The sequence below is a fragment of the Micromonospora sp. NPDC048935 genome, from assembly GCF_043197875.1.
GTDB lineage: Bacteria > Actinomycetota > Actinomycetes > Mycobacteriales > Micromonosporaceae > Micromonospora.
Genome location: NZ_JBICTZ010000002.1, coordinates 258,926 through 485,810, shown reverse-complemented (window position 1 = coordinate 485,810; position 226,885 = coordinate 258,926). Strand labels below are relative to the sequence as shown.

General features: G+C 70.6%; 211 protein-coding genes, 1 tRNA gene, 4 pseudogenes and 1 riboswitch. Of the genes and pseudogenes, 104 read left to right on the top strand and 112 right to left on the bottom strand.

Going from position 1 to position 226,885, the window contains the following annotated elements:
- Positions 1-87 precede the first annotated feature (87 nt).
- Positions 88-396 carry a WXG100 family type VII secretion target gene (locus tag ACGFIW_RS08560; RefSeq protein WP_088986628.1) on the top strand — a complete coding sequence of 103 codons (309 nt, stop codon included), beginning with the start codon at positions 88-90 and terminating at the stop codon, positions 394-396.
- Between the two features lie 25 nt (positions 397-421).
- Positions 422-700, top strand: coding sequence for a WXG100 family type VII secretion target (locus ACGFIW_RS08555; protein ID WP_357072537.1), 279 nt, complete (start codon positions 422-424; stop codon positions 698-700).
- Between the two features lie 94 nt (positions 701-794).
- Here the strand turns inward: ACGFIW_RS08555 and mycP are convergent, their stop codons facing one another.
- Both mycP and ACGFIW_RS08545 read right to left on the bottom strand, forming a co-directional pair.
- Positions 795-2,036, bottom strand: a complete 1,242-nt coding sequence (mycP, locus tag ACGFIW_RS08550; RefSeq protein WP_393312043.1) for a type VII secretion-associated serine protease mycosin — start codon at positions 2,034-2,036, stop codon at positions 795-797.
- A 50-nt stretch (positions 2,037-2,086) separates the two neighbouring features.
- Positions 2,087-2,422 (bottom strand): helix-turn-helix transcriptional regulator, encoded by a 336-nt coding sequence (locus ACGFIW_RS08545; protein WP_393312042.1) that lies wholly within the window; start codon positions 2,420-2,422, stop codon positions 2,087-2,089.
- A gap of 228 nt (positions 2,423-2,650) precedes the next feature.
- On the opposite strand from ACGFIW_RS08545, the gene ACGFIW_RS08540 reads away from it, so the two are divergent.
- Complete coding sequence (locus tag ACGFIW_RS08540; RefSeq protein ID WP_393312040.1) at positions 2,651-3,373, top strand: carbonic anhydrase; 723 nt, start codon at positions 2,651-2,653, stop codon at positions 3,371-3,373.
- Positions 3,374-3,427: 54 nt separating this feature from the next.
- On the opposite strand, the gene ACGFIW_RS08535 is transcribed toward ACGFIW_RS08540, so the two are convergent.
- The 3 genes from ACGFIW_RS08535 to ACGFIW_RS08525 all read right to left on the bottom strand — a co-directional run bounded on the left by ACGFIW_RS08535 (position 3,428) and on the right by ACGFIW_RS08525 (position 6,713).
- Entirely contained in the window at positions 3,428-4,447 is a 1,020-nt protein-coding gene (locus ACGFIW_RS08535) for a coiled-coil domain-containing protein (RefSeq protein ID WP_393312038.1), read from the bottom strand.
- 4 nt (positions 4,448-4,451) lie between these two features.
- Positions 4,452-4,582, bottom strand: a riboswitch (cyclic di-AMP (ydaO/yuaA leader).
- A 166-nt stretch (positions 4,583-4,748) separates the two neighbouring features.
- Positions 4,749-6,119 carry a YibE/F family protein gene (locus tag ACGFIW_RS08530; protein WP_393312036.1) on the bottom strand — a complete coding sequence of 457 codons (1,371 nt, stop codon included), beginning with the start codon at positions 6,117-6,119 and terminating at the stop codon, positions 4,749-4,751.
- A 297-nt stretch (positions 6,120-6,416) separates the two neighbouring features.
- Positions 6,417-6,713 (bottom strand): metal-sensitive transcriptional regulator, encoded by a 297-nt coding sequence (locus ACGFIW_RS08525; RefSeq protein WP_030329541.1) that lies wholly within the window; start codon positions 6,711-6,713, stop codon positions 6,417-6,419.
- A gap of 96 nt (positions 6,714-6,809) precedes the next feature.
- Between ACGFIW_RS08525 and ACGFIW_RS08520 the strand changes: the two genes are divergently transcribed.
- From ACGFIW_RS08520 to ACGFIW_RS08490, 7 genes are all read left to right on the top strand, one after another.
- Positions 6,810-7,019 carry a heavy-metal-associated domain-containing protein gene (locus tag ACGFIW_RS08520; protein ID WP_393312034.1) on the top strand — a complete coding sequence of 70 codons (210 nt, stop codon included), beginning with the start codon at positions 6,810-6,812 and terminating at the stop codon, positions 7,017-7,019.
- A 14-nt stretch (positions 7,020-7,033) separates the two neighbouring features.
- Positions 7,034-7,975, top strand: a complete 942-nt coding sequence (locus ACGFIW_RS08515) for a hypothetical protein (RefSeq protein WP_393312764.1) — start codon at positions 7,034-7,036, stop codon at positions 7,973-7,975.
- 13 nt (positions 7,976-7,988) lie between these two features.
- Positions 7,989-10,241, top strand: a complete 2,253-nt coding sequence (locus ACGFIW_RS08510; protein ID WP_393312032.1) for a heavy metal translocating P-type ATPase — start codon at positions 7,989-7,991, stop codon at positions 10,239-10,241.
- Between the two features lie 74 nt (positions 10,242-10,315).
- Complete coding sequence (locus ACGFIW_RS08505) at positions 10,316-10,489, top strand: CsbD family protein (protein WP_036410891.1); 174 nt, start codon at positions 10,316-10,318, stop codon at positions 10,487-10,489.
- 169 nt (positions 10,490-10,658) lie between these two features.
- Positions 10,659-11,006 (top strand): ArsR family transcriptional regulator, encoded by a 348-nt coding sequence (locus tag ACGFIW_RS08500; protein WP_357554351.1) that lies wholly within the window; start codon positions 10,659-10,661, stop codon positions 11,004-11,006.
- Positions 11,003-11,272: a hypothetical protein gene (locus ACGFIW_RS08495; RefSeq protein WP_393312030.1), complete on the top strand. Its 270-nt coding sequence runs from the start codon at positions 11,003-11,005 to the stop codon at positions 11,270-11,272. Before ACGFIW_RS08500 ends, ACGFIW_RS08495 begins: the two co-directional genes overlap by 4 nt.
- A gap of 120 nt (positions 11,273-11,392) precedes the next feature.
- Entirely contained in the window at positions 11,393-12,844 is a 1,452-nt protein-coding gene (locus ACGFIW_RS08490; protein ID WP_393312028.1) for an alpha/beta hydrolase, read from the top strand.
- Positions 12,845-12,866: 22 nt separating this feature from the next.
- On the opposite strand, the gene ACGFIW_RS08485 is transcribed toward ACGFIW_RS08490, so the two are convergent.
- From ACGFIW_RS08485 to ACGFIW_RS08475, 3 genes are all read right to left on the bottom strand, one after another.
- A complete protein-coding gene (locus tag ACGFIW_RS08485) occupies positions 12,867-14,144 on the bottom strand; it encodes an RNA polymerase sigma factor (RefSeq protein WP_393312026.1) in 1,278 nt (425 codons plus the stop codon).
- Positions 14,141-14,497, bottom strand: a complete 357-nt coding sequence (locus ACGFIW_RS08480; protein WP_393312762.1) for a YciI family protein — start codon at positions 14,495-14,497, stop codon at positions 14,141-14,143. The genes ACGFIW_RS08485 and ACGFIW_RS08480 overlap by 4 nt, the downstream gene beginning before the upstream one ends.
- A 147-nt stretch (positions 14,498-14,644) precedes the next feature.
- The gene (locus ACGFIW_RS08475; protein ID WP_393312024.1) at positions 14,645-15,907 is read right to left on the bottom strand and encodes a DUF2786 domain-containing protein; all 1,263 of its coding nucleotides are present in this window, start codon (positions 15,905-15,907) and stop codon (positions 14,645-14,647) included.
- A 452-nt stretch (positions 15,908-16,359) separates the two neighbouring features.
- Between ACGFIW_RS08475 and ACGFIW_RS08470 the strand changes: the two genes are divergently transcribed.
- Both ACGFIW_RS08470 and ACGFIW_RS08465 read left to right on the top strand, forming a co-directional pair.
- On the top strand, positions 16,360-16,842 hold the full coding sequence (locus ACGFIW_RS08470) for a DUF2243 domain-containing protein (RefSeq protein ID WP_393312022.1): 483 nt from the start codon (positions 16,360-16,362) through the stop codon (positions 16,840-16,842).
- Positions 16,839-17,681 carry a cytochrome c oxidase assembly protein gene (locus ACGFIW_RS08465; RefSeq protein WP_393312020.1) on the top strand — a complete coding sequence of 281 codons (843 nt, stop codon included), beginning with the start codon at positions 16,839-16,841 and terminating at the stop codon, positions 17,679-17,681. Before ACGFIW_RS08470 ends, ACGFIW_RS08465 begins: the two co-directional genes overlap by 4 nt.
- Here the strand turns inward: ACGFIW_RS08465 and ACGFIW_RS08460 are convergent, their stop codons facing one another.
- The 6 genes from ACGFIW_RS08460 to ACGFIW_RS08435 all read right to left on the bottom strand — a co-directional run bounded on the left by ACGFIW_RS08460 (position 17,682) and on the right by ACGFIW_RS08435 (position 25,106).
- On the bottom strand, positions 17,682-17,969 hold the full coding sequence (locus tag ACGFIW_RS08460) for a hypothetical protein (RefSeq protein WP_393312018.1): 288 nt from the start codon (positions 17,967-17,969) through the stop codon (positions 17,682-17,684).
- A 91-nt stretch (positions 17,970-18,060) separates the two neighbouring features.
- Positions 18,061-19,158, bottom strand: coding sequence for a CaiB/BaiF CoA transferase family protein (locus tag ACGFIW_RS08455; protein ID WP_393312760.1), 1,098 nt, complete (start codon positions 19,156-19,158; stop codon positions 18,061-18,063).
- A 95-nt stretch (positions 19,159-19,253) separates the two neighbouring features.
- Positions 19,254-21,419: a 3-hydroxyacyl-CoA dehydrogenase NAD-binding domain-containing protein gene (locus ACGFIW_RS08450; RefSeq protein WP_393312016.1), complete on the bottom strand. Its 2,166-nt coding sequence runs from the start codon at positions 21,417-21,419 to the stop codon at positions 19,254-19,256.
- Positions 21,420-21,433: 14 nt separating this feature from the next.
- Positions 21,434-22,648 carry an acetyl-CoA C-acetyltransferase gene (locus ACGFIW_RS08445; RefSeq protein WP_393312014.1) on the bottom strand — a complete coding sequence of 405 codons (1,215 nt, stop codon included), beginning with the start codon at positions 22,646-22,648 and terminating at the stop codon, positions 21,434-21,436.
- Positions 22,638-23,804 (bottom strand): acyl-CoA dehydrogenase family protein, encoded by a 1,167-nt coding sequence (locus tag ACGFIW_RS08440; RefSeq protein ID WP_393312012.1) that lies wholly within the window; start codon positions 23,802-23,804, stop codon positions 22,638-22,640. Before ACGFIW_RS08440 ends, ACGFIW_RS08445 begins: the two co-directional genes overlap by 11 nt.
- Before the next feature lie 141 nt (positions 23,805-23,945).
- Positions 23,946-25,106 carry a peptidoglycan recognition family protein gene (locus tag ACGFIW_RS08435; RefSeq protein WP_393312010.1) on the bottom strand — a complete coding sequence of 387 codons (1,161 nt, stop codon included), beginning with the start codon at positions 25,104-25,106 and terminating at the stop codon, positions 23,946-23,948.
- 160 nt (positions 25,107-25,266) lie between these two features.
- On the opposite strand from ACGFIW_RS08435, the gene ACGFIW_RS08430 reads away from it, so the two are divergent.
- Complete coding sequence (locus ACGFIW_RS08430) at positions 25,267-25,914, top strand: TetR/AcrR family transcriptional regulator (protein ID WP_393312008.1); 648 nt, start codon at positions 25,267-25,269, stop codon at positions 25,912-25,914.
- A 10-nt stretch (positions 25,915-25,924) separates the two neighbouring features.
- Here the strand turns inward: ACGFIW_RS08430 and ACGFIW_RS08425 are convergent, their stop codons facing one another.
- Positions 25,925-26,812: a zf-HC2 domain-containing protein gene (locus tag ACGFIW_RS08425; RefSeq protein ID WP_393312006.1), complete on the bottom strand. Its 888-nt coding sequence runs from the start codon at positions 26,810-26,812 to the stop codon at positions 25,925-25,927.
- A gap of 72 nt (positions 26,813-26,884) precedes the next feature.
- On the opposite strand from ACGFIW_RS08425, the gene ACGFIW_RS08420 reads away from it, so the two are divergent.
- The 8 genes from ACGFIW_RS08420 (at position 26,885) to ACGFIW_RS08385 (ending at position 38,740) form a co-directional block, all read left to right on the top strand.
- The gene (locus ACGFIW_RS08420; RefSeq protein WP_393312004.1) at positions 26,885-27,925 is read left to right on the top strand and encodes a TRM11 family SAM-dependent methyltransferase; all 1,041 of its coding nucleotides are present in this window, start codon (positions 26,885-26,887) and stop codon (positions 27,923-27,925) included.
- A 561-nt stretch (positions 27,926-28,486) separates the two neighbouring features.
- Positions 28,487-28,576, top strand: a complete 90-nt coding sequence (gene kdpF / locus ACGFIW_RS08415; RefSeq protein ID WP_036390805.1) for a K(+)-transporting ATPase subunit F — start codon at positions 28,487-28,489, stop codon at positions 28,574-28,576.
- Positions 28,576-30,231 (top strand): potassium-transporting ATPase subunit KdpA, encoded by a 1,656-nt coding sequence (kdpA, locus tag ACGFIW_RS08410; protein ID WP_393312002.1) that lies wholly within the window; start codon positions 28,576-28,578, stop codon positions 30,229-30,231. The genes kdpF and kdpA overlap by 1 nt, the downstream gene beginning before the upstream one ends.
- Positions 30,232-30,251: 20 nt before the next feature.
- Positions 30,252-32,447, top strand: a complete 2,196-nt coding sequence (gene kdpB / locus ACGFIW_RS08405; RefSeq protein ID WP_393312000.1) for a potassium-transporting ATPase subunit KdpB — start codon at positions 30,252-30,254, stop codon at positions 32,445-32,447.
- Positions 32,447-33,328 (top strand): potassium-transporting ATPase subunit C, encoded by an 882-nt coding sequence (locus ACGFIW_RS08400; protein WP_393311998.1) that lies wholly within the window; start codon positions 32,447-32,449, stop codon positions 33,326-33,328. The genes kdpB and ACGFIW_RS08400 overlap by 1 nt, the downstream gene beginning before the upstream one ends.
- Before the next feature lie 73 nt (positions 33,329-33,401).
- Positions 33,402-35,954 carry a DUF4118 domain-containing protein gene (locus ACGFIW_RS08395; RefSeq protein ID WP_393311996.1) on the top strand — a complete coding sequence of 851 codons (2,553 nt, stop codon included), beginning with the start codon at positions 33,402-33,404 and terminating at the stop codon, positions 35,952-35,954.
- Positions 35,951-36,631, top strand: coding sequence for a response regulator (locus ACGFIW_RS08390; protein ID WP_393311994.1), 681 nt, complete (start codon positions 35,951-35,953; stop codon positions 36,629-36,631). The genes ACGFIW_RS08395 and ACGFIW_RS08390 overlap by 4 nt, the downstream gene beginning before the upstream one ends.
- Before the next feature lie 99 nt (positions 36,632-36,730).
- Positions 36,731-38,740: an FAD-dependent oxidoreductase gene (locus ACGFIW_RS08385; protein ID WP_393311992.1), complete on the top strand. Its 2,010-nt coding sequence runs from the start codon at positions 36,731-36,733 to the stop codon at positions 38,738-38,740.
- A gap of 23 nt (positions 38,741-38,763) precedes the next feature.
- Here the strand turns inward: ACGFIW_RS08385 and ACGFIW_RS08380 are convergent, their stop codons facing one another.
- Positions 38,764-39,726, bottom strand: a complete 963-nt coding sequence (locus ACGFIW_RS08380) for an SDR family oxidoreductase (protein ID WP_393311990.1) — start codon at positions 39,724-39,726, stop codon at positions 38,764-38,766.
- Positions 39,727-39,860: 134 nt separating this feature from the next.
- On the opposite strand from ACGFIW_RS08380, the gene ACGFIW_RS08375 reads away from it, so the two are divergent.
- Positions 39,861-40,616 (top strand): dienelactone hydrolase family protein, encoded by a 756-nt coding sequence (locus ACGFIW_RS08375; RefSeq protein ID WP_393311988.1) that lies wholly within the window; start codon positions 39,861-39,863, stop codon positions 40,614-40,616.
- 19 nt (positions 40,617-40,635) lie between these two features.
- Here ACGFIW_RS08375 and ACGFIW_RS08370 read toward each other — a convergent pair whose 3' ends face one another.
- From ACGFIW_RS08370 to ACGFIW_RS08335, 8 genes are all read right to left on the bottom strand, one after another.
- Positions 40,636-41,739, bottom strand: coding sequence for an L-dopachrome tautomerase-related protein (locus tag ACGFIW_RS08370; RefSeq protein ID WP_393311986.1), 1,104 nt, complete (start codon positions 41,737-41,739; stop codon positions 40,636-40,638).
- 121 nt (positions 41,740-41,860) lie between these two features.
- Positions 41,861-42,745 (bottom strand): SMP-30/gluconolactonase/LRE family protein, encoded by an 885-nt coding sequence (locus ACGFIW_RS08365; RefSeq protein ID WP_393311984.1) that lies wholly within the window; start codon positions 42,743-42,745, stop codon positions 41,861-41,863.
- Positions 42,746-42,831: 86 nt separating this feature from the next.
- A complete protein-coding gene (locus tag ACGFIW_RS08360) occupies positions 42,832-43,773 on the bottom strand; it encodes a sugar kinase (RefSeq protein WP_393311982.1) in 942 nt (313 codons plus the stop codon).
- Positions 43,770-44,390: a bifunctional 4-hydroxy-2-oxoglutarate aldolase/2-dehydro-3-deoxy-phosphogluconate aldolase gene (locus ACGFIW_RS08355; RefSeq protein ID WP_393311980.1), complete on the bottom strand. Its 621-nt coding sequence runs from the start codon at positions 44,388-44,390 to the stop codon at positions 43,770-43,772. Before ACGFIW_RS08355 ends, ACGFIW_RS08360 begins: the two co-directional genes overlap by 4 nt.
- A gap of 11 nt (positions 44,391-44,401) precedes the next feature.
- On the bottom strand, positions 44,402-45,241 hold the full coding sequence (locus ACGFIW_RS08350; protein ID WP_393311978.1) for a hypothetical protein: 840 nt from the start codon (positions 45,239-45,241) through the stop codon (positions 44,402-44,404).
- A complete protein-coding gene (dgoD, locus tag ACGFIW_RS08345; RefSeq protein WP_393311976.1) occupies positions 45,235-46,380 on the bottom strand; it encodes a galactonate dehydratase in 1,146 nt (381 codons plus the stop codon). Before dgoD ends, ACGFIW_RS08350 begins: the two co-directional genes overlap by 7 nt.
- Positions 46,377-47,087, bottom strand: coding sequence for a FadR/GntR family transcriptional regulator (locus ACGFIW_RS08340; RefSeq protein ID WP_393311974.1), 711 nt, complete (start codon positions 47,085-47,087; stop codon positions 46,377-46,379). The genes dgoD and ACGFIW_RS08340 overlap by 4 nt, the downstream gene beginning before the upstream one ends.
- Positions 47,088-47,121: 34 nt before the next feature.
- Positions 47,122-47,868 (bottom strand): SDR family NAD(P)-dependent oxidoreductase, encoded by a 747-nt coding sequence (locus ACGFIW_RS08335; protein WP_393311972.1) that lies wholly within the window; start codon positions 47,866-47,868, stop codon positions 47,122-47,124.
- Positions 47,869-48,027: 159 nt separating this feature from the next.
- Here ACGFIW_RS08335 and ACGFIW_RS08330 point away from each other — a divergent pair, with 159 nt between their 5' ends.
- Genes ACGFIW_RS08330 through ACGFIW_RS08315 form a run of 4 tightly spaced genes read left to right on the top strand, consistent with a single transcriptional unit; the run spans position 48,028 to position 53,138 of the window.
- Positions 48,028-49,323 (top strand): ABC transporter substrate-binding protein, encoded by a 1,296-nt coding sequence (locus ACGFIW_RS08330; protein ID WP_393311970.1) that lies wholly within the window; start codon positions 48,028-48,030, stop codon positions 49,321-49,323.
- A 1-nt stretch (position 49,324) separates the two neighbouring features.
- A complete protein-coding gene (locus tag ACGFIW_RS08325; RefSeq protein ID WP_393311968.1) occupies positions 49,325-50,242 on the top strand; it encodes a carbohydrate ABC transporter permease in 918 nt (305 codons plus the stop codon).
- Complete coding sequence (locus ACGFIW_RS08320) at positions 50,242-51,063, top strand: carbohydrate ABC transporter permease (protein WP_393311966.1); 822 nt, start codon at positions 50,242-50,244, stop codon at positions 51,061-51,063. The genes ACGFIW_RS08325 and ACGFIW_RS08320 overlap by 1 nt, the downstream gene beginning before the upstream one ends.
- Complete coding sequence (locus ACGFIW_RS08315) at positions 51,060-53,138, top strand: alpha-galactosidase (protein WP_393311964.1); 2,079 nt, start codon at positions 51,060-51,062, stop codon at positions 53,136-53,138. Before ACGFIW_RS08320 ends, ACGFIW_RS08315 begins: the two co-directional genes overlap by 4 nt.
- 158 nt (positions 53,139-53,296) lie before the next feature.
- Here ACGFIW_RS08315 and ACGFIW_RS08310 read toward each other — a convergent pair whose 3' ends face one another.
- Both ACGFIW_RS08310 and ACGFIW_RS08305 read right to left on the bottom strand, forming a co-directional pair.
- Positions 53,297-55,636, bottom strand: coding sequence for an ATP-binding protein (locus ACGFIW_RS08310; protein WP_393311962.1), 2,340 nt, complete (start codon positions 55,634-55,636; stop codon positions 53,297-53,299).
- A 185-nt stretch (positions 55,637-55,821) separates the two neighbouring features.
- Entirely contained in the window at positions 55,822-58,836 is a 3,015-nt protein-coding gene (locus ACGFIW_RS08305; RefSeq protein ID WP_393311960.1) for a S8 family serine peptidase, read from the bottom strand.
- Positions 58,837-59,257: 421 nt separating this feature from the next.
- Between ACGFIW_RS08305 and ACGFIW_RS08300 the strand changes: the two genes are divergently transcribed.
- Positions 59,258-60,235, top strand: coding sequence for a phosphotransferase family protein (locus ACGFIW_RS08300; protein WP_393312758.1), 978 nt, complete (start codon positions 59,258-59,260; stop codon positions 60,233-60,235).
- A 271-nt stretch (positions 60,236-60,506) separates the two neighbouring features.
- On the opposite strand, the gene ACGFIW_RS08295 is transcribed toward ACGFIW_RS08300, so the two are convergent.
- Together ACGFIW_RS08295 and ACGFIW_RS08290 are read right to left on the bottom strand one after the other, a co-directional pair.
- Positions 60,507-61,757 (bottom strand): DUF222 domain-containing protein, encoded by a 1,251-nt coding sequence (locus tag ACGFIW_RS08295; RefSeq protein ID WP_393311958.1) that lies wholly within the window; start codon positions 61,755-61,757, stop codon positions 60,507-60,509.
- 291 nt (positions 61,758-62,048) lie between these two features.
- Positions 62,049-62,528: a winged helix-turn-helix transcriptional regulator gene (locus ACGFIW_RS08290; protein WP_393311956.1), complete on the bottom strand. Its 480-nt coding sequence runs from the start codon at positions 62,526-62,528 to the stop codon at positions 62,049-62,051.
- Positions 62,529-62,671: 143 nt separating this feature from the next.
- On the opposite strand from ACGFIW_RS08290, the gene ACGFIW_RS08285 reads away from it, so the two are divergent.
- Positions 62,672-64,234 (top strand): MFS transporter, encoded by a 1,563-nt coding sequence (locus ACGFIW_RS08285; protein WP_393311954.1) that lies wholly within the window; start codon positions 62,672-62,674, stop codon positions 64,232-64,234.
- Here the strand turns inward: ACGFIW_RS08285 and ACGFIW_RS08280 are convergent.
- Positions 64,231-65,097 carry an oxidoreductase gene (locus tag ACGFIW_RS08280; RefSeq protein WP_393311952.1) on the bottom strand — a complete coding sequence of 289 codons (867 nt, stop codon included), beginning with the start codon at positions 65,095-65,097 and terminating at the stop codon, positions 64,231-64,233. The two genes, ACGFIW_RS08285 and ACGFIW_RS08280, sit on opposite strands and share 4 nt — an antisense overlap.
- A gap of 132 nt (positions 65,098-65,229) precedes the next feature.
- Here ACGFIW_RS08280 and ACGFIW_RS08275 point away from each other — a divergent pair, with 132 nt between their 5' ends.
- From ACGFIW_RS08275 to ACGFIW_RS08260, 4 genes are all read left to right on the top strand, one after another.
- Positions 65,230-66,111, top strand: coding sequence for a helix-turn-helix transcriptional regulator (locus ACGFIW_RS08275; RefSeq protein ID WP_393311950.1), 882 nt, complete (start codon positions 65,230-65,232; stop codon positions 66,109-66,111).
- Positions 66,112-66,222: 111 nt separating this feature from the next.
- The gene (locus tag ACGFIW_RS08270; protein WP_393311948.1) at positions 66,223-66,765 is read left to right on the top strand and encodes a TetR/AcrR family transcriptional regulator; all 543 of its coding nucleotides are present in this window, start codon (positions 66,223-66,225) and stop codon (positions 66,763-66,765) included.
- An 89-nt stretch (positions 66,766-66,854) separates the two neighbouring features.
- Positions 66,855-67,886, top strand: coding sequence for a medium chain dehydrogenase/reductase family protein (locus tag ACGFIW_RS08265; RefSeq protein WP_393311946.1), 1,032 nt, complete (start codon positions 66,855-66,857; stop codon positions 67,884-67,886).
- 313 nt (positions 67,887-68,199) lie between these two features.
- Complete coding sequence (locus ACGFIW_RS08260) at positions 68,200-68,373, top strand: hypothetical protein (RefSeq protein ID WP_393311944.1); 174 nt, start codon at positions 68,200-68,202, stop codon at positions 68,371-68,373.
- Between the two features lie 178 nt (positions 68,374-68,551).
- Here the strand turns inward: ACGFIW_RS08260 and ACGFIW_RS08255 are convergent, their stop codons facing one another.
- Positions 68,552-69,595 (bottom strand): ice-binding family protein, encoded by a 1,044-nt coding sequence (locus ACGFIW_RS08255; protein WP_393311942.1) that lies wholly within the window; start codon positions 69,593-69,595, stop codon positions 68,552-68,554.
- A gap of 270 nt (positions 69,596-69,865) precedes the next feature.
- On the opposite strand from ACGFIW_RS08255, the gene ACGFIW_RS08250 reads away from it, so the two are divergent.
- Both ACGFIW_RS08250 and ACGFIW_RS08245 read left to right on the top strand, forming a co-directional pair.
- The gene (locus tag ACGFIW_RS08250; RefSeq protein ID WP_393311940.1) at positions 69,866-71,077 is read left to right on the top strand and encodes a PP2C family protein-serine/threonine phosphatase; all 1,212 of its coding nucleotides are present in this window, start codon (positions 69,866-69,868) and stop codon (positions 71,075-71,077) included.
- 69 nt (positions 71,078-71,146) lie between these two features.
- Complete coding sequence (locus ACGFIW_RS08245; protein ID WP_393311938.1) at positions 71,147-72,214, top strand: DUF2855 family protein; 1,068 nt, start codon at positions 71,147-71,149, stop codon at positions 72,212-72,214.
- Between the two features lie 30 nt (positions 72,215-72,244).
- Here the strand turns inward: ACGFIW_RS08245 and ACGFIW_RS08240 are convergent, their stop codons facing one another.
- Together ACGFIW_RS08240 and ACGFIW_RS08235 are read right to left on the bottom strand one after the other, a co-directional pair.
- Complete coding sequence (locus tag ACGFIW_RS08240; RefSeq protein ID WP_393311936.1) at positions 72,245-73,057, bottom strand: RNA polymerase sigma factor SigF; 813 nt, start codon at positions 73,055-73,057, stop codon at positions 72,245-72,247.
- 220 nt (positions 73,058-73,277) lie between these two features.
- The gene (locus ACGFIW_RS08235) at positions 73,278-73,463 is read right to left on the bottom strand and encodes a hypothetical protein (RefSeq protein ID WP_393311934.1); all 186 of its coding nucleotides are present in this window, start codon (positions 73,461-73,463) and stop codon (positions 73,278-73,280) included.
- Between the two features lie 330 nt (positions 73,464-73,793).
- Here ACGFIW_RS08235 and ACGFIW_RS08230 point away from each other — a divergent pair, with 330 nt between their 5' ends.
- The 7 genes from ACGFIW_RS08230 to ACGFIW_RS08200 all read left to right on the top strand — a co-directional run bounded on the left by ACGFIW_RS08230 (position 73,794) and on the right by ACGFIW_RS08200 (position 82,578).
- Entirely contained in the window at positions 73,794-75,683 is a 1,890-nt protein-coding gene (locus ACGFIW_RS08230) for a sigma-70 family RNA polymerase sigma factor (protein ID WP_393311932.1), read from the top strand.
- 14 nt (positions 75,684-75,697) lie between these two features.
- A complete protein-coding gene (locus tag ACGFIW_RS08225; protein WP_393311930.1) occupies positions 75,698-76,354 on the top strand; it encodes a DUF305 domain-containing protein in 657 nt (218 codons plus the stop codon).
- Between the two features lie 153 nt (positions 76,355-76,507).
- Positions 76,508-77,677 (top strand): acetyl-CoA carboxylase biotin carboxylase subunit family protein, encoded by a 1,170-nt coding sequence (locus ACGFIW_RS08220; protein WP_393311928.1) that lies wholly within the window; start codon positions 76,508-76,510, stop codon positions 77,675-77,677.
- Complete coding sequence (locus ACGFIW_RS08215; protein WP_393311926.1) at positions 77,674-79,299, top strand: IucA/IucC family protein; 1,626 nt, start codon at positions 77,674-77,676, stop codon at positions 79,297-79,299. The genes ACGFIW_RS08220 and ACGFIW_RS08215 overlap by 4 nt, the downstream gene beginning before the upstream one ends.
- On the top strand, positions 79,296-80,894 hold the full coding sequence (locus ACGFIW_RS08210; RefSeq protein ID WP_393311924.1) for an IucA/IucC family protein: 1,599 nt from the start codon (positions 79,296-79,298) through the stop codon (positions 80,892-80,894). The genes ACGFIW_RS08215 and ACGFIW_RS08210 overlap by 4 nt, the downstream gene beginning before the upstream one ends.
- Positions 80,891-82,048: an alanine racemase gene (locus tag ACGFIW_RS08205; RefSeq protein ID WP_393311922.1), complete on the top strand. Its 1,158-nt coding sequence runs from the start codon at positions 80,891-80,893 to the stop codon at positions 82,046-82,048. Before ACGFIW_RS08210 ends, ACGFIW_RS08205 begins: the two co-directional genes overlap by 4 nt.
- Before the next feature lie 182 nt (positions 82,049-82,230).
- Complete coding sequence (locus ACGFIW_RS08200; RefSeq protein WP_393311920.1) at positions 82,231-82,578, top strand: STAS domain-containing protein; 348 nt, start codon at positions 82,231-82,233, stop codon at positions 82,576-82,578.
- A 9-nt stretch (positions 82,579-82,587) separates the two neighbouring features.
- Here ACGFIW_RS08200 and ACGFIW_RS08195 read toward each other — a convergent pair whose 3' ends face one another.
- The 5 genes from ACGFIW_RS08195 to ACGFIW_RS08175 form a co-directional block, all read right to left on the bottom strand.
- Positions 82,588-83,832 carry a PP2C family protein-serine/threonine phosphatase gene (locus ACGFIW_RS08195; protein WP_393311918.1) on the bottom strand — a complete coding sequence of 415 codons (1,245 nt, stop codon included), beginning with the start codon at positions 83,830-83,832 and terminating at the stop codon, positions 82,588-82,590.
- A 157-nt stretch (positions 83,833-83,989) separates the two neighbouring features.
- On the bottom strand, positions 83,990-86,446 hold the full coding sequence (locus tag ACGFIW_RS08190; protein ID WP_393311916.1) for a ricin-type beta-trefoil lectin domain protein: 2,457 nt from the start codon (positions 86,444-86,446) through the stop codon (positions 83,990-83,992).
- Between the two features lie 177 nt (positions 86,447-86,623).
- Entirely contained in the window at positions 86,624-88,006 is a 1,383-nt protein-coding gene (locus ACGFIW_RS08185) for a lectin (protein WP_393311914.1), read from the bottom strand.
- Positions 88,007-88,413: 407 nt separating this feature from the next.
- Positions 88,414-88,971 carry a hypothetical protein gene (locus ACGFIW_RS08180; protein ID WP_393311912.1) on the bottom strand — a complete coding sequence of 186 codons (558 nt, stop codon included), beginning with the start codon at positions 88,969-88,971 and terminating at the stop codon, positions 88,414-88,416.
- Between the two features lie 205 nt (positions 88,972-89,176).
- On the bottom strand, positions 89,177-90,763 hold the full coding sequence (locus ACGFIW_RS08175; RefSeq protein ID WP_393311911.1) for a hypothetical protein: 1,587 nt from the start codon (positions 90,761-90,763) through the stop codon (positions 89,177-89,179).
- Positions 90,764-91,166: 403 nt separating this feature from the next.
- Between ACGFIW_RS08175 and ACGFIW_RS08170 the strand changes: the two genes are divergently transcribed.
- On the top strand, positions 91,167-92,525 hold the full coding sequence (locus ACGFIW_RS08170) for a glycoside hydrolase family 6 protein (RefSeq protein ID WP_393311909.1): 1,359 nt from the start codon (positions 91,167-91,169) through the stop codon (positions 92,523-92,525).
- Between the two features lie 208 nt (positions 92,526-92,733).
- On the opposite strand, the gene ACGFIW_RS08165 is transcribed toward ACGFIW_RS08170, so the two are convergent.
- Complete coding sequence (locus ACGFIW_RS08165; protein WP_393311907.1) at positions 92,734-93,252, bottom strand: LuxR C-terminal-related transcriptional regulator; 519 nt, start codon at positions 93,250-93,252, stop codon at positions 92,734-92,736.
- A gap of 17 nt (positions 93,253-93,269) precedes the next feature.
- Between ACGFIW_RS08165 and ACGFIW_RS08160 the strand changes: the two genes are divergently transcribed.
- The 3 genes from ACGFIW_RS08160 (at position 93,270) to ACGFIW_RS08150 (ending at position 96,710) form a co-directional block, all read left to right on the top strand.
- The gene (locus ACGFIW_RS08160) at positions 93,270-94,496 is read left to right on the top strand and encodes an MFS transporter (protein ID WP_393311905.1); all 1,227 of its coding nucleotides are present in this window, start codon (positions 93,270-93,272) and stop codon (positions 94,494-94,496) included.
- A gap of 134 nt (positions 94,497-94,630) precedes the next feature.
- Positions 94,631-95,035 carry a hypothetical protein gene (locus tag ACGFIW_RS08155; protein ID WP_393311903.1) on the top strand — a complete coding sequence of 135 codons (405 nt, stop codon included), beginning with the start codon at positions 94,631-94,633 and terminating at the stop codon, positions 95,033-95,035.
- Positions 95,036-95,045: 10 nt separating this feature from the next.
- A complete protein-coding gene (locus ACGFIW_RS08150; protein WP_393311901.1) occupies positions 95,046-96,710 on the top strand; it encodes a carboxylesterase/lipase family protein in 1,665 nt (554 codons plus the stop codon).
- Between the two features lie 84 nt (positions 96,711-96,794).
- Here ACGFIW_RS08150 and ACGFIW_RS08145 read toward each other — a convergent pair whose 3' ends face one another.
- The 14 genes from ACGFIW_RS08145 to ACGFIW_RS08080 all read right to left on the bottom strand — a co-directional run bounded on the left by ACGFIW_RS08145 (position 96,795) and on the right by ACGFIW_RS08080 (position 110,782).
- Positions 96,795-98,231, bottom strand: coding sequence for a hypothetical protein (locus ACGFIW_RS08145; RefSeq protein WP_393311899.1), 1,437 nt, complete (start codon positions 98,229-98,231; stop codon positions 96,795-96,797).
- Between the two features lie 232 nt (positions 98,232-98,463).
- Positions 98,464-99,735 carry a DUF4407 domain-containing protein gene (locus tag ACGFIW_RS08140; protein WP_393311897.1) on the bottom strand — a complete coding sequence of 424 codons (1,272 nt, stop codon included), beginning with the start codon at positions 99,733-99,735 and terminating at the stop codon, positions 98,464-98,466.
- Complete coding sequence (locus ACGFIW_RS08135) at positions 99,732-101,132, bottom strand: hypothetical protein (protein WP_393311895.1); 1,401 nt, start codon at positions 101,130-101,132, stop codon at positions 99,732-99,734. The genes ACGFIW_RS08140 and ACGFIW_RS08135 overlap by 4 nt, the downstream gene beginning before the upstream one ends.
- A gap of 33 nt (positions 101,133-101,165) precedes the next feature.
- A complete protein-coding gene (locus ACGFIW_RS08130; RefSeq protein ID WP_393311893.1) occupies positions 101,166-101,747 on the bottom strand; it encodes a hypothetical protein in 582 nt (193 codons plus the stop codon).
- On the bottom strand, positions 101,744-102,445 hold the full coding sequence (locus ACGFIW_RS08125) for a protein DA1 (protein ID WP_393311891.1): 702 nt from the start codon (positions 102,443-102,445) through the stop codon (positions 101,744-101,746). Before ACGFIW_RS08125 ends, ACGFIW_RS08130 begins: the two co-directional genes overlap by 4 nt.
- A complete protein-coding gene (locus ACGFIW_RS08120; RefSeq protein WP_393311889.1) occupies positions 102,423-103,427 on the bottom strand; it encodes a hypothetical protein in 1,005 nt (334 codons plus the stop codon). The genes ACGFIW_RS08125 and ACGFIW_RS08120 overlap by 23 nt, the downstream gene beginning before the upstream one ends.
- Entirely contained in the window at positions 103,424-104,479 is a 1,056-nt protein-coding gene (locus ACGFIW_RS08115; protein WP_393311887.1) for a protein phosphatase 2C domain-containing protein, read from the bottom strand. Before ACGFIW_RS08115 ends, ACGFIW_RS08120 begins: the two co-directional genes overlap by 4 nt.
- Before the next feature lie 233 nt (positions 104,480-104,712).
- The gene (locus ACGFIW_RS08110; RefSeq protein WP_393311885.1) at positions 104,713-105,420 is read right to left on the bottom strand and encodes a VWA domain-containing protein; all 708 of its coding nucleotides are present in this window, start codon (positions 105,418-105,420) and stop codon (positions 104,713-104,715) included.
- Positions 105,421-105,445: 25 nt separating this feature from the next.
- Entirely contained in the window at positions 105,446-106,615 is a 1,170-nt protein-coding gene (locus tag ACGFIW_RS08105; RefSeq protein ID WP_393311883.1) for a hypothetical protein, read from the bottom strand.
- A complete protein-coding gene (locus ACGFIW_RS08100; RefSeq protein WP_393311881.1) occupies positions 106,612-106,920 on the bottom strand; it encodes a hypothetical protein in 309 nt (102 codons plus the stop codon). Before ACGFIW_RS08100 ends, ACGFIW_RS08105 begins: the two co-directional genes overlap by 4 nt.
- 25 nt (positions 106,921-106,945) lie before the next feature.
- Positions 106,946-108,451: a hypothetical protein gene (locus ACGFIW_RS08095; RefSeq protein WP_393311879.1), complete on the bottom strand. Its 1,506-nt coding sequence runs from the start codon at positions 108,449-108,451 to the stop codon at positions 106,946-106,948.
- Entirely contained in the window at positions 108,441-109,199 is a 759-nt protein-coding gene (locus tag ACGFIW_RS08090; protein WP_393311877.1) for a hypothetical protein, read from the bottom strand. The genes ACGFIW_RS08095 and ACGFIW_RS08090 overlap by 11 nt, the downstream gene beginning before the upstream one ends.
- Before the next feature lie 96 nt (positions 109,200-109,295).
- Entirely contained in the window at positions 109,296-110,033 is a 738-nt protein-coding gene (locus tag ACGFIW_RS08085) for a Crp/Fnr family transcriptional regulator (RefSeq protein WP_393311875.1), read from the bottom strand.
- A 53-nt stretch (positions 110,034-110,086) separates the two neighbouring features.
- Entirely contained in the window at positions 110,087-110,782 is a 696-nt protein-coding gene (locus tag ACGFIW_RS08080; protein WP_393311873.1) for a Crp/Fnr family transcriptional regulator, read from the bottom strand.
- 202 nt (positions 110,783-110,984) lie between these two features.
- Here ACGFIW_RS08080 and ACGFIW_RS08075 point away from each other — a divergent pair, with 202 nt between their 5' ends.
- Complete coding sequence (locus tag ACGFIW_RS08075) at positions 110,985-111,551, top strand: Pycsar system effector family protein (RefSeq protein ID WP_393311871.1); 567 nt, start codon at positions 110,985-110,987, stop codon at positions 111,549-111,551.
- Positions 111,552-111,993: 442 nt separating this feature from the next.
- Here the strand turns inward: ACGFIW_RS08075 and ACGFIW_RS08070 are convergent, their stop codons facing one another.
- The gene (locus ACGFIW_RS08070) at positions 111,994-112,467 is read right to left on the bottom strand and encodes a hypothetical protein (RefSeq protein WP_393311869.1); all 474 of its coding nucleotides are present in this window, start codon (positions 112,465-112,467) and stop codon (positions 111,994-111,996) included.
- A gap of 192 nt (positions 112,468-112,659) precedes the next feature.
- Positions 112,660-113,640, bottom strand: a complete 981-nt coding sequence (locus tag ACGFIW_RS08065; protein ID WP_393311867.1) for a helix-turn-helix domain-containing protein — start codon at positions 113,638-113,640, stop codon at positions 112,660-112,662.
- Between the two features lie 369 nt (positions 113,641-114,009).
- Here ACGFIW_RS08065 and ACGFIW_RS08060 point away from each other — a divergent pair, with 369 nt between their 5' ends.
- Positions 114,010-114,741, top strand: a complete 732-nt coding sequence (locus tag ACGFIW_RS08060) for a serine/threonine protein kinase (protein WP_393311865.1) — start codon at positions 114,010-114,012, stop codon at positions 114,739-114,741.
- Between the two features lie 414 nt (positions 114,742-115,155).
- Here ACGFIW_RS08060 and ACGFIW_RS08055 read toward each other — a convergent pair whose 3' ends face one another.
- The 3 genes from ACGFIW_RS08055 to ACGFIW_RS08045 form a co-directional block, all read right to left on the bottom strand.
- Positions 115,156-115,839: a nucleotidyl transferase AbiEii/AbiGii toxin family protein gene (locus ACGFIW_RS08055; RefSeq protein WP_393311863.1), complete on the bottom strand. Its 684-nt coding sequence runs from the start codon at positions 115,837-115,839 to the stop codon at positions 115,156-115,158.
- Between the two features lie 2 nt (positions 115,840-115,841).
- Positions 115,842-116,408 carry a hypothetical protein gene (locus ACGFIW_RS08050; protein WP_393311861.1) on the bottom strand — a complete coding sequence of 189 codons (567 nt, stop codon included), beginning with the start codon at positions 116,406-116,408 and terminating at the stop codon, positions 115,842-115,844.
- Between the two features lie 221 nt (positions 116,409-116,629).
- Entirely contained in the window at positions 116,630-118,978 is a 2,349-nt protein-coding gene (locus tag ACGFIW_RS08045; protein WP_393311859.1) for a DEAD/DEAH box helicase family protein, read from the bottom strand.
- Positions 118,979-119,040: 62 nt separating this feature from the next.
- Here ACGFIW_RS08045 and ACGFIW_RS08040 point away from each other — a divergent pair, with 62 nt between their 5' ends.
- The 3 genes from ACGFIW_RS08040 to ACGFIW_RS08030 all read left to right on the top strand — a co-directional run bounded on the left by ACGFIW_RS08040 (position 119,041) and on the right by ACGFIW_RS08030 (position 122,075).
- On the top strand, positions 119,041-119,352 hold the full coding sequence (locus ACGFIW_RS08040; RefSeq protein WP_393311857.1) for a hypothetical protein: 312 nt from the start codon (positions 119,041-119,043) through the stop codon (positions 119,350-119,352).
- 6 nt (positions 119,353-119,358) lie between these two features.
- Entirely contained in the window at positions 119,359-120,507 is a 1,149-nt protein-coding gene (locus ACGFIW_RS08035) for a hypothetical protein (protein WP_393311855.1), read from the top strand.
- 362 nt (positions 120,508-120,869) lie between these two features.
- A complete protein-coding gene (locus ACGFIW_RS08030; RefSeq protein ID WP_393311853.1) occupies positions 120,870-122,075 on the top strand; it encodes an IS110 family transposase in 1,206 nt (401 codons plus the stop codon).
- Positions 122,076-122,288: 213 nt separating this feature from the next.
- Here ACGFIW_RS08030 and ACGFIW_RS08025 read toward each other — a convergent pair whose 3' ends face one another.
- Entirely contained in the window at positions 122,289-124,274 is a 1,986-nt protein-coding gene (locus tag ACGFIW_RS08025) for an ATP-dependent endonuclease (protein ID WP_393311851.1), read from the bottom strand.
- A 47-nt stretch (positions 124,275-124,321) separates the two neighbouring features.
- Positions 124,322-124,696, bottom strand: a complete 375-nt coding sequence (locus tag ACGFIW_RS08020) for an AAA family ATPase (protein WP_393311849.1) — start codon at positions 124,694-124,696, stop codon at positions 124,322-124,324.
- 795 nt (positions 124,697-125,491) lie between these two features.
- Between ACGFIW_RS08020 and ACGFIW_RS08015 the strand changes: the two genes are divergently transcribed.
- The 3 genes from ACGFIW_RS08015 to ACGFIW_RS08005 all read left to right on the top strand — a co-directional run bounded on the left by ACGFIW_RS08015 (position 125,492) and on the right by ACGFIW_RS08005 (position 127,718).
- Positions 125,492-125,680, top strand: a complete 189-nt coding sequence (locus tag ACGFIW_RS08015) for a hypothetical protein (RefSeq protein WP_393311847.1) — start codon at positions 125,492-125,494, stop codon at positions 125,678-125,680.
- A 545-nt stretch (positions 125,681-126,225) separates the two neighbouring features.
- On the top strand, positions 126,226-127,122 hold the full coding sequence (locus ACGFIW_RS08010) for an IS5 family transposase (protein ID WP_393311845.1): 897 nt from the start codon (positions 126,226-126,228) through the stop codon (positions 127,120-127,122).
- Between the two features lie 200 nt (positions 127,123-127,322).
- Positions 127,323-127,718: a hypothetical protein gene (locus ACGFIW_RS08005; protein ID WP_393311843.1), complete on the top strand. Its 396-nt coding sequence runs from the start codon at positions 127,323-127,325 to the stop codon at positions 127,716-127,718.
- Positions 127,719-127,856: 138 nt separating this feature from the next.
- Here ACGFIW_RS08005 and ACGFIW_RS08000 read toward each other — a convergent pair whose 3' ends face one another.
- Entirely contained in the window at positions 127,857-129,092 is a 1,236-nt protein-coding gene (locus ACGFIW_RS08000; protein WP_393311841.1) for an IS256 family transposase, read from the bottom strand.
- A 48-nt stretch (positions 129,093-129,140) separates the two neighbouring features.
- Positions 129,141-130,435, bottom strand: a pseudogene (locus tag ACGFIW_RS07995) (IS701 family transposase).
- Between the two features lie 318 nt (positions 130,436-130,753).
- Between ACGFIW_RS07995 and ACGFIW_RS07990 the strand changes: the two are divergent.
- The 5 genes from ACGFIW_RS07990 to ACGFIW_RS07970 all read left to right on the top strand — a co-directional run bounded on the left by ACGFIW_RS07990 (position 130,754) and on the right by ACGFIW_RS07970 (position 135,769).
- Positions 130,754-131,206, top strand: a complete 453-nt coding sequence (locus ACGFIW_RS07990) for a hypothetical protein (RefSeq protein WP_393311839.1) — start codon at positions 130,754-130,756, stop codon at positions 131,204-131,206.
- A gap of 39 nt (positions 131,207-131,245) precedes the next feature.
- Positions 131,246-131,644, top strand: a complete 399-nt coding sequence (locus ACGFIW_RS07985; protein WP_393311837.1) for a hypothetical protein — start codon at positions 131,246-131,248, stop codon at positions 131,642-131,644.
- A 39-nt stretch (positions 131,645-131,683) separates the two neighbouring features.
- Positions 131,684-132,715 carry a hypothetical protein gene (locus tag ACGFIW_RS07980; RefSeq protein WP_393311835.1) on the top strand — a complete coding sequence of 344 codons (1,032 nt, stop codon included), beginning with the start codon at positions 131,684-131,686 and terminating at the stop codon, positions 132,713-132,715.
- Positions 132,716-133,077: 362 nt separating this feature from the next.
- Positions 133,078-134,817 carry a hypothetical protein gene (locus ACGFIW_RS07975; protein ID WP_393311833.1) on the top strand — a complete coding sequence of 580 codons (1,740 nt, stop codon included), beginning with the start codon at positions 133,078-133,080 and terminating at the stop codon, positions 134,815-134,817.
- A 10-nt stretch (positions 134,818-134,827) separates the two neighbouring features.
- Complete coding sequence (locus tag ACGFIW_RS07970) at positions 134,828-135,769, top strand: HNH endonuclease (RefSeq protein ID WP_393311831.1); 942 nt, start codon at positions 134,828-134,830, stop codon at positions 135,767-135,769.
- On the opposite strand, the gene ACGFIW_RS07965 is transcribed toward ACGFIW_RS07970, so the two are convergent.
- From ACGFIW_RS07965 to dndB, 5 genes are read right to left on the bottom strand one after another with little or no spacing between them, the layout of a single operon-like run.
- A complete protein-coding gene (locus tag ACGFIW_RS07965) occupies positions 135,756-137,288 on the bottom strand; it encodes a DNA phosphorothioation-associated putative methyltransferase (protein WP_393311829.1) in 1,533 nt (510 codons plus the stop codon). The two genes, ACGFIW_RS07970 and ACGFIW_RS07965, sit on opposite strands and share 14 nt — an antisense overlap.
- On the bottom strand, positions 137,285-137,680 hold the full coding sequence (gene dndE, locus ACGFIW_RS07960) for a DNA sulfur modification protein DndE (RefSeq protein WP_393311827.1): 396 nt from the start codon (positions 137,678-137,680) through the stop codon (positions 137,285-137,287). Before dndE ends, ACGFIW_RS07965 begins: the two co-directional genes overlap by 4 nt.
- Before the next feature lie 7 nt (positions 137,681-137,687).
- Positions 137,688-139,664 carry a DNA sulfur modification protein DndD gene (dndD, locus tag ACGFIW_RS07955; protein WP_393311825.1) on the bottom strand — a complete coding sequence of 659 codons (1,977 nt, stop codon included), beginning with the start codon at positions 139,662-139,664 and terminating at the stop codon, positions 137,688-137,690.
- Positions 139,661-141,205 (bottom strand): DNA phosphorothioation system sulfurtransferase DndC, encoded by a 1,545-nt coding sequence (gene dndC, locus ACGFIW_RS07950; protein ID WP_393311823.1) that lies wholly within the window; start codon positions 141,203-141,205, stop codon positions 139,661-139,663. Before dndC ends, dndD begins: the two co-directional genes overlap by 4 nt.
- Positions 141,202-142,341 carry a DNA sulfur modification protein DndB gene (dndB, locus tag ACGFIW_RS07945; protein WP_393311821.1) on the bottom strand — a complete coding sequence of 380 codons (1,140 nt, stop codon included), beginning with the start codon at positions 142,339-142,341 and terminating at the stop codon, positions 141,202-141,204. The genes dndC and dndB overlap by 4 nt, the downstream gene beginning before the upstream one ends.
- Before the next feature lie 98 nt (positions 142,342-142,439).
- Between dndB and dndA the strand changes: the two genes are divergently transcribed.
- Positions 142,440-143,651 carry a cysteine desulfurase DndA gene (dndA, locus tag ACGFIW_RS07940; RefSeq protein WP_393311819.1) on the top strand — a complete coding sequence of 404 codons (1,212 nt, stop codon included), beginning with the start codon at positions 142,440-142,442 and terminating at the stop codon, positions 143,649-143,651.
- Between the two features lie 339 nt (positions 143,652-143,990).
- Here the strand turns inward: dndA and ACGFIW_RS07935 are convergent, their stop codons facing one another.
- The 9 genes and pseudogenes from ACGFIW_RS07935 to ACGFIW_RS07895 form a co-directional block, all read right to left on the bottom strand.
- The gene (locus tag ACGFIW_RS07935; protein WP_393311817.1) at positions 143,991-144,458 is read right to left on the bottom strand and encodes a DNA phosphorothioation-associated protein 4; all 468 of its coding nucleotides are present in this window, start codon (positions 144,456-144,458) and stop codon (positions 143,991-143,993) included.
- A 1-nt stretch (position 144,459) separates the two neighbouring features.
- A complete protein-coding gene (locus tag ACGFIW_RS07930) occupies positions 144,460-146,523 on the bottom strand; it encodes an AAA family ATPase (RefSeq protein ID WP_393311815.1) in 2,064 nt (687 codons plus the stop codon).
- 194 nt (positions 146,524-146,717) lie between these two features.
- Positions 146,718-148,781, bottom strand: coding sequence for a DEAD/DEAH box helicase family protein (locus tag ACGFIW_RS07925; protein WP_393311813.1), 2,064 nt, complete (start codon positions 148,779-148,781; stop codon positions 146,718-146,720).
- Positions 148,782-149,156: 375 nt separating this feature from the next.
- On the bottom strand, positions 149,157-149,366 hold the full coding sequence (locus ACGFIW_RS07920) for a hypothetical protein (protein WP_393311811.1): 210 nt from the start codon (positions 149,364-149,366) through the stop codon (positions 149,157-149,159).
- Positions 149,367-149,741: 375 nt separating this feature from the next.
- Complete coding sequence (locus ACGFIW_RS07915) at positions 149,742-150,749, bottom strand: GlsB/YeaQ/YmgE family stress response membrane protein (RefSeq protein WP_393311809.1); 1,008 nt, start codon at positions 150,747-150,749, stop codon at positions 149,742-149,744.
- A gap of 41 nt (positions 150,750-150,790) precedes the next feature.
- A complete protein-coding gene (locus ACGFIW_RS07910) occupies positions 150,791-151,213 on the bottom strand; it encodes a PadR family transcriptional regulator (RefSeq protein WP_366605436.1) in 423 nt (140 codons plus the stop codon).
- A gap of 1,052 nt (positions 151,214-152,265) precedes the next feature.
- Positions 152,266-153,201 (bottom strand): replication-relaxation family protein, encoded by a 936-nt coding sequence (locus ACGFIW_RS07905; protein ID WP_393311807.1) that lies wholly within the window; start codon positions 153,199-153,201, stop codon positions 152,266-152,268.
- Between the two features lie 623 nt (positions 153,202-153,824).
- On the bottom strand, positions 153,825-154,166 hold the full coding sequence (locus ACGFIW_RS07900; protein WP_393311805.1) for a hypothetical protein: 342 nt from the start codon (positions 154,164-154,166) through the stop codon (positions 153,825-153,827).
- A gap of 280 nt (positions 154,167-154,446) precedes the next feature.
- A pseudogene (locus ACGFIW_RS07895) lies at positions 154,447-154,680 on the bottom strand (replication-relaxation family protein); the annotation flags it as partial.
- Positions 154,681-155,506: 826 nt separating this feature from the next.
- On the opposite strand from ACGFIW_RS07895, the gene ACGFIW_RS07890 reads away from it, so the two are divergent.
- The 5 genes from ACGFIW_RS07890 to ACGFIW_RS07870 all read left to right on the top strand — a co-directional run bounded on the left by ACGFIW_RS07890 (position 155,507) and on the right by ACGFIW_RS07870 (position 158,423).
- On the top strand, positions 155,507-155,893 hold the full coding sequence (locus tag ACGFIW_RS07890; RefSeq protein WP_393312756.1) for a hypothetical protein: 387 nt from the start codon (positions 155,507-155,509) through the stop codon (positions 155,891-155,893).
- Between the two features lie 15 nt (positions 155,894-155,908).
- A complete protein-coding gene (locus ACGFIW_RS07885) occupies positions 155,909-156,361 on the top strand; it encodes a SitI3 family protein (protein WP_393311803.1) in 453 nt (150 codons plus the stop codon).
- Positions 156,362-156,893: 532 nt separating this feature from the next.
- Positions 156,894-157,343 carry a SitI3 family protein gene (locus ACGFIW_RS07880; RefSeq protein WP_393311801.1) on the top strand — a complete coding sequence of 150 codons (450 nt, stop codon included), beginning with the start codon at positions 156,894-156,896 and terminating at the stop codon, positions 157,341-157,343.
- Positions 157,344-157,376: 33 nt separating this feature from the next.
- Positions 157,377-158,108, top strand: a complete 732-nt coding sequence (locus tag ACGFIW_RS07875) for a serine/threonine protein kinase (protein ID WP_393311799.1) — start codon at positions 157,377-157,379, stop codon at positions 158,106-158,108.
- A 239-nt stretch (positions 158,109-158,347) separates the two neighbouring features.
- Positions 158,348-158,423 (top strand) — tRNA-Arg (locus ACGFIW_RS07870).
- Between the two features lie 153 nt (positions 158,424-158,576).
- Here ACGFIW_RS07870 and ACGFIW_RS07865 read toward each other — a convergent pair.
- From ACGFIW_RS07865 to ACGFIW_RS07855, 3 genes and pseudogenes are all read right to left on the bottom strand, one after another.
- A pseudogene (locus ACGFIW_RS07865) lies at positions 158,577-159,307 on the bottom strand (tyrosine-type recombinase/integrase); the annotation flags it as partial.
- Between the two features lie 415 nt (positions 159,308-159,722).
- A complete protein-coding gene (locus ACGFIW_RS07860) occupies positions 159,723-159,983 on the bottom strand; it encodes a hypothetical protein (protein WP_393311797.1) in 261 nt (86 codons plus the stop codon).
- 41 nt (positions 159,984-160,024) lie between these two features.
- Positions 160,025-160,276 (bottom strand): hypothetical protein, encoded by a 252-nt coding sequence (locus ACGFIW_RS07855; RefSeq protein WP_393311795.1) that lies wholly within the window; start codon positions 160,274-160,276, stop codon positions 160,025-160,027.
- A 139-nt stretch (positions 160,277-160,415) separates the two neighbouring features.
- Here ACGFIW_RS07855 and ACGFIW_RS07850 point away from each other — a divergent pair, with 139 nt between their 5' ends.
- Both ACGFIW_RS07850 and ACGFIW_RS07845 read left to right on the top strand, forming a co-directional pair.
- Positions 160,416-162,044, top strand: a complete 1,629-nt coding sequence (locus ACGFIW_RS07850; protein ID WP_393311793.1) for a DHA2 family efflux MFS transporter permease subunit — start codon at positions 160,416-160,418, stop codon at positions 162,042-162,044.
- Complete coding sequence (locus ACGFIW_RS07845; RefSeq protein WP_393311791.1) at positions 162,028-162,630, top strand: TetR family transcriptional regulator; 603 nt, start codon at positions 162,028-162,030, stop codon at positions 162,628-162,630. The genes ACGFIW_RS07850 and ACGFIW_RS07845 overlap by 17 nt, the downstream gene beginning before the upstream one ends.
- Before the next feature lie 112 nt (positions 162,631-162,742).
- On the opposite strand, the gene ACGFIW_RS07840 is transcribed toward ACGFIW_RS07845, so the two are convergent.
- Positions 162,743-163,627, bottom strand: coding sequence for an NAD(P)-dependent oxidoreductase (locus ACGFIW_RS07840; RefSeq protein ID WP_393311789.1), 885 nt, complete (start codon positions 163,625-163,627; stop codon positions 162,743-162,745).
- A 35-nt stretch (positions 163,628-163,662) separates the two neighbouring features.
- On the opposite strand from ACGFIW_RS07840, the gene ACGFIW_RS07835 reads away from it, so the two are divergent.
- Positions 163,663-164,034 carry a winged helix-turn-helix transcriptional regulator gene (locus ACGFIW_RS07835; protein ID WP_393311787.1) on the top strand — a complete coding sequence of 124 codons (372 nt, stop codon included), beginning with the start codon at positions 163,663-163,665 and terminating at the stop codon, positions 164,032-164,034.
- Between the two features lie 366 nt (positions 164,035-164,400).
- On the opposite strand, the gene ACGFIW_RS07830 is transcribed toward ACGFIW_RS07835, so the two are convergent.
- From ACGFIW_RS07830 to ACGFIW_RS07820, 3 genes are all read right to left on the bottom strand, one after another.
- A complete protein-coding gene (locus ACGFIW_RS07830) occupies positions 164,401-165,168 on the bottom strand; it encodes a hypothetical protein (RefSeq protein WP_393311785.1) in 768 nt (255 codons plus the stop codon).
- A 79-nt stretch (positions 165,169-165,247) separates the two neighbouring features.
- Positions 165,248-165,847: a ClpP family protease gene (locus tag ACGFIW_RS07825; RefSeq protein WP_393311783.1), complete on the bottom strand. Its 600-nt coding sequence runs from the start codon at positions 165,845-165,847 to the stop codon at positions 165,248-165,250.
- Between the two features lie 134 nt (positions 165,848-165,981).
- Positions 165,982-166,467: a helix-turn-helix domain-containing protein gene (locus tag ACGFIW_RS07820; protein WP_393311781.1), complete on the bottom strand. Its 486-nt coding sequence runs from the start codon at positions 166,465-166,467 to the stop codon at positions 165,982-165,984.
- Between the two features lie 383 nt (positions 166,468-166,850).
- On the opposite strand from ACGFIW_RS07820, the gene ACGFIW_RS07815 reads away from it, so the two are divergent.
- Entirely contained in the window at positions 166,851-167,864 is a 1,014-nt protein-coding gene (locus ACGFIW_RS07815; RefSeq protein ID WP_393311779.1) for a potassium channel family protein, read from the top strand.
- A gap of 78 nt (positions 167,865-167,942) precedes the next feature.
- Here ACGFIW_RS07815 and ACGFIW_RS07810 read toward each other — a convergent pair whose 3' ends face one another.
- The gene (locus ACGFIW_RS07810) at positions 167,943-168,422 is read right to left on the bottom strand and encodes a MarR family winged helix-turn-helix transcriptional regulator (RefSeq protein WP_393311777.1); all 480 of its coding nucleotides are present in this window, start codon (positions 168,420-168,422) and stop codon (positions 167,943-167,945) included.
- Positions 168,423-168,504: 82 nt separating this feature from the next.
- Here ACGFIW_RS07810 and ACGFIW_RS07805 point away from each other — a divergent pair, with 82 nt between their 5' ends.
- Positions 168,505-169,149, top strand: coding sequence for an FMN-dependent NADH-azoreductase (locus ACGFIW_RS07805; protein WP_393311775.1), 645 nt, complete (start codon positions 168,505-168,507; stop codon positions 169,147-169,149).
- A 70-nt stretch (positions 169,150-169,219) separates the two neighbouring features.
- Here the strand turns inward: ACGFIW_RS07805 and ACGFIW_RS07800 are convergent, their stop codons facing one another.
- The 3 genes from ACGFIW_RS07800 to ACGFIW_RS07790 form a co-directional block, all read right to left on the bottom strand.
- Complete coding sequence (locus ACGFIW_RS07800) at positions 169,220-170,287, bottom strand: 2-oxoacid:ferredoxin oxidoreductase subunit beta (RefSeq protein WP_393311773.1); 1,068 nt, start codon at positions 170,285-170,287, stop codon at positions 169,220-169,222.
- A complete protein-coding gene (locus ACGFIW_RS07795; protein WP_393311771.1) occupies positions 170,280-172,127 on the bottom strand; it encodes a 2-oxoacid:acceptor oxidoreductase subunit alpha in 1,848 nt (615 codons plus the stop codon). Before ACGFIW_RS07795 ends, ACGFIW_RS07800 begins: the two co-directional genes overlap by 8 nt.
- 362 nt (positions 172,128-172,489) lie before the next feature.
- The gene (locus ACGFIW_RS07790; protein WP_393311769.1) at positions 172,490-173,923 is read right to left on the bottom strand and encodes a hypothetical protein; all 1,434 of its coding nucleotides are present in this window, start codon (positions 173,921-173,923) and stop codon (positions 172,490-172,492) included.
- A 128-nt stretch (positions 173,924-174,051) separates the two neighbouring features.
- Between ACGFIW_RS07790 and ndhC the strand changes: the two genes are divergently transcribed.
- A complete protein-coding gene (ndhC, locus tag ACGFIW_RS07785) occupies positions 174,052-174,429 on the top strand; it encodes an NADH-quinone oxidoreductase subunit A (RefSeq protein WP_088986508.1) in 378 nt (125 codons plus the stop codon).
- A gap of 65 nt (positions 174,430-174,494) precedes the next feature.
- Here ndhC and folP read toward each other — a convergent pair whose 3' ends face one another.
- Entirely contained in the window at positions 174,495-175,364 is an 870-nt protein-coding gene (gene folP, locus ACGFIW_RS07780; RefSeq protein ID WP_393311767.1) for a dihydropteroate synthase, read from the bottom strand.
- A gap of 156 nt (positions 175,365-175,520) precedes the next feature.
- On the opposite strand from folP, the gene ACGFIW_RS07775 reads away from it, so the two are divergent.
- From ACGFIW_RS07775 to ACGFIW_RS07760, 4 genes are all read left to right on the top strand, one after another.
- The gene (locus tag ACGFIW_RS07775; protein WP_393311765.1) at positions 175,521-176,198 is read left to right on the top strand and encodes a DivIVA domain-containing protein; all 678 of its coding nucleotides are present in this window, start codon (positions 175,521-175,523) and stop codon (positions 176,196-176,198) included.
- Positions 176,195-176,692: an SRPBCC family protein gene (locus ACGFIW_RS07770; protein ID WP_393311763.1), complete on the top strand. Its 498-nt coding sequence runs from the start codon at positions 176,195-176,197 to the stop codon at positions 176,690-176,692. Before ACGFIW_RS07775 ends, ACGFIW_RS07770 begins: the two co-directional genes overlap by 4 nt.
- A 69-nt stretch (positions 176,693-176,761) precedes the next feature.
- Positions 176,762-177,331, top strand: a complete 570-nt coding sequence (locus ACGFIW_RS07765; protein WP_393311761.1) for a DNA-3-methyladenine glycosylase I — start codon at positions 176,762-176,764, stop codon at positions 177,329-177,331.
- 25 nt (positions 177,332-177,356) lie between these two features.
- The gene (locus ACGFIW_RS07760) at positions 177,357-177,980 is read left to right on the top strand and encodes a hypothetical protein (RefSeq protein WP_393311759.1); all 624 of its coding nucleotides are present in this window, start codon (positions 177,357-177,359) and stop codon (positions 177,978-177,980) included.
- On the opposite strand, the gene ACGFIW_RS07755 is transcribed toward ACGFIW_RS07760, so the two are convergent.
- From ACGFIW_RS07755 to ACGFIW_RS07740, 4 genes are read right to left on the bottom strand one after another with little or no spacing between them, the layout of a single operon-like run.
- The gene (locus tag ACGFIW_RS07755; protein ID WP_393311757.1) at positions 177,977-179,218 is read right to left on the bottom strand and encodes a DUF1501 domain-containing protein; all 1,242 of its coding nucleotides are present in this window, start codon (positions 179,216-179,218) and stop codon (positions 177,977-177,979) included. The two genes, ACGFIW_RS07760 and ACGFIW_RS07755, sit on opposite strands and share 4 nt — an antisense overlap.
- Before the next feature lie 14 nt (positions 179,219-179,232).
- The gene (locus ACGFIW_RS07750; RefSeq protein ID WP_393311755.1) at positions 179,233-180,531 is read right to left on the bottom strand and encodes a DUF1800 family protein; all 1,299 of its coding nucleotides are present in this window, start codon (positions 180,529-180,531) and stop codon (positions 179,233-179,235) included.
- Between the two features lie 59 nt (positions 180,532-180,590).
- Positions 180,591-181,382: an enoyl-CoA hydratase-related protein gene (locus ACGFIW_RS07745; RefSeq protein ID WP_393311753.1), complete on the bottom strand. Its 792-nt coding sequence runs from the start codon at positions 181,380-181,382 to the stop codon at positions 180,591-180,593.
- A gap of 4 nt (positions 181,383-181,386) precedes the next feature.
- Entirely contained in the window at positions 181,387-182,205 is an 819-nt protein-coding gene (locus ACGFIW_RS07740; RefSeq protein ID WP_393311751.1) for a PaaX family transcriptional regulator C-terminal domain-containing protein, read from the bottom strand.
- A gap of 190 nt (positions 182,206-182,395) precedes the next feature.
- On the opposite strand from ACGFIW_RS07740, the gene ACGFIW_RS07735 reads away from it, so the two are divergent.
- Together ACGFIW_RS07735 and ACGFIW_RS07730 are read left to right on the top strand one after the other, a co-directional pair.
- A complete protein-coding gene (locus tag ACGFIW_RS07735) occupies positions 182,396-182,563 on the top strand; it encodes a DUF3117 domain-containing protein (protein ID WP_007455245.1) in 168 nt (55 codons plus the stop codon).
- A 147-nt stretch (positions 182,564-182,710) separates the two neighbouring features.
- Entirely contained in the window at positions 182,711-184,183 is a 1,473-nt protein-coding gene (locus ACGFIW_RS07730) for a leucyl aminopeptidase family protein (RefSeq protein ID WP_393311749.1), read from the top strand.
- A 113-nt stretch (positions 184,184-184,296) separates the two neighbouring features.
- Here ACGFIW_RS07730 and ACGFIW_RS07725 read toward each other — a convergent pair whose 3' ends face one another.
- Positions 184,297-184,866, bottom strand: a complete 570-nt coding sequence (locus ACGFIW_RS07725; RefSeq protein ID WP_393312754.1) for an O-methyltransferase — start codon at positions 184,864-184,866, stop codon at positions 184,297-184,299.
- A gap of 619 nt (positions 184,867-185,485) precedes the next feature.
- On the opposite strand from ACGFIW_RS07725, the gene ACGFIW_RS07720 reads away from it, so the two are divergent.
- Positions 185,486-186,763 (top strand): S1C family serine protease, encoded by a 1,278-nt coding sequence (locus ACGFIW_RS07720; RefSeq protein WP_393311747.1) that lies wholly within the window; start codon positions 185,486-185,488, stop codon positions 186,761-186,763.
- A gap of 76 nt (positions 186,764-186,839) precedes the next feature.
- A complete protein-coding gene (locus ACGFIW_RS07715) occupies positions 186,840-187,265 on the top strand; it encodes a preprotein translocase subunit TatB (protein ID WP_393311745.1) in 426 nt (141 codons plus the stop codon).
- 213 nt (positions 187,266-187,478) lie between these two features.
- Here ACGFIW_RS07715 and ACGFIW_RS07710 read toward each other — a convergent pair whose 3' ends face one another.
- From ACGFIW_RS07710 to ACGFIW_RS07700, 3 genes are all read right to left on the bottom strand, one after another.
- Complete coding sequence (locus ACGFIW_RS07710) at positions 187,479-188,627, bottom strand: Mrp/NBP35 family ATP-binding protein (protein WP_393311743.1); 1,149 nt, start codon at positions 188,625-188,627, stop codon at positions 187,479-187,481.
- Between the two features lie 76 nt (positions 188,628-188,703).
- A complete protein-coding gene (locus tag ACGFIW_RS07705) occupies positions 188,704-189,354 on the bottom strand; it encodes a DUF1003 domain-containing protein (RefSeq protein WP_393311742.1) in 651 nt (216 codons plus the stop codon).
- On the bottom strand, positions 189,347-190,633 hold the full coding sequence (locus ACGFIW_RS07700; RefSeq protein ID WP_393311740.1) for a magnesium transporter MgtE N-terminal domain-containing protein: 1,287 nt from the start codon (positions 190,631-190,633) through the stop codon (positions 189,347-189,349). The genes ACGFIW_RS07705 and ACGFIW_RS07700 overlap by 8 nt, the downstream gene beginning before the upstream one ends.
- A gap of 33 nt (positions 190,634-190,666) precedes the next feature.
- Here ACGFIW_RS07700 and ACGFIW_RS07695 point away from each other — a divergent pair, with 33 nt between their 5' ends.
- On the top strand, positions 190,667-191,536 hold the full coding sequence (locus ACGFIW_RS07695) for a PhzF family phenazine biosynthesis protein (RefSeq protein WP_393311738.1): 870 nt from the start codon (positions 190,667-190,669) through the stop codon (positions 191,534-191,536).
- Between the two features lie 12 nt (positions 191,537-191,548).
- Positions 191,549-192,079, top strand: coding sequence for a hypothetical protein (locus tag ACGFIW_RS07690; RefSeq protein WP_393311736.1), 531 nt, complete (start codon positions 191,549-191,551; stop codon positions 192,077-192,079).
- 131 nt (positions 192,080-192,210) lie between these two features.
- Here ACGFIW_RS07690 and ACGFIW_RS07685 read toward each other — a convergent pair whose 3' ends face one another.
- Positions 192,211-192,930: an HAD family hydrolase gene (locus tag ACGFIW_RS07685; RefSeq protein ID WP_393312752.1), complete on the bottom strand. Its 720-nt coding sequence runs from the start codon at positions 192,928-192,930 to the stop codon at positions 192,211-192,213.
- Positions 192,931-193,034: 104 nt separating this feature from the next.
- On the opposite strand from ACGFIW_RS07685, the gene ACGFIW_RS07680 reads away from it, so the two are divergent.
- Complete coding sequence (locus ACGFIW_RS07680; protein WP_393311734.1) at positions 193,035-193,991, top strand: DMT family transporter; 957 nt, start codon at positions 193,035-193,037, stop codon at positions 193,989-193,991.
- A gap of 24 nt (positions 193,992-194,015) precedes the next feature.
- Here ACGFIW_RS07680 and ACGFIW_RS07675 read toward each other — a convergent pair whose 3' ends face one another.
- A complete protein-coding gene (locus ACGFIW_RS07675) occupies positions 194,016-194,291 on the bottom strand; it encodes a hypothetical protein (protein ID WP_393311732.1) in 276 nt (91 codons plus the stop codon).
- A 10-nt stretch (positions 194,292-194,301) separates the two neighbouring features.
- Positions 194,302-195,126: an SDR family NAD(P)-dependent oxidoreductase gene (locus ACGFIW_RS07670; protein WP_393312750.1), complete on the bottom strand. Its 825-nt coding sequence runs from the start codon at positions 195,124-195,126 to the stop codon at positions 194,302-194,304.
- A 126-nt stretch (positions 195,127-195,252) separates the two neighbouring features.
- Between ACGFIW_RS07670 and ACGFIW_RS07665 the strand changes: the two genes are divergently transcribed.
- On the top strand, positions 195,253-196,209 hold the full coding sequence (locus tag ACGFIW_RS07665; RefSeq protein WP_393311730.1) for an HpcH/HpaI aldolase/citrate lyase family protein: 957 nt from the start codon (positions 195,253-195,255) through the stop codon (positions 196,207-196,209).
- Positions 196,210-196,285: 76 nt separating this feature from the next.
- On the opposite strand, the gene ACGFIW_RS07660 is transcribed toward ACGFIW_RS07665, so the two are convergent.
- Complete coding sequence (locus ACGFIW_RS07660; RefSeq protein WP_393311728.1) at positions 196,286-196,798, bottom strand: DUF4190 domain-containing protein; 513 nt, start codon at positions 196,796-196,798, stop codon at positions 196,286-196,288.
- Positions 196,799-196,917: 119 nt separating this feature from the next.
- Between ACGFIW_RS07660 and ACGFIW_RS07655 the strand changes: the two genes are divergently transcribed.
- Positions 196,918-197,823: an SDR family NAD(P)-dependent oxidoreductase gene (locus ACGFIW_RS07655; protein ID WP_393311726.1), complete on the top strand. Its 906-nt coding sequence runs from the start codon at positions 196,918-196,920 to the stop codon at positions 197,821-197,823.
- A 13-nt stretch (positions 197,824-197,836) separates the two neighbouring features.
- On the opposite strand, the gene ACGFIW_RS07650 is transcribed toward ACGFIW_RS07655, so the two are convergent.
- A complete protein-coding gene (locus ACGFIW_RS07650) occupies positions 197,837-198,376 on the bottom strand; it encodes a DUF4190 domain-containing protein (RefSeq protein ID WP_393311724.1) in 540 nt (179 codons plus the stop codon).
- A gap of 176 nt (positions 198,377-198,552) precedes the next feature.
- Between ACGFIW_RS07650 and ACGFIW_RS07645 the strand changes: the two genes are divergently transcribed.
- Positions 198,553-199,749 (top strand): acyl-CoA dehydrogenase family protein, encoded by a 1,197-nt coding sequence (locus ACGFIW_RS07645; protein ID WP_393311722.1) that lies wholly within the window; start codon positions 198,553-198,555, stop codon positions 199,747-199,749.
- 96 nt (positions 199,750-199,845) lie between these two features.
- Here ACGFIW_RS07645 and ACGFIW_RS07640 read toward each other — a convergent pair whose 3' ends face one another.
- From ACGFIW_RS07640 to ACGFIW_RS07625, 4 genes are all read right to left on the bottom strand, one after another.
- Positions 199,846-200,253: a CoA-binding protein gene (locus tag ACGFIW_RS07640; RefSeq protein WP_393311720.1), complete on the bottom strand. Its 408-nt coding sequence runs from the start codon at positions 200,251-200,253 to the stop codon at positions 199,846-199,848.
- Between the two features lie 182 nt (positions 200,254-200,435).
- A complete protein-coding gene (locus ACGFIW_RS07635; RefSeq protein ID WP_393311718.1) occupies positions 200,436-201,398 on the bottom strand; it encodes a hypothetical protein in 963 nt (320 codons plus the stop codon).
- Complete coding sequence (locus ACGFIW_RS07630) at positions 201,395-201,985, bottom strand: RNA polymerase sigma factor (protein WP_393239738.1); 591 nt, start codon at positions 201,983-201,985, stop codon at positions 201,395-201,397. The genes ACGFIW_RS07635 and ACGFIW_RS07630 overlap by 4 nt, the downstream gene beginning before the upstream one ends.
- A gap of 214 nt (positions 201,986-202,199) precedes the next feature.
- Positions 202,200-204,266, bottom strand: coding sequence for an intein-containing Rv2578c family radical SAM protein (locus tag ACGFIW_RS07625; RefSeq protein ID WP_393311716.1), 2,067 nt, complete (start codon positions 204,264-204,266; stop codon positions 202,200-202,202).
- Positions 204,267-204,359: 93 nt separating this feature from the next.
- Between ACGFIW_RS07625 and ACGFIW_RS07620 the strand changes: the two genes are divergently transcribed.
- Positions 204,360-204,779, top strand: coding sequence for a thiol-disulfide oxidoreductase DCC family protein (locus ACGFIW_RS07620; RefSeq protein WP_393312748.1), 420 nt, complete (start codon positions 204,360-204,362; stop codon positions 204,777-204,779).
- On the opposite strand, the gene ACGFIW_RS07615 is transcribed toward ACGFIW_RS07620, so the two are convergent.
- The 3 genes from ACGFIW_RS07615 to trxA form a co-directional block, all read right to left on the bottom strand.
- Complete coding sequence (locus ACGFIW_RS07615) at positions 204,743-205,807, bottom strand: MFS transporter permease (RefSeq protein ID WP_393311715.1); 1,065 nt, start codon at positions 205,805-205,807, stop codon at positions 204,743-204,745. The genes ACGFIW_RS07620 and ACGFIW_RS07615 overlap by 37 nt on opposite strands.
- A complete protein-coding gene (locus tag ACGFIW_RS07610; protein WP_393311713.1) occupies positions 205,804-206,244 on the bottom strand; it encodes a hypothetical protein in 441 nt (146 codons plus the stop codon). Before ACGFIW_RS07610 ends, ACGFIW_RS07615 begins: the two co-directional genes overlap by 4 nt.
- 144 nt (positions 206,245-206,388) lie before the next feature.
- Positions 206,389-206,751: a thioredoxin gene (gene trxA / locus ACGFIW_RS07605; protein ID WP_124771302.1), complete on the bottom strand. Its 363-nt coding sequence runs from the start codon at positions 206,749-206,751 to the stop codon at positions 206,389-206,391.
- Between the two features lie 547 nt (positions 206,752-207,298).
- Between trxA and ACGFIW_RS07600 the strand changes: the two genes are divergently transcribed.
- The 11 genes from ACGFIW_RS07600 to ACGFIW_RS07550 all read left to right on the top strand — a co-directional run bounded on the left by ACGFIW_RS07600 (position 207,299) and on the right by ACGFIW_RS07550 (position 215,702).
- Positions 207,299-207,814 carry a MaoC family dehydratase gene (locus ACGFIW_RS07600; RefSeq protein ID WP_393311710.1) on the top strand — a complete coding sequence of 172 codons (516 nt, stop codon included), beginning with the start codon at positions 207,299-207,301 and terminating at the stop codon, positions 207,812-207,814.
- A gap of 84 nt (positions 207,815-207,898) precedes the next feature.
- Positions 207,899-208,435 (top strand): hypothetical protein, encoded by a 537-nt coding sequence (locus ACGFIW_RS07595; protein ID WP_393311708.1) that lies wholly within the window; start codon positions 207,899-207,901, stop codon positions 208,433-208,435.
- Between the two features lie 52 nt (positions 208,436-208,487).
- Positions 208,488-209,111, top strand: coding sequence for a TrmH family RNA methyltransferase (locus tag ACGFIW_RS07590; protein WP_393311706.1), 624 nt, complete (start codon positions 208,488-208,490; stop codon positions 209,109-209,111).
- An 11-nt stretch (positions 209,112-209,122) separates the two neighbouring features.
- A complete protein-coding gene (locus ACGFIW_RS07585; RefSeq protein WP_393311704.1) occupies positions 209,123-209,869 on the top strand; it encodes a DUF6758 family protein in 747 nt (248 codons plus the stop codon).
- A gap of 116 nt (positions 209,870-209,985) precedes the next feature.
- Positions 209,986-210,144 carry a hypothetical protein gene (locus ACGFIW_RS07580; protein ID WP_170285364.1) on the top strand — a complete coding sequence of 53 codons (159 nt, stop codon included), beginning with the start codon at positions 209,986-209,988 and terminating at the stop codon, positions 210,142-210,144.
- Between the two features lie 6 nt (positions 210,145-210,150).
- Positions 210,151-211,026, top strand: a complete 876-nt coding sequence (locus ACGFIW_RS07575; protein WP_357075775.1) for a PH domain-containing protein — start codon at positions 210,151-210,153, stop codon at positions 211,024-211,026.
- Positions 211,027-211,129: 103 nt separating this feature from the next.
- The gene (locus ACGFIW_RS07570) at positions 211,130-211,888 is read left to right on the top strand and encodes a SigE family RNA polymerase sigma factor (RefSeq protein WP_393311702.1); all 759 of its coding nucleotides are present in this window, start codon (positions 211,130-211,132) and stop codon (positions 211,886-211,888) included.
- On the top strand, positions 211,885-213,147 hold the full coding sequence (locus tag ACGFIW_RS07565) for a hypothetical protein (RefSeq protein WP_393311700.1): 1,263 nt from the start codon (positions 211,885-211,887) through the stop codon (positions 213,145-213,147). The genes ACGFIW_RS07570 and ACGFIW_RS07565 overlap by 4 nt, the downstream gene beginning before the upstream one ends.
- Before the next feature lie 61 nt (positions 213,148-213,208).
- Positions 213,209-214,081: a PHP domain-containing protein gene (locus ACGFIW_RS07560; RefSeq protein WP_393311698.1), complete on the top strand. Its 873-nt coding sequence runs from the start codon at positions 213,209-213,211 to the stop codon at positions 214,079-214,081.
- A 41-nt stretch (positions 214,082-214,122) separates the two neighbouring features.
- The gene (locus ACGFIW_RS07555; protein ID WP_393239704.1) at positions 214,123-214,737 is read left to right on the top strand and encodes a MarC family protein; all 615 of its coding nucleotides are present in this window, start codon (positions 214,123-214,125) and stop codon (positions 214,735-214,737) included.
- A gap of 44 nt (positions 214,738-214,781) precedes the next feature.
- Entirely contained in the window at positions 214,782-215,702 is a 921-nt protein-coding gene (locus ACGFIW_RS07550; protein ID WP_393311696.1) for a RecB family exonuclease, read from the top strand.
- Between the two features lie 21 nt (positions 215,703-215,723).
- Here ACGFIW_RS07550 and ACGFIW_RS07545 read toward each other — a convergent pair whose 3' ends face one another.
- Together ACGFIW_RS07545 and ACGFIW_RS07540 are read right to left on the bottom strand one after the other, a co-directional pair.
- Positions 215,724-216,587, bottom strand: a complete 864-nt coding sequence (locus tag ACGFIW_RS07545) for an oxygenase MpaB family protein (RefSeq protein WP_393311694.1) — start codon at positions 216,585-216,587, stop codon at positions 215,724-215,726.
- A 73-nt stretch (positions 216,588-216,660) separates the two neighbouring features.
- Positions 216,661-217,086, bottom strand: coding sequence for a Fur family transcriptional regulator (locus tag ACGFIW_RS07540; RefSeq protein WP_357075754.1), 426 nt, complete (start codon positions 217,084-217,086; stop codon positions 216,661-216,663).
- 202 nt (positions 217,087-217,288) lie between these two features.
- Between ACGFIW_RS07540 and ACGFIW_RS07535 the strand changes: the two genes are divergently transcribed.
- Complete coding sequence (locus ACGFIW_RS07535) at positions 217,289-217,771, top strand: DUF2231 domain-containing protein (RefSeq protein WP_393311692.1); 483 nt, start codon at positions 217,289-217,291, stop codon at positions 217,769-217,771.
- A 19-nt stretch (positions 217,772-217,790) separates the two neighbouring features.
- Here the strand turns inward: ACGFIW_RS07535 and ACGFIW_RS07530 are convergent, their stop codons facing one another.
- On the bottom strand, positions 217,791-218,123 hold the full coding sequence (locus tag ACGFIW_RS07530; RefSeq protein ID WP_393311690.1) for a hypothetical protein: 333 nt from the start codon (positions 218,121-218,123) through the stop codon (positions 217,791-217,793).
- A gap of 93 nt (positions 218,124-218,216) precedes the next feature.
- Here ACGFIW_RS07530 and ACGFIW_RS07525 point away from each other — a divergent pair, with 93 nt between their 5' ends.
- Both ACGFIW_RS07525 and ACGFIW_RS07520 read left to right on the top strand, forming a co-directional pair.
- Positions 218,217-218,399 (top strand): hypothetical protein, encoded by a 183-nt coding sequence (locus tag ACGFIW_RS07525; protein ID WP_393311688.1) that lies wholly within the window; start codon positions 218,217-218,219, stop codon positions 218,397-218,399.
- 566 nt (positions 218,400-218,965) lie between these two features.
- Positions 218,966-219,205, top strand: a complete 240-nt coding sequence (locus ACGFIW_RS07520; RefSeq protein ID WP_393312809.1) for a hypothetical protein — start codon at positions 218,966-218,968, stop codon at positions 219,203-219,205.
- 62 nt (positions 219,206-219,267) lie between these two features.
- On the opposite strand, the pseudogene ACGFIW_RS07515 reads toward ACGFIW_RS07520, so the two are convergent.
- A pseudogene (locus ACGFIW_RS07515) lies at positions 219,268-219,426 on the bottom strand (FmdB family zinc ribbon protein); the annotation flags it as partial.
- The gene (locus tag ACGFIW_RS07510; protein WP_393311686.1) at positions 219,423-220,100 is read right to left on the bottom strand and encodes a 5-formyltetrahydrofolate cyclo-ligase; all 678 of its coding nucleotides are present in this window, start codon (positions 220,098-220,100) and stop codon (positions 219,423-219,425) included. The pseudogene ACGFIW_RS07515 and the gene ACGFIW_RS07510, both read right to left, overlap by 4 nt.
- 85 nt (positions 220,101-220,185) lie before the next feature.
- Between ACGFIW_RS07510 and ACGFIW_RS07505 the strand changes: the two genes are divergently transcribed.
- The 5 genes from ACGFIW_RS07505 to ACGFIW_RS07485 all read left to right on the top strand — a co-directional run bounded on the left by ACGFIW_RS07505 (position 220,186) and on the right by ACGFIW_RS07485 (position 226,487).
- Complete coding sequence (locus ACGFIW_RS07505; protein WP_393311684.1) at positions 220,186-222,486, top strand: diguanylate cyclase; 2,301 nt, start codon at positions 220,186-220,188, stop codon at positions 222,484-222,486.
- Positions 222,487-222,495: 9 nt separating this feature from the next.
- The gene (locus tag ACGFIW_RS07500; RefSeq protein WP_393311682.1) at positions 222,496-223,458 is read left to right on the top strand and encodes a UTP--glucose-1-phosphate uridylyltransferase; all 963 of its coding nucleotides are present in this window, start codon (positions 222,496-222,498) and stop codon (positions 223,456-223,458) included.
- Positions 223,455-224,768, top strand: coding sequence for a gephyrin-like molybdotransferase Glp (gene glp, locus ACGFIW_RS07495; RefSeq protein ID WP_357075735.1), 1,314 nt, complete (start codon positions 223,455-223,457; stop codon positions 224,766-224,768). Before ACGFIW_RS07500 ends, glp begins: the two co-directional genes overlap by 4 nt.
- A 106-nt stretch (positions 224,769-224,874) precedes the next feature.
- Entirely contained in the window at positions 224,875-225,525 is a 651-nt protein-coding gene (locus ACGFIW_RS07490; protein ID WP_393311680.1) for a GNAT family N-acetyltransferase, read from the top strand.
- Positions 225,526-225,704: 179 nt separating this feature from the next.
- Positions 225,705-226,487, top strand: coding sequence for a hypothetical protein (locus ACGFIW_RS07485; RefSeq protein ID WP_393311678.1), 783 nt, complete (start codon positions 225,705-225,707; stop codon positions 226,485-226,487).
- Positions 226,488-226,885 lie beyond the last annotated feature (398 nt).

The following is a 226,885-nucleotide window of genomic DNA, read 5'->3' as shown; positions in this document are numbered from 1 at the left end:
AGTGTCCGTCGGTGGGGTGTTGCTGCCTTGCCGCGGGGGAGGGGTGCGGCAAAGCCGCCACCACAACATGACGGAAGGGTGTGAAGCATGGCGTTCGAGGTCGAAGCTGCGACTCTGCATACCGCCGCGAGTGACGTGCGGTCCACGCGCAGCGAGGTCGACGGCGAGCTGAAGAAGCTGTGGAACGTGGTCGACGACCTGGCCATGGCGTGGAAGGGTCAGGCGTCCACGGGCTTCCAGTCGCTGATGACGCGCTGGAACGAGGACACCGTCAAACTGCTGACGGCGATGGACAACATCGCTGACCTGCTCGACAAGTCGGGTACGACGCATCAGGTCAACGACGAAGAGCAGCAGCAGATGCTGGACAAGTTCCACTCTGCTCTCAACCCGTGATCCGCAGGCAGCAGAGGGGGAAATCGTGACGATCAAGGTTGACTACGCGGTCCTCGAGAGCAGCAATCAGCAGATGCAGGCCATCTCGAAGACGCTCGAGGAAAAGCTCGACACGCTTCGGGCGATGCTGACCAAGCTCCACTGGGACGGCGAGGACCGGGTTGCCTACGAGCAGCACCAGGCGAAGTGGGATGCGGCGGTTGGGGACATCAACCGGATCCTGAACGAGATCGGCGGTGCCGTCGGCATCGCGCGGGAAAACTACCTCACCACGGAGATGAGCAACTCCAAGGTGTGGAGCTGACGCATTCACCGGTGCGGCTCCGGTCCGGTTCATCCGGGCCGGAGCCGCATTGTCTCTGTGGTGCCCGTGTCGCGCCGACGTGCGGCCGGCCCGGTCAGCTGGCCGCCGGTGCGTCGGGGCGTCGGCCCGGGCGCCAGTCGCGTTTGCGGCCCCGGGCCACGATCGGTCGTGCGATCAGCAGCAGCACGGTGAGCAGCCCGCCGACGGCCGCCGCCCAGATCGCGGCGGTGCGCTGCCAGCCCAGGGGGTCGTCGTGCGCGACGGGTGCCGGGAGCGCGCCGGCGGGCGGGTTCTCCCGGGTGCCCAGCAGGCTCGACACCGCCCGGTACGGGTTGACCACGCCGTAACCGATGTCGGCGTTGTGGCCCCCCGGTGGGTTGTCCGCCGTGCGTTCCAGCCGTTCGGCGACCTGCTGCGGGGTGAGACCGGGGTAGGCGGCCCGGACCAGTGCGGCCACCCCCGAGACGTACGCGGCGGCGAAGCTGGTGCCGCCGGTCGGCTCGGCGCGGTAGCCGGAGCCCTGGGGTGCCGGCCCGACGATGTTCAACCCCGGTGCGGCGATGTCGACGTAGTCGCCGCTGATCGAACTGCCGACGTGACCGCCCTGCTCGTCCACGCCGCCGACGGCGATGACCCCGGGGTACGCGGCCGGGTATCCCGGCCGGTCCTGCTGATTTTCCACCCGGTTGCCGGCGGCGGCGACGAGCACCACCTGCTTGGCCAGCGCACGCTCGACGGCCGCCGTCAGCTCGGGGCCGGGAATTGTCGTGAGGGACAGGTTGATCACGTCGGCGCCCTGCTCGACAGCCCAGTCGATCGCCGCGGCGATCTGCACCGGAAGCTGGGCGTCCCGGGTGTCCTTGAGGTCCGGAAGGACCCGGATCGGCAGGATGCGGGCCGCCGGGGCGATCCCGCTGAACGGGGCGCCGGTGCCCTCGCGGCCGGCGATGATGCCGGCGATCATGGTGCCGTGCCCGACCAGGTCGCACTGGCCCTGGTTGGCTGCCAGGTCGTTGAAGTCGCGACCCTCGAGCACCTGGCCCGCGAGAAGCGGGTGGACGGCGGAGACCCCGGAATCGATGACTGCCACCGTCACGCCGGCACCCCGGGACAGCGGCCACGCCGCGGACGGCTCCAGTCGGCGCAGCGCCCACGGCATCGCCGTCAGGCCCTCCTCGCTGACCGGACCGCAGGCGGGCAGTGCCGCCCGTGCCGGTGCGGGTGCCACGAGTGCGGTGCCGAGCAGGGCAGCCAGGGCGGTGCTGAGGACACCGCGGGCGGCACGGCCGCTGCGGCGGAACGGGTCGGTCGCGTTCGACGGCGGGCATTCGCGCACTCGCAGAGATTACCGCTGTGCCCCGTCGGGCAGCGGCCCGGCAACGCGGGTCAGGCCGGCGGGCCGGCCTCCGTGGCGGGCGTCTCGGCGAACAGCGCGAGCAGGTCGCCGACCTGGCGGTCGGCCTCGGCGGGGTGCCGGAACCGGCCGGACGGGTTGAGGGTGTATTCGTTGCGCCGTCCCACCCGGGTGCGGTGCAGGTATCCGCCCGCCTCCAGGTCGGCGACGATCGCCTGCGCGGCCCGTTCGGTCACGCCGACCTCGGCCGCGACGTCGCGTAGCCGGGCGGTGGGGTCGCGGCCGATGGCCAGCAGAACGTGCCCGTGGTTGGTGAGGAACGTCCAGTTCCGCCCGCCGCCGGTGTCGCCCGTCGCAGTGCTCGCCATGGTGTGACCGCCTCTGTTGGATGTCCGCCCCGCCCCGGGAGTCTCGTCCGCCCTGCCACCGGTGCGTCGCCCAGGGGTTGGCCCGGAGTCAACGTATGAAATGTAAATCACGCATACCTTGACGCATCTTACGGTGCGTGTGACGGTGGAGCCCCGAGCCAGCGCCCGCCGCCGGCCCGGCTGACAAGCCGGTTGACCAGGCCAGACACGTGAATATGAGGTGCGGGTATGAGTCGTCCCGGAACACCCGGTGGGCAGCCGGGTCCGCAGCGGACCACCGACCGGGCGTCCGCGATCAGCGATCCGGCCCAGGCGTACGCCGAGCTGACCGCCGGAAACCGGCGCTTCGTCAGTGGCGCCCCGCGCCACCCCAACCAGGATGCCGGGCGCCGGGCCGCCGTGGCCGACGGGCAGCACCCGTTCGCGGTGATCGTCGGCTGCTCCGACTCCCGCCTGGCCGCCGAGATCATCTTTGACCGGGGGCTCGGTGACCTGTTCGTGGTCCGCACGGCCGGCCACACCGCCGGTCCGGAGGTGCTGGGCAGCGTGGAGTACGCGGTGACAGTCCTCGGCACCCCGCTGGTGGTGGTGCTCGGCCACGACTCGTGCGGGGCGGTGCAGGCGGCGCGGGAGTCCGCCGCGACCGGCACGCAGCCTCCCGGGCACCTGGGCGCGGTGGTCGACGCCGTGCTGCCCAGTCTGTCCCGGGCCCGTGCCGAGGGTGTGGAGGACATCAACGGCATCGTCGACATCCACATCGCGCAGACCGTCGAGACGCTGATCGGTCAGTCTCCCGTGCTGGCCGACGAGGTGGCGCGGGGGCGGTGCGCGGTGGTGGGTGTGTCGTACCGGCTCGCCGCCGGCGTCGTACGCCCGGTGGCGGCGGTGCCGGCCAGCTTCGCGACGCTCGACGTGCCGACGGGGTCGGCCGACCCGGCCGCGGCCGCCTGACACGCCGAGGGCCGCCCCGCACGAGGCGGAGCGGCCCTCGGGCCATCCGGTGGGTCAGAGCAGCGACATGTGAACGTGGTCGGTGTGGTTCGACGGCCCGCTGTACGACTTCCAGCCGCTCGCCGGGAACCAGATCTGCCGGTTCCAGATCACGTAGTAGATGCCGAGCCGGTCGGCGTTGCGGATGAGGAACGCGGCGACGTTGTTGCCGTACGTCCGGGTGTCCTCGTTGTGCCAGGGTGCGAAGCCGCTCTTCTGGAGCGACCAGTCGCAGGCGCGGCCCTTCGGGTGCTCCCACGGCCCGCCGGGGCGGTAGCAGCCGACGAACCGGTTGAAGCCGGCCCGCTTGACCTCCTTGTACGCGTGCAGCGTCCGCGGTGTGATGCAGCCGGACGTGGTCGGGTCGTCCTCGCTGCACGACTGGGCCTTCCAGTCGCCGTCGGCGGTGCGGCCTGGCCCGATCTTGGCGACCGGCGAGGTGGCGTCCACCAGGCCGCCGGTGAAGCCCTTGCCGCCGACCAGGGAGAGCGCCTTGTCGGCCTCGTTCTTCCGCTTGGCCATCACGGCGGTCTGCTTCTGCTGCTCGCGAACCTCGGTGTCGAGGGCCAGCTTGGCCTCCTCGGCACGGGCCTTCGCCGCGTTGACCTCGGCGAGCTTGTTCTCGTTCACCATGTTGATCTCGTCGAGCATCGCGGCGCGCTGGACGAAGGTGTCGGGAGCGTCGCTTTCGAGCAGCATCGCGAGCGCGCCGATCCGACCGGTCCGGTACGACTGGGCGGCGATCTGCCCGACCTGTGGTGCCAACGCGTCCAGGTCGGCCTTGGCCCGGTCCACCGCCAGCGCCAGCTCAAGCTGCCGCTTCTTGGACTTGTCCAGTTTGGACTTGGCGGCGGAGTAGTCCCGGTTGGCCTGCTCGATGACGTCGTTGAGCAGCTTCGGCTCGCCGTCCTCCTCGTGCCCGGACGGTGTCGGGGTCGTCGGGGCGGCGTGGGCCGGCTGGGGCCCGGCGAGCACGGTCAGTGCGGCGATCACGGCCACCACGGGTGTCAACCAGCGGCGTAGGGGTGCCGTCACAATGTTCCCTTCCGTCGACCGCCGACCGGGTTAGCTGACGGGTTCGGGGCGGAAGTGGCCCCTACCGCTGACGCGGATTCACCCCACGTACCTGGGTCCCCGGCTCGCCGGTTGGCGATTGGGCGGTGGCACCGCAGGCGCCGCTTCGCGCCTTCATCGGTAACCGGCAGCGAGGTTACCCGAGAGTCGACTGGGTGAGCTACGCCTGGATGCCGACCAAAAGTGTCATTTCGCCATAGCGTTGGGTGACCAGTGACGCGGTTCTCAGGGTGGAGGCCCGATCTGGTCACGCTGAGGAGTGTCACCATGCCGTTTCCGTGCTCCTGTTCGACTCCGGCCACCCGTCGATGGCCGTGGATGGGGGTGGGGTCCGCGTCTGGTCCGGCTCGTCGGGTCGAGAGGTTCGCGGTGAACTGAGGGCGGCCAGTGCCTCCGCCCGGTCCGGCTCCGGTGGACGCCGGGCGGCGTCGGCGGGCGGCGTGGCATCGGCCCGCCCGGCGGCGGTCACGATCGCGGCCAGCCCGGTGGTCAGTGGCACGGCGGCGATCAGACCGAGTGTGGCGACCGCGCTGCGGACGATTTCCTGCGCGAGGAACTCGCTGGTGAGGATCTGCCCGATCGGCCGTGCGTCGGCGGTGAGCAGGAGCAGCAGGGGCAGCGACGCGCCCGCGTACGCCAGCACGATGGTGTTGACAGTGGAGGCGATGTGCGCACGGCCCACCCGGGTCGCGGCACGGTAGAGCTGCAACCGGGTCAGCCCGGGGTTGGCGTGCGCCAGCTCGGTGACGGTGGCCGCCTGGGTGACCGTCACGTCGTCGAGCACCCCGAGCGATCCGATGATGATCCCGGCGAGCAGCAGGCCGTGCAGGTCCACGTCGGCCTGGAACATCGACAGTGTCGTCGCGTCCTCGCTGCCGAAGCCGGTCAGGTGGGTCGCGGCCGTGGCGATGGTGGCCAGCACCCCGGTCAGCACCAGGCTGCCCAGTGTGCCGAGCACCGCCACCGAGGTCTGTGCGCTGATGCCGTGCGTCAGATAGAGCACCACGAACATGATCAGGGCCGCGCCGACCACCGCCACCAGGAGGGGTGACCCGCCGGCGCCGATGGCCGGCAGCACGAAGGTGAGCAGGATGGCGAAGCTGGCCGCCAACCCGGCAAGTGCGGCCAGGCCCCGCCATCGGCCGAACGCGACGATCGCCGCGGCGAAGATCACCGCCAGCCACAGCAGCGGGGTGCCGCGCTGGTGCTCGGCGATGTTCCAGTTGCTGGTGCCCGGATCGGCGGGATCGGTCAGCTCGACGAGGATGACCTCGTCGCCGACCCCGACCCGTGGTGCGCCGGGTCCGTCGGGGATCGGTGTCCGTACCTGTTGGCCGGCGGCCGGCCCGTCGTCCACCCGGACGTCGACGGTGCCGCACGGCCCGGCACCGACCCGGGGTGTGCCCTCGGGGCTCGACGGCTGCGGCGGGCACGGCTCGGTCACCACCCGGGTCACCGTGCCGGCATAGCGCGGCACGTCCGTTCCGCCGTCGGTCTGCGGTGTCCCGCCACGCGGCCAGAGCAGCGCCGCGGCGAGCACGGTGGCGACGAAGAGGGGCACCACCGTCACGACGAGGAGCCGCCGCACCCGGGGCGGGGCGGGCGGAGCGGAACGGGTGTGGTCGGAACCCAAGGCGAGACTCCCAACGATCCGGTGCGGGGTACGTGTCAGTGCGCCGGACGGTTCATCCGCACCGCGGAATCGTGGCGGGAGACGCCCAGGATCGCTGACCGGCGACCATCTGATCACGGATGGTCAGTGCCCGGCCCGGGCGGTCAGCGGCGACGCCACGGCGCGGCGTCGCCGGTGCCCGTTCGTGCAGCGGCATGCGGGGGGTCATCGTGGGGAATGCTAACCAGCCCGGCCCGGGGGCGCAGGTCGTGGCGGGGTGTCGTCGGCCGAACCGCCGTGTGTCGGGGTGCGGGGCAGTCAGCCGCGCTTCATCAGCCGGCCGACGGCCGCCATCATCTCGGTGGCCATCTCGTCGGCCCGCCCTTCGGCGGCCCCCTCGTGCATGCAGTGCCGGGCGTGTCCGTCGAGCAGCCCCAGCGCCACCTTGTCGAGGGCGGCCTGGATCGCGGAGATCTGGGTGAGCACGTCGATGCAGTAGCGGTCGTCATCGACCATCTTCTCGATGCCGCGGACCTGGCCCTCGACTCGGCGGAGCCGCGCGAGCAGCTGGTCCTTGCTGGCGGTGTACCCGCGGATCGGGGTGGGTGCGGTCATGCCGACCAGAATAGCCTACCCCCCGGGGGTATGGTACGGTCGCTGCCGGATGTGATACCCCCACCGGGTACCGGTAACGGCAAAGGAGACGATCCGATGGTCAACACGACGTTCCAGGTGCAGGGCATGACCTGTGGGCACTGCGTCAGCGCGGTGAGCGCCGAGGTTGGCGCCATCGCGGGCGTGCGTGACGTCCAGGTCGACCTCGCCACCGGCCAGGTCAGCGTGAGCAGCGAGCAGCCGCTGGACGTGCAGGTCGTCCGGGCCGCCGTCGACGAGGCCGGCTACGACCTCGTCGACGCGTGAGCGCGGGGGCCGGCATGCGTACCGTGCCGAGGCTTGCCGGGTTCGTTGTCGGCCTCGCGGCGGTCTTCGGCGCCACGTACGGGGTCGGCCGGGTGGTCGACCGCAGCCCGGTCGTCGAGGGCCGGCATGACGGAGACGCCGCGCACGCGACGGAAGAACGTGGCGAGCCGGCCGACCGGATTCCCGGTGGGCTGCTCGTCTCCGACCGCGGCTACACCCTTGACCCGGTCGACGCCCCGGGCGGCCAGTTCGCCTTCCGGATCACCGGCCCGGACGGCCAGCCGGTGACCCGGTACGACGTGGCGCACGACAAGAGGATGCACCTGATCGTGGCCCGCCGGGACCTGTCCGGTTTCCGCCACGTGCACCCCGACCTGGCCGCGGACGGCACCTGGCGGGTCGGCACACCGCTGACCGGGCCGGGGCAGTGGCGGGCGTTCGCCGACTTCACCCCGACCGGGGGTGAGCCGCTGACGCTCGGCGTGGACGTGACGGTCCCCGGTGCGCTGACCGAACGACCGCTGCCCGCCCCGGCGACCAGCACGACCGTCGACGGCTACACGGTCACCCTGACCGGCGCGCCGCAGCCCGGCCGCACCGCCCCGCTCACGTTCACCGTCAGTCGGGACGGGCGGCCGGTCACCGACCTGGAGCCCTACCTGGGCGCGTACGGGCACCTGGTGGCACTGCGCCGGGGTGACCTCGCGTACCTGCACATGCACCCGGACGGGACCCCCGGCGACGGGCGGACCCAACCCGGCCCGGCCGTCACCTTCCTCGCCGACGTGCCCTCGACCGGCAGCTACCGGCTCTACCTCGACTTCCGGCACGGCGGGGCGGTGCACACCGCCGAGTTCACGGTCGTGACCGGCACCCCGCCGCCCGGGAGCGACCCGAGCGGACCCGCGCCGAGCGGCGGTGCCGACCACGGCACCCCCGGGCACGGGCACAACTGACGGGACCACGACGATGACCACCACCAGCAGACCGCTGCCCGAGGCGCCCAACCGGATCGAGTTGGCGATCGGCGGGATGACCTGCGCCGCCTGCGCCGCCCGGATCGAGAAGAAACTCAACCGGATGGACGGGGTGAGTGCCGCCGTCAACTACGCCACCGAGAAGGCCACCGTCCGCTACGCCGACGGCGTCACGCCGGACGACCTGATCGAGACCGTGCGGAAGACCGGCTACACGGCGGCGCTGCCGGCCCCGCCGACGGTCGAGGAGCCGGCGGATCCGCTGCGCGGCCCGCGTACCCGGCTCTGGGTCTCGGTGGCCCTCAGCGTGCCGGTGGTCTTGCTGGCCATGGTCCCGGCCTGGCAGTTCGATTACTGGCAGTGGCTGTCGTTGACCCTGGCCGCCCCGGTGGTGGTCTGGGGTGGGCTGCCGTTCCACCGGGCCGCCTGGACCAACCTGCGGCACGGCGCGGCGACGATGGACACGCTTGTCTCGCTCGGCACGCTTGCCGCGTTCGGCTGGTCGCTCTGGGCGCTGTTCCTCGGTGACGCAGGCATGCCCGGGATGACGCACCCGTTCCGCTTCGCCATCACCCGCACCGACGGCGCCGGCAACATCTACCTGGAGGCGGCCGCCGGGGTGACGGTGTTCATCCTGGCCGGTCGCTACTTCGAGGCCCGCTCCAAGCGGACCGCCGGTGCGGCGCTGCGTGCCCTGCTCGCGCTCGGTGCCAAAGAGGTGGCGGTGCTGCGCGACGGGGTGGAGACCCTGATCCCGGTGGATCGGCTCGTCGTCGGCGACCGGTTCGTGGTTCGACCCGGTGAGAAGATCGCCACCGACGGGGTGGTCGAGGAGGGCACCTCCGCCGTCGACGCCAGCATGCTCACCGGTGAGTCGGTGCCGGTCGAGGTCGGCCCCGGGGATGGCGTGGTCGGCGCCACCATCAACGCGGGCGGACGGTTGATCGTCGGCGCCACCCGGGTCGGCGCGGACACCCAGCTCGCCCGCATGGCCGACCTGGTCGAGCAGGCGCAGAGCGGCAAGGCGGCCGTGCAGCGCCTGGCGGACCGGATCTCCGGCGTCTTCGTGCCGATCGTCATCACCCTGGCCGTCGGCACGCTCGGTTGGTGGCTCGGCACCGGGGCCGGCCCGACCGCCGCGTTCACCGCCGCCGTCGCCGTGCTGATCATCGCCTGCCCCTGCGCGCTCGGCCTGGCCACCCCGACCGCGCTGCTTGTCGGCACCGGTCGAGGTGCCCAACTGGGTGTGCTGATCAGGGGGCCGGAGGTGCTGGAGTCCACCCGCCGGGTGGACACCGTGGTGCTGGACAAGACCGGCACCGTGACGACCGGCCGGATGACCCTGGTGGACGTGCTGCCGGCGAGCGGCACTGATCGGGCCGAGCTGCTCCGGCTCGCCGGGGCGGTGGAGGCCGCCTCCGAGCACCCGATCGCCCGAGCGGTTGCGGCGGGCGCCGCCGAGGCGGGGGCGCTGCCCCCGGTGACGGGCTTCGGCAACCTCGAAGGGCTGGGCGTGACCGGCACTGTCGACGGGCGGGCCGTGCTCGTCGGTCGGGTCCGGCTGCTGCGCGAGCGCGAGATCGAGGTCCCGCCGGAGGTCGAGGCGGCCGTCGGTGTCGCGGAGGCCGCCGGCCGTACGGCGATCGTCGCGGGCTGGGACGGCCGAGCCCGGGGTGTGCTCGCGGTCGCCGACGTGGTCCGGCCGACCAGTCGGGCGGCGGTGGCCCGGCTGCGGGCGCTGGGACTCACCCCGATCCTGTTGACCGGGGACAACACCACGGTGGCCCGCGCGATCGCCGCCGAGGTGGGCATCGACGAGGTGATCGCCGAGGTGCTGCCGGCCGGCAAGGTCGACGTGGTCAAGCGGCTCCAGGCGCGGGGGCGCTCGGTGGCGATGGTCGGTGACGGGGTCAACGACGCGCCGGCGCTGGCCCAGGCCGACCTGGGGTTGGCCATGGGCACCGGCACCGATGTGGCGATCGAGGCGTCCGACCTCACCCTCGTCCGGGGCGACCTGGACGCCGCGGTGGACGCCATCCGCCTGTCCCGACGCACGCTCGGCATCATCCGGGGCAACCTGTTCTGGGCGTTCGGTTACAACGTGGCGGCCCTGCCGCTGGCCGCCGCCGGGCTGCTCAACCCGATGATCGCCGGAGCCACGATGGCGTTGTCCTCGGTCTTCGTGGTGGCCAACAGTCTGCGGCTGCGCCGGTTCCGTCCGGCGGCGGTCGATCGCGGACTGTGACGGCGGTGATGGTTGGACCGGCGTCGGTGGGGGTACTGGTCCTGTTGTAGCGACGCTTGCAATGGAGGTTGGCAATGGGATTCGACGATAAGATCAACAACGCCACCGAGGACGCGACCGGCAAGCTGAAGGAAGGCGCTGGTCGCGCCACCGATAACGAGCAGCTCGAGGCCGAGGGTCGCGCTGACCAGTCCACGGCCAAGCTCAAGCAGGCCGGCGAGAAGATCAAGGACGCCTTCAAGAGCTGACGTACGACGTAACCCGCACGCCGGGTCGGTGATCATTCACCGGCCCGGCGTGTCTGTGTGTCCGGCCTCGGTCCGTGACCGACCCTGAGAACCCCCTGATTCCGTCCTCCGGTCGTACCGTCAGGCGGGCATACCTGCTAACTTCTATTTGCATGTGCGAGGGCCGGTTGTGAGCAGTGCCCCATCACCGATCGGCGACGACCTGGTCCGGGTGCTGGCCTCGCTGGCCAACCCGCACCGGCTGCGAATCGTCGCCGCGCTGGCCCGCGAGCGTGCCTACGTCAGCGGGCTGGCCCGGCAACTGGGCATCAGCCGAGCGCTGTTGCAGGTCCACCTACGGAAGCTGGCGGCGGCCGGGCTGGTCACCGCGAGCCTGGAGTTGTCGGAGGACGGGAAGGCCATGAACTACTACGAGGTGCAGCCGTTCGTGCTCACCCTCACCCCCGAGATCATCGCGGCGGCGGTCGAGACGCTGACCGTGCCCGACTCGGCCGAGCAACCAGGAGCGGACCGATGAGCGGGCACGACTGGACCGAGGTGGTCGGCGCGATCGGCATCTTCGCCTTCCTGGTCAGCGTGGTCACGGTGACCATCGTGCAGGTCGCCAAGACCCGACGGGCCCGGTACGAGGCGGCCCGCGCCGACGACTACCGCCAGCTCGCCGAGACGGCCGCGCAGGCGCAGGCGGAGAACGCCCGACTGCTGGCGGCGATGGACGGCCGGCTCGCCGGGATGGAGACCCGGATGACAGGTGTCGAACGCGTCCTGGTCGAGGTCGACTGACCGCCGACGAAGGCCCCGGACCGTCGAGCGGCTACTCGACGGCCCGGGTGGAAGCAGCATCACCTCGCCCGATGGGCGAGTTTCACCGGCAACGCTCCTTCGAGGAGAGGACAGCACCTCATGCGGCAAGTCCGCAAATCCGCGGTCGGCTGGGCGGTCGCCCTGGCCCTCACGGCCGCCGGACTGACCCCGGCGAGCCCCGCCGCCGCCCAGCCCACGATCGACTGGCATCCCTGCGCCGCCGACGACTCCGCCGAGTGCGGCAGCCTGTCACTGCCGGTCGACTGGGCCCGACCCCGGGGGGAGCGCTTCGACCTGGCGCTGGCCCGTCGGGTCGCCAAGCCGGCCACCCGCGAGGGCACGCTGGTCTTCGGGCCCGGCGGCCCAGGTGACAGCGGGGTCGACCGGGTGGTCGACGGCAGCTCCCGGTTCAGCGCCGACCTGCGCCGCCGGTTCGACATCGTCAGCTTCGACCCGCGCGGCACCGGCGGCAGCCACCCGGTGGTGTGCTCCCGGGCCCTGCTCGCCCAGCAGCCGCAACTGATCGCCGACCAGGCCCAGTTCGACGCCACGCTGGCCGGCAACGCGCTGCTGCGGGCCGACTGCCGGGCCCGCACCGGGTCGCTCTACGACCACGTGGACACGATCAGCGCCGCCCGCGACCTGGATGCGATCCGTGCCGCGCTCGGCGAGCGGCAGTTGACCTTCCACGGCAGCTCCTACGGCACCCTGCTCGGTGAGCAGTACGCCGAACTGTTCCCGCACCGGGTCCGGGCCATGGTGCTGGAGGCCGCGGTGGACCACAGCGTCGGCACCCGCGCGTTCCTGGACACCCAGGCCGTCACCTCCCAGGACGCGTTCGACGAGTTCGTCGCCTGGTGTGACAGGTCCACCGCCTGCGCCCTGCACGGGCGGGACCTCCCGGCCGTCTGGGAGGGGCTGCGCGCCCGAGCCGAGGCCGGCACGCTCACCGACCCGAAACGGCCCGGCGTCGTACTGACCCCGTTCGAGTTGAGCCGGCTCACCCACCGGGAGTTCTACGACACCTGGCGCTGGCCGGGGCTCGCCGAGTGGCTGGAAGGGATGGAGGCCGGCACCACCACCGTGCGAGGCACCGGACCGTCGGCCGGCGACGCCGTGGCGGCGTACCCCTTCGCGGTCTTCTGCCAGGACTGGAGCCTGCCGGTCCGCGACTACCGGGAGTACGACGGACACCTGCGCCGGATGGCCCGGCTCGCGCCCGACCTGCGGTATCCGACGGCGGTGTTCGCCCTCGCGACCTGCCTGGGCACCCCGACGCCGGTCGCCAACCCGCAGCACCGCCTGCGGGTACGCACCGACGTGCCGCTGCTGATCGCCGGCACTCTGCACGACCCGGCCAGCGGGTACAACTGGGCCACCAACGTGGCGCGGCAGTTGGGCCGGCACGGCGTGCTGCTCACCTACCAGGGGTGGGGGCACGGCAGCTACACCACCAGTCCGTGCGTCGAGCGGGCCGTCGACGCCTACCTGCTCGACCAGGTGGTGCCGGCCCGGGGCACCACCTGCCCGGCCGTCGACCCCGACGTGTGACCGCCGCCGCCGGCCGCCGGGGTCAGACCCGCCCGGCGGTCGGCGGCTGTGGCATTCCCGCCAGTCGGGTGGCCTTCAGCTCCAGGTACCGCTGCTCGGGCCGGCTCGTGGTGCCCCGGGCCGCCGCCAGGTACGCGTCCCGCGCCGCGCCGGGCTCCCCGGCCAGCTCCAGCAGGTGCGCCCGGACGGCGGCGAGCCGGTGGTGCCCGGCGGTGCGGTCGTCGGCGTCCAGGGACGTGAGCAGGGCCAGCCCGGCCCGGGGCCCGTCCACCATGGCAACCGCCACCGCCTGGTTCAGGGTGACGAGCGGGTTCGGCGCGATCCGGGCCAGCAGCCGGTAGAGGGCGACGATCTGCCGCCAGTCCGTCTCCGCCGCCGTCGGCGCCTCGGCGTGCACCGCGGCAATCGCGGCCTGGAGTTGGTACGGGCCGGGCGGCGACCAGGTCAACGCGTCGGTGATCAACGCGATCCCCTCCGCGCTGGCGGCGGCGTCCCACCGGGTGCGGTCCTGCTCGGCGAGCGGCACCAGCTCCCCGTCCGGGCCGAGCCGAGCCGCCCGGTGCGCGTCGGTGAGCAGCATCAACGCCAGCAACCCGGTCACCTCGCCATCGTCGGGCAGCAGCCCGTGCAGGACGCGCGTCAACCGGATCGCCTCGCCGGTCAGCTCGGCCCGGTGCAGGTCCGGGCCACTCGACGCGGTGTAGCCCTCGTTGAAGATCAGGTAGAGCACGCGGAGCACCGTGCGCAACCGCTCCTCCCGCTCGGCCGGCCCGGGCATGGTGAACCGGGCCCCCGCGGCCTCGATCCGCTGCTTCGCCCGGCGGATCCGTTGACTCATCGTCGCCTCCGGCAGCAGGTGCGCCCGGGCGATCTGGGCGGTGCTGAGACCGCCGACCGCACGCAGGGTGAGCGCCACCTGCGCCGAGCCGGTCAGCGCCGGGTGGCAGCAGAGGAACAGCAGGGTGAGGGTGTCGTCGGCGTCCGCCGCCGCGGGCTCCGCGTCGGCCGGCGGCGCCACCGCGGCGTACGCCGGCTCACGCAGCGCCACCGCCAGCTCCCGGTCCCGGCGGGCGCTCTCGCTGCGCCACTCGTCGGTGAGCCGGCGGGTGGCCACGGTGAGCAGCCACGCGCGCGGACTGTCCGGTACGCCCTGCGTGGGCCACTGTGTCGCGGCGGCGAGCAGCGCCTCCTGGACCGCGTCCTCGCACCTGTCGAACTGGCCGTGCCGGCGGACCAGCAGGCCGAGGACCCTCGGCGCGGCCGTGCGCAGCAGATCCTCGACCGTCCGGTCGGCTGTCACATCTCCGCTCCGGCCTCGTCCATGATCGGGCGAACCTCCATGGCACCGCCGAAGCGCACGTCCGGCCAGCGGGCGGCGATCTCGGCGGCCCGCTGCGGGCTGTCGCAGTCGACCGCCAGGTAGCCGGCGAACTGCTCCTTGCTCTCCATGAACGGCCCGTCGAGCACCTCGGTCCGGCCGTCGACGGCCCGGACCGTCAACGTCTGCGACGGGTTGGCCAGCGCCTGGCCGCCGATCAACTCGCCGGTCTCGGTCAACTCCCTCATGATCTCGTCGACCTCACCGAACAGGGCGGTACGGTCCTGCTCGGAAAGCTCCTCGGTGAAGCCGGGCCGGTTCCAGATCAGCAGCATGTACTTCACGGCGACGCTCCTCAGGCTCGTGTCACATCCCGGTCGGGGCGCGACTCACCGGAGGGTCGGAGCCGACAACCCGATCCCTACGGCGTACCGAAGGAAATCGCAGATATCTTGCCCGGTGGCGGTCCCACGCCGGGTGGCTCAGCGCCGATCCGGTCGGCCGGGCACCTGGCGGGGCCCGCGCCCGCCGCCGACGTCCAACGACGCCCGGTCGGCGGCCGAGGTGCCCGACGACCAGCCCTCGGCGTCGCGCACGCTGAGTCGGTGCCGGGTGACGCCCGGGAAGAGCGTGTCCAGCCGCTCCCGGACCGCCTCGCCACGGGCGGCGAGCACCGGCAACAGCCGCTCCGCCCCGGCCGTCTCGGCCGCTGCCCGGTCCGCCGCGTCGGTGGCCGCCTCGGTGGTCGCGCGCAACCGCTCGCCGATCCGCAGCGCGAACGCGTTGAGGAACGACTCGTCCCAGACCTTCGTGCGCCGCCCCGACCCCGGCCGCCGCTCGGCCCGCCCCCGCAACATGGCGGCGGTGGCCTGCACCAGCAGCGAGGTGTAGAGCAACTCCACCGCCACCAGATCGGCCGGCCAGCCCAGCACTGTGGCGAAGCCGAGATCGTCGGACCAGACCGCCTCGCACCTGTTCGCCGCCGCAACCTCCTGCACCAGCAGTGCCTTCGCGCCCGCGTACGGGGTGTCGGTGCTCAGGCGTACCCCGCCGGGCACATCGCCGCGCTCCGACCCGGCGGCCAGCAGCGCCTCGTCGATGCTGTGCCGGGCGATCAGCTCCTGCGCCTTGCCGGTCAGCGCCTCCGCCTCGGCCGGGAAGGTCGTCGACTCGGCCTTGGCCAGGAGCGCCCGAACCCGGTCCAGCATCGGCGACCCGCTGCGCGCCGTACCGGCCGATCGGGCGGTCACCGCCCCGCTCGACCCGGGCGGCGGGCGCAGCACCGCGATCGGCGGCAGGCTCTCCACGAGCGCGAGGACGTCCACTGCCGCGCGGAGCGCGTCGACCCGATCCAGCGCCTCCCGCGCGGACCAGCCGGACAGCACCTTCTCGTCGTCCGCCCGTGCCTCGGCGGCCAACGCCCGCAACTGCTCGTCGAACCAGGCCGGGACCGGATCCGACTGCGTGCGCCGCTGCACGGCCATCGCGTCGCGGACCAGCCGCGCCGCGCGGCCGTCGAGCCGCCGCGCGGTGATCCGGTCCACGTCGACCGGCTGCCAGCCTCGCGGCCAGAGCCGCGCCAGGCCACGGACCAGACGACGCACCAGCGCCGCGTCCACCGCCGTGGTGCCGTCCGCCGCGCCGGTGCCGACCATCAGCCGGTCCAGCTGCCGTTCGGCCTGCCGTACGTCGGTGCCGCGTACCGCCGCGAGTGCGTTGGCGACGAGTTCGTCCGCGTCCGGCACGGGCACCTCCTTCTCGGGCTTCTCGGGTTCCGCTGCCGGCGAGGCCGCCCGACCCACCCCAGCTCCATGATCATGCCGTGCGAGGCCCCGGAGACACGAAACGGGGATGTTGCCGCCCGCCGCGCCGGCCGCGCTGGCCGGGTCTGCCGGGTCTGCCGGGCCTGCCGCGCCCGCCGGGTCTGCCGGGCCTGCCGCGCCCGCCGGGTCTGCCGGGCCTGCCGCGCCCGCCGGGCCTGCCGCGCCTGCCGGGCTGCCCTCCGCGTCTGGCCGGCGTGTCCGCGCTTGATCAACACGGGGTTCTTGAAAGCGGGGTATCCCGCTGGGTTGGACACCCCGGTTTTGCCGATCTCGTGTTGACCTTGGCGCTCGTGGGTCGCCGCGCCGACTCTGGCGGTCGCGATTCGTGGTATTTGAGGTATTTTGGGCCTCGACTGGCGGATGCGAGGTGTGTGGTGGTCGGTTCGAGCCTGCCGAGTGGGCGCACCGCCGACGTGCCGGACGTACGTGCCTCGGCGCTCGCCGGCGTCCTGCTCGGCATCGCGATCATGGCGGCGGTGGACGAGATCGTGTTCCACCAGTTGCTGGCCTGGCACCACTTCTACGACCGGTCGACCCCCACGGTGGCACTGCTCTCGGACGGGCTGCTGCACGCCGCCGAGGTGATCGCCCTGGTCGGTGGGTTCTTCTGGTTCGCCGACCTGCGCAGGCGGCACGCCCTGTCGGCCCGGCTCGCCCGGGGTGGCTTCCTGCTCGGCGCTGGAGGGTTCCAGCTTTTCGACGGGCTGATCGACCACAAGGTCCTGCGGCTGCACCAGATCCGTTACGGGGTGCACCTCGTGCCGTACGACGTGGTGTGGAACGTGGCCGGCGCGGCGCTGTTGCTGACCGGCGCCCTGCTGGTCCGGCGCGCCCGGTCGCGCGGCGGCCGCCGATGACTGTGCTCCTGCCTGGTCCGCCCGCCTGGTCCGTTCCGCCGGTCGCGCACGGCGGGCACGCGGCGGGTGGGTCGGCCTGGCTTCCGCTGTTCCCGGTCGCGTTGCTGGCCGGCGGCTACCTGCTGGCCGCCGTACGGGACCCCCGGGGTTGGGACCACCGGCGTACCGCCGCCTGGCTGGTCGGGTGCGGAGTGCTGGCGGTCGCCGTCGGGCCGTTGGCCCAGCTCCCGGACGACCCGCGCGGGCACATGGCGCAGCATCTGCTTCTCGGCATGCTGGCCCCGCTCGGGCTGGTGCTCGGCGCCCCGGTCACCCTGCTGCTGCGGGTCGCGCCGGCACCGGTACGCCGGACGGTGGGCCGGTTGCTGCGCGCCCGCTCACTGCACCTGATCACGCACCCGGTCACCGCAGCGCTGCTCAGCACGGGTGGGCTGGCGTTGGTGCTGCTCACCCCGCTGTACGCGGCGGCCGAGCGGCAGCCCGGGCTGCACCACGCCGTACACCTGCACTACCTGGCCGCCGGCTACCTCTTCACCTGGTCCCTGGCCGGGCCGGATCCGGCGCCGCGCCGGCCGGGGCTGGCGGTACGGGTCGGCGCGTTACTCGGTGCGGCGGCCGGCCACGCCGTGCTGGCCAAGCACCTGTACGCGCGGGCCGGCATCCTTCCGCCCGGCCTCGACAACCCGGATCCGGAGACGTTGCGCTCCGCCGCCCAGCTCATGTACTACGGCGGCGACCTGGTCGAGCTCCTGCTCGCGACAGCCCTCTTCGCCACCTGGTACAACGACCGCCCGCGCCGCCTCCGTGCGTCGACCAGGAGGCTTGCGCGAAGCTCCTGATCAACGGGGCCGGGGGTCGGAGGTGCGCGACTGGAGGGCGGTGGAGAGGCGCTGGAGGAACGTGCGGATGCTCTCCTCGCCGTGCCGAGTTCCCATCTCGTCGTTCAGCGGGACCTCCGAGCGCAGCGCCCGGTCCAACGCGTCAAGCGTCGCGGTCCGGTCGCCCGGGTAGCGCCCCTCGACCACGCCACGGGCGACCCAGGCCACCACCGAGTCGTCGAGCACCTGCTCGAACTGGATTCCGTAGAGGATTCCGTTGATGTGGCCCTTCCACAGGTCCGTGGCCATGCTCGTCGACTCCCTGGAGGAAAATTGGCTGCCGTCCGGGTCGGGATCGGCCTGCCGAGCGTGCCACCACTTTCCGGGACGTGCAGACCCGTCAGGTCCGTCGCGGCCAGGTGTCGAGAATCTCCGCCGCCGGTAGGACGTCCCGTTCCGGGTCCGGCGCGGGGACCGGTCGGGCGGTGGGCGTCCGGTGGAAGCGGGGGGCCGGGGCCGGTTGGATCTCGCCGCCGACCTCGACGAAGGTGCCCCGTGCGGCGTTGTGCGGGTGTTGGTGCGCCTCAGCGGGGGCGAGCACCGGCGCGACGCAGGCGTCCAGGTCGGTGAAGACCGCCGTCCACTCGTCCCGGGTCCGCTCTGCGAACCGTTCGGTGAAGCGCCGGCGCAGCTCGTCCCAGCCGCTCGGGTCGTACTGGGCGGGCAGGTCCGGGTCGTCGGCGAGGTCGAGGCCGCTGAGGAGTACGGCATAGAAGGCAGGTTCCATCGCGCCGACGGCCATGAATCCACCGTCGGCGGTGGTGTACGTGTCGTAGAACGGCGCTCCGCCGTCGAACAGGTTGCGCCCGCGCGGCGCGGACCACAGGCCACTGCCGAGCAGCCCGTGCAGGAACGACGTGAGCAACGCCGACCCGTCCACCATGGCCGCGTCGACCACCTGGCCGACGCCGGAGCGTTCCCGCTCCAGCAGCGCGGCCAACACGCCGACCGCGAGCAGCATGCCCCCTCCGGCGAAGTCGGCGAGGAGGTTCATCGGGGCGTACGGGCGCTCGCCGACCCGACCCAGTGGCTCCAACGCCCCCGCCACCGCGATGTAGTCGATGTCGTGGCCGGCGCGGGCCGCCAGCGGACCGTCCTGACCCCAGCCGGTCATCCGCGCGTACACCAGCCGGGGGTTGCGAGCCTGGCAGACCTCCGGGCCGAAGCCGAGCCGTTCGGCGACCCCCGGCCGGTACGCCTCGACGAGCACGTCCGCCCGCTCGACGAGGCGGAGCAGGTCGGCCACGCCGGCCGGAGACTTCAAATCCAGTGCGGTCACCCGCCGGCCGCGCTGCAACGGTCCACCGGTCGGCGCGGCCAGCCGCCCCGCACCCGGGGCTCCCGGCCGGTCCACCCGCACCACGTCCGCGCCGAGGTCGGCGAGCACCATGCAGCCGAACGGCGCCGGCGCGAGGCTGGCCAACTCCACCACCCGCATCCCGGCCAACGGCCCACCGCGCCCCGGCCCACCGTGGGCTGAGCCGCCGCTGTCGGGCGAGTCGGTGGGCGGCTCGGACCCAGCTGCGGGCCCCGTCACGCGGTGCCGGCCGGTGCTGTGGAACGGGCGGTCGAGGCGGCGAGCCGGTCGACCAGGTCGGCCGGGGGCGTGAACCGGTCACCGTACCGTTCGGCCAGCTCGGCGGCGCGGGCCGCGAAGCCGGCGGGACCGCCCGCGTACTGCCGGACGTAACGGATGACCCCGCCGGTCCAGGCGGGGAAGCCGATGCCGAAGATCGAGCCGATGTTGGCGTCGGTCTCGGTGCGCAGCACCCCCTCGTCGAGGCACCGCAGCGCGTCCAGCGCCTCGGCGAAGAGCATCCGCTCCTGGAGGTCGGTGAACGGCACCGCCCGGCCGGCATCGGTGACCAGGTCGGCGAGGCCGGGCCACAACCGGCCCCGGGCGCCGCCGTCGTAGGCGTAGAAGCCCCGACCGGCGGTACGCCCCGACCTGTCGTACGCGTCGACAAGCTCGTCCATGAGCCGGTGCGCGGGCAGCGGCAGGTACTCCTCGCTGGCCGCCTCGAACTGGCGGCGGATCCGCTGAATCAGGGTGAGACTGACCTCGTCGGCCAGAGCGAGGGGCCCGGTCGGGTAGCCGGCCTGCAACGCGGCCTGCTCCACCGACGCGGCGGGGACACCCTCGGCGACCATGCCGACCGCCTCGTCCAGGAACCGACCGATCACCCGGCTGGTGAAGAAGCCCCGACCGTCGTTGACCACGATCGGGGTCTTGCCGATCCGCCGGCCCAGGTCGAAGGCCCGCGCCAGGGCGGTGTCGCTGGTCCGCGCGCCGACCACGATCTCCAGCAGCGGCATCCGGTCCACCGGGGAGAAGAAGTGCATGCCGATGAAGTCGGACGGCCGGTCCACACCCTCGGCCAGCCCGGTGATCGGCAGGGTGGAGGTGTTGGAGGCGAGCAACGCGTCCGGCGCCACCACCGGCAGCACCTCGGCGAAGACCGCCTTCTTCAGCGTCGGGTCCTCGAAGACCGCCTCGATCACGACGTCGCAGCCGGCCAACGCGTCGACCTGGTCGGTGGTGGTGATGCGGTCCAGCACGGCTCGGGCGTCCGTCTCCGTCGCGCGGCCCTTGCGTACCGTGCGGGCCAGCAACCGCTCGGCGTGCTCCCGCGCCCGGCCGGCGGCCTCCGGCGTGACGTCCTTGACCACCACGTCCAACCCGGCGCTGGCGCAGGCGTACGCGATGCCCGCACCCATCATGCCGGCGCCGAGCACCGCCACCCGGCGCACCGGCGGGGCGTCCACGTCGGCCGGTCGGGCCGCGCCGCCGTTGACGGCCTTCAGGTCGAAGAAGAAGGCACCGATCATGTTCTTGGCGACCTGCCCGGTGAGCAGACTGATCAGGTGCCGGGTCTCCACGGTGAACGCGGTCTCCAGGTCGACCTGCGCGCCCTCCACGGCGGTCGCCAGGATCGCCTCGGGTGCGGGCAGCCGGGCACCCTTGAGCTGCTTGCGTAGCGTGGCCGGGAAGGCCGGCAGTTGGGCGGCCAACGAGCGGCTGGCCGGGGTGCCACCGGGCATCCGGTAGCCGGACCGGTCCCACGGCTGGCTGGCCTGCGGGTTGGCGGTGATCCAGGTGCGGGCGTGGTCCAGCAGCTCCGCCTCGGTGGCGACCACCTCGTCGACCAGCCCCGCGGCCAGTGCGTCGGCGGGGCGCATCCGTCGACCGGTGAGCAGCACCGTGGTCAGCGCCGTGGCGAGGCCGAGCATCCGTACCGTCCGGGTGACACCGCCGGCACCGGGCAGCAGACCCAGGGTCACCTCGGGCAGGCCGAGCCGGCTGTCCGGTACGTCCAGCGCGATCCGGTGGTGGCAGGCGAGGGCGATCTCCAGGCCGCCGCCGAGCGCGGAGCCGTTGACCGCCGCGACGACCGGTCTGCCCAGCGTCTCCAGTCGGCGCAGGTCCCGTTTGACGGTGTTGAGCAACTCGGCCAGTTCGGGCGCGTCGGCGCGGGTGGCCCGGATCATCTCCGGCAGGTCGCCGCCGGCGAAGAACGTCGACTTCGCGCTTGTCACGATCACGCCGACGAGATCGCGTTCGGCCTCCAGCCGATCCAGCGCGGCGCACATCGACGCGGCGTACGCCCGGTTCATGGTGTTGGCCGACTGGTCCGGGTCGTCCAGGGTGAGCGTGACGACGCCGTCGGCGTCGCGGTCGTACCGAATGGTGCTGGTCATGGTCGTTCCCCCGGTCAGCAGCGCTCAAGAACGGTGGCGACGCCCATGCCGCCGCCGATGCAGAGGGTCACCACGGCGCGGCGCAGGTCGCGGCGCTCCAACTCGTCCAACGCGGTGCCGAGCAACATCGCCCCGGTCGCCCCGAGCGGGTGGCCGAGCGCGATCGCGCCACCGTTGACGTTCACCAGGTCGGGGTCCAGGCCCAGGTCGCGGACGTACTTGAGCACCACCGCGGCGAACGCCTCGTTGATCTCGAACAGGTCGATGTCGTCGACGGACAGCCCGGCGACGGCGAGCGCCTTGTGCGTGGCGGGGATCGGACCGGTCAACATCAACGTCGGGTCCGCACCGCTGACCGCCGCGCTGACGATCCGGGCCCGCGGGGTAAGGCCGAGGTCTCGGCCCACCTCCTCCGAACCGATCAGTACGAGCGCGGCACCGTCCACGATGCCGGAGGAGTTACCGGCGTGGTGGACGTGGTCGATCGCCTCCAACCAGTGGAACGTCTGGAGGGCGACCGCGTCGAAGCCGGCGGCCTCGCCCATGGTGGCGAAGGACGGGGTCAGCCGAGCGAGGGCCTCCCGGGTGGTCTCCGGACGCGGGTGCTCGTCGGTGCTGAGGATGTCCAGCCCGTTGCCGTCCCGGACCGGCACGACCGAGCGCGCGAAGTGCCCACCGGCCCGGGCCTTGGCGGCCCGCTCCTGCGACCGCAACGCGTAGCCGTCGACGTCGTCGCGGGTGAAGCCCTCCAGGGTGGCGATCAGGTCCGCGCTGACCCCCTGCGGCACGAAGGACGTGGCGAGCGCGGTCTGCGGATCGGTGGCCCAGGCTGCGCCGTCGGAGCCCATCGGCACCCGGGACATCGACTCGACCCCACCGGCGAGCAGCAGGTGCTCCCAGCCGGAGCGGACCCGCGCGGCGGCCGAGTTGACCGCCTCCAGTCCGGAGGCGCAGAACCGGTTGAGCTGCACCCCGCCCACCTGGTCGGGCAGCCCGGCCAGCAACGCGGCGGCGCGTGCCAGGTCGCCGCCCTGCTCGCCGACCGGGGTCACGATGCCGAGCAGCAGATCCTCCAGACGGCCCACGTCCAGGCCGGGGTTGCGCTCGCGCAACGCGTCGATCAGGCCGACCACCAGCGAGATCGGCTTGACCCCGTGCAGCGCGCCGGTGTCCCGGCCGCGTCCGCGCGGGGTGCGGACCGCGTCATAGACGTACGCCTCAGAGGGCACGGGCGATCAACTCCTTCATGATCTCGTTGGTGCCGCCGTAGATCTTCTGGACGCGGGCGTCGGCGTACATCCCGGCGATCGGATACTCGGTCGTGTAGCCGTAGCCGCCGAACAGTTGCAGGCACCTGTCGACGACCTCGCACTGCCCGTCGGTGAGCCAGAACTTCGCCATCGCCGCGGTCGCCACGTCCAGGTCGCCGCGTGTGTGCCGGACGATGCAGTCGTCCAGGAAGACCCGGCTGACCCGGGTGCGGGTGGCGCACTCGGCGAGCACCATCCGGGTGTTCTGGTGGCCCATCAGCGGCTTGCCGAAGGCGGTGCGCTCCTTGGCGTACGCGACTGTCAGCTCGACGGCCCGTTCCATGGCCGCGACCGCGCCCACGCCGATGACCAGCCGTTCCTGTGGGAGCTGCCGCATGAGCTGGACGAAGCCCAGCCCTTCGGCGTCGCCGAGCAGGTTGGCCGCCGGCACCCGGAACTCGTCGAAGAACAACTCGGCGGTGTCGTTGGCGTGCAGCCCGATCTTGGACAGCAGCCGGCCTCGACGGAAGCCCTCCGGGTCGCCGGCGACCTCGCAGATAAGCAGCGAGACACCTGCCGCCCGCTGTTCGGGGTCGGTCTTCACGGCCACGATGACCAGGTCGGCCAGGCCGCCGTTGGTGATGAACGTCTTCGCGCCGGTGACCAGGTAGTCGTCGCCGTCGCGGACCGCCCGGGTCCGCATCGCCTGAAGATCCGAGCCTCCGTCCGGCTCGGTCATCGCGATCGCGCCGACCAGCTCACCGCTGCACAGGCCCGGCAGCCACCGCCGCTTCTGCTCCTCGCTGCCGTACGCCACCAGGTAGCCGGTGACGATGCCACTGTGGACGGCCAACCCGAGGCTGCTCTCCCCGGTGTACGCCTGCTCGTGCAGCAGCACCGCCTCGTGGGTGAAGCCGCCGCCCCCACCGCCGTACTCCTCCGGGACGGACAGGCCCAGCAGCCCCAGCTCACCGGCGCGCCGGTAGTGCTCGCGGTCCGGATGACCCTGCGCCCGCAGGCGGTCGGCGTGCGGCAGCACCTCCTTGGTGAAGAAGGTGCGGGCCAGGTCCGCGAGGTCGTCGTGCTCGGGCTCGCGCCAGGCTGAGGGAGATCCGTCGAGCGGGGGCGTCGGCATGTGCACCACCCTCGCGCGCTGTTGGCGGCATGTCAATAAGTCTCGATCCACAGCCACGAGGGCGCGGCGGGCAGGATGCGACACCGCCCCCAACCAGGGCGGTGTGCGCGCTGGTGGGGGGCGGCGTGGCAGGGCCGTGAACTAGCGCCGCGGCGGCCGTGGCGGCGGCGTCGGGCGCATCGCGGCCAGAGTCGCCACGTCCTGGCGTAGCTCGCCGAGATAGGGGTGGAAGTAGTCGCCCGGGCACTCCGTCGGATCGGCCCCGACGCTCGCCCAGTCCCGGTGACCCGAGATGACCGCCACGTTGCCACCCGCCCCGCTGACCGGATTGACGTACCCGGTCCGACCCGTGGGATCGAGTCGACTCGTGAGGCTGAGCCCCGCCAGGACCAGTGCCAACGACCGTTGCGCGGCGGGGCTGGGCAGGCGGGACGTGTACCGGCCCAGCAGGCAGACGCCGATGTTGCCGGCGTTGAAACCACCCACGTGCGCCGCGTTGACCATGAGTGGTCGACCGTCGCTGCCGACCCCCGGGCCGTAGACCGGCTGCGGCCCCGGGTCGGAGTAGCGACCCTCGTAGACCCGTCCGCCCTCGTCGATCAACAGGTGGTAGCCGATGTCGCCGAACTCCTGGAGTACGCACTGGTCGTAGTAGATGGCGCGAACCGTGGCCGCCGGATCGGGGTCCTCGTTGTGCTCGTACACCCCACTGTGGTGCACCGTCAGCGTCTGCACCGGGTAGAACTCACCAGGCCACAGCACGCTGCCGTTCGGGCCGACCCGCAACGACTCGTCAGCTCCCCAGCCGGACCGGGGCAGATACGTCGGCGGCCGCGGGGCGCCGGGCGGCAGCGGAAGGCTGTTCGTCTCCGCGTTCGCGACCGTCTGCCGAGCCCCGTCGACCATGTTCAACTCGACAACTGTGGCAGCCGAACCGTCGCCGACCTGGACCTCGTATCCGGTCGCGCCGTTGGCCACCACGATGTCCGACCGGGCCGACACCGCCCGACCGTCCCGCCCGTTCGGGCATGCGCTGATCTCCAGCCAGTCACTCCACCCCTTGCCGGTACGAAGGCGTACCGCCGCCGCCGGGCCGCTGTGCGCGACGGACAGGTGGGTCAACGGGATGGCCGGCGCGGTGACCACCGTCCGGCTCATCAGTCGCCCACGGCGGGCCGCGAGCGGCGCCGTCACCGTGGAGGTGGACGGGGCCGCTGTCGCCGACCCGCCGAACGCACCGGCGGCCGACAGGCCGACGGCCGCACCGGCCGCGCCAGACAACAATCGACGTCGAGAAACCAAGGTTTAGCTCCCTTACTCAGTTGATCCGGTCCGATGGCATGCACGGCGAGGCCGGGTCGGTCGGACTGTCACTGATGCGTGGCAAGGGTAAGGCAGAAGGTGCCTGCTGGACCGCCCCGGATCAAGGTGGGGGCGGGTGGCGCTCGATAGGGTCGGGCAGATGAGTGTCGAGACGGCTCCGCGCCGCCGCCGTCTGGAGCCGGACGCCCGGCGCGGGCAGATCCTGGCCTGCGCGGTCCGGCTGTTCGGCGAACGCCCGTACGCGGACGTGTCGACCACCGACGTCGCCCGGGAGGCGGGTGTCGCTCGCGGTCTGGTCAACCACTACTTCGGTGCGAAGAAGGACCTCTATCTGGAGGTCGTCCGGGTCATGGTGACAATCCCGGAGGTCGCCCTCGAACGGTTGCCCAAGGGTGACCTGCGCACCCGGGTCGACGCGAGCGTCTCCTGGTTTCTCGACGTGGTGTCGCGGCACAGCACCTCGTGGTTGGCGGCGGTCACCGCCCGGGGAATGGGCGGCGACGCCGACGTGGAGCGGGTGCTCGCCGAAGCCGAGGAGGTCGCCGCGGACCGCATGCTCGTCGCCGTCGGCCTGGCCGGCGAGGCGCGGCACCGGGAGGAGTTGCGTGCCATGGCTCGCGCCTACGGCGGGCTGGCCACGTCGACCGCCCGGGAGTGGCTCCAGCGCGGCGCGTTGACCCGCGCCCAGGTGCACCTGCTGCTCGCCACCACCCTGCTGACAATCGTCGAACAGGTCATCCCGCAGGCCATCGGCGGCGGCGGCGAACCGGCGCGACCGGAGGGCTGACAGAGCCCGCTCAGGCGGCGCGGCGTCCGCCGGCCTGGCCGGTACGCGCCGCCGGGGCGGCCTGGCCGGTACGCGCCGCCGGGGCGGCTTGGCCGGCGGACGCCGCCGGGGCGGCATAGCGGTCGGCGGCCTGTGCCGGGTACGAATCGGGGCGAACCACCCGCAGCGGCCGGTCCGCCTCGTCGGCCCCGAACCGCCAGCCGGACGGTGCCGGTTGGCGCTGCGGCGCCGGTCCGCCGGGGCGCAGACCGGGCCGGGACAGCGCCACCGTGATCAGGTAACCGACCACCAGGAAGCCGTGACTGACCAACCGCTCCCCGCCCACCGAGCCGGTGGCCAGGTCGTTGACCGAGAGCAGCAGCAACGTGCCGACGAACGCGCTGAGCATCGGCAGTAGCCCGGCCGGCGGGCTGCGGCGTACCGCGACGAAGAGGAAGCCGGCGCCCACCGCCACGTTCCACGCGGCCGACTCGTGCCACAGGTGCTGGCCGGTCGAGTGCAGGTGGTCGGCGGTCGCGCCCCGGCCCACCTGGGCCAGGCCGAGCACCAACTGCACCGCGCCGAGCAGCCCGAGCGCCGCGCGCAGCCCGGTGACCAGCCGGCCACTTCCGAGCGCCGCGCGCAGGCCGGCCACCACCCGACCACCGCCGGTCAGGCGCCGCCACGGCGAGCGGCGGGTCGGCTCGGCCGCGACGGCGGCCAGGATCGCCGCGGTGCGGTCGGGTACGTCGGCGACCAGCCGGGTACGGACCCGACGCGTCACCGCGGCCGCCGCCGTGAACCAGGCCCGGCACTCGGCACACCCGTCGAGGTGCCCCTGCACCGCCGCCAGTTCGGCGGCGGTCTCCTCCCCGTCCAACTGCGCGGACAGGACCTCCCGCCACTGCTCACACCCCATGTACCGGTAGTCGCTCCAGCGACCGCTCCGGTTCCCGGCGACCGTGGCGGGTTGTGGAATACTCGCCGGATCATGACGCGTTACGGCCTGCTGATCCTGCCCGCCACCAACCGGGTGTACGCCCGCTCCGCCATCGACCTCACCCGGGCCGAGCTGGAGATCTTCGGCCGTTCGGCGCTGGACGGCCGGGTCGGCGAGCTGGACACCGAGGTCGTCGGAGGGGCGTCCTACGTCACCTTCACCGGCGACGGGCTGACCGAACGTGACCTGGCCGTCCTGGGCAATCTCTCCGCGGGGTACGCGCTGTTCGAGATCGTCGGTGAGCTGCTGCGGCCGATCGAGTGGAGCCGACTGGACCGCTACGACGACGACCTGCTCACCATCCAGAAGTACCCCGGCAAGACCAACGAGCAGTTCACCAAGTTGCTGCTCAACGTCACCCTGCTCGCCTCGGACTGGGCCGGCGAGCTGACCAGCCGGCGGTTCCGGGTGCTCGACCCGCTCTGTGGGCGGGGCACCACCCTCAACCAGGCCCTGATGTACGGGTTCGACGCCGCCGGCATCGAACGCGACCAGAAGGACGTCGAGGCGTACCGGACGTTCATCACCACCTGGTTGAAGCAGAAGCGGGTCAAGCACCGGGTGCTGGAGTCGGGGCCGGTGCGACGCGAACGCAAGGTGGTCGGCCGGCGGGTGCGGATCGAGCTGGCGCCGACCCGCGAGGAGCACAAGGCCGGCCAGACGCAGCTGCTGGATGTGGTCAACGCCGACACGGCCCGCTCGGGGGAGTTCTTCCGCCCGGAGACGGTCGACCTGATCGTCGCCGACGCCCCGTACGGCGTGCAGCACGGCAGCCGTACCGCCGACCAGGGCCTGACCCGCGACCCGCTGGCGTTGCTCGCGGACGCCGCGCCGGTCTGGGCCCGGTTGTTGCGCCCCGGCGGTGCCCTCGGGATCTCGTGGAACACCCACGTCGCCAGCCGTGACGACGCGGCGGCGGCGTTGACCGACGCTGGCCTGACCGTGGTCGACGCCGAGCCCTACCGCGCGCTGCGGCACCGGGTCGACCAGTCGATCATGCGCGACGTGCTGGTGGCCCGCCGCCCGGCCTGACCGGCCGCGCACGTCGGCCCCACCGCGCCCTGCGCCACCCCATCCGGGTCGGCATGGTCCCCTCGTGCGTGCCTTTGCTCTGCACCCGCCGGCGCGCCGGTGCTCTGTGCCGGCGGAGGTGCCCCCTTTGCTCTGCACCCGCGGGTGCGCCGGTGCTCTGTGTCGGCCGAGGTGCCCCTTTGCTCTGCACCCGCGGGTGCGCCGGCGGGCTGTGCCGGCCGAGGCGACGGTTACCGATTGTGAGCGTCGCCTCCGCGGGTGCAGAGCAAAGGGTGGGCAACTGGGTCCTGGCCCCGCGGCCACTGAGCGTCTGTGCCGCATTTCACCTGTTCAGTGGGCAGGTGTGAAAACCACGTCAAGAAAAGGTTCGCCGCCGTCATGGTCGCGTTATGACCCCTGCCCTGCGGCCGGTGGTGGGGCTTTGCTTGCCCGGCGCGACCGGAAGGCGGTCGCGACGAACCTTTCCGGCTGAGGAGTCAGCGTGTCTGACGTGGTGTTCGTGGTCCTGACGGTGGTGCTGTTCGCAGTGCTCGCCCTGGTGGTCCGGGCGGTGGAGAAGCTGTGAACGCGGTCAACGCCGTCGGTCTGGTGCTCGCGATCGTCCTGGGCGCGTTCCTGGTGTTCGCCCTGCTGTTCCCGGAGCGCTTCTGATGACCATGACAACAGCGGGCGTCATCTTCATCGTGACGCTGGTGGCGGCCCTTGTCGCCGTCTACAAGCCGTTCGGCGACTACATGTTCCGGGCCGTCACCGGGACGAAGCAGTCGCGGGTCGAGCGGGGCGTCTTCCGGCTGGTCGGGGTCAACCCGGCCGCCGAACAGACCTGGGGCGTGTACGCCCGCAGCGTGCTCGCGTTCTCCGCCGTCTCGATCTTCTTCCTGTACCTGTTCCAGCGGGTGCAGAACCACCTGTGGCTGTCCCTGGGCTTCGACCCGGTGGTGCCGCACGGGGCGTGGAACACCGCCGTGTCGTTCGTGACGAACACCAACTGGCAGTCGTACTCGGGTGAGTCGACGATGGGCCACCTGGTGCAAATGGCCGGCCTGGCCGTGCAGAACTTCGTGTCGGCGGCGGTCGGCATCGCGGTGGCGGTGGCGCTGGTACGCGGCTTCGCCCGTAGCCGCACCGGCCAGCTCGGCAACTTCTGGGTCGACCTGACCCGGATCGTGCTGCGGATCCTGCTGCCGATCGCGGTGCTCGGCGCGGTCGCGCTGATGATCGGCGGCGTGGTGCAGAACCTGTCCGGCGGCACCGACGTGAGCACGCTGACCGGTGGCACCCAGACCATCACCGGCGGTCCGGTGGCCAGCCAGGAAGTGATCAAGGAGCTGGGCACCAACGGCGGCGGCTTCTACAACGTCAACAGCGCGCACCCGTTCGAGAACCCCACCACCTGGACGAACTGGCTGGAGATCTTCCTGATCTTCCTGATCCCGTTCAGCCTGCCCCGGGTCTTCGGCCGGATGGTCGGCCAGAACCGGCAGGGCTACGCCATCGCCGCGGTGATGGGCATCCTCGCGTTCCTCAGCGTCGCCATCACCAACATCTTCGAGTTGGCCGGCCACGGCACGGTGCCGCAGGCGGTCGGCGCGGCGATGGAGGGCAAGGAGGTGCGGTTCGACGTGTCGAACTCGGCCACCTTCGCCGCCGCCACCACGCTCACCTCGACGGGTGCGGTCAACTCGTTCCACGACTCGTTCACCTCGCTCGGCGGCATGATGACCATGGTCAACATGATGCTCGGCGAGGTCGCGCCGGGCGGCACCGGTTCCGGTCTCTACGGCCTGCTGATCCTCGCGGTGATCACGGTGTTCATCGCCGGGCTGATGGTGGGCCGCACCCCCGAGTACCTGGGCAAGAAGATCGGGTCACGGGAGATCAAGTTCGCCTCGCTCTACTTCCTGATCACGCCGATCCTGGTGCTCGTCGGCACGGCCGCCGCGTTCGCCACCGGCAACAACTCCACAGCGCTCAACGTCGGCCCGCACGGCCTCTCCGAGGTGCTGTACGCGTTCACCTCGGCCAGCAACAACAACGGCTCCGCCTTCGGCGGCATCACGGTCAACACCACCTGGTGGGACACCGCGCTCGGGTTGTGCATGCTGCTGGGCCGGTTCCTGCCGCTGATCTTCGTGCTCGCGTTGGCCGGTTCGCTGGCCCGCCAGGCACCCACCCCCGCGTCCGAGGGCACCCTGCCGACCCACCGACCGCTGTTCATCGGCATGGTCGTCGGCGTGACGGTGGTCCTCGTCGCGCTGACCTTCCTGCCCGCGCTCGCGCTCGGCCCGCTGGCAGAGGGGCTCTGACCACCATGAGGAACGAGGACATGTCCGTCACGTCCGCCCCAACAGAGCAACTCCCCGGCACGCCCGCCACCCAGGGCAACCGGATCGGCGGGGGCCTGCTGGACCCCGAACAGTTGATCCGGTCCCTGCCGGACGCGGTCCGCAAGCTCAACCCCGGCACGCTGTGGCGCAACCCGGTGATGCTGATCGTGGAGGTTGGCGCGGCCTTCACCACCGTCCTGGCGGCGCTCGACCCGTCGGTGTTCGCCTGGGCGATCACCATCTGGCTCTGGCTGACAGTGGTCTTCGCCAACCTGGCCGAGGCGGTCGCCGAGGGGCGGGGCAAGGCCCAGGCCGCCACGCTGCGGCAGGCGAAGAAGGACACCATCGCCACCCGGCTGGTCGACTGGAAGCCGGGCGCGCGGGCCAACACCTACCGCGACGAGGCGGTGCCCGCGCCCGAGCTGCGGCAGGGCGACATCGTGCTGATCGAGGCCGGCGGCATCATCCCCGGCGACGGTGACATCGTCGAGGGCATCGCCAGCGTCGACGAGTCGGCCATCACCGGCGAGTCGGCCCCGGTCATCCGCGAGTCCGGCGGCGACCGCAGCGCGGTGACGGGCGGCACGAAGGTGCTCTCCGACCGGATCATCGTGAAGATCACCCAGAAGCCGGGGGAGAGTTTCATCGACCGGATGATCGCCCTGGTCGAGGGGGCCAACCGGCAGAAGACACCGAACGAGATCGCGCTGAACATCCTGCTCGCCGCGCTCACCGTCATCTTCCTGCTGGCAGTGGTCACCCTCCAGCCGCTTGCCATCTTCTCCAAGGCGTACCAGGCCGCCGCGCCGGACAGCGGGGCGATCACCGACTCCGGCGTCACCGGCGTGGTGCTGATCTCGCTGCTGGTCTGCCTGATCCCCACCACCATCGGCGCGCTGCTCTCCGCCATCGGCATCGCCGGCATGGACCGTCTGGTGCAGCGCAACGTGCTGGCCATGAGCGGCCGGGCCGTCGAGGCGGCCGGCGACGTCAACACCCTCCTGCTGGACAAGACCGGCACCATCACGCTGGGCAACCGGCAGGCCGCCGACCTCGTCCCGGTCGAGGGGGTCGACGCCACGACCCTCGCGGACGCCGCGCAGCTGTCCAGCCTGGCCGACGAGACCCCCGAGGGGCGCTCGGTGGTCGTCCTGGCGAAGAACGAGTTCGGGCTGCGCGAGCGCGAGCCCGGCGTGATGCCGCACGCCACCTTCGTACCCTTCACGGCGCAGACCCGGATGAGCGGCGTAGACCTCACCCCGGACGCCAGCGTGGACGGCGGCGCGGTGGGCACGGCCCGCCGGGTCCGCAAGGGCGCCGCCGCCGCGGTGATGAAGTGGGTACGCGAGAACGGCGGCCACCCGACCGAGCAGGTCGGCGAGATCGTGGACGCGATCAGCGGCACCGGCGGCACCCCGCTCGTGGTCGCCGAGCACGTCGACGGTCAGCCCGCCCGCGCCCTGGGGGTCATCCACCTCAAGGACGTCGTCAAGTCCGGCATGCGCGAGCGGTTCGACGAGATGCGCCGGATGGGCATCCGGACCGTGATGATCACCGGCGACAACCCGCGGACCGCGAAGGCGATCGCCGACGAGGCCGGGGTGGACGACTTCCTGGCCGAGGCGACGCCGGAGGACAAGCTCGCGCTGATCAGGCGGGAGCAGGAGGGTGGCCGGCTGGTCGCGATGACCGGTGACGGCACCAACGACGCGCCGGCTCTCGCCCAGGCCGACGTCGGGGTGGCCATGAACACCGGCACGTCGGCCGCCAAGGAGGCCGGCAACATGGTCGACCTCGACTCCGACCCGACCAAGCTGATCGAGATCGTGGAGATCGGCAAGCAGTTGCTGATCACCCGTGGCGCGCTCACCACGTTCAGCATCTCCAACGACATCGCGAAGTACTTCGCGATCATCCCGGCCATGTTCGCCGGCCTCTACCCGAGCCTGGACACCCTGAACATCATGCGGTTGGCCAGCCCGGAGTCGGCGATCCTGTCCGCCGTCATCTTCAACGCCCTGGTGATCATCGCGCTGATCCCGCTCGCCCTGCGTGGCGTGCGGTACCGGCCGGCCGCCGCGTCGAAGCTGCTCAGTCGCAACCTGCTGGTCTACGGACTGGGCGGCATCATCGTGCCGTTCATCGGGATCAAGCTCATCGACCTGCTCATCCAGTTCATCCCGGGGATTTCGTGATGCGCCTACCTACCTGGATCGCCCAACACCTCGCCGCCCTGCGCGCCGTACTCGTCTTCACGGTGCTGCTCGGCCTGGTCTACCCGCTGGCCCTGGTCGCGCTCGGCCAACTGCCCGGCCTCCACCACAGGGCCGACGGCTCACTGATCACCGCGGGCGGAACCACTGTCGGCAGTGCGCTGATCGGCCAGTCCTTCACCGACGCGGACGGCAACCCGGTCGCCCGCTACTTCCAGTCCCGCCCCTCGGCCGCCGGCGACGGCTACGACCCGACGTCCACCTCGGCCAGCAACCTGGGCCCGGAGAGCGTCGTCGACACCCTCGCCACCGACCCGGAGGAGTCCAGCGAGAGCCTGCTCACCCAGGTCTGCGGGCGCAGCAGGGAGGTCGGCGAGCTGAACGGCGTCGACGGTCGACGCCCGTACTGCACCGACGACGGGGTGGGCGCGGTGCTCGCGGTCTTCCGCGCCGACGGTCTGACCGGCCCGGTGACCCGGGTGGTAAGCGTCAACCAGGCCGCCCCGGCGAGACCCTTCGTCCCCGAGTACCAGGGCGTCACGGTGGAGCCGGCCCAGCCCGGCGAGGACTACGTGGCCGCCGGTGGGGTGGTCACCCCGATCCGGGGCGACGCGCCTGCCGACCCGGCGGTGCCCGCCGACGCGGTCACCGCCAGCGCCAGCGGCCTCGACCCGCAGATCAGCCCGGCGTACGCCGAGTTGCAGGTGAACCGGGTCGCGCGCGAGCGCGGCGCGGACCCGGCGGCGGTCCGCAAGCTGGTCAAGGAGCACACCAGTGGGCGTGGGCTGGGCTTCATGGGTGAACCCGGGGTCAACGTGCTGGAACTCAACCTCACCCTCGACAGGCAGTTCGCCGCGCGCTGAGCGCACTCGCGGGTGGGGCCGTGCCGACCGGGCGTGGCCCTACCCGCCGATCTGACCAGGGAGGATGGTCCCCGTGCCACGCGGAGAACTGCGCATCTATCTCGGGGCCGCTCCCGGCGTCGGTAAGACGTACGCCATGTTGGAGGAGGCCCAGCGGCGGGCCGCGCGCGGCACCGACGTGGTGATCGGCTTCGTGGAGACCCACGGCCGGCGACACACCGCCGCGATGCTCGGCGACCTGGAGCAGGTGCCCCGCCGCGCGATGGACTACCGGGGCGCCGAGTTCACCGAGATGGACCTGGACGCGGTGCTCGCCCGCCGGCCGGAGATCGCGGTGGTCGACGAGTTGGCGCACACGAACGTGCCCGGTTCCCGGCACGACAAGCGCTGGCAGGACGTCCAGGAGCTGCTCGACGCGGGGATCGACGTGCTGTCCACGGTCAACGTGCAGCACCTGGAGTCGGTCAACGACGTGGTCGCCCAGATCACCGGCATCACCCAGCGGGAGACCGTGCCGGACGAGATCGTCCGCGCCGCCGAGCAGGTCGAGCTTGTCGACATGACCCCGGAGGCGTTGCGCCGGCGGATGGCGCACGGCAACATCTACCGACCCGACAAGATCGATGCCGCGCTGGGCAACTACTTCCGGGTCGGCAACCTCACCGCACTGCGTGAGCTGGCGCTGCTCTGGCTTGCCGACAAGGTCGACGAGCAGCTCGACCGGTACCGCAGCCAACAGGGCATCGCCGCCACCTGGGAGGCCCGCGAACGGGTCGTGGTCGCGCTGACCGGTGGCCCGGAGGGCGAGACGCTGATCCGTCGGGCGGCCCGGGTCGCGGCCCGCAGCAAGGGCGCCGACCTGCTCGCCGTGCACGTGGCCCGCAGCGACGGCCTGGCTGGCGCCGACCCGGCCCAGTTGGCCCGCCAGCGGGTCCTGGTGGAGAGCCTGGGCGGCACGTACCACCAGGTGCTCGGCACCGACGTGCCGGCCGCGCTGCTGGACTTCGCCCAGGGCGTGAACGCCACCCAGTTGGTGCTCGGCGCGAGTCGGCGGGGTCGCCTCGCGCAGATCTTCGCCCGGGGCGTCGGGGTCACCACCACCGCGTTGTCCGGCTCGATCGACGTGCACCTGGTCACCCACAAGCAGGCCGGTAAGGGCCGTCGGGCGGCGGCGGTTCCGGCGGCGCTGTCCCGGCGTCGGCGACTGCTCGGCTTCGGCCTGGCGGTCCTGGGCATGCCGCTGCTCACCCTGCTGCTGAGGACGCTGCCCGACCTGACACTGACAAACGACATCCTGCTGTTCCTCGCCGGGGTCGTCGGGGTCGCGCTGGTTGGCGGGGTGTGGCCGGCCCTGGTCGCCGCGCTCGGCGGGTCGCTGCTGCTCAACTGGTTCTTCACCCCGCCCTACCGCACGCTGACCATCGCCGAGGCGGACAACCTGCTCGCCCTGGCCGTCTTCGTCGGGGTGGCCCTCGCCGTGAGCTGGATCGTCGACGTGGCCGCGCGCCGCACCCGGGAGGCCGCCCGCGCCGCCGCCGACGCGCAGACCCTCGCCGCCGTCGCCGGTGGGGTGCTGCGCGGCGAACGCCCCCTGCCCGCCCTGCTGGAACAGCTCCGGGAGACCTTCGGGCTGCGCGCGGTGAGCGTGCTGGAGTTGGCCGAGGACGCCAGCGGCCGCCCGGAGCGGGCCCGCGAGGAGCACGCCTGGGATGTCGTGGCCAGCGTGGGCGACCAGCCGCCCTGCACCCCGCAAGGCGGTGAGACCGCCGTACCCGTCGACGACCGGATCACCGTCGTGCTCTGCGGTCGACGCCTGGAGGCCGCCGACCGGCGGATCGTCGAGGCGTTCGCCGCCCAGGCCGCCGTCGCGCTGCGCCAGGAACGCCTCGCCGAGGAGGCCGCCACCGCCCGGCCTCTTGCCGCCGCCGACCGGATGCGCACCGCGCTGCTCGCCGCGGTCAGCCACGACCTGCGTACGCCGCTGGCCTCGGCGAAGGCGGCCGTGACCAGCCTGCGCAGCCACGACATCGAGTTCGACGAGTCCGACCGCGAGGAGTTGCTGGAGACCGCCGAGGAGTCGTTGGACCGGCTCGCCCGGCTGGTCGGCAACCTGCTGGACATGAGCCGCCTCCAGGCCGGCGTCCTCGGCATCGCTCCGACCGCGATCGGCCTGGAGGATGCCGTACCCCTGGCGCTTGACGAACTCGGCCCGGCGGCCGCGACCGTCGCGACGGACATCCCGGCCGACCTGCCGGCAGCCACCGCCGACCCGGGCCTGCTGGAACGGGTGCTCGTCAACATCATCGCCAACGCGCTGCGCTACAGCCCGCCCGACCAACCGCCCACCGTGACCGCCAGCGCGCACGCCGGCCAGGTGGAGCTGCGGGTGATCGACCGGGGGCCGGGCATCCCGGAGGACCAGTGGGAGCACGTCTTCCTGCCGTTTCAACGCCTCGGCGACCGGGACAACCAGACAGGTGTCGGTCTCGGGCTCGCCCTGTCCCGGGGGTTGGCCGAGGCGATGGGTGGCAGCATCACCCCGGAGACCACCCCCGGCGGCGGCCTCACCATGGTGCTGCGGCTGCCGGCCGCCGCGCAGACCAGCTCGGAGGGGCCGCGGGAATGACGCGCATCCTGGTCGTCGACGACGAACCGCAGATCCTGCGCGCGCTGCGGATCAACCTGCGGGCCCGCAGGTACGACGTGGACGTCGCCGCGACCGGCGCCGCCGCGTTGAGGGCAGCCGCCAGCCACCCGCCCGACCTGGTCGTGCTGGACCTCGGCCTGCCCGACATCGACGGCGTGGAGGTGATCCGCGGCCTGCGCGGCTGGACCACCGTGCCGATCATCGTGCTCTCCGGGCGGGCCGGCAGTGAGGACAAGGTCGCCGCCCTGGACGCGGGCGCGGACGACTACGTGACGAAACCGTTCGGGGTGGAGGAGTTGCTGGCCCGCATCCGCGCGGTGACCCGTCGCCTCGGCGGGCCCAGCGAGGCGGTGCCGGCACTGCGGATCGGCCAGCACACCGTCGACCTGGCCGACCACCAGGTACGGCGCGACGACGGCACCGAGGTCAAGCTGACCCCGATCCAGTGGAGCGTGCTGGAGAAGCTGCTGCGGCACCCCGGCAAGCTGGTCAGCCAGCGGCAGCTCCTCCAGGACGTGTGGGGGCCGGAATACCAGAACGAGACCAACTACCTGCGGCAGTACCTGGCCCAGTTGCGGCGCAAGCTGGAGGACGACCCGGCCCGCCCCCGGCACCTCATCACCGAACCGGGAATGGGCTACCGCTACCGCCCCTGACCCGTTGACACCCGCCGGTAGAGATTGAAGAATTTCGCTAGCAGCGGCAGCGGCGTGCTTCTGTAACCGTCCCCTCCGGTTACCCCTTGGGAGTGCGTCGTGTCAGTGCCTCTGTCCCGTCGTCGACTGCTGACCGCCGGCGGTGCCGGCCTCGTCCTGGCCGGTCTCACCGACCCCTTCCGGGCCGGTCCCGCCCGAGCCGCCGTCACCACCGCCGACCTGGTCGTCTACGGCGCCACCTCCGGCGGGCTGGCCGCCGCGATCACCATGCGTCGACTGGGCCGCACCGCCGTGGTGGTCGAACCCACCAGCCACGTCGGCGGGCTGAGCACCGCCGGGCTGGGCGCCACCGACACCGGCGTCCAGGCATCCATCGGCGGCCTCGCCGCCGAGTTCTACCGCCGGGTGTACGTCAAGTACCACGGCGGAACCCTCACGCCGACGTCACCGCTGCGGATGACCTTCGAACCGCACGTCGCCGCCGACGTCTTCGCCGACCTGCTCGCCGAGGCGGGCGTGCCGGTGATCGTCGACGCCCGGCTCAGCGGCGTCGGCCGCAGTGGTGACCGGATCACCGAGCTGCGCACCGAGGACGGCTCGATCTACCGGGGCGGGGTGTTCGTCGACGCCACCTACGAGGGTGACCTGCTGGCCCTGGCCGGGGTGGGTTTCACCGTCGGGCGGGAGTCCAACGACACGTACGGCGAGACGATCAACGGGGTGCAGTCCGGCAACACCCACCAGTTCGTGCACCCCGTCGACCCGTACGTGACGGCCGGCTCGCCCGCCAGCGGCCTGCTGCCGGGCATCTCCGCCACGCCGCTCGCCCCGCGCGGCAGCGCCGACGACCGGATCCAGGCGTACTGCTTCCGGATGTGCCTGACCCAGGCGGCCGACCGGATCCCGTTCGGCAGGCCGTCCGGCTACGACCCGATCCGGTACGAGCTGCTGCTGCGCCACATCCAGGCCGGCTACACCGGGCCGTACTTCACCACGCACTCGATCGGCGGCGGGAAGACCGACTCCAACAACAACGGTGCCGTGTCCACCGACAACATCGGCTTCAACCACGCGTACCCGACGGCGAGCTGGGCCGCCCGGGAGAGCATCATCGCCGAGCACCGCACCTACCAGCAGGGGCTGATGTGGTTCCTGGCCAACGATCCCCGACTGCCGGCGACGGTCCGCGACTCGACCGCCCGGTGGGGGCTGCCGGTGGACGAGTTCACCGGCACCGGTGGCTGGCCGCCGCTGCTCTACATCCGCGAGGCCCGCCGGATGGTCTCCGCGTACGTGATGACCGAGGCCGACTGCCGGGGCCGGGTACGGGCCGCCGACTCGGTGGGGCTGGCCAGCTACACGATGGACTCGCACAACTGTCAGCGGGTGGTCGTCGACGGCCGGGTGCGTAACGAGGGGGATGTGCAGATCAGCGTTCCGCAGCCGTACCCGGTCAGCTACCGCGCGATCGTGCCGCACCGGGCGCAGTGCGCCAACCTGGTGGTGCCGGTCTGCCTCTCGGCGAGCCACATCGCGTACGGCTCGATCCGGATGGAGCCGGTGTTCATGATCCTCGGGCAGGCGGCGGCCACCGCCGCGGCGCTGGCCCTCGCCGGGAACCTCGCCGTGCAGGAGGTGCCCGTGCCCACCCTCCAGGCCCGGCTGCGGCAGGACGGCGCGGTGCTGGAGTGGGGCTCGACGAGCGAGGTGATCCTGGACAACGCGGCGAGCAGCGGGATCACCCGGGCCGGCACGTGGCTGCGCAGCACCAGCGTCGGCGGCTACTACGGTCCGGACTACGAGCACGACGGCAACACCGCCAAGGGCGTCAACCGGCTGCGGTTCCGCCCGACGCTGCCCACCGCCGGGTCGTGGACCGTGCACCTGCGCTGGACCGCCAACCCGAACCGGGCGACGAACGTGCCTGTCGACATCGAGTACTCCGGCGGGCTGGTCACCCGCACGGTGGACCAGCGGCAGGCCGGCAGCCAGTGGGTGGCGCTGGGCACCTACCCGTTCACGGCGGGCAGCGACGGCAGCGTGCTGATCCGCACCGAGGACACCGACGGGTACGTGGTCGCCGACGCGGTCCGCCTCGTCCGCGCCTGACCGGCGGCGGACGCGTACGTCGGTCAGTGGTCGGGGAACTCGACGCCCACCAGCCGCTCCGACACCGTCCACAGCCGTGCCGCGTCGTCAGTGCCGCGCGCCGAGCGGTACACGGCCAGTTCTGTCGGTTTGCCGGTGAACTGCCCCAGCCCGTCCGGGCCGTAGAACGCCCCGCCCCGCGCCTGCGGGCTGGTGGCGGCGTAGAGGGCGGGGAGCAGCCCGGCATCCACCGAGTGCACCAGGACGCCCCAGCGGGCCAGCCGGCTCATGATCGAGTGGTGGAGCGAGGGTCGGCTGCGGCCCAGGTTGGGGCCGGACGCGTACAGGTTGGTCATGGTGGTGCCCGGATGGGCGACGTTGCTGACGATGCCCCAACCGCCGGCCCGACTCCGTCGGTCCAGTTCCAGCCCGAAGTGCAGGGTGGCCAGCTTGGAGGCGTTGTAGGCGCGGATCGCCGCGTACCGGTGGGTGCTCTGCAGGTCGTCCCAGTCGAGCCGGCCGGAACGGGCGGCGCTGCTCGACATGGTGGTGACCCGGGCCCGGCCGGCCCGCAGCAGCGGCAGCAGCCGCCCGGTCAGCGCGAAGTGCCCGAGGTGGTTGGTGCCGAACTGCAGCTCGAAGCCCTCGGCGGTGGCGTGCCGGGTCGGCGGCGTCATGACCCCCGCGTTGTTGATCAGGAGGTGGATCGGTCGACCCTCGTCGAGCAGTGTGTCGGCAAGCGCGGCCACCGAGTCCAGCGAGGCGAGGTCCAGCTCCCGCGTCGAGACGACGGCACCCGGCGCGGCGGCCCGGACGGCGTCCAGCGCGGCGGCGCCCTTGGCCGGGTTACGGACCGGCAGCACCATCTCGGCCCCGGCGCGCGCCAGCCTGGTGGCCAGGCCGAGGCCCAGGCCGTCGCTGCCGCCGGTGACGACTGCGAGTTTTCCGGTCAGGTTCGGAACTGTCAGGTCGAGCACAACATCTCCCAGGTCGACGGTGTCCCTCATCGGTCGTGGACAAGCCTGGGTCGTTCGCCGACCACCACCCAGGGTCGTCTTATCCAGGGATCGGCGATCCCCGGGTCGGCTGCCCGGGCGGGTAACGTTCTCGACGATCAAGGACATTCGGACGAGGAGGCAGGGTGCGGACGACGACTGTGGACATCCCGACCGGCGACGGGGTCGCGGACGCGTCCCTGACCCGGCCGGACGGCGACGGCCCCTTCCCGGCGGTGCTGCTCTTCATGGACGCCTTCGGGCCGCGCCCGCGCCTGGTCGAGATGGCGGAGCGGATCGCCGCCCGGGGCTACCTGGTGCTGACGCCCCACCTCTTCTACCGGGCCGGTCGGGCACCGCTGTTCGACCTGTCCCGCCTCGGCGAGGCCGACCAGCGTGGCGCGCTCTTCGAGCGGATCATGCCGCTGGTCGGCGTGTTGACCCCGGACGTGTTCGACCGGGACACCACCGCGTACCTCGACTTCCTGGCCGCCCGCGACGACGTCCGGCCGGGCCCGGTCGCCATCACCGGCTACTGCCTGGGCGGCACGAACGCGCTGCGTGCCATCGAGGGGCACCCGGACCGCATCGCCGCGATCGCCAGCTTCCACGGCGGGTACCTCGCCACCGACGCGCCGGACAGTCCGCACCTGGGCGTCGGCTCGATCACCGGCGAGGTGTACTTCGGGCATGCCGACGCCGACCGGTCGATGACCCCCGAGCAGATCGCCACGCTGGAGAAGGCCCTCGACGCCGCTGGGGTGCGCTACCGCTCCGAGGTGTACGAGGGCGCCCACCACGGCTTCACCATGGCCGACACCCCGATGTACGACGAGCAGGCCACCGAACGCCACTGGGCCGCCCTCTTCGACCTCCTGGACCGCGCCCTGCCGACGCGCTGACCGAAGACGCCCGGCCCGGTCAGCGGCGCAGCAGCACCGGGCCGGCGTCGATGCGGGTGCGGAACAGCGCGTACGGCTTGCGCCGCAGGTCCTGGCCCCGCTGGTACTGGGCCTGCCGGTGCAGTTGGTTGGCGGTGACGTAGAGATACCCGTCGGTGGCCACCGACATGGTGTCCGGCCAGAGCAGGCGCGGGTCGTGCACCAGCGTCTCGTACTCGCCGTCGGGCAGTCGACGCAGCACCGCGTTGTGTTCGGACGAGGTGAGGTAGAGCCGCCCCGCGTCGTCGCTCTCCAACCCGTCCGAGGCGGTGCCCCTGTCGCCCTCGTCGACAACTGTCGCGGCGACCGCCTCCTGGGTGACGCCCGGGTCGACCAGCGCTTCGGTGGAGACGCTGTACAGGCGCCGGGACGCCAACGGGCAGTAGTAGAGCCGGGTGCCGTCGGCGGAGATGGCGATGCCGTCGGAGCCCATGCTCACCGGCTTCGGCGGCCCGTCGGCCGGTCGTTCGAGGAACGGTCGGCCCTCGACCACCGGGCGGAACGACGTCAGCGGCTCCGCCTTGGTGGACGGGTGGTCGTGCAGCCGCCGCCAGGAGGCCCCGCTGGCCAGGTCCACCACGATGATCCCGTTCGGCCCTGCGAACGCGGAGTCGGTGATGTACGCGACCCCCGCCTCGCCCCGGCGCAGATCGAAGCGGACGTCGTTGAGGTACGTCGTCGGCGGCGCCACGTCCGCCGGAAAGGTGATCACCTGGGCGACCGTGTCGGTGTCCAGGTCGATGCGGACCAGCTTCGGCCCACCCGGCTTCGTGGGCTGGAGCATCGGGCTGCCGGTGTCCACCACCCAGAGCCGGTCGGCCGGGTCCACCACGATGCTCTGCACCGACACGAACGCGCCCGCGTCGTCGTCACCGGACGGGGTGTTCCATGCCTGGTCGGGGTAGGGCACCTCCCGGCCGTCGCGCAGCTCCACGACGGTGGCCGGCACGTCGTCGCCCCACTTGGGGAAGTTGACGAAGATCCGGCCCCGGTGCGAGACGCTCACCCCGGTCGGCATCGGGCCGGTGAAGGTGTGCACCAGTTCCAGTTCGCCTATCGGCTCGTCACCGACCGGTCCGTTCATGACGTCCACCCCACGATGCCCATCGTCTCGCCTCCTGCCGGTGGGCCAGACCCCGCCGGTCGCCCCTCGCTATTCCCGCCTCGGCGTCCGGTATGCCTGACGGGAGCGGGCGGAGGTTGGGTCAGCCCGCGTGGGGTGCGGCGGCGTGGGCGGCGGGCAGGCCGGGGACCTCGACGTCCACCGCGAGCAGCGCGCCGTCCTCCGGGCCCGGTGTGTCCAGCCCGACCCGGGCGGTGCCGATGAAGAGTCGACGCAGGCCGGGGCCACCCAGGCAGATGCCCGCGGGTTGCTCGGCCGGCAGCCGGATCTCCCGGTCGAGGGTGCCGTCCGGCCGGTAGCGGCGAACCGCCGAGCCGCCCCAGAACGCGATCCAGAGGTGGCCCGCCGCGTCGACAGTCATGCCGTCCGGGCCGCCGTCGGCGGGGGACAACCGCAGGAACGGCTCCCGCCCGTGCAGGTCACCGGTGCCCGGGTCGACGGTGAACCTGTCGACCTCGCCACGCGGCGTGTCGGCCAGGTACATGGTGGTGCCGGCCGCGTCGAAAGCCGGCCCGTTCGGAATGGTCAACCCGGTCACCGCGGGGACCGGCTCGGCGCCCGGGGTCAGCCGGAACAGCGTGCCCCCGCCGGGCACCATCGCGTACGTCATGCTGCCGGCCCAGAAGCGGCCGTGCGGGTCGGCGACGGCGTCGTTCATCCGGGTCGGCTCGGTTGTGTCCGCGACCAGGTCGGCGACCGGCCGGGGGGCGTCGCCGGCGGGCAGCACCGTGATGCCGGTGCCGGCGGCGGCGAGCCAGTCACCGGGCCGGTCGGCCACCGGGGCGACCGCGCCGAGCGGTACGTCGAGGCGGCGCACCTCCCGCAGCGGGGCGGGGGCGTCGCCGGCGGTCTCCAGCAGTCGTCCGGCCAGCAGGTCGAGCAGGACCAGCCGGTCGTCGACCCAGCGCAGCCCCTCGCCCAGGTCGAGCCGGTCACTGCTCCAGACGGTCGGTTCGGTCAGCTCCATGGTGCTCCTCCAAGGGATCTCCGGTCGGCGGCGGCCGCTGGGGGCCGGTCGGCGGTGCGCCGGCCCGCGCCCGGCCGCCGCACCGATCAGCGGACCGTACCGCCGGGGCCGTGGTCGAGCAGCGTCAGCTCGGCCCGGTCGGGCAGGCCCTCCCAGTCGCCCCTGGTCGCCACCGCGAACGCGCCGGTGGTGACCGCCCGGTCGAGTCGGGTCGGCGCGTCGGCATTGTCGAGCCAGGCGGAGAGCAGCCCGGCCACGAATGCGTCGCCCGCGCCGACGGTGTCCACCACGGGCACCGTCTGGGCGGGCCGGTGCACCGTGCCTGTCGCGCGGTGGCTGGTCGCCCCGTCGGCACCGTGCTTGACCACGACCTCGGTCACGCCGGACGAGAGGAGCGCCGCGACCGGGTCGGCCGCGTCGGTCAGGACCGCCAACTCGTCGTCGGAGGCGACGACCAGATCGAGCGCGGGCAGCAGTGGTCGAAGCGCGGCGGCGGCCTCGGCGACCGACCAGAGCCGCTGCCGGTGGTTGACGTCCAGGCAGATGGTGCTGCCGGCCGCGCGGGCGCGCCGCACGGCCTCCACCACCGCCTGGTACGGCTCGGTGCCCAGCGCGCAGGTGATGCCGGTGACGTGCAGCAGTCGGGGTGGTGGCCCCGGCGCGTCGAAGGCACGTGTCACGTCGGCCGGGCGCAGCCGGGAGCCGGCCGACCCGGCGCGGTGGTAGGTCACCCGGTTGATGTCGGCGACCCGGTTCTCGAACAGGATCAGCCCGGTGGGCGCTGTCGCGTCGATCCGGGACCAGGTCAGGTCGACACCCTCGGCGCGCAGCGTACGGCGGATCAGCTCACCGGGCTCGTCGGCGCCGGTGACCCCGACCCAGGCGGCCCGGTGGCCGAGCCGGGCCACCCCGATGGCCACCGTCGACTCGGCGCCGGCGACGGAGATCCCGGCGGTGCCGCCCAGCCGCAGCGGGCCGGTGGTGCGGAACGCCGCCATCGTCTCGCCCAGCGTGAGCAGGTCGGTCACCGCCGGACCGCCGCGAGGAAGGTGGCCGCGCGCTCGCGTAGTGCCGCCAGGTCGCCGCCCCGGACGGCGTCACCGAGCAGCGGAGAGCCGACGCCGACCGCGACGGCGCCCCGGTCGAGGTAGTGCCGCGCGCCGTCCGCGTCGACCCCACCGACCGGCACGAACGCGGTGGCGGGGAACGGGTCGCGCAGCGCGCCGAGGTAGTCGGGCCCGCCGAGGGAGGCCGGGAAGAGCTTGACGGCGGTCGCCCCGCCACTGGTGGCCTGCACCACCTCGGTGGGGGTGAGTGCCCCGGCGAGCACCGGCAGCCCGAGCCGGCCGCCCTCGGCGAGGCTCGCGGCGATCGCCGGGGTGACCAGGAAGCCGGCGCCCGCGTCGGCTGCCGCGCGGGCGTCCTCGGCGCTGAGCACGGTGCCCGCGCCGAGGCCGAAGTCGGGCCCGAGGGCGCTCCGGGCGCGGCTGATGACGCCGAGCGCGTCGGTGCCGGTCAGCGAGACCTCGATCAGGGCGACGCCGCTCTCGGCCAGGGTGAGTACGGCGGCCAGCGCGGCGGCCGGGTCCGGGCCGCGCACGATGGCCAGCAGCCGGTGGGTACGCAGCTCGTCGAGCAGGTTCATCGCGGATGTCCTCAGTGGATGCGGTGGGCGGAGATGGTGAGTCGCCAGGTGACCTCACCAGCGGGCGGAACGATCGCCGCGTCGGTGGGGCCGGCGTCGGCCAGGTCGAAGGCCGCGCCGAGCATCGGTTCGACGCCGACGCTGCGGTAGGGGCCGCTGGTCGGCCAGCCGCCCAGGTTGCGCCAGAGCGCGGTGCTGCGGGGCTGCCCCGCGCACTCCAGCTCCAGCGTCAGCCGGTCGGCGCCGTCGCGCACCTGGACCCGTGGGCAGTCGAGCAGCACCGCGCCGAGTGCGGTCCCGTCGTCCGGGCCGAGAGTGTCCATCCGCAGCCCGGCGGGTGCCGGCCACGCCCCGGTCAACCAGGGGTCGCCGGTGGGCCAGGTGCCCGGCGGCAGGAACGCGGCGGCCTCCGGGTGCAGTCGGGTCGGTGTGCCGGCGGGTGCGTCGAGGCGGGCTGAGGGGGACAGGTCGAGCAGGGCGTGTGCGGCCCAGATGAACCGGTGCCCGGGGTCGGCGGCCAGCCGGTAGTCGGCCACCACCACACCGCCGTCGTCGGTGATCCGTCGGTTCAGGGTGAACGTCGGCCGTTCGATCACCACTGTGCCGGGGCCGGCACCGCGCCACCGGCGCGACCACACCGCACCGTGGTCGGGCTCGCCGCGCACGGTCGGCAGGCACTCCTCCAGGCCGCCGGCGTCGACGAACGGGTCGTCGGGGCGTACCTCGTCACGGCCGGGCTGCGGGCCGCGCCAGAGCCACTCCCGGCCACCGCCGCGCAGGCTTGTCCACCGGCCGCCGTGCGCCGCGTCGTACGCCACCCGCAGCGGCACCGGCGTCGCGCCGGTCACCATTCCGCGAACGACCCGTCGGCGTGCTGCCAGACCGGGTTGCGCCAGGCGTGCGGTGTCCGCGCGGCCCTGCGCACCGCGGCCTCGTCCACGGTGATGCCCAGGCCGGGCCGGTCCAGGCGGGCGATGTGCCCGTCCACGAACCGGAACGGCTCCGGGTCGACCAGGTAGTCCAGCAACTCCGAGCCGGCGTTGTAGTGGATGCCGATGCTCTGCTCCTGGATCAGGAAGTTCGGTGTCGCGAACGCCACCTGGAGGCTGGCCGCCAGGGAGATCGGGCCCAGTGGGCAGTGCGGGGCGAGCAGCGCGCCGTACGTCTCGGCCAGCGTGGCGATCCGGCGGACCTCGGAGATCCCGCCGGCGTGCGACAGGTCCGGCTGGACCACGGCGACCCCGGCCTGCAACGGGCCGAGAAACTCGGAGCGGCCGTAGAGCCGTTCACCGGTGGCCACCGGGATCGGTGTGCTGGCGACGATGTCGCGCAGATGGTGGGCCTGGTCGGGCAGGACCGGCTCCTCCACGAAGAACGGGCGCAGGGGTGCCAGCTCGGGCAGGATCCGGCGTACCGCGGCCAGCCCGGCCCGGCCGTGGAAGTCCACCGCGATGTCCCGGTCCGGGCCGAGCACCTCGCGGGCGGCGGCGACCCGGCCGACCACCTCGTCCACCTCGGCGGAGGTGGGGATGGGGGAGAGTCGCCCGCACGCGTTCATCTTGACGCCGGTGAGGCCGGCGGCGACCTGCGCGGCGGCGGCGTCGGCGACCTCGTCGGGCTCGTCCCCGCCGATCCACGAGTAGATCCGCACCTTCTCGCGCACCGGCCCGCCGAGGAGCGCGTGCACCGGCGCGCCGTACGCCTGCCCGGCGATGTCCCAGAGCGCCTGGTCGAGGCCGGCGACCGCACTGGAGAGGATCGGGCCTCCCCGGTAGAAGCCGCCCTTGGTGAGCACCTGCCAGTGCTGCTCGATGCGCAGCGGATCGGCACCGATCAGGTATTCGGAGAGCACCTCGACGGCGCTGCGCACCACCTCGGCACGCCCCTCGACGACCGGTTCACCCCATCCGACCAGCCCGTCGTCGGTCTCCACCCGGCAGAACAGCCACCGTGGCGCGACCAGGAAGGTCTCGATGCGCTCGATCTTCACTGACTGCCCCTTCGTCCCCGTGCCTTCTCGACGTCGCGGACGGCCTTGTCCAGCAACTCACGCATGGCGGTCTCCGCCGCCGTCTCGTCCCGCTCGCGCAACGCGTCGACCACGGCGCGGTGGCTGGGCACCGGGTCGTCGTGCGCGGCGCCGCCGTGCACCAGGCGGTCGCGTTCGGCGAGCCCGGTCTCCATCACCACCTCCATCCGCTCCAGCAGCTCGTTGTGCGTGGCGGTGAGCAGCGCGCGGTGGAAGGCGAGGTCGGCGGCGACGGCGGCGGCGGGATCACCGTCGGCCTGGGCCATCTCGGCAAGTGCCCGGTCGAGGGCGGCCAGGTCGTCCTCGGTCGCCCGGATGGCGGCCAGCCGGGCGGCGGCCGGCTCGATGATCGCGCGGACCTCGTGCAGCTTTTCCAGCAGGCGCTCGTCGGGCCCCTCGGCGAACTGCCAGCGGATCACGTCACCGTCGAGCAGGTTCCAGTCGGCGCGGGGCCGGACGAAGGTGCCGCGTTTCTGCCGGGCGTCGACGATGCCCTTGGCCGAGAGGACCTTCAGTGCCTCGCGGAGCGCCGTCAGGCTGACGTCGAACTCCTCCTGGAGGGCGACGATGTTCAGGGTCGCGCCGGCGGGGATCTCGCCGGTGAGGATGCGACGTGCGATCGCTTCGACGGTCTGCCCGTGGACGCCGCGGCGTGCGTACTGTGCCAATGCTCCTGGCCTTTTCGCTTGTCGGATCGATCTCTCAGGCCGAGGCTTTCACCGCTGTCCAGCCACCGTCCACCACGAGGCTCGCGCCGGTGACGTACGCGGCGTCCGGTGAGGCGAGGAAGGCGACTGTCGCGGCCACCTCGTCCGGTGTGCCGAAGCGTTTCGCCACGGTCTCCGCGACGCTGCGTTCACGGTCCTCTTCGGACACGTCCGCCCAGGCCGCGGTGAGGATGGGGCCGGGCAGCACGGTGTTGACCCGCACCTGCGGGCCGTACTCCACGGCGAGTTGGCGGCCGAGCGCGACCAGGCCGCCCTTGGCCGCGGCGTACGCGGGCCGGCCGGGCAACCCGACGAGCGCGTGCACCGAGGAGATCAGCACCACCGCGCCGTCGCGCGCCCGCAGGTCGTCCAGGCAGGCGCGGACGCCGAGGAACGAGCCGGTGAGGCTGACGCCGAGCTGGTGGTCCCAGGACTGCCGACTGGTCTGGTGGGCCGGAGCGACCCGCACGGCGTACGCGGTGCTGACCAGGATGTCGATCGGGCCGAGGTGGGCGCGTGCGGCCGAGACCGCCGCCGCCCAGTCACTCTCGTCGCTGACATCGCCCACTACGGAAAGTGCGCGGGCACCACGCGCGGTCAGTTCGTCGGCCAGCGGGGTCGGGTCGTGCACGTCGAACAGCGCGACCGCAGCGCCCTCGGCGGCGAGCCGCCGGGCCGTGGCCGCGCCGATCCCACCCATCGCACCAGTGACCAGCGCGTTCTTGCCTTCAAGCCGGCGCATAGGCTGATCCACCTGACCCTCGCCTTGGTCTCGTCTAATCATTAATTACGAAGATATCTTGACAGCCGGCGACGGCCGATGCAACCTTCTCGTCACAGCATTCACATGGACGACACATCGCGCGGTGACGCTACGTGTCGTAGAGGAAGGGATACCTCCGTGAGCGACTTCGACCCCGGTCGCCGGCGATTCCTTGGCCACCTCGGGCTCGCTGGCCTGGGTGCCCTCGGCGCCAGCTCGTTCCTCAGCGCGTGCGCCAGTTCCGCCAGCGGACCGACGACGAGCGGCGGCTCGGGCGCGGTCACCATCCAGTCCAACCTCTCCTCGCCGCAGGCCAAGGCCGCGATGGAGAAGCTGATCGAGACCTTCAACGCGCAGGGCAAGGGCACGGCGAGCCTCAACACGATCGCCTCGGAGACCTTCCGCACCCAACTGCCGACGTACCTGACCTCGGCGAACCCCCCGGACCTCTACACCTGGTACGCGGGCTCGGTCGCCAACGACTACGCCAGCAAGAACCTGCTGCTGGACGTCTCCGACGTCTGGAAGTCGCTGGACGACTACCCGCAGTCGCTGCGCACCCTCTCCACCGACGCCAGCGGCAAGCAGGTCTTCGTGCCGATGAACAACTACTGGTGGGGCTTCTTCTACCGCAAGTCCAACTTCGCCAAGTGGGGCGTGCGGGAGCCGAAGACCTGGACCGAGTTCCTGGCGGTCTGCGAGACGCTGAAGAGCAAGGGCGTTCCGCCGATCGGCATCGGCCTCGGCGACACCCCGTGGGTGGCCTCGGCCTGGTTCGACTACCTCAACATCCGGATCAACGGTGCCCCGTTCCACCGTGAGCTGCTCGCCGGCAAGCAGCGCTTCGACGATCCCAAGGTCAAGGCGGTCCTCACCCGCTGGCGCGAGGCGCTGCCGTACTTCGACCCCAAGGGCAAGGCGTACCCGTTCCAGGAGGCGACCACCGCCCTGCTGGCCGGCAAGACCGGCATGTTCCTGATCGGCACGTTCTTCGCCGACGCCGCACCCAAGGACGCCCTCGGTGACCTGGACTTCTTCCGGTTCCCGATCATCGACCCGGCGGTGCCGTTGGCCGAGGAGGCCCCGACCGACGGCTTCTTCGCCAGCGCGAAGACCGCCAACCCGACCGGCACCAGGGCCCTGCTCAGCTACCTCTCCGGGGTCGAGGCCCAGGAGGCGTACGTCAAGGCCAGCTCCGGCATCGTGCTGCCGGCCAACCCCAAGGCCAAGGCTTCCGACTCGCCGCTGGTGGCCAAGGGCAAGGCGATGCTCGACGAGGCCAAGGAGCTGACCCAGTTCTTCAACCGCGACTCCAGCGACGCACTCCAGCCGACCGCGGACACCGCACTGACCAAGTTCATCGACAAGCCGGACCAGATTGACGCGATCCTGCGGGAGTGGCAGGCCGGCGCCGAGAAGGTCTTCAAGGGCTGACGTGACAGCAACGATCTCCACGACCTCGGTCACACCCACCCGGCGGCGGCGACGGTCGGCTCGACTGTCGCCGCTGCTGGTGGCGTTCGTCCTGGTGCCGTTCGCGGTCGAGAGCATCTGGGTGTTCTGGCCGGCGTTACAGGGCTTCTGGTTCTCGCTCACCCGCTGGGACGGGATGTCGTCGCCGACCTTCGTCGGCGCGGACAACTACGTCGAGCTGGCCGCCGACGCCACCTTCCGGGGCGCACTGGTCAACACGGTGATCTGGCTGGTGCTCTTCGGTGGCCTCTCCGTGCTGGGCGGCTTCGGCATGGCGCTGGTGTTGCAGAAGGAGCGACGCGGCGTCGGCTTCTACCGCGCCGCGCTGTTCACCCCGGTCGTGTTCTCGCTCGTGGTGACCGCGCTGGTCTGGCGGGTGTTCTACCAGCCCGACGGCATCGCCGACACGATCCTGCGGGCCGTCGGCCTGGAGAGCCTGATCCGGCCCTGGCTCGCCGATCCGCAGACCGCCCTGTACGCGGTGATCCTGCCGGCCCTGTGGCGGCAGATCGGCTACGTGATGGTGCTGTTCCTGGCCGGGCTCAAGGCGATCGACCCGGCGCTGCACGAGGCGGCCCGGATGGACGGCGCCAACGCCTGGCAGCGCCTGCGGCACGTCACCATCCCCCAGCTCAAGGGGGTCAACGCCGTGGTGTTGTCGGTCATCGTGATCGACTCACTGCGCTCGTTCGACATCGTCTGGTCGCTGACCAAGGGCGGGCCGTACCACTCGTCGGAGCTGCTCAGCACCTACATGTACTCGACCGCGTTCCAGAGCCTGCGGCTGGGCTACGCCTCCGCGATCGCCGTCGTGATCTTCGTGCTCGCGCTGGCCGTCATCCTCGGCTACCTGGTCCGCGCGTTCCGGGAGGAAGCCTGATGAACAAGCTCCGCACCGGCGCCTTCCACACCGCCATGATCCTGCTCTCGCTGCTGTGGCTCGGGCCGGTGATCTGGGTCGTGGTGATGTCCACCCGATCGTTCGACGACATCGCCGCGCACGGCGTGGGCAGCCTGCCCCGCTCGTTCACCCTGGACACCTACCGGCAGGCGTGGACCGACGGCGGCGAGCTGCGGGCGCTGATCAACAGCATGCTTGTCACCATCCCGTCGGTCGCGTTGAGCCTGGCGCTGGCCGCGATGGCCGCGTTCGCGCTGAGCCGTTTCCGGATCCCGGGCCGGCGCACGATCCTGCTGTTGATGCTCGCCGGCAACCTGCTGCCACCGCAGATCCTGCTCATCCCGGTGGCCAAGTTCAGCGAACTGACCGGCCTGTACGACACGCTCTGGGCGCTGATCGCGGTGCAGGTCGGCTTCGGGCTCGGCTTCTACACCTTCGTCCTGCACGGTTTCATGCGGGACCTGCCGGGCGAGATCCAGGAGGCGGCCACCATCGACGGCGCCGGCACGGCCCAGATCTTCACGAGGGTGGTGCTGCCGCTGACCCGGCCCGCGCTGGCCGCACTCGGCGCGTTGTCCTTCACCTGGATCTTCAACGACCTGCTCTGGGCGATCACCGTGCTGCGTACCGACGACAACATGCCGGTCACCCCGGCGCTGCTCGGCCTCCAGGGGCAGTTCGTCTCGTCCTGGAACGTCATCGCCGCCGGCACGGTCATCGCGGCCGTGCCCACCGTCGCGGTCTTCCTGCGCTTCCAGCGACACTTCGTGTCCGGCCTGGCGCTCGGAGCGGTCAAGTGACCGGGCAGCGGTGGACGCTGCGCGGCGCGCACACCGAGTACACCGTGACGGTGCCGGCGCACGGCCGCTGGCTGGAACTCGTCGCGTGGGGGCCGCACGGCGTCTCCGACGGGCCGTCGCCTGTCGCCTACGACGGCCCGGTGCCGTTCCTCACCGCCGGCGACGGCGCCCCCATCGAGTACGCCACCGACGCCGACCGCCCGTTCACCGGCGCTGACCTGGTGATCGAGACCCCGGGCGGGCAGCGCCGGGTCGGCTTCGGCCACACCGGTGTACGGGCCGACGCCGACGGGCGGGAACTGGCCGTCGACTTCGCCGACGCGGTGACCGGGCTGTGTGCCACGGTGCACTACCGGGTGCCCGAGGGCACCGACGTGGTGCAGCGCTGGGTCGAGCTGAGCAACGACGGCACCGGCCCGCTGCGGGTGGTCCGGGCCGGTTCGGGCGGGTTCTGCGTACCGACGCCGCACGGCGCGCTGCTCAGCCACCAGTGGGGGCAGTGGGCGCAGGAGTTCCAGCTCTCCCACGTCGAGCTGGGCCACGGAACGTTCCGCATCGGCAGCTCCCAGGGCGTACCCGGGCATCTGCACGTGCCCTGGCTGGCCGTGCGGGACACCGCCGAGCCGGCCGGTCCGGCGTGGGCGATGGGGTTGGCCTGGACCGGCTCGTGGGAGATCAGCGCCGAGCGGGACACCGGCGGCCTGACCCGGGTCCGGGTCGGCCGTCAGCTTGTCGACGGTCCCCTGGAGCTGGGCCCGGGCGAGCGGCTGAGCCTGCCGGTGGCCACCGGCGCGTACAGCCCGGACGGCCTGGACGGGCTGGCCCGGGTCTGGCACACCCACCAGCGGCTGCTGGCCGGAGACCGGCTCACCCCGCGCCCGGTGCTCTACAACTCGTGGGAGGCCACCTACTTCGCCGTCGAGGCGCAGAGCCAGTTGGCGCTCGCCCGCATCGCCGCCGAGGTGGGCGTGGAGACGTTCGTCGTGGACGACGGCTGGTTCGTCGGCCGCGACGACGACACCGCCGGCCTGGGCGACTGGACGCCCGACCCGGCGAAGTTCCCGGCCGGGTTCGACACGTTCATCGCCGACGTTCGCGCGCTCGGGCTGAACTTCGGGCTCTGGGTCGAGCCGGAGTGCGTCAACCCGAAGTCGACCCTCTACGCCGAGCACCCGGAGTGGGTCTACTCCGTCGACGGCCGACCGCTCACCCCGGTCCGCAACCAGTACCTGCTCGACCTGGGCCGGCCGGAGGTCGCCGAGTTCGTCCACTCCACGGTGGACGGTCTGCTGCGCCGGTACGACATCGACTACCTGAAGTGGGACTTCAACCGGCCGCGTACCGAACCGGGTCGGCCCGGTGGGGTCGGCCCGGTCGACCTGGACGGCGCGCACGTCGCCAACCTGCACCGCATCTACGAGCGGCTGCGCCGGGACCACCCCGGCGTGCTGATCGAGGCGTGTGCCGGCGGTGGCGGGCGGACCGACCTGGCGATGGCCGCCCGCGCCGACGTGTTCTGGCCCAGCGACAACACCGGCCCGCTGGACCGGCTGGCCATCCAGTACGGCTTCCTGCACGCCAACGCCCCGCACCTGCTCAGCTCCTGGGTCACCGACGCGCCCGGCCTGTTCGACCCGCGACCGCGAACGCTCGCGTTCCGGTTCGTGCTGGCGATGGCCGGCGTGCTCGGCATCGGGGCGGACATCCGGGCCTGGACCCCGGCGCAACGGGCCGAGGCGGCCGGCTGGATCGCCCGCTACAAGGAGATCCGCGACGTCGTCACGCACGGCGAGGTGCACCTGATCGGTGGGCCCGACCAGGCCCGGTGCGCGGTGCAGTACACCGCGCCGGACCAGAGCCGGGTGGTCGTGCTGGCCTGGCACACCGGCCGACTCGACGGTGCCGGCCTGCTGCCGTCCCGCCCGGTGCGGCTGCCACTGCGTGGCCTCGACCCGGCGGCCCGCTACTCGCACGGCGACCGGCACTACTCCGGCAGCCACCTCGCCGCGGTCGGCCTGCCCGTGCACTGGAGCGCGACCCACGACGCCGACCTCATCGTGCTGACCCGCGACTGAGGCCGGAGCACCAGGGCTTCGGCCTCGGTGGCGATCCCACCGAGGCCGAAGTCAGGTCGATCACCGACGACGAGCCGACAGCGCCCGGTTCGCGACTGCGGGCCGCCATCGCCCGATTCGTCGGGCCCGGTGTCGTCACCCGCGGCAGCCGGTTCGGCTCAGGCGGGGACGAGTTTCCGGCACCGGCGCAGGGCGGCCAGGGCGAGCGGCGCGTCCCGGCCCGCGATGCCGGCTTCCAGCTCGATCACCGCTGCCGCGGCCCGCGCCGGGTCACCCGCCGCGACGGCGGCCTCGGTCAGCACCAGCACCGCCTCGGCAGCCCACGCCAGGATGCCCTTTCCGCGTACCAGCGTCAGCGCCTCCGTCGCGAGCCGGGCCGCCTCGTCCGGCCGACCGGCCAGGGTCAGCCGGGCCAGCGCCGAGAGTGCCTGCACCAGCGGCCAGATCGCGCCGACGCGACGGGCATCGGCCACCACCTCCCGCAGCGCCCGCCGCGCCAGCTCCCGCTCGTCGTCGCCGCCGGCGGTACGGGCCAGCACGGTGGCCAGGTCGGCCCGTGCGTCCAGCAGCGTGACAGGCATCCGCTGAGCGCTGGCGACCAGTCGGGTGAGCCGCTGGGCGAGCCCGTCAAGGCGCCCGGCGGCACGGTCCAGGGACAGTTCGGTCGCCTCCACCAGGGCGGTCAGCCGCTCGTACCCGGTCTCGTCGACAAGCGCCCGACCGGCCGCCAGGAGCGCTTCGGCCTGCTCCGGATGCCCGGCGTGCAACGCGCCCTGCGCCCAGTTCAGACAGGCCCGGGCATGCTCCCGGGGCCGGTCGGCCAACTCGGCGGACGCCCGCAGCTCCGTGATGATCGCCCAGGCGGCCGGGTCGCCCAACTCCAGCAGCAGCGAGGCGCGGGCGATCCGGACCGCGAGGTGCGCCCCCGGGTCCCCGCTGGCCACCGCCGCGCTCTCCGCCGCCGCACAGCGGGCCAGGTGGTCGTCGACGTGCCGGCCGACCACCGTGTCCGGTGCCGCCAGCACCGCGAGTGCCGGGGCCTTGCGTCGCGGTGCGCGCAGGTACGGCACGGCACGCTCGATCTCGGTGTACCCGCGCAGGGCCTCGCCCTGCTGGCGCAGCATCCGCCCGAGCACCAGGCCCAGCTCGCCGCGGGCTCCGGGCGGCAGTCTCCGGTCGGCGAGCAGCCGTTCCAACACCGGGATCGCCTCGGCCTGGCTGAGCCCGTCGATGGCCGACCGACCAAGCTTGGCGGCGAGCCGCACCCGTACCGGTCGGGGTAGTTCGGCGACGTCCATGGTCTGGAGCAGGAAGCTGGCGGCGGTCGCGTCGTCGCCGCGTTCGGTGGCCAGGTCGGCTGCGGCCTCGGCGTTGCGGACGAAGTCCGCGCCGCCGCCGGCCCGGCGGTAGTGATGGGCGAGCTGGGCCACCGGCCGCGGCAACCTCTGCTCCAGCACCCGTGCGACGCGGAGGTGCAGCCACTCCCGGCTCTCCCGGGGCACCAGGTCGTACACCACCTGGCGGGCGAGGTCGTGCCGGAACCGCAGACCGTCTCCGGCGTCGTGCAGCAGGCCAGCCCGGTGGGCCGCGGTCAGTGCCGCGCCGACCGCCGCCCGGTCCAGGCCGAGCACCGAGGCGAGGACGTGCTGGTCCGGTGCCAACCCCAGCACGGCGGCGGCACCGAGTACCTCCCGGGTGGCCTCGTCGAGCGGACGCAGCCGCCAGAGCAGCACGTCCCGCAGGACGAACGGGACGCTGTCGTCCGCCAACGGGTCGCCGCCCCGCTCGGCGAGCGTCCGCAGCACCTCCTCGACCACGAACGGGATGCCGGCGGTGCGGTCGAGCAGGGTGGCGACCAACCGCTGCGGCGGATCGTCGAGCCGCAGGGTCCGGGCGGCGAGCCGGCGTACGTCGTCGGCGTCCAGCGGGCCGAGCGTGACGCGCGTGACGCTCCACGGTGGAGTCCGCGCCAGCGCGTCGTGGATCGGTGTGCTGCCTCCCGGTGTCACCGTGCGGGTGGTCAGCACCACCGCCAGCCCGTCGACCGGGTGGGTGCTCAGGTAGCCGAGGAACTCGCAGGTCGCCGGGTCGGCCCAGTGCAGATCCTCGAGCAGCAGCGTGGCCGGACTCAGCGCGGCCAGCACCGCCGCGACGGCGCGCAGCAGACGATGCCGCTCGGCCGCCGGATCGGTCAACGGGGGCGGCGCGGCGGGCAGTGCGTCGGCCAGTTCGGGCAGCAGCGGCGCGAGGGCGCCGGCGACGGGGCTGAGTACGCCGAGTCGGCCGGCGCTGCCCCGGATCGCCTCCAGCAGTACGCCGAGCGGAAACGGCTCCGGTACGTCGTCGCACTCGCCGACCAGGTGGCTTCCGGGCAGTTCGGCGAGCAACTCGGTGACCAGCCGGCTCTTGCCGATCCCGGGCTCGCCCTCCAACAGGATCAGGCACGGCGGGGCTTCGACGAGCCGGCGCAGCCGGGCCACCTCCGCCGCTCGTCCCACGAACTCGACGGGTCCGCGCAGACGTTCGGGGCGGACGGGAGATGGGCCCCCGCCGCCCCGCGTCTTGTCCTCGCCGCCGTCGATCACCGTGGGGCCGAGCAGATCACCCTCGCTGGTGCGGACGGCCGGCCGGCGTACCGACGGTGACCTGGGTCACGCGGCGGCCCGCCGGCCGATTGTCAGCGTCAGGACGTGATCGTGACCGGCACGGTCTTCAGCGAGCCGTCACCGTTGCGGAACTCCAGCACCCCCAGGTAGCGCTGCTCCGGCGCGAGGCCGAACCAGCGCAGGGTCAGGTTCGCCGTCGCGCCCGGCCGCACGCTGCGCTGCTTCGGGTCGATGGTGAACCGGCCGGTCGAGGTGCCCGGCGCGCCCGGCAGGTAGCTGGTGATGGTGTACGCGTTCACGCCGTCCCTGATGTTCTCGGTGAACTCCTGCTCCACGACCACGATGTAGTCCCCGGCACCGTCCGGCAGTGTCACCTTGGCGCCGTCCCGACCGCTGGCCGTGGCGGTGACGAACTTCCCGGACTTGTCGTAGACGTTGAGGCTGAACTCCGTGCACTCCATCACGCCCTCCTCGTCGTCCCAGTCGATGTGGGAGCAGGTGGGCCGCTTCGACGTCACCTGGACGAGCGGGCTGCGGGTGCCGGCCGGCACGTGCAGGGTGGTCCGGCTGATCGACGCGGGCAGCGGCACCGGCAGGTTGTTCGACGTGCTCCAGTCCCAACTCGGCCCGTCGCCGGTCAGGGTGGCCACGCTGCTGGTCCCCGAGGTCAGACCGGAGAGCTGGGAGATCAGCTGACCCTGGTAGCCGACCTCGGCGGCGATCCGGACGCTGCCGAAGGTGCCCTTGCCGGTGATGGCGTCGGGGGCGACGAGCCCGGAGTTGTGCACGACCAGCGGGCTGCGTACCTCGTGCTTGAACTGGTCGCGCCAGGTCAACGAGCCGTCGGCCCAGGTGTCGAACGCGCCGCCGTTGTTGGTGACCTGGACGGTGAAGCGGGCGGACCTGCCCGGCGGGATCTGCATCTTCTTCGGGGTGATCTTGACCTGGTAGCCCGGCGGGGCCTGCACCGACGACGTGTAGGTGCTGGTCCTGTCGCTGACGTTGGTGACCGTGCGGGTCACCGTCTGCTTGCCGACCATCCGGCCCAGCGAGATCGACGGGTAGTTGAGCTGGGCCGTGTCGATCGCACCGATGGTGTCGCAGCCGTCCAGGTCGCCGAGCCCGTAGTCGCCGCCCCGGTCGGCGGACACCCCACACAGGTACCGGAGCCAGTCCTGCTGGTTGGAGTCGTAGACCAGGCCCGGGTCGAACGCGCTACCCGGCTTCACCTGGCCGGCGCCGTAGTTGAGCGGGGTGGCGTCGTACGTGCCGATCTTGATCGGGTTGCCCTTGTCGGTCCTGTCGACCGCGCTGGTCATCAGCGCCGACCGGACCGCCGCCGGCGACCAGCCGGGGTGCCTGGCCAGCAGCAGGGCCGCGATGCCGGCGATGTGCGGCGCCGCCATCGAGGTGCCCGACTCCAGGGCGAAGTCGTTTCCGCCGATGGACGGGGAGAACGCCGCGACGATGTCCTGACCGGGCGCGCTGATGTCCGGCTTGAGCAGCTCGCCGGCGTTCAGGTTGGACGGCCCGGCCGAGGAGAACGCGGCGACCGCGGGGGCCTCGACGGTCTCCAGCCTGCTCGGCGAGATGGTCGCCGTGGCATTGCCCTTGGCGACGTACGCGCTGACCGTGGCCAGGTCGACCTCGTTGATGTGCACGGTGGGCACGGCCTGCACGTCCGCGTTCAGGGAGTTCAGCTCGTCGTTGTACAACACCATGCCGACGCCGCCGGCCCGTGCCACCTCGATGCTCTTGTCGGTACGCGGGATCTCGCCGCGCAGGCAGGCCACGATCGCGCCCTTGACCTTTGCCGGATCCAACGTGTCGTCGGCGCAGAGGCCGGCGCCGTAGGCACCGTCCGGGTCGAGTGCGTTGTCCTTCGCGAAGACCAGTCGGGCCGGCCCGACGCCGGTCTCGCCCATGCCCACACCGGCGATGGTGGTGCCGTTGCCGAGGGTGAGCTTCCGGGTGTTCTGCCGGTCGGTGGTGCTCGCGGCCACCGTGGTCAGCCACGGCGTCGAGTTGTCGACGGTGTTGGCGAACGGGCCGGAGTTGCCGGCGGCGGCCGAGACGAACACACCCGCGGCGGCGGCGTTGAAGAACGTCGCGTCGACCGCCCCGAACTGCTCGCTGTCGTCACCGATCGAGTAGTTGATCACGTCGACACCGTCGGCGACCGCGTCGTCGATGGCGTGCACGATGTCGATGTCGGTACCGGTCGCGCCGCCCGCACCGTTGTCGTACAGCGCCTTGTAGATCGCCAACCGCGCGGCCGGCGCCATCCCGGAGATCAGGCCCAGGTCCTGGGTGCCCGACGTGGCCCGCACGCCGTGGATGCCGGCCGCGGTGCTGGCCGTGTGGGTGCCGTGGCCGTTGCGGTCACGAGGCGAGGCGTAGTCGTCCGGGAACGCGTCGGCGATGCCGCTGTCGTTGTACCAGCGCGCCCCGATCACCTTGTTGTTGCAGGTGACCGGCGCTTCGACGCCGACGTCGCAGGTGCCCTTCCACTTGGCGTCGATGATGGCCTGGTCCGGGCGCGGGCTGGGCAGCGGCGCGAAGCTCGCGCTCTCCGGCCAGTACCCGCTGTCGATGACCCCGACGATGACGCCTTCGCCGGCATGGGAGTCGCCGCCGAACTCCTTGTTCCACACCCCGCCCTTGCCGGTCAGGCCCAGGTAGTCCGGGGTGTGCGAGGTGGTGGCGTGCACCTTCCGGCTCTCGTAGACCGCCCGTACACCCCGGGTGGCGCGCAGCCGGGCGGCCTGCGGCCCGGTCAGGTCGGCGGCGAAGCCGTTGAACGCGGTCTCCATCGTCACGCGGGTGCGCTCGGCCGGCACGCCGACGTGGTCCAGCACGGACGTGCGCCGCTGGCGCAGGTGATCCCGGTACGCCTTGGCGCTGTCCGACGTGCGGTTCAGCTTGGCGCCGGCGGCCGGCCTGGTCGCCGGGATCCCCGCAACACCCCCGGTGTACGTGGCCAGCGGCTCCTCGTCGAGCTGAACGAGGTAGCGGACGGTCGGGCCACTGCTGGTGGGCGCGGCGGTGGCGCTGTCGGGCAGGCTGGTCAGGCCGGCCGCGGTCAGTGCCACGGCGGCCAGCATGCTGACCCCGCGCCTGGCCCGTCCGGTCCGATGTGTGTTGGGTTGTGGCACGTCGTTGCCTCCACGTTCGGTGCCGGCCGCCACGACTGATGACGGTGGCCGAAACCTAGGATCGGTATCGATCATCGAGAAGCACTCGTAACCTGACCGTCATCTTGGAAACAAGCTCGTAACGCAACGGGTACTTTGTGCGTCGTTTAGCGCCGTCGGCTCGGAGGCGTCCATGGCATTTCGGCGGGTTTCCGTGCCGCCGATCGATTCGACCTTCGCGGTCTTCGACGAGCAGGACTCCGGGTGCCCGCGCAGCTCCAACAGCTACAGCTCGGTCATGGCGTCCCGCGCAGGTAACTCGATTGCGCGGCGCTGCTTCGCCGGGCAGCATGGCCGGTCGACCTGGCGAGAGGCGACCATGACGCGGACGTTCCTGCGGTCGGATGAGTTACACGACTTGGTGGCGGAGCAGTTCGGCTCCAACAGCCGGCTCACCGGGCTGGACCGGCTGACCGGCGGCAGCAAAAAGGGCGTCTACAGGCTTGGCCTCGACGACCAGACAACCGTGATTTTGTATGTGTGGGCAGCGGGCGAGAATTACTGGCCACCGTCGCCGACGGTCCCGGATGACCCGTTCACCGACGCGTCGGGAGCGGAACTGTTCGCCGCCAACCACGCGGCACTCGCCGCCGCCGGGGTGCGCATACCGCGTCTGATCATGCTCGACCGCGACGGCCGCTACCTCGACGCCGACATCGCGCTCCTTGAAGACGCCGGCGCGCTACGGCTGGAGGCGCTCATGGAACGCGATCCCGCCGCAGCCGCCGCGCCGCTATCTACGCTCGGCGACGCTTTGCGCCGCATGCACACCACCCTCGGTCCGAACTATGGCAAGCTCGCGGCTATCACCCGGGGCGAGGCACCCCAGACTCGACCCACCGAGGACGTCATCGTGGACCGGGCACTCGGCCACCTTGACGTCTCAGCGGCCCGCGATGCGCGGCTGGCTGATGCGCATCACCGGATCGCCGCCCATGTGCATCACCTCCGTGACGGGGTGTCACCACGACAGGCATACGCACTGGTGCACGGTGAGCTTGGACCGGATCACGTACTCGTCACGCCGGCCGGCGAACCAGTCATGATCGACTTCGAGGGTGTGGCCTACTTCGACGTCGAATGGGAGCACGCCTGGCTGCAGATGCGCTTCGGCGAGGCGTACCCGGCGCTGCGTCCGGTCGAACTCGACCCCCACCGGCTGGAGCTCTACCGGTACGCGCAAGTGCTGTCGCTGATCGAGGGTCCGCTGCGCATCGCGGACACCGACTTCCCCGATCGACGATGGATGCTCGACCTGGCGGAGTGGAACATCACCAAGGCACTCGCCGCAATCTGACGCCTCCGCGACCTGGAGGCTCAGCGGAGGCGTGACCACGCTGCCCCAAGGCGCGTCTGAAAGTCCTTCGCACACTATGTCCGCCCAGTTCTAGACATATTTACGACGCAGCGCCCCAGGTCATGGCCATGCGATCGCTTCCAGCTACAGATAAATGGTGGAGCTGTGCCGTGGGACTGCCCGGATCCGCGTGGGACTGCCCGGATCCGCGTGGGACTGCGCCTGGATCCGGCTGCACGGCGACAGGGCGCCCGGCGCCGGCAGGTCGTTTCTACGTTCGTCGGTGGTAGTGGTTGCGGCGGGGAACCTGTGTGGGGTCGAGCCAGGCGGGTGGGATGAATTCGGGGTGGCCGTCGCGGCCGAGTTGCACGGTCCAGTCGTTGTGGTGGAGGTGTCGGTGGTGGTGGCCGCAGAGGAGGACGGCGTTGGTGAGGGTGGTGGTGCCGCCATTGGCCCAGTGGTGGATGTGGTGGGCGTCGCACCAGCGTGGTGGGCGGTCGCAGCCGGGGAAGGCGCAGCCGCGGTCGCGTAGGACGAGGGCGCGTCGCAGGGGGCCGGTGATGAGGCGGCGTTGTCGGCCGAGGTCGAGTGGTTGGCCGGTGCTGTTGAGGACGGCGGGGATGATGGTGGCGTCGCAGGCGAGTCGGCGCACGGTTTCCGGGGTGAGGTGGAAGCCGGTGTCGAGTGCGCCGGCACCCAACTGACGGGTCAGCTCGTCGTAGGTGGTGGTGACGACGATTTGGGCGGGGTCGCCGCCGTGTGCGGGCAGGTCGCCGGTGCGCAGGGCGAGGCGGCACACGTCGCCGAGGGCGTCGTGGCGGCGTTGCCCGGGGGAACGCTGGTCATCGGGGCCCGAGGGTGCGGTCAGTGGGTCGATGGCAGCGCGGAGGAGGCCTGCGGTTTCGGTGTCGAGGGTGCCGGTGAGTCGTAGGCGGCCGTCGGTGAGGGTGGAGAGGGTGAGGTGGCGGTCGCGGGTGGTGCGGCGGGCTTCGGCTTCGAGGGCGGCTTGGGTGGCGGCGTCGGCGATGTCGGGTGCGACGTGGTCGAGGATGCGGGTGCCGAGTTTGCGTAGGAGGGTGGGGTCGAACTGCCCGGCCCACTCAACCAAAACGCCGACGGCCTTGTCTGCTGCTTCCGTGCCGGCGGTGGTGTGCACGGTGGCGACGGTGTCGCCGATGACCCGGGCCTGGTCTGCTGTGATGTCCCCGTTTGCCAGAGCGGCTCGTATCCCGGGGTTGCCGGTGTCCAGAGCGGCGGCGAGGTCGACCAGCCGACGAGCGGCGGGAACGGTGAGGCGGAGCCGCTCGCGCAGCCACACCGCCGTGCTGGACGCGCCCTGCGTCACGGCCGTGCCACGACCGTCGATCTCGCGGACCAAGGCGAGTTTGACGGCGGCGAGGCGTTGCTCCAGGCGGTGCGCGGCGTCGAGCGCCGCGATCAGCTCATCTTCGGTGAGGGCCCAGGTGGCATCGTCAACGCAGGCGGCGACCGCGTCGCCTGCCTGCGCCAACTCCTCGACCATGACCAGACAATAGAACAGACGTACGACACTTCTCAGTGACCAAGATCGATTTTCCCCGGCGCTCGGCTGGCGCGGTCAGGGCCGCATGGGGACCGGCCCGCATGCCATTTCGCGAGGTGTCGAGCGTGGCCCGGCGGCCCGCATGTCGGGTCAGGGATCGAGGGCGGCTCGCATCCCCGACCGCGTCAGATCGAGCCCGCCCGGCACCCCCGGTCGCCAAGCAAGTAGGCCACACCCGGACTCGGCCTGGCCCGCCGGTCTTGGTCCAGATCGGGTCGTGTGCCTCGGTCGTCAGCCGCGCCGGATGAGGCCTGGTCCGGCGGCGATGTCGATGTCGCCGTCCGCTATTTCGTGGCCGGCGGCGCAGCGGAGGACCGCACGGACCGGTTGGCCGCAGTCGCGGTGGGTGGCGACGACGGACGGGCCGGCGTCGTCGGCGGCCCAGGTGTCGCCCCAGTTGCGCAGGGCGGTGATGACGGGCAGGAGTTCGCGGCCCTTGCGGGTGAGCTGGTATTCGTGACGGGTGCGTTGCCCCGGTTCGCGGTAGGGGATTCGTTGGAGCAGGTCGGCGGCGACCATTTCCTTGAGTCGGGCGGCCATGGCGGGTTCGCCGACGCCGACCCGGCGGACGAAGTCGTCGAAGCGGCGCGTGCCGAGCAGTGCCTCGCGCATGATCAGGACCGTCGACCTGCTGCCCACGATGTCCATCGCCCGGGCCACCGAGCAGTTCTCACTCGACCAGGAGTCGCGGTCGTTCCGTAGGTCCTCCATGTGGCCAAGCTTACCTGACTTGTGTCGAGGCTAGTCAGGTGCTTCACTGGGGCACTGCTGACTTCAGCATGAGAAAGTCAGCCCGACCAGTCCGAGCCAGCCCGGCCCGTCCGAGGAAGCCCGACCAGTCCCGAGGAAGCCCAGTGACCAGCAGCACTACGGCACCGACCGCACCCGCACCGACCGCACCCGCACCGACCACCACCGCCCGTTTGTTTGCCCGCGGCTCCCGCCCGGTGACCCTGATCGCCATGTGCCTGGGCGCGATGATCACGTTCCTTCAGATCACCGCGACGGTCTCCGCTCTGACCACGATCCAGCAGGACCTGCGGGTCGACCCGACCACCCTGATCTGGGTGCCGAGCGCCTACACCCTGATGGTGGCGAGCGTGGTGCTGTCCGCCGCCACGCTGGGCAGCCGCTACGGGCGCAAGCGCATGTTCGGTGCCGGAGTCGTCGCGATGATCGTTGGCGCCGCTGTGGTGGCCGGGGCCCCGACCGTGGCCTGGGTGGTCGTCGGGCAGTTGGTCGCCGGCCTCGGCGGGGCCCTGATCCTGCCGAACAGCCTGGCGATCCTCGGTGCGACCTTCACCGACCCGCACCGACGTACCGAGGTCATCACCGTATGGTCGGCGGCCTCCGGCATCGGCCTCGCGGTCGGTCCGCTCATCGCCGGCGCGCTGCTGCGGCACCACCCGTGGCACAGCGTCTACCTGTCGACGATCGTGCTCGGCGTGATCACCCTTGTCGTGGCCGCCATCGGGGTGGCCGAGTCCAGACCGAGTGCCGCCCGACTCGACGTACCCGGCCTGCTGCTGGGCACCGTGGCCATCGCCGCCGCCGTCTACGCGATGATCCAGGGCGGCAGGGACGGCTACGCCAGCCCGGTGGTGCTGGCGGCCTGGATCGCCGCGCTTGTCGCGCTTGTCGGGTTCGTGCTTGTCGAGCGGCGGGCCAGCGCGCCCATGCTCGACGTACGGCTGTTCCGGTCCATGTCGTTCAGCGCCGTCACGGTCGTTGCCGCGGTGTCACTGTTCGGCTTCACCGGTGTGGCGATCCTGCTGGTCCTCTTCCACGAACGTGCCCAGGCACTCAGCCCGCTGGACACCGGCTGGCGAATGCTCGTGCTCTTCGGCGCCTACGTGCTCGTCGCCTTCGGTGCCGGGCGAGTGATCCGTCGTACCGGCTTCAAGGCGCCGATCGCCCTCGGCCTGGTCCTCGGTGCGGTGGCCAGTTTCGGTCTGGCGACCCAGGGGCCGACCGCGTCGTTCGGTCACCGCTGGGCGCTGTTCGCGCTGTTCGGTGCCGCCAGCGGTCTGGTGGTGGCACCGGCGACGGCCGCGGCGTTGGCCAGCGTCGCGCCCGCTCAGGCCGGCATGGCCGCCGGAGCGGTAAACGCCGCCCGCCAGGTCGGCTCGGTGCTCGGCTCGTCCCTGCTGGGCACGCTTCTGACCACCACGATGGTGGCCGACCTGCCTGACCGGCTGGCCGCGCACCAGGTCGGCGAACCCACCCGGACCGCCGTGCGGGCGGCGGTGGCCGCCGGTGCCACCGGCGACCAACCACTGCCCGATCCGGTACGCGCGGCGCTGGCCGAGGCTCTGACCGCCGGCGTCCAGGCCGGGTTGCGCGTCAACGGCATCGTCTTCCTCGTCACCGCCGTGCTCACGCTCGTGCTTGTCCGCAACCGACCGCATCAGCACTAGGAACCGATGGCGTCCAACTCCTCGATCGCGTCGGCCGGCAGCTTGAGGTCGGCCGCCGCGAGGTTCTCCCGCAGGTGCGCCAGCGTCGAGGTGCCGGGGATCAGCACTGTGGTGGGGGACCGTTGCAGGAGCCAGGCGAGGGCGACCTGCTGTGACGAGGCGCCCAGCCGGGCGGCCACGTCGTTGAGTGTGTCGGACTGCAACGGCGTGAACCCACCGAGTGGAAAGAACGCGGCGAACGCGATGTTCTCCGCCGCGCACCTGTCCACCAGGGCGTCGTCCTGCCGGTTGGCGAGGTTGTAGAGGTTCTGGACGGTGACCACCGGGGCGATGGCCTGGGCCTCGGTGAGTTGGTCGAGGGTGACGTTGCTGAGCCCGAGGTGCCGGATCAGCCCCTCCTGCCGCAGCTCGGCGAGGGCACCGAACTGCTCGGAGAGGGGATCGTCGCCGGTGCCCTCCGCCACACCGACCCGCAGGTTGACCACGTCGAGGACGTCCAGGCCGAGGTGCTTGAGGTTGTCCCGGACCTGGGCCTTCAGTTCGTCCGGCTCCAGCGCCGGGATCCAGGAGCGGTCGGCGCCGCGTCGCGCGCCGACCTTGGTGACCAGGTGCAGATCCTCGGGGTACGGGTGCAGAGCCTCGCGGATCAGCTCGTTGACCACCACCGGGCCGTAGAAGTCGCTTGTGTCGATGTGTCGGACACCGAGGTCGACGGCCTCGCGGAGCACGGCGAGCGCCTGCTCGCGGTCGCGGGGTGGGCCGAAGACGCCGGGGCCGGCCAACTGCATCGCCCCGTAGCCCATTCGGCTCAGGGTGAGGCCGTCGGCGGGGGTCACGGTTCCGCCGGGAAGGTTCTCGCGCATGTCGTCCTCTGTCCGTCATCGGAGTGGATATGCGTCGACTGTGCGTCGGCAGCCGGGCGGCCGGCAGGGCGAGCTGTTCCTGGTAGTGACACGGCCAGTCACCGGGCCGCCCGGCGATCTACCGTCGGTGGCATGGACGCGACGAACCCGCTCGGCGACTTCCTGCGTGCCCGCCGGGAGCAGACCCGGCCCGAGGACGTCGGGCTCGGCCCCGGCGTGGGCCTGCGCCGGGTGCCGGGGCTGCGGCGTGAGGAGGTGGCGATGCTTGCCGGCATCAGCGCCGACTACTACCTGCGGTTGGAGCAGGGTCGCGAACGGCATCCCTCGGTGCAGGTCCTCGATGCCCTCGCCGGGGTGCTCCGGTTGGATCCGGAGGCGACCGCGTACCTGATCGGGCTGAGCCGCGCGCGGTCGCGCCGGGCGGTCCGACCGGCCGCGGAGCGGGTGCCGGCAAGCATCCTGCACCTGCTGCGGGAGCTCGACATGCCGGCCTTCGTGCAGAACCGCTACCTCGACATCCTGGCCTCGAACCCGATGGCGAGGGCACTGTCGCCGAACCTCGCGCCGGGTGCCAACCGGCTCCGCGCGGTGTTTCTGGACCCGGCCGAGCGGGAGTTGTTCCGCGACTGGCGGCAGGCGATGCAGAGCGTGGTGGGGCAGATGCGCGCCGACTCGGGCGGTGCCACCGACGACCCCCGGTTGACGGCGCTGGTGGGGGAGTTGTCCCTCAAGAGCGACTGCTTCCGCCAGTTGTGGGCGCGCCACGAGGTGCGTCGACGGGAGGGTGTGGTCAGCCGGCTGCGCCATCCGGAGGTGGGTGACCTCGACCTGTACTGCGACAAGCTCGCCGTTGCCGGCGCCGACGGGCAGCTTCTGGTGATCTACCACGCCGAGCCCGGTACGGAGTCCGCGCGCTCACTGGCGCTGCTCGGCTCGATCGCCGCCAGCACCCGGGACGACATCCCGGACAGCCTGCGGCCCGGTGACCCGGCCCGGCTCTACCCCCTGGAGTGAACGGCCCCCTGGAGTGAGCGGCCCCCTGGAGTGAGTGACAGTCGGGTACCCCTGCGGATTCGACAGGCGCTCGGTTTGACGACACTTGTTTGTGAGTGCACACTTACAAACATGCGATCGACTGCCGAGGCCCGCCGGGTCACCGTTCTGAACGCCGCCGTGTCGGCGTTCGCCCGCACCGGCTTCCACGCCACCCCGGTCACCGCCGTGGCCGCCGCCGCGGGCATCTCCGAGGCGTACGTCTTCCGGCTCTTCGCCGGCAAGCTCGGGCTGTTCGTGGCGGCTGCCGACGCGTGTTTCGAGCGGATCGCCGCGGCGATCGAGGCCGGGGCCGAGCGTGCCGCCGGTGGCAGCGCGGAGGAGATCCTCGACGCGATGGGCGGTGCCTACGCGGAGTTGATCGCCGATCGTGATCTGCTCCTCTTCCAGGTGCAGGCGCAGGCGGTCACGGACATTCCCGAGGTCGCCCAGGTGGTGCGGGCCGGCTACCGGCGGGTCGCGACCTTCGTGCAGGACCGGTCCGGCGCCAGCGACGCGCAGGTGCAGCAGTTCTTCGCGTACGGCCAGCTCTGCCACCTGATCGTCACCGCCGGCCTGGATCAGGTCCCCGAGCCGTGGGCCCGCGCACTGACCGCAGGCATCCGCCACCCCTGACACCCGGCCACCGGCCCTGAAGCCGCGACCGTGGCCCGCTCGTATCTCGATATGTGTGTGAGTGCACACTTACAAACTAGGAGGATCCCATGACCACCGAAGCGATGATCACCGAAGTGGTGCTGCCCGGCGTGGTGGAGCCCGACGGACTCCAACTGCACCGACGTGCCATGCCCACCCCGGCCCCGGGGCAGGCGCTCGTCCAGGTCGAGGCCACCGGCATCTCGTTCGCCGAGCAGCAGATGCGCCACGCCCTCTATCCCGGCCAGCCGAAGTTCCCGTTCGTGCCCGGCTACGACCTCGTCGGCACGGTCCGGGCGGTCGGCCCCGGCGGTGGCGACTCGCTTGTGGGCACCCGGGTGGCGGCGGTCACCAAGACCGGCGCCTGGGCCACGCACGCGCTCGTCGACATCGACGCACTGACCCCCGTACCCGTGGATCTGGACCCGGCCGCTGCCGAGACCGTCGTCGTCAACGGCGTGACGGCGTGGCAGATGTTGCAGAGTGCCCGCCTGCGGGCCGGGCAGACCATCCTCGTGCACGGCGCGAACGGCGGCGTCGGGAGCGTACTCGTCCAACTCGGACGCCACCTCGGCCTGCGGGTCATCGGCACCGCGGCGGAACGGCACCACGCCGGGTTGCGCGACCTCGGCGTCGAACCGCTGGACTACCGTGCCCCGGACCTGGCCGCTCGCGTCCGCGAGCTGTCGCCGGGCGGCGTCGACGCCGTCTTCGACCCGGTCGGCGGCCCGGGTGTCCGCACCTCGTATGGCCTGCTCGCCCGTGGCGGCACGCTCGTCGTCTACGGCAACGCCGCCGCCGTGGGCACCGGCCAGTCCGTCGTGTGGGTCTTCGTGAAGCTGCTGGCCCGCCTCTACACCTGGAACGCGCTGCCGAACGGCCACCGGGCCGGCTTCTACAACTTCTGGGCCGGTCAGCTCACCCGCCGTACCGCCTTCCGGCGTCGACTGCGCACCGACCTGGGCATCGTGCTCGACCTGCTGCGGCAAGGGGTGATCGTGCCGCAGATCGCCGCCCGCTACCCGCTCAGCGAGGTCTCCACCGCGCTGGTGTTCGCCGAGACGCGCAGCCGGGCAGGCAAGGTGGTGCTGGAGCCCTGACCTGCGGATCCAGTCCGCCGGGCGGCCGTTCCGGCCGGCCCGGTGGCTGGTGCGTGTGCGCCCGCGCACCGCGAGGCGTACGGTGGACCTGTCGCCCGGGTTCCCGGTGGCCGCCAGACGCCGTCGCCACCAGCCCAGTCAGGGGCGTAACCGATCCCCATCCCCATCGCCGCGACGGCCTGTCGTGTTGTTGATCGCCGGCCACGTCCCGGCTGTCGGGTTCGCTGGTCATCGCAGCCCGGCCGGCCGGTGGGCCGACTCACCGCCGTCCGTGCGAATGATCGTTTGAACACCTCAACCAGGGGAGCACCAGATGAGGATCGCCAGGGACAGGATCGTCACCGCACTTCGCGACCGGGGCCAGCAGGCCCGGGCCGACTGGGTCGAGCGTGAGCTGCCGGAGCGCGTGGACCCGGCGAAGCACTCCGGGTTGCTCGCCACCCTGCACCTCAATGCGGCTGACCTCGCCGACGCGTCCTCCCCCTGAGGGTTGCCCTGCTCGGACCGGTCGCCTGGCGTACGCCGCCGCACCACCACGGCCCGGGGGAGCAGGTGACCCTGCGCGCCGCGATGGTGGAGTCCGCACCGCAGGGCGTCCGGGACGGCTGACCGGTGGTGGTGCTGCCCCGGCGACCGGTTGGTTTCCGGTCGCCGGGGCACCTCGGTCAGGAGTCGGTCGTCCGACGCCGGTAGAGGAGCAGCAGGGCCGCGCCGCTGGCGACGGCGACGCCGCCGACCCCGGTCAGCACGGGCACCAGAGCACTCCCGCCGCTGCCGCCGGTGACGGGCAGCTTCGTGCGGGTGGGCGTTGCGGTGGGCTGCCCGGTCGGCTGGCCGGTGGGCGTGCCCGTGGGCTGGCCGGTCGGCGTCCCGGTGGGGGTGCCCGTGGGTGTCCCGGTAGGCGTCCCGGTCGGTGTGCCCGTCGGTGTGCCGGTGGGCTGGCCGGTCGGGGTCTGGGTGGGCGTACCCGTCGGCTGGAGGCAGACGGGGGCGTTGATGGTGTTGGTGTCCAGGGTGACCGCCCCGGTCTGGGCCAGGGCGCGGCCCTGGAGGGTGGCGCCGGTGTTCATGGTGATCGAGGTCTGGGCCAGGATGTTGCCCATGAACCGGGTGCCCGTGTCGAGCGTGGCCGAGCTGCCCACCTGCCAGTAGACGTTGCAGGGCGAGGACCCGTTGATGAACACCACGCTGCTGTTGGGCGCGGTGATGAGCGTCGAGGCGATCTGGAAGATGAACACCGCCGCCGGGTCACCCTGACTGTCGAGCGTCAGGGTGCCGGTCAGCTGCGCGGCCCCGATCCGGTAGACCCCGGGCAACAGCGTGGTGCCGCCCAGTTCGGCCGGAAGGTTGGTGAACGGGGTTCGGCCTGCGGCGTCGTTGTAGGCGGTGGTCAGGTCGTTCTTGGCCTGCAGTGCCACGGCGTCACCGAGGTGGGTTTCACCGCCGACGATGCCGGGCGGGAAGCCGGGCGCGGTGTTACCGGGGCTGACGCCGAGGCTCTGGGCGAGGAAGGTTGGCCCGGTGTTGGTGACCGTGGAGCCGGCCAGCACGGAGAAGTTCGCCGCCGTACCGAGGTCGACAGGTGCCTCGGCGGCGCTCGCGCCGGTGCCGCTGAAGATCAGTACGGCGACGGCTGTGCCGCTGGCGGCAACGGCCGCCAGTGCGGACATCGCCGCGCGTCGTCGATGGCTGAGTAGTTTGGTTGTCACGACGTGCCCTTTCGCGAAGGCATCTCACCAGACGCCGGTTGTGCAGCGGTCGGAAACCACACCGCACCACGGGATTGCTCAATCGGACTTTTGCACACCTAATACTCAATAGTTGCGAAATGCCTGAGATGGGTGGGACGGCTGGGACGAAAGAGCAGCCGACCGGCCGGGCACGGGTGATCGGCAGGCGAGGAAGGCAACAGGACGCGGTAGCCTCACCGCTCGCACTGCTGTGGTCGTACGGTTCGGGGAGACAGGGGGAGGTGGAGCGTGGGCGACGTCGGTGAGATGGTGCGGTGGCTACAGCTCAACGCACCCCGGGGTGGCCCGGACGAGCTGTCCCAGCTCGTCGCCCGGGCGGCTCCCGCCATCGACGCCACCGAGATCGTGATCTACCTGGCCGACTACACGCAGTCCCTGCTGGTGCCGCTGCTCGGTGCGGGTCTCGTCCGGGACGAGCTGTCGATCGAGACGACCCTCGCTGGTCGGGCCTTCACCGGCCTCGACATCCAGCGCGCGCCCGACAACCCGGATCGGGTCTGGGTGCCACTGCTGCTCGGGTGCGAACGGATGGGCGTGCTGGAGATCGTCTCGCCGCTGGCCGCCGACGCGGCCATGGACGGGCCGGCCTGGGAGGCAGCGGTCACCATCGCCCAGATCCTGGTCAACCGCCGACTCTACGGTGACGTGGTCGAGCGGATGCGGCGGCGTCTTCCGATGCAGGTCGCGGCCGAGATCGTGTGGGGCCTGCTCCCGCCGCTGACCTTCGCCACCGACGACCTGGTGGTCACCGCCATCCTCGAACCCTGTTACGACGTCGGCGGCGACATCTTCGACTACGCGCTGAACGACGACGTGCTCAGTGTCGGGCTCTTCGACACCTGTGGACACGGCATCAAGGCGAGCACCCTGGCCTCGCTGGTGGTCAGCGCGTACCGCAACGCACGCCGGTGTGGCCTCGACCTGGTCGACACGGCGATCAGCATCGACAGGTGGGTGCGCTCCGAGCACCCGAACTTCTTCGCCACCGGGCTGCTGATGGAGTTGGACCATCGGACCGGGCGGCTGAGCATGATCAACGCGGGTCACCCCGGTGCGATGCTGCTGCGGGACGGCAAGGCCATTCGGGAGTTGCCGGGGCCGACCGCGCTGCCGCTCGGCCTGGGCCACCTGTCGACCCGCCGCCCCCGGGTGCACGTGGAAGATCTGCACCCGGGCGACCGCATCCTCGCCTACACCGACGGCATCACCGACGCGCGGAACGCGGACGGGGAACAGTTCGGGCTGGACCGGCTCGTCGACTTCGTCAACCGCACCCTCAACGACGGGTTGCCCAGCCCGGAGACGATGCGTCGCCTGGTCCGCGCCGTCGTCGGCTACCAGGACGACAGGCTTGAGGACGACGCGACGGCCCTCTTCGTGGAGTGGCGGCCGCCGCACCTGCCGCTGGCGCACCTCCGCGACCTCGCGGCCCGGACCTGACCCGGCACAGTGGGATTTTGCACTCCCAGTGCACTTGTCCCGGTCTCCGGGGGTGTCTAGCGTCACCTCATGGCCGACTCATGGAGCTTCGCCGTGGCGCGTAACGACCTCGGGCAGACCACTCTCGTCGATGGCACCCCGCCCGCGGTGGCCGACGGCGAGGCGCTGCTGCGGGTGGACCGGGTCGGCCTCACCGCCAACAACGTGACCTACGCGGTGCTCGGGGACGCGATGCGCTACTGGGAGTTCTTCCCGCCGGCGTCGGTCGGCCTCGGGCCACAGTGGGGCCTGCCGCCGCTCTGGGGCTTCGCCGAGGTGGTCACGTCGACGGTCGCGGGCGTCGAGGCGGGGCAGCGGGTCTACGGCTACCTCCCGCCCTCCGGCCACCTGCTGGTGCGGCCGAGCCGGGTCGACGCGTCCGGTTTCCGTGACGCGAGCCCACACCGGGCCGAGTTGCCGTCACCGTACAACGCGTACCGGTCGACCACCGGTGACCCGGCGTACCAGCCCGACCAGGAGGATCTGCTGATCCTGTTCCGGCCGCTGTTCTTCACCTCGTTCATGCTGGCCGACCAGGTCGTCGACAACGACTTCTACGGCGCCGAGGCGCTGCTGCTGTCGTCGGCGTCGAGCAAGACCGCGTACGCCGCAGCGGTCGAGCTGCGCGGTCGCGGGCCGCGCCTGGTCGGGCTCACCTCACCCGGCAACCTGGCCTTCACCCGTTCGCTCGGCTGCTACGACGAGGTCGTCCCGTACGACGACATCGGCGCTCTGGGCGCGGTGCCGACCGTCTACCTCGACCTGTCCGGTGCGCCCGCGACCCGTGCCGCCCTGCGTCGGCACCTCGGCGACCGTCTCGTCCGGGACATCGCGGTCGGGCTCACCAACCAGACTCCGAACGCCGACGCCGCCGAAGAGGTGTTCTTCGCTCCGGTCCAGATGCGCAAGCGCGCCCAGGACTGGGGCCGGGCCGGGCTCGACAAGCGCTTCACCGACGCCTGGCAGCGCTTCACCGCCGTGGTGAGCGGGTGGCTCGACGTCCAGGTCGGTGCCGGGCCGGAGGCTCTCCAACGCGCGTGGCTCGACGTCCTCGGTGGTCGTACGCCGCCGCGGGTGGGTCACGTCGTCCAACTCTGAGCCGTCGAGGTACGGCCGGCGGTGCCAGCCTCAGAACGCGCTGTGGTCGAGGTCGGCGAGGTGGTGCCGCAGCGTCGCCAACGACCGGGTGATCAGTCGGGAGACGTGCATCTGCGAGACGCCGACCCGGTCGGCGATCTGGGCCTGGGTCAGGTTGCCGTAGAAGCGCAGGGTCAGGATCTGACGTTCACGCTCCGGCAGCGTGGCGAGGGCCGGGCCGAGGGCGACGCGGATCTCGACGAGGTCGAACTCGTGGTCGTCGCCGCCGAGGGTGTCCCCGAGCTCCCGACTGCCGTCGGCCCCGGTCGGGAGGGACAGCGACGTGGCCCGGTAGGCGCGGGCGCCCTCCAGCCCCTCCAGGACGGTCTCCTCGGACAGGTCGAGGTACGACGCGATGTCGGCCACGGTCGGCGAGCGACCGAGGGTCTGGGTCAGCGCGCTGTTCGCCGCGCTGATCGACAGGCGCAGCTCCTGGAGGCGGCGGGGCACGCGCACCGCCCAGGTGCGATCCCGGAAGTATCGCTTGATCTCGCCGATGATCGTGGGAATGGCGTACCCGCTGAAGTCGACGCCCCGGCCGTGGTCGAAGTTGTCCACGGCCTTGATGAGCCCGACCGAGGCGGTCTGGGCCAGATCCTCGTCGGGTGCGCCACGTCCGGAGTAGCGGCGGGCCAGGTGCCGGGCGAGCGGCAGCCACGCCTCGATGGCGCGGGCCCGCAGGGCTGGGCGGCGTGGGTCGTTCGCGTCGGTCGCCGCCAGGGCGACCAGGAGGTCGTCGGGGCTCTGGTCGCTGCTCTGCTGCTCGACGCGGGTGCTGGTGGCGGTGCCGACGATGCTGGCCATGGGGATGGTCCTTCCCAAACCTGCCCGTCGATCGGATCGACCGGAAGATCTCCGAACCGGCCTGCCGCCGGAGCGCACATACGGGCGAAGGTGCGCTGTCGCAAGGCCACGATCACGGGCCTCGCCACCGCGTCATGTCGTTCAATTGATGACCCGGACCCTACCCGAAAGGCTTATTAATTACTAGCCAAAAGTATGAGTGGGCGGGAGCCTTGCCGGATCAGCCGCGCCGGTTGCTGTCGTCGGCAGCGGCCGGGCTCTGTGGGACCGGCTGCACCGCGAACGGGTGGCGCAGCCGGCGCATGGCCTCCTCGCTGCCGTCGAAGGTCGTCACCGACCCGTCGGATCCGTCGGCCGTCGACGTGGCGAGGAACAGGGCAGGTCGAGCGTTGTCGTTCGATGTCATGCAGGATCCTGTCTTCGGTGGAGGAGAGTGTCCGGGCCACGGCACTCGCGCCGTGCGACCCCGGGGCCGTGCGACCTCGGGGCGGTGTGGCGCGCACAGGGGCGCCCGATCAGGGTGTCTCGTGCACGGGCGAACACCCGGCGACACCGACACCCCGCACCATACCCGCCGTCGTCCACCCGTACGCGCCGCCGACGCCCCCGGTCGCGGCGGACCCGTCGGTTGCCGAGATTTCGGTAATCCCACCCACCGGTGCCAGTCTCCGAACGTGAGGGCGGTCAGCGCACACCGGGCGGGACCACGCGGATCAGCACACGAGGAGTGAGACCCATGTCGTCAGCCGGTCGAGCACTGCCCGATGTCGGGTTGGTCGTCGCGGCCCGACAGGGCGACCGGCGCGCCCTCGACGACGTCGCCGCGGCCTCGCTCCCGCTCGTCTACAACATCGTCGGGCGTGCGCTGCGCGGTCACGCCGACGTCGACGACGTCGTCCAGGAGACGTTGATACGGGTGATCCGGCATCTGCCCGCGCTCAACGATCCGGCAGCGTACCGGTCCTGGCTGGTGGCGATCACCATCCGCCAGGTGCGCGACTGGGAACAGCGCCGACGCGTCGCCCTCAACCGCGACGCCGGGCTCGACGCGATCCACAACGTGCCCGACCCCGCCTCCGACTTCGCCGGCATGACCATTCTCCGGCTCGGCCTCACGGGGCAGCGACGCGAGGTTGCCGAGGCGACCCGCTGGCTCGACCCGGACGACCAGGAGTTGCTGTCGCTGTGGTGGCTGGAGGAGACCGGCGAGATCACCCGGGACGAGGTCGCCGACGCGCTCGGCCTGTCTCCCGGGCACGTCGCGGTGCGCATCCACCGGATGAAGGAGCAGATCCAGAGCGCCCGCGGCGTCGTCCGCGCGCTGGGCGCCCGCCCCGGTTGCCCGGATCTTCGTGCCGTGGCCGCCGGGTGGGACGGCACTCCCCGCCCGCTGTGGCGCAAGAGGCTGGCCCGACACGTCCGGGACTGCGCGTTCTGTGGACGACTGGGCTCCACCCTCCTGCCGATCGACCGGCTGCTCGCCGGACTGCCGATGCTGCCGTTGCCGGCGGGTCTGAGCGCCCACTTCCCGGGCGCGGCGGCGTCTCCGGTCGGCGCGGAGGCTGTCGGGTACCAATCCGCGGGCACGCCGGCCGGGCACGCCGCCGGGCAGACCCCGGCCGGCGGTGTGCCCACCGACGCGGGCGGCGGCCCGAGCGCCGTCGACCTCGCGGTGCACCGGCCACGTGGCCTGCTGCCCTCCCTCGCCGCCGGTGTGGCCGCGGCCGTTGCCGCCATCACCCTGGCGGTGGTGATCCAGCCGGAGGATCCGGTGGCGCCCTCGTGGGCTGCCCCGCCGTCCGCGGGGCCCACCGCCGTCGCCTCGCCGAGCGGTGCGCCGACGCCGAGCGCACGCCCCTCGTCGAAGGCTCCGGTCGCCCCGGCGGTCAGTTCCGCCCGCAAGGGCGTCGGGGTGTGGGACTTCGCAGGGGCCAGTCAGGCGCTGGCGAACTCGAAGGCCGGCTGGTACTACACCTGGGGCACCCAGCACCCGGGGATCAGCACTCCGCGGGGTGTGACGTTCGTGCCCATGATCCGCGGCGCCGAGAACGTCACCGCCACGGAGTTGGCCCGAGCCAGGGCGGCGGGGCCGGATCTGCTCACCTTCAACGAACCGGACCTGCCCGAGCAGGCCGACATGAGCGTCGAGCAGGCGCTGGACCTGTGGCCGCGACTGATGGCGACGGGCAGCAGGCTGGGCAGCCCGGCGGTCGCCTGGGGTGCGCCGGATCCGCAGGGTTGGCTGGACCGGTTCATGACCGGCGCGCAGGCCCGCGGCCACCGGGTGGACTTCGTCACCCTGCACTGGTTCGGTGCCGACTTCACGAGCGCCACCGCCGTCGACCAACTCCGGCAGTATCTGCAGGCTGTCTACCAGCGCTACCGGAAACCGATCTGGCTGACCGAGTTCGCACTGATCCGTTTCGACGGTGGCCGTCAACAGTTCCCGAGCCAGGAGCAGCAGGCGGCCTTCCTCACCGCGGCAACCGCCATGCTCGGTCGACTGCCCTACGTCCAGCGGTACGCCTGGTTCGGCCTGCCCGCGACGGACAAGGACCGCTCCGGGTTGTTCACCAACGGCACCGAGGCGACAGTCGTCGGCCGCGCGTTCCAAGCCGCCCGGTGAGCGGGGGCGGACGAATGGACGAGCGGCAGACCGGCGGCGAACGCCACGGGTTCACCGCCCACGCCTGGCGGATCGTCGGCGTCGCCGTGACCCTGGTCGCGACGGCGCTGGCCGTCGGTCTCACCCAGGGTCGGAGCAGCCCCGACCGGCCGCCCACCGTCCCGTCGGCCGCTCCGGTGACGACCGCGCCCGTGCTGCTCAACGGCACCGATGACGCCTTCCTCCACCTGCTGATCCCGATGAACGAGGGTGTGCTCGCGTTGATCGAGCACCTCGACACCCGGCCGGCAGACGTGGACCCGTCGCTGCGTGCCCTTCTCAGCGAGGTCCGGGAGGCTCATCAGGCGGAGTTGCGGGACCTGCGTGGGCTGCTGGCTGCGGGCAACGTTCCGGAGCTGAACATCCACGAGGGGCACCAGATGCCCGGCATGGTCACCGACGTCAGTCTCGCCGAGGTGCGCGGCGCGCCGGACGCCGAGGTGCCGACCCGGGCGGCTGCTCTGCTCCGAGCGCACCTCGCGCAGACCGTGGTGCTGTGCCGGGGTGAGCAGGCCGCCGGTGGGAGCCCGGAGCTGAAGGCGCTCGCCGGCCGGATCCAGCAGGCGCGCACCACCGAACTGAACACCCTGGACAGTCGGCCCGGCGCGCCCGAGGCAGCGCCGGTCAACTGAGCATGCCGCCCGACGGACCGGCCGATGCGGGCAGCTGACCTGCGGGCCGACATCTCCTCGTCGCGGGCGTTGATCGAGTTGTGGTGCTGATCGAGAACGCCCAATAAGGGTAGGCTACCCTAATAGCGACATCGGGCAGTCGACGGAGGCGGTATGAGGATCTATCTGACCGCGCTCAATCCCACCGATGCCGTCCTGGAAGGGTTCCTTCCGGCGGCGGAGTCGCTGGGGCTGTCGGCCACGGTGCTGACCGACCGGCCCACGGAATGGCCGGCGGACGTGCCGGTGACCCGCTGCGCGGTCCGGGACGCGGCCGCGGTGGTCGCGGCGACGGCGTCGAATCGGCCGGTGGCGCTACTGTCCAACAGCGACCATCTCCAGGAGGCCACCGCGATCGCCGCCCGAAAGCTCGGCCTGCCCGGCAAGGACCCGGACGCCGCGCGTCTCTGCAAGGACAAGGCCGCGGCCCGGCGGGCCATCGCGACTGCCGGCCTGGATCTGGTCCGTACCGTCACCGTCGACCCCGGCACCACGCCGGAGGTTTCGGCCGGGATGTTCCCGGCGGTGGTCAAGCCCCGTGAGGGGGTGGCCAGCGAGGACGCGTACCTGGTGGCCGACCTGCCCGAACTGCTCGCCCGGGTGGCCGAGATCCGCGCCCGGCGGCCGGACGTCGCCCTGGTGGTGGAGGAATACCTCGCCGGAGAGCTGCGGACCTTCGAAACGCTCGGCGACGGCACGACGCTCGCCACCCTCGGCGGGTGGCGCACCGGCCTCGGCCCGCCACCGACCTTCACCGAGGAGAGCCTGGCCTGGTCGCCCCCGGCGGAGAAGGCGAGCACCGAGCTGCGCGCGTGGCTCGACGCCCTCGGGGTCGGCTTCGGTGCCTGCCACACCGAGTACGTCGTCTCCGACGGCCGCGTCCGGCTGATCGAGGTGAACTACCGCCTCATCGGCGACCGGATGGACCTGATCCTCGCCGAGCTGCTCGGCGTGCCGTTGTTCGAGCACGTCATCCGGCTGCACCTCGGCGAGCCGCTGGCCGCCCTGGGCCTGCCCACCTCCGTCGACGGCTACGCCCAGGTCGAGTACGTCTGCGCGGACACCTCGGGCCGGCTCACCGCCGCGCCGGGCCCACTGGACACCGTCGACGGCGAGGTCCGGCTGGGCTGCCGACCGCTGCGTGCGGTGGGCCGCTTCGCCGAGCACACCGGCACGAACCGCGACTACCTCGCCGTGCTGCACGCGATCGGCCCGGACCAGGACAGCGTCCGGCAGTCGTTGGCCGCCTTCCGCGACGACCTGAAGTGGACCATCGTCGAGTGAGCGACGACTGCGAGCGGGAGGTGTTCACCCGGGTTCTCGACGCACTGCTGCGCGAGAATCACCTCGGGCTGCTCAGCAGCGGCCGCCCGGACGGGCCGGACTGGTGGCAGGTGCCGCACCCCGCCGGCCTGCTGCGCATCCGGGTGCGGGTGGACGGCTTCCAGCAGGCCCTGCGCAGCGCAGCGCCGTCGGTGCTGGTGCTGGCCGACGGCGTCACCCACCGGACGGACACCCTGGCCGGGCTGTTGACGTTGCTCGCCCCACGAGACGATGCCGAGGCGGCGGCCGGCTGGCGGGACTTCGACGCCGAGTGCCGCGCCGACCTGCTGGCCCGGCGGCTCGCGGCCCGGCACCGACCACGGGTGTTCGCCGAGGTGGCCGCCGAACGCGCGAGCACCCCGACCGGTCTGCCGGCGGCGCTCCTGGACGACGTGCTCGCCGCCCACCAGGGCCACCCGGTCTACCCCACCGACCGGTGCCGGCACGGTCTCACCGACGACGACCTGCTCCGGTACGCCCCGGAGCACGCCCCACGTCTCACGCTGCGGTGGTACGCCGCACCCGCCCATGACGTCCGGCTCAGCGGTGAGCTGCCGTCCTGGTGGCCGCGCGCGCCGCGACCGGACCACCTGCTGCTGCCGGTGCACCCGATCACCGCCGCCCGCACCGCACTACCGGTGACGGACCGGCCGGTGACCTCCGTGCGGCCCACCCTCTCCATGCGGACGGTGGCGCTCGACCACGACCCGTACCTGCACCTCAAGTTGCCGCTACCGACCGCGAGCCTCGGCGCCCGCAACCGACGCACCCTGCGCCCGGGGTCGCTCGCCGACGGTGCCGCCGTGGCCGAGCTGCTCGACCGGATCGCCGGCACCGAACCCGCCTTCACCGGCCGGATCCGGCACGCCGACGAGAGCACCTGGGCGCACGTCGACGGCGACGAGCGGCGCAGCTTCCTGCTGCGCCGGTTCCCCCGCGACCTGGCCGGGGTCCACGTGGTGCCGGTCGCGGCCCTCGCCGCGGCCGACCCGGTCGCGGGCACCGTCCTGGAACGGATCAGCCCGGAGCGGCCCGTGGCACTGCTGGAGTCCTACCTGGACCTGCTGCTCGACTGGCACGTCTTCCTGTGGCTCCGCCACGGCATCGCCCTGGAGGCGCACCCGCAGAACATCCACCTGCTGGTCCACCCGGACGGCACGGTCGGCCTGCTCTACAAGGACAACGACGGCGCGCGACTCGACGCGCGGCACGGCGGCCCGCGCGGGGTCGCCCTGGACGACGACCGGATGTGGGTACGCGACCCGCAGGAGCTGGCCGACGTGTTCACCACCATCACCCTGCACCTGGCCGCCGCCGCCCCGCTTGTCGCCCTGGCCGCCCGAGGGCTGCCCGTGCCGTCGCCCGCCGAGGCGCTGGCGCCCCGGCTCGCCGCCGCCCGCGACCGGTGGGGCGACGGGCCGGCGGCACGGACCCTCACCGAACGGGTCCTGCACGCCGCCCAGTTGCCGGTCAAGGCGATGATCACCGCCGGCACCCTGCTGCCCAAGCAGCGGCTGGGCTGCGCCGACATCAACAAGTACTACCTGCGTACCGGCCCGAACTACCTCCGGGAGACACGATGACGAGCGTGCGGTTGCGCTCCCGGCCGGTCACCGCCACCGGCCAGCTCGCCGACCTGGCTGCCGCCCACGCCGTCTTCGGCTGCGTCCTCCGCGAACTCGCCCCGCCCGACGCCGCGCCGACAGTGCTCGACGGTGCCGCCCGGGTGCTGCTGCGGCACCAGCGCATCGCGTTGCGCTGCGCCGTCGCGCGGATCTCACCGCTCGGCGCGCACCGCTACAGCGGCCCGGTGCAGCGGATGACCGACACCGGTCACTGGGTAGACCTGGACGCCGACGGGCTTGCCGGTCTGGTCGCGGCGGAGCTCACGGGTCGTACCGACCTGGCCAACGACGAGTTCGCCGAGCAGGTCCGGGCCAGCCGGGACACCGTGGCCCGGTTGTTGGCCGAGCGACCGGCCGAGGATCCCACCCCCACCGGTGAGCCGGCCATCGACGCGTACGTCGACTCCGAGCAGTCGCTCGTCTTCGGCCACCCGCACCACCCGACCCCGAAGTGGCGCAGTGGTGATCCGGACCGGTGGCGGGCGTACGCACCGGAACTGCGCACCTCGTTCCGGCTGCACTGGCTTGCCGTACCAGATGAGCTGGTTGCCGGCGCCGGGCCGTTCGATCCGCTCGTGGCGGCCCTCGACCCGCCGCGGCCTCCCCGCGGGCACCGGGTCCTGCCGGTGCACCCCTGGCAACTGTCGCTGCTCCCGCCGACCCACCCACGGCTGCGTGACCTGGGGGAGGGCGGCGTGCCGGTGCGGCCGACGGCGAGCGTCCGCACCCTCTACGCCCCGGCGGCCGACCTGTTCGTCAAGACCAGCCTGCACGTCCGGATCACCAACTGCCTGCGCAAGAACGCCAGGTACGAACTCACCGGCGCGGTGGCCCTGACCGACCTGCTGGCCCGGGTGCCACTGCCGGACGGGGTCGGTCTGCTCGCCGAGCCCGCCTACCGCACTGTCGACGTCGCCGGCCCGGACGAGGCGTACGGCACGATCCTGCGCGAGGGCCTGCGCCCGCACCTGCGTCCCGGTGACACTCCGGTGCTCGCCGCGGCGCTGGCCGCCACGCCGCTCGTGACACCGGAACCGGTGGCCTGGTGGCGGGCGTACGTCGGGCTGCTGGTGCCGGCGGTGCTGCGCTGCTGGCTCCGCCACGGTGTCGTGCACGAGGCACACCTGCAGAACGTGGTCGTCGTGCTCGATGGCGACCACCGCCCGGTCCGCATGCTGCTGCGCGACCTGGAGGGGGTGAAACTCGACACCGAGCGCTGGGCCACCTGGCCGGACGGCGTTCCGGCGCAGGTCCGCTACGGCCCGTCGGACGCCCGCCGGCGGATCGTCTACTGCCTGTTCGTCAATCACCTCGGCGGCATCTGCGGGGCCCTCGCCGACGCGCGCCCGGGGATCGAACGGCGGCTGTGGCAGGAGCTGCGGGCCGTCATCGAGGCGGTGGCCGCCGACCTCGACGATCCGCCCGAGCTGCGCGCGCTGCTCGACGGCGAGCCGCTGGTGGCCAAGGCGAACCTCCTGGTCCGGTGGCACCGGGACGCGGACCGGGCCGCGCCGTTCGTGCCGGTGCCCAACCCGATGGGCGGGCCACGGTGACGCGACCGGTCTACGTCCACGACCTCGACGCGCTGGCCGCGCACGTCAGCGCCGTCCGGGCGGCGCTGCCCAGCCCGGTCGAGCTGCTGTACGCGGTCAAGGCCAACCCGGATCCCGGTGTGCTGCGGACCCTCGCCCCGGTGGTGGACGGGTTCGAGGCCGCGAGCCGTGGTGAGCTGCACAGACTGGCCGAGGTGTTGCCGGGGCGCGCCCCGGCCGCGTACGCCGGACCGGGCAAGACCGACGCGGACCTCGCCGCCGCCCTCGCCGCGGGGGTGCACCGCATCCACGTCGAATCGCCCGCCGAACTGCGGCGACTCGGCGCGCTGGCCGTCGCCTCGGGCCGGTCGGCCCCGGTGCTGCTGCGGGTCAACCTGCCGGTCGACGCGCCCGGTGCGAGCCTGCTCATGGGTGGCGGGCCCAGCCCGTTCGGCATGGACCCGGCCGACGTCGTCGAGTGTGCCCGCCGCCCGCCCGCCGGCATCGACGTCCGCGGAGTCCACGCCCACCTGGCCAGCGGGCTGGACGCCCCGCTCGCCACCACGGTCGCCGCCGCCGTGGTCCGCTGGGCGGTGGCCGAGGTCGGTGCGGTCGAGGTCGACGTCGGCGGGGGCATGGCCGTCGACTACGCCGACCCGACGGCACGGTTCGACTGGGCCGGCTACGGCCGGGGTCTGGCCGACATCGTCGACGCGCACCCGGCGGTGCGGCTGCGCATCGAGCCGGGCCGGTCGGTCACCGCCTACTGCGGGGCGTACCTCACCGAGGTCATCGACGTGAAGCGCTCCTACGGGGAGTGGTTCGTGGTGGTGGCCGGCGGCACCCACCACCTGCGCACACCTGCGGCGAAGGGGCACCCGCAGCCGTTCACCGTGCACCGGCGGCGCGGGCTCGACGCGGTACGCACCGACGGTGGGCCGGTCACCGTGGTCGGGCAACTCTGCACCCCGAAGGACGTGCTGTCCTTCTCGACCACCGCCGGGCCGATCGGCGTGGGTGACGTGCTGGCCTTCGCCATGGCCGGCGCGTACGCCTGGAACATCAGCCACCGCGACTTCCTGCTGCACGAACCGCCGCTGTTCCGCACCGGTGACCCGCAGAAGGTGGCCGCCGAGTGGGCGGCCCGACCGCTGATCACCGCGGATCGAGGATGACCACGACGCGACCGCTGGACGGCGTCGAGGTCGAAGGGGCCGCCTGCCGGTCGTGGTGCGAAGTCCGTGGCGCCCGCCGACGCGGGTATGCGTCGACGAGCGATCGTGACCAGTTTCTGGCACCGTGAGTACGGCGCGACGTGTCGCCGAGTTGCCGGCGACGGCCGTATCGAGGGGGTTACGTGGACTTCACGCTGTCGACGCGGCAGGGGCGGATCGGCACCGTGGTCGAGGTCGCCGGCGACCTGGACATGAGCACCACGCCGGAGCTAGGGGACCGGTTGCGCGAGGTGGTGCAGAGCGGCGCCCAGTCGGTGGTGGTCGACCTCAGCGGCGTCGGGTTCATGGACTCCAGTGGCCTGGGCATCCTCGTGGTCGCCTACAAGGATCTGCGGGAGCGGGGCGGCTCGCTCGTCCTGGCCGGCGTCGCCCCTCCGGTGCGTACGGTGTTGTCGATCACATCGGTGGACCGGGTCATCGACGTCTTCGACACGGTGGACGACGCCGAGGAGGCGTCCCGGGTGTCGTGACCACTCTCGTCATGGGAAGGGGCTGGCGCGGGCGGTGTCCGCGCCGGCCGTGCTCGACCGTCGCTCCTGGCCGCCGTACCAGTCGATGATGAGCAGGGTGGCGTCGTCGGCCAGGACCGGCCCGGCGGCTGCCAGCACCGCGTCGGACAACGCCCGGACTGCCTCGCGTGGATGCAGGTGGGCGATGCGGAGCAGGGCGGCGGGCAGGTCCAGGTCGGCGGCGTTGCGTTCGCGCATCCCGTCGGTGACGATGACGAGCCGGTCACCGGGCAGCAGGGGCACCTGCCCGCTGCGGTAGCCCTCGTCGGGAAACATGCCCAGCGGGAAGTTGGCGGGCAGGTCCAGTGGTGCGGCCCGGCCGTCCCGGACCAGCATCGGCGGCACGTGCCCGGCGTTGAGCAACTCGCACCGCCCGGTGGCCAGGTCGACGCGGCCCAGCACGGCGGTCACGTAGGCGCCGCGTACGTTGGCGTGCTCGGCGACGGCTCGGTTGGCTTCCTCGGCCTGCCTGATCAGGCTCTCGCCGCGGCGGCGGGTGTTGCGCAGGCTGCCCACCCCGAGGGTGGCGGTCAGCGCGCTGGCCACGCCGTGGCCCATCGCGTCGGTGACGCTCACGTGCAGCGTGTCGCGGGCCACGCTGTAGTCGAAGGTGTCCCCGCCGACGCTCGCGGCGGGCTCCAGCCAGCCGGAGAGGGCGAACGCGCCGGCTTCGCAGGTGAACGAGGCGGGCAGCAGGCGGCGTTGGATCTCGGCGGAGAGCGTGAACGGGGTGCTGCGTTGCCCCCATTCGAACAGGTCGGTGTGCCGGCGGTTGGCGATGACCACGAACGCCAGCGTGTGCGCGGTGCGGGCGATCTCCGCGACAGTGGTGGTGTCCGGCTCGTCGGGCAGGTCGATCTCCAGCAGGCCGGTGGCCTCACCGCGTTCGGTGACGGGTGCGAGCACCGTCCAGTGGCCGTCACCGGGGAGCACCAGGGTGGTCTGTTGGCGCAGTGCGCGCTCGTGCGGCCCGCCGTCGAAGGGAAAGACCTCGGCGGTCTCCGCGCCCTGACGACGACCGGGGCGGCCGATGGCCGACTGGTGGGTCAGCCGGACCAGTGCCCGGCCGCTGAGGTCGGCGATGAGCAGTGAGACGCCGAGCGCGCCCAACGCGGTGGCGATGGTGCCGGTGACGGCCTGGACCGCCTCGACCGGAGCGGACTCCTCGGCCGACTGGAGCATCTCGGCCAGCACGGCCTGATCGTTGTCCTCCACCCATCGAGCATAGGCAACCAGTGGCTGCGCTGGCATGGTCTGCCAGCCGGGCGGCGCAGTCGGTCAGTCGTCGGGGCCACCCGACGACTGCCGGCCGCTCAGGTGAGCGGCCGGCAGCCACGAACCGGGTACGAGTCCTCGTACGCGCACCAACCGGTCAGCCGCGGATCCACTGCTGGTTGCTGCCACCGGTGCAGGTCCAGAGTTGGACTGCGGTGCCGTTGGCGGTGCCCGCACCGTTGACGTCCAGGCAGAGCCCCGATCCGACCCCGGAGATCGTGCCGTCGGCGTTGACGCGCCACTGTTGGCCACTACCGCCGTTGCAGGTCATGATCCGCGCGCGGCTTCCCGCCGCGGTGCCCGCCACGTCGAGGCACTTGTTGCCGTAGATGGTCAGTTGGTTGCTCGCGGTGAGCGTCCACTGCTGGTTGGCGCCGCCGTTGCAGTCCCAGATCTGCACGACCGAGCCGTCGGCCTGGCTGGCTCCATTGACGTCCAGGCACCGGTTGGAACCCGCGCCCCGGATCGCCGTGGTCGCGCCCGGCTCCCCGGAGCTGCCGACCGGCGTGATGCTGAGGTTGTCGAACTGGGCGGTGACTCCCTGACCCGTGCCGTACCCGATCTGACCGGCGACCCAGGTCGAGTCGGAGACCGTGCCGACGGTGGTGCCGTCGATGGCCGCGGTGAGGGTGCTCCCGTTGAGCGTGAGCGCCAGGGTGTGCCAGCGTCCGGTGCCGAGCGCCGCGGTGTTTCCGCTGGCCAGCGTGCGCCAGTTGCCGCTCGTGTTGTTGCTCCGGATGGACCACGCGCCACCGTCGGTCACCCGGAGGTAGTAGCCGTTGAGGTTCTGTGGCCCCTGGTGGTTGTACGTGTTGGCGCGCCCGATGAGCTGCGCGTAGCCGGATTTCTCCAGCAGCACGTCCGAGGAGACCGTGTAGTTGCGCCAGGACAGGTCACCCAACAGTGTGAACGGCTCGGCCTTGCCGGACGTCCAGAAGATCGGCGTCTGCTCCGACATCTGCCGTACGCACCGGCCGGCGCGACCGGCAGCGCAGGCGGCGATCTCGAACGAGCCCTGCTGGTCCATCAGGTACTTCGCCTCACGCCCCACGTCGTAGCTGTCGAAGGTGTCGTTGTACGGCAGCTTCAGGTTGCCCTGCGCCGGGCTGACCGCGGTGCCCTTACCCTGACCGGTGGTGGTGGTGATGCTGTAGACGTAGCCGGGCTGGACGGTGAGCGAGAAACGCCCCCCGCTCGGCGTGATGTCGCTGCCCCGGACGAAGTGGTCGGCGGAGTTGTTCGACCTGACGTTCGTCGACCAGACGTGCACGGCGCCGGTGGACAACCCGCCGGTGACGGTGAAGTCGAGGGTCTGCGCCGACCCGGCGTCCATTGTCTCGATGACGGTGCTGTAGTCGCTGTTGTTCGTGGACTTCAGCGAGACGTAGCTGCCGTTGTTGCGGTTGCCACCGAGGTAGCCGCTCGAAGCGTCGAGGTAGCGCCAGCCCGGGGCGGTGAACTGCGTGGTCTGCGCCATCACCCACGCGTTCTTGCCGATCGAGTAGGCACCGGACCAGGGCTGCTGGGCCACTGCCACACCCGTGGTCGCCCAGGGGATGTTGGGGGTGATGGCGGCGATGGCGGGCCAGTTGATGTAGCCGGTCATCTTGCCGTCGATGTAGCCGCGGTTGATGCCGCGGGCGAGGGCCTGCGCCCCGGCGTTGTAGTCGTCGGAGCCGTTCTCACTGGCCCACAGCGACTTGCCGGTGGAGACCGCGTTGCCGGAGCTGGGGCAGCTGGTCTGGGCGCTGCGGTAGCCGCAGACGTAGTGGCTGCCGAAGACCTGTACGGCGTTGGCGAACGCCGGGTCCCGCAGCGATTCGTCGGCGGCGCCCCAGCCGAAGTCGTCCGAGGCGACGATCTTCACGGCGCTGTAGCCGTGGGAGTTGAGGGCCGATCGCAGATTCTTGTACCAGGTGGCGTTGTAGCCCTTCTCGTTCCACCCGCCGAGATAGTTGATGGTCAGCCCGTGGGTACCCGCGCAGTCCAGCCAGGCCAGCAGGTAGTCGATCGAGTCGTTGGACCAGAAGTTGCCGTTCCCGATCCAGCCCGGCGCCCCCCAGGACAGACCGGCCAGGGCGATGTTGGCGTTGCGTGCCCTCGCCTGCTCCATCAGCCACCACTCGTAACCCCGGTTGCAGTTCACGTTGCCCCGGGTGTGCTCGTGGCTGGGCTCCGCGCCCGAGGTGGAGTTGGTGTCCCCGCCGATCTCCACCTTGAGTAGCTGCATCGCGGCACCGCGGCCGGGCTTGAACAGGTAGTCGAGGATGTCACTGCGTTGTGGTTCCGGGTAGTCGATCAGCAACCTGCTGTTGCCGCCGCCACCACTGACCGCGCCGATCCCGTCGAGCGCCCGTCCACCGGAACCACCGTTGATCGTGATGGCGGTCGCCGCCTGGGCGGGGGAGGCGAAGCCGGTCAGCACGGCTGCTGCCGCCACCACCGCCCCCACCACCGCGGTGGTCAACCGACGCGGACGCCACGTGCTCCGCCAGGACCGCCCGCGTGGCCCAACCTCGCCAGCGCCGGGTCGATGAGTCTCCCTACCGAACATCTGAACCGCCTCCCCAGTCGGTTTCGACAGCGAAGCCGTACGTCACGCGTCGAGCTGGCGTACCACACGCGGTCGCTTGCAATCGAATGTCACTGTTGCGCCGGCGTCGGCGGCGGAACCTGGTGGTTCCGCCGCCGAGCCGGACCTACCGTTGCCGTCCCGGGACGTTCGCCGGGGTCAGCTGCGGCTCCATCGTTGGTTGGCCGCGCCGTTGCAGTCCCAGATCTGGACGCGCGTGCCGTTGGCCGTACCGCTGCTGACCACGTCCAGGCACCGGCCCGAACCAACGCCGGTGATCGAGCCGTTGGCGTTGACCGCCCACCGCTGGTTGGACTGGCCGTTGCAGTCCCAAATGATCACCGAGCTGCCGTTCGCGGTGCCGGCGCCGCTGACGTCGAGACACTTGCCGCCGAAGACGCGCAGTTCCCCGGCGGCCGTCGAGGTCCAGCTCTGGTTGGTCTGGCCGTGGCAATCCCAGATGATCGCCGTCGAGCCGTTGGTCTGCGAGGCCCCGTTGACGTCCAGGCACCGTCCGGAGGACGCGTTACGCAGGGGCGACGTGCCGCCCGGCGGCGGAGTGGTCGGGCTGGAGGTGGGGGACGTCGTGGGCGACGTGGTCGGGGTCGGCGTCGGGTCGGTGCTGCCGAACTGGGTGAAGAACCTCCACACCTCGCCCTTGGTCCAGGTCCGGGCGCCGCTGTCGCCGCCGCCGTCCACCGGGCCGGGGCCGTGCCCGCCGTCGAAGGCGGCCCACACCACCGGGTAGCCGGACCGGCAGCCGGAGTAGGTGGTGGTGATGTGGGTCTGGCTGCCCGCTCGTGGCTCGGGCGGGTTCTGCGCGGTGCACCCGTTGTTGCGGACGAACCTGTCCCGCAGGGACCGTCCGGCGGAGATGTTGAGCACCGGGTCCCCGATGCCGTGGATCCCCATGTACGCGATGGGTTGGGTGCCGCCGCTGCACCCGCTGAGCTGCCCGCCGGAGTAGACCGCGACGGCGCGGAAGACGGTCGGCCGGGAACAGGCCAGCGAGTAGCTCATGCCTCCGCCGTAGCTGAAGCCGAGCGCGAAGAGCTGCGTCGTGTCGACGCACAGGTCCGCCTCGATCAGGCTGATCATGTTGTCGACGAAGGTGACGTCCTGGCCGTTGGGGTTGGCCCAGCCGTTGCCGTTGCCCTGGGGGGCGACGAAAATGGTGCTGTTGTTCGCCTGCTGCCGCAGCCCGTAGTAGGACCAGGCGGCCCCGTCCGAGCCGCCACCGTCGACGTCGTTCATCGTGCCGCCGTTCCAGTGGAACCCGAAGATCAACCGGTACGGGTGGTTCCGGTCGTAGTTGTCCGGGATCCGCAGGATGAAGCTACGGTTCTGGCCGCTGCTCTGGATGGAGCGCTGACCGCTCGTCAACGTGGGCGCCTTGCCGCACCCGGCGGTCGCCGCGGCCGGTGCGATGTCGGCGGCCGACGCGGTGGTGCCCAGGCCGCCGGCCAGTGCCCCCGCGCTCACGGTCAGGACGACAGCCGCCGCCGTCGCGAGAAATCCAAGGATGGGTCTACGTCTTGTCATGATGGGCTCCCGCCACTCGACACGAACTGACTCAGGTGCGGGGGTCCACGGCAACCTCCACACCGCCACGACGCGCCACTCCCGGTCGCCCCGCCGGCACACTCGCCGCGGGCGAAAAACCCGGAAGGCGCGATGTGCCCACGGCGCCCCCGACCGGCTCGTCGCCACAGGCTTCTGCCACCGGTCTCGCCGCCCACGCGGGACCAGTCGGTCGTCGGATCATTGGTGGCCCACGCCGTGCGTGCCCGAACCCCACGTGACCGACCGCCGGACGGCGCCGGAACACCCAGCTCGACGCCGAATCGATTCGTCCCGACGCTAGAACTCACAGTGAATGATGTCAATGCCATGTCCGGCAGGTTGCGGTCCGGCGAGCGCCGGACGCGATTAGGTCAGATGTTTGCCCGTCACTCTCGGGTCAGCCCCGGTGGCAGCGCGTCCTCGTCGGGTCGAACCCGGCGGCCCTTGGTCCGCGGGTCGCGGTGAAGGGTGTGGATCAGTGGCTCCGGGCCGCCGACGCAGGTCCAGGTGTCGTCCCAGAGCGCGGAGACCAGCCATGAGCGGTCGGCGGGGAAGAACAGGTCGGGTAGCGAGCCGCAGCCGTGTCGCAGGTGGCCCGTCCGCCAGGTGAGGGCTTGCTCGGGGCCGGCCTCGACAAGCACGTACGGCCAGTTCCAGTAGAGCGACACCCGGGGGGCGCGGGGAAAGACGACGTCGTGGGCGCCGGTGTCGAGGTAGGCCAGCCACCAGGGCTGGTCGGGCGTGTGCGTGCGGAGGTCCTCGACCAGGGCCCGCTCGTAGTCGGCGGCGGTGACGTCGTCGGCCTGGTACGTCGTGGCGTACGCGGCGAAGATCGGGGGGACGGCGGTGGTGACCGAGAGGCCGGCAGTGGTCTGACCGGCGATCCATGCCACGTCGGCGTCGGCGCCGATGCGCCAACTCCGCCCGTCCCTGTTGACCCGCACGCCACCATTCAAGTCGATATCGCGCCCGTTGGCGGGCTGCACGCCGGACCGTCGACGACTACGGGCGACGCCCTGCTGCCGCTCGTCGCCACTGTGACATCCGGTCCCGCACCGGTCCGATCGTGGTGATCGAACCGGTACGGGACCGGATGCTCCGACCTGGTCGCGTTACCTCTGGCGATCCGATTGCGGGAATGATCGATGATCAGCCGAAGCAGTTGGGGACAGCGGGCGCGCTGGGTGTGCAGTTGGTGGGCCGGTTGCCGGTGATGGCCGACTTCTGGTCGACGGTGACCTGGCCGCCGTCGTTGAAGATCCCGCCGGGTGCCAGGGCGGAGATGTTCTCCGTGACCCTGGTTTCGGTGAGGGTGAGTGTGGCGTTGTTGTAGATGCCCCCGGCCTGCGAACTCGTACCCACGGCCCGGTTGCGGTCGACCTCCGTGCGGCGTAGGACGACTGTGCCACTGCCGTTGTAGATGCCGCCGCCGTGTTCGATGGTGCTGTTCGTGCTGGCGGTGTTCTCGCTGATCCGGCTCTCGTCGGCCACGAACTCGCCGATCTGGTTGAAGACACCGCCACCGCGTTGGCCGGCCTCGTTGTGGTGGACCTTGCCGTGCGTGAGGTGGAAGGTGCCGTCGGTGAAGATGCCGCCGCCCTCGCTGCCGGCTCTGTTGTCGTTGATCTCGGTGTTCTTGACCTCGGTGGTGGAGTTGAGGCCGCCGCGAATGCCACCACCCCGGAAGCCCGCGGTGTTGTTGTCCACCTGGACGTTGTCGAGGACGGCGGACCTGCTGTTCGACAGCCCGCCACCCGCGCCACCGATGGGCAGGATGTTGAAGGTTCCGATCGTGTTGTTGTAACTCAGTCGGGTGTTCTGCACGGTGAGGGTGCCGTTGTTGTGGACGCCCCCGCCGTCGAACAGGGCGCTGTTGTTGCTGATATCGCTGCGGCCGTCCCCGTGCTTGTCCTTGTCCTTGTCCTTGTCCTTGCTGTCCCAGCCCTTGCCGTGGTCGCTCCGGCCGAGGATCTTCGTGATGCCGAAGTTGGCGATGCCGCCACCCAGGCCGTTGGTGTGGTTGTAGACCACGTCGGTGTTCTCGATGGTGGCCCTGCCGCCGACGTCGATCCGGATGCCACCGCCGCCGGCGCCGACTCCACCGTCAGCCTGACCGCCCTTGATGGTGACGTCGCGCAGTGTCAGATCCCCGCCGGATCCCACCTCGAGAATCCGGAACGGTGTGGCGTTTGCCGCGCGCACGATGGTGGATCCGTTGCCGTCGATGATCACCGGCTGGGTGATGATCGGCAGGCCGACGGCGCCGAAGGGGACGGGCGGGAGGGGCGCGGACCGGGTGAGCGTGTAGGTGCACTTCTCGGCGAGCCTGAGTGTCGCCCCCTGACCGGCGTTCGCACGGACGATCGCCGCGATCAACTCGTCGGCGCCGCAGGGTACGGCCCGGGCGTCGTCGCCCCGGCCGTCGCGGCGGTCGTCACCCTTCTGGCGGTCGTCACCCTTCTGGTGGTCCTTGTTGTCGCGGCCGCCCGGGTCCTGGCCACCGTGGTCGTCGCCGCTGGTCCGGCTGCCGTCGGTGAGGATCTGCGTCGCGGCGTTCGACAGGCTGCTTCCGCTCTTCCCGAACGCCCCGCTCACCCCCGGTGTGAAGGCGGCCAGGCCAGCCATTCCGGTCAGGCCGGCGACCCCGGCGACGAGCCAGCGCGACCGCCGCCCCTTCGGTCGACGCGGCTGGGCTGCCGCCGCCTCGCTGATGTTCGGGTGTGGATAGTTGGACATCGAGCTACCTGGCCCTTCTCCGTACACCGTGACTCTGCACGTAGCATCTGGTGCAGAAGGCGACAAATCGGTTATCGCCGCCAGGGGTGACGGTAGTTGAGCCTTCCTCGCATCAACCGGGCTTATGCGAAAAAACCCTACATTCGGTACGAGTGTCCCCGCTGTCGCGGCGGCAGCGTGGTGCCCGTTTCGTCAGTACCTCCCCAGGAGGTGGCGACCGGCGTCGTCACGACGTCCCGGAGGCCCGCTCCGTAGACCCCGCACGAGCCGGTGACACATAAACATGGGTCATTGCCTCAGTGGCGCGTCCGCACACCTTGGCAGCGGCCCGCGCCTCCGCTACCGTCCATGGGAACGCTCCCATAAACTTAGAAACATCAATGTGATCAGGAGGCAACACGTCGTGGCTATCCTCTCCTCGCTCCGCCGCAGATCGGCGGCCGGCGTGGCGGCCGTCGCGGGTGCCACCGCCGTCGGCGTCTGCCTCGCCGTCGGCAGCGCCTCCGCCGGCGCGCTGTCCGGATCGCTCTACCGCGACCCGAGTTCGGCAGTCATCCGCTGGGTGGCCGCCAACCCCGGCGACTCGCGCACCGCGGTCATCCGCGACAAGATCGCGAGTCAGCCGCAGGCCCGCTGGTTCGCCAACTTCAACCCGTCGACAGTGCAGTCCGAGGTCTCCGGGTTCGTCGGCGCCGCCAACGCGGCGCAGCAGATCCCGGTGCTGGCGGTGTACGAGATCACCAACCGGGACTGCGGCGGGGCCAGCGCCGGTGGGGCGCCGGACCTCAACCAGTACCAGACGTGGGTGTCCAACTTCGCCAGAGGGCTGGGCAACCAGACCGTCATCATCATCCTGGAAACCGACTCACTCGCCCTGCTGACGTGCCTGAACAGCGGCGAGATCAACGCCCGCAACCAGGCGATCTCGACGGCCACCCGGACCATCAAGTCGGGCAACCCCAACGCCAAGGTGTACCTCGACGGCGGCCACTCCACCTGGAACAGCGCGGGTGAGACGGCCAACCGGCTCCGGGCGGCCGGCGTGCAGTACGCCGACGGGTTCTTCACCAACGTGTCGAACTACAACTCCACCTCCAGTGAGGCCAACTTCGGCCGGGCGGTCATCTCCGCACTCAACGGCATGGGCATCTCGGGCAAGCGCCAGGTCATCGACACCAGCCGCAACGGGGGCGCCAGCGGGGACTGGTGCGGCGACGACAACACCGACCGGCGCATCGGGCAGTACCCGACGACGAACACCAACGACAACAACATCGACGCGTACCTCTGGGTGAAGCCGCCGGGCGAGGCGGACGGCTGCCGCTACACGGCCGGTTCGTTCCAGCCCGACCTGGCCTTCAGCCTGGCGAACGGCGCGCCCAACCCGCCCACGACCGCGCCGCCGACGACCGCGCCACCGACCACGGCCCCGCCGACGACGGCCCCGCCGACGACCCCGCCGCCGACCGGTAACGGCTGCCTCGCGTCCGTGGCGATCAACCAGTGGACCGGCGGCTTCACCGCGAGCGTGACGGTCACCGCCGGCTCCGCGGCCATCAACGGCTGGACCGTGACCATCACGCTGCCCGGCGGCGCCTCGGTCACCGGCACCTGGAGTGCCCAGGCCAGCGGCACCAGCGGCACCGTCCGGTTCACCAACGTGGGCTACAACGGGCACGTCGATGCCGGGCAGTCGACAAGCTTCGGCTTCCAGGGTTCCGGCACCGGCCCGAGCGCGACGGCCACCTGCGCGGCCAGCTGACCCACCCCCTGCCGAGGCCCGGCGCGGAGGACCACCCTCCGCGCCGGGCCCGGCCCCGTTCTGCGGTACGGCCGGACCTGCCCCGCACACCGTTGGCGTAGTAGTCCTTCGCGAGCGCGCTCCACCCCTGGTCGAGGACGGTCAGCGACACCGGCTGGCCCGGCTGCCGACGGAACTCCGCGACCTGCCGGTTGGTGTGTGCGAACGCCTACGGCGCCACCCGGGTCAGCGCCGAGACCGCGGAGAACTTCGCGAAGACGTTGCGCAGGTGCCGCTTCACTGTCGCCTCGGTCAGGCCGAGCCGGCTGGCGATCAGCGCGTTGCTCATCGCGTGCGCCACCAGTTGCAGCACCTCGCGCTCGCGCTCGGAGAGGGCGACGATTCCCTCCCGGCTCGCCACGAGGCTGCCCGGTGAGACGGACACCACGATGTGCGAATCATTCAGCTGGCGGCCGCGAATTGCGGCGAGAAGCCCCAGGCGGCTCACGCTCTTGTGCAGATAGCCCTGCACCCCCAGGCCGAGCAGCCGCTGCACGAGCGCCCCGCCGTCGTGCATGCTGAGGATCATCGTCTTCGTTTTCGGTGAGGCCGCACGAATACGCTGCACCGTCACTGCGACGTCGTCACCGGAAATCCCCACGTCGAGCAGCACGATATCGGGTCTGGTTTCGCCGATCGCGGCGACGGCGGCAGTGCTGTCACCGCGGAAACTGGCCGGGTGCCCCACCAGAGAGGGATGACCAGGTGCGTACGAGGGCAGTTCCGGTGTTCGTCGTTTTCCTGCTCAACGGGATCATCGCCGGCTCGTGGGCACCGCGCATGCCGAGCCTCGCCGAACAGGTCGGCGCGAGCCCGGGGGTGCTCGGTCTCGTCCTGCTCGGCGCGAGCGTCGGGCTGGCGGCGGCGGCCTCGGTCGCGGGCCGGTTGTGCGCCCGCTTCGGCGCCCGGGTGATGATCCTGGTGTCGGCGGTCGCAGCCGCGGGCCTGCTGCCAGTCCTCGCACTCGTCACCTCACCGGTGCAACTCGCCCTCGTCCTGGTCCTGCTCGGCGCGTCCTTCGGCGTGTTCGACGTGTCGATGAACGTCGCCGCCGTGACCGTCATCCGTCGCGCGGACCGGCCCCTCATGCCGGTCTTCCACGCCGGGTTCAGCTTCGGCGCGCTGGGTGGCTCACTGGCCGCCGCGGTCGCCGCCGGGCACCGCGTGGACCTGCTTCCGTACTTCACCCTGGTCACGCTCGCCTCGCTGGCCGCCACCGCCGCCCTGATCCGGTTCGTGCCGACCGCGGAGCCGACCACCGGCGCCCACCGGGAGCAGGGCGGGCTCGACCGGAGCATGTTGCGCCGTCCGGTCCTGTGGCTGCTGGGCGGTGTCGCGTTCATCTCCGCCGTCGTGGAGGGCTCCAACGGCGACTGGTCGGCGTTGTTCGCGGTCCGTGAGCGGGGCATGTCCGAGGCGGCCGGCGCCATCATGTACTCCGTCTTCTGTCTCGCGATGGGGGTGGTCCGGCTCTTCGGCGAGCGGATCCAGCGCCGCTTCGGCGCCATCCGGGTCCTGGTCGTCGGCTCGCTGCTCGCCGGGGCCGGCCTGCTGCTGGCGGCCGTCGTGCCGGTGGCCTGGCTCACCTACGCCGGGTACGTGCTGGCCGGCGGCGGCGTCGCGTTCGCCTTCCCGGTGGCGATCGACCTGGCGGGTGCCGTCGGCCGGCGCAGCGACGGCACCGGCGGCGAGCGGGAGATCGGGTTCGTCACGACCATCGCCTACTCGGGGTTCCTCATCGGTCCACCCATGATCGGCGGCGTGGCGGAGCTGACGAACCTGTCGGTCGCCGTCGGGTTCATCGGGGTCGTCGCGACGGTCATGGCACCGGTCGCGCTCGCCTCGGCCGCCGCCCGCCGCCGCGAGGAAGGCGGCCGGCGCACGGAGACCGGACCCTCGCGGGACTACGCGCACACCGAGAGCGGCGGATAGGAGCACGACCGCGCGTCCTTTCCGCCAGCACCCGTCCAACCGGCAACGGAGGAATCGGCAATGAGTCAGCGCCACCTGTTGCTGGCCGGCAAACGGGCCGCCGTGAGCTTCGCGCCCGACCCGACACCGGCGAGTTGCGCCCCTCGTTGGCCCCCGGCACCGGCAAGGTGGTTGCCGACCAGGCCGGCGTGCTCGGCGTCGCCTGGATCGCCAGCGCCGACATCGACGGCGATCGTCAGGTGGCCGCCGAGCACCCGGACGGGCTGGAGGTGAAACTCCCGTCCGGCGGCGGCGTCCGCATCCGGCTGCTGCGCCACGACCGCGAGACGTTCTCCGTCGTACAGGACTTCGTCGCCGCCGAGCTGCTCATCACTCCGGTGATCGGCACCGCACGTCCCGAGCGCATCCGCGTCTGCCGCGACCCGGGCACCCGACCTGACCCACGAGGAGTGGTACGAGCTGTGGCTGACCGCCCGGGTACTTTTGTCACCGCGGACCGGGTATCCGTGACTCTGCTCGCATCCTCGCCGTGTTCCTAGCGTGGACCGCATGTTTGCCGATGCGACACAGCCGTACGGAGTCACCCGGCGCTTCGTCCCCCGTCCACGCCGTCGACGACACGATCGAGGCCGGCACTGTCGGAGGACGACACCCGCGACACTGCTGCCGGCCGCGGTCGCGGCGCTGTCCGTGGTGCTGGCGGCGACTCCCGCGTACGCCGGCAGTCAGCAGCTCCCGAGTCCGGCGGTCGATACACCGGCCCGTGCGCTCGCCCGCACGGAGAACGGTCTGATCGAGGGTGCCAGTGGAGCCGGCTACCGGGTCTTCAACGGGGTGCCGTACGCGGCACCACCCACCGGCCCGAACCGCTGGCGTGCACCGCAGCCGGCAGCGAACTGGCACGGCGTCCGGGAGGCGACCACGCTGCCCGCCGAATGCGCCCAGAACTCGATAGGCGGGGGCGGTCTGATCACCGGTGCCGAGGACTGCCTCCACGTCAACGTGACGACGCCCCCCGCCCGGACCGGCAGGCACCCGGTGCTGGTCTTCCTGCACGGAGGCGCGTTCACCGTGGGTTCCGCGAACCAGTACGACCCGCACCGCCTCGCCGCCGACGGCCACCTGGTCGTGGTCACGGTCAACTACCGGCTCGGCGTCTTCGGCTATTTCGGTCTGCCCGGTCTGCCCGGCTCCGGCACCTTCGGCCTTCAGGACCAGCAGGCCGCACTGCGCTGGGTGCACCGCAACATCGCCGCGTTCGGCGGAGACCCGCGCAACGTGACGCTCGCCGGGGAATCCAGCGGCGGCATGAGCGTGTGCGCCCAGCTCACCGCGCCATCGGCGGCGGGTCTGTTCGGAAAGGCGATCATCCAGTCCGGATCGTGTCTCACCGACTGGCCGGACGGGCTGTTCCCGCCCGGCGGTGAGGCCGGCTCGCAGTTCAGCAGCCTGGCCGCCGTGCAGAGCCAGGGCGCGCAACTCCAAGATCGGCTCGGCTGCGCCACCGTGGCCTGCCTGCGCGCCGCCTCGTACACGGATCTTCTCCACCAGACCCGGGGCGCCGGCCTGGCGGCGTTCGCGACACCCGCGTACGGCAGTCCGCTCCTGCCGTCCCGCCCGGCCGATGCCCTGCGCGCCGGCCGGTACCAGCACATGCCGGTGCTGGAGGGCGGGAACCTCGACGAGCATCGCGCCTTCCTCGGCTTCACCGAGTTGTACCCGGTCCCCAAGCCGTACACGCCGGACGACTACCGGGCCGCGCTGCGCACGGCATTCGGTGACCGGGCCGCACAGGTTGAGGCCCGCTATCCGATCGCCGCGTGGGGCACGCCCGGCCTGGCCTGGGCGGCCGTTGCCACGGACCGCATCTGGGCCTGCCCGACTCTGGAACAGACCCGCCTGCTCGCGAAGCAGAACCGCGTCTACGGCTACGAGTACGCCGAACGCGACGGCCCGGTCCTGGACCCACGCTATTCCTGGGGCGCGGCGCATGGTCTCGAACTGGCCTACCTGTTCGACATGGATGTCCTGACCGACCAGACCAAGCCCGAACTGCGTTCCCGATTCGTGACCGCGTGGTCGCGTTTCGCCTCCACCGGCACACCCGGCTGGCCCCGCATGCCCTACGTGCGGGCCTTCGCCGACAACCGGAGCGGCAACGTGGACCTGGCCGCCGAGCACCAGTGCGGGTTCTGGTCGAGCGTTGCCCGCTGACCCCTCGCCGGGTCGGTGTCTGCCACGTCTTTCCCCACGTCGCGCTCGCGCGACGTGGGGAAAGACCGGATCACCCGGTTGGGATCAGGTGGTGGGGCGGCACAGCGAGTTCTCGTTGGCGCTGCAGTCGGTCAGTTGCAGGGTGTCCACGTTCATGGTCAGGGTCGCCGGTTGCGAACCACCGGACGGTGCCACCACGGAGATCTGCACGGTGGCCGCGTTCGACGGTGCGACCGCCTCGTGGGACCACTCAAGCCAGTTCGACGTCAGGCCGAACGAGCTACTCGTCGACGTGGACAGCAGCGTGCCGCCGGAGTTGTACCACCGCATGCGCAGCGCGGCGGTGCCGGAGTTGGCGCGCAGCCGGACGTAGAACTTGTAGTTGTGCCCAACCGTCACCGACGGCTTACGGCTCACCAGCACCGACTTCTCCGCCGACTGCGGTGAGCTGACGAACTGCAGCGAGCGACGGTTGTCGAAGTACCGGGCGGAGAGGCCGGTGAACGAACCCTGCGGTGTCACCGAGATGGCGGCCCCGGAGCCGGCGGTGCTGAACCCGGTGGGGTTCGAGGTGCCGGGCGCCTGTGCCTCGATGGTCCGCTCCTGCGCGGTCAGCAGGTCGTTGTTGGCACCGACGTCGCAGCAGACCGGCGAGGTGAGCAGCGGATGCACCGCCGTGTTCCTCGTCGTCGTCGACGGGTAGTTGTCCACATAGAAGGACGCGCTGGTCTCGCTCGGGTCGTAGTTCTGGCGGTAGCCCATGTCGTAGGCCCACCAGTCGCTCCAGCACATGGTGATGTCGGGGCAGTACTGCTCGAACTGCCAGTTACCGTTGGAGTCCTGCCAGACGTTCTCGGACATGTAGGCGTGGCCGGCGCCGAGCAGGTGCGTCACCTCGTGCCCGACGACGCCGCTGTCCCACACCTCGACGATGGAGACGCAGCCTCCACCGCCACTTGTCGGACACCAGTATGCCGAGGCGGATGGCGCGGCGAACTCCGTCAGGAGCACGTACCAGCGGTTGCTGTCGTCGTACCCCTTGGCCGTGAGCTCGTTCGCGATCGACCAGTAGTCGGTGTTCGGAGTGTCGATCTTCTCCGGCGTCACGATCGCCTGCGCGTACTGGTTGTACGTGCTGGTGGTCGTCGATCGGCAGCTGAACTTGAAGTGCTGGTCGTAGTTGCTGGCCTGGTCGAGCAGCCAGTCGACGCGGTCCATGACGCGGGCGGCGTGCTCGACGTTCGTCGAGTACTGGTTGCCGGTGGAGTCGTTCCACGCGTAGATCACCTGCAGTGCCGCGGGGCTGTCGACCGGCGGATTCTTCGGGTCGGTGGCGGTCGTGTCGCAGCCAGCCCTGGGCAGGTTGGCGTTGCTCGGTTGCGCGTAGGGCAGGGTCGGCTCGCTGCCGAGGTTGGCGGCATAGACCGGCTGCCCGGACGACACCACCACCAACACGCTCACGAGCAGGGCGGCCAGCCCCAGACGATGACCGCGCCGAATACGGCGCCCGTTGCCAAGCATGCACATACTCCCTTGCGTAGGTCTTTGCACTGTGGCGCGTCGCCGGGTATGGAGGCGCCAGATGCAGCAGACCCGATCAACCATATTGATCGCTATGTGTTCAAGCCAACACTCTTCGTTACGACCGACGGTGGCATTCCGTGGTCGAATGGGACCTCGGTGTGCCACCCACGCGACGTCCTACGCATGCGTCGCGGGTGGCGAGGTCGCCGCCGACGGTCGGCCGAGCCCGTCATCCGACGACATAGCGGCTGGGTTCCCGGTCGATCAGGTCTCGCTGCTCCTGCAACCACCGATCGAGCAACAGCCCGTGCAGCTCTATGTGGGCGCGGAACTCCCGATCCGCCTTCTCCGTCGCGGCCCTGGTGCCGGCGAGGAGGCGAGCGCCTTCCTCCTCCTCCTGGATCAGGCTCTGGGTACGGGAGCGTTGGACCTCACGCGCCTCCCGTAGCTCGCGGATCCGCTCGTACGCCGTCACCGGGCCGAGGAACACCAGCAGCTTCGCCAGCACGGGCAACATCTCCAGTGCGGTGACCAGCAGCATCAGCGCCAGGTAGGCGAGGCCCAGCGTCGTGTCGCGCTCGCGCAGATCGTCCAGGGCGTCGATGCGGGCCAGCAGACCATCGTCGCTGCTGAGCCGCGCGGAGTAGGCCGCCTCCTCGGACCGCCGCTGCCCCTCCAGCCGGTCCAGTTCCTCGCGTGCGGTCTTCAGTTCGGCGGCAGCGCTGACCCGGGCCTTCGCCCGGTCGCCGTCGAGCGTCCGCTGCGCGTCGAGCCGTGCGGTGGCGAGTGCGCTCCGCGCCTGCTCACGCTCGGTCGCCAACCGGTTCCGGCGGTCGAGCTTCTCCTGGTACGCGGGTCCCGCGCCGGGCCTTCCACTGCCGCATCTGCCCTCCTTCTCGCACACCACCGCCTTGTCGGCAGCCTCGTAGTCGGCGTTGACCCGCTGGTACTCGGCGTTGAGCCGCTTGATCGTCGGGTCGTCGTCGACGCTGCCGCCGCCGACCCTGTCCACGGTGGATTGCAGTGCGGCGACCCGCACCGTCAGCTCGGGAATCGCGGTGAATCGGGGGTCCTCGGCGATGTCCCGTGCGAAGGACTCGCGGGCGGCCCGGTGATTGAACTCCAGTTGGGTGTTGATCTCGTCCTGAAATACCCGGAGAACCAGCGGAGTCGAGATCACCGTACCGATCAGCAGTGCCAGGGCAAGCCGGGGCAGGGCGGCGACCAGGTTGGCGCGGGCGGTGGAGCGGCGGGTCACTCCGGCGATGAGCATCCGGTCGATGGACATGACGGCCAGCCCCCAGAGCAGGCCGCCCACCGCCGCCCAGCCCATCGGTAGCCCCACCGCCGTGGTCAGGGCGAATGCCCCGGAGGCGGCGCCGAGAACCGCGGTGACGAGCACCGCCGCGCCGGTCGTCTGGTAGCGGTGCCGCTCGCTCGGGCAACTGTCGAGGATGTCGGCGTCGGCGGCGGCGAGCCAGACGAAGAAGCGGTTGGTCACGAGCCCTCCCAGGGGTCGGGAACGAACGGGGTGGTCAGCGATGGCGGCATCGGGCACCCCAGTGCCCGACCGATCCGGAAGCGCGGCACGTCTGGCGGGGTCCCGGGGCGGGAGGTGGGGCGCGCCGGTCGTAGGTCTGGCCGGGCCACTGCGGCTAGCGGAGCAGCGACCTGACGGACGGGCGGCAGCGGGACGGCAGCCCGCCACGGGGGTACGGCCAGCACGGTGACCGCGGTGGACGTCGCCGTCACCGAGCCCAGCGATCCGGTGACCCACAGCCGTGCCGGACCGCTGCGTGTCGGGACGAGTTGGATCGATCCGGTGGTGTCGCCCGTCACCACGCCGTGGCCCTGCGCGGCGACGAGCACGCGCTCCGCGTACCGGGTCCGCCAGGTCAACGTGACGGGCTCGCCCGCCACGACGGACGAGCGGTCCACCTCGAACAGGTCGATCTCGGGCGGCCCGCCCCAGCGTCCCAACTCGGCGGCCCAATGCGCTGCCGTTGGACGGGCCTGCCGGTCGGCCCAGCCCGCGCCGAGCACCTGACGGAACAGGTCGGCCACGACGGGCGGGAGAGCGGCGAACTCGCTCCGCCACCAGTCCCGGTAGGCGCGGTACGCCGGGTCGGGTGGCGGGCCGAGTGGCCTCGACCGGGCCGCCCGGAGCGTCGTCGGGGCGAGGTCGGGCAGGTGGCAGTACGGGTGTGTGCCGAAGAGCACGTGGTAGAGCACGACAGCGAGTGCCCAACTGTCGGTGGACGAGTCGGCCATCTCCGGATGCACCCCGCAGCCGTCGTACGACTCCGGTGCGAGGTGACCGTCGAGCACGGGCACCCGGGTCGTCCCCGACTGACCGACCGATCCCTCGCCGACGCCGATCAGTACCGCCGTCGACCTCTCCTGGTCGACCAGCACCGTTGTCGTGCTGATCCCGCCGTGCACCAGCGGGACCGCGCCGAGCGCGGCGACGGCCGCAGCGACGTCGGCGGCCAGTCGCAGCCGTTCCCAGATCGGTCGGGCGAGATACCTCGACGGCTCCGTGCCGAGGAGGTCGTGCAGCGAGCACGGGTGGTCGATGTACGGGTCGACGCCGAGCAGGGCGATCCGTACCCGCCCCGTGGCGTCCCGCACCGCCCCCTGCCAGGCTGGCACGGCACCGAACGCGCCGGGGTGCGGGTCGGGCATCTGGTCCAGCCGGGCGTGCAGCTCGGTCAACCCATGTCGGCCCTGGCGCACCCAGGTCAGCCGGGCGGCCCGGGTGGGCTCCCCGGATAGCTCGAACACCCGGGCGGCCCCGGCGTCCCCGTCCGTGGGGTCGTACCCGAGCACGTCCCCGGGGGTGGGCAGCCGGTGCAGGCCCGCCGGCACCAGCCGGGCCGACCCCGAGATCGTCCGCACGACTTCGACCCGCGTCGTCCTATCCGTCACGAGTCACCCCAGCACCAGGCGGGGACGTCGCCGCGCTGCGGTCCGGCTGCGGGCCGCCGTCCAAACGGTAACCAGATCCGGACCGGTGATCCGGGTGTGATCGAGACCGTCGGGGACGGGGCCCGGCTCGCCGTACCCGGCGATGGCCAACTGGACCCGGTAGTCGCTGGCGACCTCGGTGTGCCCGTGACCGCGGCAGTCGCCGTGCGGTCCCAACACCGCCAGCAGGTCCACCGCCGCGGGCAGGCCGTCATCCCGTTGGTCCAGGAACGACCGGGCCATCTGGTACGCGGCGGCGAGGCCGGCGTCCAGGGCAGCCGGGGATGCGGCCGGGCCGGTGAACAGCCGCTGGGCGGTGTTGGCAAGGGCGCGCCCCGAGACCCGGGCCTGCCACGGGTACAGCCCACGCACCGCCGTGTCCAGCAGCACGCACGCGAAGTCGTGGTTGGGGGCGGCAGGGGAACGCCGGGCGGCGGCGACCACCCCGTCGACGCCCGCGGCGAGCCACGGCTGATGTACCACCGAGCCGTCGACGAGGAAGACCACGAGTTCGTGCCCCGAGCGGGGCGGGGGCGGCAAGATCATGGTAGGACCCCGTAGCGTCCGACGTAGCGAAGCAGCTCGCCCACGCGACGTCCGGTGAGCGCGTCGCGCGCCGCGCGGAAACCGGCACCGTAGACGGGATCCGGCGATGTCGCGATGGCCTGTCGCACCAGCCCGGCCCGCGGATCCGACTGCCGGCGCAACCACTCGTCCGCGGCGAGTTGGCAGAGCCCTTCCTCGACGGGCGGAGCGAGCGGCGGGAACCGGTGCTGATGGATCCAGACGTGCAGGCTCTCGTGCGCGACCGTCGACCCGAAGGACATCCGGGGCAGCCCGGCGCGGACGGTGATCCCGGTGGCGGTGTCGTCGAGCAGGTGGGTGACGCCGAGTGTCACCGGTCCGTCCCGTCCCGTGCCGGCACCGCCACCCTTGACCTCCGCACCCAGCCGTACCCGTACCGGGTTGCCGAGCCGGACTCCCATCCGGTGTAGTTCGGCTCGGACCTGCGGCAGATAGCGGCGAAGCTCGGCGGTCGAGTCGATGGCGGTAGCCCCACAGCCGGCGCAGTAGTGCCCGGTGCGCGCAGCGGAGATCGGTGCCGCGCAGAGCCGGCATGCCGGGGCGTCCTCGTGAGCCAGGCAGAAGCGCTCGCCCAGCGGGGTCTCCTGCCAACGGTTGCCCAGGCCCAGCCCGCACAGTCCGCACCGATGCGGTTGGTCACCGCGCCGGGATCCAGACACCGTCGGCGTCCCGTCGCCAACCATCCGTCGTCACCACCTTCCGAGCCGGTGCGGGCACGACTGCCGGGGCCGGCGGTATCAGCGGAGCCCCGAGCCGCTCCCGCAGATGGAACAGCCACTCGCGCGCCTTGGGACGGTCCTTCGGGGGCCCATCCAGCGCGGCGCGCAGCAGTTGGGTGCCGGCCGGGCCGAGTGCCGGTGCGGCCACCGACCAGTCCCGGTTGACCGATGACCCGAATCCGGGGGTGAGGCAGCGCAGGATGAACAGGGCCAGCTTGTAACGGTCCGTCACCTGGCTCTGGGGAGTCGGGCCGTCCGCCCGTTCCGGCGGCTCCCAGTCCGGAGTGTCCAACTGCCGATTCACGGCCGCGCTGCCACGCACCCTGGCCGCGTCGCAGTCGACGAGCAACACGGAGGGCCTGGGCCGCAGCCCGTAGAGCACGTTCCGGGCGGAGAGGTCGCCGTAGACCAGGTCGGCGCCGTGCATCAGCGACATCGCGTACGCCATCCGGGCGCAGACGGCCATCCGGGACCGGATGTCGCCGTCGGCCGGCACGTCGATCTCTCTCCGGCGCGCGGTGGCCGCGTCGAAGATCAGGTGCTGTACCTCCCGTGGGACGCGCTCCCGGCTCCCGGAGGGTAGGGCGATCTCCTGCATGAAGTCGTCCGGGATCAGCCGCATCAGGACGCCGGCCGGTGTTCCGCCGTCGACCACCACCCGCAGCGGCCAGACTGTCAACTCGTCGAAGACGGCCCGTCGCTGCGGTTCCATCCGGTGCCGGACCGCCACGAGGTTCTGTAGGCCACTCAGCGACACCGCTGTCGAGTGGAGCTTGTACTCCTTGAACACCAGGGGGCCCGGCACCCCTGCGAGCTGCATGCCCGGCAGCAGGTGGATGGTGCCGTTTGCGCCCGCGTTCAACCGTTGCCGTGTGCCCAGGTCGGTGACCGAGACGGTGGTGGGCTCGGGTGTGCCGCTCACGGCAGGGATCCCTCCGGGTCCCAGACCCCCACCACCGTCCGATCGTCGTCGAAACTCTTCCGGCCGAAGCCCACCTGGAGCGCGAAGTCCAACGCCGACGCCGGAGGCCCGGACCACGCCTGGGCCAGGGCCGCCGCGACCTGGCCCGTTCCGTCGCCGAGGGGGTCCCCGACCCCGTCGCTCATCGCCAGCAGCACGGCCTGGACGGGGACCAGTTCCTCGCGTACGGAGAGCATCGCCGGATCCTCGGGCAGTTGCGGCAGGGCGACGACCGCCGAGGAGCTGACCTCGCTACCGGCCCCCTTCACCGCGGTGAGGCAGGACCACGTCCGGTCGGGCTCGATGATCCAGGCGGGCGAGTCGCCCAGCCAGGCGACCTGGACCCGTCGCTGGCCGTCCTCCGCCCCGGTGGGGCAGAGCACGATGGTCGCCGTGGTCGCCATCGCCGCCGCCACCTCGTTCTGGGGTAGCTTCAGCTTCTGCGCACCGGTGCCGAGGATCAGCCGGGACAGCTCCTCGAAGAGCTCGTACCACTCGGTCCGGCTGGGCGCCTCATCCCGTCCGTCCATCATCCGCCCCACTCGCCGGGTGGCGTGGCGGGCCACCAGCTGCGCGGCGCGGTGGGAATGGCGGCCGGCCGACACTCCGTCCGCGACCGTCACGACCAGCCATCGACCATCCTTGGACACCCCCACCCCGTACGCGTCCTGCCGGGGTGTGCCGGCCTGTCGGTGCGACAGACCGCGAACGCTCGCCGCGTACACGGAGAACGGCCCGACCTGACCGCCGTCCAGGATGGTGTCCGGTGCGTCGAGCGCGTCCCCAAGCAGTGGTTGGACCTCGGTGAAGGAGCGCCCCGGGTCACCGATTCGCCAGAACCGCACGGGTGGCGGCGCGTCCACCCGCTCGGGGACCGCCGGCCTCGCGGGTTCCTGGGCGCTCTTCGTGGGCTCGATCTGGGCCTCGGCGTCCGACCGCCGAGCACCCCGGATCCGACCGGCGCCCGCGACTGCCTCCCCGGGCCAGGGCGTGCTGCGGTGCTGCCCGTTCATCCGTCGTTCCCCGGGGTGGGGAGCGGCTCCGGACGCGCGCTCTGCTCCCTCCCGCCGACCCAGATCGGGGGCCGGGTCGACGTCCTGGTCCGCGGCCGGCCCTCGGGTCGGATGCGGGCGCTCGGGATGATCAGACCACCGGATCTGCTGGCCTCTGGCGGTCCTTGCGGTGGTGCCACCCTCCGGCACGGGGACGGCCTCGGCCGGTTCTGCGGCGTTCGGCTGCTCCATGGTCAGTCGAGCCAGTCGTCTTCGACGTCCAGGTCGGCCGGCACGTCACCGGGACCTGGCAGGATGAGACCGGAACCGCCAGCGGCGATGCTCTGGCCGGAGGCCAGCACCGAGGAGATCAGCACCTCGGTCATCGCCCGGATCGCCCCAGCGGCGTCGGCGCCGGTTCGCATCATGTAGAGCTTGCTCTTCTGCTGCGGATAGACGAGTTTCCGTAGGACGTCCCGGTCGGCGGTGTCCACCCCGCAGGGGACGAGCACCGGATACCAGCGGAATCCCGTCCCTGTCTCCCGGTTGTACTCGGTGAGGGCCGAGAAGGCGTCCTGCCAGTCGTCGAGCGGTTCGCCGTCGCTGATGAAGAAGACGGCCGGGCGGTGCACCCGGTAGCCGTCGCCGCGCAACTGGGTCACATCCCTGAAGATCTGTTCACGCAGGGTACGGAAGGCTTCGGCGTAGCTGGTACCGCCGCGCAGCTCCAGGCTGGGCAGTGTGCCCTGCTGGGACAGGTCGCAGAGCGGCACGAGAACCTGCGCCTCGTCGGCAAAGTCGATGAGGCTGAACCTGACCTTGTCGTTGAGGATCGGGTTCTTGGCGAGTGTGTTCGCGACAGCCGGCAGAATCTCACGTGCCGCGTCGAGCTTGTCTCCCTTCATCGACCAGGACACGTCGACGACGAGGTAGAAGGGGAGCAGGATTCCCTGGTCAGGCATTGATTGTCTCCGTTCTCGTTCGCGGTCAGGTGCGAGGGCCGGTGCCGGGCTCCGGGCCGGTGCTGTGGGGGCTCTTGCCGGCGAGTGCGGTGAGGAGTTGGGCGAGCAGGGCAGAGATGACGGGCTGCGACTCGGGGGAGGGCGCGTCGGTGGACTGGAGGCGCACGTCGCCGTCCATGAGCTTCCGGAACAGCTGTTCCATCAGGTCCGAGCGTTTCTCGGGATCGGTTTCGCCGACCGCGAGGATGAGCTTGGCGAGGTAGTGCTGGTCCACGCCGAGCTGTCGTTCATGGGCCCGGTGCCCGGCCGACTCGCGCAGGCAGAGCGCCATCAGGTAGGTGGCGGTCGTGGTGATGCCGAGCGAGGCGACAAGCGTGGGCCAGTGCGGAGCGTTCCGGTGGGCGATCGCGCCGAGGACCAGGACGACCAGTCCAAGAAGGCCGAAACCGATCGCCACATGGCGCCACCGGTCGGCCTGCCGGCGCTCTCGGTCCCGGGTGCCGTCGTCCGTCCACAGGTTCGCCCGGTGTACCTGCAGGTCGGCGCTGAGCCGCCGGGCCTCCTCGCGGAGGTTGCCGACGCGCTTGAGTTCCTGGTCGTAGGCCGCGCGTTCCTGGTGCAGCAGCTCTGCGACCCGCTCGTCGAGGGTGTCCTGGAGTACGGCAGTCCGCAACTCGTGCTCGGCGCTCAGCTGCATCAACCGCTCGTCGGTGCCGCGGCTTCGGCGGAGCGCCTCCTCCAGTCGTTCGACCTGCGAGTCGATCCGGTCGGCCGTCTGACCGAGCGCACGCTGCTGTGTCTCGACGAGCAGCCGGAATCGGCGAGTGCGGGGATCGCCGTCGGGGTCCGCGAGCCGCAGCAACTCCTCAAGGCTTCGCCCGCTGTCCCGGATGTCCTGGTTGAGCGCCGCGACGAGCCTCAGTTGCTGCTGCCGCCCGGCGCCGCCGATCCGGATCCAACAGAGTTCCACCCGGTCGAGGAGAACACCGATCCGGTTGGCCGCGGCGGGGGTGCCAGCGACGTCCGGAGGCATCTCCTGTAGCCGGTCGAGCAGCAGCCGGAGTAGGCCGATGCCGTCGGAGAAGGCCATCTGGTGCGAGAGCGACAGGTCATCGGTCAGCTCCGCCAGTTGGTGGCGGGCGTCCGCCACCCGCTTGCCGAACGATGCGGGTGTGGCGGCGGTGGGCGTGGTCATGCCGGCCCCGGTCGGCGTAGTCCCGCAGCCGCGGCCAACACCGCAGGCGCCTGCTGTGCGTTGCTCATCACGAGGCCCAGCAGGGGTTGGAGTTCGGCCGAATCCGGGTCGTCGGCGAGCAGGACGCGTAGCTGTCGAAGAGCCCTGTCGACACGTTCGGGATTGGTCAGCGCGTCGCGTTCCGCCCGGACCGCCGCGGCCAGCCGGTCCAACGGGTCACCTGGGCCGGAGTCGTTGGTGGCCTGCGCGTTGTCGCCGATGGCCAGGGCATTCGCGTTCGCCTGCCCGACGTTGTAGGTGCTCATCTCGTCTCCTGGTCGGTTGGAGGGGTCACGGGGTGCCCGCCCACGGCGGATCGGCCGGTACGGATCCGGTGGGGGGTGCGCCAGGGGTGCCCGGTGCGGCGGGCTGTGTCTGGCCGGTGGGGCCGACGACCGCGTTGGTGCCGATGGCCATGGCGTTGGCCAGGGCGGTGCCGATGTTGTAGTTGGTGTTCACGATGTTCGACTTCTGCTGGGTGAACTGGGTGGTGTCCACTCCGTGCTGGTCCAGGAACTGCTCGACACCGCTGAGCATCCGTCGGCGCAGGGCGTTGAGGATCGACTCCTCGTCCGAGAGCGCGAAGAGGTAGATCCGGTTCCGGTCGGCGACCAGGGCGCGGATGCTCGTGTCCGCGCCGCGGTCGAGGATCTGGGCGCGGAGAATCCGCCTTCGATCGACAGCCAGCGCACGGGACCTGGCCAGGTGCAGCATCCCGATTCGCAGCAGGTCGAGCGGGCTGCGGCCGAGCTGGCGCCAGGCCGAGCGGAAGGTGTCCCGCGCGGCGTGCCAGAGAATCTCGCGGGTGTTGCGGGCCAACCGGTCCAGCGCGCACATCTCGGCCCGGACCGGCAGCAGCACGAAGGCGTGCCCCTCGACGAAGAGATCCCCGGCGACCAGCCCGGCCCGGACGAAGAGACTGACCACCAACTCGCCGTTCCAGGACAGCTTCTCCATGCACAGATAGGTGCGGGCATCGGGTCGCGGCCGGGCGATGCCCAGCCGGAGCGCCTGCGGACTGACCCGGGCCGCGGGCCGGTCCATCGGATCGGGGAGCAGGGTCGGAACCGCCGCCATCCCGGTGCCACCGACGAAGAGCCGGTTGTGCACGCGCAGGTCGGGGATGCCGGCCGCGCGTACCGTCCGGGTCAGCTCCCGATGCAGGTCGATGGGGTCGAAGGGCAGGACCTGCCGAGGGTTGCCGGCCGGGTCCAGAGCTGGCTTCGTGGCATCCACGTCGATGGACCAGCTGCCCAACGGAAGACCGCAGCTGCCGAACGGGAAACCACCCCGGAACACCACCACGTTGCCGGTCATCACCTCACCGAGCCGTCGCTCCAGTCGAGGGTCGACCGGGCGGACGAGGTCGCGCAGGTCGGCGCCGGCGGAATTGATCCGCTGCGCGTACCGGTGCGCGTCGAGCATGGTGGCCAGGATGACCGCGTACGGCAGGACCAGACCGGTCATGACGGCGGCCACCGCGAAGCCGCCGACCGCGTCGCCGTAGGGCAGGCTGCTGGAGACGAGGAGTAGCAGCACCGCCACGACCAGGCAGGCGAGGTCGGCTGACAGGAGTACGCGCATCCACATCGCCCGCCGGTACGCGGCGGTGGCGTGCCGGATCAGCGCGATGAGATCGACCCCGAAGGCCTGTCCCGTGGACCGCAGGCTGGGCGCGGCCAGTTCGGTGACCACGTAGCGGGCGAATGACGGTGACAGGTGGGCGTGCGAGCAGAGGTATCGGTCCACCGCGATCGCCGTCCCGCCCGGAGGCAGGGAGGTCGGGTCACTCGTCATGGTCGGTAGCCCTCGCTCCGGCGTCGGCCCAACTCCGGCCACCGCTGTGGATCCACGCGCGTGCGGAATGAAGGACGACACCGGCCGGCTGGCCGTCCGTACCCGCCCGGCCCGGCCCGCCGTCCTCGGTGTGCCGTTCCCGAGGTGGGGCGCCGACCGGCGGTCCGGCGTCGTGTCGCCCCGCCAGGTACGCCCAGGCGTGGGTGCTGGTCTCCTTCACCACCACCGGAATCCGCTGGAAGTCTTCCGGGGCCGGCCCGTAGCCCTGCCGCACCACCGCCTCGAAAACCGCGTCCGAAACGACCACGACCAGGTCGGCGTCGGGTGCGGCGGCGATCAGCTCCCGCGCGGCCGGCGCGTCGAGCAGCCGGGCGCACTCGCTCAGCGTCACGCCGGACAATCCACCGCCGTCCTCACGGTTCAACAGCCCCATGTGGATCGCCAGCCGAAGCCGGAGGCGGGACCGATCGTTGGCGGACTGCCGGTGCACTCGCAGTTCGGTCGCAAGGTTGTGCAGGAACGGACTGACCATGGCCAGGGGGGAGACGCTCGATGGCGCGTGCAGCCGGAAGCCGTCACCGAGATCGGCCGGCGTGAGCCCGTCGAGGTCCAGGCCCTGCCGTCGCAGCGCCCGACCGAGCAGGTCCAGCAGGTCGGTGCGCATCTTGAGCTGGAGCTGGTCGTGCCGGGTGCTGGAACCGACGACGTCGGTGGCCACGACCGTGTGATGGAACGGTTGAAAATTCATGACGCCTCCCGCGATCGAGTGCCATTCACTCTTAGTGGGGATTTGTTCGGCGCTCTGTGTACGGAGACACAGAACGCTCCCGGTCCGCCGGAACGGTCAGGCTTCGCTGGCGATCAGGTCGGTCCGCAGCACCACAATCCGGGAGCGGCCGGTGCGAACGGCTCCCGATTCGCGCAATCGGCGCAGCTCCCGTGCCGTGGCCTCTCGGGAGACCCCCGCCAGATCGGCCAGGTCCTGCTGAGCCAGGGGTACGACGGTGGCGCCGGGTGCCCCCCGAAACAGGTGCGCCAGGTGGAGCAGGGACCGTCGGACCCGCTCCGGTGCGTCGTAGGCGAGGTGGTCGAGCAGCCGGTCATCCGCCTCCGCGGTCTGGCAGCCGATGCTGTCCAGCAGTGGTGCCGCGAGCCAGGCGTGGTCGCGTACCACCGCGGACACCTGTGGCGTCGAGACCGTCACCAGCAGGGAGGGCAGCACCGCCACCACCGACCGCCGGACTGCGGCGGGATCGCCGAAGTGGCTGACGATGCTGCCAGCCGGCCGGACGGTGAGGGTCGCGGTGGTGCCGTTCTCAGCCAGGCCGACCTCCTTCACCGCACCCTCCAGGACGAGCGTGATCGCGTCGGTCCGTCGATCCGGGGACGGCAGCATGGCGCCGCCGGTCAGCGGGCGGCGGCGGCCCGCCGCGCTGAGGACCTGCCACACCCGGGGATGCCGGTCCCGGTCGGTCTGCGGCGCAAGAGAAGGCCGCGCGTCGGCCGACCGTGGGTCGGTCACCCGTCCGGTGGCGGGCCGGCGGTCGGTCAAGCGTCGGAGGCCGTAGCTGGTCGAGCCCATGGCAGCAGCGTGTACGAGCTGGTGAGGGCTGACGTGTTCGTCGATCACAGTCGCTATGTGTCCGATGGCACAGAGCGGCAGAGGGACTGCAACACCTCTGGTCGCACCACCACGATCCGCTGGCGGCTGGTGCGCAACACGTCCCGTTCACGGAGCGCGCGCAGCGTACGGGCTGCCACCTCCCGGGAGGTGGCAGCGGCGGTGGCCAGTTCCCGCTGGGACAGCGGCAGGTCGATGACCACACCGTCGGGAGTGTGGGTGCCGTGCCGGGCCGCCAGTTCGAGAACACGGGCTGCGATCCGTGCCGAACTGCTCGTGGAGACGTATTCCAACCGGTGGCGATCGGATTCTCGCAGGTTCCGGGAAATATGGCGAAGGAGCGCAAGAGCGATGGGAGGGTGTTGTGTCAAGAATCCGACAAACCGCTCGCCGTCAATGACGGTTGCTGTTATCGGCAACAGTACATGGGCGGCTGCCGAACGAGAGCCGCCATCAATTGCCGCCAATTCCCCGAGTATGTCGCCCGGCCCGCGGAGGGCCAGCAGTGCCTCTTCTCCGGTACGCGACGTGGAGGTGACCTTCACCCAGCCGTCCAGGATAAGCACCACGTGTCGGGACGGATCGCCCTGGTGGAAGAGGGTGCTCCGAGGTTGGTAGGACCGTCGGGCGCCGAGAGACTCAAGCGCTTGGCGGACCTCGGGCTCCAGCGCCGTCAGGAAGGAATTTGGGTGTGTCGCCTTCTTGTGCATGGCGCTCCCGCGTGTTCGATGACGTGAGGTGTTCCTACCCTAGGGCACCGCGAATCGCGCAATCGTCGTCCGTCGGGTCGGTCGCGTTGGCCGCCCGACTAATCGATGGGCGTTTCCGCTCAGGCCCAGTTAGCCTTTTGACACACTTCTTGGCACGACATCGGCGTCGCCGCTCGGTCTTTAGGCAGCGAAACTGGGCCGTATGGCGCGCAGAGGCGGGCGGATCCGAAGGTCCGATGGTGCGGCACGGGCGACGGCAGCCGCCGCGCCCAGCACCGACCCTGAAGAGGAACGGTTGGTCCGCACGGCGGATCGGCTCCTGAGCCAGGCACGCGAGGAGCTTCGCCGGGCAGACGGCAAGGCCCTACAGGGCCTTGCCGTGGCAGGGGCGATAGCTGTGCTCTGGTCCTCGTCCCTGGCCGATGGAACCTGGCGGCCCGAGGAACTCGACCGGCTGGGCCAGCTCAGTTGGTGGTTGGCCTGTGTCTCCTGGGCAGCGGCTTCGGCTGCCTTCGGCGTGGCCGCCTATCCGTGGCTCGGGCGGGCTCGCACCGACCGGGTCACCTACTTCGGCGATGTCAGCCGGTTGACCGGAGATTTGAGTCAGTTGTCCGCCGCGCTACGCGACAGCGCCGCCGCACCGCTCGAAGGGCTCCTGGCCGAACTCGCCTGGACTGGCCGGACGGCGATGCGGAAGTATCAGTTCGTCCGGGTCGGATTCGCCGCCATCGGGCTCGCCGTCGCCGGAATGCTGATCGCTCTGCTCTGACGGGCCCGAAGAGGTGCGGGGTTGGTTGAGGGTCCGGGTCGCAGCTACCCGAGTCTCCCCGGCCGGGCGAAACGGTCGGCGCTCGGGCGGGTTGGCCCTACCTGGTGGACGAGTGCCAGCGAGATCGATATCCGGCCGCCGTTTCGGCACGCTCGGCGTATGCGACTGCCCCGCCCGACTGCGCGCGCCTGTCACGCTCAGCGGGAACACGACCGAGCCCAGGCTGACCATGCTGCCGACGGAAGCCGTGCCACGCGCACTCCAGTGCACCGCGAACGCGGCGAACGGGTGCTCGTCGAGTCGTTCGACCGCATCGGCGTGGGAGACGGGTCGGTTGCCTCCGCGAACTCGTCGCTTCGACAGGTCACCACCATGCGCAACGGTCGGCGTTGCGCGACGGCCGGATGGGCCCTGCCCACCCGGCCGTCGCGACGTCAACCCGTCAACATGGATCGATGTAGTAGACGGGGTCCCAGTCAACGCGCACGGGATCGGGGCCCGGTGCGATGGTCCTCTCGGTCGACTTGTCCTGTCGTTTCAAGATTGCGCGCGGGCCCGGATTGCCGGTCTGGCTGTTGGCGACGGCACCGTCGCCGATGAAGTTGGACAACGAACGTTCCGCGCAGGCGTAGAGATAGTAGACAGTGTGCAGGCCGTTGCCCTCACCCGCGGCGAGGCACAGGAATCGGTCCGGGCAGTTGTTGATGAGGCGGTTCCGGTCGGCCAGGCGCTGATTCCCGTACCGGAGTTCCCTGTTGTCGGGAAACCATGGCTCCACCCATGGCACCCAGGCCATTGGCGTGACGACGGGCGTGCTCAGTCGTTCCTGGCCGGTCCTTCCCGTTGCCTGCGCCGCCGGAGCGGTCATCGAGGAGGCCGTGAGCAGAACGATGAATGCCGCGACGACGGTCAGCACCCGATTTCGCGGTCGGCCGGATTCTCGACGACGCTCGCCGAGCAAATCTCCTCGTGGTGCACGCATGCGTCTCCCCATTCTCCTTGGCCGGTGCGGGTGTTGGCGTAGCCGCCGCACGGCGTGGTTTTTGCTCCTTCCCAAAAGAATTCAGGACGTGTCTGAACTGGTCCATACGATTGTGTGCACACCTGTTCAGTCTGCGTGCACTGCCGCAGCCTGGCGGCGGAACTGGAGCGGGGAGAGTCCGTAGGCGCTGCGGAACGCCTGGCTGAAGTGCGTCGGGTTGCGAAAACCCCATCGACCCGCGATCGCCTGGATCGAGTGACCGGTCAGGCCGGGCTCGGCGAGATCGCGCCGGCACTGCTCCAGGCGGCGCTGGCGGACCCAGCCGGCGACGGTGTGCTCTTCCTCCTCAAAGAGTTTGTGCAGGTAGCGCACGGAGATATGGTGCGCCGCCGCGATCGACTCCGGGGTGAGGTCCGCGTCGCCCAAATGCTCCCGGACGTACGCGTGGATCTGGGCCACCAATGCCCGACGTCTGCTGTGCTGCGGCACCACGGCCTGCGTCTCCAGCGCGTCGGCGAGCGCCACGGTCAACACATCCAGCGTCAGTGTGGACAGCCGGGTCGTGTCGGCCGGGCTCAGTTCGCCCATCCTCCGCGCGAGCTGGAGGAGGAACTGCGAGGACAACGCGGCGACACCGCCTGCGGCCGGCAGGCGCACCGCGCCCAGTTTCCGCACGTCCCGGACTGGCAGCGGCAACAGCGTACGCGGGAAGCGCAACAGCAGTAGCTGGCTCACCGGGACGTGCGGGTGCAACTCAGCCACATAGGGCCGCGAGGTGTCGAACAACATCAGTTCCCCGACGCCGAAATCCGCGCGCTGACGATCCTGCACGATCATGCCGGCACCTCGCACCATGCAACCCAGTTTGAACACTTCGGGATCCGCCTGGCGAATGAGCTTCGGCGTGCGATGCACCGAGTGTGGCATGCTGGTGATCAGAATGGCCTGCACGACGCCGAACCCATTGACATCGACGCGACCCCGGAAGCCGCGCTCCAATTGTGGATCGCAGCGCAGGTCGTAGGGGACGAGGACCTTCGCGTTCACGTCGCGCCAGAAGTCGAACCGCTCTCCCGGCGGCAGATGATCGGTGCTGATCACATCCATGGCAATGCCAACCTGTTGTCCTCATGAGAGGCCCACCTGTGCGGCTTACGTTACTGCGCGCATCAGGCCAGCAGAAGGGACGAGCGGATTCACGACCGGCACGACCTGGCCCGACCCGCCGCCGCCCATCCGGTTGTGATGCCCCGCGTCGATCGAGCCCCGGAGCGTGTCGGTGGCACAACCGTTCACCGCGGCGCGGGTCGCTCCCTGCCAACGCGGGTCGACGCGCAGGTCGTTACACGGACCACTCGCGCCCCCGTAGCTCAGGGGATAGAGCACCGGGGGCACGACGCCAAAAGCAGGTGATCCGCCATGTCTGCTGCGGGTAACATCCCCGCTCTTTAAAGGTGCCCGCCTTACTCTCCCTGCGTGGAACTATCCCTGGACTCTGCGTTCGCAATCTTCGACGCCCAGGACTCCGGGTGCGTCTCCTACGGCGTCGAGGCGTCCGGGCGCCGCTGGTTCGTCAAGACAGCCGACACCGCGCCCAGTCGCCATTCCCTGCTCCGGGCTGCCAGGTTCCACGCCGCGGTCCAGCACCCGGCGATCGTGCGCCCCGAGCACGTCCTCGACGGGCCGACGCTGGTCTATCCGTGGCATGACGGCAGCGTGCTGAACCACGCCACCGTCCATGGTTCGGATCGCAGCGCACTGCACCGGTTTCAGCAACTACCCGTGCCCGACGTCGAAGCGGCCATCGACACCATCCTCGACGCACACCTGGCCATAACCGCCGCCGGATACGTCGCGGTTGACCTCTACGACGGCTGCTTCCTTTACGACTTCCACGCCCGCCGACTCTGCCTGATCGACCTCGACGAGTACCGGCCCGGGCCGTTCACCCTTGGCGCCGACCGCCTCCCCGGGTCCCGCCGCTACATGGCTCCCGAAGAATTCGTCCGCGGCGCCGTCATCGACCAGCGCACGACCGTCTACACCCTCGGCCGCACCATCCACCACCTCCTCGACTCCCCAACCGGCTGGCGCGGCTCCCACCACCAGATGCAAGTAGCCGGAAACGCCACCGCCACGACACCTGCCGACCGATACCCTGACGTGGCAGCACTCACCGCCGCTTGGCGCACCCTGCCGAATCCGTAGCCCGGAGCGCATCGTCATCTTCGATGATGTGCACGTTGTGTGCTCTCCAGCGGATGCCAACCCGAGTGAACCGGTGCCAACGCGGGGCACCGCGGCCGACCGCCGGTCGCGAACCGGGGTACGTGTGCTCGGCGTGTGGCCCTGGGCTGGGCGAACGGGGGTCCGGGGAGCGCGGGTGAACGTGGGTCACTCCCTGCCACCCCAGGTGAGCGCCAAGGTCGCTAGACTGTGCGCTCGCGCCCCCGTAGCTCAGGGGATAGAGCATCGGTTTCCTAACCCGACGCTCCGCCGGTGTCCGCAGCCCGACGACCTGCTGATTTATGCTTCCTACCTGCGTATGTCGGTCGCTTCGCGCCTTGCTGCGATCGCTTGCCGAAGATCAGCTGGAACGTTGTGGGCCCTGAGCGTGCAGGCTTAACGCTGCCGCGAGTCGGGAGCCGGGTCATCCTTGGCGGGTTCTTCCTCGTCGAGCAGTTCACGGCGCCATTCGGCGAATCGGCTACAGAGATCGTTTAGCGTTCGGCCGGCGACGCCGTACTGGGCGAAGTCGTCAGGATCGAGCAGTGCGGCTTGTCCGAGAGCGTCGGCGAAGACGCGCCGGTCGAAACCACGGTCGGCGCGCTGCGCGAGGGCGAGGAGGGCTTCGCGGGTGTAGCGACTGGATCGGAGCGCGGCGTCGATGTCGATGAAGTCCCGGGCGAACGCCCGCCCGTAGAGGGCACTCATCTTGTTCGCGACCGCGTCGTCCGGGTGCAGTACCGGTCCGATCGCCATGAGGATCGGTTCGTTGGCACGCCAGTCCACGCCGAGTTCGACCTTGGAAACCCGCACACCGTCGGTGACCGCCAGCCGAGCGAAGGTGTCGTACTGGCGCTCGGTCTCGACGGTCAGGCCGTCGTCTCGGTAGGCGTGCACGACGGCGGTGACCGCGGCGGTGAACTCGTTGCGGCGGTCCCAGGCGGTGAACAGGTCGACGTCCTCACTGGGCCGCTCGACAAGCCCGGCGGCCTGAACCGCGTAACCGCCGGCCAGAGCGAAGCCGTATCGATCGGCCGCCCCGAGCCCGGTACGGGCGAGGCGTTCGTGGAAGGGGTCCACCGCTACGCCGCGTCGCTGCGGGTCGCGGCGAGTTCGGGAAAGGTTTCCTCCCAGCGCTGGCGGAGCTGGGGCGGCAGCCAGAGGGTGGGCCAGAGCCGACGGAGGAGGTCGGCATCGAGCCAGGTGTTCAGATCCTCGACCGTGCTGGCTTCGGTGAGCACCACCTTGTACATGCTGGCCAGGCGTGCGGGCCGGTTCAGGTCGTACTCGGCGTGCCCGGACCAGTCCAGATGACGCGGCAGCGTCACCGCGCCTTCGGTCGGGCCCTGCAGTTGCGCAAGGGTTTCGGCCACCACGTAGGGCCTCCGGTCACCGTAGGGCCGGTAGTCCGCCGGCGGCTGGGGTGACGTCCGGCGCCGGCTGATGTTGGTCGCCCGCCGGACTTCCGGTCGTAGCGCCTGACGGATCGTCTCCCGGCTGTACCCGGTGACCCGCTGCAGATCCACCGGCCGCCACCCGGCCGCGTGGAACGCCCGCAGCTGCTCGTCCCGCTCGGTCAATGCCTGCGCCCGCGTCGCCTCGTAGCGGGAGACAACCGCATGCAGCTCATCCTCGGAGAACCGACCCATGCCAACAGCCTACTACGCTAGGCCCAGCACGCTTGGCTTCTTCCCCGCATCCTTGCAACCAGCGGGTAAAGCTACTGATCCCGATCGTGTTGGTGGTGACGGGCGCTCTACGTGGGCATGGGAGGCCCGCCGCGTTGGTACTGAGCGAGGCGGATCAGCCGGCGGCTTACCGCTCCCTGTTACTCGTTCTACCACGCAGTGATGATCGCGATCGGATGCGCTCATGTTCTGGTGAAGCCGAGCGCCCGGTATCCGGGCATGCGGCGTGGGAGTGAGGCGGCGAGGATAGGTGTGGCTGGGTCGTGGTAGTCGTGGACCTCGGCGACATCCTTGCCGGGCGCGGCGCGGATGACGCGGCCGGCGCACTGGACGAGTAGGCCGTCGTAGGAGATTGGGCCGGCGAGGAAGAGGGTGTCGAGGGCGGGGGCGTCGAAACCTTCACCGATGAACGGTGTGGTGCCGATGACAAGTAGGCCGTCGCCGGCCTTAGCGCCGTCGAGCCGGTCAACGATGGTCCGCCGTTCGCGGGTGCTCATCGCGCCTTGGAGCACGAGCGGCTGGTGTCCGCGTGCGGCGAACAGAGCGGTGAGTGCTTCGACCTGGGCGACCCGTCGGGCCAGCACGAGGCAGTTGCGGCCGCGGGTCAGGGCTACGGCGACATCATCGGCGATCTGGATGTTGCGGGGCTCGTCGAGGGCCAGTCGCCGGTGCACCTCGGCGAGCGCGCCGGGCGCGTCAAGGTCGACGTCGCCGGGCTGGAATGTGGTCTCGTGGATGAACAGCGCTCGACGGGGTCCGGCGTCGGCGTGCATCGCTGCCGCGAGGGTGCCTTGTTCCTCGTCGGTCAGGGTATGGCGGACGGGTCCGAGTTGCCAGGTGACGAGTTGGCCGAGGCCGTCGCGTCGGGTGGGTGTGGCGGTGAGACCGAGCCAGAACTGCGTGGCGATCCGTTTGACCGAGTGCTCGTACGCGGCGGCGCCGAGGTGGTGGCATTCGTCGACGATGACGTGCCCGTACCCCTGGGTCAGGGTGGCGACGTCGTCGCGTCGCGCGAGGGAGGGCAGCAGCGCGATGTCCACCGTGCCGGTGAGCTTGCGTCGGCCGCCGCCGAGTTGACCCGGCTTGATTCCGAGGAACTGCTCGACGCGGGTGCGCCACTGGTCGGCGAGGGCTTTGCGGTCGACGAGGACCAGGGTGGAGGTGTTGCGTTCGGCGATCACGGCGCAGGCCATGACGGTCTTGCCGGAGCCGGGCGGGGCGACCAGGATCCCGTCGTCGTGGGCGAGAAGCGCGCCGACCGCGGTGGCCTGCTTGCCGGTGAGTTCGGCGGTGAACGTGGCGTCGATTTCACTTCCGGGGTTTCGTGCGTCCGTGACGGCCAGCCGGGATCCGGCGCGCTCGACGATCGTGGCGATGGTGTGCCGCAGGCCCCGCGGGAGGACCAGGTGATCATCGAGGGTGAGGTCGTAGCCCTGGATGAAGCGTGGGGTGTCCCAGGTGGACTTGCGGAGCCGCTGCAACTCGTAGAACTTCGGGTTGACCATGGCAGCGGCGTGCTTGAACGTCGCCAGTGCGGCGGGGGTGAGCTGTCCGGCGTCGATGCTCAGCCCGGCACCAGCCTCGGCGTGGACCACCGGAGGCAGCGGAGGATGGACCTGCGTCGCGGCGGACCGGCTCATCGCGGCGACGTCGGCACCGGTGACGGCTTGCTTGGCCTGCCGGGCGACGTGTTCAGCGTCGCCGGGGCTGAGCCGGTCCAGCGTCGACAGGAACGCCCACTGGTCGGCGTACGGCTCGAGGGTGCCGAGGTCGAGGAAGGTGGTCAGTCCATCCTTGCGGCGGCGACCCTGAAGCGGTGCGGCGATGAGGTTGCCGAAGCCACCCTCGGGCAGGACGTCCTGGTTGGGAAACAGCCGGTCGTACGACCGCAGGTCCATCGACCCGCGTAGCACCATCGCCTCACGGAGAAGGACGGTGCCGAGGGACCGCGCGGTGGCCGCGGGAACAGCGCCGGTGAAGAAGATCCACACGTGGGCTCCGCGGCCCGACTGGGAGATCTCCAACGCGGCGGGCACCGCGCTGGCTCGCGCCGCCTTTACGTACGCGAGGGCGTCGAGCATCGCCGTCGGCCCGTCGAAGTCGGCCACGACGAAGTGGCAGGTATTGCCGGGCATCAGCGGGTACAGGCCCATGAACACGTCGCCGACCAGATGCACCGCGACGACCTCCGTCGTGCGGGGCAGGTAGGTGGCTCCGCGCCGGTCCATACCCTTACGCCAACCGCCGGCGACCGCGGGCATCCACCCGGCAGCACCGGTACGGGCGTTCTCCCACCGCACGGCATACACGTCGGCCCGGGCCCGGAACCGGTCGGCGAACAACGTCAGCTTGTCCCGGGTCGGCGAAGCCATGGTGACCAGCCCTGGCGGCTCCACCGGCGCGGACAACTGCTCTGGCGCCGCAGACGTGTCCTGGCCGCGCAGCTCCAGCAGACGTCCCAGCCGGGCGTTCTCCGCCCGTAACCGCTCCACCTCCCGCCGAAGATCGACGAACTCGGCCACCGAACCCATGCCGACCATCCTCGCGCATCAGGCGCCGAACACCTCGACACCGGGTCCGCTATCCTCCGCCGATGGCATCGAAGGGCAACGCCACGCTGGAGGCGATGATCGAGGAAGCCACGGTCGACACGTACAGCGACGATGAAAGGCTTACCGGCCTGTTCACCATGATCGAGGAGCATCTGGCGGTGCCGTTCACCACCACCGTCCTCGGCGTCGAGGTCACCGTGCGGAAGGTCGAGCTGGCAGCGGACAGCATCGTCGCGGTCTGCCTCCGGGGGCGCCACCGGCAGAGGATCGACCTACTTGACCTTCCGCTACCCACCCCTACGCCGGACGGCGCCGCGTGGATCGACGCCTACCGGCGCTGGGCCGGAAGGTAGGCCAGGATGAGCGAGTACCAGTACTACGAGTTCACCGCCATCGACCGGCCCCTCACCGGCCGGGAGCGGGCCGAACTGCGGTCGCTGTCGACCCGGGCCGACATCACCACCACCAGCTTCATCAACACCTACGAGTGGGGCGACTTCAAGGGCGACCCGCGCACGCTGATGGAACGGTACTTCGACGCGCACCTGTACCTGGCGAACTGGGGCGCCCGCCAGCTCATGCTGCGACTACCGAAACACGTGCTCGACCCCGCCACCGTCGCCCAGTACTCCCAGGGTGACAGCGCGTCCGCCTGGACCGCCGGCAAGCACGTCATCATCGACCTGCACGACGAGGACGAAGACGGCGCCGACGAGTGGGACCTCGACGGCCACGGCCTGCTCGCCTCGATCATCCCGGTCCGGGCCGGCCTCGCAGGCGGCGACCTGCGCCTGCTCTACCTGGCCTGGCTCCGCTGCGTACAGTCCGAGGACATCGCCGACGACGAGCCCGAACCGTCCGTCCCGGCTGGACTGGGCACCCTCGACGCGCCCCTCATCGCCGTAGCCGAATTCCTGCGCATCGACCCCGACCTGATCGCGGCCGCAGCGGCCGGATCGGAGCTGGCCGCCTCCAGTGAACCGACCGCCGCGCAACTACGCACCTGGGTCGTCGGGCTACCCGCCCGGGACAAGGACGCCATCCTGACCAACCTGATCACCGGCGGCGACAGCCACCTACGTAACCGACTGCTGCGCCGCTACCGCGACGCCCATCCCACCGACGCGTCCACCCCGACGGCCGCCCGCACCGCCGGGGAGTTACTCGCCACCGCTGCGGACCTGCGCGCCGAACGGGAACGACGCGACGCCGAGCAGCGCGAACGCGACCGGGTTCGCCGCGAACGGTCCGCCGCAGCGGCCCGGCAACGGCACCTCGACACCCTCGCGGCTGATCAGTCCGCCGCGTGGCAGCGGGTCGACGAACTCATCGCCACGAAGAAACCCCGCGAGTACGACACCGCCGTGCAACTCCTCGTCGACCTGCGCGACCTCGCCGAACGTGACCGAGACAGCGGGTTCCAACAGTGGCTGGCCGACCTACGGGCGGCGCACGCCCGCAAGCCTAGCCTGCTCGAACGCCTCAACCTCGCAGGCCTCGACACCTGACGGCATGGTTCGCCCCCCGGTGACCATCACCGAGACGCGCAAGATCGTGAACCGTCCGGCGTTCCGGCGCGACGCCTCGGACAGCCGGCGTCGGCGGCGGTGGGCTCCAGTTGTCTGCGGGACCCGCAACCGGGCATCGAGGTGTGTCGTTTGCCGTGTGGACCCGGTGGGTCGGGTGACTGTCTGGGTGTGTGCTGCCGATGTCATGGCCAGCTTGGAGTAGGACGTCCCGGCCCTCGCTGATGACCGCTGTATCAGCACTGGATGGAGACTTGCGACCGATCGCCCTTTCCGAAGTTGTGGCTACTGAACCGCGGCGGGTCCACGCCCCGTGACCAGACAACCGAAAAGGGTGATGCCCGATGGGCAGCCTGTGGGCCGGCGTCGACGTCGGCAAGACCCACCACCAGGTGTGCGTCATCGACGACGACGGCGCCGTGGTGATGTCCGAGAAGATCCCCAACGACCAGCAGGCCATCTCCGGCATCGCCGGACGGCTCGGCAAACGCCGTAAGCCGATCCGCTGGGCCGTCGACCTGCGAGGCGGACCCGCCTCGCTGTTGCTGGCGGTCCTGTTCGACCGCGGTGCGGACATCCGCTACGTCAGCGGCACGGTCACCTCGCGGATGGCGGAGGCGTTCCACGGCGAACGCAAGACCGACGCCCACGACGCTTACGTCATCGCCCAAACCCTGCGCATGCGCGGCGACCTACCCACCCTCACCCTCGCGGACGGCGTGCAGCAGCAGTTGAAGCTGCTCGTCTCCCGCCGCCTGGACCTGGTCGCCGACCGGGTCCGCATCACCGCCCGCATCCAGGACCTCCTAACCATGATCAGCCCCGTCCTGGAGAAGGCGCTCAACCTGCGCAGCAAAGGCGCGCTACGGCTCCTCGCGCAGTGGCAGACCCCCGCCGGACTGCGCCGTGCCGGTGAAGCCCGCATCCTGGACTACCTGCGCCAGCACGGCGTGCGGGCCGCCAAGGCGCTGACCGTCAGAGTCCTCGCCGCCGCGCGGACGCAGACAGTCTTCGTCGCGGGGGAGGCCACTGCGGCGGGGATCGTGGCGGAGATGGCCACCGACCTGGAAGCGGTCAACGGCCGCATCGCCGCCATCGAGGAAACCATCGCCGGCATCGTCGCCGAGCACGAGTTGGGAGAGATCGTCACCAGCCTGCCCGGTATCGGCGCCACCCTCGCCGCCGAGTTCCTCGCCCACGCTGGCACCCTCACCACCTACCCGAGCGCTGCGGCGCTCGCCGCGCACGCCGGGCTCGCGCCGATCTCGCGCGACTCCGGCCGCAGGCAGGGTCATCAGGTTCGGCCCCACCGCTACCACCGGGGCCTACGCCGGGTGTTCAGCATGTCCAGTTTCACCGCGCTGACCCACTGTCCACGGTCACGCGCCTACTACGACAAGAAGAGGGCCGAGGGAAAGACCCACCGCCAAGCCACCGCCGCCCTGTCCAGACAACGCCTCAACGTCCTCTGGGCCTGCATCCGCGACAAGACCCCCTACCAGCCGAAACAAACAAGATCAGCAGAGGTAGCGCCGTGCGAACTCGCGTAGAGACTCCGCTTGCCGAAGATCAGCAGGACAGACGTAAGCCCTGCTCAGGACCTTCTTTCGCCGTGCAATGCGTCCCTTGCCGAGATCCCGTGAAGTTGCCGCGCCGCGTCAGTTTACGGTGCCGCAAGAGCTCGGGCCAGCAGCGTGGCGAGCTTGGCTGCGCGTGCCAAGTGGTGCTGACCGACCCGGGCAATTCACTGAGCGGCGTTGGGGCTAATAGCCGGGGCCGATGTCAATGTCGGGGTCCTGGTTGGCGAGGCGTTCCTGGCGAGTGAGGTCTTCGAGCCGTTGCCGGAAAGTCGGGAAATCGCTGATGGTCCTGGTTGGGTCAGTGCGTAGTGAGAAGTCTCGCCGTAGCGCCGCGATCTTGATTCTGAGGTCGTCGTGGGCGGCGGAGTCGTCGAGGCTGCTCTCGATCTCGCGCAGGCGGCTGTCGGCGACAGTGCGACTTGCGCCGTCTTGATAGTCGTCGAGAAATCCGCGGACGATGCGTCCTATGCGCTTCTCGCGACGGCGTTGGGTTTCGCTGACTGCGGCGTCTTCGAGCAGGTCGGTCAGGTCGCTCAAGAGCGCGATGAAGTTGTCCTCCAGGGTCTTAACCTCTGCTGGACGTCGACCGTCACGTGGGATGTGGTTGAGATAACTGACAACTTCGCGGGCGAAGCCGACCTTGTCGATATTCGCGTCGAAGGCCTCGGCGAAGCTGTCCTTCAGGCAATCCCACAACGGGCGGCCTGATTCGAGTCTTGTCTTGAGGCCCGTTTCCTTCAGTTTGGCGGCGTCCTCGTCACTGAGTCCTAGCAGTCGGGTGGCGTAGTTCCGCGCGGCGTAGACCGCGATGCGTGCAGGGATAAGATCCTCGATCTCGGTCACGTCCCCGGACTTGGTGGAAGCGGCCACCTTGATGTCATCCGGTGCCGATGCTGCGCGTTTGGTGGCCCAGGTGTCAAGGCAAACGACGAACTTCGGGTCGAGGACCGGCTTGCGGTTCGCCTCGCTGCGCCTCAGTTTGCCGACGGCCCTTCGGCCGGCGTCGTCACCGTCGAGGAGCGCTACGCACGGGGGCTTGATCGGGTCGCGGCCGCGGGCGAGGTAGGCGATGTAGGGGACGCTGTCGGCGCTGCCGGCGGGCACGATCGTGACTTCGTTGAGGTCCAGCATCCGGGCGACGTCGGGCCGCCGGACGCGCAGCGCGTTGGACATCCCGGCCAGCATCACTTGGTCGGCGGATCCTTCGACGATGAGGTTCTTGCCACCGATGAAGGCGGTCTCGGCCACGTAGCTGTCCAGGGAGGAGCGCAGGGGCTCGTAGTGGGTGCGGGCGACGTCCCTGACTACGCGGGTGCCTTCTTCTTGAGCGCCCTTGTCGAGGACCCGCAGTCGATCCGCGGCGTTCTTGTTGATCAAGAAGGGTGAGTGGGTGACATAGATGACCTGGTCCGTCCGGCGTCGGTCGTCGGGAATCGCGAAGTTCTCCAGCACGCGCAGGAGGTCCTGCTGGCCGGAGTTCGACAGGTAGGCGTCGGGTTCATCCATGAGCAGGATCTCGTCGCGGTCCTCGGCCGGCCGGTGGGCCCGGAGCTGAACGAAGTAGGCGAGGAAGTGCGTCAGACCCCGGCTGCGTTCGCCGAAGGAATACTCCGCCCCGGTGCGGTCGCGGATGGTGAACACGAGCTCCCGCTCTCGGGTGGTAACGCGGAGTTTGAAGTCGTTGTCCTGGCTCCACCAGCGTGACAGGTTGAGGTGTCGCGCCAAGCTCTCATTGATTTTGCCCTCAAGGCCACTGACTTCGCCCTCCTTGCCTTCGTTGATGGCCTCCTGGAGCTCCTTGAAGATGCTCTCGTCGATGCGGGCGACATCGACGAGCAGTTTCTTGGCTAGGGCTTGCGCGTTACGTTGAAGTGCTTGCTCGCGGCTGTCCGCCGTCGAGGTCGGGCGACGGAAGAACGACCACAACCGCCGGCCCCACGCCGTTGTGTCGGCGTCGTCGTCGGCATCGATTTGCTCGGCGGCTTCCAGGAACTCACCACGGAGGCGGCGGTCAGCGAGGTTGCCCAGCCGGCCACCCCAGAGCGACGCGATCGGCACGCTGTCGGGAACGGCGATGCTGGTGGAGAACCGTAATACCTGCGGCAAGATGCCTTCGAGCGCCTTCACCTCGGCCGGGTCGTCAAGCTCGACGATGGTCTCGTCCGCCACGATGAAGGGAGGCCCTTCCCCGGGCCGCATGAACAGGAACGTCTCGCCTACCGCCTGGTCACGTCGAGTGTCGCCAGCAACTCGGACTCCGCCTGTCGGGTGACCATGAAGACGGCGCCCACGTCAGGTATCCGGACTTCGTCGGTCTCGACCGAGAACAGCTGCGAGTAGCGACAGAAGTCGCTACGCGTCACCTCGCGCTCACCCATGACGCACTCGATGGCGTCCAGCAGGTGGCTCTTGCCCGACTCGTTCGCTCCGACGATCGCGGTGATCTGGGGGTCGACGTCGAGGCGCACATGGGGATACCAGCCCTCCGGCAGGATCTCCCACGTCGCACGCTGAGCCTTTTCGTTCGCGCGGCGCTCATAGTCGAAGTTGAAGGACTTGAAAAACCTGACGTACACCCGCGTGAGGCGCACCGGCCCTCCTCGGCATCCCATGTGTGACCTGGCACCACACGCCAGCCACGTGCGAGAAACTTAGCCGCGGCGTACGACAGAAGGGCAGAGCTGCCCGTCTCGGGCCCCCGCCGGATCGATATGTGGTCGATGGTGGCAGCGTGTCCCGACTTTGCCCGGTCGGGCGGGTGCATAGGCTTGCGGCGGAGGTATGGGCGGCGCGGCGCCGGGTACGAAGCCGTGGGTGGCAAGCTGGAGTGGGACGGGGCTGAGGAGCTCGGCGAAGAGCCCTCGTTGCAGCGCGCGGCGTTGGAATTTGGGTGCTTCGATTAGTCGGCCGTGATCGGCTCATCTGGGGTGGTAGTGGTGCAGCCGGGCCTGCGGCAAGGCAGTTGACAGAGAAAGCTTGGCCCGGCCCGGTTAGCTTGTGGGAGCGCCGCGGACTGGCGAATGACGGTGGCGCCCGTCTGCTTGTGTACACCGATGCCCGCCTTGCTGGTCAAAGGTGCGTAAGCCGCGAATAAGGAGCCCCGGCCGACGTCCAGAGTAGGTGTGGCTGAGGCACCGGAACGCCGGCCATGCCGACACCAACGTTGGTGCTGCGGGGATCCTTCGGTCGTGCCCCCGCCTACGGAGGCTGAGGACAACGAGGGGCTTGGCCCTTGAGGCAGTCCCAGCACCTTCCGGCGGCCTGGGCCCCCGTTGGTTAAGTCCTCTTTGCTGAACACGCAGACATATTCTCAGGGCCGGTGGGGATACAGGAGCGGAGACGAATAAACCGCCAGACTATGAACGAGATTTGGAGGGATAACAGCCATGAGCGAGAAGTCCTGGACAGTTGAGCAGCTTCGCGCTGAGGTTGAGCGTTACGAGCGGGCGATTCGCCAAGCTGACATGACCGAGGATACGGTGCAATCGTATGTGAGCCGGGCAAACCGATTCATCTCTTGGCTTGGTCACGACTGGAAACCCTATCGCAATGAATATCAGCACTTGCACAAGTGACATTCCGAGTGCCACGGATCCTGGGCCGCGCGGTACGAGGTGTTCCGCCACTGGCGCAGCGATGGGAACTGGGCGAAGATTCTTGACCGCGTGACAGGTGGTGGCCGACGTGGTTGGGCCGATCACCTGGGACATGTCGGTGGTGCCTGTCACGCCTGCGTCGACAGTATCTCCCCCGGCGGGCATCCTGCCGAGGGTGCGGACATAGACGGGTCGTACGACAGGTTCGGCCGCGGCGACGCTATCGGCGTTACGAGTTCTCCGCCAGTTGGGCGCGGATGTTCGCTGCCGATCCAGTTCGAGGGTGGCTGACCAACGCGCCGGGTTCGTGGGAGGACGTTGTCACCTGCTCGGACGGCCCGGCGGCCGCGGCCATCGACAGGACGGAAATCTCAGACACGAAGTCGAACTTGCGTCTAGGCGGTGTTTCGTAGGCGTCGTTGTTGGGGCGTGGCGGTGGTCGCTAATTGAAGAGGTCTCCGGTAGTTGGTTCAGCGACCAAGCTAGAACTTCACACCGGAGACCTCGTGCCGAGCGTAACGGCAGTGAGGCGACATGACCTGACCGACGTGCAGTGGGCGGTGTTGGAGCCGTTGCTGCCTGCCGGGATGGGTCATGCTCGGCCGCGCAGATGGACCATGAGACTGATCATCGACGGGATCCGGTGGCGGGTCCGGACCGGATCGCCGTGGCGCGACGTGCCTGCGGAGTACCCGCCGTGGCAGAGCTTGTATCGATGGTTTCGGCGGTGGCAGCGTGACGGTGTCTGGGCGCAGATCCTCACCTCGTTGCAGGCCCGGGCGGACGCGGCGGGGTTGGTCGGCTGGACGGTGAGCGTGGACTCGACCATCAGCCGCGCCCACCAGCACGCGGCGGGAGCCCGCCGCGACGGCCAGGCGCAGAAGGAGCCTCCTGGTGGTGTGCAGGCCGAGCCGGCCGATCACGGGCTCGGCAGATCGAGGGGCGGCTGGAGCACCAAGACCCATCTGGCCTGCGAGCAGGGCCGCAAACTGATGGCCCTGGTGGTGACCGCCGGACAGCGCGGTGACAGCCCACAGTTCATCCCCGTGCTGGCCAAGGTCCGTATCCCCAGAGCCGGTGGTGGCCGGCCACGCACCCGCCTCGACACCGTGCTGGCCGACAAGGCGTACACGTCCAAGGCCAACCGCGCCCACCTGCGATCCCGGGGCATTCGCGCGTGCATCCCGAGCAAGGCTGACCAGGACGCGCACCGCAAGGCCAAAGGATCCCAAGGCGGGCGTCCGCCCGCCTTCGACCCCGACGTCTACCGCCTGCGTCACGCCGTGGAGTGCGGCATCAACCAGCTCAAACAACACCGCGCCATGGCCACCAGATACGACAAACTCGCCGTGCGCTACGAAGCCACCCTCACCATCGCCGCCATCAACCAATGGCTTCGTGCCCTACGAAACACGGCCTAGCGCACCAGGGCGGTAGGCAACCGGGTCGGACCGCCTCACCAGCCGCCGCCCTGGGTGATCGGCGCTGTGCTACCAGCGGTGTGGGAGTGAGCTCCAGGAAGAGCTTCAGTGGGCGCCGGTTCGGTCGCTTGCTCCGACCGGGATGCCATTACAGCCGTGTCCAGCTCCATCGAGTACGCCGTGCCCCTTACTGTCGGGTGGTGCAGCGATGGGATTCGCTCAATGAGCGGCAGCTCGACCTGCTTCGCCGGATCCACGGCGGTAATGCCCTCAGCGGCCCGGATGGCGTCGAGTATCGCCGGTCGGCGCGTGCGCTCCAGGACCGGGGCTTGGTGACGGTGACACGCAAGGCAGGGGTGTGGAGGGCGTGCTCTACCGACGCCGGTCGCTTCTACGTTGAGCATGGCCACCATCCCGATCATCCCGACCACCGCGCTTCCCTCCCGCGGTCCGAGACGCCGGCACTCGGCGGCATCGCCGGCGGCGCTTCGTCGGAGGACCTGCTGCGATCGGCTCGCGAACTGCTCGACCGCCTACAGCTCGAGGGCGGCATGGTCCGTATCGAGAGTCCCGACAGTGCAACGCGGGCCCGGTAGCGGCGGATCATTCTCGCGTTCAAGCAGGAGGGACTTGTGCCATCGGGTCACCATCTGCGCCACACTGGCCGTGACGCCGGGGAGGTCACGTCCGCGCTGGTGGTGTAGGAGACGGCCATCGCGGGATCCGGTTTGATGTTAGGCGGCGATCGGGGTGGGGTCGGCCTGGCCGGTGTCGTGTTGGTCGATGATGAGGCGGGTTTTGGTGAGGATCTCCAAGCCCATGTAGCGGCGTCCTTCGGTCCATTCGTCGGTCTGTTCGGCCAGGACCGCGCCGACGAGGCGGATGATCGCCGGGCGGTTCGGGAAGATCCCGACGACGTCGGTGCGGCGGCGGATCTCTTTGTTCAGGCGTTCCTGCGGATTGTTTGACCAGATCTGGCGCCAGATCTCACGCGGGAAACCGGTGAAGGCCAGGAGGTCGTCGCGGGCGTCGGCGAGGTGTTCGGCGGCGGCCGGGAACTTCGCCTCGATGGTGCTCACGACTCGGTTGAACTGGGCTCGCACGGCGTCGGCGTCGGGTTGGTCGAAGATCGTCCGCACGAGGGTCGCGATCCATGGCTGCGCGGACTTGGGCACCTTCGTGAGCAGGTTGCGCAGGTAGTGGGTGCGGCAGCGTTGCCAGGTGGCGCCGGGCAGGACGGCGCCGATCGCGCCCACAAGAGCGCGGTGGGCATCAGAGATGACCAGTTGAACACCGGTCAGCCCGCGGGCGGTCAACGAGCGTAGAAACGCCAGCCAGCCAGCGCCGTCCTCGTCGGAGGCGACATCAAAGCCGAGGACTTCGCGTTGACCGTCCGCGTTGACCCCCACCGCGACCAGCGCGTGGACGTTGACCGTCCGCCCGGCCTCGCGGACCTTCATCGTCAACGCGTCCATCCAAACGAACGCGTAATACCCCGAGTCCAGCGGCCGGTTGCGGAACGCCTCGACCTGCGCATCCAGGTGCGCGGCCATCTCCGACACCTGCGACTTGGACAGCTGCTTGACGCCGAGTTGCTCGACCAGCTTTTCCACCCGGCGGGTCGAGACCCCGAGCAGACAGGACGTCGCCACGACCGAGACCAACGCCTGCTCAGCCCGCCGGCGATGAGTCAGCAACCAGTCCGGGAAGTACGACCCGCTGCGCAGCTTCGGCACCGCGAGGTCGATCGTGCCAGCTCGGGTGTCCCAGTCCCGCACCCGGTAACCGTTGCGGGAGTTCACCCGCGTCTCGCTGCGCTGCCCGTAATCAGCGCCGCAGATCGCATCCGCTTCGGCGGACATCAACGCCTGCGCGAACGTCTTCACCATCGCCCGCAACACATCCGGCGACGCGCCCTCGATCTGCTCGCGCAGCAGCTCAACAGGGCTCACACTCTCAGATGCGGCCATCGCGCATCACACTCCTTCACTCGGACTTAGTACTGCAACGGCAGTTGGTCAGGGGTAGCCGTGTCGTCGGTAGTGGCAGGTTCGGGCTTGGTGTTGGCGTCGTCGGCGCCAGCGGGACCAGGCCCAGACGTGCTCGGGTGGGTGGGTTGATCGCACTATGAGTGCGGTGAGCAGTCTTCGGATCTCCGGTACGGTGTAGCCGATCATCATGTCGTCGCCGGTGCTGGATCCCCTTTTGCGGTAAGGGATCGGGCCACGGAGAGCCAGGCGTGGGCGGCCATGGACAGGGTGATGTGGGCGTACCAGGCTCGCCAGTCGCGGACCTGGTATTCGTCGAGGCCGGCTTCGTTCTTGGCCTGCTGGAAGCACTCCTCGATCGCCCACCGTGCTCCCGCGATGCGGGCCAGGTCGAGCAGGCGGGTGCGGCGGGGTCCGTAGCAGACGTAGTAGGCGATCTCCCCGGTCGTCATGCTCCGGCGGGCGAGGAGCCAGTGTCCGCGGCCGGGCTGCCAGCAGATCCGCACTGGCACCCGCGCCCACCAGTACTCGCGCGGGCCGTGAGCGCCCGCGCCGGCGGACAGCCGGCACCACGCCCGGGCCGGCAGCGCGGCGATGAGTTGGTCGGCGCGGGCGGTGCCCATGCTGGTGGTGATCATGTCGTCGTTGCGGCGGGTCGCGACCACATAACCCACATCCCGTTGTTCCAACCAGACCCGCAACGACTTCGACTGCCCGTAGGCCTCGTCCATCGTCACCCACCCGACCGGCACCCCGGCGTCGAAGGCTCGACCCAGCATGTCCCGGGCCATCTGGACCTTCGTGGCGAACTGCACCTCGTCCGGGATCCCCGCGGCCCGGCACCGATCCCGGTCATCGGTCCACGACGCCGGCAGGTAAAGCTGCCGGTCGATTAGCGCGTGGCCCTTCACGGACCGGTAGGCCAGGAACGTCCCGACCTAGCAGTTCTCCGTCCGACCAGCAGTGCCCGAATACTGCCGCTGCACCCCGGCCGACCGGGTGCCCTTTTTCAGGAACCCGGTGTCATCGACGATCAACACACCAGCCCGGTCGCCGAGATGCTCGACCACGTAGTCCCGCACATCGTCACGGACCGCGTCGACGTCCCAATCCGCCCACCGCAACAACCGCTGCATCCCGTCCGGCGACACATCCCCGGCCTGCTCCGCCAAGGTCCAGCCGTTCTTCCGGCCCAGGCCCGAGACCAGCCCGCACAGGTACTGACGCGCCCGCCGCCGCGGTTCCGACCGCCGAAACCTGGGCCCGATCCGGGCATGCAGCCGGTCCAACTCCCCATGCCACTGATCGACATCAACGTCCGCCACAGGCAGACCAACGAACACGAACCGAACTCGATTCGCCTACTGCCGTTGCAGTATTAGCCGTCTCGAAGGATCGCGCGGTGGCCGTCTCCTATCTACCCAACACGCCCATCACGGGCAAGTCGTACACCACTCCCGTGGACGCAACCCGCCGGGGACATCGTCATCCGCCTGTACACCGACGCCGGTCCGGACGAGACCGACTGGAACCGGATCCGGCTCAACACCCGACGTGTCACCACCGACCCGCACCTGGCGTTCAGCGCCCTCGAAGCCGATCCGACCAACCTCGCCGTCAGCCCGGACTCGCTGCCCCGGGCGTTGCTGCTGATCCAGCAGCTCGCCGGCGAGGCGGCCCGGCGTGGGCACCGGCTCGGGGTCAACACCAAGGCGAAACACCCGCGGGTGTTCCTCCAAGCCGGGCAGGTCCGACGCACGGTCACCCTGACCGAGGAACGCGACCACGTCCCGCACGAACCCACCGCCGAGGAGCTGAAGGTGATGCGCCTGCGGCCGTGGATGAAACCCCCGGAGTTCGATGTCGTCGACTCCGGCAGGCTCCGTCTGGAGATCGCCCGAGCCGGACACGACAACCGGGACACCTGGACCGACACCCCACGCGTACGTCTGGAACAGCGCGTCGCGCAGATCATCCAAGGGTTCGAGGCTGGCGTCACCGCCGACGAACAGCAACGGCGGGCAGCCGAAGCCGCGCGAGAGAAGGCCGCGATCGAACACCGGCGGCGGCAGGAGGAAGCAGCGGCCGAGCGCTGACGGCAGGAGGAGGCCACCCTCGCCCACTGGCACGCCGCAATGGCCGACGCCCGCGGCCGGGCCGCAGACACCATCCGCGCGGAAACCTTCCGCAACGCCTACCAGGCATGGACCACCGCAGCTGACATCCGCGCCTTCTGCACCGCCCTCGAACAAGCGGCCGAGCGGCGGACCGGCGCCGGCGAGTACCTCACCAGCTGGGTCGCATGGGGCAGGGCCGCCGCAGACCGGATCGACCCCACCCGCAATCCCCGCGTGCTGGCTGACATCAACTACAACCCCGAACCCGGACCCGACGACCTGCGCCCGTTCCTCGGTGACTGGAGCCCCCACGGACCACGCAAGGAGCACCGCCCTGATCACGACCGGCAGGCCCACGCCGGCACCCGCCGACAGGCCGAATCGTGGCACCACGGGCTGCTCGACAGCGGCGCCTGAAGTGCGTCGACACCTCAACCGCCACCACACTCCGGCCGAATGCGCACGAGCCTGCGCCGGGACCCGTCGCCATCGCGGCGCCAACCCGCCAGCACGACCCGGAACCACGCAACAAGCGACGCTTACCCGAAGGACAGCTGGATGAGAACCGACCCCTCCCGCTTCACCATCGGCGACGAATGGGCGTACCGGCAGTCGGACCACGCACCGTCCGAACGCGTCCGCATCCTGGCCGTCGAGCCGAAGAAGACCAGCGCCCGCCTCGAGATCAGATTCCTCGACGACCCCGACGAACGGGTGGAGAAGGCCCCAAGGTCGCGGCTGCGGGTGCCGTGGAGCGAAGTCGGGACCTTCGACGCGCTGATGGCGAACTGGCAACGCATCGACGATCTCAGCCTCGACCGCACAGAGGAAGCCTGCGTCGAGGAGATCTTCGGCCTCTTGATCAGCGATGACGTAGCCGAACTGCTCTGGTCCCCGGTGTCATGCGCCACCGACATCCACGACAGGGCCCGGCTGAGCGAGATCATCGACGGCCCGATCAACGACATCCTCGCCTCGGCCCAATGGTTCGACCACGACGGCCGGACCACCCGGTCACCGGCCGGCACCCTCCAACTGGTCGAGGCCGCATGCCACGCCCATCCGACCCAGGTCCTCGACCTCGTCATCGAGCAGGAAGCCCAGTCCCGCCACAAATGCAAGTTCGGCGATGAGCACCGCGTCGGCCGCGACAGCCGGTCGACGACACCGGAATGGGAGTACGACTGGTACCGCCGCCACGACCGGCCCCGCCACGAACTACTACGCCAGTGGTGCGGCCACCGGGCAGTCACCCACCACGAACGGTTCCTCGCCGCCGAAGCCGAAACCCACCGCCTCGACATCCTGATAACCGACCTCCTCAAGGCCCTGGACACCCTCGGCGAACACGAACAGGCCGCCCGGTTCGCCGAGGAACACGAACGCGACCGCATCACACCCCACACGATCCGCCCCGTCGTCGAACGCCCCCTACACCCCTCCGAGATGCCCGTGCGCGAGATCAAGGTCAGGAGCCGCTGGTGGTGAACGCCCCTGCGCGGTATGGACCGTGATGTTGTCCCCGCGCTGAGCGGGCAGGGCAGCGACTGTGACGGCCCGCCGATTTGGGGCCGATGGGTTACTTGCCCGATTGCCTTCGGGCACCAAGAGCAAGCTCGACCTTTAACCATGGTTTGCACAGATAAGCAAGCAGTTGCCGGTGGCGCGGCGGCGGCGTGGCCTCCAAGCGACATCGGGCATTGCGGGGCGCCCTCCGCGCACTGAAGTCACGACCGTGGGCTATGTGGACGCGACACGGCGGTTTTGGGATGCTGGGGGGCAGGTTTACTCGGAGGCACCTGCAGTGGTGAGGTTGTCGGCACCGTCCCGTGGCCAGAGGAGCAAGTTCGTTGCCTGAGTACCGATACCCCGCGTACCGCACCTACCAGGCGGATGGCGGAAAGCCGTTGGTGTTGTTCTCCGCGCCGGCGGTCGACATCGATAAATGGGCGGGGGTTCCGCAGCGGCTGCGCGTCGAGGGCCACGAGAACATCGGTTTCCAGCGGGACAAGACGGACGACCGCGTCGATGAGATCGCAGCCTTTTTTAGTGATCCGCGCAATGTGGTTCAGAACCCGCTCCTTGCCGCACAGCAGGACCTTGCCAACGTCTCGTTCGAGCGAGGGGATGGTGGCAACGAGCAGACTCAGTTCGGTGACATCGTCATCCGGACTGACGGCCTTCGTGAACAGTCCATGCTAGAGCTTCTCCAAGGGCTCGCGGCACACCTGCGGAATCGCTTCCCGCATCTAGCTGATCGGACGCCGGAGGATGAACGTATTGCGGACTTGATCACCCAGGTCCAGAGCGACTACGGGCACCGGCTGCCGAGTGAAGCCGGCGACTCCACCCTCGAAGGAGAAGATCCGGACGATAGCCAGGACGACGATGACAAAGAGGCTGCCGGACAGGGCCCCGACACCGGACCTAACTGGAACGCTGCAACTATGCTGTCCGAGAGCACCAACCTCACGGACTTCTATCTTGAGGTCTTAGCCCGACTTGAGGTGCTGAGGCGCACGGGGCTCGACGGTGCTGATGACGAGTTGCTCGGATTCCACAGGGATGCGGTGCTGGCGTATCTCCTGCCTGTTGTGTTGGTCGATGGACAGCATCGCCTACGCGGAGCCGTCAAAGCGGCCGAAATCAAGGCTAACGACGACGCCAATCAGGATCGCGTGCTCGCATCCCTCGAGGAGGGCGTCGCGCCTGCAAACGTCAACGAGATGATCCTGCGGGAACAGTCTCGCCGTCTCCCGGTTTCTCTCCTGATGGATCCAAGTCCGGCTGAACACGTCTTTCAGTTCGTGGTGGTGAACCAGAAGGCGACGCCGTTGTCGGACGCTCTGCTGGGAACCATCGTCGCGACGAGCCTCGGCGATCATGAGGTTGAGGAGATCGGGCAACGCCTCCGAGACGCCAAGATCAAGTTCGATGACTCTCGGGCAATCGCGTATCTGACCCGAGACCCGAACAGTCCCTTTTATGGTCTCGTCAAGACGGGTGTCAACGATGACCGGAACGTTTCCCTTCAGTGGAGTGTGCTCCGCGGTTTGATCAGAATCTTCCGGGATCTGACCGGAGGTCGCCAGTACGGTCTCAAAAATGACCATGCCGCGCTGTGGTGCAAGAAGTGCCTACCCCAGTCTGAATATGTGGCGGGCGCCACCACGCAGAGAGAACGTAAGAAGATTTGGGGTGCGTCGGAGGGGCCATGGCTGGAGGTTTTTGCACACTTCTACACGCGCGTACGCGACGACTTCGCCGATACGGATCCGGCAGCGCCAAATGCATGGGGAAGCACGAGGGACAGCAATCTTTACAACAAAGTAAGCCTTACTATCCTTGCTGCTGATTTCTTCAAGTTCCTACACAACGCGAGAAGAACCTTGAGTTCGCGTGCAGATGTCGACGCGGCTTTTAATGACTGGATTAGCCCCGAGAGGGGCCGTAAATACTTCAATCGCCATTGGGAGTTTAATGGCTACAAAAAAGACAACGACCGAGTGAAGAAGGAGTTGGCGACACTCTGGTTTGAGTATCGAGAGAACCCGGACCGACTCCCTCCGCTGAGTAACTTTCAGTTCTAGGTCGGCGCTGGTGAGCGTGGCAAACCTCGTCGCCTTCCTTCAGAAGGCGGTCGAGGTTAACAAATCTAAATGGTCCGGTGATGTTGTTGACTCGCTAGCCGCCTTCACTGTGCCAACACGCGTCTATGGTCCGAGGGAGGCGCTGCTCAAGGCCGACATCGCTAGCGCCTACGCGCGCTGGTTCCTGGATGGGCTGGTCGATCCGGCGCGGTACGCGGCCGACACCTCACTAAGTTTCAGCGACCTTGCTTCGCGCCTTCGGCCCGGTGTGCTCGACCTTCTGCACGACGTGCCGCGTGAGGAGGCAACAGACGCCTGGAAGGAGTTGAGCAAGTTAGCGTGGCGCGAGGTAAATGCACGTCGACTAGCCGCGCGTGCTCGAATGTCCAAGCCTATCAGGACCGAATTATGGGAGTCGATGAGCCGCCCTCACTGTTATCTGTGTGGATTTCGCTTCAGTGCGGCAGCCAGGGACAACTTCATCGCCGGTAGGACTCGTCGCGCGGTTCCCGCCCCGGTGCTCACCGATTTTGTCCGGGCGAGAGTGAAACCTCGGCATGTCAGTATCGAAATTGACCATGTGCTCCCTTTGGCGGACGGAGGTAGCAACGACCTAGACAACCTGCGATTGGCGTGCGGATGGTGCAACATCGCGAAGGGTCGTTACACCAGCATCTACGACACTCAATCGTGGTCAGATCAGTTTTGCCACCCGGCGCTCGGCTGGGTAACCATTCCGCGCCCGCTGTGGACGTTGCGTGTAGTGAGCCTTCGGCACAAGTGTGAGAACCGGGATTGTGGAGCCGACCTAGAAGATGGTGAGTTGCGCATCGCCCCATGGTTCGAACATGGAGCACTCACGCCGCCCAACATGAAGGTTTTCTGTGCGGTTCACGACACGTGGAAGGCGTACCGGTTCGTCAAGCGAGAATTGCTGGTCAATCGGTTATAAACTGCACGGGCGCCGTCACAACGCATGCTGCGTTGGGTGGGTTAGACGACTCTTTTAGCTCTGCTGAACTATCTGCTGGCATGGCGGCGGTAGAGACGATGCCCACGAATCTGTACACCAACTTCTCGCAGTGTTGCTTCCCAGCCCTGAGCGTACCGATGCGCTCGGGGTGTGCGTACAGGCCATTGCGATTTTCGGAAGCCGTTAGACGCTCGTATTGAAGGCGGCGGGGATGGTCAGAGGCGAGAAACTCCTCTTTGCGATGCAGCAGCGGAGGGTTATCGACCCGCCGGTAGTCACGGAGGTCGATTGCCAGTTTACGCAAGTTGACGATAACCGATCGTGCAAGGACGGGGTGCGGATCGGCATCGAACGTGGGATAGCTGAGATAGGAGACGACGGGCTGACCTCGATGTAGCTTCACCAGGTTCGCGCCGGGCACGGCGCCTACGAAAGTGTTGGCGCATCCTTCGAGGACTCGCAGCAAGGGCGGGAGGTGGCCCAGTGCCGAGCTGTGGACGTAGAGGGCGCTGGGGGTCAGCTTCCCGACGGGCGAGGCGCAGATGGCCAGGTCGAGGCGTTGCTGCTGGCCGGTGGTGATGAGGAGGTTGTCGGCCCGGGTGCACCATTGTTTGTAGGTGCCGAAGAACTCTCGCACGTCGTGCTGGACGGGCTTGGGTAGGTGGGTGAAGGGTGGCCGTTGGTCGAAAAGTGCGAGGGCTGCGTACACCAGGAGGTCTTCGGCGCGGTGGAGGCGGTGTTGCTCCCACTTCTCCGCTCCGGTGGCGTTGACGATAACGGCGTGGGCTCGCGCGATACTTCCCAACTGTCGCTTGATCGCATCGGCCTCGGGTAGTTCTCCGGCCCGAGGAAGGCGTCCTCGTTCGGTGAGGAAAGTGATCAAAGGCGTTAACAGCACTTTGTGATCGTCGAAGAGTTGGGTGCTGACCCAAGGCGTGGGGGTTCTTGCGGTCCGGCGGACACGATCGATGAGTAGTGACTGGGCATCTGCCGGGTCGCGGAACACGTACATGACGCCCGGGCCGGCTGCGAGGGTTGGGGCGGCGAGGGTGGACTCCACCCATGCACGCAGCTCCTGCTGGGTGTAGAACTTTTGGAATGTTCCGGCCGTGGTGAGGATCCCATCGCCGACCGCCCGCCCGTTCAACCCTTTGGCGTCCCAGACGAGCCGGGCGGACACGATGAGGACCTTTCGAGCCAGAGCCCATGCTGAGTGAAGGACTTCCGCGCGTTCGACGGGGTCCTCGATGACGTTCAGGACGTAGCCGAGGTTGACGACGTCAGCGGCACGCCGCTCGGCCTCGCGGCGATGGCTGGGATCCCAGCCGGAGCAGCTGATGCCGAGTTCGGTGAGGCGCTGAAGGTCACCGCCGCGTCCACATCCGTAGTCGAAGACTGTCACGTCGGTGTGGACGATCGCGTCGTCGACGGCGGTGGCCAAGGGCCTCGACAGCGATAGCCTTGTCATCGCTGTCTTGTGCCGGGCGATGGGGGTCATGCGGCCTTGGCGGATCGGGTTGCGTCGAGGTTGATGAGGTCGGCGATGGTGCGTAGCTGCCGATCGCCGGCGAGGTAGCCGATTCCTCGATGGAGGTGTAGACGGAACTGCTGCGCGAGGTTCTCGTCGTCCAACGGGATGCCGTCGCGGTGACAGCGAACCCGAAGCAGCGCCCACAGCAGGCTGCCGTGTGCGCCGGCGAACGTACGCCAGTTCATCTCGACGTTGCTGTCGGTGACGATCTTCGCGTTCGGCGGGATGGTGGGCTCGGCGAGTGAGCGAACAAACGCCCACCGGCACAGGACGTTCCACTGGGTGAGGTTGGTACGCCGCTTGAGAGTGATGAGTTGATCCTTGGCGGTCTGGCTCAAACGGATGTGTTCGATGGTCATCGTGTCCTCACCAGAAGTAGCCGGGCTGGATGGAGGTGCCAGTGCTGTGGGATGGATGGTCGAGGTGGTACGCGTGGCCGGTGGTGGGCTTGAGTTCCTTCCAGGCTGCCTCGTCGATTTCCTGGTCGGTTGACAGCAGGATGACCTGGTGGCTCGCGTGCGGGAAGTACCGGCGGATCAGATGCTCGCGGTGCTGTCCGTCGAGGCGTCCTAGAGGAGTGTCGATGACAATCGGCAGGGGACGGCCGGATGCCTGAGCCAAGCCCCAGAGCAGGGCGACGGCGAGCAGTTGACGTTCGCCGGCCGACAGTTGCTGGGGTGCAAGGTCGGTGCCGTCGGATCGGGTAAGGCTGACGGTAAAGGTCTCAGGGTCAATGCGTAGGTCAGCGACCAGGTCCTGCTTACGGAGCAGGCTGCGCAGGGACTCCAGGACGAGGCGCTCGATGCGGCGAAGGTGTCGCTTAACGGCCTCCGTCCGGAACGCAGTGAGGGTGTTGCGGACCCGTTGGCTATGGGCCAGCACGCGCTGCGAGTCCTCACGCTCGAGGGCGGCGTCGGTGGCCTTCTTGAGCGCTGACTCGTACGCCTTGATGGCGGAGGCTCCGGCGGCACGCGCGGCAGTGAGATCAGCCTCGGCACGGTCGAGGTCGCGTTGCGCGGCGGTCTCGTCGGCAACAGCCGCATCGAGGTCCTCCTGCAGGTGCTTGACAGTTTCGTCCTCAGGTACGGCCGCCAACTGCCGTTGATTGTCCTCTAGATCGGCGGTGGCCCGGTCCCGTTGCCGTAGGAGCGCTGACCGACGCTGCCGAATATCAGGTAGATCGTGCTCGTGCATCGCCCGTACGTGGACCAGGTCATCTGCGGTCAGCTGGGTGATGTCCGTGGCGCTGGCGCGGGCGGTGCGATGCAGCCTTTCCTCGGCGAGGTACTTGTCGAGGTCATCGATCGCCGCAGCTTGCACTTTCATGCCTCGAAGTCGCTCGATGATGTCGCGGTCGCGGTCGCGTAGCACGCCGGCGAGGCGGTTCATCTGGGCGGACTCGACCTCGGCCGTGGCCTGTTCGATCACCTCATCGATGAGGTCTGGGACGAGTAGGAAAGGCGCGGCGGCCTCGGCGAGGTCGCGTAGCTGCTTGTCGGCTGCTTTGAGTCGTTCGGTTGCCTTGTCGCGTGCTTCGTCGAGGTCTTTACGACGCCGGAACAGTTCACCACCTTCGACACGGAAACGTTCCTGCTGCTCGTGGCGGCGTTTGGCGGCACGCTCGACCCGGACGCGGATGGCTGCAAGGTCCTGATGAAGGCGTTCTTCGACGGCACGTGTCTGTGTGACGCGTTGCTGCAGCTCGTCTAGGTTTGTCTGCTTGTCGCCGGCAGCGGACTGCCTCCGGTGGTTGCGTTCGATGACGCCCAGGTCGGTGTCGAGCCGGTCGACCAGGTCCAGCCCGAGGAGCGCACCGATGACCGTGCGCAACATGCTGCGGGCATTGTCGAGTTCCGCCAGCGTCTCAATCTTCTCGCCGTCGAAGAAAAACAGCTCGGCGATGCCGCGGGGCATGAACGCTTCGACGTGCTCGGCCCAACGGTCCGTGAGATCCCTGTCCAGCACGTTGTTCAGGTAGGCTGCGGTTCCCTCGGTGACGGACTTGCCGCGGATCTGCCAGCTTCGGTGGATGCGATAGTCGAAGCGTTCGCCCTCCCGGTAGGCATGGAAGCGCAGCTCGACCGCCGCCTTGGACGGTCCGGTGCCGCGGTGGTGGACCAGTTGCCGCAGATAGGAGTCATAGCCGCGGGCGCGCCCGGAGACTGATCGGGCCAGGGGGCCGTACAGCGCGAAGAGGATGGCCTCCAGGATGGTTGTCTTACCGCTGCCGTTGAACCCCCCGACTATCGTCACGGGCTTACGGGACGAAGGCGGGGTCAGGTCGAGGGTGTGACGACCGGCGAAGACGCCGACGTTCTCGAGTGTGAGCTGGTCCAGAATCACTGATGTGCGGCTTCCTCGTCGATGGCGTCGACTGGTCGGGTGAAGCTTTCGGCTATGCCGAACAACCCTGCGTGCGGGTCGCTGGCCGGCTCCTTGGACTTAGCCTGCAGGTCGCGCCGGCGCAGGGCGCGCTCGGTGGCGTCCGCGGCATCGGTGTAGAAGCCGCGCTTGAGCGCTCCTTCCAAAGCGTCGAACAGCCCGGCACGACGAGTCATCGTCCGGTGCCTCTGCTCGACATCGAGTAGTTCTCGCACAAGCTCGAAATGGACGCGGTCGCCCTCCGTCAGGTCGCGCAGTAGTTGCACGTCGTCGGCGTTGAGCGGCAAGTGATCATCCATCGCCTTGCCTGGGTAGTCACTCTTGGTGGCTTCCCGGTAGATGACCGGGAGCCGGTCTTCGAACTCGTGCTTCTCGATGACCCATATGCGGCGGATCTCCTCGAGCTCCGCAGCGGAAACGAGCTCGAGGTCGCGGACGTTGTCCGGTCCGGTCTTCCTGATGTAGGTCTGGGCCTCCAGGAGCTTGCGGAGCCAGTGTTCGCGGGCCTCTTGGGTGTAGGGCCCGTGGATGAGGTCGTCGTTGAACAGCTGGATGCGGCCGTTCATACGGCGGAAGTCCCGCTTCGTCCGGTCGGGGGCGTCCAGCTCGTCCCGCAGGGCCAGCAGCGGGAGCATCCACTCCTTCTCGTCGTCGTTTTGGATCATCGCGGACATTGACTTGTCCTTGTCGACCAAGGTGCACACCCAGCAGCCGAATCGGCTATCGCCGCAGCTGGGCGTGCTGGAATCGACGACGAGGGGACATTCGCCGTCGGCGGATGCCCCGGAGTACATGGTCAGCAGGTCCTTGTTCGAGTACCCCCACGGGTTGGGTGTCTGCATGAGGAACATCCAGACGTCGTCGTTGCTCCAGTCCTCGATGGGCGAGTACACCAGCGAGTTGGGCAGGTTCCCGTTCGGGCTCAGCTTGTCCCTGATGCGTCGACCTTCGAGCTTGGTCATGCGGCTGGAGCGGCCGGCGCTCTCGGCCTTGCGCGTGCCGAGGACCAGGATGGCCTCGCCGTGATCACGAACGACGTTCCGGATGAACGTGTTCGACGGGTTGATCTTGAGCCGTTCGGTGCACCAGCGGAACTTGGGTCGAGGCGCCGGGTAGCCGCGGCCGATCAGGTTGACCCAGAAGGAGTCCTCGACACTAGGGGTGAGCCGGTGCGGCGTGATCGGCATCGCGGCGGTGCGGGCTGCGTCGGCCAGGACGTCGAGAGAACGCGCAACCCAGGCGGCGACGACGGGGTTTTCCACGAGGGTGTCGGTGCTGATGACGTGCACCGGCTTCTTGCGTTGTTCAGCAGGCAAGCCGGCGAGGGCCAACCAGACCAGCTGCAGCACCGCGGTTGAGTCCTTGCCCCCGCTGTAGCCCACCACCCAGGGGATGTGGTCGGTGAGGTACAACTCCTGGATCTCGGTGGTCAGCCGTTCGATGACCGCCGAGTATCCGTCAGCAGCGAAGACTGAGTTTGGCGTGGGCTTGCCGCGACTCATCGACCCTCTCCCATGAATGCCTTCTCGGCGAGCTGTTCTTCCGCGTTTAGTTCTTGTCCGAGCACGCCGCGCAGAGCGTTAGTCGTCAAGAGTACGTTGGCGCTTGACTTAGAGATTCTGCCGCCGACCAGTGCCCGGCCTTCCCACATGGCTCGGTTAGCCCGCGACCAGTCGACCTCACGCAGGGGGGCCAACTTCTTCCGCCATACCTGGGGCGATGAAGTGGGTGACACGTACCGGTTGCCGACCTTGCCCAATGCGTGCAGGGCGATGCCGTGCGAGTGAAGGAAGTCACGGCGGATGTCCCCGGCGGTGACTTCCTGCTGCGCGACGCGCTTCCAGTCAGGGAAATAGTCGATGAGCGCGGTCCAGAAATCCTGCGCGATGCCAGCTTGCTTCTCGTAAGGGAGGTCGTCGAATCCGTCGAGCAGGGCCTTGGTGCAAGTGAACACGGCCGACAAGGTGAAAAGCTTGCGGGACCGGACCGACAGGTTGCTTTTCTCAGTTTCTACAAGGTCCGTGAGTACACGAGACTCGAAGACGACCTGCCGCGCGATACATGCACGGGTGTCACGCTGGTCATACAGCACACTCAGCGACGGTGCTGGGCGGATCGCGTACCGGTTGAGGTCGGCAAACATCTGCTGGCACCGGCTGAGACCGAGGTCGAGGAACAGCACGACCGCGATGCTCTCGTCGCCCAGTTCGGGATTCTCCCGTAGGGCTTCTTCGATGGCGGCGCGGCGATGTTGGCCATCGTTGATGACGAACTTGGCGGACATTGGAATCGACAGCGTGCCGATGCGATCAAGTGGCCCGTCGCCCTCAAATCCCTCAAAGCGAAGGTCGGCATCGACGGAAGCGGTCAGCGCAGAAAATGTATACGTGTCCTGATTTTCCAAAATATACCGGGCGATGTCGGGCACCCTCGCACGGTTCAGGGTCCGCTGAGCCCGCAACTCCGGCAAGAGCTCCTCTTCATCGAAGACGAAGAGCCGTGGGATGAGTCGTAGTGGACACATGGTCACATAGAACTCACGCTGAGCTTGAACTCCGCGAATCGCGGGGAAGACGTATTCGAAGGCCCCTCGACGTTCCGCGACGGGGGACGGCCTGCGTTGCGCCAAGGTCGACATGTCGTACAGGTTTACGACAACGCGGTACGTAAGTCAAACACGTACCAGGGCATGGCTACGTACGTACCAGCCCTCCGCTGATCCCGTACAGTGGTGGCGTGCCACGACGATCCATCTCCTTGCCCTCGCAGTTTGCCGTTGCCGCAGGTCAGCCGGAGTCGATGCCGGTGTACCTCGACTGCGCCGCGACGACCCCTCTGGAACCGCGCGTTGTCGAGGAGGTGACCCGCTACCTGGTCAGTGACTTTGGCAACGCCGGCAGTCGCACCCACGGCTATGGGCAGACGGCCAAGAGCCGCGTGCAGGCCGCGCGGGAGGAGGTCGCCGCCGTCGTCGATGCCGGTCCCGATGAGGTGATCTTCACCAGCGGTGCGACCGAGAGCAACAATCTCGCCCTTCTGGGCTTGGTTGATCACGGCGAGGCCACGAGTCGCCGGCACGTCATCACGACGGCGATCGAGCACAAAGCTGTCCTCGAGCCCGTCGACGAATTACGTCGACGAGGCTTCACCGTCACTCTGCTGCAGGCCGATACTTCTGGCCGGGTCGATCCCGACGATCTCCGCCGTGCCCTTCGTTCCGACACGCTGCTCGTCTCGATCATGCACGCCAACAACGAAACCGGCGTCCTGCAGCCCCTCGCCGACATCACGGCCGCTATGGATCACCATGACGCCTTCCTGCATGTCGACGCCGCCCAAGCTTTCGGTAAGGAATTCGAGCCGCTGCGGCAATCCCGTATCGACCTGATCAGTGTATCCGGCCACAAGATTTACGCTCCCAAGGGCGTAGGCGCCCTTATCGCGCGGCGACGCGGCTTCGTCCGCCCGCCGCTTCGCCCCTTGCAGTACGGCGGCGGTCAGGAGCGAGGGCTTCGCGCCGGCACGTTGGCAGTCGCGTTGATCGCTGGGCTTGGCACCGCCGCCGCCCTCGCCGTGGCCGATCAGCGTGACCGCCGCCGAACCTGCGAGAGGTTACGGGGCCGCCTTATGGCAGCCCTAGCCCCGTTTGATCCGGAGTTCAATGGCGACCAGGATCATGTGCTGCCGAGCACACTGAATGTATCGATCCCGAACGGACATGGCGGATACCTGGACTCCGAGGCCGTCATGCTGGCGCTGAAGCCCGTCGTGGCGATCTCGAACGGCTCGGCGTGTACATCGCACAGTTACGCCCCGAGTCACGTCCTGGAGGCGATGGGCCTGTCCAACGACCGCGTCCAAGGCGCTCTGCGGTTCTCGTGGTCTCATATGACGCCGGAGCCGGACTGGGACGCGCTGAGCGGAGCATTGAGCGGTCTGCTCAGCTAGCACTCCACCCGAAGCGTGCGCCGGGCTGGGCCTCGGCCGCACGGGCGATGGTTTGATCTCATCGGTATGGGCGTTCGCTACGACCCGAGGCTAGGTCGCGGCGTTCGGCGGCCAGAACGTCGAGGTGGCGGGCGGTGGGCTTCACAGCCGGGCGTCCGTAGGGACGAGGGCATGGCGTTCGGCGGACGTAGGCCCGACAGGCCTGTAGCGCTGAACCCGCACCGAACGGCCGGGGCAGCGTGGCGAGGATGGGGCCGACCCGCCGTTGTCGCGGGCCGACCGCAGCCTCTTGGCGGCGGGTGTTTGGGCACCGGCAGCACTACAAGCCCTCAGCGGGGCCTACAGTCCAAGATCATCGGCGAACTGACTCAGATCCACATCGTCGCCGCCATCGTGGTGATCGAAGTAGGCGCTCAGCATTGCCACGATCACCTCGTCGTCGGTCTTGAGCTTGCCGGCGTCCAGGTGCTCCTGCAGCAGCTCTAGACCACCGTTCACGTACTCCTCGAAGATCTCGATGCGTTCGTCCACTCGGTCTTCCCGCAGGATCTCGGCATCGTTTGGATGTGCTAGCACGGCCAGGCATTGAAGGAGCAGTTCGTGGCCCGCGTCGGTGCGGAAGAGGTCCAACCGGATCGGGTCTTTCGCGGCGCGCGTCAGCGGTCGGCGTCGCTCGTCCACCTTGCCCAGCGCTGCGGCGAACACGAAGAGGTCGCGCATGGAAGGGAAGACAGATTCGTTCCCCTCGGCGAGGCGAGAAATCAACTCGGCCTTGTCGGCCGGCCGGCGAACCCGCGGGTCACCCATGTCAACGAACCCTCTCGATGGTCGCGTGGTCCGAATCTGCAGCAGGCACCACGTAGTCGAAGCTTTTGTCGTCGAGGACGAGGCGCTCACTGTTGATATCGGTCTTCGTCGTCTTCATCGTGACCACATACTTGGCGCCGACCCGTCCTTCAAGTTCATCGGCGACCACCCCCTCGGCCTGCGCGGCGCTGGACAGCACCACGACTTGCGAGGCCAGGTTGGGCAGCGCCTGGGCAATCTGCTGGCGATAGGTGTTGTCCAGGTTTCCGAACGGGGCGTCCATCACGATGGGGTACAAGCCGCCCATGTGGCCGAGAAACTTCGTGTTCTCGTCCTCCTTCGCGCGCTCGCGGCACAGCGCCACCAGAGCTCCGATGAAGGAGAGGCTTAGAATCTGGTTCTCTCCGGTGGACTTCGGCGCTGGGAACCGGTCGTCACCCGACCCCTTCCACAGGTGCAGCTCAAACGAGGAGTTGAGTTCTGGGTAGAACGATTTGACCGCGATCCGTGAGAAGACGTCTCGAATCTGACGGTCCAACCGGGTGCGTACGAACTCGCAAGCAGTGTCGTACATTTTTTGGAACGCAGCATGTGCGGAGTCGTTGACGTCGATACGACGACGGATCACGGCGCTTTGCTTGTCAGTTATCTCAACTTTCGCCAACAACTTGCGAAGCTCCGCCGCCCGATCGTCCTTCTCCTTCAACTGGCGCTCGATGTCGAACACGCGGCGCCTGTTGTCGATGATCTGCGTGTCAAGCTTCGTGAGACGGCTCTCAAGTTGCTGGGCATCCTCTGCCGGCAACTTCTTAATCTGCGCCGAGACGTCACTGACGATGGCGGCAGCCTGCCGTGCGTCCTCGATCGCCGTCGCGATGTCGGCATTGACCTGCCGCAGCTGCTCAGGCAGGCCAGCGGCAACGTCACGGACCTCTCCGATACGGCCCTGCAGCTGCTGCCAGGCGCCTTCCACCTCGGCGAGGCCGGCCTTGGCCCGCCACCGCTCAACATGCGCGTGCGGCTCAGCCCCCGGCCGTAGCGCGGTGCCGCAGATGCACGTCCCGGTGTTCAGGAGTTCTTCCACGAACTGGCGCTTGAGAGGTGCGGGCAGCTGCCCCTGGTCCCGAAGACCCATAGCCGCCTGCTCCACATCCGGGAGCAGCTTGGCCAGCAACACCTTATAGGACTGCCGGCTTAGAAGATTTCGGCGTGCTTCTCGCGCCCGTGCTTGCCGCTCCACGGCCGCGTTGTACGCGCGCTCCTGGTCATCTCGGCGCTTCTGCAGTTCCGCCGCCGGCCCGTTTGCGCGCAGCAGGCCCAGTACTTGTTCCTTTTCGTCGCCCAAGTGGCGATGTTCACCGTTGAGTCGTCGACGCTCGTCCTCCAGGCGGTCAATCGCCTCACGAACTTCATCCTGCTCGTTGACGATGTTACTGGCCTGCGTACCGCCGAGTTTCCGCAACTCTGCGCGGAGGCGCTTCGACAATTCGGGTAGGTGCTTCAGGGCAACCTCGTATTGTTCCAAACCGAGCAGCGTCTTGATCGCGAGTTGGATCTCGGCGTAAGCTTTCGGCTGTACGAGCTGCTCGATTCTTTCGCCGTTGAAGAAGAAGAACTTTGACAAGTCCTGGGGTAGAATCTGGGCGATGGAATCACCCCACGGATCTACCTTCTTCCAGACCCCATTCATTTCCATGCTGTCGAGTTGCACGTCAACCGTATGTGGTAGCTGTTCACGACCGCCCTCCTTAAGGGTGGTCACTCGACGCTTGAGGTGATAGTGCACATTGTTGTGTTCGAAGGCCACGGCGACGCTAGTCTCCAGCACAGCGTCGCCTGTGGCGTCGTCCCACACGGAGTCCGACACCAAGCGGTCTCGCTGCTCGAAGTCCAGGGAGGTTTGTCCATACAGCGCCCAGGTGAAGGCGTTGAGCAGTGTGGTCTTCCCGCCGCCGTTTGCCCCGTAGATGAGGGTGACGTTCCGGTCATCCCCGGTCGCGAACTCGATCTTGTGGGTTCCGGCGAACTGTCGGAAGTTGTGAAGCTCGAGGGATATAAGCCTCATCACTTAACCAACTTGTCCAGCGCGTTGGAATACAGGTCAACCAGGCCGCGTGAGAAGTTTCGTAGGTGCATCCTGCGGCGCGATATATCTAGCACATTCTTCATGTGCTGCTGCACGATATCCTCCTGTTCGGCAGCTATTTGTGCCACAGCCTCGCGTTCAGTTCGCGGTTCACTGCCCACTAACTGTTCCTCCTAGATGTCCATCAAACCGTACGCGGTGCGGATGGGTCGCATGGTTGCCAACGCCTCGCCGGCGTTCCGCGCCGTGGCGGCGAAGTCCGAGAATCGGGCCAGCTCGCGGCGCAGCAGCCGGCGCTCCAACTGCATGTCCACATGGCCGTCGGGTATTGCGATGAAGTCAACAATCTCCGCATACTGCTTGCCTTCAGCACGACGCAAGATTCGGCCGCGCCGCTGAATGAACTGCCGCGGGTTGCTTGTGCTCGCAAGGATGAACGCACGCCGGGCGTCCGGCACGTCCACACCCTCGTCCAGGCACCGCATCGACACCAGCGCTCGGAGATCACCGCGCCGGAACCGGGCAAGGATGTTCTGCCGGTCATCCCGAGACTCTTCGGAGGTGTAGGGGTGGCTCGGGATGCCCAGTTCTGCACCGACTAGCCGCTGCACCTGGTCAATCTGGCGTTCGCCGCCCTGCGGTGGTGACCCTTCCGCGCAGTACAACAGCTGCCAACGGTCGTCCGCCCTGGGTCGAAGCTGCTCACGAAGTGCTTGTAGCTTGCCCTCGGCATGGGCGAGCAACTGTGCTCGGCGCTGCAGCAACCGGGACAGCTGTGATGCACCTTCGCTGTCGGAAACGTCGAGTTCGACGCCGGAGGCGAACACCTGCCCAATCCGCTGGGTGAGCTGGGCATACAGCTCGCTCTCTTCCTCGGTCAGCCGAACCGGCACCGGGTAATAGTCGTATTCGCACAACGCGCCGAGCCGGATCGCATCGGCCAGTCCCAGCTCGATCACCGGATCACCGAAGTACTCAACAAGCGCGCGAGTGCCGGCTGGATCGAACCACCGCTCAGGAGTCGCCGTCAAAGCCATGCGAAATGGCGCGGACGCTGGCAAAGCCGCAAGCGCGGACGAGGCTCCGAGGTTGTGTGCCTCGTCGGCCACGAAGACGAACGGCGCGCTCTGCCGGCTCAGGAACTCCTGGAACGGCGCGCGAACCAAGGTCGCGTTGGTAGTGATCAGCATGCCGAACCCAGTCGTCCTAGACGCCAGGCCGATCGTCAACGCGTTCGCCGCATCAGTCCATGCCCGGGCGCTGTCGTAACAGCACAAGGCTTGTACGCCGAAGCGTGCCGCCTCCGCCTTCCACTGATCGACCAAATCGAGCTGCGGCGCCACTACCACCGCCAACAGTGGCTTGCGCTGTTTCTCGTAGATTTCCGCCATCTTTGACAATGCCGCGAGCGCCGTCAGCGTCTTGCCGGTGCCAGTGGCCATCTGGAAGACGCCACGACCATTCGCGGTGAACCACTTCTTGATGGCATCCTTCTGGTACTCCCGCAGCGACATATCCAAGGGCATTCGTGGCAGCGGAAAGGAACCAGACCGACTACCGATGAGGATCCCGGACTCCAAGCCTGGCAGCTCTTCCTTAAGACCACGCTGCTCGGCGGCCTTCGCGAGCTGCAGCAGGCGATCCTTGCCTAGATCGGGGAAGTCGATGACCTCAACACTCGGTGTGACCCCGTCCCACAACCCGATGAAGTGGTCTGCGATTCGCCTGACCCGTTCGTGGTCAGCCTCTATCCATCCCCTGAAGACCTCCACGGACTCGAAGTTCTCGACTAAGGCGCTCGCCGTCTCGTTCGACGACCCTGTGAAGGCCACAACATCATCGTGACTGTCGGTGAAGACACCAATTTTCTCGTGGTAGAGCGCCAGACGATTCTGTCGGCGAACTACCGCGATGCGGATGTCGAGAACGCCTTGACCAACGAGCCGTCCCAGCAAGCCCAGCTGCGCTAGCATGCCTGGTGACTGCTCGACTTGAGGGCCGAGCTCGCGCTGCAGTGCTTGCGCGATGATCTCTCGGTACTGATAGCCCAGCTCGATCTGTTCGACATCTTCGGGCGTCAGATGAGGGCTGGCTATGAGCCGAATCCGCCCGCCCTTCAACGCGAGCCGCTCAACTCCCCGCGCCGCCAACGCCAAGCTGGTACCCGTGAAGTAGCCGACCGCTCGGTCATATCGAACCGAAGCACCCAGGCATGGGCCATAGAAGTCGTTGACCATGTCATCTGTGGAGCTTCGATAATGATCACGGAGGCCAACGCGGCGGAGCCCAGAACCGGTAAGGTGGTTGGTCAATGCAGGGTGCTCCCCGTGCTGATCTTGGCCCGACTGACGTGCTCGAGCAGCAGCGCTCCTCCGCAGCCGTACCTCATCGTACGTAGGCGGAGTCTATCCGCGTGCACGTCGGGTCGCGCAACGCTGCTGGGGTCCGACAAGGTCCCTCGACGCATCGGTGCCGTGTGGGGCCAAGGGGAGTTGGAATCCCGCAGGTGGGGCCAGAACAATTTGGTCCAATGGGGCCAAAACAACTTTCATGCCCGTAGTGGCTTGCCGGCTATGCGCAGAGCGCGCGCAACACACGCTGCTGGCGCCTGATCATTTGTCGACCATGGTCGCTATCAGTGCACCGGCGACCAGGTAAGGGCCGAAGGCGATGCTGTGTGCACGGCGCAGTGCCAGGCGCGCCAGCGCTTCAGGAACGGCGAGCACGAAGGGCAGTAGGCCGCCGAGGAACACCGCGGGCCAGCCGGTGGCGCCCAGTGCCGCGCCGAGCAGCGCGGCCAACCGCACGTCGCCCGAGCCCATTCCGCTGCCCGCCAGGAGAATCAGGGCCAGGTGCAGGCCCGCCGAGCGCAGCTGCTGCGGCGAGCGCCGCGGTGACCAGCGTTCGGGCCTGACCTGTGGTCGCTGCCTGACCGGCCAGCACGACGCCGGCAGGCAGAGCTGCGGAGCTGATCACGGGCGTGGGCAGCCTGCGGACCGCGACGTCGACGGCGGCGAGCAGCACGCCGGGGTGCATCACCACCAACCAGACCGCCAGCAGAGGCAGGCCGCCGGGGGCGTCGCGCAGAAGCCAGGCCAGGCCGGCAGAGCAGCCAGTCCGAGGCCACACAGCTTCGACACGGCATAGCGATAGGTGTGCTGCCTGCGGCTATCAAGTCCGAAAGCGCCGAGGGAGGGTCACGCCTCGGCTGTCGCCTGCTGCCTATGCCCGCAGGTCGGGCAGACAATGTCGAGTACTCGTCGGCGTACGCTCCGGTGGCGTGCGGCTTGACCGGCGAGGGCAACTGCCAGCAGCGCCGAGCCCGCGAGAAGGATCGCCCCGGTCGTGGCGGCGAAGGCTGTTGGGCTGGGTCCGCCTCCGTGGCTGCCCCAGATCCCTTGGCTCAGCTGGTCGGCGCCGAGCAGGGCTGCCGGGGTGGCGAGGAGAAGAGCCGCCCAGAGCCCGGCGTCGTCGGCCCGTAGGGCGCGCCCGAGGCCGATGAGCAGGACCAGCGCGAACATCAGCCCACCGGCCATGGCCAACAGCTCAGGAGTCGAGCTGTACGAGGTGAACATGTTTCCGCCGTTCTCGGCGGCGCTGAATGCCACGGATACGGCTGCTACACAGCCGGCCGTGAGTAGCGGCAGGCTACGTGCTACCCACCTGGGGTGGGAGGGCAGCGCGAGGGTACCGAGGCCAAGCGCGACGGCGGGAAGTAGCACGAACAGCGGCGGCCGGGGTTGTCCGATGAGAGCAGCCACGAGTGGCACGGCGACAGTCAGCAGGAGACCACCGGCCGCGGCGGCGCGGGTCCAGGCCCCAGGTAGCGCCGTGGCGGTGAGGCCGACGACCAGCCAGCCCAGCCAGATGAGAGCGCCGAGGGTCTGGAACGGACCAACCGGGTCCAGCCTGGCGAAGCGGGGGTCTTCGAACTCGACCTGCAGGAGCAGGAAGGTCGCGACCGCGACGAGGGTGTTCAGCGCGACGGTCGCGGCCAGCGGGAAGGCCGCGGCCAGCCTGAGGGCGCCGTACCCACGCAGTCGCTCCCGGAGCCCGGCACCGAGGAGGTCGAAGGCGTCGTGAGGGGAGGGCCAGCGCCGCCCCGGTCCGACTGTGTCAAGGTACGTCCCGACGATCTCCTCGCCCCGCTCGGCCCGGTAGTCGCCCGGGTAGGCCCGCAGCAGCCGTCGGTAGCGGGACGCCAACGGTGACCCGGCCCTAGGTTCCGGTGCTGGGTTGGGCTGGTTCATGCCAGGCCTCCGGTCGGTCGAAGAGTGGGGTGGGCGGTCGGTCCGGGCAAAGTGAGGCGCCCGCGTGACGCGGGGTCGACGGCGAGGATTCCCGCGGGCCGGGCACGGAGCCGTTGGGTGGCGGCCTCGACGTTGCGGCGCAACCGCTCGGTCTCGGCGACGAGCACAGACCTGCCTGCTTCGGTGAGCCGGTAGTAACGGCGAAGCCGTCCCTCCACGACCTCCTCGCGGTCTCGCTCGACTAGACCCTCGTCGGTGAGGCGGTCGAGCGCGCCGTAGAGGGTGCCGGGCCGCAGCGCCAACCGCCCACCGGAGAGCGCAGCGACGTCGCTGATGACGCCGTAACCGTGCATGGACTCCCGCGCGAGCGCGGTCAGGATGAGAAAGGTCGGTTCCCGTAACGGCGTAGGTGTGGCCATAGCCTCAATATATCGGCGGTGAAGGTATAACGGCGAGGAAGCGGTGAAGTAGTTCGACAGGAAGTGAGGTTGCTGGGTCGGCCACCGGCAGGGGCGGACAGCGCATGGCAGACCCTTCGTCACTCAGACCGTGGGGTGCGCTCCGGTGGCCAGCGGGAAGGCGCTTGCACGACGACGCATGTAGTGAACGGTCCGGCCGGTCGGTACATCCACGCACAGCAGGTCGCCCCGCAGCGAAGTTTCGCGGGGACAGCGCGTACTCCTACGCGGCGGCGGCCGGCATGGATCGCAAGGTTGCCTCTCGCGGCGGTTGGCCAGCCCTCAGTCGCGAGGGTGCTTGTGCAGTAGCGAACCAGCCGTGAAATGCCCCGGGTGGGCGCGTAGCCGCAACGGTGCGTCCCTGCGCGTGCGGGGTAGCAGTTGGGCGTGCGCGCCGGGCGAGGTTCATGGCGTGCCGGGAGGTGCGGGCGGTAGGACACATGCCGCGGTGCTTGCAACACTGCAGGTTGCGGCAGTCGCCGTTCTGGTCGGGTTGGTGGGCGGCGGTGACGTCGAGGGCGAGCCGCCACAAGAGAGAGTCGGTCACGTCGTCGGGAATCGCGGCGAGCAGGCTGAGGCGTTCACGGGACACGGCGAGTCTCCTTCTGTCGGTCGTGTTCGCCGTCCGCCGGCACGAGTGGCGGGCGGCAGACACGATCGACGCTCACCTTGGCCAGAAGGTCAAGTCGTTCGTCCGCTCGTGGCCATGAGGTGCGAGGAGCAGGCGCAGGGTGATGCGCTGAGGCTGCCAGCCACGGGTTGGCGGCGGTGGGTCTATTCGGCGGCGGGCGTGGCCCGAGCGGCCTGAGGAAACGGACCAGGAGCAATCCTGACACCGCGACTCAGGCCGACTCAACGCTTTCGATCGAGGCGCAGTCCCCTCTGGTCGCCCCGGTGCGCGCCCGCACGGCGGGTGATGGTTACCGGCCCGGCGAGCTGCGGGTGGAGGGTGGATTCGGCGGCGTGTGCGGCCCGCAGGCCACCGCACGCGCCATGTGTCCCGCTCCCCCTCATTAGGCGGCCCGCTCGTCCGGGGTGGGCTGGTGGTGGGTGGGGTATTGGTCGTCGTGGTGGGTGTCGGTGTAGGGCAGGTCGATGAGGCGGCGACGGCCGGTACGGCCGGGCAGTTGCCAGATCTGGTGGGCGGGGCTGGCGGCGAGGGCGGTGCGTAGTTCGGCGGTCGTGGTGGCGATGACCGCCTTCAGGTCGGTGCCGGCGATCCGGTGGTGCAGGTTCGCCTCGCGTCGTGCGGAGGGTAGGTGCAACAGCACCGGCCATGCCCAGGTGCTGAGGAGGTAGAGCCGCTCGTATTTGATGATTTTGTCGATGAGGACCTGCAGGTTCTCACCGCTGGTGTCGTACTCGAGGAAGAACGGCACGGAACGTTCGTGCTCTGTCCATATCCCGGCGCCGTCCGGGCGGGGGAAGCCGGTCGCTCCGGCGATGATGAGGTGCGGGTTGGCGCCTTTGCGGTAGAGGGTGCCGGGTTCGTGGTAGGCGGACGCGGGCTGCCAGCGGACCAGCTTCGTGTCGGGGTGGGTGCGGGCGTGGGCGGCGAGGTCGATGAAGACCTGGTTGCCGCCGAGCAGGTGCGGCAGGTCCGGCCGGGAGGTGAGGGACTGTTTGCGGCGGCGGGCCTGGTCCCGGCGTGGCCGGCCGAGTCCGCGTTGGGCGTGGACGTGGTCGTAGCCGAGCTGGTCCAGGACGTAGTGGTACGGGTGGGAGCCTCCGTCGGCCTTGTTGGGCCGGAACCGGTCCACCGCGCGTAAGGCGGTGAGGCGGCGTAGCCGGCGTTGGGTGAAGTCCAGGGACGGGAACAGAGCGGCGGCGACCTGGTCGGTGGTGAGCACGCCGTGGTCGTAGAGCCAGCCCAGGAGCCGGTCATCGCGGGCGGTGATGCTGGCCTGCAGGCGCAGCAGCGGATCCGCGGTCGGTAGGTGTTTACCCATGGGCACAAGCCCCTGGGGGGAGACCCGAAACTGGAGGGTCTGTCTGGAGCGGTCGCAGACTGCTGACAGCGGGGTTGACCTGGGCTGTGAGTGGCTGTGGGGGGTCAGGTTGGGGGTCAGGATCAAGACGGACGGTAGAACGGAGATCGGCACTGACCGCTGAAACGCCGGGCACAACGGGTTCGGCCAGACGGTGCGGTGAGGGTGGGTGTGAGTCGGGCCGGTGACGCTGGTGAGGATCGCGGTGCGGGGTGATCATCGTTGTTGCTCCAAGGTCTCAGGTGCGAGTGGGTGTGAGGTTGGTGCGCCCCGCGGCCGCAGCGGGCGGAAGCAACCGAAGGTCCGCAGGCGCTGTGCGGAAATCCTGCTTGGACATGTCAACCTCCCTGGTCTCGCGCGTTTGGCGAACTGTCGGTGACACGGGCAGTGTCAGTCGCCTGCCGATCGACGTGGCCACAGCGGCTGCGACCTGCGGTGTGAGAGCCGTAGGGGTTGCCGTTCGGGTTCGAAGCGAACGGGCAACCTCGCCAGTCCCCTGACACTGACGGGCGGTCGCCTCGGTGGCCGCCCCGGTCTGCTCCTCGACCGGCACGCAGGCCGGTCGAGGAGCAGCGGTCGGGTGGTCAGGGGCGCGGCGGGTAGTGGTACTGGCCGTCGGCGACGGATTCGTCGTAGGGGCGCTCGGGGTCGTAGATGGGGTGTGGGGCTCGGGGCCGTACCTCCTTGAAGGTCACGGTGTCGGGCGGCCACTGCTCGGGGGTGTGGGGAAGGTCGGTCAGGGCGAGGCGGTGTGTCTCGCCGATCGGCTGCCAGACCGGGTCGGCCGGGTGGCCGTTCTCGGGGTTGCTGGTGACGACGGTGAAGTGCCGCGTGTTGCGGCGCTCGAGGTAGCGGCGCAGGTCCTGCTCTCGCTGCGGGTCGGCGGCGTGGAACAGCAGGGTCGCCAGACTGGTTTGTTCGGCCAAGCGTCGGTAGGCGTGGACGCGGTCGGCGAGGTCGGCGGGACGGATCTCGCCGGGGTCGGGCTGGTACCAGAACGCGTGGCGGTCGCGGTCGTAGATGTACTCGCCGTGCCAGGCGGCATGTCGCGCCGCGGTGACGTATCGGCAGGTGCGCGGTGACCACCAGGTGCGTAGGTCGCTCTTGGGTTTGGTGAGCGCGTGGGTGGCCAGGTCGACGAAGAAGTCGTTGGCCTGCAGCAGGCCCGGGCAGCCCCGCGTGTTCGCGGAGCTGGTCGCGGGCCCGGTAGGCCTGCGCCGGTGTGACGTCGCGGTCTTCGTCGAGTGGGGTGAGTTGGGCGCCGATCGGGCCGAGGCACCACGAGGTGTCGGCGGTGGCCGCGGTGCCGGTGTTCCAGAGGCGGTCGATCCAGCCGCGGCGGGCGAGGATCGCCAGACGTCGGGTGGCCGACGCCGTGGTGGTGGCGAAGCCGAGTGCGGTGAGCTGCGCGGTGGTCAGGACGCGGTGCTCGGCGAGCATCTCGACGGCCCACCAGTCGGGCAGGCGCATGCGGCCGCTCTCGGCCAGGAGCAGCTCCGCCGGGATCGGTCGGGTGGACGGAACAGTGAACTGGGGATGATAGGTGGTCAACATGACCGGTACCTCCAAGATGGTGGGTGCCATCCCCGGATTGGGGGTGGCAGGGGTGGATGAATGCCTGTGCGTCCGCGTCGGTGCGGCACACCTCGGGCGGATCACGCCACCGCGGTCGTGCGTCGCGGTGAGTGACAGGGCAACGGCCCGCCTGTTCCGTGCCCGGACGGCAGCCCGAGCACGGAACCGGCCGGTCCGCGCGGTCGGATCACCGGCTGGTACCTGCGGTACGGCGAGAATCCGTGCGCGGCTTGTGGCGCCGTCATTAAGGAACCGCCGTTTGTGTGCTCTGGCGAACGCCTGTCCCACTCACAACCGCTCACAGCCACTCACAGTGGGTGGTTTCTCAGTCGAGGTGATCTTGTCGGTTGCCGGCGACGGTGAACTTCTCGCCATCGAATCTGGTTCGGATCGAGTTGCTGCCATCGAAGATGACCTGCCCGTGTTTACGGGGGCGGACGCGGTTCGACTTCGCTGTCACCGGACAGATCCAGCCCAGGCTCAGGCGAGGGCTGGCGGTCGCTCGCCGGCCAGCCCTTCCCTCGACACCGACGGCAGTACGGCCGCAACCACACCCGCCAAGGAAGCCGCCGATCTCCCCGGGTCGGCCTTCACCCGCTGGAGCAGGCCACCCACAGGCGTTCTCGGCGGCTCACCAACCGGACCACGGACCAGGATCCCACCGCGCGAGGACGAGGCGGTACGGCGCTCACTGGAGTTGGAGAACGAGTGCGCCGACACCCTCGCCCACGACGGCTACCGCGTACACCAAAACCCGACACGGCTGGAAATCGCCGATGCACGCCAGAGCACCGGCGACGGAGGCAAGCCCGACAAGGAACCCGACTACCTCGTCGAGGGCCACGTCTTCGACTGCTACGCGCCCACCCCCGGCAAAGCGGTACGCGGAGTATGGACGGAAGTGTCGCAGAAGGTGGCAAGGCAGCAGACCCAGCGGGTGGTGTTGAACCTGCAGGACTGGCGCGGTGACATCACCGCCCTGCAGAAGCAGTTCGACGACTGGCCGGTCCGACAGCTCAAGGAACTGGCCGCGGTGACCCGAAGCGGTGCGATCATTCAGATCGTCCGACGAGACTGAGAAGGCAGGCAGCACGTGGGCATCGAGTACCGACTGACCCTGGCCGGCAACACTCCGCTGGAGGACCTCGCTCCCCTCGTCGCCCCACACGGCGTCGAGGAGTCGACACAGCCCGGCTACCCCCGGCTGCTCAGCGCCGACCTCCGGGAGGAACTCGGCTACACGGTCACCATCTACGCAGGCAGCAACGGCTACTTCGACGCCGAAGCCGACGGCGGCACCCGATGGGAATGGGAACCCGACACGTACACCAACATCGTCTTTGACCTGCGCAAGAACAACCCACTCGACGACGTGGTCCCCACGATGATGTCGGCCGTCGGCCGCGTTCTCGCCAGCCGGCAAGAGGATGCCGCGCTCGTGCTCAATGGCAACTGGCTCCTGCTGAGGCGAGTCGCGGGAGAACTACGCGAACACCGACAATCGTGGTGGGACTTTTACGGCGTTCGGGAGACGATTGTGCGGTAGGCCGGTCCACGGCGGACACCACTCGTCGGCTGTTCCTGCCGGACTTGGCGGTGGGCCGCGACGGAGGCAGCGGGCGCTGAGAAATTGGGGTGTACGCGGAACGGTGTTGTGCCGCCTCCAGACTGGCGGGTGAGGCCGTGGCCAGCTCGCCCGCGGACCCGACGGCGTCGGGCCGACGTCCTAGTCGGCACGCTGCGACGCCGACGGACCCGTGACCGCCTGCGCGGACTCTTCCTTTCTGCGACCGGCGGATCGAGCCGCCGGTCGTCCTCTGTCCGCCAGGGGTATGTCTCGACTGCTACGCGACCTCTCTTCCCGTGCCGGGCCGCGCAATCTGGGGCGCGGTATCTAGAAAGGTCGACGCCGAGCAGACCCAAGGCGTGATGTTGAACCTCCATGCCTGGCGAGGAGACCTCGCCGCCCTGCACAAGCAGATCCACGACTGGCCCACGACAGGCTGGAGGAAATGGCGGCGGTAACGCGTGACGATGCGATCCTTAGACCATCCGGCGAGGCTAACGAAGGGACGCGGATGGCTGTCGAGTACCGGTTGACACTGGCGGGCGACATCCCACTCGAGCAGCTGGCGGAACTGGCCGCTCCGGGAGCGGTCGAGACGTCCACGGCGTCCGGCGGCAGGATGCTCAGCGGCGACCTGAACGACGAGCACGGGTACGTCCTGGACATCACCGGCGGCCGGCGCGGCTACTGCAGCGCCGAGGACGACGGTGGTGCTCTGTGGGAGTGGGAGCCGGAGGCCTACGTCGATGTCAGCTTCTACATGCGCAAGGAAACCCTGGTCGACAGGGGTAAACCCCAGATGCTGGCAACGGTGGCCAGGATCCTCGCCGGCACGGCCGAGGATGCGGCCCTGACTCTCAACGGCGACGTGCTGATGCTGACGCGCGTCGCGGGCAGCCTTCGAAAGCACAACACCGACGGCTGGAACGACGAAGACTACGACAGGATTCTCCACCCCTGAAGGGCGTACGCCTACCTGCCTTACTCTCCCTGCGTGGAATTATCCCTGGACTCTGCGTTCGCAATCTTCGACGCCCAGGACTCCGGGTGCGTCTCCTACGGCGTCGAGGCGTCCGGGCGCCGCTGGTTCGTCAAGACAGCCACCACCGCGCCCAGTCGCCATTCCCTGCTCCGGGCTGCCAGGTTCCACGCCGCGGTCCAGCACCCGGCGATCGTGCGCCCCGAGCACGTCCTCGACGGGCCGACGCTGGTCTATCCGTGGCATGACGGCAGCGTGCTGAACCACGCCACCGTCCATGGTTCGGATCGCAGCGCACTGCACCGGTTTCAGCAACTACCCGTGCCCGACGTCGAAGCGGCCATCGACACCATCCTCGACGCACACCTGGCCATAACCGCCGCCGGATACGTCGCGGTTGACCTCTACGACGGCTGCTTCCTCTACGACTTCCACGCCCGCCGACTCCGCCTGATCGACCTCGACGAGTACCGGCCCGGGCCGTTCACCCTCGACGCAGACCGCCTCCCCGGATCCCGCCGCTACATGGCTCCCGAAGAATTCGTCCGCGGCGCCGTCATCGACCAGCGCACGACCGTCTACACCCTCGGCCGCACCATCCACCACCTCCTCGACTCCCCACCCGGCTGGCGCGGCTCCCACCACCAGATGCAAGTAGCCGTAAACGCCACCGCCACGACACCTGCCGACCGATACCCTGACGTGGCAGCACTCACCGCCGCCTGGCGCACCCTGCCGAATCCGTAGCCCGGAGCGCATCGTCATCTTCGATGATGTGCACGTTGTGTGCTCTCCAGCGGATGCCAAACCCGAGTGAACCGGTGCCAACGCGGGGCACCGCGGCCGACCGCCGGTCGCAAACCGGGGTACGTGTGCTCGGCGTGTGGCCCTGGGCTGGGCGAACGGCGGTCCGGGTGACGTGGGTGAACGTGGGCCACTCCCTGCCACCCCAGGTGAACCCCCAGGTCGCTAGACTAGGCCCTCGCGCCCCCGTAGCTCAGGGGATAGAGCATCGGTTTCCTAAACCGTGTGTCGCAGGTTCGAATCCTGCCGGGGGCACCAACGCAAGGCCCTGACCAGCAAGAAGCTGACCAGAGTCTTGGTGACTATCTATGTAGTTTCGAATCGCCCCCCGAAGCCCCTCGGTAACGCTGGTGGGCGATCGGGTTCTGGCGGGTCCGTGGTGGGGCACGACGGGGGACGGCCCCTGTGTGTCTATCCGTTCCGGTGTGGGCCATGGGGGCGACGTTCGTGCCTGCTGGTGGCCCGGCCAGCGCCGAGTTGTTCGAGGATGTCGGAGCTGTCCGGGGCGAGAGCGGGCTTGACGATGTAGCGCCTGTTGGTGACCTGCTCGCTGGCGTGCCCGAGCTGGGCTGCGGCGTGCTTGGCGTCAGCCGCCTTGTCGATCAGGGGTGGCGACGGTTTTGCAGGAGGTGTGTGGCGGAGCCAGCGTCGACGCGGGCCTGACGCCACTGGCGGCGCACGTTCTGCGGAGACAGCCAGGTGCCGCGCCGGGAGGCGAAGATCGCATCGTGGGGGTTGTTGGCGGCGTTGAGCTTTCGGGCAATCAGCATTCCTACTGCGAAGCGGGTAAGGACAACGATTCGGAAGCCGGCGTCGGGTTTCGTCCAGTCCTGCCGGAAGAAGCCCTTGCCCTTGAGGTAGACGATGGTGCCGCAGAGCGGCAAGGTCGGGTCTTTCCAGCCCGTTGCCAGGATCTCGCCGATGCGGGCGCCGGTGGCGAGTATGAGGTCGACGATGTCGCCCAGATCGCCGGTGTGCCGAGGCCCGGGTTCACCGGGGCTGGCCTGCTGCTACCGCTGGATTGCCGCACCGACGCCCTCCAACTGCTCCGTTTCTGGGGCGACGACCTTGCGGCGTGGGTTGCGCGGTCGGCCGGTGTCGCGGACGGGGTTGGTCGTTGTTACGCCACGGCGTACGGCCAAGGTCGTCCAACTCGTCCCGTCCGCGCAACGGAAACCGCGGATCGCGTGAGCCTAAGGCCTGTTTCATAAGAACTGGCCGGCCTGCGGCGGGCCCGGACGACGACCGGCGGCGCAACCGCTCCCCCCTGGCGACGTCGCCGTTCTCCACCAGGAGTCCGAGGTTCTCCCTGCCGACCAGGCGCACACCCGTGAAGAACGGCGAGATCGTGCGGGGTGCCAGGCGACAACTGGGGGCATCGTTCGCGCCGCCGGAATATCCCGTTCCGAGAGGGGCCCACAGCCGTTCGCTGTGGGCCCCTCTCTCCGAAAACCGCGACCGTCTAAACGGCGGGCGACCGGTCAAACTCGGTGGACCTGTGACTACTGGGGCACCTTCTCCGGCGTCTCGCCCAGGGCGTGCAGCTCCTCCTTCCTCTTACGGGGCGACGATGAAGTCCCGCACCAACGGCTTGAAGGCCGAACGGCCGCCGTCGTCGACCGCGACGACCACGCGTACCGAATCGTCCAGATCCGGCAACGCATATGTCACCACGTTGTACCGAACCCCGTCGCTACCGATAACGACCGTGTTCTTGTTGTCGTCGAGCAACGCCTCTAGTTGAGCGAAGGGCAGCTCGTGCAACTCTGCCAGAACTTGATCGGCAATCTTCTCTGCCACGGTGATGTCGAACGCCACTGTTTGCACCTCCCTGTTGCCAGCGTCTGCGGGCTGTTTGGCTACCAGAAAATCGGGATGCGATAGGTGCGATGGCTTCCCTTTACTCCCGGCCGCCACCAATCGACCTGGAAGTGCTTCCGACTGCCCAGGCGCCCAAACGGATGCGGCTTGCGATCATAGCCGATCCACCAGCCTGATTTATTGCTCTTGTACTGAAGGCGCTTGTTCTTCCAACTGGTGCCCTTGAATCGGGCCTTGAACCGCACACCCTTCGCGAACAGGCGAGCCGCAGACCCGGCGGCCTTACGCATCTGCCAGTTGGCGAATTTGTTATTAAGGCGCCTGGCGTCATCAATTGTGCGCTGGAGCCACCTCTTCGCCAGCCCCTTCCAGCCGTAGTCAGCGTGTCGCGGTCGGAACCCGGCCCGACGCTTGCCGTGCGACCCCGCCTTGACTTCCCCAACGTGGGGGTTACCCTCATTTAGAGGTAGCACTTATAGAAGGGAGGCACCCATGAGGAAGGCCGGGTCGAGCCGATGGCTGGCGCTGGGGGCGGTCAGCTTGAGCGTGCTGGCGGTGAGTCTGGACGGCACGGTCCTGTCGGTGGCCCTACCGACACTCGCGGAGGAACTCGACGCCTCGCAGGCCGATCTGGTCTGGTTCTCGGCGGGTTACCTGCTCGTCCTGGCCGCGGCCGTGTTGCCGGCGGGTCTGCTTGGTGACCGCTTCGGCCGCAAGAAGGTCATGCTCTCGTCGCTGCTCGCCTTCGGGCTGGGCTCGGCGGTCTGCGCGTACGCCACGTCGGTGGGCGTCTTCCTGGCCGGCCGGCTCCTGCAGGGCCTGGCCGGTGCCGGGATCACGGTCATGGCGCTGTCCGCCCTGATCGTCCTGTTCGAGGAGCAGGAGCGCCCCAAAGCCGTCGGCATCTACCAGGCAGCCAACTTCATCGCCCTGCCACTCGGCCCGATCCTGGGTGGCTGGATGCTGTCGAGTTTCTGGTGGGGGTGGGTCTTCCTGATCAACGTGCCGGTCGTCCTGCTCGCCGTGGCGGTGGGCGCCGCACTCATCCCCGAGTCACGAGCAACACAGCGGCCCGGCCTGGACCCGCTCGGTATGGTCGGTTCGACGCTGGGACTGGCACTGGTTATCTACGGCCTCATCGAAGCTGCCGAGAAGAGCTGGCGCAATCCTGCTGTGCTGGTGTCGATCGTCGGCGGTGCCGCTGTCCTCGCCGGGTTCGCCGCGTGGGAACGCCGACTCGGACATCAGCCAGATGGTCAACCGTTGATCGACACGGCGCTGTTCCGGTCCGCGTCGTTCGTGTGGGGCGCCGTCCTCACCGCGGTCGCGGGTCTGGCCATGATCGGGGTGCTGTTCACCATGCCCCAGTACTTCCAGGGCATCCGAGGCGTCGACACCCTCGGCTCCGGACTGCGCCTGTTGCCCCTCATCGGGGGAATGGTTCTCGGCGCGGGGCTGGCGAGCCGGCTCACACGAGCCTTCGGCCCACGGATCAGTGCCACCGCAGGCTTCGTGCTCCTCGCCGCCGGTCTGGGGGCGGGTGCCGGGACCAGCCTCACCGCAGGCAACGGGTTCGTCGCGGGCTGGACGGCCGTCGTCGGCCTGGGCACCGGCCTGGCGCTGGTCGCCGCGACGGCCGCCGCGCTGTCCGGCTTGTCGGTGGAACGCAGTGGCACCGAGTCTGCGGTGGTTCAGGCGTTCAACAAGACCAGCGGTCCGCTCGGCACTGCCATCATGGGCAGCGTGCTCGTCGCCGTCTACCACGCACGCCTCGACAGCGCCGATCTCGACGGCGTCTCCGCACCCGCCGCGCAGGCGGCCCGCCGGAGCCTGTCCGAAGGCATCGCGGTCGCTCGCGAGATCGGCTCACCTGCCCTGGAACACGCATCCCGCGCCGCCTTTGTGCACGGGCTGAGCGTTGCACTGCTGGTCAGCGCGGGCATCGCCGTCGTCGGCGCGGTCGCCGCCGCCGCATTTCTTCCCCACCGGGATTCCGGCCGGAGCACCGGGGCCGGCCCAACGTCGAAGGAGGCTTCCGCACATGCCGTCGCGGGCTAACTACCCAACGCCGGGCCTGCGCGAACGCAAGAAAGCCAGGACCCGCGCCGCCATCCAGTCCCACGCCCTACGGCTGTTTCGCCAACACGGCTACCAGGACACCACGATCGACCAGATCATCAACGCCGCCGAGGTCTCCGAGACAACCTTCTTCCGATACTTCCCCACCAAGGAAGACGTCGTACTCCACGACGATTTCGACCCCCTGATCGCCCAGATCCTCCTCGACCAACCGAGCGGACTCTCACCCATCCAGGCCATCCGCGCCACATTCCGCCAGCACTTCACTCAGCTCCCACCTGAGCAACACCAGCAGATGCGCGATCGGGTCTCCCTCATCACCGTCGAACCCGCGCTGCGAGCCGCCATGCTCGACCAGTACTCCCAGGCGCTGCAACTCCTCGCTGACGCCATCGCCGAACGCACCGGACGCGCACGCGACGACCTCGCCGTCCGCACCATCGCCGGCGCCGCCATCGGCGCCATGATGGCAACCCTCGCCACCCTCGCCGACAACCCGGCCGCCGACCTGCCCACGACCATGGACCAGGCTCTCGAACATCTGGAGACTGGGCTCTCGCTATGACCAGGCCATCTCGCGACCGCTGAATACCGGGCGCTCCAGCCCGCGCCGACAGCACAACCCGTCGGTGCGGGCTGTGCAACGCCCTGTCCGCAGCGCCCTCGACCGCCGGCCCTCAGCGCCGCCCCAGCACCTCGGTGACCCGGACGAAGCCGTCGGTGCCGTGGCCCAGTCCGATTGCGCGGCGGGCCATGCCCTCGGCGGCACGCATCACACCCGCGTCGATGCCGTGCGCCTCGGAGGTGTGGACGATGTGGGCCATGGACGAGACGGCGGAGGTGATCGGATTGTCCTCGCCGGAGAAGTTGCCGTTGTCCACCTTCACGGCGGTCTGCTCGAAGATCGGCGGAAGGATCGCGCCGATGCCCATGGCGAACGGGGCCAACTCCCGCGCGGCCACACCCTCCGCCCGGGCCACCGCCAGGGCGTGCGCGTAGCCCGCCATCGCGGTCCAGAAGATGTCGAGCAACGCGATGTCGTAGGCGGCGGCCCGGCCGATCTCCTCGCCGAGGTGGGTGTGGGTGCCGTCCAGCGCGTCCAGCACCGGCCGGTGCTCCTGGTAGAGAGCCGTCGGGCCACTGTGGATGAACACCCCGGCCGGCGTACCGATGGTGGTGGTCGGCGTCATGATGGCGCCGTCCAGATACCCGATGTCATGCCCGGCCGCCCATTCCGCCGTGTCCCGGGCCCGGTGGGGAGTGTCCGCGGTCAGGTTCGCCACCGTGCGCCCGCAGAGCGCCGCGGTGACCGCGTCGTGCCTCAGGATGGCGTCCGATGCGTCGTAGTTGACCACGCAGACCACTGTCAGCCCACTCGCGGCGACCGCCTCCTCGGCCGATCGGGCGGCGGTGGCGCCCCGCTCGACCAGATCCCGATCTCGGCCCGGCGTCCGGTTCCAGACCGTGGTCGGCAGGCCGGCGTCCAGGAACGCGCCGGCCAGGGCCCGCCCCATCGGCCCCAGGCCGAGCACCGTGACAGACTTTTCGGAGTACGAGGGCATGCTTCAACTCCCAGAAGTGTAGGAAGACAGCGAAGATGACGCGCAGTCGTGCGCAGGACCTCAACGTGTGCGGAGTGACCGCCGCGATCGCCGTGATCGACGGCAAGTGGAAGACGTCTCTGCTCTGGCTGCTGGAATCCGGTCCGCACCGTCCCGGCGAGCTGCGCCGGCAACTGCCGGGCCTCACCGAGAAGGTGTTGACTCAGGCGCTCCGCGAGATGGAGGCCGACGGACTGGTGCACCGGGAGGTGCACGAGGTGCTGCCGCTGAAGACCGTCTACTCGCTGACGGCGTTCGGCCGGGATCTCGCCGAGGCGTTGGCTCCCGTTTCCGACTGGGGCCACCGTCGCCTGGAGAAGCTCACCGTGGCCGAGGGACCTCCCGCACCATCGCCCACCTCCCCGTAGACCCGGCCCCGCACCACCCACAACCAGACTCACCCGCGCCCGCCGCGCCGACAAGTACCCACAAAAAAGTGGCTACCGCAGGGGTCGTGGTGGCCGCTTCGGATAGTCGTGGCCGACCAGGTAGGTGACGGCGGCGATGCCGGTGAAGACCGCGGCGAGAATCGTGACCGTGACGTAAGCGGCGAACATGAGCCCTCCCTGTGGATGTCTGCCTCAGGGAGGGCTCGCTGTCGCGGTTTGTTACCTGCGGTGCGGTGACCCGCGGCACAGCGGGTGCCACGCCGGCTCGGGTCGGGCGTCAAACGCCGCGTGGGCTGCGGGAGACCCGCAGCCCACGCCTTGCCGCCGACGACATGTCGGCCGCGGTCAGAGGAACGCGTACATCTCCGCGGCGGCCGCCTCGGTCTCGCCGGCGGGCGGAGCTTCCACCGTGACCGGCTTGCCGAAGTCGCTCATCCGCATCTCGGTGACGAGGTCACCCAGCGACTTCGTGGCGATCGTGTAGGAGAGCATGGTCATGCGCCCGTCGGCGTCGAGGGTCGCCTCGAACGGGATCGCCGTCGGGTCCTTCGCCAACTTGGCGGACGCCTCGATGCCGTCCTTCATTCCGGCCTCGGTGCTTGCCGCCGCGGCGGCCTTGTTGAGATCGGCGACGCCGGTGTACCGGCCTTCGCCAGTCTCCTGGGCGGACACGGTGCCGCCGATGAGGCCGGTCTGCGACTTGAAGTCGAACGACTGGCGTAGCGTGCTGGTCGGCTTGAGCTTGCTGAGATCGATCTTCATCCAGGGCTTCTTGCCTTCGAGCGAGTCCGACTTGAGGTAGGCGGCGTCGCCGATCATCCGCACCTCGATCGGCTCCGGAGCCTTGCCGCTGATCTGGACCGCGCGGGCGGCCGGGTCCATCTTTCCGCTGAGGGTGATCGACTGCGGGCCGGCCTTGACCGAGGCCTGCATGCTGAGCGCGCCGGCGAGGCTGCGGTCCATGCCCTGCTTCACGGCGGCAACGGGGTCGGCCTTGGACGTCGCCGGGGCGGCCGACGAACCGGGCGTGTCCGGCTTGTCGGAGTTGGTGCCGCAGCCGCCGACGAGGGCGACGGCGAGGGCTATCGAAAGGGTGGGTATCAATCGGCGCATAGACGTGACCCTAATGGGCGACCGCCACCCGGTTTGCCCGTGGTGGCGGTGTGGCAGGCCAGGGGGTCAGTCGCGGGGATCAGACCGTCGGCAGCTGCTCGGCTCGGCTGAGCACCTGGTCGACGAGGCCGTAGTCCCGGGCCTGCTCGGCGGTGAACCACCGGTCGCGGTCCCAGTCGCGCTGGATCTCGTCGAGCGTTCGTCCACTGTGTTGGGCGATCAGTTCCTGCATCGTCCGCTTCACGTGCAGCATGTTCTCCGCCTGGATGGTGATGTCCGAGGCGGTGCCGCCCATTCCACCGGACGGCTGGTGCATCATGACCCGCGAGTGCGGCAGCGCGTACCGTTTACCGGCCGCGCCCGCGCAGAGCAGGAACTGCCCCATCGAGCCGGCGAACCCGAGCGCCAGGGTGGCCACGTCGTTGCGGACGTAGCGCATCGTGTCGTAGACCGCCATTCCCGCGCTCACCGACCCGCCCGGCGAGTTGATGTAGAGGAAGATGTCGCGGTCGGCGTCCTCGGCGGCGAGCAGCAGGATCTGCGCGCAGATCTGGTTGGCCGACTCCTCGGTCACCTCGGTGCCGAGGAAGACGATCCGTTCCCGCAGCAGCCGCTCGAACACCTGGTCGCCGAAGGACGGCTGCGCGCCGTCCCGCATCCACACGCCGTGAGAGATCATGGGTCGCCGCCTTCCACCGTGCCGGCGAGCGGTGGGACCGCCCGGTGGACCGGCCCCTCCAGCGTGCGGCGACAGTGGTCGTTGGCCCAGTGATTCTGCCGCCGGCAGATCCGCCGACGGCAGAACCGCGCGGCCTACGCGGCGATCACCCGCCGCGCGCCCGCCCGGGCCCCCGCACAGCCACGCAGAGCGGCGGTACGCGGACCGGAGCGCGAGCCACCAGCGGAGGCCATCGCCCCGACGCAGAGGGTCGGGCCGCTCGCCCCGGGCGCCCGGTGCAGGACCGGCCGGCTCGTCCGCAGGGCGTGCTGGCCCGTGTCGTGTCGCGCCACCTCGGCGCGTTCGAACCGGGGGAGTTGCGCCCGCGGCCCGGCCGGGACGCGAGGCTCCACCCGACGCAGGTCGTCGCGGGCCTCCTCCAGCAGGTCGGAGAGGCGGATGCCGAGCGCCCGGCAGATCGCCGCGAGCACCTCCGAGGAGGCCTCCTTGCGACCGCGCTCGACCTCGGACAGGTAGGGCACGGAGACACCGGCGGACGCGGCCACCTCACGCAGCGTGCGGCCCTGGCTCTGCCGCAGTCGGCGGAGCACTCCGCCGATGACTCGTCGCAGCAACGACATGCCGGCCTCACTCTCGCGGTCGTCGTCGGGAACACTCTCATCATGCCCGCCCCCGGCGGTCCGGGCCGACCCATCCGGGCCCGCGCCGCTCGGGGGCGCGGGCCCGGCGCGTCATTGGCGCAGGTGACCGCGCCCGGAGGCCGGCTCGGCCACCCGCGTGGTCGCCGCGAACAGCGCCCGGATGCCACCGGTGGGAGGCTGTGCGTCGCGGGATGTCGTCGGCCCGGTCCTGGTCCTCGCACATCAGGTGGGCGGTCCGTCGCCACTGGACCCTCCGGTGCCGGTGGGGTGCCGGTTGTCCGTTGCGCAACCCGGACGTGCCGGGCGCGGCGTACCCGCTATGTTGTGCTCGTGCAGGCGACGGCGGCGGGGCAGGTTCGACGGTGATCCATTTTCCCGCGCAGCGCCGGGGTCCGCTGAGCGCGCTGAGCCTGCGGCTCGCCGCCGCCCTGGGCCTGGTCTTCGCCGTGGTCGCCGCGGTCTATCTGGGCCGCGACGGCTACCGCGATGTCAACGAGGACGGCCTCACCCTGCTCGACTGCTTCTACTACGCGGTCGTGTCGCTCTCCACGACCGGCTACGGCGACATCACGCCGGCCGCCCCGTCGGCCCGGCTGGTCAACGTCCTCTTCATCACTCCGGCCCGGGTGCTCTTCCTGATCATCCTGGTCGGCACCACCCTGGAAGTTCTGACCGAGCAGTACCGGACCGGCCGTCGCCTGTCGCGGTGGAGGAGAAGCGTGAAGGACCACGTCATCATCTGCGGCTACGGCACCAAGGGGCGCAGTGCGGTCTCCGCCCTGCTGGAGAATGGTCTGGACCGGTCGCGGATCGTGGTGGTGGAGCGCAGCGCCGCCGCCCTGCGGCAGGCCACCTCCGCCGGCCTGGTGGCGATCGAGGGCTCGGCGACCCGCTCGTCAGTGCTGAACGAGGCGCACGTCAAGAACGCCAAGGCCGTGATCATCGCGACCGACAGTGACGACGCGTCGGTGCTCGTCGCGCTCACCGTACGGCAGCTCACCGCCGGGCAGGTCCGGATCATCGCGGCGGCCCGCGAGGCGGAGAACGCGCCGCTGCTCAAGCAGAGTGGCGCCCATCACGTGATCGTCTCGTCGGCCACCGCCGGCCGGCTGCTCGGCCTGTCCACCTCGGCTCCGCCGCTGATCGACGTGGTGGAGGATCTGCTCACCCCGGGGCAGGGCATGGCGTTGGCGATGCGCTCGGCGGAGCGGGACGAGGTGGGCCGTTCACCACGCGAACTGGACTCGTTGGTGATCGCTCTGGTGCGGCGCGGCAAGGTGGTCACCCTGGCCGACCGGGCCGGCGCGGTGATCGAGACCGGCGACATGCTTGTGCACGTGCGCGACGACCGCCCGCAGTCGGCGACGACCGCCTGATCGTTTGCGGCGGTGGCCGCGTGACCGCTGGGCCGGTGTTGGCCGGCCTGGCCGTCGGATTCCGGTGGTGGCGGCTGGTCAGCAGGTGTCGTCGGTGCCGCTGATCGCCTCGGTGCAGGTGACCGACGTGCCGCTGGAAGCACGGCTCAGCAGTTCGTAGAGCGTCTCCCGCTCGGTGGGATCCAGGGCACCCAGCACCTCGTCCTCGGCGCCGGCCAGGGCGCATTCGGCCTCGCTGAGGCGTTTTGCCCCATCTTCGGTGAGTTCGACGACGTGCCGGCGGCGATCCTCGGGGGAGCGCCGACGCTCGATCAGCTGCTTCGCCTCCAGGTCGTTGAGCAGCCCGACGATGTTGGTGCTGTCCATTTCCAGGATGGTGGCGAGCGCCGTTTGACCGGTGCCGCCGCCGGCGCGCAGCACGGTGAGCGCGACCAGATGCCGGGGGCGTAGCCCCAGCGGCGCCAGCACCGACTCCGACCGCAGTCGCATCCGCCGGGCCAGATGGTCCAGGAGTGCGCCCGAGCGGTGCTCTGCGGAGTCGAGCGGCTGCGCGGACATGTGACCCAGTCTACCGACTCAGCGGAACATCGGCCTGGTATAAATAGTTGGTGCTGCACAGACGATCCTTGGAGGAGGAATAATGCATCTGCTGCATATTGACTCGAGCATTCGGGGTGACTGGTCGGTCAGCCGCCGGCTCACCGCCCGCGCGGTCGCCACGTGGCGTGCGGCCCATCCGGACGGCACGGTGACCTACCGGGACCTGGGCGCGGATCCGCTGCCCCACCTGGACGCGGCGGGCGGCCTGGCCCGGATGACGCCCGCGGAGCAGCACACCCCGGCGCAGCGCGAGTCCTGGGAGCTCAGCGAGCGGCTGGTCGACGAGGTGAAGCAGGCCGACGTGGTGCTGCTGGGCCTGCCGCTCTACAACTACGGCGCGCCCAGCAGCGTCAAGTCCTGGGTCGACCACCTGATCGTCGCCGGCCTCACCTACGACCCGACGACGCAGGAGGGCCTGCTCGGCGGCCGCGAGTTCGTGGTGCTGGCCACCCGTGGTGGCGGCTACGGTGAGGGCACCCCGCGGCACGGCTGGGACCACGCGGAGCAGTGGCTCCCGCACGGCCTGTCGATGACCGGCCTGGAGCCGCGTTTCATCAGCACCGAGCTGACCCTGGCGCCCTCGGTGCCGGCGATGGCCGAGCTGATCCCGCTGCACGAGGCGAGCCTCGCGGCCACCGAGAAGGAGATCGACAACCTCTGGACGCCGGCCTCCGCCCAGCGCTGAGCCGGCACCGGTACGAACGAGAGCGGCCGCCCCCGGATCGGGGACGGCCGCTCTCGTCAGCTCGGACGGGTCAGAGGATGGTCCAGGTGTCGCCGCTGGCCAGCAGGCCGGCGAGCTGCTGCTCGGGAGTCTCGGTGACCTTCGCCTTGGCGGCCGCGAGCTGACCCTGCACCACGCTGTCGTAGGACGGTCGGTCCACCGAGCGGAACACGCCGATCGGCGTGTTGCGCAGGTCCAGGCCGGGCAACCGGGACAGCGCGAAGGCGTATGCCGGGTCGGTCACCGTCGCGTCGTGTACGACGATCTCCTCCGGGCGGACCGAGCTGGTCTCCCGGACCTCCAGGCCGAAGCCACCCGGCGGGTGCACCACGCAGAACCGCCCGTCGGTGCCGCCGAGCTGGCCGTTCGGCTCGCGAGCAGCGCCGAAAGTGATCGGCTGGCCGTGCTCCAGACGGATCAGGTAGTCGTCCCGGGTGGACGGGTCCTTGAGCTGCTCGAACGCCCCGTCGTTGAAGATGTTGCAGTTCTGGTAGATCTCCACGAACGCCGAACCCTCGTGCTCGGCGGCGGCCCGCAGCACCGACTGCAGGTGCTTGCGGTCCGAGTCGATGGTCCGGCCGACGAAGCTGGCCTCCGCGCCGAGGGCGAGCGAGAGCGGGTTGAACGGGGCGTCCGCCGAGCCGGCGGGGGTCGACTTGGTGACCTTGCCGACCTCGGAGGTCGGCGAGTACTGACCCTTGGTCAGACCATAGATCCGGTTGTTGAACAGCAGGATCTTGAGGTTGACGTTGCGCCGCAACGCGTGGATCAGATGGTTGCCGCCGATGGAGAGCGCGTCGCCGTCACCGGTGACCACCCAGACCGACAGGTCCGGTCGGGACACCGACAGGCCGGTGGCGATCGCCGGGGCGCGGCCGTGGATCGAGTGCATCCCGTACGTGTTCATGTAGTACGGGAAGCGGGACGAGCAGCCGATCCCGGAGACGAAGACGGTGCGCTCCCGGGGGATGTTCAGCTCCGGCATGAACTGCTGGATGGCCGCCAGGATGGCGTAGTCACCGCAGCCGGGGCACCAGCGCACCTCCTGGTCGGACTTGAAGTCCTTCGCGGTGAGCTTGAGGGCGACGGGCTCAGACATTCTTCAGGACCTCTTCCAGCGTCGTCTCCAGCTCGGCGGCCGTGAACGGCAGGCCACGGACCTGGTTGTAGCTGATCGCGTCGACCAGGTAGCGGGCCCGGATGACGTGGGCGAGCTGGCCCAGGTTCATCTCCGGGATGACCACCTTGTCGTACGAGCGCAGCACCGCACCGAGGTTGGCCGGCATCGGTGCGAGGTGTCGCAGGTGCGCCTGGGCGATGGACAGGCCGCGCTGGCGCACGCCACGGCAGGCCGCGCCGATCGGCCCGTACGTCGAGCCCCAGCCGAGGACCAGCACCCGGGCGTCGCCGTCCGGGTCCTCCACCTCGATGTCCGGCACTCCGATCGCCTCGATCCGGGCGGCCCGGGTGCGCACCATGAAGTCGTGGTTGGCCGGGTCGTAGGAGATGTCACCGGTCTTGTCGGCCTTTTCCAGGCCACCGATGCGGTGCTCCAGCCCGGCGGTGCCGGGGATCGCCCACGGACGGGCCAGGGTCTCCGGATCGCGCAGGTAGGGCAGGAAGGTGGTGCCGTCGTCACCGTTGGGCTCGGTGGCGAAGTCGACCCGCAGGTCGGGAAGCGACTCCACGTCGGGCAGCAGCCACGGCTCCGAGCCGTTGGCCACGTAGTTGTCGGACAGCAGGATCACCGGGGTGCGGTAGGTGAGCGCGATCCGGGCCGCCTCCAGCGCCGCGAAGAAGCAGTCCGATGGTGACCGGGGCGCGATCACCGCGACCGGTGCCTCACCGTGCCGACCGTAGAGCGCCATGTTGAGGTCGGCCTGCTCGGTCTTGGTCGGCATGCCTGTCGACGGGCCGGCGCGCTGCACGTCCACGATCACCAGCGGCAGCTCCAGCGCCACCGCCAGCGAGATCGTCTCGCTCTTGAGCGCCACACCCGGGCCGCTGGTGGTGGTCACGCCGAGCGACCCGCCGTACGACGCGCCCAACGCCGCGCCGACCGCGGCGATCTCGTCCTCGGCCTGCACGGTGAGCACGCCGAAGCGCTTGTGCTTGCTCAGCTCGTGCAGGATGTCCGACGCCGGAGTGATCGGGTACGCCCCCAGGAAGACCGGCAGCCCGGAGCGGACCCCGGCGGCGACCAGCCCCAGCGAGAGCGCCGCGTTGCCGGTGATGTTGCGGTAGGTGCCCGGCTTCATCTTCGCCGGCTTGACCTCGTAGCGGACCGCGAAGTCCTCGGTCGTCTCGCCGAAGTTCCAGCCGGCGCGGAAGGCGGCGACGTTCGCCGCGACGAGCTCCGGGCGGGACGCGAACTTGCGCTCCAGGAAGCGCAGCGTCGACTCGTACGGTCGCGAATACATCCAGGAGAGCAGGCCGAGGGCGAACATGTTCTTCGACCGCTCGGCGTCCTTCTTGGACACCTGGTGGTCGGCGAGCGCGCCGACCGTCATCGAGGTCAGCGCCACCGGGTGCACGACGTAGCCGGCAAGCGAGTCGTCGTCCAACGGGCTGGTCTGGTAGCCGACCTTGGCGAGGTTGCGCTTGGTGAACTCGTCGGTGTTGACGATGATGTCCGCGCCGCGCGGCAGGTCGGCCAGGTTGGCCTTGAGGGCCGCGGGGTTCATCGCCACCAGCACGTTGGGCGAGTCGCCCGGGGTGAGGATGTCGTAGTCGGCGAAGTGCACCTGGAAGCTCGACACACCGGGCAGGGTGCCGGCGGGAGCCCGGATCTCGGCGGGGAAGTTGGGCAGCGTGGAGATGTCGTTGCCGAGCTGCGCCGTCTCCGAGGTGAACCGGTCGCCGGTCAACTGCATGCCGTCGCCGGAGTCACCGGCGAACCGGATGACGACCCGGTCGAGCTGACGGATCTGCTTGGTCACTGTGCCACCTTCGTTCGCGACTGCGGGGCTGGCCAAACCGGCTCACTCCTCGCGCTCACGCCTCGCTGCGCGCGGTCGCGCGAGCGGCTGAACATGATGGCGACCTCGCCTTGCCCGGCCACGGAACCTCCTTGACGCGACGTTTCACCGCACCGCCTCAGGCGAGTCCGGTCGCTGTCGTACCCTCACCCGAGAGCCTACGTCTAAGGGGGCCCTAACCACTGCCGGAGGTCCGCCGACTGGGACCGACCTGGGCCGGGTAATGCCCTGGTTTGCGGGCTTACGCACCGCCCGCCGTAATTCAGATCACCACCCGGCCGCGTCGGCGACCCCGAGCACGCGCGGTCGGGGTCGCCCGTCGATCAGTCGGCGGTGTGGGGCGCGGGCTCGGGCCTGGAGCCGGAGAACCGGCGGCGCAGCGACGTGGCGGCCAGCGTGAGAGCCAGCACCACCAGCAGCGCGGACACCACGATCAGGAGGACCGCGGTGCGCTGCACCGAGGTCATCCCGCCGTCGTCGCCGGCGGCGGCACCCCCGGGGAGTACGCCCTGGGAGCCGGTCGGTGCGGGCGGTGAGACCACAGGGGTGGCCAGCGCGGCCGCCGCGGTGATCCGGAAGCTCATCTGCACCTGCCGGGTCGGACCGCTGCGCGGGTCGAGTCGACCGATCACGGCACCGGAGGACGGCGCTTCCCGCTGGGCCTGCGGCGTCGCCTCCACCGGCAGCCGCAACTCGACTGTCTTGCCCGCCGGCACCGGGCCCGCCTCGCACCGGGTCCGGGTCTCGTCGACCGCCACGCAGCCGGGCGGCGGGGTCGGGACGGTCACCCCGGCCGGCAGGACGACCTCGAACCGGCCGGCGGCGTCCACCGTGCCGGTGTTGCCCAGCCGGAGCGCGAGGGCGCTGGCGGTGCCGCTGATGTCGAAGGCGACCTCGTCGGCGGCCAGCGTGATCCCGGGCACCGGCGGACCGGGCGGGAAGAGCACCGCGAAGCCCTGGTCGTCGACCGCTTCCCCGGGCACGCCGGGCGCGTCCGCGACGACCCGGACGGAGCCGGCGAGCGGCATCTTCTGCCACGCGGTGCCGTCGACGCGCAGGCGGAGCAGGGCGCTGAACCGGACGCCGGCTCCGGTCGTCCAGGCCCCACAGGAGTACGCGCCGCCGCCGGTGGTGGTGCAGCCCTTCGTCCCGGCGTCGGTCAGCCCGGCCGGCAGCGTGTACGAGAGACGGATACGTTGCGCGGTCGTGCCGGTGTTGTTGACAGTCACCTGGAGGGTGGCGGCCGAGCTGGCCGCGTTCCAGTACGCCTCGGTGAGGGTGACGTCCTGGGTGGTGACCTGGACGCCGAGTGGGTTCGGCGGCGGTGCCTCCGGACCTGGGGCCGGGGGGCGGACCGGCGGGACCGGTGGAGGCGGCGGCACCGGGGGTGCCGGTGTGGGTGGTCCGCCCGGCACGGGCGCGGCGTTGCTCGGTGCCGGCGGCACCTCCGGCGCGGTGGTCTCCGGTGCCGGCGGCGGCGTCTCCGGTGGCGGCACGGTGGTCTCCGGCGCCGGGTTGGTCGGCACCGGTTCCCCGCTCGGTTCCCCGGTCGGGGGCGGGTCCTGCGTCGGGCTGGCCCCGGGGTCACCCCCTGGTTCGCTGACCGGGTCGGTCGCCAGCACGACCCGGTCCGCGACCGCCGTCGCCGCGCTGGCCCAGGCCGGCCCGACGGCGAGTGCCGCGAGCAGACCGAGCGTGAGCGAGACCGCCAGCAGGGACGCGGGGCGCGGCCCCTCCGCCCGTGTACCGCGCGCCATCTGTCCTCCGGTGACATGGGTGGGGGTCCAATATCCGTAACAGTTGCCCCGGTGCACTAGTACCGTGCGGAAACAAATCCGTAACGTGTTTGGGACGGCCCCTCCGGGTGGGCGGTAGGCTCCCGACTGTGACCGGTTACCTGGGCTCGTACGCGACGCTCGGGCTCCTGCTGCTCGCCAGCGTCCTGTTCTTTGTTACGGCGTTCTCGGCCAACCGGGTGTTACGCCCCGCGCGTCCGGCCGACCCGCCGGGCAAGCGGGCCAGCTACGAGTGCGGGCTCGACCCGGTCGGCGCGGACTGGGCACAGATGCAGATCCGCTACTACGTGTACGCGTATCTGTACGTGCTGTTCGCGGTCGAGGCGGTGTTCCTCTTCCCGTGGGCGGTGGTCTTCGACCGGCCGGGCTTCGGCCTGGTGACGGTGGTGGAGATGGCCGTGTTCGTGGCGGTGCTCGCGCTCGGCATCCTCTACGCCTGGCGCAGGAACATCCTCCGCTGGACCTGAGCGTCCCGATCTCCGGCGGTCGTGCCGTCGGCCCGGCCGTTGGCGGTCGGTTGCGGCGACGACGGTCAGGCCAGGCCGCGGCGGGTCGCCGCCGGCGGGCGGTCGCCCCGGATCGAGGCCACCATGTCCAGCACCCTGCGGGTCGGGCCGACCTGGTGGGCCCGGAACACCCGGGCGCCCAGCCAGGCCGAGACCGCCGTCGCGGCGAGCGTCCCCTCCAGCCGTTCGGGCACCGGCAGGTCCAGCGTCTCACCGATGAAGTCCTTGTTGGAGAGCGCCACCAGCACCGGCCAGCCGGTGCCGGTCAGCTCGCCCAGTCGGCGCGTGATCTCCAGGGAGTGCCGGGTGTTCTTGCCGAAGTCGTGCGCCGGGTCGATGAGGATGCCGTCGGGGCGTACCCCGGCCGCAACCGCGCGCTCGGCGAGCCCGGTCACCGTCGCGACGACGTCGGCGACCACGTCGGTGAAGGCGGCGCGGTGCGGCCTGGTCCGGGGGACCAGGCCACCGGCGTGTGCGCAGACCAGGCCCGCGCCGGTCCGCGCGGCCACCCGGGCCAGGGCCGGGTCGGCACCCGACCAGGTGTCGTTGAGCAGGTCGGCGCCGGCCGCCACGGCCTCCGTCGCCACCTCGGCGCGCCAGGTGTCGATCGAGATCACCACCTCGGGGAACGCGGCCCGGACTGCGGCGATGGTGTCCACCGTGCGGCGGATCTCCTCGACGACGTCCACCTCCACGCCGGGGCCCGCCTTCACCCCGCCGATGTCGATGATCGCCGCGCCCTCGTCCACGGCCCGCTCCACCGCGCGCAGAGCGCTGTCGGCGGCGAACGTGGCCCCCCGGTCGAAGAACGAGTCCGGTGTGCGGTTGATGATCGCCATCACCACCAGCTCGTCGGGGGCGAACGTGCGCCCGCCCAGCCGAAGCGCCCCGGCCATGCCCGCCTCCCGAGAGTCCGCCGCCGCCGCCGCCGCGTCGGCCGACCCCGACGCTAGTCGGTCGCCGGGCCGCGACCGTGGGCGGCGTCGGTACGGATCGTGATCGGGACGGGTGGCGGGGTCGCTACCGGACGGCTGTCGTGCCACGATCAGTACATGGGTCAGCTTCTGCTCCTCCTGGTCGTGGCGTTGACGGTCGCGGCGGTGATTTTCGGCGTGACGGTGCTGGTCAACGGCGGTGATCCCGGTCTGGCGCCCGCCGAGCCGGATTCGCAGGCCGTGGCGTTGCCCGGCACCCGACCACTGCGTGAGTCCGACGTGGGGGCGGTCCGGTTCGACACCGCTCTGCGCGGGTACCGGATGTCCCAGGTCGATCAGGCGATGCGCCGTGCCGCCTACGACATCGGCTACAAGTCGGAGCTGATCGGCGTGCTGGAGGCGGAGGTCGCCGCGTTGCGTGAGGGCCGCACCGACGACGCGGACGTGCTGCGTGACGCCCGCGAACAGTCCGCCACCAAGGCGGCGTCCGCGGACGCGGCCAAGCCCGACGGCGCGGAGTCCGACGGTGCGGGGTCCGATGGTGCGGGGTCCGACGTTGGTGCGGGGCCCGACGTCGCGGCGGTCTCGCCGACCGACGAGGCGGGCTCCGGGGCTGCCCCGGTCGGCGCGACCGGCACCGGCCCGCTGCCCACCGCCACCTCGTCACCGGCGGATTCCGACGGCGTGGCCGTCGTTCCCCCGAGCGACGAGCCGGCCGATCGTGAGCAGACCGACGGCACGCCCGCCGCCGGCACCGGGCACCACGGCGCGACGGTACGGTCGGAGTCGGCGTGACCGGGCCGGGCGGGGCGGACGATCTTCGTGAGGCCGCCCACCCCGGCGCCGGTGAGGTAACCGCCACCGTGATCGTCGACGCTCCCGCCGAGCGGGTCTTCGCCGCCCTGCTCGCCTGGGAGCGCCAGTCCGACTGGATCCCGTTCACCCGCGTCCGCGTGGTCGAGGGCGACGGGCGTGAGGGCAGCCGGATCGAGGCCGTGACCGCGCTCGGCCGGGCCGTGCTGCGCGACGAGATGCGGGTGGTCCGCGTCGACGAGCCGTACGAGATCGGCGTGGTGCACTACGGCCAGTTGCTGCGCGGCCCGGGTGTGCTGCGCTGCACGCAGTTGGACCGGGACCGCACCCAGGTCGTCTGGCACGAGTGGTTCCACCTGCCGGGCGGCCGGGCCGGTCGACTGGCGTGGCCGGTGCTCTGGCCCGGCTCCAAGCTCGGCCTCACCCAGGCGCTGAAGAGGTTCGCCCGTCTGGTCGAGCAGGGCCGGCTGCCCTGAGCGCGCCCGGCGCCCTGCCGGCCCGGCGGTGGCGGCGGGATGTCGGAGCTGTGCCCTAGCGTGTACGACGTGACTGACCTGGTGATCGGTGCCGACGGGCTGCCCCGTTGCGCCTGGGGGTCGAGCACCCCCGACTACGCCGTCTACCACGACACCGAGTGGGGGCGGCCGCTGCACGGCGACGACGCGCTGTATGAGCGGATGACGCTTGAGGCGTTCCAGTCCGGGTTGTCCTGGCTGACGATCCTGCGCAAGCGCCCGGCGTTCCGGCTGGCCTTCGACGAGTTCCACATCCCGACGGTCGCCGGCTACTCCGACGCCGACGTGACCCGGCTGCTCGCCGACGCCGGCATCGTCCGTAACCGGGCCAAGATCGAGGCGGCGATCGCCAACGCCCGCGCCGCCCTGGAGCTGCCGGAAGGGCTGTCCGCGCTGCTCTGGTCCTTCGCCCCGGCGCCCCGACCCGCCCGCCTCACCTCGTTCGCCGAGCTGGCTCCGATCACCGCGGAGTCGACGGCGATGGCCAAGGCGCTCAAGAAGCGCGGCTTCCGGTTCGTCGGCCCGACCACCGCGTACGCGCTGATGCAGGCCACCGGCATGGTCGACGATCACATCGTCGGCTGTCACGTCACCCGCTGACCGGCGACATGATGAGATGGCAGGCATGACGACCGAGACCGCGCACCGGGCCGGTGGATCCGGCCGTGCCGACGGCGTGGGCACCTGGGCGGTGCTGCTGCCCGCCGAGCGGTACGACGCCGAGCGGCTCGTGCACCACGACACGTTGGAGTTGACCGGTCTGGCCGACACCGCCCGGCCGGGGCCGGGAGACCGGGTGGCGGTGCTCGTCGACGCGCCGCCACGGCTGGTCGCGCTCGGCCGGGTCAGCACGCCGGGTCAGCGCCACCGGGACGACCCGGACGACCCACAGTCGCCGGTCGAGCCGGAGTCGGTCGTCGTGGCGTACACCCGGCGGGCCTTCGACGAGCCGGTGCCGGCCGACCTGCTGACGCTCGACGGGCCGGTCACCGCGCTGGACCCGGCGGCCTTCCGGGCGCTGGCCGACCAGCTCGGCCCACCCCCGGCCCGACGCACCTGGCTGGTCAGCCTCGACCTGCCGATCGAGGCCGCCACGCGGGCCGAGGCGGTCCGGCTGTTCTGGTCGTACGTGCAGGAGCTGGGCCCGCGTGAGCTGCCCACCTTCGTCTCGCCGTCCGGCGACGAACTGGCCATGCAGGCGTTCGTGCTGGGCGAGCAGGCCAACCAGGACCCGGAAGAGGACGACTAGAAGAGTTTGTCCACCCGTCCCCGCCAGTCGGCGAGGATCGGGCCCGGGTCGGTGTCCAGCACCCGTTCCAGCAGCGTGGCGTAGACATCCCGGAAGTCGGTGGTGAATTTCAGGTCGCCGTCGTCGAGATCGGTGAGGCTCGGCGGCGCGCCGTGCCAGCCACCCCGGACACCCGCGCCGAGAAGCAGCACGTCCGAGGCGGTGCCGTGGTCGGTGCCGTCCGAGGCGTTGGCCCGGACGCGACGGCCGAACTCGGAGTAGACCGCCACCACCACCTTCCGACCCGCCTCGGTGCGGCTCATCCGGTCGGCGAACCCGGTCAACGCCCGGTCCACCTGACCCAGCAGGACGGCCTGTAGCTGCTTCTCGTCGGCGTGGGTGTCGAAGCCGCCGAGCGACACCGAGAAGGCCCGGGTGGACACTTCCGCCTCGACGCACTGCGCGACCAGGTCGAGCTGCGCGTCGAGTGGGGTGCGTGCCCCACCGGTCGCCGTGGCGGGCGCCTGCTCGCCGTCCGGGTCCGCCGCGTCCGGGTCGGCGGAGTCGCGTACCTGGCGGATCATCTCGTCCACCGACCGCAGGTCGGCGAAGCAGGCGGCGGCCCGGCCCCGGGCCGCCGACTCACCCGCCTCGGCGGCGGAGAGCGCGGTCAGCGTCTCGGCGGGCAGCCCCTTGGCGGCCTTCCGGTCGGCCACCGGCACGGCCGCGCCCGCGCTTCGCTCCCCGGCCAACAGTGGCGGCAGCGCCGGCTCGAAGGAGACCGCCAGTCGGGGGTCGCCACCGGCGGAGTCCAGCCAACGACCCAGCCAACCGGTGTTGCCCGGCCGGTCCGGCTGGGCGGTGTGCCAGATGTCCATCGACCGGAAGTGGCTGCGGTCCGGCTTCGGGTAGCCGACCCCGCGCACGATCGCCAACCCACCGCCGGACCAGCGGCGGTGCAGGCCGGCCAGCGCCGGGTTGAGGCCGAAACCGTCGTCCAACCGCAGCACCTCCCCATCCGGGTACGCCAGCTCGGGGCGGGCCGCCCGGTAGGCCGGATCGGCGTACGGGATGACCGTGTTGAGCCCGTCGTTGCCGCCGTAGAGGGTCACCAGCACCAGCGTGCGGGCCTGCGGATCACGGTCCCCGCTGGTGTCCAGCAGGTCCCGCAGGCGGTACGCGCCGGCGCCGGCGGCCAGCGCGCCCGCGCCGACCACCCCGCTGGTCAGCAGGAACCTGCGTCGGGTCTGGGTGTCCATGTCGACTCCTCCGCTCAGCTGACTGTGTATTCGGGGCTGACCAGGCCGGCGGCCAACAGCTTGCGGGGCTCGCCGGCCAGCGGGGTGAGGGCGGCCCGGGTACGTGCCCCCCAACCGTCGACCACCAGTAGCCGGGCCAGCGCGTCCGGTCGGCCGGCGGTGGGCGCGGCGGTCAGCCGGGCCAGCACCGCCGGCGCCACCGCGGCGGCGAGCGTCCCGGCGGTCCGCAGTCGGGCCTGCAACGACGAGGTGGTCAGCCAGGCGGCCCCGGCCGGCCAGCCGCCCACGCTCGGTGGTCGCAACGGCACCTGGTCCAGCGCGTTCAGGCTGGCCAGGAGCTGCTTGTGTTGCTGCTCGGGCAGGGCGGAGGGTCGGATGCCCAACTGCCGCAGCGCGCCGACCAACCACTCCACCGGCTGCTTGACGAGCGTGCCCCGGGTCTGTGCGAAGGCCGGCGACGAGAAGATCGCCCGCAGCGTCGCGATGGTGTCCGCGCCGGCCAGGCCCTGCGGTGCCGGGACGTCGGTGCCGGCGTAGCGGAACCAGAGCCGCCCGGCCACGAAGGTCGCCGCCGCCGGTTGGGCGGCCAGCAGCCCGGCGTACGCCTCGGCGTCGAACCGGCCGCTCTGCCCGAGGATGGTCTTCGCGCCGGGGTCGTGCCGTTTGGCCTCGAAGCGGGCCACCCCGGTACGCCTGTCGACCACCCAGCCCGTCAGGGCACGCGCGCCGGCCTTCACGTCCGCCTCGGAGTAGTTGCCGATGCCGAGGGTGAACAACTCCATCAGCTCGCGGGCCAGGTTCTCGTTCGGCGCCTTGCGGGTGTTCTTCTGCCCGTCCAGCCAGATGATCAGGGCGGGGTCCCGCACCATCGCGGACACCAGCGGGGCCAGCGGACCGCGACCGTGCCGGCGCAGCGTGTCCAGTTGGCCCTGCATCACCCGCGCCGACTTGACCTTCTGCGCGCTGGTCGCCCAGTGCCCGTGCCAGAAGAAGAGCAGCTTCTCGGTCAGCCCGTCCTCGGCGGCCACCATCCGGTCCAGCCACCAGCCGGTGACCTGCTGGAGCTGCTTGCGACGCTCCGCGTTGGCCTGCTGCCGCTGCTCGCGGGTGGATTCGCCGCTCAGCCCGGCGTACGGGTCGGCGGCCAGCACCGGCGGCGGAGTGGCCGCCGCGCCACGATCGGTCCGGGTCGGGGTGAGCAGGCTGTCCAGGGTGGCCGCCGGACCGGCCCGCTCGGCGGCGTCCACCTCGTCTGCGGTCGGCCCGAAGGTGGCCCGGCGCAGCAGGTGCGCCACCGCTTCACGATCGCTCATGGACGCCGACGCTAGGCGGCCGATGTTCGAGGACGGTAAGGGCGGCGTGCGAATTGCGTTCAGCGTCCCTCGAAGACCGGTTTCTGCTTGGCGACGAAGGCGAGCGTGGCCGCCCGGTGATCGGCGGTGGCACCGCAGATCGACTGGGCCTGCGCCTCGGCCGCGAGGGCGTCGGCGAGGGTGCCGGCGTCGGCGATGGAGAGCTGCCGCTTGATCGCCCCGTAGGCGATGGTCGGGCCGGCGGCGAGGCGAGCGGCCAGCTCCTGGGCGGTCGGCAACACCAACTCGTCGTCATCCACCAGGCGGTTGAGCAGGCCCAGCCGGCAGGCCTCCTCGGCGCGGACGGGCTCCGCCAGCAGCAGCAGCTCCACCGCCTTGGCGTGGCCGACCAGTCGGGGGAGGGTCCAGGAGGCGCCGGTGTCGGCGGCGAGGCCCACCTTGGCGAAGGCCATCAGGAAGCTGGTGGTCGGGCCACCGATGCGGATGTCGGCGAGGAACGCCAACGACGCGCCCGCGCCGGCGGCCATGCCACGAACCGCGGCGATCACCGGTTTGGGCAGGTTGGCGAGCCGAGCGGCGATCGGGTTGTAGTGCGCCCGCACGGTGCCCAGGGGATCACCCGCGGAGTTCTCCAGGGTCGATACGTGCTCGCGCAGATCCTGACCGGCGCTGAACGAGCTGCCGGCCCCGGCCAGCACGACCGCCCGGCACGACCGGTCGGTCTCCAGCTCCGCCAGGGTGTCCCGCAGCGCCTCCTTCAGCGCCACGTCGAGCGCGTTCATCGCGTCCGGCCGGTTCAGCGTGAGGGTGACGACGGCGTCGGTCCGGTCGACCAGCAGCGGCTCGGTCACGTGTCTAACGACCCTTCTGTCGGACGAGGCGGTTGCCGGAATCGAGGCACTGTTCGACGTACCGGTCCGCGGCCGGACGCAGGCGGGCCGCGTGCCGGTCGAAGAAACTGGCCGCGGCGGTGCCGGGCCAGCGTTCGGGCAGCAGCGCCGGGGGCAGCTGCGGGTCCCGGAAGAGGAACGTACGCCACGCGTGCACGAGCCGGAACCGGGTCGCGTACGCCTCCTCGTCGCTGCTGCGCACCGTGACGGCGGAGAGGAGGGGGCGTTGGTCCGCGACGAACTGCTCGTATGCGCGGCCGATCTCGGTCAGGTTCCATGCGCGCCGGACGACGCCCATCGCGCCGGGGGTGCCCGAGAAGTGCGAGGCGGTGAACCGCTCGAACCGGATGCCGGCCTCGGCGAGGATCAGGTCGACGTCGTCGGCGGGGCGGGTCGCGACCCAGGTCTGCTCGTCGAGCGTGCCGTAGCCGAGGAAACTCAGGTTCGCGGCGAGCCGCTGCCGGTCCCGTCGGGAGCCGGGGGCCTCCAACACCAGCAGATCGAATCGACCGTCCCAGGTGACCCGGCCGGTCCGGTAGATCCGCGAGGCTGCCTCGTCGAGTCGCCGGGCGGCTTTCGGTGTGATCGAATAGCCCGGTCCAGAGGTCAACCGCAGCGGTTCGAGCCAGCCCTGACGCACCATCCGGGACACGGCGGTGCGAACGGCTGGCGGTGCGATTCCCAGCGGCGCCAGTAGCTTGACCAGGGCAGCAACCGGTGCGCGGCCACCCCTCGGTCGGAGGTGGTCGCCGTACAGGTCGAAGAGTGCCGACCGTGCCTGCATGACCGCACATTGTGACAGGCCTTCTCAAGATAAGCTAGATGCTGTTACATCAATGCTGCTCCGGTTTGGGTCCGGCGGTGTTCATCAGGGAAAATCGTCTGTCGACACCCCCGCGACCGTTGCGGGTGGTCGTGACGAAGTGGCTGTGGGGCAACCCACCGACCCTGGTGTAGGTCTGAGGGGAGACAACATGGCGGCGATGAAGCCGCGGACGGGCGACGGTCCGCTGGAAGTCACCAAGGAGGGGCGGGGCATCGTCATGCGGGTCCCGCTGGAGGGCGGTGGCCGGCTCGTCGTCGAGATGACTCCCGACGAGGCCAACGCGCTCGGTGACGCGTTGAAGGCGGCGGCCGGCTGAGTAAGGAGTGGTCCGGGCGGCTTCCGCCGCCCGGAGCGTTCTTCGGGCCCTGAGTCACCGGTATCGCCGGTGGCTCAGGGTCTTCATCGGCGCGGGCAGGCGGGTTCGGTTCCGCTCCGCGACACTTCCCTGGAGGTACGGTTCCGCGTGCTCGCCATCCGTCTGATCGCCGAGCCCGACCGGCTCGACGTCCTCGTCCTGCCTGTCCGTCCCGCCGACCCGGCGGCGGACGGTGGCGCCTCGGCCGAGCCCGTGTCGACAGTCACGACGCCCCCGGACGACACGGCCGGGGAGGCCGCCGCGCTGGTGCCGGCGGCCCGGCTGACCGGCCGAGCCGGCGAGATCCACACCCAGCTTCGCCCCGGGCGCACCCCGGGTCGGCTCCTGCTGCTCGGCGTCGGCGACGGTGGCGAGGCGGCCTGGCGGACGGCAGGCGCGGCCCTGGCCCGCTCCGCCGTGGATGAGACGCATATCACCATCGCGCTGCCGGCCGAGGTCACTCCGGCCGCGGTGCGCGGGCTGACCGAGGGGCTGCTGCTCGCCCCGTACCGATACCGGCTGACCGAGGCGGTCGACCCACCGGCGCTTCGCGGCGTCGACCTGCTGCTCGCCGACCCGGTCACGTTCGAGGCCACCGTCGCCACCGCCCGGACCACCGCGGCGATGACCCATCTCGCCCGTGACCTGACCAACACCCCCTCGTCGGTGAAGACCCCGCAGTGGTTCGCCGACCAGGTGACCTCCGCCGCCGCCGACCTGCCGGACCTGCGACTGCGGGTCCGGGGCCCGGCCGAACTGGCCGCCGAGGGCTTCGGCGGGATCCTCGCCGTGGGCGGTGGCTCGGCCAGCGGCCCCCGACTCGTCGAGCTGGACTGGCACCCCGCCGACGCGCGCACGCACGTGGTGCTTGTCGGCAAGGGCATCACCTTCGACACCGGCGGCATCTCGATCAAGCCGGTGCCGGCGATGAAACTGATGCGCAAGGACATGGCCGGCGCGGCCGCGGTCGTCGCCGCCACCCTCGGCGCCGCCGCGCTGCGGCTGCCGGTCCGGATCACCACGCTGGCCCCGCTCGCCGAGAACATGGTCAGCGGCGCGGCGTTCCGCCCCGGCGACGTGATCCGGCACTACGGCGGCACGACAAGCGAGACGACGAACTCCGACGCCGAGGGCCGTCTGGTCCTCGCCGACGCCCTGGCGTACGCGGTGCAGCAGCTCAAACCGGACCTGCTGCTCGACCTGGCCACCCTCACCGGTGCCAACGCCGTCGCCCTGGGCAAGCGCACCGCCGCCCTGTACAGCGAGAACGACCAACTGGCCGCCGACGTGCTGGCCGCGACCGAGGCCGCCGGCGAGTCCGCGTGGCGGATGCCGTTGCACAACGACTACGCCGAATACCTGGGCAGCGACATCGCCGATCTCTACAGCGCGCCGGCACAGGGCGCCGGCTCGGTGCTGGCAGCCCTCTACCTGCGCGAGTTCACCGGCGAACTACGGGACCGCTGGCTGCACCTGGACATGTCGGCCCCGTCCTGGGCGGACGGCGACGACGCCGAGGTCAGCCGCGGCGCCACCGGCTGGGGCGTGCGGTGGCTGCTGCGCTGGCTGGCCAGCGTCTAGGTCCCCCGCGCGTCAAGGTCCCCCGCGCGATCTTGCACTTGCTGTCCGGATACAAGGGGCATTCCCGGCGTATCGGCGACCGAAAGTGCAAGATCGGCGGTGTGGGGTCTGGGTCAGCACTTCACCGCGGCGAGCACCCCGTGTCCGACCGGGAGCAGCGCGGGGATCCAGTGCTCCGACTCGCGGACCGCTTTGATCGTCTCGCGGACCGTCACCGTCTCCGCGTCCCGGGCGGCCGGGTCACCGATCCGGCCGCCGGCCAGCACACCGTTGAGCGCGAGCACGCCGCCCGGGCGCAACAGCCGCAGCGCGGCCTCCACACAGGCGTGGAAGCCGGTCGCCTCCGCGTCCACGAAGACCAGGTCGTACGCGCCGTCGGCCAGCCGGGGCAGCACGTCGAGCGCACGACCGGTGATGATCCGGGTGCGGCCGGCGGCGAAGCCCGCCTCGGCGAAGATCCGCCGCGCGATCCGCTGATGCTCCACCTCCACGTCGATGGTGGTGAGCACACCGTCGGCGCGCATTCCGCGCAGCAACCAGACCCCGCTCACTCCGGTGCCGGTGCCGATCTCCACCACCGCGCGGGCGTTGCCGGCGGCGGCCAGCAGCCGCAACGCCGCGCCCGCACCGGGCGTGACGGCGTCGAGGCCCACCTCCAGGGCCAGGCTGCGAGCGGTGCGCAGGACGAGATCCTCGGTGACGTAAGACTCGGCGAACTGCTGAGCCTGGGCCGTCGAACTGCCGGTACCGGCGACCGTGGCGATGGGGCACCTCCGGGGGCGGTGCGTGGTGCGGGGGCGGGTTGGCACTGTGAGCGTAGAGGCGACCGCCGCGGGCCGCAGTCGGGCCTCCGGCTGAAGCGATCACCGGGTCAACCGCTGACCCCACCGCGTGCATCCGTGCAATCCTGGAAGCGGTATCCCGTCAGCCGCGACCAAACGGCCCATGGCCGGGCGGCGCGGCGCGGGATCCGGGGACGGACTGGGAGGCACCAACGTGACCGACGGCTGGGACTGGCGCCGGGGCGGTGAGACTCCGGCTCCGGCGCAACCGCCCGGGGCAGGGACTCCACCGGTGGGACCGCCGACCACGCCGGGCGTCGGCAGCACGCCCGCTGCTGTGCCTCCGGGTGGTGCGCCGGCTGTGCCGCCGGGTAGTGCGCTGGCTGGGCCGCCGGCCGGCGGATCGGCTGTGCCTCCGGGTGGTGCGTCCGTTGTGCCGCCGGGCAGTGCGCCGGCTGTGCCACCGGGTGGCGGGTCCGTTGTGCCGCCGGGTGGCGGGTCGGCATACGGGTACCCGCCGGTGGGGGGTGTGCCGGCCGTGGGGCCGTCGGCGGGCTGGCCGGTGCCGACCGCGGGCGCGACCGGTACGGCTGGTGCGTCGCCCTGGTGGTCGGACGCGCTCGCCGATCCCTGGCGGGATCCGGCGGCACCGGCCGCCGTGGTGGTGCCCGGGGTGGTGGCGGCCGGCACCGAGCCCGAGCCGGTCTCCGATCCGGACGCGCCGGGTCGGCCGAGGCTACGCCACCTGTTGCTCATTCCCGTGATCACCGCGTTGCTGGCCGGCGCCCTCGGTGGGGCGTTGGGCTACGCGTTGGCGGTACGCGGCGGGGTTGGTGGTGGGGTGGTCCTCGGCGGTGCGCCAGCCGAGGCGCCGGCGCTGGCCCAGCGCAAGCCGGAGTCGCTGGCCAGTGTCGCCGAACGTGTCCTGCCCAGCGTGGTCACCGTCCGGGTGAGCAGCCTCGGCGGGACCAGCGAGGGCTCCGGGTTCATCGCCACCGCCGACGGCCACGTGATCACCAACGACCACGTGGTGGCCGGCGGCACCGGTAAGGCGTCGGTGGTCTTCAACGACGGCAGCACCGCGCCGGCGACCATCGTCGGTCAGGATCCGGAGTCGGACATCGCGGTGATCAAGGTGAGTCGTACCGGGCTGCGACCTGTGGAGTTCGGCGATTCCGACTCGTTGGCGGTCGGTGACCCGGTGCTCGCCATCGGCTCGCCGCTGTCGCTTGCCAACACGGTCACCGCCGGCATCGTGAGCGCCGTGGACCGGACGATGCAGGCCGGTGAGCCGGGTGGCCCGATGCGCTACTACGCGGCCATCCAGACCGACGCCGCGGTCAACCACGGCAACTCGGGCGGGCCGTTGGTCGACGGCGCGGGACGGGTGGTCGGGGTGAACTCGACGATCAAGTCACTTGTCGCCGAGGGGCAGGAAGCCGGCAACATCGGGCTCGCCTTCGCCATCCCGATCAACCAGGCCAAGCGGGTGACCCAGGAGATCATCGGCACCGGCAAGGCCCGGCGTACGGTGATCGGCGCCCGAGCGGAGGGCCCGACCGGGGCCGCCGGGGGTGGCCTTCGGCTGGCGGAGGTGGAGCCGTCCGGGCCGGCGGACAGCGCCGGACTGAAGGTCGGCGACGTCATCCTCAAGATCAACGGAAGGCCGATGACTGAGCCGACGGACCTGACCGCGTTGGTCCGCAAGTTCGCGCCCGGCTCGGTGGTGTCTGTCGAGTTTCGACGGGGCTCCGCCCGGCAGAACACCTCGGTAACTCTCGCCGCGGACGCGAAGTGAACAGCGGCTCACCCCTTGCCCGAAAGCCGGGCGGCGTGCGTAGTCTTGCTGCTGACGCCGAGAGGAGGCCCGCGGGATGCTCGACAACCTGAACTGGTGGGAGATCGGTGCGCTGCTGCTCCTGGCGCTGTTGATCTTCGGTGACAAGCTGCCCACGGTCATCAACGACGGCCTGCGGCTGGTGCGCAACCTGCGCAACATGGCCCGTAACGCCACCGGCGACCTGAGCCGTGAGCTGGGCACCGACATCCAGCTTGAGGACCTGCACCCGAAGGCGTTCATCCGCAAGCACCTCCTCAGCGAGGAGGACGAGGCGGCGATCCGCAAGCCGTTGCAGGGCGTCTACGACAACCTGCGTGCGGACGTCAGCAGCGTGCACGACGACCTGAAGGACGTGGCCAGCGCCGCGGACCTGCGGTCGAACGGCACCGGGCCCGGCACCGCCACCAGCAGCAGCTCCCCGGCCCCGGCACCCCGCGTCAGCTACGACGACGCCACCTGACCGCCAGCCACCCCCACTCGCGGGTGTTACCGAGATCGACTCGGTTTTCAGGAAGTCGGCCGTTCTACGGGCACCAGATGCCCCGATTTCCTGAAAGCCGAGTTGATCAAGCTGCCCCGCGCCCGGCGATCAGCCCGCGCCCACCGGCCAGCCCGCCGCCCGGCGGCGACCAGTCAGCGCCAGCGTGCGGCGGCGGGCAGGGGCGCTCGGCGGTCAGCGGCCGGCGGGCTTGAGACCTAGCGGCTTGCCGAGCAGCGACTCACGGCGTAGGGCGAGCCGGTCGGCGACCGCGCCGAGGGCCTGCGCGGCCGGGGACGCCGGTTCGGCCAGCACGATCGGGTTGCCGGCGTCGCCGGCCTCGCGGACGCGGGTGTCCAGTGGGATCTGGCCGAGCAGCGGCACCTGGGCGCCGATGGTCCGGCTCAGCGACTCGGCGACGGCCGTACCGCCCCCGGCACCGAAGATCTCCATCCGGGAGCCGTCCGGCAATTCCAGCCAGGACATGTTCTCGATGACGCCGACCACCCGCTGGTGGGTCTGTAGGGCGATCGCACCGGCCCGCTCCGCCACCTCGGCGGCGGCGGTCTGTGGGGTGGTGACGATCAGGATCTCCGAGTTGGGCAGGAGTTGGGCCAGTGAGATGGCCACGTCACCCGTGCCCGGCGGCAGGTCGAGCAGGAGCACGTCGAGATCGCCCCAGTAGACGTCGGCCAGGAACTGCTGCAACGCCCGGTGCAGCATCGGACCGCGCCACACCACCGCGGCGTTGCCGGAGGTGAACATGCCGATGGAGATCACCTTCACGCCGTGCGACTGCGGCGGCATGATCATGTCTTCGACGCGGGTGGGCCGGGCCTCCGTGCCGAGCATCCGGGGCACCGAGTGGCCGTAGATGTCCGCGTCGACCACACCGACGGAGAGCCCGCGGGCGGCGAGCGCCGCTGCCAGGTTGACCGTCACGCTGGACTTGCCGACACCGCCCTTGCCGCTGGCCACCGCGTACACCCGGGTGCGCGAGCCGGGCTGGGCGAACGGGATGACCGGCTCCTCGGTGGCGCCTCCGCCGCGCAGCTGCGACTGCAACGACTGCCGCTGCTCGGGGGTCATCACACCGAAGTCGATCTCCACGCCGGTGACGCCGGGCACCGCGGCGACCGCGGTGGTGATGTCCGTACGCAGCTTGTCCTTGAGTGGGCAGCCGGCGACGGTGAGCAGCAGCTCGACGCGGACGACGCCGTTGGCAGCGATCGTGGCGGAGCGGACCATGCCCAGCTCGGTGATGGGCCGGCGGATCTCCGGGTCGTTGACGGTGGCCAGCGCGGCCTGGATCGCGTCCTCGACGGTGCTCACGGGTGCTGACATGCCCGCAATGCTACGTCGCGGGGCATCCGTTGCCGCCGCTGCCCGGTGCGGTGTGAGCCAATCGATGACCCACCGATCAGCTGTCCGACCGGCGCGGCCCGGTGCCGTCCGGCCGGGCGTCCCGGACGAAGTCGCCGTCCAGGTCGTCGCGTGGCTCGTCCAGGCCGACACCGTCGGTCGGTCGTTGGCCGCGCTTCTCCTGCCGGCTGTCCTTCTCCTGTTGGCGGCGTTCCAGCCGCTGCCGGCGCTGCCCCATCTCGTCCAGTTCCTCGGCCAGTCGGGCCAGCTCGGAGCGGAGGAAGTCGCGGGTGGCCACCTCACCCAGCGCGATCCGCAGTGCCGCGATCTCCCGGGCCAGGTACTCGGTGTCCGCCTTCTGCGCGGTGGCTCGCCGCCGGTCCTCCTCCAGGGCCACCCGGTCCCGGTCCGCCTGCCGGTTCTGGGCCAGCAGGATCAGCGGGGCCGCGTAGCTGGCCTGCAACGACAACACCAGGGTCAAGAACGTGAAGGTGTACGGGTCGAAGCGCAGGTTCGCCGGGGCCACCGTGTTCCAGACGAACCAGATCGTGATCACCACCGTCATGACGACGATGAAGTTCGCGGTCCCCATGCCCCGGGCGATGCCCTCCGACCACCTGCCGAACGCCTCCGCGTCGAACCGGGGCAGCTTGATGCCCCCGGGCTCACGCGGCTGGTCGAGTCGCTCGTTACGCCGCTGCTCAGCCATCCGCGCCGTCCAGCGCCGCGTCGGTGGTGCCCGGGGCGGTCAGGGCGTCACGGTCCCGCCAGTCCCGGGGTAGCGAGTGGTCCAGCACGTCGTCCACGGTCACGGCGCCGACCAGCCGGTTGCTCCGGTCGATCACCGGCATGGCGACCAGGTCGTAGGTGGCCATCCGGCGGGTGATCTCCGGCAGCGGGGTGGTCGGGCGCAGCGGGTCGATGTCGTTGACCACCACCTTGCCCAGCAGGTCGGCAGGAGGCTCGCGCAGCAGCGCCTGGAAGTGCACCATGCCCAGGTAGCGGCCGGTCGGGGTGTTCTGCGGTGCCCGGGTCACGAAGACCTGCGCGGCGACGGCGGGGGACAACTGTGGCTCCCGGATCCGGGCCAGCGCCTCGGCGACTGTGGCGTCCGGCGGCAGGATGACCGGCTCCGAGGTCATCACACTGCCCGCCGTTCCGGGCGTGTACTTCAGGAGCTGACGCACCGGGTCGGCCTCGTCCGGCTCCATCAGGTCCAGCAGCACGTCCTGCTCCGGTGGGGGCAGCTCGTTGAGCAGGTCGGCGGCGTCGTCCGGGTCCATCTCCTCCAGCACGTCCGCGGCCCGTTCCCGGTCCAGTGCCGCGAGGATCTCCACCTGGTCGTGCTCCGGCAACTCGCTGAGCACGTCGGCCAGCCGCTCGTCGTCCAACGCCGCCGCGACCTCGTTACGCCGGGCGTCGGGCAGATCCTGAAGCGCGTTGGCCAGGTCGGCCGGTCGCATGTCCTCCAGGACGGCGAGCAGATTCGCCGTACCCCGGTTGTCGGCGATGCCGCTGAGGCCGCGCACCCGGTCCCACTCGACCTGGTGCAGGTGGCCGCGGCGGCTGAGCCGACCGCTCTGCTCGCGTACCGCGACACGGGTCAGTGACCACTCGCCGCCCCGGGTGCACTCCATCGCGACGTCCACGACCGTGCCGGGCTGGCCACCCGGGTCGAGTTGCACCCGCCGGTCGAGCAGTTCCTGGAGGACCAGCAGCTCGTTGCCGCGTTTCTCGAACCGGCGCAGGTTGAGGGTGCCGGAGCCGAGCACGACGGCGTCCGCGTCGATGGAGGTGATCCGGTTGATGGACAGGAAGATCCGACGACGCATCGGCATCTCGGCCACGAGGCCGACCACCTCCGGCGGTCGTTTGGTCGCCCGTAGCCGTGCCACGGCGTCGCGAACCCGGCCCACCTGGTCGCCGTTCGGGTCGAAGACGGCGACTCCGGCGAGACGGGCGATGTAGACCCGGGTCGGCGTGCTCACGGGCACCAGCCTAAGCGCCTAGTGTTTATCAACATGTCGACCTTGGCCTACGAGATCGTGGACGTCTTCACCGACCGCCCCTTCGCCGGCAACCCGCTGGCCGTGGTGTTCGGCGCGGAAGGGCTGGCCACCGAGCAGATGCAGGCGCTCGCGCTGGAGTTCAACCTTTCCGAAACGGTGTTCGTGCTGCCGCCGACCCAGGTCGGAGCCACCTACCGGGCCAGGATCTTCACCCCGGCCGAGGAGTTGCCGTTCGCCGGGCACCCCAGCGTCGGTGCGGCGGTCACCGCGAGCCGGCGGGGCCTCTTCGCTGTGGGGCAGGTCACTCAGGAATGCGCGGCCGGGGTGCTGCCGATCGAGGTGACCCCGACCGGGGCGACGCTGACCGGTGGCGCCCCGACCCTCGGGCCGGAGTTGGACCCGGAGCCGTTGCTGGAGATCGCCGGGTTGACCGCGGACGACCACGTCGGGCCTGCGCCCCGCGTCGCCGGCTGCGGGCTGGAGTTCCCGTACCTGCCGGTGCGACCGGAGTCGGTGGCCCGCGCCCGCGTGCAGCCGGCGGCGGCGCAGCGGTACGGGGTGTCGCAGGTCAGCGTCTTCTCCTGGGACGCCGCCGCGCACACCGCACACGCCCGGGTGTTCGTGCCGGGGATGGGCGTCCCGGAGGATCCGGCTACCGGCTCGGCGGCGCTGGGCCTCGGTGTGTGGCTGGTGGCGACCGGGCTGCTGCCCGGCGAGGGGCTGTCGGAGTACGCGGTCCGCCAGGGTGTGGAGATGAACCGCCCGTCCGCGCTGACCTGCACGGTCACCGCGGCGAACGGGGTGGCGGTCGGGGCGACGGTCGCCGGCCAGGTGATGCCGGTGGCCCGGGGCGAGATCAGCGTTCCACCCTTCGTGGGTTGAGCGGAGGCACCGATGGGGGAGGATGCGGGTGTGACGGACGAGGACGCCCCCGGCGGCACGCCGCTTGTCGACGAGGCGATGAAGAAGGCCGCCGTGGCCTGGGTCAGCGTGTCCGGCGGGCCGGCGCTCGCGCTCTGGTGCGCCCCACTCGAGGGCGCGCTGCTGGTGGTCTCCGGGCCGGGCGAGCAGACCGCGCCGGGCCTCGCCGACGCGACCGAGGCGCAGGTCACCCTGCGCGGTGACCACGGCGGTCGGATCGTCACCTGGCCGGCCCGGGTGAGCCGGGTGCGGCCGGGCACCGAGGCGTGGGACACCGCCGCTCCCCTGGTGGCGGCGAAGCGCCTCAACGCGCCGGGCCCGACCGCCGACCTGGTGGCCCGGTGGGCCGCGGACGGGTGCGCGGTGAACCGACTCAGCCCGGCCGGCACACCGTTGGCCGGCGCGGACCTGCCGGCCGACGCGCAGGCCGAGCCACCCCGGGCCACCCCGGCGGTCCGGGCCACCCGCAAACCGTTCCGCCTGCACCGGGTCCGCCGCCGCTGACCATGCCTGCCCGCGCGGGGGCCACCGCCGCTTGAGCCCCGCCTACGCCGGGTTCGCCGATGCTGGGCTGGCCCGTGCCGGGTTTGCCGTTGCTTGGGCTGGCCCGCACCGGGCCGCCGCCACTGGCGGAATCAGCCGGTCGGGCCGCCGGCGCCCACCGCCTTGACGTAGCCGTCGACGAGGGTGAGCACCTCGCCCAGTGTGCCGAGCGTGGGCCCTCGCCAGTCCAGGTCGGAGTTGAACACCAGGTGCGTGGCCAGGTCCGGCGCGGCGAGCCGGACGGCGGTCATCCCGGCCCGCTCGGCGCCGGTCAGCTCCTGGCTGCCGCCGTCACCGACGTACAGGCAGTCGGCGGGCGTGAGCCCGAGCCGTTGGCAGGCGGTCAGGTACAACACCGGGTCCGGCTTGCACCGTCCGACCTGCACCGAGAAGACCCGCACGTCGAGCAGGGGGGCCACCGCGAGCTGGGGCAGGAAGGCCGGCAACTCGTGCGTACAGTCACTGATCACACCGGTGTGCAGGCCGCGCTGGCGCAGGGCCACCAGGACGGGCACCGCGTCGGCCCGCAGCCAGGTGTCCGCGCGCACGGCCCGGTGCCGCGACGCCACCGCCGCCCGCACCGCGTGGTCGGTCGGGTGTACGCCGACCTGGGCGCACACCCAGCGCAGGGTCGCCTCCGCGTCGCCCAGCCGACCGGTGGCCCGCTCGTAGTAGGTGCGGTTCAGCACCTCGGTCAGGGTGTCGGTGGGACACCCGAGCAGCTCGGCGGTGCCGACGTGCGCGACACCACGCTGCACCGGACGGGTCAGGGTGCCGAAGAAGTCGAACAGCACCGCCTGGTAGCTGGGCATGGGGAACGCCTCCGGGCGGTAGAGGGTCGCCGGCGGGACCCGCGCGATCGTAACGGAGTGCTGACCCTCCGTGCTGACCGTCATACGTGTGAGGATTACGTCCCGTGTCCCCACCTCCACACCGTCCGTCCCCGGATCCGCTGACCACCGGCGCGGTCGGCCTGGCCGTGGTCGCCGTGTCGTCGTCGGCGCCGCTCATCGCGTACGCGGCCGCTCCCGCGCTGGCCATCGCGTTCTGGCGCAACCTGCTCGCGGTGGTCGTGCTGAGCCCCTTCGCGCTGGCCCGGCGCCGCGCGGAGTTCCGCGGGCTGACCCGAGGTGTCCGGCGGCGGGAGGGCCTGTTCTGCGTCCTGTCCGGGGTCGCGTTGGCCGGCCACTTCGCCACCTGGGTGCCCAGCGCCCAGCTCACCTCCGTCGCCACGTCCACCGCGCTGGTCGCCACGCAACCGGTCTGGCAGGGGCTGATCGCCCGCGTCCAGGGGCGTCGACTGCCCCGGGTGGTGTGGGTCGGCGTCGCGGTGGCCGTCGGCGGCGCGGCGATCGCCACCGGGACCGACGTGGGTGTCTCCGGCAGGGCTGTCCTCGGCGACGTGTTGGCGCTGGCCGGTGGCCTGTTCGCGGCCGTCTACACCGCCTTCGGCGAGCGGGCGCGCGCCAGCATCAGCACCACCACCTACACCACCATCTGCTACGGGATCTGCGCGCTGATCCTGCTGGTGGTGTGCCTGGTCGGCGGCGTACGGCTGACCGGCTTCGACGGGCACACCTGGCTGGCCATCCTGGCCCTGGTGGCCGGCGCCCAACTGCTCGGGCACTCGATGTTCAACTACGCCCTGCGGAAGATCTCGGCGACCACGGTGAGCGTGCTGATCCTGCTGGAGGCGCCCGGCGCGGCTCTGCTCGGCTGGGTCTGGCTGGGTCAGCTGCCCCGCCCGTACGCGCTTGTCGGGATGGCGCTGCTGCTGGCCGGGGTGGCGGTGGTGGTGCTCGGCGGTGGTCGGGCCGCTCGTCGGGGCACACCGACCGCGCTGCCGGCCGACCCGACCCCGTTGAACGGCTGACCGCGACCGGATCGCGGCGGGCGCTCAGACCTCGTCCACCTCGATGACCCGGGTCGTCGGGGCGGCTTCGCCGAGGGTGGCGCGCAGCGCGGCCCGGTCCGGGTCGGCGAGGAACGACTCGTAGCCGGCCCGACCCTCGAAGCGGATCACGTGCATCTCGGTCCGCCCGTCGGTGCCACGCAACCGGCGTTCCAGGTGGCCGCCGTGCCGCCCGAGCAGGGCCAACACGGTGTCCTCGTAACGCTGCCCGGCAGCCTCGGCCCCGACCGGAAACTCGACGAGCGCGACAAGAGTCAGCATGCCGGCCAGGTTAGGCGTCGAGACCGACGGCCTTGGCGCTGGCCGCCCAGAGCCGGGCGGCGAGCTGTGGATCGGCGGCCTTCCGGTACGGCCGGCGCAGCCGACGGCCGCTGTAGTAGCCCCCGTCGACAAGCCGGGAGCGGGCCTGGTTGGCCAGCCACACCAGGGTCTCGGCGGCCTTCTCCGGGCTGCGGAACGGCATGACCCGCATGCCGAACGCCACGAACTTGCTGTCGTTCGCGAACCGGGTGCGCACCGCCCCGGGGTGGAAGCTGTACGCGGGAATGTCCGGCCAGCGCCGCGCCGCCTCGGCGGTGAACAGGATGTTCGCCTGCTTGCTGGTGCCGTACGCGCCGATCGAGAGGTAACCGCGCAGCGGGGCGTTCAGGTCGTCCGGGTCGAGCGAGCCGAAGCGGTGTGCGCCGGAGGCGGTCACCACGATCCGGCCCACCCGGTCGGCGAGCAGGTTGGTCAGCAGGAACGGGGCCAGGTGGTTGGCCTGGATCGACATCTCGAAGCCGTCGACGGTGCGCAGTGGTTGCAACGCGATCGCCCCGGCGTTGTTGGCGAGCACGTCGATCCGGTCGTACGCGGCCCGGAGCTGCTCGGCCAGTCGGCGTACGTCGTCGAGGATCGCGAAGTCGGCCCGGAACAGCTCGGGGCGTTCACCGGAGTTCTCCCGTACCCGCTCGGCTGCGGCCTGTAGGCGGGCCGGGTCCCGCCCGACCAGCACCACCCGGTCACCCCGGCACGCCAGGTGCACGGCGGCGGCCAGGCCGATGCCGGAGCTGGCCCCGGTCACCACCACCAGTCGGCGCCCAGTGAGATCTTCCACAGGTCCATTCACCCCGGTCATGGCGCGAGGTTACCGTGAGGTCACAACGCCCTTTGGGATCGTTGAGTTTCCCGCGGAGGTCAGGTGGCGTCGGCATGCCCGCCGGACGCTGGAAGGAGCGCATCCATGGCCGCAGTCGGTCGTCCCCGCCGGTCGTGCCTCGCCGTGCCGGGTTCCAGCGTCAAGATGCTCGGCAAGGCCCAGGGGCTCCCGGCCGACCAGGTCTTCCTGGACCTGGAGGATGCCGTCGCCCCACTGGCGAAGCCGGACGCGCGCAAGAACATCGTGGCCGCGCTCAACGAGGGTGACTGGGCCGGCAAGACCCGGGTGGTGCGGGTCAACGACCTGACCACCCCGTGGACCTACCGGGACGTCATCGAGGTCGTCGAGGGCGCCGGCGCGAACCTGGACTGCCTCATGCTGCCGAAGGTGCAGAACGCCGAGCAGGTGCACTGGCTGGCTCTGCTGCTCACCCAGATCGAGAGGACGCTCGGTCTGGAGGTCGGCCGGATCGGCATCGAGGCGCAGATCGAGAACGCGGCAGGTCTGGTCAACGTGGACGCCATCGCCGCCGCCTCGCCGCGGCTGGAGACCATCATCTTCGGCCCGGCCGACTTCATGGCGTCGATCAACATGAGGTCGTTGGTGGTCGGCGCGTTGATCCCGGACTACCCGGGCGACCCGTACCACTACATCCTGATGCGGATCCTGATGGCCGCCCGGATGCACGCTCTGCAGGCCATCGACGGCCCCTTCCTGCAGATCCGGGACGTCGACGGTTTCCGTGCGGTGGCCAAGCGCTCGGCGGCGCTGGGCTTCGACGGCAAGTGGGTGCTGCACCCGGGTCAGATCGACGCCGCCAACGAGGTCTACCAGCCCGCGCAGGCCGACTACGACCACGCCGAGTTGATCCTCGACGCGTACGAGCACTACACCTCGGAGGCCGGCGGCAAGCTCGGCGCGGTGATGCTCGGCGACGAGATGATCGACGAGGCGTCGCGCAAGATGGCGCTCGTCGTCGCCGCGAAGGGCCGGGCCGCCGGGATGAGCCGCACCTCGTCGTTCACCCCACCGGCCGAGTGACCGGTCGGGCCGGGACGACCGCCGCCGGCTGTCGACCTGGCCCGAAACCCGGCGGTACGCCGACCCCGCCCGTCGGTCAGTTGCTCGCGCCCCTGGTGACCGCGAGGATGATGGCGACGACGTAGAAGGCGAGCAGCAGCCCGAGCAGCCCGGTGAGGATCCAGCCGATGATGATGGCGGCCTTCGCCATCCCCGCACCGCCCTCGCCGCTGAGCAGGATCTGCTTCTGCGCCACGTGCCCGAGGATCGCGCCGACCGGCGCGGTGATGCAGGACGCGAAGCCGACAAGCGCGAGGACCAGCGCCGCGATCGCCATCCCGTTGGTCTTCTGCGCGGCCGGGTAGCCGTAGCCGGGGTACTGCGGGGGATAACCGGGCGGGCCGTAGGCGGGCGGGGCGTAACCCTTCATCGGCTCACCGAACGGCGGCTGGCCCCCGGCGTACGGGTCGACCGGCGCGTACGGGTCGGCCGGACCGGGTTGGGTGGGCACCGGTTGACCGGCCACGAGGGTCGGATCCGGTGCGGGGTTCGACGGCTGAGCCGACCACGTGGGATCGGACCAGTTGCCGGGTGGCGGGGGATTGGTCATGCGAGCTCTCTTCGTCAGGTCGGGATGCGCTGTCAGGGTAGCCAGCACACCCCAAACCCGACGCCCCCACTACCGGGTGCCGCGTTGCTCGGGCCGGTCCTAACAGGCAGGATCCTGGCATGGCATTCGACGCGCGCGCCGCGGACCGTTCCGGCAGCCGACCCAGACGGGACGTCAGCCGCCCGGGCGGGGCCCGGCGTGCCCGCGCGGCCGCGCCGGCGGGCAGCCCCGGCCCGGACGAGCCGGTCGCGCTCACCGACCCGGTGACCATGCGGCTCGACGGGAGGGTCGCCCTGGTGACCGGGGCGGGCAGCCCGGACGGCATCGGGTACGCCACTGCCCGGCGTCTCGCCGACCTGGGCGCGCGGGTGGCCATCGTCTCCACCACCCGGCGCATCCACGAGCGGGCCGGCGAGTTGGGCGTGACCGGTTTCGTCGCGGACCTGACCGACGAGTCCGAGGTCGGCGCGCTCGCCGACGCGGTCGCCGAGCAGTTGGGCGACGTCGAGGTGCTTGTCAACAACGCCGGCCTCGCCAGCCGAGCCAGCCAGGGGGTGCTTCGGCCGGTCGCGCAGTTGACCTACGACGAGTGGCGCGGCGAGATCGACCGCAACCTGTCCACCGCCTTCCTGTGCAGTCGGGCGTTCATCGGTGGCATGGCCGAGCGTGGCTGGGGTCGGATCGTCAACCTGGCGGCCACCGCCGGCCCGGTCAACGCCCTGCCCACCGAGGCCGCGTACGCGGCGGCGAAGGCCGGGGTGGTCGGGCTGACCCGGGCACTGGCCATGGAGATGATCGCCGACGGGGTGACCGTCAACGCGGTGGCGCCCGGCACCATCTACACCGCGGCGTCCACGATGGCCGAGATCAAGCAGGGGCTGGGCACGCCGGTGGGTCGACCGGGCACTCCGGACGAGGTCGCCGCCGCGATCAGCTTCCTCTGTTCGCCGGCCGCCTCGTACATCACCGGTCAGATGCTTGTGGTGGACGGCGGCAACAGCGTTCGCGAGGCCCGCTTCCGCTGACCGGCGCGGCGGATCAGTAGCCGCCGCCGTCGCCGGTGTTGCCCAGCGCCACGAGGGCCAGCCAACCGCAGCAGGCCAGCAGGGTGAGCCCGGTGAACACGTACCCGAGGATCAGCCCCCAGGTGGCGAGTTGGTCGCCCTCCTCGCCGCTGGTGCGGATCTGCCGCTTCGCCACGTGACCGAGGACGGCGCCGGCCGGCGGGAACACGAAGGCGAACACCAGCGACAGGATCGCCAGGACGTTGGTGCCCCGGCCGGGGCCGGACGGGGGTGGGCCGTACTGGGCGTAGGGGCCCTGCGGAGGGTACGGCGGCTGCTGGCTCCAGTGCGCCGACTGCTGCGGACCCTGCTGCCCGTACGGCGACGGTTCGTCCGCCGGTGGCCCGTACGGTGAGCGTTCCGCCGGCAACTCGAACGCCGGCTGGTCCGGCTGCGGCGCGTACGGCGGCTGGCCGCCCGGCGGTGGCGCGTACGGTGACTGGTCCCGGGGTGGCTCGTAGGGTGACGGCGGTTGATCGTCTGCCGGCGGTCCCGACGGCGGCGGGTAGCTCACAGCTGTCCTCCTCCTGCCGGTGCCGGAAAAGTCCCTCCTGCCGGACGCTACCCGCAGCGGTGAACCTTTTCACAGCGGTTGTGGGGACTGGTCACCTTGGCCCGGCCGACGCGGAGACCGATACTGACCCAGCGTCCAGTTACCCACGAGTAGTGCGCGGATCCCCGGAGGCTGAGATGGCCCGACTCGCCCAGACGCCCGGTCTGACCGACGTGCAACAGTCGATCCTGGAGACCGTTCGGGAGTTCGCCGACGAGGAGATCATCCCGCACGCGCAACGGCTGGAGCACGCCGACGAGTACCCCACCGACATCCTCGACGGGATGCGCGAGATGGGGCTGTTCGGCCTCACCATCGACGAGGAGTACGGCGGGCTCGGCGAGTCCCTGCTCACCTACGCGCTGGTGGTGGAGCAACTGTCCCGGGGCTGGATGTCGATCTCCGGCATCGTCAACACGCACTTCATCGTGGCGTACCTGATCTCCCAGCACGGCTCCGCCGAGCAGAAGGCCCGCCTGCTGCCGCGGATGGCCACCGGCGAGGTGCGCGGCGCGTTCTCCATGTCAGAACCCGGTTGCGGTTCGGACGTCGCAGCGATCACGTCCCGGGCCGTCCGCGACGGCGACAACTACGTGCTCAACGGGCAGAAGATGTGGCTCACCAACGGGGCGTACTCCTCGGTGGTGGCCACCCTGGTCAAGACCGACACCGGCGCGGAGTCCGTCTACGGCAACATGAGCACCTTCCTGCTGGAGAAGGCGCCGGGCTTCGGCGAGACCGCACCCGGCCTGACCATCCCCGGCAAGATCGAGAAGATGGGTTACAAGGGCGTCGAGACCACCGAGATGATCCTCGACGGGGTGACGGTGCCCGACTCGGCGATCCTCGGCGGCGCCGACCGGGTGGGCCGAGGCTTCTACCAGATGATGGACGGCATCGAGGTGGGCCGGGTCAACGTGGCCGCCCGCGCCTGCGGCATCTCCATCCGCGCCTTCGAGTTGGCCGTCAGCTACGCCCAGCAGCGCAAGACCTTCGGCCAGCCACTCGCCGGGCACCAGGCGATCGCGTTCAAGCTCGCCGAGATGGGCACGAAGATCGAGGCCGCGCACGCCCTCATGGTCAACGCCGCCCGCCTCAAGGACGCCGGCCAGCGCAACGACGTCGAGGCCGGGATGGCCAAGCTGCTCGCCTCCGAATACTGCGCCGAGGTCGTCCAGGAGGCGTTCCGCATCCACGGCGGCTACGGCTACTCCACGGAGTACGAGATCGAGCGGCTGATGCGGGAAGCCCCGTTCCTGCTCATCGGCGAGGGCACCTCGGAGATCCAGAAGACGATCATCTCCCGAGGACTCCTCAAGGAGTACAAGCTCTAACCCCCGCCCACCCCCGCGATCTTGCACTTTCTGTCGCCGCTCTGTCCCCTTGTGCCATTTTTGCGGGGGCAGTAAGTGCAAGATCGCGGGGGTGGGTCAGGGCAGGCGGGTCAGGTCGGCGGCGGCTCGTTCGACGATCAGGCACCGGTCCTCGACGTAGTCCATGCCGGCCTCTTCGGCGATTCGCCGTGCTTCGGGCGAGACGATGCCCAGTTGTAGCCAGACCGCCGGGGCGCCGATCGCCGCCGCGTCCCGGACCACCTGCACGGCGTCGGCCGCCGGCCGGAACACGTCCACCAGGTCGACCGGGTGCGGGATGTCGGCAAGCGACCTGTACGCCCGTTCCCCGAACAGTTCGTCGACAGTCGGGTTGACCGGAATGATGCGCCAGCCGTACCGCTGCATCTGCAACGGCACGCCGTGCGCGGCCTTGCCGGGGTCGCGGGACGCGCCCACGACGGCGATCACGGCGGAGTCGGCGAGGATCTGCTGAGCGGTACGCACCCGCCGACTGTAGCTCTGCTTCGGGCGACGGAGGCAGACGCAGAACCGCCGACGAGCATCTGCGGCTGGTCGCCCCTAACGACCAGTCGGGCCCCGGTCGGCGGTTCGCGCAGAACCGAATCAGGCCGGACACGTCCTCGATCGCCGCCCGCCGGAGCCCGGGGAACGGCGATCCAGGACCGTCAGCTGGTCGGCCCGCCGGGAAGGGTCGGGGCGGTGGGAGTGGTGCTCGTCGAGTCGCCCTTGGTCCGGCCCTCGAACTTCGTGTAACCGGCGGGCGGCGTCAGGTCGAAGTGGCTCAGGTTCTCGGCCGTGCGGGGCAGCCACTCGAAGGTGCTGACCTCTGCCTTGTCGGTCACCTTTCCGCTTTTGTCGGCGACCGTCTTGTACGGCAGGAACGAGGTCTCGTCCACCCAGAGCTCGGCGGTGTAGGTCGCCGTTCCCGGCTTCAACCGCAGGTGCACGGTGTCGTGCCCGTCCACCTTCTCCTGGCCCACGATCTCCAGGCTCCCCTTGGTGAGCCAGGCCCTGATGCTCGCCGGGTCGTTCGGAACGAAGACCGTGCCTGTCGCGTCCTTCGCAGAGCCCACGAACTCGAAGTACGTCCGGTCGGGGTGGCTGATCTGGGTGCCGCGCTGTTTCCCGTCGGCGACGACCGTCACCAGGGAGGAGTCCGGGCTGCCGTCGCCCCGGTAGATGTCGACCCGGGAGCGTCCGGTCTGCTTGTCCGTCCAGTAGTCGATCCGGCCGCCCGGGTAGGCGTCGCGGACCTTCACGACGTAGTCGTCCGCGTCGCCCAGCGCGGCCTGGGTCTGTGCGCTGACGTAGGTGATGTCGCGCAACTGCCACTGGCGAGATGTGTCCGTCGAGTTGGCGGAGGCTCCGCCCGGTTGACCGGTGCCGCCGTCGACCGTGCTCAGCGCGACACCACCGGCGGCGAGACCCGCCAGAGCGAAAGCGGTCGCGGTCGCAATCGCCGGCCGGCGCAGAAACCAGCGCTTCGGGGCCGGGCGCTGGTACACCGACCCGTTGAGGATCGCGTGCCGCATCCGGTCGGTGGCGTCCGCCGGAGCGCCGGTCAGGTTCTCCCGGAAGCCGACAAGCAGGTCGACGCCCGAATTGTCGGCGTCGGAATTGATGTTCATGCGGTTCCCTCGTTCGCAGACGTGGACGGTGCGTAGTGCGCGGGCATCGCGAGGCGCAGACGTGCCTTGGCCCGATGAAGGCGGGACCGGACGGTGCCCGGTGCCAGGCCGAGCGCGGAGGCCAGCTCCGGATAGTCCAGGCCGGCCCAGACATGCAGCAGGAGCAGATCGCGTTGGTCGTGCGGCATCGCGGCGAGCGCGCCGGCCAGTGCCTGCGTGGCGGCCTTGGCGTCGAGCCGTTCGTTGGCCCGGTCGGCGAAGTTGTGCTGACCGGAACCGCCGAGCGGGTCCGAACCCGACTTCTCCAGTGCCCGCAGCCACCGCACCTCGGCACGGTGGTAGTTGCGCAGCAGGTTGGTCAGGATGCCGAACAGCCACGGGCGCGCGTTGGCCACCGACGTGTCGTACCGGTCGCGTCGCGAGAACGCCACCAGGAACGTCTCGGCGACCAGATCCTCGGCGAGCTGTCGCCCGACCCGTCGGGCGCTGAAGTCGTACAGCCAACCGCCGTACCGCTCGTACAGCTCCCCGAACAGTTCAGGCGCCCCCGTTACCAACAGCGCGTCGGAGCGCTCGGTCACAGTCATGTCCCGACGGCCCCCTGGTTCGACGGTGTGTTCATACCTGGTTCTTGTCTGACGCCGACGCCAGGTTCCCGCCACCTCCGGCCCCGGGCCCACGCGAGCACTACGTGTCGCGCCCACCACTGTCCGTTGATCTCCCACGTGGCGCGGGTGCACGGAACAGGTGTGACCGATCAGCGTTCGGGCAGGTAGAGGCGTCTCTGCCCGGCACGCAAGGCTAGAGCAGGGTCAGCTGCTCGGCGGTCGGCGCAGGGGGCGGCTCGGGCAGTTGGCGGTTGTCGCCCACCTCGGCGCGGTGCAGCCCGTGGCGGCGGGCGGCGATCCGCACCCGTGCGGTCACCTCCCGCTGGTACGCCTGCGGCGCGTACGCACCGGCCCGGTAGAGCTCGCGGTAGCGCTGCACCAGGTGCGGGTGCTCGCGGGCGAGCCAGGGCGCGTACCACTCCCGGGCACCGGAACGCAGGTGCAGGGGCAGGGCGGTCACGCTCGTCGCACCGGCGGCGGCGATGGCCGACACGGTGGCGTCGATCGACTCGTCGCCGTCACTGAGGCCGGGCAGGATCGGGGCCATCAGCACCCCGACGGAGAAGCCGGCATCGGTGAGCGCCCGGACCGCGTCCAGTCGGCGGCGCGGGTGCGGCGTGCCCGGCTCGACGGACCGCCAGAGCTGCTCGTCGACGAACCCCACCGAGAAGGAGATGCCCACGCTGGTGACCTCGGCGGCCTGGCGCAGCAGCGGCAGGTCACGCAGGATCAGCGTGCCCTTGGTGAGGATCGAGAACGGGTTGGCGAAGTCCCGTAGGGCCGTGATGATCTGCGGCATCAGCCGATAACGGCCCTCGGCCCGCTGGTAGCAGTCCACGTTGGTGCCCATCGCCACGTGCGCGCCCCGCCACTTCGGCGCGGCCAACTCGCGCCGGACCAGCTCACCGGCGTTGACCTTGACGATCACCTTTCGGTCGAAGTCCACACCGGCATCGAGATCGAGATAGGTGTGAGTGTTTCTCGCGAAACAGTTGTGGCTGACCACTCCGTTGGCGATGAAGTCCCCGGTGCCAGTGGTGATGTCCCAGAGCGGCAACTCCAGCCCGAGTTCCTCGATGCCGACAACCCTGAGGGCGCCCTGGTGCTTCAGGGCGCCACCCTCGATCGATCGCTTTCGAGTGATGGCAGGGTCGGTCAGGTGAAAGAACCGCAGCCGGGCGGCGAGACCGCCGGTCAGCCTGATCTCCCGCACACGGTTGGGTAGGCCGCGGTCTTCTCGCACACAGACGAGCCCGAAATGGCGCAGTGCTGCCGTCGTCTGGTCGAGGATGGCGTCGTCGCTGTTGCTGATGCGCAGGATGCCTCTGCTGCAACTGCCCTCGGCGTCGAAGATGCCGGCCAGGAAGCCAAGTCGCCAATCGTCGCTGGGCTCGACCGGCCAGCGGATACGGTCAGCGATCGTCTCGATGTCCCGCTGCTTCGAGGTGCGGATGGCGGTCATCGCACGTCGTGTGGTGCTGACCTGCGCGTAGGTGAAACGCTGCGTTTTGACCCCTTCGAGGGCGAGGTACCGCTCACTGCGGCTCAATGCCTCGTCATCGGCCAACGCCAGCCGGAACCGGTGCACAGTCCCGTACGAGTACGAGAACGTGCCCAGGTGCGCGTCTCCGCGGATCATCCCGCAGAGGTAACCCAGGCGGTAGCCGAGTGACTCCTTGGGGCCGACCGCGAAACGACCGGTGCCGATCAGGCGGTTGTTGGTGGTCAGGTAGGGGCGTCGCGCGTTGCCATGCATGGTGCCGGTGACGTACTTCCAGCCACGTTCGGAGAGGAACCGGTGGTCCCCACTGGCGATGAGGATCGTGCCGTCCTCCAGGGTGACCCGGTAGGCCGGCTTCACCGTGGACCACTTGTCGAGGACGGTGGTGGTCACGTATCGGCGGTACGCGCCCCGTCGTTCGGTCCCGTAGATGCGGTCACCCGGCTCCAGTTCGCTGATCGGCTTCGTGCGGCCGTCCGCCATCAGGATCGGGGTGTCACCGGAGACGCAGTAAACACACGCATGAGAACAGCCCCGGTACGGGTTGATGGTCCACTCGAAGGGGACGCGGGACTGCCCGGGCACCCGGTTGAGGATCGACTTGGCCTGCACCTCGTAGAAGGTCATGCCGGCGAACTCGGGAGTGTCGAAGGTGCGGGTGATCGCGCCGGGCAGCGCCAGCGGCAGGGGTGGCGTCGCTGGCGCTGCCCGCTCGGGATCTCCCTCGACCGGGGGAGCGGTGAGGTTGTCCCAGCGCATGGCCACTATTCGAACACGCGTACGAGTGGAGTGCAAGTGACCCGCCGTACACCGGTGGGGGTTCGGGTGGTCGGGGAGGGGAGGATGGACACCATGGAGACGTCGACCTTCGTCTACGACGGGGACTGCGCGTTCTGCACGCAGTGCGCCGAGTTCATCGCTCGCCGGATCCCCACGGGCGCGCGGGTGGTGCCCTGGCAGTTCTCCGACCTTGACGCGCTCGGCCTCAGCGTGGCCGAGTGCGAGGAGGCCGTGCAGTGGGTCGGGGCGGACGGCGCGCGTGCCGCCGGCCCGGATGCCATCGCGAAGCTGCTCGCCGACAGTGGCCGGCTCTGGCGGATCGCCGGTGCGGGCCTGCGGTTCCCGCCGGTGCGTGCGGTGGCCTGGCCGGTGTACCGCTTGGTGGCGCGCAACCGGCACCGCCTGCCGGGCGGTACGGCGGCCTGCTCGCTGCCACAGGAGGCGCGGGAGCGGCTCTACGGCCCGGCCGGACGCCCGACCACCGGCGCCTGATCGCCAAACGGCGCCACGTCCGCACCGGCCCGCACCGGCGCTTGGTCGCCGGGCGCGGCCAGGTCCGCACCGGCCCTGACCGTCGCCTGATGTCCGGGCGGCGCCACGTCCGTGCCGGCCTGCGCCGCGGCGTGGTCGCCGAGGCGCGCTGGTGCCGTGTCGGCGTGCGCCGGGGCCGGGGTTTCCGTCGCTGTCCCGGCGGGGTCGCGGCCGAGGAGTCGGCGGGTCCACACCACCGGGCGCACCCGTTCCAGCGGCAGGAAGCTGGTCATCGCGGCCAGGTGCGGCGCGAACGAGATGGTGATGGTCGCGATGGTGACCACGTGGAACGAGTAGAAGAAGCCGACCATGGCGAGCCGCCAGCGGGCCGGCAGGAAGAAGACCACCGGGCTGAGCAGTTCGAACGCCACGATGCCGAACTGGGCGACGATCAGCAGGTGCGGCACCTGGGCGATCAGGTCGGCCAGGTCGGTGCCGCGCCGGATGATCGCGCGGGCCAGCACCGAGCCGGTGAGCCAGTCCAGGCCGCCGAAGCGCAGCTTGGCGAAGGCGGCCAGGAAGTACGTGCAGATCACCGCGATCTGGGTGACGCGCAGCGCCCAGCCGCCGGCCTCGGTGCGGGTGGTGTCACCGTGCCGGGCTCGACCGGCGGTGGGCAGTACGGCCAGTGCGACGAGCAGCCCGAAGCGGTCGTGGTCGACCTTTCCGTAGCTCATCGCGATGATCATCCATTGCAGGTACAGCGCGCAGACCGCCCAGCCGAGCAGTCGGGGCGCACGCCCGGTCGCGGCGAGAAGGGCCAGCAGCAGCAACGCCCAGAAGATCACCGTCACCAGCGTCTCGGTTGGCGTCGGCAGGGGAAGCAGGCGGCCGATCAGGAGCGGCTGGTACAGGTCGCCGGGCACGCTGACCCGGGTGCGCACCCAGGGAGTGAAGATCACCAGGTCGGCGGCGACGAAGAGGTAGATCACGGTGCGGAACGCGGCGATGCGACCGCGCGGCACCGCCTCGGTCAGCCAACGGCTCATCGCGGGGCCTGCCAGCGGACCACTGTCTCGTCGGTGTGCTGGCCGGTCGGCCGGCCGGCACGGATGCCCTGCCAGCGGATGACGATGCGCACCTCGATCAGCGCGGCGGCGTCCGGGTGACGTTCGGCGTACGCGTCGGCGACCTCGGCGAGCAGCGCCGGGTCGGCGGCGTACCGGCTCTGCTGCCCCTCGATCTCGGCCCGGCGGATGCCCGTCGCGGCCTGGTCGAGGTCGACCACGGCGCCCGTGCTGTTCACCCCCTCGACGCGGGTGTCCGGGGCGGGTGCGTTCGGCGGGTTGGAGGTGGAGTACATCCGGAACGGGCCGAACGGGAAGTCGTCGTCGCTGCCCCAGAAGGTGCCGACCAGCAGCAGGGCGAGTACGAGTGCGGTCGCGCCCAGCCGGGTCACGCGCCCGCGGGTGGTCAGGGTCTCCATCAGGTCGTGACGATACGGGATGTACCGGCCGCGTCGGGTCCCTCCGACGGTCAGTTCGGCCTGCCCAGGCAGGTGATCACGGAGGGGTACGACGAAGGCCGGGCCCACGTGGGCCCGGCCTTCGGATGCCGTCGTGGCGACGGCTCAGTGCTTGTGCTCGGCCAGCTGCTTACGCACGTCGTCCATGTCCAGGGCCTCGACCTGCTCGATCAGGTTTTCCAGAGCGGACTCCGGAAGGGCGCCCGGCTGGGCGAAGACGATCACGCCGTCGCGGATCGCCATGATCGTCGGGATCGACCGGATGTCGAACTTGGCGCCCAGCTCCTGCTGAGCCTCGGTGTCGACCTTGCCGAAGACGATGTTCTGGTGCTTCTCCGAGGAGCGCTCGTAGACCGGGGCGAACCGCTTGCACGGACCACACCAGTCGGCCCAGAAGTCGACCAGGACGATGCCGTCGTTGCCGGTCACCTCGTCGAAGTTGGTCGAGGTCAGCTCAACGGTTGCCATTGCACTCTCCGATCACCGCGGTTTATCTACGTCCCGTAGAACCAGGGCTGACCGTATCGAATTCCCGGGCGGTCGGGCCCGAAACGTGCTCCGCCTGCCGGTGGCCGCCGCGGGTCATCGACCCACGTCTGTTCATCTCGATCTGCGGAACGCAAATGCATGACGCACTTGCGTGACCTGCGGTGATGGGAGCGTTTCCAGGGAGATCCACCAAGTCAAGTGCTACGAATCGGTAACTTGGCACCTGACGAGGAGGTATCCGGCCTGCGGAGATCGCCGATCAACCTCCGCTTCGTCACCGAGAGTAGTGTTACAAAAAGATAAATGTGACCTCGATCTCTGTTGGACCTACGCTTCCGTAGGGCAGAATTCTCCGCATCAGAGCGTGGGCGGCGGGTGCCGGGGAGGGCCCCGCCGCTCATTGCGTCTCCCCCCTGGTGAGTGACCGGTGTGACATTTCCGCCGTCGCCGCTCCCGGCCGGTTTCCTTAACCTTCGGTAAGGCATGCTGTGCCGAACTCCATCGCCGCCCGTCGAAGGGGACCAGGATGCAGTTCGGCCGCTACTACGAGGAGTTCGAGGTCGGCGCGGTCTACCGGCACTGGCCGGGCAAGACCGTGACCGAGTACGACGACCACCTCTTCTGCCTGCTCACCATGAACCACCACCCGCTGCACATGGACGCGCACTACGCGGCGACGGCCAGCCAGTTCAAGCGCAACGTCGTGGTCGGCAACTACATCTACTCGCTGCTGCTCGGCATGTCGGTGCCCGACGTGAGCGGTAAGGCGATCGCCAACCTCGAGGTCGAGTCGCTGCGGCACGTCGCGCCGACCTTCCACGGCGACACCATCTACGGCGAGACCACCGTGCTGGGCAAGCGTGAGTCCGGCTCGAAACCCGACCGGGGTGTGGTGTCGGTGGAGACCCGGGGCTACAACCAGGACGGCACGATGGTCTGCGTCTTCCGGCGCAGGGTCATGGTCCCCAAACGGGAGTACGCGGCCAGCACCGTCCCCGACGGGGTGGATCCGGAACGACCCAGCTTCCCCGAGCCGCGCTGAACGGCGCGGCCGCCGCACTCCAGGCGCCTCCTCGCGGCAGCGGGTTGTGTGGGGAAGGGGCCCGGTCCGGGGCGCGGGGGACATATGCTGGCGCCGGAGGTTCCGATGAGCCACTCCGTCGCCGGAGAGCCGCCCTCTGCCGGCCGCCGAGCCGCACCCCTGACCACCGCTGTCTACTCAGCCACCGAGTGGGATCTGCTCATCAGCCTGCCCGGTCGGGTTCTCGTGGCCGCCGTGGCTTCCGGCCCCGGTCGCACGGACCGGGGTGTCCCGGCGGGTCTGGCCGGCCTGGACGCCGTGGCCGCGGGCCGGGCCTTCGACAGCGATCTGGTCCGCGCGGTGGTCGCCGCGATCTACGCCCGCCCCGACGGCACGCCACCGCCCGCCGAACGGCTCACCGACCTGGTGGGCCTGCTGGCCGCCTGCCGGGCCGCGAGCCGGGTCCTCAGGCGGCGCGCCGACCCGGCGGACTCGGCCGCGTACCGCCAGTGGGTGCAGTCGGTCGCGGCCCGGGTCTGTCGTGCGGTGCCCGGCCCCGGCGAGCGCCGGGAGGGCCAACCCACCACCCCGGCGGACCGGCGCTTCCTGGACCACCTCGGCGCGGCGCTCGGGTTGGGCTGATCCGGCGGGCCGTCGCGCCGCGCGCCGACCAGGTCCGTACCCTCTGATGACCGTGACCGACGACCAGCTTGAGGTGGGCGTGGGCCCCTGGCCGGGGGACCCACCGGACGACCCTCGGTACGACCCGCAGTTGCTGGCGGAGGGGGACCGGCGCAACGTCGTCGACCGCTACCGCTACTGGCGGCACGAGGCGATCGTCGCCGACCTGGACCGACACCGGCACGGCTTCCACGTCGCGATCGAGAACTGGCAGCACGACTTCAACATCGGCACGGTGGTCCGCAACGCCAACGCGTTCAACGCCGCCGAGGTGCACATCGTCGGGCGGCGTCGGTGGAACCGGCGCGGCGCCATGGTGACCGATCGCTACCAGCACGTGCGGCACCACGAGACGATCGAGGAGTTCGTGGCCTGGGCGGGGGAGCGCCAGCTGCCGGTGTTCGGCATCGACAACCTGCCGGGGTCGCTCCCGCTGGAGACCGGCGCCCTGCCCCGGGACTGTGTGCTGCTGTTCGGCCAGGAGGGGCCCGGTCTCTCCGCGCCCGCCCGCGCCGCGTGCGACAGGCTCTACTCCATCGCCCAGTACGGCTCGACGAGGTCGATCAACGCGGGCGTGGCCAGCGGCATCGCCATGCACGCCTGGATTCGTGCCCACGCCGGCGCGCCACCGGACTGAGCCAGGCCCGGGTGCCGAATCGGACGTTCCGGCTTGACGTTCCGGCGATACCGGAGAACGGTGGGGATGTGAGTGTCGCGGTGAGTTGTCCGAGATGCGGGGGCCCGGTACGGGCGCCGGATCTGATGCACTCCGACTCGAGGTGTCTGCGATGCGGCCCGGTGCCGCCGCTGCACGTGCCCGAGCACATCGGAGCGGAGATCGTGGCGAGTGTGGTGGAACGGATCACCACGACCGCGGACCCGCCGGTGACTCCGTTGTGGTGCCCGTGGCCCCTGCCGACCGGCTGGACGCTCACCGGCGTGGCGTACGCCGGGGACGAGCGGACGGGTGTGCGGGCGACCGCGGTGGCCTGCGCGGGCCCGGCGCCACTCGGCGGCGGCCCGGCCGATCTGGTCTTCGTGGCCGAGGAGCCGGGCGTCGGCCTGGGCACCCGGTTCGCCGGACTGGCCGGCCCGGATCCGGGGCCGGAGTTGGTCGACGCGTTGACCGACCCCGGGCCTGGTCACCCCGACCATGTGGGCCAGGCCAGGATCAGGGTCGGCGGGCATCCAACTCCACTGTGGTTGGTGAATTCTCCAACAGATCGAAGCGCGTACGCCGGCGAGGCTCGGGGAATGTGGCTCCATGCGATAGCCTGGCCGGCGAGTGCGGGTCATCTGCTCGCGGAAGATGTCGTGTTACACGACCTGACCGAGTGGACTCCGCCCGAGCTCGTGTACGGCGCACCGTCCCCGTATCTAGCCGGGAGGGCTTGACAACCCATCCGGATTGACGGAGAACGGACGCAGATATTCACTGTACGACACCACACTGATACTCTGGGTGCCGCTGCGGTAATGGGACCCGGCGCCGCGCGAGAGGATGGCCCGCCATGGTCAAGAAGGTCCTCACCTGGGCCGGAGTTGCATTCTTGATCTTCTTCGTCGCCTACCGGCCAAACTCTGCGGCAGACGTGTTCAAGTCGCTCGGCGGCGGGATCATGGACATCGCCCAAGGGTTCGGCGACTTCTTCACCAGCCTCGTCGCTTAACCACCGATGGGCAGCCCCTCCGGACCACCCTTCGACCCGGACGACCCCGACCGGGAGCGTCGCGAGCGCGACACCGAGCCGATCCCGCGGATCGGGCCTGATGACGGCCCGGGCTACGGGGCCGGGCCCGGCCTGTCCGACGGTCCGTCCCTTTCGGACGACGTCGGCTATGGTGACGGGCCCGGCTATGCCGGCCAGGGTCGGTCGGGTCGAGCGTGGGTTCGTGATCCGGAGGCCGGCTACCAGCAGCCGCAGATCTCCGAGGACGAGCTGGCCGGGTTGCGCGCCGACGCGACAGGTGCGACTCCACGGCGGGTGCTGCCCCTGGAAGACGAGCCCAGCTCGCTCGTCGCCCGCTATCTCTTCCCCACCGAGCGCTACCGGGGTGAGTGGAAGCGGCACTGGATCCACCTCACCAACCCGCTGCTCATCGGCGTCGCGGCGACCTTCGTGCTCGGCTATCTCTCCGGCTTCCTCGCCGGAAACGACGTCGGCGCGCTGACCACCATCGCCGTGCTGCTCTGGTTCGGGGTGATGGGCTGGGTGGCGTGGAAGGTCGCCGACTGGTGGTATGACCGTTTCATCCTGACCAACAAGCGGGTCATGGTGGTCAACGGCATCGTCACCCGGAAGGTGGCCATGATGCCGCTGGTCCGGGTCACCGACATGAAGTACGAGCAGACGCCGACCGGTCGCGCGCTCAACTACGGCACCTTCGTGCTGGAGTCCGCCGGCCAGGAGCAGGCGCTCCGCGAGATCAAGAATCTGCCCAACCCGAACGAGCTCTACCTGCGTGTGGTCGAGGAGATGTACGAGCCGCAGGCGGTCGAGGCCCGGCTCGGCAAGGAGGCCGACGAGGCCAAGGCCGACGACGGGGCGTGAAGGTTTTCGACCGAACATCGGAGCAAGTGCGCACCTTTCGTCATGGACCAGACCGCCTCTGACGTGGCACTCTGCCAGGACGGCCGGGGTGTGGAGGTGGGCGGTGGCGAGCAGGGACTCGTTGGAGGAGCAGTTCCGCGAGTTTGTCGCGGCCCGCTCCGCCGCGCTCCTGCGCACCGCCTATCTGCTCACCGGCGACTGGGCCACGGCCGAGGATCTGCTCCAGACGGCACTGACCAAGACCTACCTGGCGTGGAAGCGGCTCGGGGGGATCGAGGCCGTCGAGCCGTACGCCAGACGTGTGATGGTCAACACATCGACGAGTTGGTGGCGCCGACGCTGGCACGGTGAACGCCCGACCGAGGTGCTGCCGGAGCGGGCCGGTGTCGACGAGATCTCGCAGCAGCTCGACCGGGATCTGCTCTGGAGGCATCTCCGGCAGTTGCCCCACCGGCAGCGGGCGGTGCTGGTGCTCCGCTACTACGAGGACATGTCGGAGGCGCAGACCGCCGCGATGCTGGACATCTCCCCGGGCACGGTGAAGAGCCAGGCGTCCCGGGCGTTGGCCACGCTGCGCCGTCGGATGGGCGCCGACGCACCGGACCTGACCGCCACCGCCGCTCGATCGGCCACGGCGGGCAGCGCCGGTCGGTCGACAGCCGGTGCCGCGCGGTCCGGTGGCTCGGGTGCCCCGAGCGGTCGGGTCCCGGCCGCCGGTGCCGCCGCCGCGCCGACAGCCCGGCGGGCGGTCGACCGGCCCGTGCCCCGTCCGGCCGCGCCGCAGCCGATCGGTCCGCAGGTCGTGCTCCCCTCCGCCCCGGCGGCCGTGCCCGTCGGCACGGGCTCCGGAGAGCCGCAGTGAGCGCTTTTCCCGGCCAGACCGACAACCTGACGGACGGCCCGCGGCGTTCTTACCAGGTGCGGCCGGACGAGCTGGAAGGTGCGGTGCGGGAGACCCTCTCGCACCAGGTCGCCCTTGCCCGCCCACTGGGCGTCGACCCGGCGGGCCAGGCCATCCGCCGCGCGAACCGGATCCGGCGTCGGCGTACCGCCGCTGGGGTCGCCGTCGCGGCGGTCGTCACCGTCCTGCTCAGCGCCGGCATGGCGCGACTCGGTGCCGAGACCGGGCGCGACGGGGCACCCATCGTGGTGATCGGTGATCCGCACCCGTCCGGTCGGCCGATCCCGACGGCCAGTGTCCCCGGCGCCGATCCCGCCCCCGGACCGTCGGCGGCCCTGCTCGGCAGCGAGACGCTTGTCAGCGCCGACGGTCGACGGCTGGTGCTGCCCGACGTCGGGCCGGCCGAACGCGCCCAACTCCTGCCCGGTGGCAACGGTTGGCTCGTGGTCGGCACGCCGACCACCGCCGGCCGCTCCCTCTGGGCGGTGCAGGGCGACGGTCTCGTGCAGGTGCTGCTGGCCGGAGCCGGCCCGATCGTCCTGGCGGCGGACAGCGGCCAGGTCGCCTGGCGGGACGGCAGCGACCTGTTGGTGGCGGGGGTGGTCGGCAACCAGCTCATCGGGGCGGCGCGCACCCCGGCGCCCGCCGGGGCGGTGCCCGTCCGGTTCGTCGGCGACAGCGTGCTGGTCCGACCCGACCCGGCGGAGGCCGGCCACAGTCTGTGGCGGCCCGGCGTGGGGCAGTTGACCGGGGCCGTCGACCGGGAAACCCTCAACTTCTACGGGCGGCTGCCCGACGGGCGACTCGTCGGGCAGATCTCCACGGCCGAGCCGGGCCGGACCTGCCTGGCCCTGCTCGACCCGACACGTCGGCTGAACCCGGTCCAGACCGGCTGCGGGCCGGACCTCGGCCAGGACGGGGTCGGCGAGGTCTCCCCGGACGGGCGGTGGCTGCTGGTGAACGGGCGTGTCGGCGAGGCCAACCGGGCACTGCTTGTCGACCTGCGGCGGCTCGGGCCGAACACGACAGCCGTCGCGGCCGGGCCGCCGATGACCGGCGCGATCGTCTGGAGCGACGAGTCCCACGCCTCCTACCTCGATGGTTCCGGTGCGCTGGTCCGGGTCGACGTCGGCCAGGCGCGGGCAGGAACACCCGCCAGCCCCGCGGCCGTGCCCGGCGTGTCGGCCGGGGACCGGCCGGTCCTGGTGGCCGACTTCTGACCCGAGCGGTCGAGGTGGCCTCCGCGAGTCGGGCTCGGATGTTCCTCGGTAGCGTCGGGCGGTGACCTCGCGTACCGGCTCCGCCCCGCGCATCGACCTGCACACCCACTCCACGGCCAGCGACGGCACGCTGCCCCCGGCTGACCTGGTACGCGCTGCCGCCACGGCGGGGCTGGACGTGCTCGCGATCACCGACCACGACACCACCGCCGGCTGGGCGCCGGCCGTGGACGCGCTACCACCGGGGCTACGCCTGGTCCGGGGCGCGGAGCTGTCCTGTCGTTGGTCCGGCATCCGGCCGGCGGTGCCGCTGCACCTGCTCGCGTACCTGTTCGACCCGGAGCACCCGGAACTGGTGGCCGAGCTGGGCCGGGTGCGGGCCGCCCGGGAGGAGCGCGGCGAACGGATCGTCGCGCTGCTGCGCGCCGACGGCATCGACGTGAGCTGGCCGGACATCCTGGCGGGCGCCGGCGGCGGCACCGTGGGCCGCCCGCACATCGCGCAGGCGTTGATCCGGGCCGGCCTGGTGGGCAGCACCCGGGAGGCGTTCGGCCCGGACTGGCTGGGCGAACGCTACCGACTGCCCAAGGACGACATCGACGTGTTCCGGGCGATCCACCTGGTCCGGTCGGCCGGCGGCGTGCCGGTCTTCGCCCATCCCCGGGCCACCCGGCGTGGCCGGGTGGTGCCCGACGAGTTGATCGCCGAGCTGGCCGCCGCGGGGCTGGCCGGGCTCGAAGCCGACCACGAGGACCACAGCCCGGCCGAACGGGAGCACGTGCGGGCGCTCGCCGCCGAGCTGGGCCTCTTCGTCACCGGCTCGTCGGATTTCCACGGCACCCACAAGACCGTCCAGCTCGGTGCCTTCACGACGGGCGCCGATGCGTACGAGCGGATCGTCGCCGCCGGGGTGACCGAGGTCGCTTCGGGGTGATCCGGGTATTTTGCCCACTGCGGCGCGGCTAGGTTGATCACGTGGATCTGAAGCTGTTCGGCGAGGTCTTCGTGACTCTGCTGGTGATCACCGACCCGCCGGGCATGATGCCGATCTTCCTGGCGCTGACCGGCCCGCTGCCGGCCCGCGACCGTAACCGGGCCGCCTGGCAGGCCGTCACGCTGGCGTTGGGCGTGATCGTGGTCTTCGCGGTGGCGGGTCAGACCCTGCTGGACTACCTGCACGTGGACCTGCCCGCGTTGCAGGCGGCCGGTGGGCTGCTGCTCGTGCTCGTCGCACTGGAGCTGCTCACCGGAAAGACCGACGGCCCGAGCTCGGACGCCACCTCGAACATCGCCCTGGTGCCGCTGGGCACCCCGCTGCTGGCCGGCCCGGGCGCCATCGTGGCGACCATGCTCTTCGTCCAGCAGGCCGACGGGTTCGGCGACTTCACGGCCATCGCCGTGGCGATCCTCGCCGTGATGCTCGCGGTCTGGATCGTCCTCCGCTTCTCCGGCGGCATCGTGAAGATCCTCCGGCCGGGTGGGATCGAGGTGCTGACCAGGATCGCCGGTCTGCTGCTGGCCGCGATCGCCGTGCAGCTCATCGCCGACGCGGTGTTCGCCTTCGTCACCCAGTACGTGAACATGACCTGACCGGCTCCCGCACGGTGTCGGGGGTGGGTGGCAGGATCGCAGGCGTGCGACGATCCTCCTCAGCGGGACGGCCGGCGGCCGGCGGCCGGGCTCCCCGACAGCGCGCCGGCGGCGCCGAGCAGCTTGGCTTCGAGGGCATGCCGGAGCGCCTCTTCGTCTGCACACCGAGCAAACTCGGGGCGTACGCGGACTGCCCACGCCGCTACCGCTATTCCTACGTCGACCGACCGGCCCCGCCCAAGGGCCCGCCGTGGGCGCACAACTCGCTCGGTGCCAGCGTGCACACCGCCCTGAAAAACTGGTATGCGCTGCCTGCCGACCGACGTCGCCCCGAAGCGTTGGCCACCCTGCTCAAGGGCACCTGGGTCCGCGAGGGTTACCGCGACGACGAGCAGGAGCGGGCCGCCTTCCGGCGGGCGCTGAGCTGGTTGGAGGGCTACGTCGAGACGCTGGAGCCGGATGCCGACCCGCTCGGCGTGGAGCGGGTGGTGGCGGTCAAGACCGCCGTGCTGGCGTTCAACGGTCGGGCCGACCGGATCGACGCACGGCCTGGGCCGGAAGGGCCCGAACTGGTCATCGTCGACTACAAGACCGGCCGCACCGGCCTGGACACCGACGACGCCCGGGGTTCGCAGGCGTTGGCGCTCTACGCGTACGCGGCCGAGCGGGTGTTCCGTAAGCCGTGCCGTCGGGTGGAGCTGCATCACCTGCCGACCGGCACGGTCGCCGGCCACGACCACACGGTCGAGTCGCTGGCCCGGCAGTTGACCCGCGCGGAGGAGACGGCCCGCGACATCATGGCCGCCGAACGGGCGGTCGCGGACGGCGCCGACGCGGACGAGGCGTTCCCGGTGGCACCAGGCCCCCGCTGTGGGTGGTGTGACTTCCGGCGGCACTGTCCAACCGGCGCGCAGGTGCCGGGCAAGGAGCCGTGGGCGGCCATGGACCGGCACGTCGAGGGTTGACCTTCGGTCGCGGCGGCCGGGTCAGCCGGCCAGTGGGGTGGCGGCGCGACGCGCGGCCCGCTCCTTGGCGGCCTGGATCAACGGGCCCTCCAGATAACGACGGGGTACGGCGGCGAACGCGAGCCGCAGCGCCCGCACGCTCAGGTCCGCCGAGACCGCCGTGGTGGGCAGGCCGAGCCCGCCGTACATCCGGCGGGCCCAGGCCGGCAGCAGTGCGAAGGCGATGCCGGCGATCCCCAGGTACGCCCAGCGTGGCGGGCCGAGGGTGAGCCCCAACCGGGCCGGCAGGTTGAGCTTCCACGGCAGCGGCGGGGCGGTGAGGAAGAGCGCCGTCTCGGCGGCCTCCCGTGTCATCCGCAACTGTGGGCGGACGGCCCGGTAGTAGTCAGCGACCTCGGCCGCGGTGCCCGGCACGGTGGCCGGGTCCAGACCGACGAGGGCGGCCGAGCGACGCTGTTCGGTGTAGTAGCCGTCCACCTCGTCGTCGCTGAGCGGCAGCCCGGCCCGCCGGGCGGTGCTGAGGAACGACTCGACCTCGGTGACGTGCACCCAGCGCAGCAGGTCGGGCTCGTCGATCCGGAATTCCTCGCCGGTCTGCGGGTCGGTGGCCCGCAGCCGGTCGTGCAGCCGGCGGAGCCGGGCTCCGGCCGTCTGCACCTCGGCGGTGGTCCCGTAGACGGTGGTCGCGACGTAGGTGGCGGTGCGGACGAGGCGACCCCAGGCGTCGGTGCGGTAGTTGCTGTTCTGCGCGACCCCGGCCATCGCCCGGGGGTGCAACGCCTGGAGGTAGAGCGAGCGCAGGCCGGCGACGATCAGGATCGGCTCCTCGTGCACCTTCCACGTGACCGAACCCGGACCGAAGAGGCCGAGGTCATCGGAGTCCACCGCCCAAGAGTGCCACGCGGGGGCCGACCCCGTCGGGCACGTCCCGTCGGTGCCGGCGGCTCGCACGTCGGGCTCACACGTCGGCGGAGCGGCGCGCCCGGCAGCCCGGGCAGAGACCCCAGAAGGTCACTTCCGCCTCGTCCACCTCGAACCCGTGCGACACATTCGGCTCCAGACAGGGTGCGCTGCCCACCGCGCAGTCGATGTCGGCGATCTCGCCGCAGCTCCGGCAGACCACGTGATGGTGGTTGTCGCCGACGCGTGCCTCGTAACGCGCGGGACCACCGGCCGGCTCGATCCGGCGGGACAGCCCGGCCCGGGACAGGGCACCCAGCACGTCGTACACCGCCTGGGTGGAGACCGAGTCGAGGCGTTCCCGGACGCGCCGGCTGATCTCGTCGACCTCCAGGTGGCCTCCGCCGGCCAGCACGTCGAGCACCGCGAGGCGTGGCCGCGTGACACGCAGGCCCTTCGATCGCAGCAGCTCCTCGGCGGACATTGGCCAATGACAGCACGCGCGAACAGCATCGACAACCGTCGCCCGGCTCGGGTGGTCACCGACACAGCCACGACGATCAGGAGCGCGGCCGCCGCGGTGAACCCGATCGACGACGCGCGCGTGTGACCGGTCGAGAGCCTGGGGGCGGCCGGCGGACCGTACGCTGGCCCTCTCCTGACCATGATCCACCTGGAGGGGTTCGATGTTCGAGGAGATCCTGGGTCTACCGGCGCACGTGATGGTGGTCCACGCGGTTGTCGTGTTCGTGCCGCTGCTGGCGGTGCTGGCCATCGCGTACGTGGGGCTGCCGAGGTGGCGGCACCGGCTGGACTGGGCCCTGGGCCTCCTCGCGGTGGCCGCGCCGGTGACCGCGTTCGTGGCCGTCGAGTCGGGTGAGGCGTTCACCGACGCGCTTGTCGCGCGGGGTTTCCAGGGTCAGATCCTGGACCAGATCTTCGAGCACTCCCGCTACGGCGACATCCTGTTCCGCATCGTGGTGCCGCTCGGGATCGTGGCCATCCTCCTGCTGGTGGCGACAAGTGGGCACCCCCGGGTGCCGCGACTGCCGGCGCTCGTCACCCCCGTGCTGGCGGTGGCGGTCGTGGCGCTGGCCATCGCCGCCCTGATCTACGTCTACCTGACCGGCCACAGCGGCGCCGAGGCCGTCTGGGGCACCACCCTCTGACCGTCGGTGAGGGCGTCACTCAGAAGATGATCCGCGAGCAGAGCAGGCAGACCACGACCACCAGCACCACGCCGGCCGCCATACCGAAGCCGTAGGTGACCCGCTGCGAGCGCTGCTCCGCCACGTCCAGGTCGGCCATGTCCTGCGGCGGCAGCCGTCGCGGCGGTGCCGGCTGCACGTGTACGGGTGGTCGCCAACCGCTCGGCGGCGGCACGCTCGGCGGCGGGCCAACATACCCGCTCGCGGGGTTGTCGGTGGACGTGGCGGGGGGCCGGTCGGCCGCCGCGTCGTCACCGGTGCCGGGCCGTCGCCAGTAGGCGTCCGGGTTGCTGCCACCGCTGGGGGTCGTCACGCCGTCCGACGCTACCAACGCGGCAGGCGGCCCGTCCGTTTCCGCACGGCGTGCCACCGTCGGCGACGGTCCGCTGCGCTAGTCTTGCCGATCGTGAGCACCCTCGACCCCGGCACCCCGGCCGTGCGCGGCGACGACGACCGCACCGTCGACCTGAGCGACGACCTCGTGGTGCTGCCCGAGCAGACCTCCGACGACACCGACCGGGGCTGGGGCGAGCGGACGGGCGGTAACGACGACTGGCTGCTCGCCGAACGTCCTCCGCACTGGGGCTGACCGCCCGCCCCCGGTGGTGGGCCCGGCGAAGTTCCGCGCCGTGCCGCGCCGTGCCGCGCCGCGCCGTGCCGCGCCGCGCCGTGCCGCGCCGCGCCGTGCCGCGCCGTGCCGCGCCGTGCCGTGCCGCGCCGTGCCGTGCCGCGCCGTGCCGTGCCGCGCCGTGCCGCGCCGCTCCGTGCTGCCGCCGTCCGCCGTCCGTGCCGCCGCCCGCTGATCAACTCGGGTTCACGGAAACCGGGGTGTCCGCCCAGCTTGGATAGCGCGACTTTCATGAGCCCGAGTCGATCAAGGTCTGGTCGAGGGCGGACAGGCCGATTTTCCGTGAAACCGAGTTGATCAAGGTCTTGCTGCCGACCGAGGCGGAGCGGGTGGGTCAGGACGTGCGGTACCAGGCGCGCAGCTGCTGCCGCGTCGGGACGCGGGGCTGCGGTCCAGGACGCGGAGCTGGCCGTGGGGTCAGGACGTGCGGTACCAGGCGCGCAGCTCCTCCCGCGTCGGGACGCGGGGCTGCGGTCCAGGCGCGGAGCTGGCCGTGGGGTCAGGACGCGGAGCTGGCCGCCGGGGCCTTGCCGCCGCCCGACCCGCTCGACCCGCCGGACGAGGACGAGCCCGACGAGGACGACCCGGACGGCGAGCCCGACGACGACCCGGACGAGGACGAGCCCGACGAGGACGAGCCCGACGACGAGGACGAACCCGACGAGCCGGAGTCGCCACCCGAGGACGAGGACTCGGACTTCGCCGGCTTGCTGGTCGTGCCGCCGGCGGTCGCCTCGGAGCCGGACGCCCGCGAGTCGGTGCGGTAGAAGCCCGAGCCCTTGAAGACGATGCCGACCGAGTTGAAGACCTTGCGCAGCCGCCCCTGACACGCCGGGCACTCGGTCAGCGGCTCGTCAGAGAAGGACTGCACCGCCTCGAGCTGGTGACCGCACGTGGTGCAGGCGTACTGGTACGTGGGCACGTTCTCCTCCGGATCTGGGCTCAGCCAGTTGGCACTCGACGTATTCGAGTGCCAATGGTGCGTCATTCGCCCCGGGTTCGTCCAGCGGACGTGTGGGGCGCGACACCGTGCGGGGCACCCGGGCCGGCGTCAAGCGTACGCACCCCGTCGGCGGGGGTGACGACCGCGCGGACCCGGCGGTCGTGCGGTTCCGCCGGCAGCGCCTCGACCAGCTCCCCGTCGTGCAGGGGCACCACCGTCAGCGTCGCCTCGGGCACCCGGGTGAGTGCCCGGTCGTACGAGCCGCCGCCGCGCCCGAGTCGCCGGCCGAGGCGGTCGACCGCGACAGCCGGTACGACCACCAACTCCGCCTCCGCCACGGCGGCCACCCCGAGGCGGGCACCGGACGGCTCCCGGATACCCCGACCCGCGGCGATCAAGGCCCCCGGCCCGGTATAGGCCGCCCAGTCCAGATCCAGGTCGTCGAGGAGCACCGGCAGCAGCAACTCGGCGTCGGCGGGAAGTGCCGCCCGCAGCACCTCCGGCAGGTCCGCGCCGCCCGGTTCGGAGCCGACCGGCACGTACGCCGTCATCCGGCGCGGGCGCAGCCGGCGTACCAGCGTGACCAGCTCGGCCTGCACGCGCCCGGCGGCGACGGCCCGGGCCGGACCGCTCAGCGACCGGCGGCGGGCGAGCAGCTCGACGCGGGTGTTCCGCTTCGCCGCACGCGTCACTTCCGCTTCATCAGAAAATTCCGCCACGCAACACTCCTGACGCAACGCCTCTCTCACGGTTGCACTGTGTCAGCATCGCAAGCAACGGAGGCGGAACTTCCGGGGGGACCGAGTGACGCTACGCGGGCGGTTGACGGCAGCCTTCCTCGTGGTGGTGCTCGGCCCGGTCCTGCTCGGCGCGCTCTTCGTCGCCTCCACCGTCACCGCCGTCGACCGCAGCCGCTCGACCGAGCGCCTGGCGGTGGCGGCATCCACCGTGCGGACCTCGGTCGACGCGCTCTGCCAGCAGCTCCGGGCCACCGCCGACGTGATGGCCCTCACCGCCGATCCGGCCGTCGCCGCCGCGCAACTGGTCGGCCGGGGCCTGGTGACCGCGGTGCTGATCACCGACGTGGCCGGCCAGGTCACCTACGTCTCGCCCGGCGCGCCGTCGACCCCGTGGCGGGACTGCGCCGGCCCGAGCACGGACGCGACAGGTCCGGTCCGCGCGCTGGCCGCCCACGTCGACCTCCACGACCGCGCCGGCGCCCCGCTGGGCACGGTGACCGCCGCGCAAAGTGTCGACCCGGCCTTCGTGGCCCGGCTGGCGGCGGTGACCGGGGTGGCGGTCACCCTGCTCGACAGCGGAACGAGCGCCGCGGGGGTCACCCACACGACCGAGTCCCGTGAGGTACGCGACGCGGTGCTGGCCGCCGCCAGCACCGCCGACGGCGAGCGGGTGACCGAGACCAGCCAGGGCCGGTACGTGCGCCGGATCGGGCCGTCGGACGCGCAGCCGCTGCCCCTGGTGGTCTCCGTGCCCAGCGAACGACCGCCGGGGCTGTACGCCACGCTGGTCGTGGTGGTCGTGGTGGCCGCGTTGCTCGCCGTGCTGACCGCCTGGCGGCTGGCCCGGGTGACCACCCGACCGTTGATGGAGTTGGCCGGCGCGGTCGACCGGGTGGCACACGGCGACCTGACCGCCCGGGTGCCGGTGCGCAGCCGCGACGAGCTGGGCCGGCTGGCCGCCGCGTTCAACCGGATGACCCGGGAGACCGGCTCCTACGTCTCGGCGTTGACCAGCAACCGCGACCAGCTCCGTGGTCACCTCGCGGTGCTCGGCGACACCCTGGCCAGCACGCACGACCTGCAACGCATCCTGCGGGTGATCCTGCGCAGCGCCATCGGCGCCACCGGCGCGCGTGCCGGCGCGGTGCTGCTGCTGGAGACCGGTGGGGTGCTCGTCGCCCAGTGCACCGAGGGGTTGGACGGGCGCTGGCCGGAGGTGGACGCGGACGGGTCGCCGACGCTCCGGGTGCCGGTGGGCGTCGGCGTGGTCGGCGCCGTCGCCGCCACCGGCGAACCACAGCGGGGCAGGGCCGAGCCGACCGACGCCCCGCCGATCGAGCCACGCTGCCGCACGTACGTGGCGGTCCCGTTCGCGGCCCCGGTGGGTGCCGCCGGATGCGCCGCCGACGAGGCCGGTGTGGCGGCGGCGCTCGGCGTGCTGGCCCTGTACGACCGGTTGGGCGTCGACGAGTTCGACGACGACGACCTGGTCACCCTGCGCACCTTCGCCGGCCACGCGGCGGTGGCGGTCGACAACGTCCGGGTGCACGAGGAGGCGCAGCGGCTCTCCCTCACCGACCCGCTCACCGGGCTGTGGAACTACCGCTACCTGCGCGAGTCGATCCGGCGGGAGGTGGAACGGGCCAGCCGCTTCGGGCGGATGCTCAGCGTCCTCGCCCTGGACCTGGACCGGTTCAAGGACGTCAACGACACGTACGGGCACGCCGCGGGGGACACCGTGCTGGCCGAGTTCGCCAGGCGGGTGCGCGGCGAGATCCGTGAGGTCGACCTGGCCTTCCGGCAGGGCGGTGAGGAGTTCGTGCTGCTGTTGCCGGAGACCGACGCGCGGGGTGCGGCGATCGTGGCCGAGCGGCTCGGCGCGGCGATCCGCGAGACGCCGATCGCCGTCGAGGCGTACGCCGGGCCGGTCGTGGTGACGGTGTCGGTGGGCATCGCCGTCTATCCGGACAACGGCAGCACCGGGCGGGAGGTGCTGGAGGCCGCCGACGACGCGCTCTACGCGGCCAAGGCCGCCGGCCGCGACACGTACCGGGTCGCCGAGGTACGCCCGGAGGCGGCGACGCGGGAGATACCGGTGCTCGCGGGGGCCGTGAGCCCACCCGACGGGCTGCCGCGCGCCGGCCAGCCCGTGCAGGTCAACCGGGAGCCGGGCGGGCCCGCCCGGTCGGAGCCGGCGGTGGGCGTACCGGAGGGGGCGCCCGCGCACGCCTGGCCCGACCCGGCCGACGACCCGGCGGACATCGACGCGGATGCGGCCCGAACCGGGCCGGACGCGGCGCGGCCGGGGTCGGGCGGCGGCGCGTCTTCTGGGCCACACCCGCCGCGGCAGAGCCGTGGCCGATAGTCTCGCGGCATGTCGGAGCACTCAGCGAACCCCTCATCGACGGCCGCCGCGACCGGCCGTCCCCTGGCGGTCAAGGCCGTCATCCCGGCCGCCGGACTGGCCACCCGGTTCCTGCCGGCCACCAAGGCGGTGCCCAAGGAGCTGCTGCCGGTGGTGGACCGGCCGGTGTTGCAGTACATCGTCGAGGAGGCCGCCCAGGCCGGCATCGGTGACGTGTTGCTGATCACCGGTCGGGGTAAGACGTCGATGGTGGACCACTTCGACCGTCGCCCCGACCTGGAGACCAGGCTGGAGGAGAAGGGCGACGCCGAGCGGCTCGCCGCGGTGCGTCGGCCCAGCGAGCTGGCGGAGATCTACACCGTGCGGCAGCCCGAGCAGCTCGGGCTCGGCCACGCCGTCGGGTACGCCGAGTCCCACGTCGGCGACCAGCCCTTCGCGGTGCTGCTCGGCGACGAGTTCGTCAAGCCGTCGGAGCCGCTGCTGCCGGCGATGCTGGAGTTGCAGGCCCGCACCGGCGGTGTGGTGCTCGCGTTCTTCGAGGTCGACCCGGCCGAGACCAAGCGGTACGGCATCGCCTCCGTCGAGCCCGCCGAGGCCGAGCTGACCGACATCGGCGAGGTCGTCAAGGTGACCGGGATGGTGGAGAAGCCGCAGCCGGAGGACGCCCCGAGCAACCTCGCGGTGCTCGGCCGTTACGTGCTGCCCGGCAAGATCTTCGACGCGATCCGGCGGACCAAGCCGGGCAGCGGCGGCGAGATCCAGCTGACCGACGCGATGGAGCTGCTGCGCACCGAGGGCACTCCGGTGCACGCGATCGTCTACCGGGGCACCCGCTACGACACCGGCATGCCGCTGGGCTACCTCCAGACGGTCGTGCAGATCGCCGCCGAGCGCGAGGACCTGGGCGCCGAGTTCCGGTCCTGGCTGGCCGACTTCGTCAAGGCCGACGCGGCAGGCGGATCTGGTACATGACAGCGACGGCCGACGCCGAGGCGGCCGCGAACGAGTTGACGCCGCTCGCCGAGTACCTGGGCAGCGTGCTGCGCAGGTTACGTGCGCTGCCGCCACTCGACCTCGAGCTCACCCAGGCGCACGGCAACGTCCTCGCCGAGGACGTCGTCGCGCCGCACGCCTTCCCGGCCTTCGACCAGGCGGCCGTGGACGGTTATGCGGCACGCTGGGAGGACATTTCCGGAGGGGGCCGGGGCCCGAGCTACGTCCCGGCCCCCTCCGGTACACGCGGTGGCCGGACCATCCGGCTCAACGTGGTCGGCGATCTCGGGGCGGCGAGCTGGCGGCCGGTGCGGCTCACCCCGGGCTCGTGCTTCTCGGTGGCCGCCGGGGCGCCGCTGCCGGTGGCCGCCGACGTCGTGGTGCCGGTGGAGTGGACCGACCAGGGCATGGCCGCGGTGGAGATCTTCCGCACCCCCAAACGGGGGTACGGCGTACGCCGCGCCGGTGAGGAACTGCCCGCCGGCACCCTGCTCGCCCGGGCCGGCACGTACGTGTCCCCGGCCCTGGTCGCGGTCTTCGCCGCCACCGGCATCGGGCACGTGGTGGTCCGGCCCAGCCCGCGGGTGGTCATCGTGGCCACCGGTGACGAACTCGTCGACGTGGGTCGGGGCAGCCAGCCCGGCCAGGTCGTCGACGCGAACTCGCACGCGCTGACCGCCGCCGCGGCCGAGGTGGGCGCACTGGCGTACCGGGTGGGGATCTGCGACGACGACCCGGAGGGGCTGCGTGGGCTGCTGGAGGACCAGACCCTGCGCGCCGACCTCATCCTCACCACCGGGGGCACCGGCACCGGCCCCGGCGACATGGTGCGCCGGATCCTGTCCCGCCGCGAGGGCGGCCGCGCCGGGCCCGTCACGTTCACCGACGTGGCGCTCTATCCCGGCACCGCGCTCGGGTTCGGCACGGTCGGCGCCGAGGAGGTGCCGGTGGTCTGCCTGCCCGGCGACCCGGGCGCCGCGCTGATCGGGTTCGAGGTGCTGGCCCGTCCCGCCATCCAACTGCTCGCCGGCGCCGAGCCGGTGTTCCGTCCCAGCGTGCGGGCGCACCTGCTGGAAACCGTGTCGTCCCCGGCGGGTCTGCGGGAATTCCGACCGGCGCACGTGGCCGAGCGGCGCGGCGGCGGGTACACGGTGCAGCCGCTCAGCGGTGGGCCGTTCACCCTCTCCGGGTTGGCCGAGGCGAACGGGCTGTTGGTGCTCGGTGAGCGGGTCACCACCGCCGCCGCCGGCTCCACCGTGGACGTCCTGCTGCTCGACCGCCGTCGGTGACGGGTTTCCGCCCCGGCCGCTCGCGGTCGGCCTCCACGTCGGGTGGTCGCCGGATCACCGCGGGTCCACTTGCGCAGGACACGGTCCCGCGCGGGAGACTGTGCGGGTGAGTCTCTTCGGTCCCGCGCGGTCACCCGGCTGGCCGGTGGAGTTGGTCGACGGCCCGGTGCTGCTGCGGCCCTACCGGCGCTCCGACGCCGCGGCGTGGTCGGAGATCAGGAGGGCCAACCGGGCCTGGCTGGCGCCCTGGGAGTCGTCGCTGCCCGGCGGTTGGGACGAGCTGAACTCACCTGCCGCGTTTCGTTGGGTGCACCGTGACCAGCGGCGCTCGGCCCGTGCGGGTGACGGGATGCCGTTCGCGGTCTGCCTGCGCGAGGCCGACAGGGACCGGCTGGTCGGGCACATCAACGTGGGCAGCATCGTGCGACGGGCGCTCTGCTCCGGCTACGTCGGCTACTGGGTGGACGCCCGGGTCGCCGGTCAGGGCGTGATCCCGACGGCGCTCGCCCTCGCCGTGGACCACGCGTTCGGTCCCGGCGGACTGCACCGGGTGGAGGTCAACATCCGCCCGGAAAATCGCCCGTCGCGGCGGGTGGTGGAAAAGTTGGGCTTCCGCGAGGAGTCGTACCACGTGCGCTACATGCACATCGACGGAGCATGGCGCGACCACATCGGATACGCGATGACGAGTGAGGAGATCGCCGCCGAGGGTGGCCTGCTGGCCCGCTGGCATCGGGTACGCGCCAACGCCCGGTAGGGGCTGTCCCGCGGACGGGATCGGCGCGGCGTGGCGGCATCCTGGTCGGCGCGCCGTAACCTCAAGTAACTGCAAGCTGCGGCAAGCGCTCCCCGGCCGGACGATCCACGCACCCAGGCGCGATCGGTGGAAGATCCTGCGGTCGGGTGGCGGTTGCTCCGAATTCGGTGACGGGAGGGGTGAGGGTGCCGACCTCGGTGCTCCTCGCCGTCCTCGCCGCCGCCGGCCTGCTCGCCCTGGCCCCGGCGCTGGTTCGCCGGTACGACGCCACCGAGCGGTTGGTGGCGGAGCGGGCGCAGTCGACGGCGCGGGTGCTCCAGCGCCGCCGGCGGCGCCGTACTGTGCCGGGCCGGCGCCCGGTCCACCCTCCGCGCACACTTGTCGTCACCCTGAGCGAGGACGCGACCACCGGAGCGTTGACCGCGCCGGTCTCCGCACCACCGGCCGGTCGCCGCTCCGGTCGCCTGCGCGCCGTGCCACCCGCACCGAAGCGGTCCCGCCGCCGCCCAGCGCCCCGCCGCCAGCACACCCCCGCCGTCTACCGGCGTCGTCGCGTACTCGCCGCTCTGCTGCTGCTCAACGTCGTCGAACTGGTCGGCGTGCTGTTCGCCAGCCCCGGTTTCTGGATCGGCTTCGCGGTCACCTTCCTGCTCCTGGCCGTCTACGTCGTGCACCTGCGCGGTCGCGCCCTCGCCGGGCGTCGCCGCCGCCGCGCCCGGGCCCGGGAGGCCGCCTGGCTGGCCGCCCGGCAGGCCGAGGTGCGCCGGGAACAGGCCCGCCGCGCCGCCGCCCGCCGAGAGGCGCAGCGCCGCCTGGCGGCCCAACGCGAGGGGGTACGCCGAGCCGCGATGGGCCTGGACCGCCCCGGCGACCTGCCGGCGGCGGTCAACGGTGGCTCAGTCTCGTACCGACGGTCCGGCGGGCTACGCGGACGCCCCTACGAGGCCGGCCGAGGAGCCTGACCGCCAACGCCCGGGGTCGTGGCCTGCGTGCGTCTTGGTCGGGTTGGTGGCCGGGGGTCGTGGCCGGCGTCTTGTTCGGGGTCGTGGCCGGCGGCTTGGCTTGCGTCCCGGCCGGCGGCTTGGCCTGCGTCCTGGCCGGCGTCCTGGCCGGCGGCTTGGCCTGCGTCCCGGCCTGCGACTTGGCCTGCGTCCCGGCCGGCGGCTTGGCCTGCGTCCTGCCTTGCGTCCCGGCCTGCGTCCCGGCCTGCGTCCCGGCCTGCGGCTTAGCCTGCGTCCCGGCCTGCGTCCCGGCCTGCGGCTTGGCCTGCGTCCCGGCCTGCGGCTTGGCCTGCGTCCCGGCCTGCGGCTTGGCCTGCGTCCCGGCCTGCGGCTTGGCCTGCGTCCCGGCCTGCGGCTTG

Excerpts from the sequence above, each read along its gene's own strand:
- ACGFIW_RS08560 (WP_088986628.1), top strand. The coding sequence starts at position 88 with ATGGCGTTCGAGGTCGAAGCTGCGACTCTGCATACCGCCGCGAGTGAC.
- ACGFIW_RS08545 (WP_393312042.1), bottom strand. The coding sequence starts at position 2,422 with ATGGCGAGCACTGCGACGGGCGACACCGGCGGCGGGCGGAACTGGACG.
- ACGFIW_RS08540 (WP_393312040.1), top strand. The coding sequence starts at position 2,651 with ATGAGTCGTCCCGGAACACCCGGTGGGCAGCCGGGTCCGCAGCGGACC.
- ACGFIW_RS08525 (WP_030329541.1), bottom strand. The coding sequence starts at position 6,713 with ATGACCGCACCCACCCCGATCCGCGGGTACACCGCCAGCAAGGACCAG.
- ACGFIW_RS08520 (WP_393312034.1), top strand. The coding sequence starts at position 6,810 with ATGGTCAACACGACGTTCCAGGTGCAGGGCATGACCTGTGGGCACTGC.
- ACGFIW_RS08515 (WP_393312764.1), top strand. The coding sequence starts at position 7,034 with ATGCGTACCGTGCCGAGGCTTGCCGGGTTCGTTGTCGGCCTCGCGGCG.
- ACGFIW_RS08510 (WP_393312032.1), top strand. The coding sequence starts at position 7,989 with ATGACCACCACCAGCAGACCGCTGCCCGAGGCGCCCAACCGGATCGAG.
- ACGFIW_RS08505 (WP_036410891.1), top strand. The coding sequence starts at position 10,316 with ATGGGATTCGACGATAAGATCAACAACGCCACCGAGGACGCGACCGGC.
- ACGFIW_RS08495 (WP_393312030.1), top strand. The coding sequence starts at position 11,003 with ATGAGCGGGCACGACTGGACCGAGGTGGTCGGCGCGATCGGCATCTTC.
- ACGFIW_RS08490 (WP_393312028.1), top strand. The coding sequence starts at position 11,393 with ATGCGGCAAGTCCGCAAATCCGCGGTCGGCTGGGCGGTCGCCCTGGCC.
- ACGFIW_RS08480 (WP_393312762.1), bottom strand. The coding sequence starts at position 14,497 with ATGCTGCTGATCTGGAACCGGCCCGGCTTCACCGAGGAGCTTTCCGAG.
- ACGFIW_RS08465 (WP_393312020.1), top strand. The coding sequence starts at position 16,839 with ATGACTGTGCTCCTGCCTGGTCCGCCCGCCTGGTCCGTTCCGCCGGTC.
- ACGFIW_RS08460 (WP_393312018.1), bottom strand. The coding sequence starts at position 17,969 with ATGGCCACGGACCTGTGGAAGGGCCACATCAACGGAATCCTCTACGGA.
- ACGFIW_RS08455 (WP_393312760.1), bottom strand. The coding sequence starts at position 19,158 with ATGCGGGTGGTGGAGTTGGCCAGCCTCGCGCCGGCGCCGTTCGGCTGC.
- ACGFIW_RS08450 (WP_393312016.1), bottom strand. The coding sequence starts at position 21,419 with ATGACCAGCACCATTCGGTACGACCGCGACGCCGACGGCGTCGTCACG.
- ACGFIW_RS08440 (WP_393312012.1), bottom strand. The coding sequence starts at position 23,804 with ATGCCGACGCCCCCGCTCGACGGATCTCCCTCAGCCTGGCGCGAGCCC.
- ACGFIW_RS08430 (WP_393312008.1), top strand. The coding sequence starts at position 25,267 with ATGAGTGTCGAGACGGCTCCGCGCCGCCGCCGTCTGGAGCCGGACGCC.
- ACGFIW_RS08425 (WP_393312006.1), bottom strand. The coding sequence starts at position 26,812 with ATGGGGTGTGAGCAGTGGCGGGAGGTCCTGTCCGCGCAGTTGGACGGG.
- ACGFIW_RS08420 (WP_393312004.1), top strand. The coding sequence starts at position 26,885 with ATGACGCGTTACGGCCTGCTGATCCTGCCCGCCACCAACCGGGTGTAC.
- kdpA (WP_393312002.1), top strand. The coding sequence starts at position 28,576 with ATGACCATGACAACAGCGGGCGTCATCTTCATCGTGACGCTGGTGGCG.
- kdpB (WP_393312000.1), top strand. The coding sequence starts at position 30,252 with ATGTCCGTCACGTCCGCCCCAACAGAGCAACTCCCCGGCACGCCCGCC.
- ACGFIW_RS08400 (WP_393311998.1), top strand. The coding sequence starts at position 32,447 with ATGCGCCTACCTACCTGGATCGCCCAACACCTCGCCGCCCTGCGCGCC.
- ACGFIW_RS08390 (WP_393311994.1), top strand. The coding sequence starts at position 35,951 with ATGACGCGCATCCTGGTCGTCGACGACGAACCGCAGATCCTGCGCGCG.
- ACGFIW_RS08380 (WP_393311990.1), bottom strand. The coding sequence starts at position 39,726 with ATGAGGGACACCGTCGACCTGGGAGATGTTGTGCTCGACCTGACAGTT.
- ACGFIW_RS08370 (WP_393311986.1), bottom strand. The coding sequence starts at position 41,739 with ATGAACGGACCGGTCGGTGACGAGCCGATAGGCGAACTGGAACTGGTG.
- ACGFIW_RS08365 (WP_393311984.1), bottom strand. The coding sequence starts at position 42,745 with ATGGAGCTGACCGAACCGACCGTCTGGAGCAGTGACCGGCTCGACCTG.
- ACGFIW_RS08355 (WP_393311980.1), bottom strand. The coding sequence starts at position 44,390 with ATGAACCTGCTCGACGAGCTGCGTACCCACCGGCTGCTGGCCATCGTG.
- ACGFIW_RS08350 (WP_393311978.1), bottom strand. The coding sequence starts at position 45,241 with ATGGTGACCGGCGCGACGCCGGTGCCGCTGCGGGTGGCGTACGACGCG.
- ACGFIW_RS08335 (WP_393311972.1), bottom strand. The coding sequence starts at position 47,868 with ATGCGCCGGCTTGAAGGCAAGAACGCGCTGGTCACTGGTGCGATGGGT.
- ACGFIW_RS08320 (WP_393311966.1), top strand. The coding sequence starts at position 50,242 with ATGAACAAGCTCCGCACCGGCGCCTTCCACACCGCCATGATCCTGCTC.
- ACGFIW_RS08300 (WP_393312758.1), top strand. The coding sequence starts at position 59,258 with ATGACGCGGACGTTCCTGCGGTCGGATGAGTTACACGACTTGGTGGCG.
- ACGFIW_RS08295 (WP_393311958.1), bottom strand. The coding sequence starts at position 61,757 with ATGGTCGAGGAGTTGGCGCAGGCAGGCGACGCGGTCGCCGCCTGCGTT.
- ACGFIW_RS08290 (WP_393311956.1), bottom strand. The coding sequence starts at position 62,528 with ATGGAGGACCTACGGAACGACCGCGACTCCTGGTCGAGTGAGAACTGC.
- ACGFIW_RS08280 (WP_393311952.1), bottom strand. The coding sequence starts at position 65,097 with ATGCGCGAGAACCTTCCCGGCGGAACCGTGACCCCCGCCGACGGCCTC.
- ACGFIW_RS08275 (WP_393311950.1), top strand. The coding sequence starts at position 65,230 with ATGGACGCGACGAACCCGCTCGGCGACTTCCTGCGTGCCCGCCGGGAG.
- ACGFIW_RS08270 (WP_393311948.1), top strand. The coding sequence starts at position 66,223 with ATGCGATCGACTGCCGAGGCCCGCCGGGTCACCGTTCTGAACGCCGCC.
- ACGFIW_RS08265 (WP_393311946.1), top strand. The coding sequence starts at position 66,855 with ATGACCACCGAAGCGATGATCACCGAAGTGGTGCTGCCCGGCGTGGTG.
- ACGFIW_RS08260 (WP_393311944.1), top strand. The coding sequence starts at position 68,200 with ATGAGGATCGCCAGGGACAGGATCGTCACCGCACTTCGCGACCGGGGC.
- ACGFIW_RS08245 (WP_393311938.1), top strand. The coding sequence starts at position 71,147 with ATGGCCGACTCATGGAGCTTCGCCGTGGCGCGTAACGACCTCGGGCAG.
- ACGFIW_RS08240 (WP_393311936.1), bottom strand. The coding sequence starts at position 73,057 with ATGGCCAGCATCGTCGGCACCGCCACCAGCACCCGCGTCGAGCAGCAG.
- ACGFIW_RS08235 (WP_393311934.1), bottom strand. The coding sequence starts at position 73,463 with ATGACATCGAACGACAACGCTCGACCTGCCCTGTTCCTCGCCACGTCG.
- ACGFIW_RS08230 (WP_393311932.1), top strand. The coding sequence starts at position 73,794 with ATGTCGTCAGCCGGTCGAGCACTGCCCGATGTCGGGTTGGTCGTCGCG.
- ACGFIW_RS08225 (WP_393311930.1), top strand. The coding sequence starts at position 75,698 with ATGGACGAGCGGCAGACCGGCGGCGAACGCCACGGGTTCACCGCCCAC.
- ACGFIW_RS08220 (WP_393311928.1), top strand. The coding sequence starts at position 76,508 with ATGAGGATCTATCTGACCGCGCTCAATCCCACCGATGCCGTCCTGGAA.
- ACGFIW_RS08210 (WP_393311924.1), top strand. The coding sequence starts at position 79,296 with ATGACGAGCGTGCGGTTGCGCTCCCGGCCGGTCACCGCCACCGGCCAG.
- ACGFIW_RS08190 (WP_393311916.1), bottom strand. The coding sequence starts at position 86,446 with ATGTTCGGTAGGGAGACTCATCGACCCGGCGCTGGCGAGGTTGGGCCA.
- ACGFIW_RS08185 (WP_393311914.1), bottom strand. The coding sequence starts at position 88,006 with ATGACAAGACGTAGACCCATCCTTGGATTTCTCGCGACGGCGGCGGCT.
- ACGFIW_RS08175 (WP_393311911.1), bottom strand. The coding sequence starts at position 90,763 with ATGTCCAACTATCCACACCCGAACATCAGCGAGGCGGCGGCAGCCCAG.
- ACGFIW_RS08150 (WP_393311901.1), top strand. The coding sequence starts at position 95,046 with ATGTTTGCCGATGCGACACAGCCGTACGGAGTCACCCGGCGCTTCGTC.
- ACGFIW_RS08145 (WP_393311899.1), bottom strand. The coding sequence starts at position 98,231 with ATGCTTGGCAACGGGCGCCGTATTCGGCGCGGTCATCGTCTGGGGCTG.
- ACGFIW_RS08130 (WP_393311893.1), bottom strand. The coding sequence starts at position 101,747 with ATGATCTTGCCGCCCCCGCCCCGCTCGGGGCACGAACTCGTGGTCTTC.
- ACGFIW_RS08115 (WP_393311887.1), bottom strand. The coding sequence starts at position 104,479 with ATGAACGGGCAGCACCGCAGCACGCCCTGGCCCGGGGAGGCAGTCGCG.
- ACGFIW_RS08110 (WP_393311885.1), bottom strand. The coding sequence starts at position 105,420 with ATGCCTGACCAGGGAATCCTGCTCCCCTTCTACCTCGTCGTCGACGTG.
- ACGFIW_RS08105 (WP_393311883.1), bottom strand. The coding sequence starts at position 106,615 with ATGACCACGCCCACCGCCGCCACACCCGCATCGTTCGGCAAGCGGGTG.
- ACGFIW_RS08100 (WP_393311881.1), bottom strand. The coding sequence starts at position 106,920 with ATGAGCACCTACAACGTCGGGCAGGCGAACGCGAATGCCCTGGCCATC.
- ACGFIW_RS08095 (WP_393311879.1), bottom strand. The coding sequence starts at position 108,451 with ATGACGAGTGACCCGACCTCCCTGCCTCCGGGCGGGACGGCGATCGCG.
- ACGFIW_RS08090 (WP_393311877.1), bottom strand. The coding sequence starts at position 109,199 with ATGAATTTTCAACCGTTCCATCACACGGTCGTGGCCACCGACGTCGTC.
- ACGFIW_RS08085 (WP_393311875.1), bottom strand. The coding sequence starts at position 110,033 with ATGGGCTCGACCAGCTACGGCCTCCGACGCTTGACCGACCGCCGGCCC.
- ACGFIW_RS08080 (WP_393311873.1), bottom strand. The coding sequence starts at position 110,782 with ATGCACAAGAAGGCGACACACCCAAATTCCTTCCTGACGGCGCTGGAG.
- ACGFIW_RS08075 (WP_393311871.1), top strand. The coding sequence starts at position 110,985 with ATGGCGCGCAGAGGCGGGCGGATCCGAAGGTCCGATGGTGCGGCACGG.
- ACGFIW_RS08065 (WP_393311867.1), bottom strand. The coding sequence starts at position 113,640 with ATGGATGTGATCAGCACCGATCATCTGCCGCCGGGAGAGCGGTTCGAC.
- ACGFIW_RS08050 (WP_393311861.1), bottom strand. The coding sequence starts at position 116,408 with ATGGGTCGGTTCTCCGAGGATGAGCTGCATGCGGTTGTCTCCCGCTAC.
- ACGFIW_RS08045 (WP_393311859.1), bottom strand. The coding sequence starts at position 118,978 with ATGGGTTCGGTGGCCGAGTTCGTCGATCTTCGGCGGGAGGTGGAGCGG.
- ACGFIW_RS08040 (WP_393311857.1), top strand. The coding sequence starts at position 119,041 with ATGGCATCGAAGGGCAACGCCACGCTGGAGGCGATGATCGAGGAAGCC.
- ACGFIW_RS08035 (WP_393311855.1), top strand. The coding sequence starts at position 119,359 with ATGAGCGAGTACCAGTACTACGAGTTCACCGCCATCGACCGGCCCCTC.
- ACGFIW_RS08030 (WP_393311853.1), top strand. The coding sequence starts at position 120,870 with ATGGGCAGCCTGTGGGCCGGCGTCGACGTCGGCAAGACCCACCACCAG.
- ACGFIW_RS08015 (WP_393311847.1), top strand. The coding sequence starts at position 125,492 with ATGAGCGAGAAGTCCTGGACAGTTGAGCAGCTTCGCGCTGAGGTTGAG.
- ACGFIW_RS08000 (WP_393311841.1), bottom strand. The coding sequence starts at position 129,092 with ATGGCCGCATCTGAGAGTGTGAGCCCTGTTGAGCTGCTGCGCGAGCAG.
- ACGFIW_RS07985 (WP_393311837.1), top strand. The coding sequence starts at position 131,246 with ATGGCCGACGCCCGCGGCCGGGCCGCAGACACCATCCGCGCGGAAACC.
- ACGFIW_RS07980 (WP_393311835.1), top strand. The coding sequence starts at position 131,684 with ATGCGCACGAGCCTGCGCCGGGACCCGTCGCCATCGCGGCGCCAACCC.
- ACGFIW_RS07965 (WP_393311829.1), bottom strand. The coding sequence starts at position 137,288 with ATGACCCCCATCGCCCGGCACAAGACAGCGATGACAAGGCTATCGCTG.
- dndE (WP_393311827.1), bottom strand. The coding sequence starts at position 137,680 with ATGACCATCGAACACATCCGTTTGAGCCAGACCGCCAAGGATCAACTC.
- dndC (WP_393311823.1), bottom strand. The coding sequence starts at position 141,205 with ATGAGTCGCGGCAAGCCCACGCCAAACTCAGTCTTCGCTGCTGACGGA.
- dndB (WP_393311821.1), bottom strand. The coding sequence starts at position 142,341 with ATGTCGACCTTGGCGCAACGCAGGCCGTCCCCCGTCGCGGAACGTCGA.
- ACGFIW_RS07935 (WP_393311817.1), bottom strand. The coding sequence starts at position 144,458 with ATGGGTGACCCGCGGGTTCGCCGGCCGGCCGACAAGGCCGAGTTGATT.
- ACGFIW_RS07930 (WP_393311815.1), bottom strand. The coding sequence starts at position 146,523 with ATGAGGCTTATATCCCTCGAGCTTCACAACTTCCGACAGTTCGCCGGA.
- ACGFIW_RS07925 (WP_393311813.1), bottom strand. The coding sequence starts at position 148,781 with ATGGTCAACGACTTCTATGGCCCATGCCTGGGTGCTTCGGTTCGATAT.
- ACGFIW_RS07920 (WP_393311811.1), bottom strand. The coding sequence starts at position 149,366 with ATGGGCTCGGGCGACGTGCGGTTGGCCGCGCTGCTCGGCGCGGCACTG.
- ACGFIW_RS07910 (WP_366605436.1), bottom strand. The coding sequence starts at position 151,213 with ATGGCCACACCTACGCCGTTACGGGAACCGACCTTTCTCATCCTGACC.
- ACGFIW_RS07905 (WP_393311807.1), bottom strand. The coding sequence starts at position 153,201 with ATGGGTAAACACCTACCGACCGCGGATCCGCTGCTGCGCCTGCAGGCC.
- ACGFIW_RS07880 (WP_393311801.1), top strand. The coding sequence starts at position 156,894 with ATGGCTGTCGAGTACCGGTTGACACTGGCGGGCGACATCCCACTCGAG.
- ACGFIW_RS07855 (WP_393311795.1), bottom strand. The coding sequence starts at position 160,276 with ATGCGTAAGGCCGCCGGGTCTGCGGCTCGCCTGTTCGCGAAGGGTGTG.
- ACGFIW_RS07845 (WP_393311791.1), top strand. The coding sequence starts at position 162,028 with ATGCCGTCGCGGGCTAACTACCCAACGCCGGGCCTGCGCGAACGCAAG.
- ACGFIW_RS07840 (WP_393311789.1), bottom strand. The coding sequence starts at position 163,627 with ATGCCCTCGTACTCCGAAAAGTCTGTCACGGTGCTCGGCCTGGGGCCG.
- ACGFIW_RS07835 (WP_393311787.1), top strand. The coding sequence starts at position 163,663 with ATGACGCGCAGTCGTGCGCAGGACCTCAACGTGTGCGGAGTGACCGCC.
- ACGFIW_RS07830 (WP_393311785.1), bottom strand. The coding sequence starts at position 165,168 with ATGCGCCGATTGATACCCACCCTTTCGATAGCCCTCGCCGTCGCCCTC.
- ACGFIW_RS07825 (WP_393311783.1), bottom strand. The coding sequence starts at position 165,847 with ATGATCTCTCACGGCGTGTGGATGCGGGACGGCGCGCAGCCGTCCTTC.
- ACGFIW_RS07820 (WP_393311781.1), bottom strand. The coding sequence starts at position 166,467 with ATGTCGTTGCTGCGACGAGTCATCGGCGGAGTGCTCCGCCGACTGCGG.
- ACGFIW_RS07810 (WP_393311777.1), bottom strand. The coding sequence starts at position 168,422 with ATGTCCGCGCAGCCGCTCGACTCCGCAGAGCACCGCTCGGGCGCACTC.
- ACGFIW_RS07805 (WP_393311775.1), top strand. The coding sequence starts at position 168,505 with ATGCATCTGCTGCATATTGACTCGAGCATTCGGGGTGACTGGTCGGTC.
- ACGFIW_RS07800 (WP_393311773.1), bottom strand. The coding sequence starts at position 170,287 with ATGTCTGAGCCCGTCGCCCTCAAGCTCACCGCGAAGGACTTCAAGTCC.
- ACGFIW_RS07790 (WP_393311769.1), bottom strand. The coding sequence starts at position 173,923 with ATGGCGCGCGGTACACGGGCGGAGGGGCCGCGCCCCGCGTCCCTGCTG.
- folP (WP_393311767.1), bottom strand. The coding sequence starts at position 175,364 with ATGGCCGGGGCGCTTCGGCTGGGCGGGCGCACGTTCGCCCCCGACGAG.
- ACGFIW_RS07775 (WP_393311765.1), top strand. The coding sequence starts at position 175,521 with ATGGGTCAGCTTCTGCTCCTCCTGGTCGTGGCGTTGACGGTCGCGGCG.
- ACGFIW_RS07760 (WP_393311759.1), top strand. The coding sequence starts at position 177,357 with ATGACGACCGAGACCGCGCACCGGGCCGGTGGATCCGGCCGTGCCGAC.
- ACGFIW_RS07755 (WP_393311757.1), bottom strand. The coding sequence starts at position 179,218 with ATGGACACCCAGACCCGACGCAGGTTCCTGCTGACCAGCGGGGTGGTC.
- ACGFIW_RS07750 (WP_393311755.1), bottom strand. The coding sequence starts at position 180,531 with ATGAGCGATCGTGAAGCGGTGGCGCACCTGCTGCGCCGGGCCACCTTC.
- ACGFIW_RS07740 (WP_393311751.1), bottom strand. The coding sequence starts at position 182,205 with ATGCAGGCACGGTCGGCACTCTTCGACCTGTACGGCGACCACCTCCGA.
- ACGFIW_RS07735 (WP_007455245.1), top strand. The coding sequence starts at position 182,396 with ATGGCGGCGATGAAGCCGCGGACGGGCGACGGTCCGCTGGAAGTCACC.
- ACGFIW_RS07715 (WP_393311745.1), top strand. The coding sequence starts at position 186,840 with ATGCTCGACAACCTGAACTGGTGGGAGATCGGTGCGCTGCTGCTCCTG.
- ACGFIW_RS07710 (WP_393311743.1), bottom strand. The coding sequence starts at position 188,627 with ATGTCAGCACCCGTGAGCACCGTCGAGGACGCGATCCAGGCCGCGCTG.
- ACGFIW_RS07705 (WP_393311742.1), bottom strand. The coding sequence starts at position 189,354 with ATGGCTGAGCAGCGGCGTAACGAGCGACTCGACCAGCCGCGTGAGCCC.
- ACGFIW_RS07695 (WP_393311738.1), top strand. The coding sequence starts at position 190,667 with ATGTCGACCTTGGCCTACGAGATCGTGGACGTCTTCACCGACCGCCCC.
- ACGFIW_RS07690 (WP_393311736.1), top strand. The coding sequence starts at position 191,549 with ATGGGGGAGGATGCGGGTGTGACGGACGAGGACGCCCCCGGCGGCACG.
- ACGFIW_RS07685 (WP_393312752.1), bottom strand. The coding sequence starts at position 192,930 with ATGCCCAGCTACCAGGCGGTGCTGTTCGACTTCTTCGGCACCCTGACC.
- ACGFIW_RS07675 (WP_393311732.1), bottom strand. The coding sequence starts at position 194,291 with ATGCTGACTCTTGTCGCGCTCGTCGAGTTTCCGGTCGGGGCCGAGGCT.
- ACGFIW_RS07665 (WP_393311730.1), top strand. The coding sequence starts at position 195,253 with ATGGCCGCAGTCGGTCGTCCCCGCCGGTCGTGCCTCGCCGTGCCGGGT.
- ACGFIW_RS07660 (WP_393311728.1), bottom strand. The coding sequence starts at position 196,798 with ATGACCAATCCCCCGCCACCCGGCAACTGGTCCGATCCCACGTGGTCG.
- ACGFIW_RS07655 (WP_393311726.1), top strand. The coding sequence starts at position 196,918 with ATGGCATTCGACGCGCGCGCCGCGGACCGTTCCGGCAGCCGACCCAGA.
- ACGFIW_RS07645 (WP_393311722.1), top strand. The coding sequence starts at position 198,553 with ATGGCCCGACTCGCCCAGACGCCCGGTCTGACCGACGTGCAACAGTCG.
- ACGFIW_RS07635 (WP_393311718.1), bottom strand. The coding sequence starts at position 201,398 with ATGAACATCAATTCCGACGCCGACAATTCGGGCGTCGACCTGCTTGTC.
- ACGFIW_RS07630 (WP_393239738.1), bottom strand. The coding sequence starts at position 201,985 with ATGACTGTGACCGAGCGCTCCGACGCGCTGTTGGTAACGGGGGCGCCT.
- ACGFIW_RS07625 (WP_393311716.1), bottom strand. The coding sequence starts at position 204,266 with ATGCGCTGGGACAACCTCACCGCTCCCCCGGTCGAGGGAGATCCCGAG.
- ACGFIW_RS07620 (WP_393312748.1), top strand. The coding sequence starts at position 204,360 with ATGGAGACGTCGACCTTCGTCTACGACGGGGACTGCGCGTTCTGCACG.
- ACGFIW_RS07615 (WP_393311715.1), bottom strand. The coding sequence starts at position 205,807 with ATGAGCCGTTGGCTGACCGAGGCGGTGCCGCGCGGTCGCATCGCCGCG.
- ACGFIW_RS07610 (WP_393311713.1), bottom strand. The coding sequence starts at position 206,244 with ATGGAGACCCTGACCACCCGCGGGCGCGTGACCCGGCTGGGCGCGACC.
- trxA (WP_124771302.1), bottom strand. The coding sequence starts at position 206,751 with ATGGCAACCGTTGAGCTGACCTCGACCAACTTCGACGAGGTGACCGGC.
- ACGFIW_RS07600 (WP_393311710.1), top strand. The coding sequence starts at position 207,299 with ATGCAGTTCGGCCGCTACTACGAGGAGTTCGAGGTCGGCGCGGTCTAC.
- ACGFIW_RS07595 (WP_393311708.1), top strand. The coding sequence starts at position 207,899 with ATGCTGGCGCCGGAGGTTCCGATGAGCCACTCCGTCGCCGGAGAGCCG.
- ACGFIW_RS07580 (WP_170285364.1), top strand. The coding sequence starts at position 209,986 with ATGGTCAAGAAGGTCCTCACCTGGGCCGGAGTTGCATTCTTGATCTTC.
- ACGFIW_RS07575 (WP_357075775.1), top strand. The coding sequence starts at position 210,151 with ATGGGCAGCCCCTCCGGACCACCCTTCGACCCGGACGACCCCGACCGG.
- ACGFIW_RS07540 (WP_357075754.1), bottom strand. The coding sequence starts at position 217,086 with ATGTCCGCCGAGGAGCTGCTGCGATCGAAGGGCCTGCGTGTCACGCGG.
- ACGFIW_RS07535 (WP_393311692.1), top strand. The coding sequence starts at position 217,289 with ATGTTCGAGGAGATCCTGGGTCTACCGGCGCACGTGATGGTGGTCCAC.
- ACGFIW_RS07500 (WP_393311682.1), top strand. The coding sequence starts at position 222,496 with ATGTCGGAGCACTCAGCGAACCCCTCATCGACGGCCGCCGCGACCGGC.
- glp (WP_357075735.1), top strand. The coding sequence starts at position 223,455 with ATGACAGCGACGGCCGACGCCGAGGCGGCCGCGAACGAGTTGACGCCG.